At 42.5% G+C, this 230,686-nt stretch carries 178 protein-coding genes, 1 other RNA gene, 1 pseudogene and 1 riboswitch (1 of these 181 cut by a window edge); of the genes and pseudogenes, 79 read left to right on the top strand and 101 right to left on the bottom strand.

Annotation, left to right across the window (positions count from 1 at the left end; translation table 11 throughout):
- From D1164_RS12810 to D1164_RS12785, 6 genes are all read left to right on the top strand, one after another.
- Positions 1–491, top strand: partial view of a tetratricopeptide repeat protein gene (locus D1164_RS12810; RefSeq protein WP_119350379.1) — the end only. 2,575 nt of this gene lie to the left of the window's left edge; only the last 491 of its 3,066 coding nucleotides appear in the window; the start codon falls outside the window, past its left edge; its stop codon occupies positions 489–491.
- Between the two features lie 12 nt (positions 492–503).
- Positions 504–2,309: a TonB-dependent receptor gene (locus tag D1164_RS12805; protein WP_147372180.1), complete on the top strand. Its 1,806-nt coding sequence runs from the start codon at positions 504–506 to the stop codon at positions 2,307–2,309.
- Positions 2,310–2,597: 288 nt separating this feature from the next.
- On the top strand, positions 2,598–4,568 hold the full coding sequence (gene gyrB / locus D1164_RS12800; protein WP_119350449.1) for a DNA topoisomerase (ATP-hydrolyzing) subunit B: 1,971 nt from the start codon (positions 2,598–2,600) through the stop codon (positions 4,566–4,568).
- Between the two features lie 63 nt (positions 4,569–4,631).
- The gene (locus D1164_RS12795) at positions 4,632–5,213 is read left to right on the top strand and encodes an LOG family protein (RefSeq protein WP_119350377.1); all 582 of its coding nucleotides are present in this window, start codon (positions 4,632–4,634) and stop codon (positions 5,211–5,213) included.
- Positions 5,214–5,384: 171 nt separating this feature from the next.
- Positions 5,385–6,824 carry a Do family serine endopeptidase gene (locus D1164_RS12790; protein WP_119350376.1) on the top strand — a complete coding sequence of 480 codons (1,440 nt, stop codon included), beginning with the start codon at positions 5,385–5,387 and terminating at the stop codon, positions 6,822–6,824.
- 117 nt (positions 6,825–6,941) lie between these two features.
- Positions 6,942–7,802, top strand: a complete 861-nt coding sequence (locus D1164_RS12785; RefSeq protein WP_119350375.1) for a sigma-70 family RNA polymerase sigma factor — start codon at positions 6,942–6,944, stop codon at positions 7,800–7,802.
- Between the two features lie 85 nt (positions 7,803–7,887).
- Here D1164_RS12785 and D1164_RS12780 read toward each other — a convergent pair whose 3' ends face one another.
- Positions 7,888–8,418, bottom strand: a complete 531-nt coding sequence (locus D1164_RS12780) for a UpxY family transcription antiterminator (RefSeq protein ID WP_119350374.1) — start codon at positions 8,416–8,418, stop codon at positions 7,888–7,890.
- A gap of 148 nt (positions 8,419–8,566) precedes the next feature.
- A complete protein-coding gene (locus D1164_RS12775; protein ID WP_119350373.1) occupies positions 8,567–9,379 on the bottom strand; it encodes a hypothetical protein in 813 nt (270 codons plus the stop codon).
- Positions 9,380–9,496: 117 nt separating this feature from the next.
- On the opposite strand from D1164_RS12775, the gene D1164_RS12770 reads away from it, so the two are divergent.
- Positions 9,497–11,572 (top strand): acetate--CoA ligase family protein, encoded by a 2,076-nt coding sequence (locus D1164_RS12770; protein WP_119350372.1) that lies wholly within the window; start codon positions 9,497–9,499, stop codon positions 11,570–11,572.
- A gap of 30 nt (positions 11,573–11,602) precedes the next feature.
- Positions 11,603–12,367, top strand: a complete 765-nt coding sequence (locus tag D1164_RS12765) for a class I SAM-dependent methyltransferase (RefSeq protein WP_119350371.1) — start codon at positions 11,603–11,605, stop codon at positions 12,365–12,367.
- Between the two features lie 102 nt (positions 12,368–12,469).
- On the opposite strand, the gene D1164_RS12760 is transcribed toward D1164_RS12765, so the two are convergent.
- From D1164_RS12760 to D1164_RS12715, 10 genes are all read right to left on the bottom strand, one after another.
- Entirely contained in the window at positions 12,470–13,543 is a 1,074-nt protein-coding gene (locus tag D1164_RS12760; protein WP_119350370.1) for a dipeptide epimerase, read from the bottom strand.
- Positions 13,530–14,633 (bottom strand): aminotransferase class I/II-fold pyridoxal phosphate-dependent enzyme, encoded by a 1,104-nt coding sequence (locus D1164_RS12755; protein WP_119350369.1) that lies wholly within the window; start codon positions 14,631–14,633, stop codon positions 13,530–13,532. The genes D1164_RS12760 and D1164_RS12755 overlap by 14 nt, the downstream gene beginning before the upstream one ends.
- 99 nt (positions 14,634–14,732) lie before the next feature.
- A complete protein-coding gene (locus D1164_RS12750; protein WP_119350368.1) occupies positions 14,733–17,405 on the bottom strand; it encodes an alpha-L-rhamnosidase in 2,673 nt (890 codons plus the stop codon).
- 523 nt (positions 17,406–17,928) lie between these two features.
- Positions 17,929–20,736: a glycoside hydrolase family 2 protein gene (locus D1164_RS12745; protein WP_119350367.1), complete on the bottom strand. Its 2,808-nt coding sequence runs from the start codon at positions 20,734–20,736 to the stop codon at positions 17,929–17,931.
- 85 nt (positions 20,737–20,821) lie between these two features.
- Entirely contained in the window at positions 20,822–21,727 is a 906-nt protein-coding gene (locus D1164_RS12740; protein WP_119350366.1) for an endonuclease/exonuclease/phosphatase family protein, read from the bottom strand.
- 40 nt (positions 21,728–21,767) lie between these two features.
- Positions 21,768–23,786, bottom strand: coding sequence for an FG-GAP repeat domain-containing protein (locus D1164_RS12735; RefSeq protein WP_119350365.1), 2,019 nt, complete (start codon positions 23,784–23,786; stop codon positions 21,768–21,770).
- A gap of 185 nt (positions 23,787–23,971) precedes the next feature.
- On the bottom strand, positions 23,972–25,684 hold the full coding sequence (locus tag D1164_RS12730) for a RagB/SusD family nutrient uptake outer membrane protein (RefSeq protein WP_119350364.1): 1,713 nt from the start codon (positions 25,682–25,684) through the stop codon (positions 23,972–23,974).
- Between the two features lie 10 nt (positions 25,685–25,694).
- Positions 25,695–28,907, bottom strand: a complete 3,213-nt coding sequence (locus D1164_RS12725; RefSeq protein ID WP_172594445.1) for a TonB-dependent receptor — start codon at positions 28,905–28,907, stop codon at positions 25,695–25,697.
- 177 nt (positions 28,908–29,084) lie between these two features.
- Entirely contained in the window at positions 29,085–30,176 is a 1,092-nt protein-coding gene (locus D1164_RS12720; protein ID WP_119350362.1) for a FecR family protein, read from the bottom strand.
- Entirely contained in the window at positions 30,173–30,883 is a 711-nt protein-coding gene (locus D1164_RS12715; protein WP_119350361.1) for an RNA polymerase sigma factor, read from the bottom strand. Before D1164_RS12715 ends, D1164_RS12720 begins: the two co-directional genes overlap by 4 nt.
- Positions 30,884–31,145: 262 nt before the next feature.
- Between D1164_RS12715 and tnpA the strand changes: the two are divergent.
- The 4 genes and pseudogenes from tnpA to D1164_RS12695 all read left to right on the top strand — a co-directional run bounded on the left by tnpA (position 31,146) and on the right by D1164_RS12695 (position 34,174).
- Positions 31,146–31,581, top strand: a pseudogene (gene tnpA / locus D1164_RS12710) (IS200/IS605 family transposase).
- Positions 31,582–31,830: 249 nt separating this feature from the next.
- A complete protein-coding gene (locus D1164_RS12705; protein ID WP_119350360.1) occupies positions 31,831–32,172 on the top strand; it encodes a hypothetical protein in 342 nt (113 codons plus the stop codon).
- A gap of 304 nt (positions 32,173–32,476) precedes the next feature.
- Entirely contained in the window at positions 32,477–33,103 is a 627-nt protein-coding gene (locus D1164_RS12700; protein ID WP_119350359.1) for a hypothetical protein, read from the top strand.
- Between the two features lie 225 nt (positions 33,104–33,328).
- Positions 33,329–34,174 (top strand): hypothetical protein, encoded by an 846-nt coding sequence (locus D1164_RS12695; RefSeq protein WP_147372179.1) that lies wholly within the window; start codon positions 33,329–33,331, stop codon positions 34,172–34,174.
- Between the two features lie 96 nt (positions 34,175–34,270).
- On the opposite strand, the gene D1164_RS12690 is transcribed toward D1164_RS12695, so the two are convergent.
- Both D1164_RS12690 and D1164_RS12685 read right to left on the bottom strand, forming a co-directional pair.
- A complete protein-coding gene (locus tag D1164_RS12690) occupies positions 34,271–36,076 on the bottom strand; it encodes an SLC13 family permease (protein ID WP_119350357.1) in 1,806 nt (601 codons plus the stop codon).
- Between the two features lie 106 nt (positions 36,077–36,182).
- Positions 36,183–38,138, bottom strand: coding sequence for a GNAT family N-acetyltransferase (locus tag D1164_RS12685; protein WP_119350356.1), 1,956 nt, complete (start codon positions 38,136–38,138; stop codon positions 36,183–36,185).
- Between the two features lie 380 nt (positions 38,139–38,518).
- Between D1164_RS12685 and D1164_RS12675 the strand changes: the two genes are divergently transcribed.
- The 6 genes from D1164_RS12675 to D1164_RS12650 all read left to right on the top strand — a co-directional run bounded on the left by D1164_RS12675 (position 38,519) and on the right by D1164_RS12650 (position 48,746).
- Positions 38,519–39,754 carry a FecR family protein gene (locus D1164_RS12675; protein WP_147372177.1) on the top strand — a complete coding sequence of 412 codons (1,236 nt, stop codon included), beginning with the start codon at positions 38,519–38,521 and terminating at the stop codon, positions 39,752–39,754.
- A 192-nt stretch (positions 39,755–39,946) separates the two neighbouring features.
- Positions 39,947–43,162 carry a SusC/RagA family TonB-linked outer membrane protein gene (locus D1164_RS12670; RefSeq protein WP_206611000.1) on the top strand — a complete coding sequence of 1,072 codons (3,216 nt, stop codon included), beginning with the start codon at positions 39,947–39,949 and terminating at the stop codon, positions 43,160–43,162.
- A 21-nt stretch (positions 43,163–43,183) separates the two neighbouring features.
- The gene (locus tag D1164_RS12665) at positions 43,184–44,782 is read left to right on the top strand and encodes a RagB/SusD family nutrient uptake outer membrane protein (protein ID WP_119350353.1); all 1,599 of its coding nucleotides are present in this window, start codon (positions 43,184–43,186) and stop codon (positions 44,780–44,782) included.
- 71 nt (positions 44,783–44,853) lie between these two features.
- Entirely contained in the window at positions 44,854–46,266 is a 1,413-nt protein-coding gene (locus D1164_RS12660) for a hypothetical protein (protein WP_119350352.1), read from the top strand.
- A gap of 220 nt (positions 46,267–46,486) precedes the next feature.
- Positions 46,487–47,785, top strand: coding sequence for a Gfo/Idh/MocA family protein (locus D1164_RS12655; RefSeq protein ID WP_119350351.1), 1,299 nt, complete (start codon positions 46,487–46,489; stop codon positions 47,783–47,785).
- A gap of 19 nt (positions 47,786–47,804) precedes the next feature.
- Positions 47,805–48,746, top strand: a complete 942-nt coding sequence (locus tag D1164_RS12650; protein ID WP_172594444.1) for a 3-keto-disaccharide hydrolase — start codon at positions 47,805–47,807, stop codon at positions 48,744–48,746.
- Between the two features lie 122 nt (positions 48,747–48,868).
- Here the strand turns inward: D1164_RS12650 and D1164_RS12645 are convergent, their stop codons facing one another.
- Positions 48,869–50,827 (bottom strand): sialate O-acetylesterase, encoded by a 1,959-nt coding sequence (locus D1164_RS12645; protein WP_119350349.1) that lies wholly within the window; start codon positions 50,825–50,827, stop codon positions 48,869–48,871.
- Between the two features lie 130 nt (positions 50,828–50,957).
- Entirely contained in the window at positions 50,958–52,421 is a 1,464-nt protein-coding gene (locus D1164_RS12640) for a Gfo/Idh/MocA family protein (RefSeq protein WP_119350348.1), read from the bottom strand.
- Between the two features lie 228 nt (positions 52,422–52,649).
- Between D1164_RS12640 and omp85 the strand changes: the two genes are divergently transcribed.
- Positions 52,650–53,972 carry an Omp85 family outer membrane protein gene (omp85, locus tag D1164_RS12635; RefSeq protein WP_119350347.1) on the top strand — a complete coding sequence of 441 codons (1,323 nt, stop codon included), beginning with the start codon at positions 52,650–52,652 and terminating at the stop codon, positions 53,970–53,972.
- Here the strand turns inward: omp85 and D1164_RS12630 are convergent.
- Genes D1164_RS12630 through D1164_RS12620 form a run of 3 tightly spaced genes read right to left on the bottom strand, consistent with a single transcriptional unit; the run spans position 53,969 to position 60,280 of the window.
- Positions 53,969–55,039 (bottom strand): VOC family protein, encoded by a 1,071-nt coding sequence (locus D1164_RS12630; RefSeq protein ID WP_119350346.1) that lies wholly within the window; start codon positions 55,037–55,039, stop codon positions 53,969–53,971. The genes omp85 and D1164_RS12630 overlap by 4 nt on opposite strands.
- A 10-nt stretch (positions 55,040–55,049) precedes the next feature.
- Positions 55,050–55,844 (bottom strand): SDR family NAD(P)-dependent oxidoreductase, encoded by a 795-nt coding sequence (locus D1164_RS12625; protein ID WP_119350345.1) that lies wholly within the window; start codon positions 55,842–55,844, stop codon positions 55,050–55,052.
- Positions 55,845–55,885: 41 nt separating this feature from the next.
- Entirely contained in the window at positions 55,886–60,280 is a 4,395-nt protein-coding gene (locus D1164_RS12620) for a translocation/assembly module TamB domain-containing protein (protein WP_449405541.1), read from the bottom strand.
- A gap of 258 nt (positions 60,281–60,538) precedes the next feature.
- Between D1164_RS12620 and tsaD the strand changes: the two genes are divergently transcribed.
- The 3 genes from tsaD (at position 60,539) to D1164_RS12605 (ending at position 65,315) form a co-directional block, all read left to right on the top strand.
- Positions 60,539–61,591: a tRNA (adenosine(37)-N6)-threonylcarbamoyltransferase complex transferase subunit TsaD gene (gene tsaD / locus D1164_RS12615; protein WP_119350343.1), complete on the top strand. Its 1,053-nt coding sequence runs from the start codon at positions 60,539–60,541 to the stop codon at positions 61,589–61,591.
- Between the two features lie 36 nt (positions 61,592–61,627).
- Positions 61,628–62,320, top strand: a complete 693-nt coding sequence (gene sfsA / locus D1164_RS12610; RefSeq protein ID WP_119350447.1) for a DNA/RNA nuclease SfsA — start codon at positions 61,628–61,630, stop codon at positions 62,318–62,320.
- A 187-nt stretch (positions 62,321–62,507) separates the two neighbouring features.
- Complete coding sequence (locus tag D1164_RS12605; protein WP_119350342.1) at positions 62,508–65,315, top strand: family 78 glycoside hydrolase catalytic domain; 2,808 nt, start codon at positions 62,508–62,510, stop codon at positions 65,313–65,315.
- A gap of 38 nt (positions 65,316–65,353) precedes the next feature.
- Here D1164_RS12605 and D1164_RS12600 read toward each other — a convergent pair whose 3' ends face one another.
- The 3 genes from D1164_RS12600 to D1164_RS12590 form a co-directional block, all read right to left on the bottom strand.
- On the bottom strand, positions 65,354–65,578 hold the full coding sequence (locus D1164_RS12600; RefSeq protein WP_147372175.1) for a hypothetical protein: 225 nt from the start codon (positions 65,576–65,578) through the stop codon (positions 65,354–65,356).
- 109 nt (positions 65,579–65,687) lie between these two features.
- A complete protein-coding gene (locus D1164_RS12595; protein WP_119350340.1) occupies positions 65,688–66,395 on the bottom strand; it encodes a 3-keto-disaccharide hydrolase in 708 nt (235 codons plus the stop codon).
- A 122-nt stretch (positions 66,396–66,517) separates the two neighbouring features.
- Positions 66,518–67,801 carry a glucuronyl esterase domain-containing protein gene (locus D1164_RS12590; protein ID WP_206610999.1) on the bottom strand — a complete coding sequence of 428 codons (1,284 nt, stop codon included), beginning with the start codon at positions 67,799–67,801 and terminating at the stop codon, positions 66,518–66,520.
- A 207-nt stretch (positions 67,802–68,008) separates the two neighbouring features.
- Here D1164_RS12590 and D1164_RS12585 point away from each other — a divergent pair, with 207 nt between their 5' ends.
- The 5 genes from D1164_RS12585 (at position 68,009) to D1164_RS12565 (ending at position 76,797) form a co-directional block, all read left to right on the top strand.
- Complete coding sequence (locus tag D1164_RS12585) at positions 68,009–68,563, top strand: RNA polymerase sigma-70 factor (protein ID WP_172594443.1); 555 nt, start codon at positions 68,009–68,011, stop codon at positions 68,561–68,563.
- 62 nt (positions 68,564–68,625) lie between these two features.
- The gene (locus D1164_RS12580; RefSeq protein WP_119350338.1) at positions 68,626–69,792 is read left to right on the top strand and encodes a FecR family protein; all 1,167 of its coding nucleotides are present in this window, start codon (positions 68,626–68,628) and stop codon (positions 69,790–69,792) included.
- A 149-nt stretch (positions 69,793–69,941) separates the two neighbouring features.
- Complete coding sequence (locus tag D1164_RS12575) at positions 69,942–73,403, top strand: SusC/RagA family TonB-linked outer membrane protein (RefSeq protein ID WP_172594442.1); 3,462 nt, start codon at positions 69,942–69,944, stop codon at positions 73,401–73,403.
- A 46-nt stretch (positions 73,404–73,449) separates the two neighbouring features.
- Entirely contained in the window at positions 73,450–75,516 is a 2,067-nt protein-coding gene (locus D1164_RS12570; RefSeq protein ID WP_119350336.1) for a RagB/SusD family nutrient uptake outer membrane protein, read from the top strand.
- A 162-nt stretch (positions 75,517–75,678) separates the two neighbouring features.
- A complete protein-coding gene (locus D1164_RS12565) occupies positions 75,679–76,797 on the top strand; it encodes a serine hydrolase domain-containing protein (RefSeq protein WP_119350335.1) in 1,119 nt (372 codons plus the stop codon).
- Positions 76,798–77,080: 283 nt separating this feature from the next.
- On the opposite strand, the gene D1164_RS12560 is transcribed toward D1164_RS12565, so the two are convergent.
- The 3 genes from D1164_RS12560 to D1164_RS12550 form a co-directional block, all read right to left on the bottom strand.
- Positions 77,081–78,412: a c-type cytochrome gene (locus tag D1164_RS12560; RefSeq protein ID WP_206610998.1), complete on the bottom strand. Its 1,332-nt coding sequence runs from the start codon at positions 78,410–78,412 to the stop codon at positions 77,081–77,083.
- Entirely contained in the window at positions 78,409–79,845 is a 1,437-nt protein-coding gene (locus D1164_RS12555) for a c-type cytochrome (RefSeq protein ID WP_119350334.1), read from the bottom strand. Before D1164_RS12555 ends, D1164_RS12560 begins: the two co-directional genes overlap by 4 nt.
- A gap of 137 nt (positions 79,846–79,982) precedes the next feature.
- A complete protein-coding gene (locus tag D1164_RS12550) occupies positions 79,983–80,753 on the bottom strand; it encodes a hypothetical protein (protein ID WP_119350333.1) in 771 nt (256 codons plus the stop codon).
- Positions 80,754–81,023: 270 nt separating this feature from the next.
- On the opposite strand from D1164_RS12550, the gene D1164_RS12540 reads away from it, so the two are divergent.
- Complete coding sequence (locus tag D1164_RS12540; RefSeq protein WP_206610997.1) at positions 81,024–83,375, top strand: TonB-dependent receptor; 2,352 nt, start codon at positions 81,024–81,026, stop codon at positions 83,373–83,375.
- A gap of 10 nt (positions 83,376–83,385) precedes the next feature.
- Positions 83,386–84,276 (top strand): DUF4249 family protein, encoded by an 891-nt coding sequence (locus D1164_RS12535; protein WP_119350331.1) that lies wholly within the window; start codon positions 83,386–83,388, stop codon positions 84,274–84,276.
- Positions 84,277–84,297: 21 nt separating this feature from the next.
- On the opposite strand, the gene D1164_RS12530 is transcribed toward D1164_RS12535, so the two are convergent.
- Entirely contained in the window at positions 84,298–84,924 is a 627-nt protein-coding gene (locus D1164_RS12530) for a copper homeostasis protein CutC (protein ID WP_119350330.1), read from the bottom strand.
- Between the two features lie 94 nt (positions 84,925–85,018).
- On the opposite strand from D1164_RS12530, the gene miaA reads away from it, so the two are divergent.
- Positions 85,019–85,963, top strand: a complete 945-nt coding sequence (gene miaA / locus D1164_RS12525; protein WP_119350329.1) for a tRNA (adenosine(37)-N6)-dimethylallyltransferase MiaA — start codon at positions 85,019–85,021, stop codon at positions 85,961–85,963.
- A gap of 24 nt (positions 85,964–85,987) precedes the next feature.
- Here miaA and D1164_RS12520 read toward each other — a convergent pair whose 3' ends face one another.
- From D1164_RS12520 to D1164_RS12510, 3 genes are all read right to left on the bottom strand, one after another.
- Positions 85,988–86,716, bottom strand: coding sequence for an acyl-[acyl-carrier-protein] thioesterase (locus D1164_RS12520; protein WP_119350328.1), 729 nt, complete (start codon positions 86,714–86,716; stop codon positions 85,988–85,990).
- Between the two features lie 210 nt (positions 86,717–86,926).
- Positions 86,927–87,202, bottom strand: a complete 276-nt coding sequence (locus D1164_RS12515; RefSeq protein ID WP_119350327.1) for a Txe/YoeB family addiction module toxin — start codon at positions 87,200–87,202, stop codon at positions 86,927–86,929.
- Entirely contained in the window at positions 87,199–87,459 is a 261-nt protein-coding gene (locus D1164_RS12510; RefSeq protein ID WP_119350326.1) for a hypothetical protein, read from the bottom strand. Before D1164_RS12510 ends, D1164_RS12515 begins: the two co-directional genes overlap by 4 nt.
- Before the next feature lie 356 nt (positions 87,460–87,815).
- Here D1164_RS12510 and map point away from each other — a divergent pair, with 356 nt between their 5' ends.
- From map to D1164_RS12495, 3 genes are all read left to right on the top strand, one after another.
- Positions 87,816–88,595 (top strand): type I methionyl aminopeptidase, encoded by a 780-nt coding sequence (gene map / locus D1164_RS12505; RefSeq protein WP_119350325.1) that lies wholly within the window; start codon positions 87,816–87,818, stop codon positions 88,593–88,595.
- Between the two features lie 408 nt (positions 88,596–89,003).
- Positions 89,004–90,284, top strand: coding sequence for a KamA family radical SAM protein (locus D1164_RS12500; RefSeq protein ID WP_119350324.1), 1,281 nt, complete (start codon positions 89,004–89,006; stop codon positions 90,282–90,284).
- A 222-nt stretch (positions 90,285–90,506) separates the two neighbouring features.
- Entirely contained in the window at positions 90,507–92,183 is a 1,677-nt protein-coding gene (locus D1164_RS12495; RefSeq protein ID WP_119350323.1) for a diflavin oxidoreductase, read from the top strand.
- A gap of 66 nt (positions 92,184–92,249) precedes the next feature.
- Here D1164_RS12495 and D1164_RS12490 read toward each other — a convergent pair whose 3' ends face one another.
- Positions 92,250–92,690: a hypothetical protein gene (locus D1164_RS12490; RefSeq protein WP_147372174.1), complete on the bottom strand. Its 441-nt coding sequence runs from the start codon at positions 92,688–92,690 to the stop codon at positions 92,250–92,252.
- Positions 92,691–93,166: 476 nt separating this feature from the next.
- Positions 93,167–93,640, bottom strand: a complete 474-nt coding sequence (locus D1164_RS12485; RefSeq protein WP_119350321.1) for a DUF4268 domain-containing protein — start codon at positions 93,638–93,640, stop codon at positions 93,167–93,169.
- Between the two features lie 233 nt (positions 93,641–93,873).
- Here D1164_RS12485 and D1164_RS12480 point away from each other — a divergent pair, with 233 nt between their 5' ends.
- Positions 93,874–94,371 carry a cupin domain-containing protein gene (locus tag D1164_RS12480; protein WP_119350320.1) on the top strand — a complete coding sequence of 166 codons (498 nt, stop codon included), beginning with the start codon at positions 93,874–93,876 and terminating at the stop codon, positions 94,369–94,371.
- 181 nt (positions 94,372–94,552) lie between these two features.
- On the opposite strand, the gene D1164_RS12475 is transcribed toward D1164_RS12480, so the two are convergent.
- The 5 genes from D1164_RS12475 to D1164_RS12455 form a co-directional block, all read right to left on the bottom strand.
- A complete protein-coding gene (locus tag D1164_RS12475; RefSeq protein ID WP_119350319.1) occupies positions 94,553–94,858 on the bottom strand; it encodes a thioredoxin family protein in 306 nt (101 codons plus the stop codon).
- Entirely contained in the window at positions 94,855–95,082 is a 228-nt protein-coding gene (locus D1164_RS24225) for a DUF6132 family protein (RefSeq protein ID WP_119350318.1), read from the bottom strand. Before D1164_RS24225 ends, D1164_RS12475 begins: the two co-directional genes overlap by 4 nt.
- 192 nt (positions 95,083–95,274) lie before the next feature.
- Positions 95,275–96,651 (bottom strand): hypothetical protein, encoded by a 1,377-nt coding sequence (locus tag D1164_RS12465; RefSeq protein ID WP_119350317.1) that lies wholly within the window; start codon positions 96,649–96,651, stop codon positions 95,275–95,277.
- A 321-nt stretch (positions 96,652–96,972) separates the two neighbouring features.
- On the bottom strand, positions 96,973–98,019 hold the full coding sequence (locus D1164_RS12460) for a type 2 periplasmic-binding domain-containing protein (protein WP_119350316.1): 1,047 nt from the start codon (positions 98,017–98,019) through the stop codon (positions 96,973–96,975).
- The gene (locus D1164_RS12455) at positions 98,019–98,402 is read right to left on the bottom strand and encodes a phosphoribosyl-AMP cyclohydrolase (protein ID WP_119350315.1); all 384 of its coding nucleotides are present in this window, start codon (positions 98,400–98,402) and stop codon (positions 98,019–98,021) included. The genes D1164_RS12460 and D1164_RS12455 overlap by 1 nt, the downstream gene beginning before the upstream one ends.
- A 354-nt stretch (positions 98,403–98,756) precedes the next feature.
- Here D1164_RS12455 and D1164_RS12450 point away from each other — a divergent pair, with 354 nt between their 5' ends.
- Both D1164_RS12450 and D1164_RS12445 read left to right on the top strand, forming a co-directional pair.
- Complete coding sequence (locus D1164_RS12450; RefSeq protein ID WP_119350314.1) at positions 98,757–100,646, top strand: S9 family peptidase; 1,890 nt, start codon at positions 98,757–98,759, stop codon at positions 100,644–100,646.
- 313 nt (positions 100,647–100,959) lie between these two features.
- A riboswitch (TPP riboswitch) is annotated at positions 100,960–101,056 on the top strand.
- A gap of 40 nt (positions 101,057–101,096) precedes the next feature.
- Positions 101,097–103,538, top strand: a complete 2,442-nt coding sequence (locus tag D1164_RS12445) for a TonB-dependent receptor (protein WP_119350313.1) — start codon at positions 101,097–101,099, stop codon at positions 103,536–103,538.
- Between the two features lie 125 nt (positions 103,539–103,663).
- Here the strand turns inward: D1164_RS12445 and D1164_RS12440 are convergent, their stop codons facing one another.
- The 13 genes from D1164_RS12440 to D1164_RS12380 all read right to left on the bottom strand — a co-directional run bounded on the left by D1164_RS12440 (position 103,664) and on the right by D1164_RS12380 (position 121,923).
- The gene (locus D1164_RS12440) at positions 103,664–104,794 is read right to left on the bottom strand and encodes a chorismate transformation enzyme, FkbO/Hyg5 family (protein ID WP_119350312.1); all 1,131 of its coding nucleotides are present in this window, start codon (positions 104,792–104,794) and stop codon (positions 103,664–103,666) included.
- Positions 104,795–104,851: 57 nt separating this feature from the next.
- A complete protein-coding gene (gene deoC, locus D1164_RS12435; protein ID WP_119350311.1) occupies positions 104,852–105,544 on the bottom strand; it encodes a deoxyribose-phosphate aldolase in 693 nt (230 codons plus the stop codon).
- 90 nt (positions 105,545–105,634) lie between these two features.
- Positions 105,635–106,642, bottom strand: a complete 1,008-nt coding sequence (locus D1164_RS12430) for an alpha/beta hydrolase (RefSeq protein WP_119350310.1) — start codon at positions 106,640–106,642, stop codon at positions 105,635–105,637.
- A gap of 249 nt (positions 106,643–106,891) precedes the next feature.
- Positions 106,892–109,339 (bottom strand): T9SS type A sorting domain-containing protein, encoded by a 2,448-nt coding sequence (locus D1164_RS12425; protein ID WP_147372173.1) that lies wholly within the window; start codon positions 109,337–109,339, stop codon positions 106,892–106,894.
- 323 nt (positions 109,340–109,662) lie between these two features.
- Positions 109,663–111,474, bottom strand: coding sequence for a hypothetical protein (locus D1164_RS12420; protein WP_147372172.1), 1,812 nt, complete (start codon positions 111,472–111,474; stop codon positions 109,663–109,665).
- 87 nt (positions 111,475–111,561) lie between these two features.
- Positions 111,562–113,037, bottom strand: a complete 1,476-nt coding sequence (locus D1164_RS12415) for a sensor histidine kinase (protein WP_119350307.1) — start codon at positions 113,035–113,037, stop codon at positions 111,562–111,564.
- A gap of 21 nt (positions 113,038–113,058) precedes the next feature.
- Entirely contained in the window at positions 113,059–113,754 is a 696-nt protein-coding gene (locus D1164_RS12410) for a response regulator transcription factor (protein ID WP_119350306.1), read from the bottom strand.
- 76 nt (positions 113,755–113,830) lie between these two features.
- Positions 113,831–114,745, bottom strand: coding sequence for a PorP/SprF family type IX secretion system membrane protein (locus tag D1164_RS12405; RefSeq protein WP_119350305.1), 915 nt, complete (start codon positions 114,743–114,745; stop codon positions 113,831–113,833).
- 2 nt (positions 114,746–114,747) lie between these two features.
- Positions 114,748–117,018: an Ig-like domain-containing protein gene (locus D1164_RS12400; protein ID WP_147372171.1), complete on the bottom strand. Its 2,271-nt coding sequence runs from the start codon at positions 117,016–117,018 to the stop codon at positions 114,748–114,750.
- Between the two features lie 10 nt (positions 117,019–117,028).
- Positions 117,029–117,763: a hypothetical protein gene (locus tag D1164_RS12395; protein ID WP_147372170.1), complete on the bottom strand. Its 735-nt coding sequence runs from the start codon at positions 117,761–117,763 to the stop codon at positions 117,029–117,031.
- Entirely contained in the window at positions 117,699–118,478 is a 780-nt protein-coding gene (locus tag D1164_RS12390) for a hypothetical protein (protein ID WP_119350302.1), read from the bottom strand. The genes D1164_RS12395 and D1164_RS12390 overlap by 65 nt, the downstream gene beginning before the upstream one ends.
- Positions 118,479–118,487: 9 nt before the next feature.
- Positions 118,488–119,423 (bottom strand): hypothetical protein, encoded by a 936-nt coding sequence (locus D1164_RS12385; protein ID WP_119350301.1) that lies wholly within the window; start codon positions 119,421–119,423, stop codon positions 118,488–118,490.
- A gap of 52 nt (positions 119,424–119,475) precedes the next feature.
- Complete coding sequence (locus D1164_RS12380) at positions 119,476–121,923, bottom strand: hypothetical protein (protein ID WP_147372169.1); 2,448 nt, start codon at positions 121,921–121,923, stop codon at positions 119,476–119,478.
- A gap of 339 nt (positions 121,924–122,262) precedes the next feature.
- On the opposite strand from D1164_RS12380, the gene D1164_RS12375 reads away from it, so the two are divergent.
- The 4 genes from D1164_RS12375 (at position 122,263) to xseB (ending at position 126,415) form a co-directional block, all read left to right on the top strand.
- A complete protein-coding gene (locus tag D1164_RS12375; RefSeq protein ID WP_172594441.1) occupies positions 122,263–123,060 on the top strand; it encodes a toxin-antitoxin system YwqK family antitoxin in 798 nt (265 codons plus the stop codon).
- Positions 123,061–123,126: 66 nt separating this feature from the next.
- A complete protein-coding gene (locus D1164_RS12370) occupies positions 123,127–124,776 on the top strand; it encodes a S8 family serine peptidase (RefSeq protein ID WP_119350298.1) in 1,650 nt (549 codons plus the stop codon).
- A 3-nt stretch (positions 124,777–124,779) separates the two neighbouring features.
- On the top strand, positions 124,780–126,240 hold the full coding sequence (gene xseA, locus D1164_RS12365) for an exodeoxyribonuclease VII large subunit (protein ID WP_119350297.1): 1,461 nt from the start codon (positions 124,780–124,782) through the stop codon (positions 126,238–126,240).
- Positions 126,215–126,415: an exodeoxyribonuclease VII small subunit gene (gene xseB / locus D1164_RS12360; RefSeq protein ID WP_119350296.1), complete on the top strand. Its 201-nt coding sequence runs from the start codon at positions 126,215–126,217 to the stop codon at positions 126,413–126,415. Before xseA ends, xseB begins: the two co-directional genes overlap by 26 nt.
- 163 nt (positions 126,416–126,578) lie before the next feature.
- Here xseB and pgl read toward each other — a convergent pair whose 3' ends face one another.
- From pgl to mutY, 6 genes are all read right to left on the bottom strand, one after another.
- Positions 126,579–127,310, bottom strand: coding sequence for a 6-phosphogluconolactonase (gene pgl, locus D1164_RS12355; protein WP_119350295.1), 732 nt, complete (start codon positions 127,308–127,310; stop codon positions 126,579–126,581).
- Positions 127,311–127,349: 39 nt separating this feature from the next.
- On the bottom strand, positions 127,350–128,846 hold the full coding sequence (gene zwf, locus D1164_RS12350; protein ID WP_119350443.1) for a glucose-6-phosphate dehydrogenase: 1,497 nt from the start codon (positions 128,844–128,846) through the stop codon (positions 127,350–127,352).
- A 7-nt stretch (positions 128,847–128,853) separates the two neighbouring features.
- Entirely contained in the window at positions 128,854–129,486 is a 633-nt protein-coding gene (locus tag D1164_RS12345) for a 4'-phosphopantetheinyl transferase family protein (RefSeq protein WP_172594440.1), read from the bottom strand.
- An 8-nt stretch (positions 129,487–129,494) separates the two neighbouring features.
- Complete coding sequence (gldD, locus tag D1164_RS12340) at positions 129,495–130,082, bottom strand: gliding motility lipoprotein GldD (RefSeq protein WP_119350293.1); 588 nt, start codon at positions 130,080–130,082, stop codon at positions 129,495–129,497.
- Between the two features lie 270 nt (positions 130,083–130,352).
- The gene (locus D1164_RS12335) at positions 130,353–130,811 is read right to left on the bottom strand and encodes a single-stranded DNA-binding protein (RefSeq protein WP_119350292.1); all 459 of its coding nucleotides are present in this window, start codon (positions 130,809–130,811) and stop codon (positions 130,353–130,355) included.
- Between the two features lie 78 nt (positions 130,812–130,889).
- Positions 130,890–131,939, bottom strand: coding sequence for an A/G-specific adenine glycosylase (gene mutY, locus D1164_RS12330; RefSeq protein WP_119350291.1), 1,050 nt, complete (start codon positions 131,937–131,939; stop codon positions 130,890–130,892).
- 136 nt (positions 131,940–132,075) lie between these two features.
- On the opposite strand from mutY, the gene D1164_RS12325 reads away from it, so the two are divergent.
- Positions 132,076–132,360: an HU family DNA-binding protein gene (locus D1164_RS12325; protein WP_119350290.1), complete on the top strand. Its 285-nt coding sequence runs from the start codon at positions 132,076–132,078 to the stop codon at positions 132,358–132,360.
- Between the two features lie 213 nt (positions 132,361–132,573).
- Positions 132,574–134,124 (top strand): Rne/Rng family ribonuclease, encoded by a 1,551-nt coding sequence (locus D1164_RS12320; RefSeq protein ID WP_119350289.1) that lies wholly within the window; start codon positions 132,574–132,576, stop codon positions 134,122–134,124.
- A 464-nt stretch (positions 134,125–134,588) separates the two neighbouring features.
- Here D1164_RS12320 and D1164_RS12315 read toward each other — a convergent pair whose 3' ends face one another.
- The 3 genes from D1164_RS12315 to D1164_RS12305 form a co-directional block, all read right to left on the bottom strand.
- Positions 134,589–135,251 (bottom strand): hypothetical protein, encoded by a 663-nt coding sequence (locus tag D1164_RS12315; RefSeq protein WP_119350288.1) that lies wholly within the window; start codon positions 135,249–135,251, stop codon positions 134,589–134,591.
- Complete coding sequence (locus D1164_RS12310) at positions 135,238–135,891, bottom strand: hypothetical protein (RefSeq protein WP_147372168.1); 654 nt, start codon at positions 135,889–135,891, stop codon at positions 135,238–135,240. The genes D1164_RS12315 and D1164_RS12310 overlap by 14 nt, the downstream gene beginning before the upstream one ends.
- A gap of 154 nt (positions 135,892–136,045) precedes the next feature.
- A complete protein-coding gene (locus tag D1164_RS12305) occupies positions 136,046–137,251 on the bottom strand; it encodes a hypothetical protein (RefSeq protein ID WP_147372167.1) in 1,206 nt (401 codons plus the stop codon).
- A 206-nt stretch (positions 137,252–137,457) separates the two neighbouring features.
- Here D1164_RS12305 and ruvX point away from each other — a divergent pair, with 206 nt between their 5' ends.
- The 5 genes from ruvX to D1164_RS12280 all read left to right on the top strand — a co-directional run bounded on the left by ruvX (position 137,458) and on the right by D1164_RS12280 (position 143,466).
- Positions 137,458–137,883, top strand: coding sequence for a Holliday junction resolvase RuvX (gene ruvX, locus D1164_RS12300; protein ID WP_119350285.1), 426 nt, complete (start codon positions 137,458–137,460; stop codon positions 137,881–137,883).
- Positions 137,880–138,443 carry a peptide deformylase gene (gene def / locus D1164_RS12295; protein ID WP_119350284.1) on the top strand — a complete coding sequence of 188 codons (564 nt, stop codon included), beginning with the start codon at positions 137,880–137,882 and terminating at the stop codon, positions 138,441–138,443. Before ruvX ends, def begins: the two co-directional genes overlap by 4 nt.
- A 79-nt stretch (positions 138,444–138,522) precedes the next feature.
- Complete coding sequence (locus D1164_RS12290; RefSeq protein WP_119350283.1) at positions 138,523–140,550, top strand: ComEC/Rec2 family competence protein; 2,028 nt, start codon at positions 138,523–138,525, stop codon at positions 140,548–140,550.
- Between the two features lie 108 nt (positions 140,551–140,658).
- Positions 140,659–141,993 (top strand): Trk system potassium transporter TrkA, encoded by a 1,335-nt coding sequence (gene trkA / locus D1164_RS12285; protein ID WP_119350282.1) that lies wholly within the window; start codon positions 140,659–140,661, stop codon positions 141,991–141,993.
- A 27-nt stretch (positions 141,994–142,020) separates the two neighbouring features.
- Positions 142,021–143,466, top strand: a complete 1,446-nt coding sequence (locus D1164_RS12280) for a TrkH family potassium uptake protein (protein ID WP_206610996.1) — start codon at positions 142,021–142,023, stop codon at positions 143,464–143,466.
- Positions 143,467–143,595: 129 nt separating this feature from the next.
- On the opposite strand, the gene D1164_RS12275 is transcribed toward D1164_RS12280, so the two are convergent.
- The gene (locus tag D1164_RS12275; RefSeq protein ID WP_119350280.1) at positions 143,596–144,210 is read right to left on the bottom strand and encodes an L-threonylcarbamoyladenylate synthase; all 615 of its coding nucleotides are present in this window, start codon (positions 144,208–144,210) and stop codon (positions 143,596–143,598) included.
- 209 nt (positions 144,211–144,419) lie between these two features.
- On the opposite strand from D1164_RS12275, the gene D1164_RS12270 reads away from it, so the two are divergent.
- From D1164_RS12270 to D1164_RS12255, 4 genes are all read left to right on the top strand, one after another.
- On the top strand, positions 144,420–145,406 hold the full coding sequence (locus tag D1164_RS12270) for a FecR family protein (protein ID WP_119350279.1): 987 nt from the start codon (positions 144,420–144,422) through the stop codon (positions 145,404–145,406).
- Positions 145,407–145,638: 232 nt separating this feature from the next.
- Positions 145,639–148,941, top strand: coding sequence for a TonB-dependent receptor (locus tag D1164_RS12265; RefSeq protein WP_172594439.1), 3,303 nt, complete (start codon positions 145,639–145,641; stop codon positions 148,939–148,941).
- A 12-nt stretch (positions 148,942–148,953) separates the two neighbouring features.
- On the top strand, positions 148,954–150,534 hold the full coding sequence (locus tag D1164_RS12260) for a RagB/SusD family nutrient uptake outer membrane protein (protein WP_119350277.1): 1,581 nt from the start codon (positions 148,954–148,956) through the stop codon (positions 150,532–150,534).
- Positions 150,535–150,640: 106 nt separating this feature from the next.
- Positions 150,641–152,071, top strand: coding sequence for a sulfatase (locus tag D1164_RS12255; protein WP_206610995.1), 1,431 nt, complete (start codon positions 150,641–150,643; stop codon positions 152,069–152,071).
- Between the two features lie 552 nt (positions 152,072–152,623).
- On the opposite strand, the gene D1164_RS12245 is transcribed toward D1164_RS12255, so the two are convergent.
- The 10 genes from D1164_RS12245 to D1164_RS12200 form a co-directional block, all read right to left on the bottom strand.
- Positions 152,624–153,370, bottom strand: coding sequence for an NYN domain-containing protein (locus D1164_RS12245; RefSeq protein WP_119350274.1), 747 nt, complete (start codon positions 153,368–153,370; stop codon positions 152,624–152,626).
- Between the two features lie 10 nt (positions 153,371–153,380).
- Positions 153,381–154,154, bottom strand: coding sequence for a tetratricopeptide repeat protein (locus D1164_RS12240; RefSeq protein ID WP_119350273.1), 774 nt, complete (start codon positions 154,152–154,154; stop codon positions 153,381–153,383).
- A gap of 11 nt (positions 154,155–154,165) precedes the next feature.
- Positions 154,166–156,004, bottom strand: coding sequence for a BatD family protein (locus tag D1164_RS12235; protein ID WP_119350272.1), 1,839 nt, complete (start codon positions 156,002–156,004; stop codon positions 154,166–154,168).
- Between the two features lie 7 nt (positions 156,005–156,011).
- Positions 156,012–156,794, bottom strand: a complete 783-nt coding sequence (locus D1164_RS12230) for a tetratricopeptide repeat protein (RefSeq protein ID WP_119350271.1) — start codon at positions 156,792–156,794, stop codon at positions 156,012–156,014.
- 7 nt (positions 156,795–156,801) lie between these two features.
- Positions 156,802–157,839, bottom strand: a complete 1,038-nt coding sequence (locus D1164_RS12225) for a vWA domain-containing protein (protein WP_241558286.1) — start codon at positions 157,837–157,839, stop codon at positions 156,802–156,804.
- 12 nt (positions 157,840–157,851) lie between these two features.
- Positions 157,852–158,847: a vWA domain-containing protein gene (locus D1164_RS12220; protein ID WP_172594438.1), complete on the bottom strand. Its 996-nt coding sequence runs from the start codon at positions 158,845–158,847 to the stop codon at positions 157,852–157,854.
- 6 nt (positions 158,848–158,853) lie between these two features.
- Positions 158,854–159,849 (bottom strand): hypothetical protein, encoded by a 996-nt coding sequence (locus D1164_RS12215; protein WP_147372166.1) that lies wholly within the window; start codon positions 159,847–159,849, stop codon positions 158,854–158,856.
- Between the two features lie 5 nt (positions 159,850–159,854).
- A complete protein-coding gene (locus tag D1164_RS12210; RefSeq protein WP_119350269.1) occupies positions 159,855–160,736 on the bottom strand; it encodes a DUF58 domain-containing protein in 882 nt (293 codons plus the stop codon).
- Between the two features lie 131 nt (positions 160,737–160,867).
- Positions 160,868–161,863 (bottom strand): AAA family ATPase, encoded by a 996-nt coding sequence (locus D1164_RS12205; protein WP_119350268.1) that lies wholly within the window; start codon positions 161,861–161,863, stop codon positions 160,868–160,870.
- A 170-nt stretch (positions 161,864–162,033) separates the two neighbouring features.
- Positions 162,034–162,474: an Hsp20/alpha crystallin family protein gene (locus D1164_RS12200; RefSeq protein ID WP_119350267.1), complete on the bottom strand. Its 441-nt coding sequence runs from the start codon at positions 162,472–162,474 to the stop codon at positions 162,034–162,036.
- Between the two features lie 253 nt (positions 162,475–162,727).
- Between D1164_RS12200 and D1164_RS12195 the strand changes: the two genes are divergently transcribed.
- The 4 genes from D1164_RS12195 to D1164_RS12175 all read left to right on the top strand — a co-directional run bounded on the left by D1164_RS12195 (position 162,728) and on the right by D1164_RS12175 (position 165,440).
- Complete coding sequence (locus tag D1164_RS12195) at positions 162,728–162,961, top strand: tRNA pseudouridine synthase A (protein ID WP_119350266.1); 234 nt, start codon at positions 162,728–162,730, stop codon at positions 162,959–162,961.
- Positions 162,962–163,346: 385 nt separating this feature from the next.
- Positions 163,347–164,090: a tRNA pseudouridine(38-40) synthase TruA gene (truA, locus tag D1164_RS12185; RefSeq protein WP_119350264.1), complete on the top strand. Its 744-nt coding sequence runs from the start codon at positions 163,347–163,349 to the stop codon at positions 164,088–164,090.
- 330 nt (positions 164,091–164,420) lie between these two features.
- Positions 164,421–164,654: a thioredoxin family protein gene (locus tag D1164_RS12180; protein ID WP_119350263.1), complete on the top strand. Its 234-nt coding sequence runs from the start codon at positions 164,421–164,423 to the stop codon at positions 164,652–164,654.
- Between the two features lie 180 nt (positions 164,655–164,834).
- Positions 164,835–165,440 carry a MarR family winged helix-turn-helix transcriptional regulator gene (locus D1164_RS12175; RefSeq protein WP_119350440.1) on the top strand — a complete coding sequence of 202 codons (606 nt, stop codon included), beginning with the start codon at positions 164,835–164,837 and terminating at the stop codon, positions 165,438–165,440.
- Positions 165,441–165,504: 64 nt separating this feature from the next.
- Here D1164_RS12175 and D1164_RS12170 read toward each other — a convergent pair whose 3' ends face one another.
- The 6 genes from D1164_RS12170 to D1164_RS12140 form a co-directional block, all read right to left on the bottom strand.
- Positions 165,505–167,829, bottom strand: a complete 2,325-nt coding sequence (locus tag D1164_RS12170; protein WP_119350262.1) for a glycoside hydrolase family 95 protein — start codon at positions 167,827–167,829, stop codon at positions 165,505–165,507.
- 27 nt (positions 167,830–167,856) lie between these two features.
- Positions 167,857–168,537: a TonB-dependent receptor plug domain-containing protein gene (locus D1164_RS12165; protein ID WP_119350261.1), complete on the bottom strand. Its 681-nt coding sequence runs from the start codon at positions 168,535–168,537 to the stop codon at positions 167,857–167,859.
- A gap of 385 nt (positions 168,538–168,922) precedes the next feature.
- Complete coding sequence (locus D1164_RS12155; protein ID WP_119350259.1) at positions 168,923–169,870, bottom strand: glycosyltransferase family 2 protein; 948 nt, start codon at positions 169,868–169,870, stop codon at positions 168,923–168,925.
- A gap of 76 nt (positions 169,871–169,946) precedes the next feature.
- Complete coding sequence (locus D1164_RS12150) at positions 169,947–170,852, bottom strand: hypothetical protein (RefSeq protein ID WP_119350258.1); 906 nt, start codon at positions 170,850–170,852, stop codon at positions 169,947–169,949.
- 84 nt (positions 170,853–170,936) lie between these two features.
- Entirely contained in the window at positions 170,937–172,142 is a 1,206-nt protein-coding gene (locus D1164_RS12145; RefSeq protein WP_206610994.1) for a C1 family peptidase, read from the bottom strand.
- A 133-nt stretch (positions 172,143–172,275) separates the two neighbouring features.
- On the bottom strand, positions 172,276–172,845 hold the full coding sequence (locus D1164_RS12140) for a DNA-3-methyladenine glycosylase I (protein ID WP_119350257.1): 570 nt from the start codon (positions 172,843–172,845) through the stop codon (positions 172,276–172,278).
- A gap of 91 nt (positions 172,846–172,936) precedes the next feature.
- Here D1164_RS12140 and D1164_RS12135 point away from each other — a divergent pair, with 91 nt between their 5' ends.
- The gene (locus D1164_RS12135; protein WP_119350256.1) at positions 172,937–174,913 is read left to right on the top strand and encodes a tetratricopeptide repeat protein; all 1,977 of its coding nucleotides are present in this window, start codon (positions 172,937–172,939) and stop codon (positions 174,911–174,913) included.
- Between the two features lie 549 nt (positions 174,914–175,462).
- Here D1164_RS12135 and D1164_RS12125 read toward each other — a convergent pair.
- The 3 genes from D1164_RS12125 to D1164_RS12115 all read right to left on the bottom strand — a co-directional run bounded on the left by D1164_RS12125 (position 175,463) and on the right by D1164_RS12115 (position 178,496).
- A complete protein-coding gene (locus tag D1164_RS12125; RefSeq protein WP_119350254.1) occupies positions 175,463–175,879 on the bottom strand; it encodes a hypothetical protein in 417 nt (138 codons plus the stop codon).
- 275 nt (positions 175,880–176,154) lie between these two features.
- A complete protein-coding gene (gene nspC / locus D1164_RS12120; protein ID WP_119350253.1) occupies positions 176,155–177,291 on the bottom strand; it encodes a carboxynorspermidine decarboxylase in 1,137 nt (378 codons plus the stop codon).
- A gap of 11 nt (positions 177,292–177,302) precedes the next feature.
- Positions 177,303–178,496 carry a saccharopine dehydrogenase family protein gene (locus tag D1164_RS12115; protein ID WP_119350252.1) on the bottom strand — a complete coding sequence of 398 codons (1,194 nt, stop codon included), beginning with the start codon at positions 178,494–178,496 and terminating at the stop codon, positions 177,303–177,305.
- Positions 178,497–178,607: 111 nt separating this feature from the next.
- Here D1164_RS12115 and D1164_RS12110 point away from each other — a divergent pair, with 111 nt between their 5' ends.
- From D1164_RS12110 to D1164_RS12100, 3 genes are all read left to right on the top strand, one after another.
- Positions 178,608–179,657: an agmatinase family protein gene (locus D1164_RS12110; RefSeq protein WP_119350251.1), complete on the top strand. Its 1,050-nt coding sequence runs from the start codon at positions 178,608–178,610 to the stop codon at positions 179,655–179,657.
- Between the two features lie 2 nt (positions 179,658–179,659).
- Entirely contained in the window at positions 179,660–180,223 is a 564-nt protein-coding gene (locus D1164_RS12105; RefSeq protein ID WP_119350250.1) for a nitroreductase family protein, read from the top strand.
- A gap of 259 nt (positions 180,224–180,482) precedes the next feature.
- Positions 180,483–181,442 (top strand): sensor histidine kinase, encoded by a 960-nt coding sequence (locus D1164_RS12100; RefSeq protein WP_119350249.1) that lies wholly within the window; start codon positions 180,483–180,485, stop codon positions 181,440–181,442.
- On the opposite strand, the gene D1164_RS12095 is transcribed toward D1164_RS12100, so the two are convergent.
- Together D1164_RS12095 and D1164_RS12090 are read right to left on the bottom strand one after the other, a co-directional pair.
- On the bottom strand, positions 181,439–182,767 hold the full coding sequence (locus D1164_RS12095) for a T9SS type B sorting domain-containing protein (RefSeq protein ID WP_119350248.1): 1,329 nt from the start codon (positions 182,765–182,767) through the stop codon (positions 181,439–181,441). The genes D1164_RS12100 and D1164_RS12095 overlap by 4 nt on opposite strands.
- Positions 182,768–182,908: 141 nt before the next feature.
- Positions 182,909–184,081: an alpha/beta hydrolase family protein gene (locus D1164_RS12090; RefSeq protein ID WP_119350247.1), complete on the bottom strand. Its 1,173-nt coding sequence runs from the start codon at positions 184,079–184,081 to the stop codon at positions 182,909–182,911.
- Between the two features lie 234 nt (positions 184,082–184,315).
- Here D1164_RS12090 and D1164_RS12085 point away from each other — a divergent pair, with 234 nt between their 5' ends.
- On the top strand, positions 184,316–185,188 hold the full coding sequence (locus D1164_RS12085; protein ID WP_119350246.1) for a M23 family metallopeptidase: 873 nt from the start codon (positions 184,316–184,318) through the stop codon (positions 185,186–185,188).
- A 57-nt stretch (positions 185,189–185,245) separates the two neighbouring features.
- Here the strand turns inward: D1164_RS12085 and D1164_RS12080 are convergent, their stop codons facing one another.
- The gene (locus D1164_RS12080) at positions 185,246–186,598 is read right to left on the bottom strand and encodes a Gfo/Idh/MocA family oxidoreductase (protein ID WP_119350245.1); all 1,353 of its coding nucleotides are present in this window, start codon (positions 186,596–186,598) and stop codon (positions 185,246–185,248) included.
- A gap of 243 nt (positions 186,599–186,841) precedes the next feature.
- On the opposite strand from D1164_RS12080, the gene D1164_RS12075 reads away from it, so the two are divergent.
- From D1164_RS12075 to D1164_RS12035, 8 genes are all read left to right on the top strand, one after another.
- On the top strand, positions 186,842–189,172 hold the full coding sequence (locus tag D1164_RS12075) for an ATP-dependent helicase (RefSeq protein WP_206610993.1): 2,331 nt from the start codon (positions 186,842–186,844) through the stop codon (positions 189,170–189,172).
- 128 nt (positions 189,173–189,300) lie between these two features.
- The gene (locus D1164_RS12070) at positions 189,301–189,888 is read left to right on the top strand and encodes a DUF4290 domain-containing protein (RefSeq protein ID WP_172594436.1); all 588 of its coding nucleotides are present in this window, start codon (positions 189,301–189,303) and stop codon (positions 189,886–189,888) included.
- 15 nt (positions 189,889–189,903) lie between these two features.
- Positions 189,904–191,208 (top strand): UDP-N-acetylglucosamine 1-carboxyvinyltransferase, encoded by a 1,305-nt coding sequence (gene murA, locus D1164_RS12065; RefSeq protein ID WP_119350244.1) that lies wholly within the window; start codon positions 189,904–189,906, stop codon positions 191,206–191,208.
- Positions 191,209–191,282: 74 nt separating this feature from the next.
- Positions 191,283–191,798 (top strand): TlpA family protein disulfide reductase, encoded by a 516-nt coding sequence (locus tag D1164_RS12060; RefSeq protein WP_119350243.1) that lies wholly within the window; start codon positions 191,283–191,285, stop codon positions 191,796–191,798.
- A gap of 133 nt (positions 191,799–191,931) precedes the next feature.
- Positions 191,932–192,546, top strand: coding sequence for a nucleotide exchange factor GrpE (locus D1164_RS12055; protein ID WP_119350242.1), 615 nt, complete (start codon positions 191,932–191,934; stop codon positions 192,544–192,546).
- 17 nt (positions 192,547–192,563) lie between these two features.
- A complete protein-coding gene (dnaJ, locus tag D1164_RS12050; protein WP_119350241.1) occupies positions 192,564–193,721 on the top strand; it encodes a molecular chaperone DnaJ in 1,158 nt (385 codons plus the stop codon).
- A gap of 17 nt (positions 193,722–193,738) precedes the next feature.
- Entirely contained in the window at positions 193,739–194,368 is a 630-nt protein-coding gene (locus D1164_RS12045) for a Crp/Fnr family transcriptional regulator (protein WP_119350240.1), read from the top strand.
- 312 nt (positions 194,369–194,680) lie between these two features.
- Entirely contained in the window at positions 194,681–195,325 is a 645-nt protein-coding gene (locus D1164_RS12035; RefSeq protein ID WP_119350238.1) for a YkgJ family cysteine cluster protein, read from the top strand.
- 33 nt (positions 195,326–195,358) lie between these two features.
- Here the strand turns inward: D1164_RS12035 and D1164_RS12030 are convergent, their stop codons facing one another.
- Positions 195,359–195,781, bottom strand: coding sequence for an acyl-CoA thioesterase (locus D1164_RS12030; RefSeq protein ID WP_119350237.1), 423 nt, complete (start codon positions 195,779–195,781; stop codon positions 195,359–195,361).
- A 341-nt stretch (positions 195,782–196,122) separates the two neighbouring features.
- On the opposite strand from D1164_RS12030, the gene D1164_RS12025 reads away from it, so the two are divergent.
- Positions 196,123–196,911 carry a Mut7-C RNAse domain-containing protein gene (locus tag D1164_RS12025; RefSeq protein ID WP_119350236.1) on the top strand — a complete coding sequence of 263 codons (789 nt, stop codon included), beginning with the start codon at positions 196,123–196,125 and terminating at the stop codon, positions 196,909–196,911.
- Between the two features lie 32 nt (positions 196,912–196,943).
- Complete coding sequence (locus tag D1164_RS12020) at positions 196,944–197,159, top strand: DUF2905 domain-containing protein (protein ID WP_119350235.1); 216 nt, start codon at positions 196,944–196,946, stop codon at positions 197,157–197,159.
- A 27-nt stretch (positions 197,160–197,186) separates the two neighbouring features.
- On the opposite strand, the gene D1164_RS12015 is transcribed toward D1164_RS12020, so the two are convergent.
- From D1164_RS12015 to D1164_RS12005, 3 genes are all read right to left on the bottom strand, one after another.
- Positions 197,187–197,636 carry a cold-shock protein gene (locus D1164_RS12015; RefSeq protein ID WP_119350234.1) on the bottom strand — a complete coding sequence of 150 codons (450 nt, stop codon included), beginning with the start codon at positions 197,634–197,636 and terminating at the stop codon, positions 197,187–197,189.
- 156 nt (positions 197,637–197,792) lie between these two features.
- On the bottom strand, positions 197,793–200,708 hold the full coding sequence (locus D1164_RS12010; protein ID WP_119350233.1) for an FAD-binding and (Fe-S)-binding domain-containing protein: 2,916 nt from the start codon (positions 200,706–200,708) through the stop codon (positions 197,793–197,795).
- Between the two features lie 110 nt (positions 200,709–200,818).
- The gene (locus D1164_RS12005; RefSeq protein ID WP_172594435.1) at positions 200,819–201,481 is read right to left on the bottom strand and encodes a YdcF family protein; all 663 of its coding nucleotides are present in this window, start codon (positions 201,479–201,481) and stop codon (positions 200,819–200,821) included.
- 113 nt (positions 201,482–201,594) lie between these two features.
- On the opposite strand from D1164_RS12005, the gene D1164_RS12000 reads away from it, so the two are divergent.
- From D1164_RS12000 to D1164_RS11990, 3 genes are all read left to right on the top strand, one after another.
- Positions 201,595–203,016, top strand: a complete 1,422-nt coding sequence (locus tag D1164_RS12000) for a RapZ C-terminal domain-containing protein (protein ID WP_241558285.1) — start codon at positions 201,595–201,597, stop codon at positions 203,014–203,016.
- Positions 203,017–203,243: 227 nt separating this feature from the next.
- Positions 203,244–203,954: a YebC/PmpR family DNA-binding transcriptional regulator gene (locus D1164_RS11995; protein WP_119350231.1), complete on the top strand. Its 711-nt coding sequence runs from the start codon at positions 203,244–203,246 to the stop codon at positions 203,952–203,954.
- Between the two features lie 173 nt (positions 203,955–204,127).
- Positions 204,128–205,357, top strand: coding sequence for a hypothetical protein (locus tag D1164_RS11990; RefSeq protein WP_119350230.1), 1,230 nt, complete (start codon positions 204,128–204,130; stop codon positions 205,355–205,357).
- A 30-nt stretch (positions 205,358–205,387) separates the two neighbouring features.
- Here D1164_RS11990 and D1164_RS11985 read toward each other — a convergent pair whose 3' ends face one another.
- The 4 genes from D1164_RS11985 to D1164_RS11970 all read right to left on the bottom strand — a co-directional run bounded on the left by D1164_RS11985 (position 205,388) and on the right by D1164_RS11970 (position 208,721).
- Positions 205,388–206,080 carry a WbqC family protein gene (locus tag D1164_RS11985; protein ID WP_241558284.1) on the bottom strand — a complete coding sequence of 231 codons (693 nt, stop codon included), beginning with the start codon at positions 206,078–206,080 and terminating at the stop codon, positions 205,388–205,390.
- Positions 206,049–206,390 carry a lipopolysaccharide assembly protein LapA domain-containing protein gene (locus D1164_RS11980; RefSeq protein ID WP_119350228.1) on the bottom strand — a complete coding sequence of 114 codons (342 nt, stop codon included), beginning with the start codon at positions 206,388–206,390 and terminating at the stop codon, positions 206,049–206,051. The genes D1164_RS11985 and D1164_RS11980 overlap by 32 nt, the downstream gene beginning before the upstream one ends.
- 137 nt (positions 206,391–206,527) lie before the next feature.
- Positions 206,528–207,871 carry a signal peptidase I gene (gene lepB, locus D1164_RS11975; RefSeq protein ID WP_119350227.1) on the bottom strand — a complete coding sequence of 448 codons (1,344 nt, stop codon included), beginning with the start codon at positions 207,869–207,871 and terminating at the stop codon, positions 206,528–206,530.
- A gap of 133 nt (positions 207,872–208,004) precedes the next feature.
- On the bottom strand, positions 208,005–208,721 hold the full coding sequence (locus tag D1164_RS11970; RefSeq protein WP_119350226.1) for a 4-hydroxy-tetrahydrodipicolinate reductase: 717 nt from the start codon (positions 208,719–208,721) through the stop codon (positions 208,005–208,007).
- A gap of 322 nt (positions 208,722–209,043) precedes the next feature.
- Between D1164_RS11970 and D1164_RS11960 the strand changes: the two genes are divergently transcribed.
- Both D1164_RS11960 and D1164_RS11955 read left to right on the top strand, forming a co-directional pair.
- The gene (locus D1164_RS11960) at positions 209,044–210,270 is read left to right on the top strand and encodes a bifunctional 3,4-dihydroxy-2-butanone-4-phosphate synthase/GTP cyclohydrolase II (RefSeq protein ID WP_119350224.1); all 1,227 of its coding nucleotides are present in this window, start codon (positions 209,044–209,046) and stop codon (positions 210,268–210,270) included.
- 50 nt (positions 210,271–210,320) lie between these two features.
- A complete protein-coding gene (locus tag D1164_RS11955) occupies positions 210,321–210,611 on the top strand; it encodes a hypothetical protein (RefSeq protein ID WP_119350223.1) in 291 nt (96 codons plus the stop codon).
- 67 nt (positions 210,612–210,678) lie between these two features.
- Here the strand turns inward: D1164_RS11955 and D1164_RS11950 are convergent, their stop codons facing one another.
- The 3 genes from D1164_RS11950 to D1164_RS11940 are packed head-to-tail and all read right to left on the bottom strand — an operon-like array spanning position 210,679 to position 212,220.
- Positions 210,679–211,146 carry a hypothetical protein gene (locus tag D1164_RS11950; protein WP_119350222.1) on the bottom strand — a complete coding sequence of 156 codons (468 nt, stop codon included), beginning with the start codon at positions 211,144–211,146 and terminating at the stop codon, positions 210,679–210,681.
- Between the two features lie 5 nt (positions 211,147–211,151).
- Positions 211,152–211,616, bottom strand: a complete 465-nt coding sequence (locus tag D1164_RS11945; RefSeq protein ID WP_119350221.1) for a hypothetical protein — start codon at positions 211,614–211,616, stop codon at positions 211,152–211,154.
- Between the two features lie 52 nt (positions 211,617–211,668).
- Entirely contained in the window at positions 211,669–212,220 is a 552-nt protein-coding gene (locus D1164_RS11940; protein WP_119350220.1) for an RNA polymerase sigma factor, read from the bottom strand.
- A gap of 537 nt (positions 212,221–212,757) precedes the next feature.
- Between D1164_RS11940 and ychF the strand changes: the two genes are divergently transcribed.
- A complete protein-coding gene (gene ychF, locus D1164_RS11930; protein WP_119350218.1) occupies positions 212,758–213,858 on the top strand; it encodes a redox-regulated ATPase YchF in 1,101 nt (366 codons plus the stop codon).
- Positions 213,859–213,999: 141 nt separating this feature from the next.
- Here ychF and yajC read toward each other — a convergent pair whose 3' ends face one another.
- The 3 genes from yajC to D1164_RS11915 all read right to left on the bottom strand — a co-directional run bounded on the left by yajC (position 214,000) and on the right by D1164_RS11915 (position 216,389).
- Positions 214,000–214,317 carry a preprotein translocase subunit YajC gene (yajC, locus tag D1164_RS11925; RefSeq protein WP_241558283.1) on the bottom strand — a complete coding sequence of 106 codons (318 nt, stop codon included), beginning with the start codon at positions 214,315–214,317 and terminating at the stop codon, positions 214,000–214,002.
- A gap of 94 nt (positions 214,318–214,411) precedes the next feature.
- Positions 214,412–215,362, bottom strand: coding sequence for a transcription antitermination factor NusB (gene nusB / locus D1164_RS11920; RefSeq protein ID WP_119350217.1), 951 nt, complete (start codon positions 215,360–215,362; stop codon positions 214,412–214,414).
- 166 nt (positions 215,363–215,528) lie between these two features.
- Positions 215,529–216,389: a rhomboid family intramembrane serine protease gene (locus D1164_RS11915; RefSeq protein WP_119350216.1), complete on the bottom strand. Its 861-nt coding sequence runs from the start codon at positions 216,387–216,389 to the stop codon at positions 215,529–215,531.
- Between the two features lie 118 nt (positions 216,390–216,507).
- On the opposite strand from D1164_RS11915, the gene D1164_RS11910 reads away from it, so the two are divergent.
- The 3 genes from D1164_RS11910 (at position 216,508) to ssrA (ending at position 218,987) form a co-directional block, all read left to right on the top strand.
- Entirely contained in the window at positions 216,508–216,885 is a 378-nt protein-coding gene (locus tag D1164_RS11910) for an SRPBCC domain-containing protein (RefSeq protein ID WP_119350215.1), read from the top strand.
- A gap of 152 nt (positions 216,886–217,037) precedes the next feature.
- On the top strand, positions 217,038–218,477 hold the full coding sequence (locus D1164_RS11905; RefSeq protein WP_119350214.1) for an MltF family protein: 1,440 nt from the start codon (positions 217,038–217,040) through the stop codon (positions 218,475–218,477).
- Positions 218,478–218,587: 110 nt separating this feature from the next.
- Positions 218,588–218,987, top strand: a transfer-messenger RNA (tmRNA) gene (gene ssrA / locus D1164_RS11900).
- A 121-nt stretch (positions 218,988–219,108) separates the two neighbouring features.
- Here the strand turns inward: ssrA and D1164_RS11895 are convergent.
- The 6 genes from D1164_RS11895 to D1164_RS11870 all read right to left on the bottom strand — a co-directional run bounded on the left by D1164_RS11895 (position 219,109) and on the right by D1164_RS11870 (position 230,193).
- The gene (locus D1164_RS11895) at positions 219,109–221,160 is read right to left on the bottom strand and encodes a Sip1-related alpha-galactosidase (RefSeq protein ID WP_119350213.1); all 2,052 of its coding nucleotides are present in this window, start codon (positions 221,158–221,160) and stop codon (positions 219,109–219,111) included.
- A gap of 141 nt (positions 221,161–221,301) precedes the next feature.
- Positions 221,302–222,891 carry a sulfatase gene (locus tag D1164_RS11890; RefSeq protein WP_119350212.1) on the bottom strand — a complete coding sequence of 530 codons (1,590 nt, stop codon included), beginning with the start codon at positions 222,889–222,891 and terminating at the stop codon, positions 221,302–221,304.
- Between the two features lie 99 nt (positions 222,892–222,990).
- The gene (locus D1164_RS11885) at positions 222,991–224,760 is read right to left on the bottom strand and encodes a RagB/SusD family nutrient uptake outer membrane protein (RefSeq protein WP_119350211.1); all 1,770 of its coding nucleotides are present in this window, start codon (positions 224,758–224,760) and stop codon (positions 222,991–222,993) included.
- A gap of 11 nt (positions 224,761–224,771) precedes the next feature.
- Entirely contained in the window at positions 224,772–228,200 is a 3,429-nt protein-coding gene (locus D1164_RS11880) for a TonB-dependent receptor (RefSeq protein WP_119350210.1), read from the bottom strand.
- A 120-nt stretch (positions 228,201–228,320) separates the two neighbouring features.
- A complete protein-coding gene (locus D1164_RS11875) occupies positions 228,321–229,511 on the bottom strand; it encodes a FecR family protein (protein ID WP_119350209.1) in 1,191 nt (396 codons plus the stop codon).
- A 97-nt stretch (positions 229,512–229,608) separates the two neighbouring features.
- The gene (locus tag D1164_RS11870) at positions 229,609–230,193 is read right to left on the bottom strand and encodes an RNA polymerase sigma-70 factor (RefSeq protein ID WP_119350208.1); all 585 of its coding nucleotides are present in this window, start codon (positions 230,191–230,193) and stop codon (positions 229,609–229,611) included.
- Positions 230,194–230,686: the final 493 nt, after the last annotated feature.

The following is a 230,686-nucleotide window of genomic DNA, read 5'->3' as shown; positions in this document are numbered from 1 at the left end:
AAGCAGCCGGCAAGGTAAAAAAATCGGAAGTAACCAATGATACGTGGGTCAGGGAGGCCAACTACGTTTTAGGGAAATCCCATTATCTTTCCGGAAATCAAAGTGCAGCGCTGGAGCCCTTAAAAGCTGTGTCGGAAGATACCAAGCTGGAGCAGGGGGCCGAAGCCAAATACCTCGTTTCTGAAATTCACTACAAACAAAACCAAAAGAAACAGGCCGAAGAAGAAATTATGGATTTTATTGCCAAAGGAACACCCTTTCAGTTTTGGCTGGGAAAAGCTTTTCTTTTGCTTGCCGACATTTACCAGGACAGGGGGGATGATTTTCAGGCCAAGCATACCCTGCGAAGTGTGGTTGAAAACTATGGCGCCGACAATGACGGCGTGAGGGAGGAGGCTTCCCGCAGGTTGGCAGCTATTGAGGCCAGGGAGCAAACCGACCAGCAGAATGCCAGAGACAGTTCTTTTCAGTTAAAAATAAATGACAACTAAAAAGCAAAAAATATGTTCGCTAAAATAACCCGATATATCTTTTTATTCGTTTTGACAGGCGCCTCAGGTACTGCCCTTGCGCAACGCGATACGTCGCTCACACAGGAGGTGGAAGTTGTAAAGTCTTACCGGCCCACCATTTCTGATGCCAACAAAATCAGCAGCATGCCCCGGATTGAAGATGCTGAACACGAAAAACCCAGTTTTAACTACAACATTTTCAGTCAGCCCATTTATAATACTTTTTCTGTGAACCAGCTGAAGGCGGCTACTTTTTCATCGGAGCCCGCTGAAGACACTGGTTTTGGACTGGTACGTGCCGGGGTTGGCAATTATAACCGCCCTTACGGGGAAGTGTTTTTTAATAGTCAGAATATCCGAAATACACTGTTCGGGTTACATGGGAAGCATCTTTCCTCGCACGGAAAGCTGAAACTTGAAGGTGGCGACAAAGTAGATGCCCCATTTTCTGAAAATGAGGCAGAAATGTTCCTGAAGCATTTTTACCGTTCTTCGGTTTTGTCAATCAATTTGGGATTTGATCATAAAGGATTTGATTTTTACGGTTATCCGCTTGAATCAATCCCTGATTTTCTGAAGGAGGAAGATCAGGAGATAAACTACCAGGGGAAGAGGCAAACGTTTACAAAAGGTAGTTTTAATATCGGGCTCGAAAATGCGACAGCCGGCCGGAATGATATTACTTTTGACTTCGATTTTCTGTATCACTATTTTGGCGCAAAAACCGGTCAGCGCGAACACTTCGGCGAGTTTATGGTTGATTTGAAAAAGCCCTATGACAAGGGAACCGGTTTTTTGGAGGCCGGTATTACATTTGTGCGCGCCGAGGAAGTTTTTAACCGGAACCAGATGGCGCTGGGGAAAAGTCAGCAAACCTGGATTACCGCCAAGCCTTCTTATCTGCTGGGTGGCGATATGGCCAACATTCGGTTGGGGGTAAATGCCTGGTTTGTTATGGACAGTAGTACCGACATGATGGCCAAACTGGCTCCGAATATCCGTGCAAACTTTGCCCCTGTTGAGGAGATAATCAACATTTTTGCCGGTATCGATGGGAATTACATCAATAATCACTATTCGAAAATCGCTTACGAAAATCCGTTTGTAGATCCCGAACATCATGTAAAAAATACATTCGAACAATTTCATGTTTATGGAGGTTTCGACGGGAAGCTGGCTGCCAAAACAAATTTTAAAATTTCGGTGGACTATTCCAAGTTGAAAGAACAACCCTTGTATTACCAGTTTGGGTACGAATATGATGATGAGGGGACTGCAACTCCGGTTGTGGACAACGATTTTGATGTGATTTATGACAACCTGAGTCGTCTTAAGTTCAATGTCGAAATATTTCATGCCTACTTTGAGAAGGTGAATCTGCTGCTTTCCGGGAATTATTATGTGTATAAAATGGATACCATGGAAGAACCCTGGCATCTTCCCGATTGGGATGCCAAATTGTCGTTGGGATACGAGGTGTCTGAGCAGTTGAGCCTGACGACAGACTTGTTTTTTACCGGGCAAAGAAAAGCGCTTATAATGAGCGTGCCGGGCGAGGACCCGAGAAAACCGGAAGCTTTAACAAATGCGGAGTTGCTGCAACTTGAAGATTTGCAATTTAATTCGTACAACCTCCCTACTGTTTTCGATTTGAACCTGAATGCAAATTATAAAATTACAAACCGGTTCTCCGTGTTTGCGCAACTGAATAATTTTGGCTTTCAGAAGTACCAGCAATGGTTAGGGTACCCGGTGCAGAGTTTTAATGTGCTGGGAGGGCTGAGCTACGCATTTTAGTCTCTCCCCGGACGTGCCGATACCTGGGAGTAGAAAGTACTTTTTAAGACCTTTTTCGGCTGGTTTTTTGTACTCATTTTCAGTTTTATAACTTGTTGAAAAATTGGGGTTAAAAAGCCTTGAAAGCACCTGCTCCTTCAGGTAATTTTATTATATTTGCGCGACACTTCCCAAAGGAGGATAATAATTGGAAAAGTGTCTGTTTTCTACGTTGTTTTCTTTTGGTGACAGATGTTCATTTTTCCCAAAAGCAATGTATTTATTTTAATTATTAGGCAGAGAGAAAAAATGAGTGAGACAGAAAAAAAAGTGAATTCGTCTGAAGGGAACGGAAATTATTCAGCTTCAAGTATACAGGTGCTGGAAGGACTGGAAGCCGTCAGGAAAAGGCCCTCCATGTACATTGGCGATACCAACGAAAAAGGATTGCACCATTTGGTTTACGAAGTGGTGGACAACTCAATCGACGAAGCCCTTGCCGGGTATTGCGACAAAATTGATGTGATTATCCATGCAGATAATTCCATTACAGTGAGGGATAACGGGCGTGGAATTCCAACGGAAAAGCATTTAAAGGAAAATAAATCAGCGCTGGAAGTGGTTATGACAGTGCTCCATGCCGGAGGTAAGTTCGACAAAGATTCTTACAAAGTTTCGGGTGGTTTGCACGGAGTGGGGGTTTCCTGTGTGAACGCACTTTCATCGTATCTGAGGGCAGAGATCCATCGCGATGGAAAAGTTTGGGTGCAGGAGTATTCTATCGGAAAGCCTAGTGGTGAAGTGAGCCTGGAGGGAGAAGCGGATGATACCGGGACTATCGTCACATTCAAACCGGATGAAACTATTTTTCAAACCACGGTTTACAAATACGAAATTTTAGCCGCAAGACTCCGTGAACTGGCATTCCTGAATGCCGGTATCCGGTTGACCATCGCCGATGAGCGGCAGCAGGAAGATGACGGCCAATACAAATCGGAAACCTTTTTCTCGGAAGAAGGATTAAAGGAATTTGTTGATTACCTTGATAATACAAGGGTGAAGTTAACTCCTGAAATTATTCATATTGTAACCGAAAAGAATGATATCCCGGTGGAGATTGCCATGCAATACAATACCACTTTTTCTGAAAACATTCATTCTTACGTTAATAACATCAACACCATAGAAGGTGGAACGCACCTTACCGGTTTCCGGCGTGGCCTTACCCGTACACTGAAGAATTATGCCGAAAATTCGGGAATGTTGACCAAGTTGAAATTCGACATTAGCGGCGATGATTTTCGGGAAGGGCTAACAACGGTTATTTCCGTGAAGGTAGCCGAGCCGCAGTTTGAAGGTCAGACCAAAACGAAGTTAGGGAACTCCGAGGTTAGTCTGGCAGTGGATCAGGCAGTGAGTGAAGCCCTCTCTCATTACCTGGAGGAAAATCCAAAATCGGCCAAATCCATTGTAAACAAGGTGGTTTTGGCAGCGCAGGCGCGTCATGCTGCCCGGAAGGCCCGTGAAATGGTACAGCGGAAAAATGCGCTGTCAGGTGGGGGATTGCCCGGAAAACTGAGCGACTGTTCGGAAAAAGATCCCTCCCTTACCGAGGTTTTTCTGGTGGAGGGCGACTCGGCAGGCGGAACGGCAAAACAGGGACGTGAACGCCGGTTTCAGGCCATTCTTCCACTGCGGGGAAAAATCCTGAATGTGGAGAAGGCAATGCAGCATAAGATTTTTGAAAACGATGAGATAAAGAATATTTTTACGGCGTTGGGCGTAACTATCGGTACAGAAGAGGATTCCAAAGCGCTGAACATGGAGAAACTCAGGTACCATAAAGTCATTATTATGACGGATGCCGATGTGGATGGAAGCCACATTGCAACGTTAATTATGACCTTCTTTTTCCGCTACATGCAGGATCTGATTAAATCAGGCTACCTGTATATCGCCACTCCACCGCTTTACCTTCTTAAAAGAGGGAAAAAAGAAGCGTATGCATGGTCAGAGCAACAACGCCGCCAAATTATTGACGAGTGGGCCGACGGAGTGGAAAGCAACGTGCATCAGCAGCGATACAAAGGTTTGGGTGAGATGAATGCCGAACAATTATGGGATACTACCATGAATCCGGAAAACCGGACATTGCAGCAGGTAACCATTGAAAACGCTGCCGAGGCAGATCATATTTTTTCCATGCTTATGGGGGATGATGTTCCTCCCCGCAGGAAGTTTATTGAAGACCACGCTACCTATGCGAACATCGATGCTTAGTTGATGATTACAATAATAATATGAATCCGGGCTGTAAAGTCCGGATTTTCCTATTTGATAGTTATGAATATCTGTGTTTTTTGTTCCTCCAGTAATGCTATTCCGGAAGTCTATTTTAGTGAAGCTCAAAAGCTGGGGCAACTTATTGGAGAAAAGGGGCATACATTAGTAAACGGCGGCGCCAATGTGGGATTAATGGAGGCGGTTACTATCGCTGCATCTAATGCCGGGGCGAAAACCATCGGAATTATTCCGGAACGGTTTGTCAGGAGATCCCTTGCTTCAGATAACTTACATGAAGTGATTAGCACCGCAGATATGCAAGAAAGAAAAGCAAAAATGAGAGAAATGGCAGACGCATTTATTGCTCTGCCCGGTGGGTTTGGGACACTGGAAGAGATTCTGGAAGTACTAACCCTTCGCCAGCTTTCTTATCACAATAAACCGATAGTTTTCGTTAACACCCATGATTTCTATGAGCACTTATTTAAACAGTTTGAAGCGTCTTTTTCTGAAAAATTTGTAAAGGAAAGTTTCCGTAAATTGTATTTCTCAGCTGGTAATGCTGAACAGGCCATGGAATACATTACTGCTTACAAACCTGTTGAACCGGATTCAAAATGGTTTGTTGTTCCTAATAAGTAGCGATTATACTGACAAACTTGCATGCAGCACATTAGCCAATGTAACTTTTTAACAAATGAATGCTTAGTGTGTTAAAAATTCCAAAATAGAAGGTATTGTTTGAAAGTTTAAAAAACACTGGCAGATAATTTGCGTTACTTACAGCACTTTGTAAAATTAAAGTTTTATACCATGAAAAATACGAAAAAATATACGCTGACTTTTTTGCTGGTTTTGGCCAGTGCTTTTTTGGGAGTGTGGATGTATAACGCCTTTTTTGCAAAATCACAGGTAGTAACCGTTACCGAACAACAACCGATGCGGTATGTAAACCTGCCGTCCAATAGTGGGGAGCAACTTCCGGATTTAACTTTTGCGGCAGAAAATTCAATTCACGCTGTTGTTCATATCGCCACCCAGTCGATGCGGGGAGGAGGATGGAGCAGCGGAAATCCGTTTTTTGACGAGTTTTTTGGGTTGCGGCAGCAGGAACCTCAGATTGCCAGAGGGTTTGGTTCCGGTGTTATTTTGTCGGAAGATGGATACATTGTTACCAACAATCATGTAATCGAAAGGGCACAAAATATTAAAGTAATTTTAAACAATAAGCAGGAATACGATGCGCGCCTGGTAGGAGCCGATCCTTCCACCGACCTGGCCCTGTTGAAAGTTGAGGCAGATAACCTGCCGTACCTTACCTATGGAAATTCAGATGAGTTGAGATTGGGAGAATGGGTACTGGCAGTGGGTAACCCGTTTAACCTGACTTCAACGGTAACAGCAGGTATTATCAGTGCCAGGGCCCGTAACCTGGGAATTAATGCCGATCAGTATTCTATTGAATCATTCATTCAGACCGATGCTGCGGTGAATCCTGGAAATAGTGGGGGCGCTCTGGTAAACCAGTCAGGTAAACTGGTTGGTATAAATACTGCCATTGCTTCGCGTACCGGTTCGTATGCCGGCTACTCATTTGCCGTACCGGTTTCCATTGTTCAAAAAGTAGTAGAAGATTTAAAGGAATTTGGAGAAGTACAACGTGCCTTGCTTGGCGTAAATATCAGAGACGTTGATGCCACACTCGTTAAAGAAGAAGGGCTTGATGTTGCGGAAGGCGTATTTGTTGCTGCGGTTCAAGAAACCGGCGCAGCTAAAGATGCCGGAATAAAAGAGGGAGACGTTATTATTAGCGTGGCAGGGCAGCCGGTAAATTCTTCGGCGGAGCTCCAGGAGAAGGTGAGCCTTTACCGTCCGGGCGATGATGTAAAAATTGTTGTGAAAAGAAACGGTGACAGGAAACAATTTACAGTAACCTTACGTAATAAACATGGTGACACGCAAATTGTACGTGACAATGTTACTGTTTTGGGTGCTGGTTTTGAAGTGATTGGCATGAATGATAAAAGAAAATTAAATATTGAGTACGGAATAAAAATTAAAGATTTAGATAAGGGTAAACTCAAAGATGCAGGCTTAAGTGAAGGGTTTATTATAACCCATGTGAACAAAAAGCCTATATATGAGGTAAATGATTTAAAGAGAGAGATTGGAAATGCGAAGGGGGGAATTTTAGTAGAGGGTGTTTACCCCAATGGCGAGTTGGCATATTTTGTTTTTGGTGTTGACGGTTAAAAATGCACGGAATACCTTTAACAAACTATTAATAATCTTTTTTTTGTGAAGCCGCTCCTTTATCGCTAATTATTAATGTTCTATATTTGCACGTTTTTTTAAGGAGAGTAAGAGAATATGAGACAGCTTAAGATCACAAAGTCCATCACGAATCGTGAAAGTGCCTCGTTGGATAAGTATTTACAGGAAATTGGCAAGGAGGAGCTTATTACCGTTGAGGAAGAAGTTGAATTAGCCCAGCGTATTAAAAAGGGTGATCAGGCTGCTTTGGAGAAATTAACAAGGGCAAACCTGCGATTTGTAGTTTCTGTTGCCAAGCAGTATCAGAACCAGGGACTCAGTCTTCCTGATTTGATCAACGAAGGGAATCTTGGGCTGATAAAGGCAGCGGAAAAATTTGATGAAACCAGGGGGTTTAAGTTTATTTCCTATGCAGTGTGGTGGATTCGGCAATCTATTTTGCAGGCGCTGGCCGAGCAATCAAGAATTGTACGACTCCCCCTGAACCAGGTGGGTTCGTTGAACAAGATAAATAAAGCCTATTCAAAATTTGAACAGGAACACGAACGGAAGCCTTCACCAGAAGAGTTGGCCGATTCGTTGGAGTTGCCGGCTGATAAAGTGGCAGATACACTCAGGGTTTCAGGAAGGCATGTTTCTGTTGATGCTCCGTTTGTAGACGGGGAAGACAACAGCCTTTTGGATGTGCTGGTGAATAACGATTCTCCCAATGCCGACCGGACACTTATTCAGGAATCACTCGCCCGTGAAATACACCGGGCCCTTGCAACGCTTACCGAAAGAGAAGCTGACATTATCCGCTTGTTTTTTGGAATTGGCTGTCAGGAAATGACACTGGAAGAGATTGGTGAACGGTTTGGACTTACCCGCGAAAGGGTGCGTCAAATTAAAGAAAAAGCCATTAGGAGATTGAGGCACACTTCCAGAAGTAAGTTACTAAAAACGTATTTAGGATAAGTTTTTTAGCAATATAGAGCCGCCGCCTTTGTATTTAGCAAGGGCGGCGTTTTTATTTTGTAGCATTCATTCAGGAGCGGCAATATTATACCAGTTCCGGCAGCGCGGTCAATTGGCTGGCAGGAACTTCAACCGAGAAAACGGTATTGATTTGTTCGATGCGCAAAACAAAACGGTCATTTCCCCGGCAGCTTAGCAATTCTCCCTGCAATCCAATGAGTGGCCCTGAAATAATCTCTGCGCGTTTTCCCGGCTCGAATGTTTCCCTGCAAATTTCCACCTCAAAGTCGGATTGCCGGAGCATTTGTTTCAGAAAATCAATTTGTTGATGTGGAATACGGGCAGGTTTTCCTTCAAAGGTAACATAGCACACCACGTTGTCGGTTTGCAGTACCTTTTCGTATTCTGAAGGCTCAATGTTTATAAAACAGTAGCCCGAGATAAGAGGCATTTCTACCCATTTTTTACGATCTTTCCATTGCCGAAGCTTTTTTTGCAGAGGCAAAAAGCATTCGATGTTTTGTGACGTCAGATCGGCATGTACTTTTTTTTCAGCCCGTGAGCGGGTATAAACTACACGCCATACTTTCTGTTTTTTTGGGTGGCTATTTGTCATTTTTTATGTATGGTTGCGCCGGACTACATTGTCTGGTGGATTCAAAAATAGGAATTTCATTTTTTTTGTTGGCAACGATTCCCGGATTTTTTTTATAATAATTAGAAGGGTTCATTCTAACGAGAATTATGATTAATCACACAGGATATTAATCGCACAGTATATAGTTATCCCGACGGGGATTAACAAGCAAAACCGGAAGATTCCCTGCATTACGGATGATTTTTCTTTCAGGGAGGCCCACCAGCCAGTCAAGTGGTGTAATGACCGAACTACCGAGTAGCACAAGGAGGTCGGTATTTGACGTAAGAGCAAAATCCATGGCCTCGAAACTATTTTGCAAACTTGTTTTGTTCCCCTTAAAAATTTTATGGCTGATATCGAATTTCCGAAACAATTTTTTAGTCAGCATAATATTACGTGCCACTTGCCCCTGCGACTCCTTTCTCTTCTCGTTTGCGGCCACAGCTATTATGTTGGACTGGTTAAACCGGCCAAACCACGAGCACCAGAGTGCCGTGTCGCTGTTCTCCTTGCGTAAATCAACAGGTAATACAATTTCCCGGAATGGGGATAGCGGAGCCTGTGTATTTATAAAAAGAAACGGGACCGGGCTTTCGGTTACTGCTTTAGAATAACTTTTAAACCTTGAAGAATCGGCAATCAGCAGAATCGCTTCGTAGTCGTCTGCCAGAATCTCCGGTAAACTTCTGAGCGGCTCCTGCAAAAGCAGTACAGAAGTTTTGAGATCGGGAATTTCTTTTTTTAGGGGAACTGTGTAGTCAATCAGTCTTTGTTTGTATGCACGGTGGTTTTTTACTTCTTTCTTATGCATGCGGTATGCCAGGCAAAGTTCTTTTTTGAATATCGAAGCGATTTTTACTCCGCTTAAAATAAGACCTTTGTCTGACGGGGAAAGGGTTGTAAATACGATAATCTTTTGTTCCTTCTTTTCGCCCATTTCTAAAAATGGATAAAAATAGAGAATTCCTAACAGGAAAGAAAACCGGGGACTTGAAAAAAATCAGGAAGAGGTGCAGTAAAATTGCCTATTTTTATGCAAAATTCATAGTGCCGCATGGTCAATGACAAATTGCTACATCCGGAAAGTATCGCTGTAATAGGAGCATCGAACAATACCATGAAACCCGGAGGGAAATTGGTGAAAAACCTGGTAGATCACCCGTTCAGGGGAAAACTTTACGTTGTCAATCCGAAGAGCAAAGAAATTCAGGGGATTCCTGCCTTTTCAACAGTGGAGGATTTGCCCTCTGTCGATTTGGCTATCCTGGCCATTCCGGCACCATTTTGTTTGCATGCAGTAGAAGTACTGGTTGCACAAAAAAATACAAAAGCAGTTATTATCATTTCTGCCGGGTTTGGGGAAACCAGCGAAGAAGGCAAAAAACTGGAGCAGCAGATTGCACAGGTGGCTAATCGTTTCGGGGCTTGTCTAATCGGTCCAAATTGTATTGGAGTTATGACTCCACATCATGCCAGCGTTTTTACTACTCCGATTCCCCCACTTGTACCGGGCGGGTGTGATTTTATCTCCGGTTCCGGGGCAACAGCGGTATTTATTATGGAATCAGGCATCCCCAAAGGAATACGGTTTGCCAACGTATTTTCTGTGGGTAACAGTGCACAAACCGGGGTTGAAGATGTGCTGGCTTACCTTGATGAAACGTATAAGCCAGGTGTCAGTTCCCGGGTAAAATTGCTTTATATTGAGAATATTGACAACCCCGATAAATTGCTTTTTCATGCTTCATCACTGGTTCGTAAGGGGTGTAAAATAGCAGCTATTAAAGCAGGCAGTTCTTCTGCGGGCAGCCGGGCGGCCTCGTCACACACCGGAGCGCTTACCAGTTCCGATGCTGCTGTGGAAGCGCTGTTCCGGAAAGCAGGGATTGTACGTTGCTACGGGCGGGAGGAGCTGACCACTGTGGCCGGCGTATTTATGTGCAAAGAGTTGAAAGGAAAAAATCTGGCCATCATTACTCATGCGGGCGGACCGGGCGTAATGCTTACCGATGCATTGGAAGATGGTGGTTTGCATATTCCGCAGATTCCCGATTCTCCGGCCAAACAATCCCTGAAAGAGAAATTATTTGAGGGATCCTCCGTTGAAAATCCGATCGACTTTTTGGCGACCGGTACTGCTGAACAACTGGGAGATATTGTGGATGCCTGCGAGAACGATTTCGATGTGGATGGTATGGCTGTGATTTTTGGTAGTCCCGGACTTTTTCCTATTCGCGATGTATATGAATTACTGAACGAAAAAATGAAAAGCTGCCGGAAGCCAGTATATCCTATTTTGCCATCCATTATCAATGTAAAAGAGGATGTTTCCTACTTTCTGTCGCACGGAAATGTAAACTTTCCTGATGAGGTTTTGCTTGGCCGGGCGCTCACCAAGGTTATACATACTCCGGCTCCTGCAACCTCCGGGAGTTTTATGGAAGGAATCGATTTGAAAGCTATTCGGGCCATTATTGAACAGGCGAAAGAGGGTTACCAGCCACCTGGAATTATCCACCAGTTGTTTGATGCTGCCGGCATTCCGAGGGTGAAGGAAATTGTAGTTACCAGTGAAACAGAAGCGGTGTTGTCTTCCCTTAATATCGGTTTTCCGGTCGTGATGAAGGTAGTCGGACCGGTACATAAGACCGATGTGGGGGGAGTAATTTTGAATATCCGGAATGTGGCGCAGGTACGCAAAGAGTTTCATCACCTGAAAGAAATTAAGGGTGCTGAAGGGGTAATGGTAGCACAAATGGCGTCGGGAACTGAGCTTTTTCTGGGCGCAAAATATGAACAGGATTTTGGGCATGTGGTGCTGTGCGGATTGGGTGGTATTTACGTGGAGGTACTGAAAGATGTCGCTTCAGGACTGGCACCGCTTTCGCTGGAAGAAGCGGGTTCGATGTTGCGGCAGTTAAAATCATATAAAATTTTGAAAGGCTACCGTAAACAGGAAGGGGTAAATATTCCGCAGTTTGCAGAAATTATTGTACGGCTTTCTAACCTCCTGCGCCATGCGACTGAAATTAAGGAAATAGACATCAATCCGTTGCTGGGAAATGAAACTGAAATTTTGGCCGTGGATGCACGGGTGAGGGTGGGGAAGAGCAGCAATGAGTATTCGTAAATAGTGTGTATTACTTAAAATTAAAAAGGTATGACAACCAAACAGAATGAATTTTACTCTTCGATTTCAAAATACTATACCGAAATATTCCCTTATAATCCTGCACAACTTCAGTATGTAATAAAAAGTACAGGTTTGCTGGCGGATAAGGAAGTTTTGGATATTGGATGTGCTACCGGCGAACTGGCCTTTCAATTATGTAAAGCAGGGGCTCGCGTTACCGGTATCGATTTGAATGAAGATCTGCTGCGCAAGGCACAGTTGAAAATTATGGATGAGGGAGCCGGCCAAACCGTCCGGTGCAAATTTATAAAAGGGAACATGCTGGAACTGGGAAATGACTTTCCCCAGCAACAGTTTGATGCGGTGGTTTGTTTTGGGAATACGCTGGTACACCTGCCTTCGCCTGAACTCATTGGAGAAATGTTGAAAGGCGTTTCTACGGTGTTGAAGCCCGGTGGGTATTTTCTGGGACAAATTCTCAACTACGATTATATTCTGAAGGAGCAGGTTTCGGAATTGCCACTCATCGAAACCGAAAATATAAAGTTTATCCGGCATTATGTTTTTGAGAAAGACAGTCCGTATGTCCGGTTTCAGACAGACCTGCACCTGAAAAAAGAGGGGAAAGTAATTTCCAATGAAACCCTGCTTCTGGCGTTAAAAAGCAATGAGTTGACAAGCCTGTTACACCTGGCCGGTTTTCAGGATGTTGAATTGTTTTCCAACTTCAAAGAGGCATCGTTTGGCGGGAAGCATTTGCCGCTGGTGGTAAAAGCAAAGCTGAAAACTTAAAAACAAAACTCAAAGATCCTGCAAATTACTTTTTGCAAAATAAGTTTGTGCTTGCTTTTGTTTTTTATGCCAGATCGTTCTTTCCGGGGAAAACTCAGTATATCAATCTAATGTTTTTCCGATTCCGGCTTCTACATCTGAAAGAAAATAAAATGGCTCCTTGAACTGCGGCTCCCCAGAAAATGGATCCTGTTCCGGAGAGAGGTGCGGGTCAAGATCGATAAATGCGAAGTTACCCAGTCCGGCAGCAAAGTGAACCGAAGCTCCCAATCCCAAACTCGTTTCCAGCATGCAGCCAATCATAAGTCCCATGTTTGCACTGCGGGCAATGGCAGCAATATCCAGTGCTTCCACTATCCCGGATTTCATCAGTTTGATGTTTATCAGATCAGCGCATCCCGTCCGAACGACCTGAATGGCATCGGCGGCGGTAAAAACAGACTCGTCGGCAGCAACCGGCACGGAAGTGTGTTCTTTTACAAATTTCATCCCTTGCAGATCGTGTTTCTCAACCGGCTGCTCGAACAGCTCGGGCCGGATGCCGTTCTTTTCCAGTTCTTCCAAAAAGTGAACAGCCTGGACAGGAGAATACCCCTGGTTGGCGTCAAGCATGAGCCTGCAATCCGGGGCGCCTTCTTTGATGGCCAGAATACGGTCGATATCGTCTGTGAGTTTTTTCCCAACCTTGGTTTTTAATGTTTGGTAGCCTTTCCCGCTGAGCTTTTCCGCATTTATCCTGGCCGTGTCGGGAGGTACAATATCAATGGTGTAATCTGTTTCGATTTTATTTTCTGCTCCTCCCAGAAATTTATAAAGCGGGATTCCCAGCGATTTTGTATATGCATCTATCAGCGCCATTTCAACAGCGCAACGTGCGGTAATTTGTGCCCAAAATACGCTTTTCAGGTGTTTGGATATCTGCCTGAAATCAGCGGCGTCTTTCCCAACCAGAAAATCTTTGCAACTTTTTAACGTAGCCAGTACCGTCGCCTGATTTTCTCCATTGATCGGTTCCAGCGGTGCCGCTTCACCATAACCTTTTATTCCGTTTTCCAGCAAGACGGTAACCAACACATTTTCAATCTGGTGCTTTACCCCGATGGCAATGGTAAACGGTTCATCCAGCGGAATATTGATTGGTTCTATAAAAACAGCTTTAATTTTAGTGGGTTCCATATTTTTCTCTCCATTTTTTTAGAATGAATAACAGGTTCTCAATTTGTTCTGTGGTGTGGTTTGTGGAAGCCGTTATTCGGATGATAAAATTATCCGTTTTTACAGGATAGTCCACAGCAGGGGCAACAATATGATTCTCTTTCAGGTATTCCGACAGGGCTTTTGTTTTTTGCCTGCTTTGAAATAGAATGGGGATAATGGGGGTGCCTTCTCCGGTGGTGTGAAATTCCATGTTTTGGATGCCTTTTCGGATTAGTTCAGCATTCTTTTTCAACTTTTCGCGCAGTTCCGGTTGTTGCTGAATCAGGCTCAATGAAGCACAGCCGGCCGCCACCAGGGGAGGGGGCAGGGCAGTGGATGCTCCGTAAAAGGTGGATTTCGACCGGATGCTTTGAATGAGTGTTTCGTCTGCCGCAATAAACCCACCGTAGGCTCCAAGCGCTTTGCTCATGGTTTCTGACTGGTAGAGGTTTTTTGCATTTTGCAGGTTAAAATGCTCCGGTGTTCCCGTACCGTTTTTCCCCAGTACCCCTGTTGCATGTGCATCGTCCACAATAAGCAGGGCATTGTATTTTTCGGCCAAAGAATATATTTCATCCACCGGGGCAATTTTTCCAGTAAGGGCAAAAATGCCGTCGGTAATAATCAGCGGCCGGTGTTTTTTATTTTTTTTGAGAAGGTCTTCCAAATGGTTGGGGTTGCAATGTTCGTAAATGCGGGAAGGTATTCCGCCGGGAACTCCGTCAGAGATGCTGGGATGTGCCTGTGCATCGGCAAATACAGTGGAATATTGCCCTTTAAGAGCATGGAACAACAACCTGTTTCCCAGGTACCCGGTGGCAAATACAACCGCATCCTGCCGGGTCTTGAACCGGGCCAGCAACTGCTCCAATTCCAGATGAATTTCAGAAGTACCTGTGGTTTGCCGCGATGCCGAAAAACTAATGCCATATTTTTCCAATGCCAGGGTAGCAGCCTGAATGACATCAGGATGGTGGGCAAGACCGAGGTAATCATTCCCGGCAAAGTAGGAATAATGTTCGCCATGTATAGTAATATAGTTGCCTGTTTTGCTTTGAACTTTCAGCATTGTGTCAAATATATATTTTTTAAGTGACTTGCCTGGAATGATATCAGGCTGTTGCGTCTCTGTAAAGTCCCGGAGAACAGTGAAACGTGTCGCCTTAAACTACATTTTATAACTGATTTTGTACCGACCGCTTTTTAGGGGCACCACGTTTGTTTCGTTTTCTTTGAGTTGATAATCCGTATTCTCAAGTGTATATTCTTTTACTCCTGAAGGAAGGGCAATACCGGCTTCAGTTCCCACCGGAATTTCAATATCCATTTGCAGGGTATTTTCACCCAGCTCCCAGTTTACAGCCAGTTTCCCGTTAGGCGTTTCCAGAAATGTTTTTGCCCAGGTTACTCCTTCCGGTATTTGTGGCTGTATGTGTACTTTTTGATATGCCGGAACATCCTCAACAGGTCGTATCCCTCCAACTGCCTGATAGAACCACGAACCAATTCCATTATAACAATTATGAATCCTGCTGCGATGCCCGTTCCAGTGTTCCCAGGTTGTTGTAGCCCCGTTGTCTATCATGTAAAGGAATCCGGGATACTCCCGCTTTTTTAACATCGAATACATTAGCTCGGCGGCCTGGTTTTTTACAGCCCATTCCGTGATTACCGGGAGTCCAACCAACCCGCACGCCAGGTGTCCTTTCCGGTTGTTGTTTGTTTCATTATAAAATGATTCTGTTACTTTCTCCTGAAGGTTTTCGGGAACTACACCTGCAATTATCGGGTAGGCCAAATCAATCTGTGTTCCTGTTCCATATGTATTATCCTGTTCCTCAAAAAATACTTCATGAATTTTCTTTTGCAGCTGTTCCATTTTTTTTGCGTACATTTTTTCATCCTCCGGTTTTTCTAAAACCCGGGCAATTCTCTTCATGTTGTCGAGGCAAACAGCTAAAAACGAATTGTTTACCACATCAACCGACGCCTCTGCGGTTTGGTCAATCCCGTCCGGTGTGGCCCAGTCACCCAGGTACCAGGCACGGTAATCAGTGTCGGGCCAGCGCTTTAACAATCCGTCAATACTGTATTTATCCACATATTCCAGCCATTTTTGCATAGCAGGATAATGCTTGTTGAGAAGTAAGGTATCGCCATAATTCAGGAAGGTGTTCCACGTTGCCGTAATGATAAAACCACACCAATAAGGACCACCCCCGGCAGCATACGGGTTCGGTGCTGTATGTGGCATTCCTCCATCTTCGCGGATGACATCAGCCCAGGCCTGCAGCCAGTTGGTATAAAGCGGTCCCAGGTTGTACATCGTCTGCGCAGTTACGGTAGAAGCATTTCCATCACCCCCATAACCTAACCTTTCAATATGCGGGCAATCTACCAGGTTACCGCTAATACTCAAACAGCGAAAAGTGTAAAGCAACATGTCGTGAATCTGATTTAGGTCCGGGTCGGAACATTCAAAGCCTGAAGTCGCTTCATAATCAGTATGAATAAGGTATGCCTTAACCGTTTTGAGTTGGGGCATTTCTTGTAACCCGGAAACACGAATGTACCTGAAAGCATGATAATTAAATTTATTTTTAAATACTTCCGGCCCGGTTCCGGATGCAATGTATTTATCGTAGTAATTTCGATCGGTAAATTTTCCGTCCTCCGAAAGATGGTCGCAATAGTCCAGCTTAATTTCCTGCGCTTTTTCTAATCCGGAAAAATGCATCTCTACCCATCCGGTGAGGTTTTTTCCCATGTCAATCAGGAAGGTGTCTTTCCCAAATTCACTTATTTTCAGTGGAAGTATGGTATCCTGTATCCGGCTCTGTTCAACCATTTGCGGGCTTACACTGTGAGAGGGAATCTCTATCACGGAAACCGGTTGCCAGTTTCTCCCCGGTGTATCATCCAGTGTTAAATCACTTTTTGTTAATTCCCCGTTTAAAATTTCCCCACCAAAACGGTCTGGTTTCCAGCTGCCATGCCTGATATAGCTGCTTTCCCGTCCTTTCCAGGTTGAATTGGTTGCCAGGATAACTTCTCTTTTTTTATTCCCAATCTTTTCCAGTTGCGCTTTTACCACCGGCCCGTTGTTGGCAACACCGGGATGTCCGTCGGTGTACCAGCCGCTTCCCAACCAAATCAACAAGTCGTTCTTTCCGGTTTTTACATACAGTGAAACATCGTAGGTATTTATCAGCGAACGTTTACCAAACTGCGAAATAGCCGGCGCAAGCACCCCGTTGCCTACTTTTTGTCCGTTCAGATAAACTTCATGGTACCCCAGGGAATTTACATGTAACAATCGTTTCGAATCGGTTTCTTTTACCTCAAAAGAGCTATATACCTGTGGGCATTCGATGTAACCTCCGTCTGTGTTAAAACCGATATAATCGGCCCGCCAGTCGTTTTCTCCCAAAAGGCCGATTCCAAACTCTGCCGGCTGGCTCCAGTCTGAGATATTATCTGCTTCATCCCAAACACGGATCTTCCAGTAAGCATGGCTTCCGGGCTTCAGCGGTTCTCCTTCGTATTTAATCCATAACGATGATGCTGATGCGATTTTACCGGAGTCCCATAAATCGGCCTCGTTCTTTTTTAGCTGTTCCTTGTCGCTGGCAACAAGAACCTGAAATGCCGACTGGGTAGTGCCGTTTTTTGTACTTTTTATTTTCCAGCTAAACCGGGGTGCTGTTTTGTCTATTCCCAACGGATTGTGAAGGTTTTCACATTTTAACTCTTCTGCATAAAAAGTTTTTTTTGCTTGAGTGCACGCCAAAATAGAAACAGAGAGTAAAAAAAGCAGGATGCCATTCTTTATAGATATCATGTTTTTAGTAGTTTATTGAAATAGTTAAAATCAGAATTAGTAGTAAACCGGTTTCAGACTTGTTCGCTTTTAATTTTTAAGTCAAAAAATTTACCTTGCTAAAAATACTCTTTTTCGATACAAGATCCATAAAATGGAATAGATACAGATACATTTTTTACATAATCCGGGGAAGATTTACTTTAACCGCAGAGAGTGCAGAGAAGACACAGAGAGCCGTAGAGTAGTATTGCAACATAAATGTTTCTTTTGGATTGAATGTTGGGTATTTCTGAAGGAGGAAACAAAATTTCCAAGAATCAATATTCAATTCCCAATAATCAAAGGAAATTACTATTTGGAAATTGAGTATTGGATATTCTGCATTAGAAATTTTCTAAAACGAAAAGTAATACTTTAATCCTTTCTTCATGACCTTTTGTGCTTTCACTGTGTCTTCTCTGTGCCCTCTTTGGTTAAAGCACAGAGAAGACACAGTGAACCGCATGAAAGATAGAAAGATTTTACTCCTCTTCCAAGCTTATTACTCCTTGCTCCGAAAGTCAAACCACACCTTTATAGGGTAGCCCTCATCTCCTTTATGCCCTCTGAAATACCCTTTACTGCTTCCGGGACCCAATGCTTCGGGTTGCTTGAATTTGGTACCGATAGCTGGAATTTCGTACAAAAAGGAAATATCACCTTCGGGAAATGGCGGGTGTGTTCCTCCTGCCAAATGCTTGGGTTTTTCCGGCTTAAACAGCTGGAAATATAAATGGGGCGTTTCCGAAATAATTGTAAAATCCGATTCGGTAGTTTGCATTATTGCCCAGTAAAGGTCCCCGTGGTAACCTTTAAATTCGGGATAAACCAAATTGTTGAAGCTTTCACCGGTAACGGTGTTGTTGTATGTCTTGTCCCATACTCCCATATTACTCCCTTTTATCCGGTTTTTCCACACACGGTATGGTCCGCGGCCCATCCATTTTATCCCTTTACATTTTTCTTCGGGGTAGTTGAAGGAAATTCCGAAAAAATCGATATCCCGCAATTCATTTTGAAGGGGACTGGCTTCGAGTAGTAACAATCCGTTTTTCTCCAACGTCCATTTTATTTTTTCGGGATAATTGTTTGTTGTAATTTCAAACGTAAAATTTTTGCCAGGCTCTTTGCTCCATTGTAGATCTGTAATTTCAGTATTCCCTCCTGCCGGTACCGGGCCACCAGTAAAGGAAACCACGCCTTTTCTGTTTTTCACGGAAAGAAGGGTTCCATTCATTTTCGAGAGTGAGACTTCAAGACCGGGAATTGAAACAGTAACAGCTTTCTCGCTTTCACTAACTTCTATTTCTGATGGGTTACCGGCAATCATTTTTATTAATTCGGCAGCCTTTTCATCTGTTTGTATTACCGGCCAACTCCATGTGTAAAGTTCATTCCCGTGGGGATCATTGGCGGTAAACAATAACAAATCCGCTTTTTGCAACGCTTTCCCAAAATTAACTTTTATAGCAGCCGTTTCACCTGGCTCTGTAAAAGGACTTTGGCAAGTCCCTTTCCCTGTAATTTCATTTTCTGTCTTATCAAACCCCGTTTTAATTGCTTTCCATTCAAAAGAACAATCCTTTAGGTTGGTAAAAATGAATTTATTTTCGAGGAATAGTTTGCCGTTCCACCGGCGGTTAATGGTAACCGGCTTCACCTGCACAGGCGACCAGATTTCTTTGACGGTGTAAAAGCTACCTTCCTTTTCCCGGTGTGGCCCCAGAATTCCGTCAGGTGCATGATTCCCATCACCGTCGTAAACCGTGCCTTCCAAATCGGTACGCAAAACTGCTTCATCGGCCAGTACCCAGAGGAAACCTCCTGCGTGGAGCGGCGATGACTGGTATTTTTTCCAGTATTCTTCAAGGCCGGCGCCAAGCCCGCCATCGTATAGCCCATGCAGCAGCTCCGCAGCCATGAATGGATCATTTCCATTAATATATCGTCCGATGGCATAATTGTAAGCGGGATAATGGTGTGTATCTGCTCCATTGCGCAATAACCACGGGTAAATTACCGGTCGTTTTTGAATGTCATATTCATGAAAGCCTTTTTCGTTGGCAAAGTCCCAGCCACCTTCGTTTCCGTGGTTCCAAATTACAACACTGGGGTGGTTCTCATCTTTCAGGATGGTTTCTTTTACCCGTTTGGGCCCCACAATTGTATCATAACTATTCTGCCATCCGGTTACTTCATCCAGCACGAATAGACCCAAAGAATCGCATAATTCCAGGAACCGTTTATCCGGAACATAGTGTGAACAGCGAACAGCATTCATATTCATTTCCTTTATTAGCCTGATGTCGGTAAGATGATGCTCTTCGCTGAGACAGCGGCCGGTTTCCGGCCAGAAGGAGTGGCGGTTCACCCCTTTGAAAACCACTTTTTCGCCGTTTACATAAAACCCGTCATGTTCCCGCAGTTCCACTGTGCGAAAGCCAATCCGTTCGGTGGTTTCATGTAACACCTCCTCTCCTTTTTTCAGGCTGATTTTCATGTCATAAAGGTTGGGCCATTCGGGATTCCAGGATTTCACGTTTTCAAATTTCCCGGAAATCCATTTTTCCACATTTCCATCTTCTATTTTATCCCGGATTGTTTGGCCCATTTGGTTTCCTTCCAGGTCGAATAATTGAACTGCTACGGAGTAACCTAAGCCTGGTCCGTTCAGCTCAATAAATGATTTGAAGGAGCCATCGGCTTTTGCGTCAATGGCTGCGCGTTTTATATGAGAGCCAGGAAGTACTTCAAGAAAAACCGGGCGAAAAATACCACCGAAAATCCAGAAATCGGCCTGGCGCTCGGCCTGGTTGACTGACTCATTAGAAGAATGTTTTGCCACATCAACTTCCAAAAGATTTATCTTTCCGTATTTCAGCAATTTGGAAATATCGTACTTAAACCGATAAAATGCACCCTGATGAATTTCACCTGCCAATTTTCCGTTGATTTTCACTTCAGTATCCGTCATCGAGCCATCAAAAACAATATTTACAGTCTTACCTTTCCATGAAGCCGGAATTTCAAATTCATGTTTGTACAGACCATGTTCCTTACCCAATTTAATGTTTGCTTTTTTCCAATCGTGTCCATAATTGTAAGTTCCAAAGCCCTGCAATTCCCAATTGGAGGGAACCGGAATTTTTGTCCATTCTCCGCTATTTTGTCCATCGGTACAGTAAAAATCCCAGTCAACGGTATGGGCGGCATCGGTACCCGAGAGATAAACAATTTGTGTATTCTGAGAAAAAATAGAATTTGAAAATAAAATACAAAAAACAAAAATTAAGGCCCGAACTGTCATCATTATCTTGTGAATTTAATTTTTAATAAAAACCTTTATTTGATAAAACCGTGCTCAATCTTTTCAGTAAAATTAATTACTTTATCCATTAGAACTGAATTCGGACAAGAATTGGCAGATGATCTGATGGGAAAACTTCGCCTCTTTGCTCAGAGATACTAACATATTGTTCTACGGTTACTTTTCGATTGCTAAAAATATAATCAATCTGTTCACGGCTTTCTACCGGTACTTTGCCAAAACTGTGAAATGTCCATAGGGGACCGTACCAACTTTTTGCCAATAGTCTTGTATCCCAAAACCCTTTCTTCCCTTTTCTTTCAGTCAGGATTTGATAAGGAATTGATTGCGAATTGGAATTAAAGTCTCCTGTTATAATTGCCGGTTGGGAACCTGCAATTTGGCCTACCTTTTCAAGCAGAAGTCTGGCGCTTTCTTCGCGAGCCTTTTCCCGATTGTCGAAATGCGTATTAAACAGGAAAAAATAGTCCCCCGTATTTTTATCTTTCAGCTGTCCCCAGGTTACAATACGATAGGTAGCCCCCCAGCTTTTATTCGGTTTCTCAGTATCTTCAGCCAGCCAGAAGGTCGCGCTTTTTATCAGTTCGAAACGTTTTTTATTGTAGAAAATGGGACTGTATTCGCCTTCGGTCTTCCCATCGTTACGAGCTACACCAATATAGCCGTATTCAGGAAGTCTTTCTAAAAGATCGCCCAGTTGCAGATGCAAAACCTCCTGAAGGCCAATGAGGTCAGGCTGATAAAAATGGATTAAATCTCCAACCCAATTTCTGCGGTTTTCCCAACTATTCAGGTCATCTTTTGCATTCGAATTCCGAATATTAAACGACATGACCGCAATTCCCAAATCTGTATTTCTTTTTTGTGCATAAATCTCTGAGCCTTGCCAGAGCATCGCAGGGAAAAGCAGATATAAGATGATTTTGTTCATTATAATAATTTGCAGGATATAAAACTGTTTAGTTCTATGCATATTATTTTAGGTTATCTTTTTGTCTAAGCTTTTTTAGACTTCATCTTTTGAAATATTTATAGGTTGCTGGAGTCTGTTTCCCGGTGGTAGTCATAGTTGTGGTAATTTCAATTGAAGGACGCTCCCAGTAATACAGTACCCCTGTTTCAGTACCTACCAGCAGGTCGGGAATACCATCTTTGTTGAGATCAGAAACCACCGGACCATCTGTATGCCCCATCAGCGTGCGGGAAACGATACGTCCCATATACTGTAAAACCATTTTTCCATCTTCCATTCCCATGTTTTTCATCCAATCCACAGCAGGTTTCGAAGAAAAAACGAGATCTTCCAAACCGTCGCCATCCCAGTCGGCAAACGTGATTTTCAAACGTCCGTGACTGGAGCCTGTTCGCTGATTCAGGAGTATGGGTTCCCCGTCAGGGTAAATAAAATTGCGTTGCGGATGGGCAAGCAGTAATTTTCCATCTTTTTTAAACCGAAGATAAACAGCTAAATAACCTTCGTAGTCTAGCATAACCAAATCATTTAGCCCGTCGTTGTTAAAATCCATAATAAACGGCGAAGTACGCCAGGGAGCCAGTAACTCTTTTCCTTTTGAAACACCAGGTGTCCAGGCTGGTTTTAGGGGCTCACCTTTCCATTCTACTTCAATAGGCTGAGGTTTTGATAGTTCAGGTTTTGTCCGTGTCCCTTTATTTCTTAACCATACAATGTTGCCATTGTGTTCATTCACCAGAATATCGGGTAACCCGTCCATATCCCAGTCTCCTACATCAACAGTGGTATATCCCCAGTGCGGGTCTTCCGTGTTGGGTAGCACTTCTGTGGGAATAATCCTTATGGGAGTTCCATCAACTTCCAATATTTTTGGGGCAGCCCATTTGGAAATGTCTCCTCCGAGGTTTTTTACAAAGTATACATTTCCCACGCCATTTCCTCCTACTATATCGTCCAGTCCATCACCATCCCAGTCAAATACCCGGGGTGCAGCCAATGCCCCCAAATCGAGGAATTTTGCTTCCTGTTGAAGAAAAACCGGAGGCAGAAATTCGGTAACACCATTGATTATTTTTCCTGTATTTTTAAGGAATGAAACCTTGCCATCCTCATCACCGGCAATAATATCCACAAAGCCATCACGGTTAAAATCAATTGCTTTTAGCTTTGTATTACTTCCGGAGCGGGAAACCAATTGTATTTTTTTTCCGTTATAACGTATGGTGTCCCCTTCAGAAAACAGATGTTTTTGGGGAGTGCCTTTATTCTCGAAATAAACCAGGTGCGTAAACCTGCCGGTTACAACATAATCCACATCTCCGTCATTATCATAGTCTGCCAGCGCTACTTCGAGGTTCAAACCATTTTTAAAAGGTTTTCCCTTTCCTGTCAGAATGTTTTCGGGCTTTTCATAAACAGGCTTTTCATTTGTACCGCTATTTTTGAAAAACAGGAGTGAATTGCCCTGGCGTGACATAATCCCAGCCACAAGATCATATTTAGAATCACCATCAAAATCAATTATTTTCCAGGTATTTGCGTTCGTATTCCGAACATATTCATTTAACTGTGCGGGCATATTCATTCTTTTCCAAAATACATTTTGCGGCACATCTTCGTAAATAAGCAGCGTTTCATTCGTGCGGTCGGGAGTAAGCACGTGAATATGCCCATTAACATCAGACGCTTCGAAAAACTTTCCATCGTACCCCAATCGAAACCGCTCGGAGTTAACCCGCATTCCATACCGGTAAACGGGTAAATCAACATTCCCACTAATATTTTCAAAATAAAAAACACCAGATTCGGCATAGCTTCCCGATTCGGAAATGAGCAAATCAAGATCGCCGTCGCCATCAAAGTCCATGGGCATGGGAACCGATTTAAAACCAACATCCAAATCCACCAGTAGTCCGGGATTGTTGTACTCCATTTTTTGTACGCCTTTATTTTGAATTGGTTGTTCTGAACGGGTTGGTTGATTTGGAGTACACCCCATTGCCAGGAAAAGGGCAATGAGTAAGAGTAGATTTATACTTCTGTTTTTTACTTTATTCATAGCTTAAAAATAAAAAAGGACGCTTTATTTTCAGGGAAAAGCAGCAAATTTTATGGAAAAGGCATAAGATTCTTTTCCGATTGTCCCTGTATAGTTCAAAATCTGCCTATTTCCGGATCTGAAAATAAAACGTCCTTAAAATCGCCAATTATTAATTAATTTTCATTCATTACGGATTAGCAATATTAATATCCCGGATTTTGCCCGTAGTCATTTGAACATCTGTCGATCTGATTCTGAGGTATTGGCCTTAACAGATGTTTTTCACTGATATTATCGACTGCATAGTTCGGGCTGTTGGTTGCGTTGCAATATGCTTTTACCCGATCAATAAGAAATCCCATACGGGTTAAATCATACCATCTTTGCATTTCTCCCAATAACTCGCGCCCACGTTCATCAAGTATTAACTCCAAAGTAACGTCGTTTGCAGAAATATTCATTTCTTGTTCAAAGCCTGGCCAGGCAGCACGTTTCCGAACAATGCTTAGCATTTCGGCAGCTTTGTCAAGATCGTCTGTTTTGAAATACGCTTCGGCAGCAATCAGATAGGCCTCGGCTAAACGCATCACGAAGAAGTCGCGGGTGCCTTCTTTGAGATTTATTGACTCTCGCGTGGGATCGATAAATTTCCACAACGAGGCATAAACCCGTTCTGAATAACCGGTTCCGGCTTCATTATTTCTTTCGTCAGGTGTATAAATAACCGCCGATTTATTGTGCCTTTCGTTTACATATTCCTGTGTAAGGGTTCTTTCAATCCGGTTCCCGTTTTCGTCGGCTACATAATACTTTTCGCCAACATTAACACCGGGGAGGAAAATGGCAGTATCTCCTATTTCCTGATTAGGAAGCAGGTTCGCCGTATTGTTTGCATACCAAACATGCTGATAACTTTTGTAGTAACGGGCATCGTATTTTCGATCCCAAAGAGACAGGGCATATGGCGTAGGAGAAAAACGGATATAAGGCCGTCCATAATCAATGGAACGTTTCATCCCGGGAAGTTTATCATATCCCATAAGAAAAAAGAGATGGGAACGATTACCTGTTCCACGGGTAAGTGGGTCGGTTGAGTTTTGTATACTCCAGATTACTTCGCTGTTTTTTTGATTGTTAATGTCCCATAAATCAGCATAATCCGACAGTAGCGAATAATTTTCGTTGTCTATAACTGCTTGTGCCAGTTCAATAGATTTGTCAAAATCTTCCGTCTTGCCGGTCAGCCAGCCATAGGTTAAGTATACTTTCGATAATAAAAACTGGGCTGCAACCTTAGTTGCCCTTCCGTATTCACTTTGAGTTTCGGGTAGGTTCTCAATAGCATATTCAAGGTCAGGGATAATTGCCGTGGAATAGATGGTTTTCGCAGAGGTTCTGTTGGCTTCCGTTTCAACCCCTACCGTTTCTTCGAGAGAAAGATGGACATCACCAAACTGACGAACCAAAACAAAATAGTATAGTGCTCTTAAGAAACGAGTCTGAGCGATTAACCCACTCTTGATGTCTTCTCTTATTTTTTCATTTACTGAAGTACGGCCTACCACCGCGTTGCACTGATTGATTCCCTGGTACATGGTTCTCCAAACATTCCAGCTGTTACCTTCGGATGAATCAAAACGATATTGCCCAAGTACTTTTCTACCGTCGGAACCATTGGCATGAAGGTCGGTGCCGTAAACAGTCATACTCATTCCATCCTCCTGACCAAAATACATGACTTTCAGATAGGAATACGCAGCTTCGACAGCATCATTCAATCCGGCTTCGGTTGTATAATAGGATTCCGCACTTACATCGGAAACCATTTCTTCTTTCAGGTATTCATTACAGGACTGTATGGAGGAGGCGAATATCAGAATAAATAAAATACGCGTGATTTGTTTTATTTTGTTCATAACTTTAATTTTAGAAGTTTACGTTAAGACCAAAAACAATTGCTTTACTGTTGGGGACATCGTAGTAGAGAATGCCTTTATCATTTTCCGGATCCCATCCTTCATATTTGGTAAACATAAAAGGATTGTCGGCCGTAATATATATCCTGGCATTACTCATTTTAACTGCCTCAATTAGCTTTTTCGAAAGGGTATAACCAAGGGTAATATTCCTGATTTTCACAAAAGAGCCATCAAAATAATTGTTTGACGAGTCGTACCGTGCGTAGTTTTGATTTTGGTTTGGACGCGGATAAGCATTTGTTGGGTTATCGGGTGTCCAGTAGTCCACATCAAGGTTATTGTATCTTCCGGCAAGAGAATTGAATTCGTGATGAAATCTGCTGTAAATGGTGGAACCATGGCGGATAAAAACGAAACATGAGAGGTCTAATCCTTTGAATTCAAATCGATTGGTGATTCCTGCGTTCCACTTAGGCACCGACGAGCCACGGATTACCCTGTCATCGGAGTCAATTACCCCATTCGGTTCCTGATCTTTAATTTTGATTTCGCCCGGATAAAATCCATAGGAAGTAGCTTCTTCTTCCTCATGGCTCTGCCAGATACCTATTTTTTTATAATCATAAAAAACAGAAAGTGGATGACCAATGAACCAATTGTTACCCACGTCGTCTTTCTTTCCGTCATAAAGCTCTAGTATCTCTTCTTTATTGGCAAACCAGTTGATATCCATTTTCCAGTTAATCCCTTTCGGATTTTCAAGAATTATAGTGTTTAAATTTATTTCAATTCCTTTGTTTCTTGTGGAGCCAACATTTTCAAGTACACTGGAATATCCTGAGGTTATGGGCAACTGACGTAGCATTAATAAATCAGAAGTTTTGGCGTTATAGTAGTCTACGGAGCCGTTAATCCGGCCTTTCAGGATTCCAAAATCGATACCTGCATCAATTGTTGCTGTGCTTTCCCATCTCAGATCGGGGTTAGGAATATCATTCAGTGCATATCCGTATCCCGGAGAACCATCCCAGTCATAAACGGTTTGAGCAAGTGCTCCCTGGGTTTGATAAGGATTAATGGCCGTATTCCCCGTAACGCCATAACTGGCACGAAGTTTCAGATTGGAAATAAAGGGTAAATCCTGCATCCAGGGTTCGTTGATAATTCTCCAGCCAAGAGCCCCTGAAGGGAAATATCCCCATTTTTTTCCTTTTGATAACCGGGAGGAGCCGTCAGCACGAAGGGTGGCCTGAATGAGGTATTTTCCATTATAATCGTAGTTGATCCTTCCCATGAACGACGCCATTTTCCATTCTTCCAACTGACTATCAACTCCAAGAACAGTGCTTCCTGTATTCATATTGTAAAACTTTTGGGTCTCGTATGGCAAGTCATTTACAGAAAAACCATAATACTCTTCTGAAAAACTTTGAAGCGATTGCATCAAGGTAAAATCTACCTGATGATTCTGATCGAAGTTTTTACTGAATTTCAGGATGTTTTCCAATGTATAGGTGAATTTGCCCATGTTTTCCACTGTGGCATCAGAAGCACCTCCCAGGTTAGAGTCTGTATATGTTCCACGGAAAAGTCCACGCCGCTGGTCGCGGTTATCGACTCCGAAATTCAGGCGGTAGTTTAGATATTTCAGGAAGTCAATTTCAGCATAAACAGATGAGAAGACACGGTTAATTTTGTATTCATCCGTGAAGTTTTCCGATTCAATGTCAAACAGTGGGTTAGATAATTGTCCGTCAGTAGTTGGCAGGAAAAACGGTTCCCCTGTTTCCGGGTCAAAGGCTTGTCCGATTGGCGAATTGAGCAATGCGCTTTCAATGGCGGCAGTTGTCCCTACATCATTTAGACTCCGGGTTAGCAGAGTTGAGGTTCCCACCTTAAACCACTTGTTAAAGCGATGATCCAGGTTAAGTCGAAGAGTGTACCGTTTGTAATACATGTTTTTAATGGTCCCTTTTTCATCATAATATCCTGCAGAAAGGGCAAACTGTGTTTTTTCGTTTCCTCCGGAAAAACTCAGTTGTTGGTCGGTTTTATAGCCCTGGCTGAAAATCATATCGGGATAATCATAGGATATTCCATTCCTAAGGTTTTCCAACTGGACCGTTTCGAAAAGGTGTTCGTCGTCAATGTATGAATTGGTGGCCCGGTAGGCTTCCCGACGGTATTCGGCAAATTCTTCTGCATTCATCATATCTACCATGCGGCTGATCTGAGTAAACCCATAATATGTATTGTAGGAGATAGTGGCTTTGGAAGCACTTCCTCTTTTTGTAGTAACAAGAATTACCCCGTTGGCACCACGTGAACCGTAAATTGCACAAGATGCGGCATCTTTAAGAATTTCAATTGAAACTATATCATTAGGGTTGATATCGTTAATCCCTCCTTCCAGTGGAATACCATCTACAACGTAAAGTGGATCGTTTGATGCACTAAAAGAACGATTTCCCCGAATTCTTATGGTTGGAATTGAACCCGGAGTTCCGCTGTTTTGTACGATGTCAACACCAGTCGCCTTTCCCTGCATTTTTTCTATCAGACTCACTGCTGGTCTTTCCTGCAGATCTGATATCTTTACAGAAGCAATTGAACCGGTCAAATCCGATTTTTTCTGCGTACCATAGCCAACGGCAATTACTTCCTCAATCCCAATGGCATCTTCTTCCATTTTCGTATTAATGGTAGTCCTGTTACCAACAGGTATTTCCTGTGTTTTCATACCCACAAACGAAAATTGCAGTATATCTTCCTCTGAAATACTGGCTAAGGAGTACTCTCCATCGGCATTGGTAACGGTACCTTGTGTAGTGCCTTTTACCACTACGGTTACACCGGGCAGGGGCTGGCCACCGGAGTCGGTGACTTTACCCGAAACGGATTTTTGCTGCTGATCTACAATAAACTTCGGGCTGATTACAATCTGGTTATTTACACGGTAGAAGGTTACATTATCGTTCGGGAACAACAGCTTTAATATTTCATCGACCGTTGCTTCCTGAACATCAATATCTATTTTCATTCCTACATCAACAAGATCTTTGTTGTAGATAAAACCCAGTTTACTTTGTTTTTCCAATTTCAGGAGTATCTGTTCCACCGTTGTATTTTTAAGTTCCAGCGAAAACTTTCCCTGAGCCAGTAATGAACCGGCCATCGATTGGTAAATAACAAAAAAGAATATAAAAGCGGATAATTTCATTTTTAAAATTAGATGCCGAAGGCTGGGAGAACATATCCCACCTCTCGTTAATTTTTTTTTCATAAATTTGTAACTGATTAATTTAAACGATTAATTAAAAACTCTTTTAATGTGGGTGGTGTTGGCGCAGTACCCACATTTTTTTGTTGTAAGACATTCTACATAGGCAAAATAAATTTATTGTTTTATACTTCGTTTTTTATCTTTCGATATAATTACTTCGGCCTGCGAATAGGAAGAATCAGCATTTTGTTCCGGTTTTATATAGGTATATTTTATGGGTGCAGTAAGTGTAAGCAATTCCAGTATCTGTTCAAAAGTCTCTACCCTTACTATAACATTGTAGGTATAATTAGCCACTGTTGCATCCACAATTTTAATGCGGGCATTGTAACGCCGTTCAAGCGTGCGGGCAATGGAAGCCAACGTGGCATCCCGGAATATGAGTTCGCCGGAACGCCAGTTTACAAACTGATCTATCGGCATTTGTTTAATCGTCAATGTACGTTTATCCTTGTTAAACACTGAAATTTCACCGGGTTCCAGAAATTGTTCTTCATTATTTACTGTTAACGACACCTTCCCTTTTGCAAGCGCCACAACAACATCCTCTTCGTTGTGGTAAGCGTTCACGTTAAATTGCGTGCCGTAAACCGTCACCTGCGGACCGAGATTATTTACCACAAAGGGTGCGTCTGCTTTTTCTACGTCAAAAAATGCTTCCCCTACGATGCTGACCTCGCGTTGTGCCCCACTGAAACTGGCCGGGTATTTCAGTTCCGACCCTGCATTCAACCAGACTTTTGATCCGTCAGGCAGTTTTAAATCTACAATTCCTCCTATGGGAGCTTTCACCGTAACCGGATTTGAATTGTTGTACTGAGCAATTTGCTCGTAGTCCGATTTTACCGACATATTTTGCAGGTATAACCAAACCACAGTTACCAGTAATGGAATAAGTAAAACGGCTGCCACCCTGCCGGCCCAAAGCGTAAACCGGCCAATCTGCTTCCCTCTATTTCGGGCATTAATCTGCCTGCGGGTTTTTTGCCAGAAATAATGTATTTCAGAATCGGAAATCTTAGGTGTTTCAAAACGAAAAAGACGTACAGTTTTTAAGGCTTCTGAAAATTCAGCCTCCCATTCCGGATGATTCATCCTCCAATCTTTCCAATATCCGGCTTCTGTATTATCGCGTCCTGACGCCCAGTGAACAAAACGGTTATCGGCAATTAAATTTTCGTATATTTCTTTTTGAAAACGGCTCATTTTTGCTTCTTTCTACTTAAAGGAGGAAATTCAGCCGTTTTATACTCACTTAAACTTAGTTTTTTTTGAAAAAGATTGAATAAAATAATTTCAATATTATCTGCGCTGTGAAATCCGGTGTCTTTCAGGTCTTTCCTGATTTTCTCCAGGGCCCGGAACAACAAATTCCGAACGGACTGAACATTCATGTCAAGTATCTCTGCCAGTTCGTCGAAGCCGAAATTATGAAAAAATCGCAGCATGATTACCTCGCGCTGGCGTTCCGAGAGCTGATTTAAACTGTCGACCAAACGTTTGTTTAATTCCTTCGAATTCTCCTCTCCAATAATAAAATCCTCCGCTCCGAGGGTAAAGGCTTCTGTTTTTAACGCCTTTTCCATTTCAGAAAAACGGTTATTTTTTGTTCTGTGAATTAATTCGTTTCGCAAGGTAACCAAGAGGTAAGGCTTCACTTTTGTGACTTCGCCAATCTGTTTTCTTCTTTCCCACAAGTGTACGAACATCTCCTGTATTACATCCTTCACCAGGTCGGGCATGGGTATAATCTTCATGCCGTAGTAATACATTTCGTTAAAATAAGTTTGAAATATTATCCCCAGGGCTTCCTGGTCTCCTCTTTTAAACCGAACCCAATATGACAGTTCAATTTGTTCCATTTCGTTGCTTTGGTTTCCTCTGACTGGCAACAAATATAAATATTCTGTCATACTTAGAGTGGGTTTAAACAGGCATTATTGCATTCAGGCGATGTCCCAAAATTATTTCTCAACAAGATAATTCTCGTCCCAAAATTCAATCAGAACAAAACAAGGAGGCTGTTCAAAAAATAAAATTAGACAGTCTCTGTAACATTTGATACCTCCGGTACCTGATCCTGTTTATTAAAATTTGAAAAACCACCGTCTTAGACGGTGGTAATGGACAATTGGCTAAGTCATTTTATCTTGCCCATGATTAAAGATAAAAAACATGGGTAAATTTAGACAATTATCACATGTGTACTACAAATGTGAGTACCATGTAGTTTTTGTTCCGAAGTATCGTTTTCGGATACTAGCAGGAACCTTGAAAGTACAAGTAGAACAAGACCTTGTTTCAATCAGTCAATGGAAAGAAGTAGAAGTATTGGAACAAAGTGTCCAATCGGATCATGTTCACATGGTTTGTTCCATCCCTCCGAAGATTTCAGTATCTCATTTTATGGGATTGTTGAAGGGAAAGTTGGCAATGTGCATTTTTCAATCTTATCCGGATTTGAAGCAAAAGCCTTTGAAGCAAAAGCCTTTGGGGCAATCACTTTTGGGCAAAAGGTTACTTCATTAGCACCATTGGTCTGGATGAAGAAATGATTCGAAGGTATGTCCGACATCAAGAAAAAGAAGAACGTAAGAAGAACTGGCGTTAACGTTTTCCCCCTTTTAGGGGAAATTGAAAATCAAAGCCACGTCCTCCGGGCGTGGTTGTTTACTAAGCAGCTAATTCAAAAAGAATAAGTATCCAACACTCAATTTCCAGGTATATTGTGTTTAGCTTTAAGTGAAAGAAGACCTTAGTGACATAAAATCAATCAATAAAGAAAACCTATCATGAAAAAACATCTAACATAAATTAATAAACTTAGTATCTCTTGATTGAAATTTAATCAAAAAGAAAAATGAAAGAAAAAACTGTTAGAACTCAATGGACTATTTTAATGGTCATTTTTGTTATAGTTTTCTCAATAACTCAACTTTCATGCGAGAAAGAAAACAATTGTGAAAATTTTCAAATTGGAATACTTAAAAATTTGATAGGTTTTGATGGTTGTGGCCGGGCTATTCAATTATCAGATTCAACAAGGCTTGAGCCCATAGATTTGAGTGATTTTGATATTGAATTGGAAGAAAACAAAAGTGTTTATGTTCAATATCAGGGAAAGCCAGAAATGAGTATTTACCAAGTTGGACAAACTGTTATTATCGATTGTATTGAAGATTGTCAAAAAAATGAAGGATAAGAAAAGGTAAAAAAACACAAAAAAGCACATATTTAGACCGGTTTCGGTGCATCATTCAGGGGTGAATTCTCGCATTGCCGTTCAGTTTGTGCGGACGTAAACGCTCTTCGAAATCCGCATCAACCGCGACGAGCTCCTTTGGTCCGTCATTGAATACTTTACTTCAGCAAATATTCCTATTTGAGCCAGGTTTACTCCCGCTGTTGTTTATTTTAGGAAAGTTCTTTAGATTTATCCGGATAAAACCAAAAATCATTCAGCCTTGCATAAAGTAAGCTGAATAGTGTAAGCTTATATTGCCGGTATGAAAAAAAGGGTGAGCGATAAATATTCTCAGTTTTACAAATCAATAGGATTCGAGCGCCTGGGACTTTTTGAATTGATTAAAGATGAATTTAATCCGGCCACAGTGCTATATCCTGGCTGTTCAATTCACGTCACTCCATCCTTTTATTTTAACCATGTTGTGTACGTTGATACAAGTCAATTATCAATTGATTTCTTCGCAAATAAAAATGATGTATCAGGTATTATTAATGAAAATAAAACTTTCCCGGAGTCGTCTTACTGGAATTTTCTTCCAAAGGATTTTCGGTTCGATTTGGGATTGAGAACCAGTTCGTTCGACTTGTTGCTTTCTTTGTTTAGCGGAAAGCTGATAAACTATTGTGAGAAATATATAAAATTCAGAGGCTTTGTACTGACAAACAGTTTGTTCTCAGATAATGATTCGATAAAAAACAGAAATGATTTTAAACTTCTGGGATTGATTCAATGTAAAAATTTTACATACCATATTGATTATAAAATGAAGTCATCTAAAGAGACACATTCAAAATTAAGACAAAGAGATAAAGGGTTTGAGTATATTGATAATGAAAATTATTATGTATACCAAAAGATGAAAAGAGACGGCACCGGTGCGGTGTAAATTATAACCGGAAAAGCGTAAAAATTAAGGTGTGGGCCCTACTCAAACATATCGCTTTCAGCATGATAAAATTCCCTGAAACCTTCATGAATCAAACAGATTAAATATATATCATACAAGCATATAAAAAAGGAAAGAATGACTAAGAAAATTTTACCTCTCATTTTAATATTCTGTTCGTTGGTGGCAGTTGCGCAAAAAGATTAAAAAAAAGGATGTGTTGTTTTGGAAAACAACGATACGATTTGCGGGATGCTGAAAAACAAAAAATATTATTCAGCAGGTGGTGTTAAATTGTTCCGGGAGGATAAGAAAATAAGATATCCCAAACAGGCAATAGCCGAAATATACATTCATGCAGACAGGTATGTGAAAAGCGATATGGGGTTATGGGAGCATGCATTTTTTAAAAAAGAGGTTTCGGGAAATGTAAATGTATACACATTCAAAAGAAAGAAAAGGCTCGGGGGATTTGATTCCGATATTAATTTTGGACGCCTGATTCCCGCTATTAAATTTTATTGCGATGATTATCCGGGATTGGAGGATACTCTTCAATACATTAATAAAAAGAACGTTGATGAGTTCGTTGTGAAATACAATGCCTGGAAAGCAAACAACCCGGGCAGTAAATCATACTTTGAAAATAATATTCATAGTAAACCACTTGTTAATTTCAAGCTGAGTTTTCTGCTTCCGGGAGCAGGTATTGAGTTTGGATTGAGTGAAAAGGTCTCTCTTAGCACCATGCTAAAGAATGAATTTGGATATGGCAGTTCCGTTGGCTGGATAGTGAACCCGTTTCTGGACACCCAGTTACGGTATTATCATAATATAAACAAAAGGAAAGCGGAGAATAAAAGAACCTATAAGTATTCCGGGAATTATGTATGCCTCGTAAATGCTTATTTTTTTGACACCGGGGCGAGCCTGACCGGAATGGAATACGGATGGCAAAGAGTGATAAATAAACACTGGTATTTTAACCTGGGACTAGGCGCTGCAAAATGGACAACAGGCGATCAGGGGTTTACCGTTTTATACGATATTGATTTTGGCTACAATTTTTAAATCAGTACTTGGTATGTCCAGTAATATCAGACAGCCTAATGCGAAAAACAAAAGCATAGCCCGTAAACAGAAAATAATTTTTCGTGTTACTTCCTTTCAAAATTCCCAAAAAACGGGAATGAGCAGCAGGGAAAGGATGAATGCAATGATATTCAGGGGAAGGCCGATTTTTACATAGTCGGTAAATTTATAGTTGCCAATGGCCTGAACAATCAGGTTGGTTTGGTAGCCGATGGGCGTAGAGAAACTGGCCGAGGCGGCAATGGCAATGGCCACAAAAAATGGTTTTGGGTCGAGGTTTAGTTGCTGGGCTGCGGACAAGGCAATGGGGAAGGTGAGGGCCGCCGCTGCATTGTTGGTGACAATTTCGGTGGCAATGGCTGTAACGATGTAAAGCGCTGCCAATATACCAACAGGGCCAAATGCCTTTGAAAAATTAATGGTGGTTCGTGCCAGCGATTCGGCCGCTCCCGAGTTTTGCATCGCCTTACTGATGGCAAACGCGCAGGCAATGGTGATCAGCACATCCCAACTGATGGCTCTGGTATATTTCTGGTGGGGCATAATTTTCAGCCATACAAGCAAAACGGCTGCCAGTACCGAAAAGAAGAACATATCAAAAGTAAGCCCCGCCGGCGATTCAAAATAGCGCCCTACTGTAGCGCCAATAATCATAGCCAGGAGAATGATAAAGGCCAGCCATTTTGTCCAGAAAGTACCGGTAGCACGATAATCGCGAATGTAGGAGGTCATATAAAATATCCTGGAATCGCCCCAGTTTTGGATAAAATTGTCGGTGGTGAGTAAAACGAGGTTATCGCCGGGTTTTAGTTTCAGGTTGTTCATATTCGAGGTAATACGCTCTCCGTTTCGATGAATGGCCAGCACCACGGCCTGGTAATGTTCGTAAAAGTTGAACTCCGGTATGGTTTCTCCAATACCCGGAAAACGGGGCGAAATCACAGCCTCATACTGTTTCAGTTTATCTTTCGGCACATTTTTTATGTGGTCTAATCCGCTGAGGCGGATGTTGTCGTTGGCCAAAATATAGTTAAGCCGATCCGATTTGCCGGCCAGCATCAGTTTATCGTTGGGCAGTATTTTGAATGTGCCCCGTTTGGTTTCGATGATATTTCCTTCGCGTTCAATACAACGTATCGACAGCTTGCTCAGTTCTCTCAACCTGCCATTTGTGGCTTCCAGCCCGATGAGAGTACTGTTTTCCGGTATCAAAACATCATAGTAATAATCTTTTGATCCTGCAGAGCTGCGGGTATTGAACAGAATTTTTTTCCCGGGGAGTAATTTGTTTCCGGCAATGGCAATGTAAATAGTTCCGATAATGGCAATTAAAAGTCCTACTTTTCCTAATTCGAACATACCGAATCCGGGATATCCGTTTTCGAGAATCAAACCATGCACAACGAGGTTGGTGGAGGTTCCGATAAGGGTACACATACCGCCAAGGATTGTGGCAAACGACAGCGGAATGAGAAATTTTTTATGGGAAAGGTTCAGGGTTTCTGACCATTTTTTGATGATGGGCGCAAAGATAACCACAACGGGTGTATTATTCAAAAAAGCCGATAAAACTGAAACGGGCAACATAATGCGCGGAATCAGAAAAACCATCCTTCCTCTTTTGCGCGGCAGGTAGGTTTGGGCCAGGCGGTTCAGTACCCCTGACTGCCGAACACCTTCACTCACCAGGAAAAGTACACCCACGGTGATCATTCCTTTGTTGGAAAAACCGGCCAGCAACTCTTTGTCACTAATGATACCGGTTGACATCAGAACAACAGCGGCGGAGAAAAAGACCAGACCAGGACGCATCACCTCTTTGGCAAGCGCCACGATGGTAAGAATAATCACGGCCACCACAATATATCCTTCGAGGGTCATCAAATTGTAAATGGTATTTTTAGGCTCCTCATTCTTTTTTGCGCTGCTTTTAGTGTCGAGTCAAAACTATATATAAAACGGGTAACTTCAAAAAAAATATGATTCTTCAGACCGTCACAAACTGGGCAATGTTGCGGTTTATTTCGATGCGGTTAAAGAGCGAACGCACAATTTTGGTGTACAATTCATCTTTTAATACGTAATCTTCAATGCCTGCATCAACATTGGGATTATCATTTACCTCAATCACATAAACTTCGTTATTCACCAATTTGAGGTCCACTCCGTAAAGCCCGTCACCAATGAGTGAGGCCGCTTTAACCGCTGTTTTTATGACCGGTTCGGGGACCTGATCCAGAGGTACTGTTTCCGAATTGCCCCAGTTGTTTTTATTGTTGCTGTTCCAGTTATAAATTTGCCAGTGGTCTTTTGCCATGTAGTATTTGCAGGCGTAAAGCGGAGCCTGGTCGAGAACCCCGATGCGCCAGTCGAATTCCGAGGGCATAAACTCCTGCACGATAACCAAATCGGACAGCTGGAAAAGTTTTTTCAGTGAGACATCCAGTTCTTCCGGCGTAGTTACCTTTTCCACGCCAAGGGAAAAGGCGCTGTCGGGTTGTTTTAGTACCAGAGGGAAAGCAAGATGGGCAGTTTCCAGTTTGCGGTAAGTTGATTTGGACAATACCACGGTAACAGGGGTTTTTATTTTATTTTGCTTCAGTCGCTCATTTTGGAAGATTTTGTTCGAGCAGCGCATAATAGACCAGGGGTCGTCAATGACCACCAACCCTTCGGCATAGGCAGCCCGCGAAAAATGGTATGTATGATTGTTCACGCTGGTGGTTTCCCTGATGAATAGCGCGTCGAATTCCGAAAGCTGACTGAAGTCGTCTTTTGTGATAAATTCGGTGTAGAAGCCTTCTTTTTCCGCGGCCTTTTTAAAGTTTTGCAGAGCCACCGGACATGATGGCGGATTTTTTTCATCCGGGTTCACCAATATAGCCAAGTCGTATTTGTAATTTTTAAACCGGGGACGGGTAAATCGTTTTTTTGAGAAGTAGTCACGGGCAAACTCCTGCACTTTCTCCAAATGGTCAGGATTTACCTTTTTCATGCTCAGCGGGGTTACTTTCTGTATCATCCATTTTTCATTTTTGACGAAGTCGATTTGCAACAGAGGCGCCTCGAACAGGTGATACAGCTTTTGGGCAAGTTGTTTGAACTTTGGATTTACCGACTGGCTGAAATAGACAAAAATGCTTATTCTGCTTCCCTCCACTGGTTTAAGTGTTTTTTGGATATCTTCATCAATGTAGCCTGAAAGCGATCGTATGAGCGAAAGACTGCTGAAATCGCGCAGGGTTGTCACATTGGGAATTACGCGGTGGTCCCGGGCCGATGCCAGCAGCGATACATAATATCCCATTTTCTGGTACTGATATGAGTTACTCAGGTTAAATATCCGCACGTTTTTTAACGACTGAAACTCCGGACTGGTGATGTAACTGCGCGAGGAAATAACTTTGACACCCTCAATAGGAAGGTTCCAGCTTTTTGGATTTCGTACAATGATAATATTGGAAATGCTTTGTTTTTCAGGATTTTCATCGAGTTGTAAAACCATGCGCAATCCGTGTTCACCTTTCATGTAATAATCGGGTAGTTCTTCAAAAAAACTAAACCCGGCATTTTTGTAAAACTGAATCACTTTTTCGTCTGTCCGCCGGACTTCCAGTGATATACGCCTCATTTTTTTTGCACGGGCAAAGGCCATAATATATTCCATAAGCTGTTTGCCGATTCCCTGTTCCCGGTAAGCCGGTAAAACGGCAATGGAAAATATGCGCAGGCTTTTGGTATAAAGGTACAGGGTAGCCGACCCGGCAGGCCGTTTTTCTTTCCCGTCCTGTACTTCTGCAATAATGAGTTGCTGAAAAGGGCTTGACATGCTGTAACGGATGGCGCGTCGGGTGTTTTGCTGAAATTTTGGGAAGCAGCTTTTTTCCAGTTCTTCGAGAAAATTTAAATCGTTTGGTTCTGATTTTCTGATAATTGTCTTCATTGTTTGTGTTAAGAAAAACAAATCAAATGTAGATCATTTTTGGATTGTTTGTTCTGGCGGCAGGAGAAGTTTTGAACAAATCGGAAAATTTTTATTTCCCATTTTTCAGACTTACCAGGTTCTGTAAACCCTGTCCTTACCACTTACTCCAATGCGGAATCCTGAAAAATTCATTGCATAATACAAGGTCGTTGTGCCTTGATCAATTTTTAGCTTTATTGAAATTTACAGTTCAATATAATATCGAGAAATGAAATTTAAACAGTCTTGTAGTGAGGGGATTGAAAACTTGAAATTTAGTTTTGAAAAAAAATCTTGAAAAAAATGTCCACAAAAACCGAAAATGTGACTTTCTTAAAATATTAACGGCCAATAATCGAATGAAACAAGAATTTTTAGCATATAGTTTGGAGCAACTTCTGGAAGAAAAATCTTTCATTGCCTGGGTATTACATCATGAAAATGAGATAGAATGGGAAAGATTTCTGGGAGCTAACTCCGGTTTTCGTCCGAAGGTCAACAAAGCCCGCGAAATTATTCTTTTTCTTCGCGAAAAGTACGATGTGCTGGATGAAGATTCTGTACTGGAGGTATGGAAGAATATTGACAAATACGATCAGCAGTACAAGCAAAAGGTGAGAAATCTGAACTTCAGGAGGAGGTTTAGTTGGGCGGCTTCTATTCTTATCCTTATTTCCATGGGAACATTCGGATACCTTTATCTAAATGAAAGGAACAACGGATACCAGTTCGTTTCACCTGATTCTCCCAAAGCCGGTGACGCCCGCATGGTGCTTTCAACTGGAGAGGAAATTGCCCTGAAAAAAGACAACTCCACCATTACACTGAACGATGTAGCCGATCAGGTAACCGTAAACGACAGCATTATTGATTTAAAGGAAAAAACGGGTACCGGGCAGCAAACCGTTTCAATGAACGAAGTGGTGATTCCATATGGGAAAAAATCGGAACTGTTGCTGGCAGATGGTACTAAAGTGTGGCTTAATGCCGGTAGCCGATTGGCTTTTCCTTCCAGGTTTACGGACGATACAAGGGAAGTTTACCTCGAAGGCGAGGCTTGTTTCCAGGTTACCCGTAATGAAAAACATCCTTTTATTGTAAAAGCCGGAAATTTGGATGTGAAGGTTTTGGGTACCCATTTTAATGTTTCAGCCTACTCAAATGATGAAACCATTGAAACGGTATTGCTGGAAGGGAGTGTGATTGTGAGCAAACCAAAAACTTTTGGCCTGGGAAAAACGGATGTAGTTTTAACCCCCAGGCAAAAGGCAAGTTTTTTTAAAGAAAGCAGTAAATTGAATGTGGCCAATGAGCCTCATGCCGATTTATTTATAGCATGGACATACGGCTGGCTAGAATATTACCGAGAAAGTCTTTTGTCTGTATTGCAAAAAGTGGAGAGGTACTACAATGTAGAAATCCATTTGCCCGATAATTACCCGGGCGGCGATAGAATTAGCGGGAAGCTTGATTTGAAAGATTCACTCGAAGCAGTGATGGTGGTATTGTCAGATGCTTCCGGTTTTGAGTTCCGCATTAGTGGGGATAAAGTATTAATTGAAAAGAAAATGAAAGAATTGCCTATGCAAAAATGATAGAATAAAAAAAGAAAACCGGTGAGCGTACTAACCCTGTGAAATTTAATTGGCCTTATTATTTCACAGAACAGGCCCTCCGGTCTTCGAATAGATTTAAATGGTGTTTAATCTAAACAGTGTAAAAGTATGAAGAAAAAACGAGAATTGCGATGCTTCTCGAGGAGAAGCATGTTTAAATTTTTTTTGAGAATGAAGCTGTTAACCTTTTTTGTTTTTACAGCAATGGTTGTTTCTGCGGCAGACAGTTATTCACAGTCTGCAAAGTTCAGTTTAAAACTGAGAGATGTGACCGTTAAGGAGGTATTCGAACACATCGAGGAAAATAGTGAGTTCATTTTGTTGTACAACGAAAAGTGGGTGGACATAACCCGCCGGGTGGATATTGATGTAAAAAATGAAACAGTAGAAAAGATTCTTGATCAAACGTTTGAAGATACCTGGAATCTATACCACATTTACGATCGTCAAATTGTAATTCTGGAAGGTGACAAGTCTAAATCAACGGTAAATTTTCGAAATGAACTTTCATCGGCAACTCTTAAGGAAACCCGGAAACAAACACAACAAAAAGAGATTATTGGTATTGTAACCAATACAAAGGGAGAACCCATCCCGTTTGTAAATGTGGTTATTAAAGGCGCGGCAATTGGGACAGCTACCAATGAGCTTGGCGAATACAGATTATCCGTGAAAGACGACGTAACCCTCATTTTTAGTAGTTTGGGATTCAAGGATTATGAAATAAATACTGCCGGAAAAGAAAAGATTAATGTTGTATTGGTGGAAGACAATATTGATGTGGCTGAAGTGGTGGTAATGGGCTACAATACGGTGGAAAGGAGACACCTTGCTTCATCGGTTGAGTCAGTTGACATGGATAAAGTAGAGAACCGTCCGATATTTAAACTCCAGGAGGCATTTAGTGGCACGGTGGCCGGGGCTACAATTTTGCAAGGGAGTAATCTTCCTGGTAGCGTACCGGGTACCATTTCCATCAGAGGGCTAAGTACCCTCCAGGATGCTGAACCACTGGTTATTGTTGATGGGATGGAACAATCTTTAACAGATATTGATCCAAACCAGATTAAAAGTATCAGTATTTTAAAAGATGCCGCATCGGCTTCGATGTATGGTTCTCGTGGAGCCAATGGTGTAATTATTATTGAAACAGAACGTGGAAGCACCGGAGAATTTAAAGTCGATTTGCATAGCTGGGTGGCCATGCAGTCCCCAATCGATCTGCCGGATTTTGTAAACTCAGCCAATTATATGCGGCTGAACAATGAGGCCAGAACAATGCAGGGACAGGAACCTTTATTTACCACAGATGATATCAATCTGGCTGATAACGGAGAATATAGCAATACCGATTGGCTAAATGCTATCATGGAACAGACAGCATACTCACATAATACCGCTGCAAATATTTCAGGTGGTGGTGGAGTTGGAACATTCAATTTAATGTTGGGATATGTTGAAGAGAATGGTTTGAACGAACTGGAAGGTACCCAGAAGTTCAGCGCCAGATTTAATACGAATATTAATATTGCCGATCGCTTTCTTTTATTGGCTGATTTTTATGCACACCGTCTGCAGGTGGATCGTTTAATGGCCAATGACGATGGACATGGCCTTTATGAGATTGCATGGCGGATGAATCCAACACAGGATATCTTTTATGAATCGGAACTACCCGACCATTATATTTTGCACAATAACCTGAATCCGCTGGCCAGAATTAAGTATGGAGGTACAAAAAATTATTTGTACGACAGAAGTACCATTAATCTGAGGCCCCGATACTATATCAATGATAATCTTCACATTTCCGGGAATGTGTCGTATATGATTAACAAATCAGCCAATAAATATAAAAGGGAAACTTTTAAATTTTACGACGGCGACGGAAAACCTGTAGATGTTTGGGATAATGATGTCGGTTCATCTCAGGGAGTCAGCGTTAGTCAAATTACGGCCCGCGGTCTTATCAATTATGAAAAAGAGTTGCGCGAAAAGAAGGATAAGATTTACCTGGTTCTTGGAACCGAAGTAATGAATTATACATATACGGATTACCGGGAAATATCAAAGGCTTCGTTCTTTTCCAAGCTGAATTATTCTTTTGACAACAGGTACTTGCTGGAAGCAACGGTCAGGACAGATGGTAGCAGTAAGTTTGCTCCCGGAAATCAGTGGGGTTTTTTCCCTTCAGCATCATTAGGATGGAATCTCCATAATGAGAGCTTTATGGCCTCTCTGAAAGATGACGGGGTATTAAATAATTTCAAAATTCGTGCTTCTTACGGTTTAATTGGAAATGAGAATGTAGCCCCCTATTTGTGGCAGGAAATCGTGAACAGATGGGGATGGACCATGCGTGTTCCCAATCCCGATTTCTCATGGGAAAAGCAAAAACAGATTAACGTGGGGGTAGATATTACAACGCTTCAAAATAAATTGAATATCACCTTTGATACCTATCGTAAACATTCTTACGACCTGATTTATTCTGACTTCCCGGTACCTCCACTCACCGGATCATATTACCTTACATCATCAGTGAATATTGGTGAAGTAGAGAATAAAGGATGGGAGGTTTCAGCAAAGTGGTCAGATAAAATTGGAGATTTCTCTTACAGCATTGGTGCCATGCTTTTCGACAATAGAAACAAGGTGTTGAAAGCAGGTTATTCTGACTCTGATACACTGATATTTAAGGATAATAACGATAAAATTTGGTATAGAGGAATTGCCGTTAATAACTATTATGGCTATGAAAGTGATGGTTATTTTGATGATGAGGCAGAGGTGGAAGCAACTGAAGCCAAGTTACCGAATACACTCCCTGGTGATATCAAATATGTAGATCAGAACAATGATGGAATAATTAACGATAAAGATAAGGTGAATCTTGGCGATCCTTTTCCTCACTACAACTACTCTGTAAGTGTAGATTTGAAATATAAGCGCTGGGATTTCTCTGTATTAGGACAAGGAGTTGGCAAACGTACCGGCAGGTTAAACGGAATGGAAGGTTATCCGGTATTAATGGATGGCTCAAGCAACAATCTTGGGGCCCCGCGAAAGTATTATATGGAAAACCGCTGGACGCCGGATAATCAAAACAGTCGCTTCCCAAGGGTTTGGACAGGCTCAAGTACCAATGCCGTTCTGAGTGACGTGTGGTTAAGTGAAGCTGCGTTTTTTCGATTTAAAACCATTCAGTTAGGTTATTCCATTCCTAAAATTGGGAAAAATATCAGAAATGTCCGCATCTATCTAAATGCCCAGGACGCTATCACCTTTACTAAATGGGAAGGTCTCGAACCTGAAAGGGATGGTGGAGATGGTAATTATCCGAGGATGGCTACCTATAGTATGGGTATAAAAGCAACTATTTTTTAAAATTTAAAAAATTATTATAGAATGAAAAAGCTTATCTATATTATTATACTTGCAGTTACATTTGTTGGATGTGATAGTTTTTTAGATAAAAGGGATCCTACAGCAACTTCTTTCGTTGAGTTTTTCAACGACGAAGAAGATTTGCGCCGGGTGATTTACAGTAGCTATCTGGATGTTTTTACACATGCCACTAATAGGAAAACGCTATTATATATGTCTGATGGGAAATCGGACAATGCATATAGCCGGATTGAGGACGATCACCACCAGCGTATCGCGAACGGTAACTTTAACAGTAACACCACTGCATTTTTATATTACTACGAATTACAAATGAAACACCTCGGCCGTTTGAATACTTTTATTGCCAATGCCGATATCCCTTACGTGGAAGATGAAGCAGTCAGGCAAAAATACAAAAGTATACTGGAGGCCATGCGTGTATGGCATTACTTTAAGTTAACATTTCGCTGGGGTAATGTTCCGTTTCACCTGGAACCTGCCGACTTGACTGATGCTATTCAGCCGGCAACTTCCAAAGAGGAGATACTGGATCAACTATTCCCACTTGCAGAGGAAATAGCCAGCCGGCTACCGGCTGATGAATATACCACCGACAAGTACATGTTCAACCGGTATTCATTAAAAGCCTTAACCATGCGGTATGCACTTTATAACGGCCGGTACGAAATGGCGGCCAGGCTGGCCAAAGAAATAATGGATAGCGGCAATTATTCATTGCATCCTGTTTATGGTGACCTGTTTCAATATGATGCCTGCTCGGATAATAACGAGTTCATTATGCATATGAACAGAGAAAGCAATGGAAACAGGGCTACATACACTTTCAGGGATTTGGGGCCGCATTACCGTACAGGTCCCGGACAGTCATATCTTGTCCCGTTGAAATCGTTGATAGATTCATACTGGACCCTGCAGGGAAGGCCTATTGATGAGTGCCCGCTTCATACTAAAAAAGAGTATGAATTGGCTCCTTCACTTAACCGTGACCCACGTTACAGCGCAAGCATAATGGGGCATGGAGATGACTTTTATGGTGAGCCAATCGATATCTATAATGAAAATAACCCGATGTACTATGAGAACCAGCGTGCCAGTAAATCGGGATATTGGTTCAAAAAATATGTGTCCGAGTCGGATGCTTTTAAAAGCAGTGGAAATTTTGAATTTGCTTTTTTACGTTATGCCGAGGTATTGCTTACCTATGCCGAGGCAAAAATTATGCTGAATAATGTTGATGCCCTGGCTAAAAGCTGTATCAACCAGGTTAGGGAACGGGCCGGTTTGGATATGACCGTAGCTGACGTCACTTTGCCGGAATACGATGCATATAGTCAGCAGAATTGGATTGATTTAATACGGAATGAGCGCCGTATTGAGTTTGCCGCCGAAGGATTACGATATGCCGATATCATCAGGTGGCGAATTGCCGAAGAAGTTCTAAATAAACCTGCCTTAGGTCATACCAGGGAAGTGAATGGAGAACTTGTTTCTTTAAAAATAGAAGATCGTTCGTTCAAATCGAATAACTATTTGTGGCCTTTCCACGAAAATAGTTTGCGGGTTAACACGGGGTTGAAACAGAATCCGGGATATTAAAAATTTAGTGGTTATCCCTGGCAGATAAGAATATCTGTCAGGGATTTTTTTATGTTTCGTAATTGTTGAAAATGAAAAGTTTAAAAAGAACAATATGCGGTTTTTGTGTGCTTAGTTTTTTCAGTGGTGTACTAACTTTGCCATTGCAGGCACAAAAGTTTGTCTGGAAAGCAGATAATGATGGTTGGGTTTTAAGTAAAGAAACAGGTAGTTACAAATATGAAAAATTTTTTGCAATAGGAACCTGGCATGTTCCGGGTTATGAATTTACGGATTCTCTGGATGCTGATGAGCAAAGTTACCAAGAGAATGCTGCCCTGTTTAAAGAAAAATCGGACCCATTTAACATGCTTTTTATAACACCGGGCAATGAAAAAGATTATATGTCTGATAAAATAAATATACTCAACCCTTTTTCTCCCATTTTGCATTGCTATTTAAATGAAAAATCAGGGGTGCCGGAAGGTGCAGAAAAAGATTATTACAGAAGCCGGTTTATTAAAGAAAACGTGAATAATCCTGAGTTTGAAAATTATCTTGACTCAGAAATCAAAAAAATATTAGAAACTCTTCCGAATGATAAATACATGTATTCACATATTGATGAAATAGCATTGGGAGGTGTAAGTAAATGGGCAGTGCCTCCTGTTGTAGGAGCAAAAATTAACGAAAGAGTTAAAAAGCAAGATAAGAATTCACTTGTTTTTGTTGACCTGTTAGGACATTGTAAAGGGAGTACATATTTTTTTGAACAAAGGTACCAGGAAAAGTATGGCTCACTTCCTGAAGATCCGCCTTATGAGTTAATCGATCCGGAGGCGCGTAAATGCAAAATTCCATTACTGGGATTTGCCCAGGCTCATAATGGTAATCCGGTCTATCAGTTTAGCAATGGCGAATATTCATATACCGATTATGATTTTGAAACGTTAAAATCTGTTTGGTATGAAAATACCAGGTTAGTTGCGCAAGCATATAAAAATTGTGGAGATGTGTTTGGGATAAATGCTTTTCGCGACTTTTTTGCTTATCCGGAATTGTCTGGTATAACTGTCGATGCTCTTAAAGCCGGTTTAGGTAGCAAGATTCCTGTGTGGATATATTTTGATGGCAATGGATATGCAAAACCTTCCACGATGACGGAACAAGATTACATTCAGAACGTAAAATGTCAGATTTATACTTCTGTTATACATGGAGCAACAGGCATCCTTTTTTGGAACGATTGGCGTAAAACGCCGGAAGTCTTTGATGCGTTACTCCCCATGCTGAAGGAATTAAATGAGAATTTGCACATTATCAAGCTTGAAACAAAAGACAGGAAAATTGATAATGACTTACATATTATGATCAAAGAAAATGAAAAAGGTCAGAAATATATCATTGCATCGAATACAAGTAAAACAGACGTTATCTCGTTTGACATTCCCGGAAAGAATAAAAAAGAATTGCTCCCTTTGGAGGTTTATATTGCCCTTATTTGAATGGAGTGAGCTTTGAAGTTGATTTTGTTCTGAGAACTCACCGGAAATTTCCGGACTGAGTTCTATTGATTTCCCCAAAAGTTTAATAATTTCAGCAACTTAAATATGTATTACAGGGGTTTTACGACATAATCAACCGATTCAACATCATTTTATGTCCTTATTGATAGATGGGCATAATTGTCAGATAAATAGAAGATTAAATTATAAACCAAATTAAATGAGTCTAAAATCTAAAATTGACCGGAGGAATTTTTTGAAAACCACAGGTGTAGGGGTAATAGGATTTCCATTTGTAGTAAACGGTTTTACAAAGATGGCTGCCAGTGATAAAATCAGGGTAGCTCACATTGGAACCGGGAATATGGGCGGTTCGCACATTCGTTGGTTCTCGGCTTTCCCCGACGTGGAAACCGTAGCCTTATGTGATGTGGATGAGGTGCGGTTAGCTAATGCTCGCAAGGTCCTTGTTTCAAGCAATTCCTCTGCTAATCCAGAGCTTTATTCCGATTTCAGGCGTATTATCGACCGCAAAGATATTGATGTCGTTACCTGCGCCACACCTGATCACTGGCATGCTCTGGTGGCAATCAGTGCTTTTGAATCAGGAAAAGATGTGTACGGGGAAAAACCACTCTCTTTTTCTGCACAAGAAGGGAAAGTGATGCTACAATCCCTAAAAAAATACAATCGTATTTTCCAGTTGGGTACGCAAATTCATGCCAGTGAAAATTATCACCGCGTAGCTGAAATCATCCAGTCCGGGGCATTAGGGAAAATACACACGGTGCGTTTGTGGAAAAAAGGAGGTTCACCCGGCCTGGGCTTTCCCCCCAATGAGACACCACCGGAAACCCTCAATTGGAACATGTGGCTGGGGCCTGCCCCTTATACCGAATATACCCCTGTGAGATGTCATGGCTCATACCGCCACTTTTTTGATTACTCTGGTGGGGTATTTGCCGATTTCTGGTGTCATATTGCCGACATTATGTATATGTCTGTTCACCCCCAAGGCCTTGCCAGTATAGATGCCCGGGGCGATATTCCCGGTGACGGAATTGCCAATACGCCTAAGTGGATCGATGTAGATTTCAAATTCAAGGATTTGGATGTTTACTGGACTACCACTCCTCCCAAGGTGCCCGGAGCCGAAGAAATGGGAATTGGAGCCCATTTTGAAGGAGAAAAAGGAACCTTAACCTGCGATTACAATAACCGGGTGATTTCAATCGGAGGTGAAACAACAAACGATATTTCGGAGATTTCCCAAACAATTCCCCGCTCACCGGGCCACCAGCGAAATTTTTTGGATGCGGTTAAATCGCGCATTCAACCCGAGAGTAACCTTGAATATGTGCGTGAAATGACGTTGCCGATGCACCTGGCACTCATCTCGTTCCGTCTGAAGCGGAAATTGCAATGGGACTGTGTAAAAGAAGAGTTTGTAAATGATCCGGCCGCGAACTTTCTATTATCGAGGGAATACCGCTCTCCCTGGTCATTACCGGTTTATTGAAAATTTAAAAATGATAGAAATGAAAAAAGTATTGATATTTTTTGCCCTTTTTTCGGTAACATTTATGGGACTTGCCCAAAATAACGACCGTTTTACCTCCTTGTTCAATGGGAGAGATCTTGTTGGATGGAATATGCCAGGGAAGGTTCCCGGTTTTGAAGTGGTGGATGGAATACTTGTTGCATCTCCTCGTAACGGAAGTGAACTTTTTACAGAAGAGCAATATGGCAATTTTGTTTTTAAGTTTGAGTACCTCTTGTCGGAAGTAGGCAATAGCGGAGTGCTTATTCGTTGTAACCCTGAAAATCCTTGGGGAACAGGAGTGGAAGTACAGTTACTTGCACCATGGACTCCCTACCGCGACGATCTGCACTGCACAGGTTCCATTTACGGGTATGTGGCTGTAAATAACCGCCCCGACGAAACTACTGGGATTTGGCATGAGATGGAAATAAAATGCGATCGGAAAAGAATAACTATTTCTGTAGATGGAGCGGTGACCACAACTGCTGATATTGACACGGTAAAAAGTATGCAGGGCAAAAACCTTACGGGTTTCATAGGGTTTCAGTCGAACCATAGCAAAGAAGGAGAGTATGCACACTTCAGGAATATTTCCATTTTAGATCTTGATAACGATCCGGAATATGTAAAAAAAGGTTTTTACAGTGAGGATCCGGAGATAAGAAAGCAGGCCATGGAAGTTTCCGTTTTTAAAGGATCTTCAATGGTTAAAGTGTTGATTCAGATGATGGACGAAGATAATACGATGGCACAAGCCGGAGCCAAACAGGCTCTTTTTGATATTGTTGCAGGAATATCAGCACCTAATGCCATTGGAAAAGAAAGGGTAGTCGTTGCCAAAATGCTGAAGGAACAGAGTATGGATAGTACTTCGGAAATTACAGCCGAATACCTAAAATGGTTGTTGGAAATGCTAAATAGAACCATTACAGGGTAGTAAAATAAAAAGAGAAATAGGTAAACTCGATTGGAGGGTTACCTATTTCTCAAATTTTAAGCGACTACTAAAAATCCCTCATTCAATAGCTACTAATATTTTAATGTAGCAAACTGTTCCCTTTACTTTGCGATCCCCGGCCATTCGTCAGTTCGAAACGGGTTGGTCGGAAGTCCTTCCTTATTGTAAAGATTCAGATCATCCGGATTGTTAGCCCATCCGTAGCGTACCGCTACCGGGTTTGGCACTTCTTTGGAGTAAACGACTACGGTATTGTTACCGGAAAGTTCTGCTTGTGCCCAATGAAATTGTTGGTCGGGACCAGCCAATGTAAACCCTTTGAGGTATCCGTACTTGTCTTTTATTTCGAGACCCGACCCTGTTTCAGTAAAAGTAACAAAAGCTTTCCCGTCTTTAAATTCAACCGAGTGGTACATAGGGCCGGAGTGCACCACATCTTTGTTGTAGGTTGTTTTAAAGGCGTTCAGTACCAGTCGGCGGGCTACCTCTTGTTTGTTTTTCGGATGGATGTCGTCCGCCTCGCCAATATCAATGGCCAAAGCCATGCCGGTGTTTGGCAGGGCCAGGGCTTTGGTTTGTGCTTCCCTGAGTTCAGCCCATTCGCTTTCACCGGGTTGCTCCACAGGTTGCATGAAGTTGGCCAGTGAAACATACAAAAACGGGAAATCACCCTGCTGCCAGTTGCTGCGCCAGTCCTTTATAAGACTTGGAAATATACGCTGGTATTGTTTTGCCCTGCTGGCATTCGATTCGCCCTGATACCATATGGCACCCTTTATTCCGAAGGGAATCAGTGGATTGATCATGGCGTTGAAAAGCAGGGAAGGGTAGGCGCTGGGATCCACATTTACCGAGCCTATCTCTGCTTTGGAAATACGAAATTTCCAATTTCCCGAGATATCCATTTTTTCATTTCCTATGGCCAGAAACTGTTTTTCGGGATCGCCCCATATTCCACCGTTGCCACCTGTATCTTGTACCCGCACAACAATCATGTTTTTACCGGGTTTCAGGTATTTTTTATCGATGGTATAAATTCTGTCTTCATCGTATTTGTTCTCTGTTTTACCTATTTCTATTCCATTAAAAAAGGTAAGATCTGAATCGTCAATTTTACCCAAGTGAAGTGTCAGGTTCGCATTGGTTTGCTCCTCGTTCAGCTTTATTTCTTTGCGGTACCAGCCAATTCCGTCGATGTCAATGTATCCCTGGCTTTCCCAGTACAAGGGAGTTTTAATGTTTTCCCAGCTTCCATCGCTGTAGTTCAGCCCTGCCCAGACCGGTTTACCGTCAACCATTCCCTGGTCTTCGGTAGGTACTTCACCACCCAGTATTTCCTTGATTCGTTCCAGACGGGCCTGCCGGTATTTTTCCATATCCATCTGCTGTATTTCAATCAGTTTTTCCCTGAAATCAGGATCATTGCTGATAGTGCGCGGGCTAATCCAGGTTTCGGCAACTGTACCTCCCCAGGATGAGTGGATAAGTCCTACCGGAACATTTAACTCGTTATGCAACTCCCTTCCAAAAAAATAGCCAACTGCCGAGAATTGGGCTACTGTTTTGGGAGAACATTCCTCCCAGGAGCCATCGTCGATATCGTTTTGCGGGAACTGTGCAATAGCTCTTGGAACAGTGAAAAGACGGATGTCAGGATAATTGGCTGTAGCTATCTCCTCTGCTGCATTGTTCCCTTGCTCCACATGAAACTGCATATTTGACTGTCCGGAGCAAATCCATACTTCCCCAATCATAACATTTTGCAGTTCAATGGCATTTTTTCCTTCCACGGTTAAGGTAAAAGGGCCGCCATATTCCTGGGCGGGCAATGTAACATACCATTCCCCTTCTTTGTTTGTTTTTGTGCGGACGGTATTCCCATTCAGTGAAACAGTCACTCTTTCTCCATTGTCTGCCCAGCCCCAGACTGGAATTTCCATTCCCTGTTGAAGCACCATGTTTGAACTGAAGATTTGGGGCAATTTTACATCGGCAAACACATTCCCTCCAAAGAATGCGCTTAGCGCCATAGTCAATACTATTATCTTAAATTTTTTCATAGGTATAACATGAACGTTGTTAACCAAAGTTACTTATTTCTAACGTAGAATCGAGGGGGCTGTCAATTTATTTGGGAAGGTTTTGTATGAAAGTCATAGCCTCACTCAGGGTGAGACTATGACCTGCTTTTTAAACATTTAGCTGGCTTCCTGCCTCTGCTTTAATTTTAACGCCTGTGGTTCCTCCTTGCGAGAGGGAAACGTCAACCGGTTTATTGGTTTTCCAGGCTCCGTTCGTAAAATCCGGTACTTCAATGGAGTTGGATTTGTTGGCTACAGACCATTCGCTGAGCGGCGCTACAACACTCCAAAGTGCTGCATCATATACATCCTGGTCAAGTGCAATTCCATTACGCAGGCAGTCGATCAACCGCCAGTCCATTAAAAAGTCCATGCCACCATGACCGCCAACTTTCTTGGCCATTTCCCCTACCAACTTCACAATTTTCGGAGTATATTGCTCCTCAAGAGCTTTCATCTCATCTTCGTCGAACCAGCTGTGCCCTTTGGCAATTTTTCCCGGAAGAGGCCATTTTCGTGCAACTCCTTCGGTTCCACTTACTAAATGGATACGGGAATAAGGACGTGGGCTGGTTACATCATGCTGAATCATAATGTTTTTCCCTTTGGTGGTGCGCACCATGGTGGTATTCATATTACCACGGTAGCTGGCGGTGGCAAATTGTTCGTAAAAACTATCCTCAGCGGCCAATTCAGCGGCCATTTTTCCCATCTGAAAATCATTCGTTGACATGGAAGTGAGGTAATCCATTTTATCCCCCCGGTTTACATTCAGCACCTGGCAAACCGGTCCCAGTCCATGCGTTGGATAGAGGCTGCCGTCGCGCTGGTTTTCCTTGAGCCGCCACATATCCGAATAACTGTCTTTAGCAAAATTGCTTTTCAGTAAGTCATGAATATAAGCGCCTTCCACGTGAACAATCTCTCCGAAAAATCCCTGACGGGCCATATTTAGGGTGAGCAATTCAAAAAAGTCGTAACAGCAGTTTTCCAGCATCATACAGTGCTTTTTGGTGCGTTCCGAAGTTTCCACCAGTTGCCAGGCTTCCTCAACGGTAACAGCAGCCGGTACTTCTGTTGCCGCATGTTTTCCGCTTTCCATGGCATACACACTCATGGGCGTGTGCAACGACCAGGGCGTACAAATATAAACAAGGTCCACATCAGGGCTTTCACACAATTCTTTCCAGGCTTCTTCACTCCCCGAGTACTCTTTGGCTTTTGGTAATCCATGTTTTTCCAGAATACCCTGCCCCTTTGTTACACATTCCGGATCTTTGTCACATAAAGCTGTAATCTCCACACCTTCAATATTTGACATCCGTTCTATTGCCCCGGGGCCCCGGCTTCCTATGCCGATAAAACCAATACGTACTGTTTCAAGTTTCGGTGCCGCATATCCGCACATGTTAAATTGTTGTGGATGCGCTCTGCCTGCTGCTTCCTTAATAGAAGCCAGGGCTGATTCCTCAGTAACAACGCCTTGTTTGTTACATGAAGCTAACCCACCTGAAAGGACACCGGCACCTGTTACTCCCGCAATCTGGAAAAATTTCCTCCTGTTTGTTTTCATTTTTATCCTGAATTTTGGTGTTGAATTTGTTTTAAAAAGTACTTAAACCAAGTTTAAAAGCCTAAAAATATGAATTAAAAATGTCATTTTCAGTTTTTTTTGCTGAAAATTAAAGCTTGTTTTTTCTTTTTTCTATCTTAGATCACTAAAAAATAAGGATTTACTTTCATTATTATGCCTTAATTTTTTGAAAGATTTCTATCGATTAACTTATTAAACTGAATTGAAATGAAAAAAAACTTAATGGCTTTCGTTTTCTTTCTGTCGGCTCTTGGTCTTTATGCACAGGAAGAGGTGGTAAAAACCGGTTGGAATTTTGGCGCATTACCAACTGTTACGTTCGACACTGATTTGGGATTTCAATACGGTGCGCTGGTTAATTTATTTCATTATGGGGACGGGAGCCATTACCCCGGCTACGAACATTCACTCTACCTGGAAGTTTCCCGTTTTACAAAGGGAAGCGGAATTAACCGGTTTTATTATGATTCTGACCGGTTGATTGAAGGGTTACAAACTTCGCTGGATATAAGTTACCTGTCGGATCAGGCATACGATTTCTATGGTTTTAACGGTTTTGATGCAGTGGTAAATTCTGAATGGATAGATGATGAAAGCGATGAATACCTGACCAGAATGTATTATAAATATGACCGGAAAATGTTTCGGTTCAAAGTGGATTTGCTTGGTAAAATTTCGGAAGAAAAACTGAAATGGGCTGCGGGGGTCAATCTGTTAAATTTTAAGGTGGGGTCTGTAAATATTGAAAAGCTAAACAAGGGGAAAGATGAAGCAGATAAATTGCCCTCACTGGAAGAACAGCCCGGTCTTTTCGAAAAATACCGCGACTGGGGAATTATTCCGGAGGAAGAGATAGATGGTGGTTTTGTTCCTGAACTGAAGGCCGGTGTGGTTTATGATACGCGCGATAACCGTCCCAATCCGATGAAAGGGATCTGGACTGAAGCTGTTTTGATGGGAGCTCCTGAATTTTTGGGGGCCGAAAGTGGTTTTGCCAAACTAAGCCTGACCCACCGTCAATATTTTACCATTGTGCCGAAAGATTTATCGCTGGCATACAGGTTGGCCTGGCAGTCGACCATTGCAGGCCATGCTCCGTTTTATTATCAAACCCAGGTTATTGTTTCAGAATTGAAAGGTGCACTTTCCGAAGGGTTGGGGGGTGCCAAAACTCTTCGTGGTATACGCCGGAACCGCATGGTGGGAGACGGTTTTTTTTACGGAAACCTGGAACTCAGGTGGAAATTTGCCCGGTTTCGGTTTATCAACAACAATTTTTACCTGGGGTTGAATGGGTTCACCGACTTTGGGCAGGTCACCAAAAAGATGGAAGTAGAGCCTGTTGTCGCCAATCTGCCCCAACAGGAAGGTTATTTTGATGACGGTGCGGAAAAAATGCACTTCTCTTACGGAGCCGGCCTGCGGATTGTTATGAATCAGAATTTTGTTATAGCTGTTGATTACGGATTAGCCGCCGATGAAAGAGACGGGGATTCAGGTTTGTACATTGGATTAAACTACCTGTTTTAACTTTTGTCTTTTACTCTTTTAAAGCGGAACATTTTTAGCAGCCAGTTGGGCAGCGGGTGGTTACCCCGTTTCCTGAAATCTACAAACCAGCCGAATTTTTTCAGGATTGGAATTTTGTGGGTTTCTACAAACTCGATGAGTGTTCCTTCCGGTGCCTGGATGTAGGCAAAACTTCCAGCGGCTTCACCCATATCGAAAGTTTCCAGATCCCGGGCGCTGTCAACTGTAAACGGAAACCCCATACTTTTTACTTTTTCACGAAAGTAATCCATCCCGTTGATGTCAAAACAGAGGTGGATAAAACCGGGGTCGCCCCAGATGCGCCCGTCAAAAATACTTCGTGGTCCCCTGTCCAGCGCCTGCACCAGTTCAATGTAGGATGAGCCAAAAAACGGGCTGAAGGCACCACTTTTTACATCTGAATGCCTGAGTAGTATCCGTCTGAATTTGCCTGCTCCGCCAGGAATTTTCGCAAAATCATCGAATTGACCAGTGTGGTCGTAAATCACTTTATCGTATTGTAAAATATCACGGTAAACCTTCAGGCTTTCATCCAGATCATTGACGCCAATTAAGGCTCCCAGTACTCCGCCGGTAACCGATCGTTCGCGCCGGAATACTTCTTTTTCGTTTTTAATTTCCCAGTAGTTCCCAAAATGATCTTTCAGGAAAAAATGTTCATTTCCGTCAGGGGCCTCACAAATTTGTCCCAGAATTTTCAGTCCGGAAGTTTTAAATTTTTGGAAGGCTTCCTGTACATTGTCCGTTTTGATTTTTCCAATATTAATGCCGAGGTCGCCCAACTGGATTTCAAAACCAGGCATTTCCGGTTTTTTCCCTGTGTGTTGCCATATTTCAAAACCACCGCCTCCACGCATATTTAGCGCAAGCACTGCATGACGCGCGCGTGGTTCTCCTCCTGTGTGGGGAAGCATTAGTTCAGCCACGGCTTCTTCCTCAAACATCCTGATATCCATTGAGAAATGTTCCCGGTACCATTTCCATGCTTCCTGGAGGTTTTCCACTCCTACGCCCAATTGTTGTATTCCGTTAATTTTTCCCGTCATTCTTATTTTTTTACAATGGTTTAACCCTCGACGACATATAATAATACAAGGATGGAATAAATCGCCGGATATATACCATAAGCAATTCAGTACCGCCTACGAGTATCTCTTTTTGTTCTTTTTTTAGCTTTCTGCAAATTATTTTGGCCGTGGTTTCAGCACTTTTCCCTTTTTCCTGCCCCTCGTCCATTTTGCTGTGTGGTTGTCCGTTCTTATCAATTGCGTTTAGTGAAATATCTGTTTTTATCCGCCCTGGAATAATAACGGAAACCCGAATGTTATTCTTTTTATTTTCAGCCCGAAGGCTTTCAAAAAAACCGTGCAGCGCATGTTTTGATGCAGCGTAAGCAGACCGGTAAGGAAAGCCAAATTTCCCCACAATACTGGATGTGACCGCTATTTGTCCACCGCCGTTTTCAGCCATTCGCGACAGAACGGCTTTGGTAAGAGCCACCGTGCCAAAAAAGTTTACTTCAAAAATTTTACGATCTATATCCAGCGGGGTTTCGTTCACAAACGATCGCTGACTAATGCCCCCAAAGTGGTAGAGTGCGTCTATTTTTATCTTTTTTGAAAGTACGGCTTCCGCGGCAGAAACTACCGATTTTTCATCGCCCAGATCAAAAAGAATAACTTGTGCAGTACTCCCGTTTTTTTTGCATTGAGCTGCTACTTCTTTCAGCTTTGATTCGTTACGCCCCGAAAGGATCAGGTTGGTTTTTGCCTTTGAAATTTCAATGGCGACCGCCTTTCCGATTCCTGATGAAGCGCCGGTAATCCAGATGTTTTTTGCAAAAAAATCCATAATTTCCAGGTTTGCAGCCTACGAAGATAGTAGAATAAGACTCATTCTTTCTCTTTCCGCGAAAAAATTGCCTTCATTTTTTCAAGCAGATCGTTGAAGTCATTATATTCTTCAGTGAATGTAAATCCGACTCCCTGGGTGTATGGAGCCGTTTCGTAAATCAGGTTGTTGTTGGACCGGTTGTAAGCTTTGAATCGGATTTTCCCGCTGGGAATAAGTTTCACATTTACGTCAAAATCACCAACCAACTGACTGTTGTTCGTTGAATTCGGATTGTTATTATTTCCTATATTTCCGTTGATGGTCACCCGGTCATTAAATATCTGGGTGCTCATGGCCAGTTCAATTTCGTCGTTGGTAATTTGGTTCCCGGGGCGGTAGTTTAGCCCGATATCGACATTGCTGCTGATTTGGGAGAGCCAGTTGCTTAACTGGTTTGAAAACAATTCGCTCGCAGTTGTGCCAATCAGGTTGGGGTTTTGAGCTTCATACGTTCCGCGCAGGTATTCCGGGGTGTAAAATTTACCCAGCACCACCAGCGAGAGAATTTGTTTGTTCATTTCTTCGGAAGTATTAAAGAATTGCCGCAGCTCTTCCACCAAGCGATCTTCTACTGTCGGGAAATCAATTTCAAAGTCGATGTTCGGGTTCGAGAGTTCTTCCGAAAGGAGTATTTTGCATTCTACCGGAATTCGTTGGCTTTGGTAGATGTTGTCGTAGGTATTTACCAGCAGATCGTAAAGTGATGCCTTTAGTTTGTAAACTGCATTGATGTCAACCATAGCATCGTAAGGGTCACCGGACCAGTCAATGGTTCCCCCCTGTTCGATCGTAAAACGTTTGTTTATCACATTTTGCAGTGTGAAAAGGTAATCCCCTTTTTCAACGGTATAATTTCCTGAAAGGGTAATGTTGTTCTCTTTGTCCATTCCAAACCGCAGAATTCCTTCTCCCTGAGCCCGGATAATATCTCCTATTTGCGAATTGTAGATAAGTTGGGCCCTGGCGTCAGGGGTAGCGGTAATGGTCAGGTCCAGGCTGAAATCGCCTTGCTCCTTCCGGGAAAACAGAAACTTTTCTTTGTCGGGATCTTCGTCCGAAACAAACTGTATAAAGTCGTAACGCTCCAGTACGCTTTCATCTTCCAGGGAAATATTTACATTGGTTCCGGACAATGTGGTGGCAGCTCCGGTAAGGTTTACATTTTTGCCCCGTCCGGTAATATTCACCCGGCCATTGGCCACTACCTGTCCAAAAAATTGCGGATTGTTCCGGGCCGTGGTATTCATGGCAATGAGACGGGGAGAGGACAATGCCAGGTTGTACTGCATGTCGCGAAAGTTTTGATGCACAATTGTTCCGTGGAATGTTCCCCGGTTCCCTGACAGGTCCTGAATAGAGATTCTGTCAAAAAGGATGGTATCCGCTTTAAAATAGACCGAGTCGGTAAAATAATAGCTTACCTGAGTGTAATCTATGGAGAGGCCTGCATTGAGCCCTTCGAGCGCTCCGTCAAGCAAAATTTTATCGGGCGTTCCGTGAATTTTTAGTTTGCCTGAACCATCGCCATGAAAATTGGAAAAGTTGTTCCGGATAACGGTTTCCAATACTACTAACGACAGGTGGTCGAAATTGGCGTGGTAGAGCAGTTCCCCGTTTTCGGGATTGTAACTTCCGCTTGCAAACAGGCTTTCCCGCTGGTTACTAACAATTTTCATTTCCGACTCCAGTACAGACTTTTGATGATCCCATTTATTTAACAGTGTTAAGTTCCCAATTTTTTGATCCCTGAACCTGAACTGATCAATGTTTAGATCCGAAAAAAGGAGGCGTTGTCCGTAATAGTCCTGCAACGATGCTGAACCATTGAGTTCTCCTTCCAGGGGCAGCTCTTTTTCCATGTAAGCTCCGAGGTTGGCTAAGTTTATATTTTTAAAAAGTATTGTCAGCAAACTGGAGTCATCTTCGGCAATGGTTCCGTCAATATCAATGCTCTGTTCACGGTTGTACGCCCTGAGATTGTTGACATTTATTGTTGTGCTGTCTATACTTGCCGAGAAAGGATCGATTTGCCAAAGGGAATCAGCCACTAAAATTTGTGATGGGAAACCCTCAATGTCGATGTGGGAATGAGCTGTGCCTTCCGGTTTTGTTAAAATAGCCCTGCTCAAAATCTCCCCGTTATATTTTTTGTTTCCGGCCACTCCTTCCGACAAGCTTTCCTGTCCCCAGGCAATCTGATTTCGGATAATATTGTTTTCAATCTCGGAATCAACGGTCAGGTTTTCGAGTCTCATGCCGTTTTTCAGGAGGAGTTCTCCAAAACGGAACCGGGAGCCATACACATTTTCCCTCGGGCTGTTGCCGATAAAAATGTTTCTAATCATGAGGTCTTTGGTGCGGAGGCCCGGGATACTCCCTTTGAGTTCAAATACCGATTGCCCGGAATCGAACCTTCCGTAAATCAGAAACGGGGTTTCTATGGAAATTCCAGGTGTAAAAACAGTGGTTAGAGGATCCAGGTTTTTTACGTCAATCTGGTACCCGAATTTGTTTTCTTTTTCCTTGCTTTCCGGCTCATACCCAATGACTGGAAGATACCGGTACATACTTTTTTCAAAAGCATCGAGAATATTCTGAAAGTGGTAACTGCCATTAATTTCAACATCGAAATAGTTGGAGGAGAAAGTGAGGTAGTTGTTCAGTCCGCTTGGAATGGATTCCAGTTCGATGCCTCCGAGGTTCAGCTCGCCGTTTCGGTTTTTGTAGTTTCCTTTTTCAACCTGGATGGAGCCGGCCAGGTTGTCGATTCTGTCCCCGGAGAAGTTGGCATTCATCAAAAACGACAGTTCGGAGTTCGGATATCTCTCGCCAAGGTTTAACTTTCCGGGCAGGGCTTTGTGCAGGTCAAGGCGGAAGTCAAATACCGGTACTTCGGGATTGAAGTTTACTTTACCGAGGAAATCGAACTGAAGGTTGGAGTCGTTCATTACTACCAGTCCATCGAACATCCGTTTGTTGAGGATGCCATCAAGCTGAATGTTTCTGTATGTGTAATTATTAATGTCCACCTGTGAAATGCCGCCATCAAATTCTCCGGCAAACGAATGACCAGCCAGATCATAATATCCGTCTACCATGCCGTTGAAGGTTATGTTGCCCACCTGTTCGGTTTTTAACAGTTCTCCCAGCATAAAATCCTGGGAGGCTACTTTCCCCCGGTAAACCACGCCTTTCTTTTCGTCGGGAACTACAGAGAGGTCAGTGGTTATGGTCCCCATTTCGCTTTTGAGGGTTCCGTAAGTCACAAAATCAGTGAAAAAGCCGGTGAAATTACCTTCGTAGGTAATCAGCCCCGCCTCGTAAAGCGTCTCCGGAAAATGGAGAAAATATATTTTGTCTTTTCCGGGCAGTTTAATCCTGCTTAGTTCATCGAATGTAGTTTGGGAACGTTTTAAATCAAGAAAAAGATACATCGATTCTGTACTGGTAATATCGTTGGCATAAAAATCCAGCAGAGCGTAGGTTCTTTTTCCTGTTACCAATTCTAAGTTTTTCCCTTTCAGATTATTTATGCTTCCGTAAATTTGGCCCGAGCAGTCAACGATCTGATCCATGCCCCTGAGCCGTGGCACCAGCTGAGACACATCGTAAAAGCTAATTTGAGAATGGGAAAACCGGAAATCGAATTGCACCGATTCTGCAAAAGTTGCATCTTTTGCTAATTCTTCAGGCAGTTCGATTAGAAACCGGCTGTTACTGATGTTGGAGTGGCTGGTTGTCATATTAAATCCATCCAGTTCAATTTTATTTCCGCTGAAAAGGAGGGAAGAATGCAGGTTTCGTATGCTGAACTCTTTGCCGTCGTTCAGTGTAAACTGGTTGATTTTCAGCCGCAGTGAATCTTTCAGAAAGTAAAAATCGGAAACGGCAAAATGAAGATCCTCTACACTTAGGGTTTGAGGCTCCTGCTGGTGCAGATCCCTGTAGACCACAGTCGCATTATCAAAACTGAACTGTTTACAGCTATATTGCCAGTCGTGGGGTTTTTCGTGGGGAGACTTCAGCGAATCAATTATAAAACTAAAATTGAACCGGTTGGCTGAATCGCGTCTTGCGTCCACAATGGTTCCATTAAATGTAAGTTGCCTGAAAGCAATTTTGCGTTTTTTGATTTTTAAGGTATCAATTTGAGCAGAAACGGATTGTACAAAGAGCAGGGTATCTGCTTGCTGATCTTCTACCAGTACATCTTCCAGAATTACACTTCGAAAAAAGGCAATATCTACCTTCCCAATTCGAATATTGGCATTTATTTTTTTTGATAAATGATCGGCCAGTTGCCGGGTGAGATAAGTTTGCACTCCGCTGTTTTGGAGCGCCCAATAAGCTCCTCCTGTCAGACTGAGGAGGAACACCAAAATCAGGAGCGCTATTTTCCGGCCTTTTTTGATAATTTTGCCCTTTTTAAATTATGAGACGAACATAGCTTTTTCCGGGAACAAAATTAGGAATAATATGGTTGTTTTATTAACCGTAGTCGTTTAATAATTTTCATAAAAGTTTCCCGGAATAAGGTTACTTTTTAAATCATGTAAGAATGAAACGAGCCATCAGTAAAAGTTTTACACAAAGCTGGATTTTTATAATGGCAGGTTTCATGTTTTACGATAAAAATATGCAACGATAAAAACATGAAAAACTTCAGTATAAAAAACAAAAAAGATGCCAATGTTACTATCCTGGGTATCGAATCATCGTGCGACGATACTGCTGCTGCTATTATTCGCGACGGGGTTATTTTATCGAATGTGGTGGCCGGTCAGAAAGTGCATGAAGAATATGGCGGGGTAGTACCCGAATTGGCTTCAAGAGCGCACCAGCAAAATATTATTCCGGTAGTTGACAGGGCCATTGCCCGTGCGGGAATCGAAAAAAGCGACATTTCAGCGGTGGCCTTCACCCGCGGGCCGGGACTGCTGGGGTCTTTGCTAGTAGGCACTTCGTTTGCCAAAGGGTTTTCCCTTGCTGCCGGTATTCCGCTTATCGAAGTGAACCATCTCCAGGGACATGTACTTGCCCTTTTTATTAAGGAAAAAGACGGAGCATACAATCCGCCGAAGTTTCCGTTTTTGTGCCTGCTGGTTTCAGGAGGAAATTCACAGATTATTCTCGTTCGTGATTACCTTGATATGGAAGTGATTGGTCAGACTATTGACGACGCCGCTGGCGAAGCTTTCGACAAATGTGCCAAAGTGATGGGACTGCCTTATCCCGGTGGCCCGCATGTAGACAGGCTGGCAAAACAGGGAGATCCGCACCGTTTCAACTTTGCCAAACCCAGGATTTCCGGTCTGGATTACAGTTTCAGCGGGCTGAAAACCAGTTTCCTTTACTTTTTGAGAGATAATCTGAAAGAAAATGAAAACTTTATTGAAGAGAACCAGGCCGATCTTTGTGCTTCCCTGCAGTTTACAATTATCGATATTTTACTGAATAAATTGAAAAAAGCAGCCAAACAAACCGGGGTGAAGGAAATTACGGTTGCCGGTGGAGTGTCGGCCAATTCAGGGTTACGAACTGCCTTGCAGGAAAATGCCAACAAGCATGGGTGGAACTTGATTATTCCCAAGTTTGAATACACCATGGATAATGCAGCAATGATTGCCATTACGGGATATTACAAGTACCTGAACGGGGAATTTGCAGGACAGGATGCGGTTCCGTTTGCCCGTACTCAGCTTTGAGTTTGATGTTTAATGTTTAATGAGAAGGGGACAGGTATGAAATTTCAGGAAAAATTAATTCGCGGAACGCTTATTAAAAGGTATAAACGTTTTTTGGCTGATGTAAAACTGGATAACGGAGAGCAGGTAATTGCACATTGTACGAACTCCGGCTCCATGAAAAGTTGCATCGAACGCGGAGCCGAGGTTTATTTGTCGCCGGTAAACGATCCAAAGCGAAAAACACGATTTACCTGGGAGATGATAAAAATAAACGGCGACTGGGTCGGAATAAATACCGGAAACCCAAATAAACTGGCTTTTGATGCTATTGTGAAAGGAACCATCCCGGGGTTGGGAAATTATACAACGGTAAAGCGGGAAGTAAAGTTCGGAGATTCGCGCTTTGATGTTTTTGCTGAGAACGACACCGAAACATGTTTTGTGGAAGTGAAAAATGTGACGCTGAAAGAGGGCAATTTCGCTTTGTTTCCGGATGCTGTTACCACCCGCGGGCAGAAGCACCTGAAAACACTTATGGAGGTAAAAAAACAGGGAATGCGTGCTGTGATGCTTTATATTGTGCAGCGTTCAGATGTGGAGATTTTTGCCCCTGCTGAGGAAATCGACCCCAATTATGCCTCGACACTACGCGAAGCGGTTGCTGCCGGCGTAGAGGTGATTGCCATGCAGGCAACCGTTACACCAGATAAAATTGAATTGTCAAAAAAACTCCCGGTGGAGTTATGATGGGGCGCATTGCAGATTCATTCGGACAAGAAAGTGTTGTGTAAATGTGGCACAGGTAGATCGTTTGTTGTTTTGCACATTGGATTGTTTGTCCGCTTTTTTGGTTATTTTTAACGTATCATAAAATAAGCCTGTATGTTCCATCTTTACTGCGGGCAATCATTTTAAAAATCTATTTCTTAAAACTATGAACTACATTGATTTATCGCTTCCCATTAGAAAGTTAACCCCGGTTTTTGCTTTTTTGTTTCTCTTTTTAACAGCCTGCGATGCTCCTGTAAGTCTGAAAATTGACAGTTTAACGGTAGAGTACTGCAGCAACCCATGGGGTGTTGATGTTCCGCAGCCTCGTTTTTCATGGAAGTTAAATTCGGAACAGCGGGGCGTTTCTCAGTCTGCGTTCCGGCTGATTATTGGAGAGAGTAGGGAAGAAGTGGAAAAGAAAAATGGCTCGGTTTGGGATACCGGCAAAATATCGGGAAGTCAAACGGTAAACCTGGAATATACAGGATTACCGCTGCTAAGCAACAAAAAATATTACTGGAGAGTTTGTACATGGCTTGATGAAGATAAATTTGCCTGGAGTGATCCGGCTATGTTTCATACAGGAATTCTCAATGAAACAGAATGGCAGGCAAAATGGATTACCACACAGGAAGAAATAGTGCACTCAAGCCCGCTGTTGGGCAAAAGATTTCAGGTGGAAAAAGAAATAGAACAGGCTGTGGCTTTTGTTACGGCCTGTGGTTATTATGAATTTTTCCTTAACGGGAGGAAGGTAGGCGATCATGTACTGGATCCGGGCATTACCGATTACAATAAAACTATTATATATTCTACATACGATGTTGGTGAAATGCTTAAAAAAGGAGCGAATGTGGCCGGTGCCATGTTGGGCAACGGAGCATGGAATATGCGTAAAGTTGAAGGGCGGTGGAGCTGGGGCGGGGGAGGCGCTACCTTTGGAAATCCCGCTTTTTTGATGCAGTTAATGATAACCTATACCGATGGTAGTCAGGATGTAATTATTTCCGATGATACATGGAAAACAAAACCAGGTCCGATTACCTTCAACAATATTTACGGCGGGGAAGATTACGATGCCCGCAAAGAGGTTGCAGACTGGGCATCCACCGGATTTGATGATGGAACCTGGCAGCCGGTAACCGTGTCAGAAGGTCCCGGAGGAACCTTGAAGTCGCAACTGATGCCGGCCATAAAGGTTACCAAAACTATTCAGCCAGTGAAAGAAATTAATCCCGAACCGGGAGTGTTTTTATATGATTTGGGGCAGAATATTGCAGGTTGGTGGAAAGTGGAAGTAAAAGGAGCCCCCGGCCTGGTAATTCGTATCCGGGGTGCAGAAACACTCAACGACTCGCTTTTTCCCAAACCGCTGGAGGAAGGTGACAGACTCAGTACTAAGTATAAATATCATGCGCAAACCTGGACTGATTACACCCTCAAAAGTAATGAGACGGAAACGTATGAACCCCGATTTTTCTATACGGGTTTCCGCTATATTGAAGTGACCACCGGTGATAATAAAAATCCGGAGCATTTGAAAGTGGAAGGTCGGGTAGTTCGTTCGGCGATAGAACGGAACGGAACATTTGCGTCATCGGATACTTTGCTGAACCAGGTTTTCCGTGCAGGAGTGTGGTCTCAAAAGGGGAATACACACAGTTACCCGACCGATTGCCCGCACCGGGAAAAAGGTGCCTATAACGGAGACGGCCAGGTGATTGCGGAAACATCGATGCACGATTTTCAAATGGCCTCTTTTTATACGAAGTGGCTTAACGATATGCGGGGTGCACAGGAGGATAGCGGACGGATTCCCAATACCTCACCCACTTTGGTGGGCGGTATGGGAGGTGGTGTAGCCTGGGGAAGTGCTTACATTTTAATTCCCTGGTGGATGCATCATTATTACAATGATACGCGTGTACTGAAGGAACACTATCCCAACATGAAGGAATACCTTTACTATTTAAAAAACCTGGGAAGTAAAGATGAGGATCCTTCGGAGCCCTTCATTATCGACAATTTTGATGGCTACTGGTACTCACTTGGCGAGTGGTGTGCGCCGGGGCAGAACGATTGTCCGAACCACGCGGTAGTGAATACTTTTTATTACTATTTTAACAGTGTGTTGCTTTCCAAAATTGCCGGAATTTTAGGCCATTCAGAAGATTCAGATTATTACAGGGCATTGGCTGACACCGTTAAACATAATTTCAACCGGAAGTTTTTTGATCCGGAAACAGCATTGTACGGGACAGAGGAAACTTACCAAACCTATCAGTTGCTGGCACTGGTGGGCGACCTTGTACCGGAAGGATACCGGGAAAAAGTATTTCAAACGGTGGTGAAGGATATTAAAGAAAGGGGAAATCACCTGAATACGGGAATTATAGGCACAAAATATTTATGGCCCGTTTTAGTAATGGGAGGCGAGAATGAACTGGCATACCGGGTAGCTGCGCAAACCACGTACCCCAGTTTTGGTTACTGGATTAATAATAACTCCACCACACTGATAGAAAAATGGTCGGGGGAGCATTCGCACAACCATCAGATGTTTGGCTCAATAACAGAATATTTCTACAAGTTTTTGGCAGGAATTCAATCTCCGATGGAAGGAAATACGGAGAAAGGGTATCAGAATATTCATATTGAACCGTATGTTCCCCACGAACTGAAATTTGTAAATGCCACAGTGGAAACCGTTGCCGGAACGGTTGCCTCAAACTGGAAACAGGAACCGGGCTCATTTGTCCATCAGGTTTCGATCCCGGCAAATACTACCGCAACATTGGCCATCCCTTTGTTAGGGGATAAAGATGTAATCGTTTGGGAGGGCGAATCAAAAATTTGGGAGAATAATCGTTTTAATGGCAACGTGGCTGGTATTTCGGATGTAAAGACGGAGAACGGACGGTTACAGGTATTTCTTGGATCAGGTGAATACCGTTTCAGAGTGGAAAATTAGGAAATGGGAAAAAAGTTTTGGGGGTGACATGGTAACTTCTAAAGGGATTTGAATGGGCCGGTAACCTGCAATCTGGTCGGTATTCCTTCCACCGTATCGGGTATTTGAATAGTTGCCAGATCTGTGCTGTTTTCCACAGACACAACAATCCCGATGTTGTTACCTACCTTGCCTATGCCGACAGCCACCACTCCTTTTTGGCCGAGCCATGTTTTTTCGTAGCGTTGTTTTACTTTAATTGCAAGCGCTGTTTTGTCCATCATGGGTGCGGAAAATTAAGTATTCCCATTTATGTTATTTGTGTATATAAATTTTGCTGAACAGTACCTTCGTAGTCGCCAGTTTTCATTCTGCCAGATTAAGCCGCACCTTTTACTCTGATCCTACCGAATCAGATATTTCTGAAATAGGAGTCAATTCCAACTTCCGGAATTCCACCTCGGAGCCCTCTGCCTGGACAGCAATCTGTCCTTTTGTAGCGGTACAGTTGTAGCCATGATTAACCAATTCGCCATTTACCCAGACTTTTATTTCATCATTCACACACTCTATCACCATGTTGTTCCATTCTCCCACTGGATTTTCCGAGCCGTCGGTCAGGTTTAAAATACGGCGTTTTTTCCCTTCGGTAATTCCCCACTCTTCTTTTGGACCGCGACGTTTCTCCATATTTGCAACGGTAATGTCTTCCACAATACACCAGAAATCTCCTGCATTTTCGTGCATCATCTGTACTTCAAGCGATTTCGGGAACATTTTGTAGAGCGCTCTGGGAGTGGAGGCATGCACCAGTACACCACAGTTCCCGGGCTTGCCGGCAAAGCGGTACGCTGCTTCCAGCCTGTAATTTTGGTAAACCGAATCAGTAATCAGGTGGCCTGCCGGAGTTCCCAGACTAACCAGCATGTTGTTGCGTACAATAAAGGGATTAATAGTGTCAGGGTTTTCATCCATCGCCGGAACATCCACATGCCATCCGGTGAGGTCGGTACCGTTAAACAAAGGTTGCGTTTCAGGTGCTGAATTTTTACAGGACCAAGCTGCCATAAGGATGAGTAAAGAGAGAAGACTTATTTTCATTTTTTTATCATTTTGGTTTTGTCTGTTTTACAGATATTCAGGCTAAAAGGTTCTGGCGATTTTAGTCTGCTAACGTCACCAGGTTATTATCATTCAGCAAGGACAATACTGGTTTGCCCGCTTTACTTGTTAAAAAGTTCCTTGTCAGCCCATAAAATATATTGTTCCCAGTCAAATTCAGTTACGTCATGTTTCCCTGTACGAATATGATAAGCCACCGTATTTTGAACAGGCTGGTTTACGTCGGGCATTTCTTTGGAAGGTATTCCTTCTTTTTCATACAGATTGTAAACAGGTGAGGCATAATAGGCGGAAAGAAACTCTCCCCTGGGATCAGCCCACAGATCCTCTTTTGCACTGGCCACATAAACAGGTCTCGGGGCAATCAAAGCAATCAATTCGTGCTGGTCAACAGGCAGCGACTCTTCGTTTTGATTGAAAATCATAAAATTCCGGCAAAACCAGTGAGGGAAACTTCTGTTAATACGGGCAACCGTTTCACCAAACCGTCTTTTGGAAAGCGCTGCTCCACCACATCCGGAATTGTTGGAAATTACAGCGGCAAAACGTTGGTCGGTAGCGCCGGCCCACAACGCAGTTTTTCCCAGTCTTGAATGGCCAAAAACAATCACCTTATTTTCATCCACTTCATCATCTTGTTCAAAATAATCCATGGCACGGCTTAGTCCCCAGGTCCAGGCAGCAATTGCGCCCCATTCATTATATGCCGGCCTTTGTTGTCCGTCGGTATAAAGTAAAGGATGAATCCCGTTCGAGAAATCGTCTTTATCTGGATCAACCTCACAATAAAAAATGGTAGCCAGCCCATAGCCGGCATCCAGTATCTTTTCAAGTTGCCATCTGTTTTCCCTTACTCCGCGCGATTGCTCCGTTAGTTGGTTGTGGATAATACCAAAGGAGGGGTTATTTCTTGCCCAGGCCTCTGAAATACGGACATGCACATCGTTTGTAACCGTATGGTTTCCGTAAAAATTATACCCCAGAAACACAGGTGCTTTTTCCACATTTTTAGGGAGATAAATCAGAATATTGAAGAAGAGCCTATGACCGTTTTTGCTGAAAATCAAATCCACCTGTTTGCGACGTGCTTTTCCGTTAAGGGCATTGTTACTCTGTTCCACCACTTCCCACGATTCAATTTTCAACTCTCCCGGAATTTTTCCATACACATTGTGCGTGAAAAAATCCAACAGTTCCGGCCGACGAATTTTTTCCCACTGCCTTACATTTTTTATTTTTCTCTTTCTGAACGACTTTAAAGGATTAGGAACTTCAAACTCAGGAACCTTGCTTTCGTCATAATTGGGCTTAAATTCTCCCCCAAACTGGGCACTGGAAAACTGAACTGAAATGAGGATACCTAAAATTAAAACTACATGCTTCATGATTCTCTTCTTATACAATTTTTGCTGGCTTTGCGCTAAAGATATTTAAAATTGGGAAAAAACAATGTTGTGCTCTAACGAAAGGTGGAAGATAAATTCCTTTGGGGGCAATACTTGTAAACATTAACGTGTAATTTTTGAGAATGAAATTAGAAAAGTATAATATATTTGTGAGTTTTACATAAAATTTATAACCCAATTCAGGCAGTGAAAATAGAAGACAGGATATTACTGAATGAAATAAAGAATCGGAACAGGAAAGTATTCGAATCATTGTTTTATGAATATTATCCTCATTTGGTAAGGTATGCCGAAGGATTCGTTTTTGATAGACAGGTTTGTGAAGATATTGTTCAGAATTTGCTTATTTATTTCTGGGAAAGAACAGATTTGATAAAGATTGAACAATCCATAAAGGCTTATTTTTATCAGTCTGTAAAAAATCGTTGTTTAAACTATCTGAGGGATATTCACATTCAGGATAAACACAAGTTACTTTATCTTGAAAGTATGCTAAATGACGATGATTCTGCAACCTGGCTTGATCCTGAGATTATCATGCATATTGAGAAGGCGATAGAAAGATTACCCCTTCAAATGGCTTCCCTTTTTCGGTTAAAATATGTGGATGGGAAAAAATACCGGGAAATTGCCACCGAAAAAAAAATTTCTGAAAACACGGTTAAAACACAAATACAGCGAGCCAAAGAAAAGCTTCGTAATCTGTTGCTTGAATCAACCTCCATTAAATTTTTTCTATAATTTTTTTGTTTTTGTCACCTTTTTTTGGATTTGATGTGTCTTAATATTGAGAACCTTTTAATATGCCTAAAACTGTCACTATAATCGATTTTGAAATTATCTGGAATCAGATTCATTATACTATTTCTGACGAAGAACAAGCATTCTTGAATCAGTGGTTGGAAGAAAGTGCAGATCACCGAAAGTTTTATGAAAGTGTCAAACGGTTTTATGCAGACGGTTCCTCGTTTAAAAATGAAAAAAAAGATATTGACCGGGGTTGGAAAGACTTTGGACGAAAAACAAAACTTCGGCGAAACAAATATTCCCGTCTGCTTTCTTATGCCTCATTCACTTTATTAGGAGTTGTGCTTGCTACTGCCATTTATTTTATTTTGCCCAGGTTTGAAAAACAATCTGTTGTTGAAGAAGTCGATATCCCTATTAAACCTGGGAGTAGTAAGGCTACACTTATTTTAGACAATGGAGAGGTTTACGGGCTTTCTGAAAATAGTGAAGAGGTTTTTTCTGAAGGAGGGGCGCAAATAAAAAATACCGGGGACAAACTTGAATATATTGCAGTAACTCCCGAAGAGGGAGAGGTTCGATTCCATACTTTGGAAGTTCCCCGGGGAGGCGAATATTTCCTTGTATTATCGGATGGAACAAAAGTTTGGCTAAATTCAGAAACGACACTTCGTTACCCTATCCACTTTGAAAAAGAGGAAAGAAAAGTGGAACTAACGGGTGAAGCTTATTTTGAGGTGACGGAAAATAAAGATGCACCGTTCCGGGTTACTTCCGGAGAACAGATAGTCAAAGTGCTTGGTACTAAATTTAATATCTCATCTTTTCCGGAAGATGCGTTTGCTCTTACCACACTTGTAGAAGGAAAAGTTGAAGTGACCCTGGATAAATCGCCGGAAATGAAACAATTGCTTCTGCCCCGTGACCAATGTCGTTTTGAAAAGGAAGAAGGAACGTTTTCCAAAAAGAAGGTTGATCCATATCAGTTTATTGCCTGGAAAGAAGGGCGTTTTGTATTTGAAAATGAATCGTTGTCTGATATCATGAAAACGTTGTCCAAATGGTACGATGTGGATATCTTTTTTAACTCAGAGAAAGCTTCAGGTTACCGGTTCACCGGTAATTTGAGGAGGTATGATAATTTTAGAGAAATTCTGAAAAAAATTGAAAAAACAAATGAAGTTGAATTTATTATAAAAGACCGTCAAATTATTGTGAAGTAAATAATTCTCAAAGAAAAACGGGAAGTGCCGTCAACACTTCCCGTTCAAACAAATAGTAAATTACTAAATGTTTCATTTAACGTTGTAAACTTATGAAAAAAAGTCGATGTATCATTATTCCGTTTACGGGATGGAAAAAATTGTTCCTTATGGCAAGGATAACGGCAATACTATTATTTGCTGGGTTGATGCAGGTTTCTGCAAGTGTTTACTCCCAGAAGACCAGACTTAATTTGAAGTTGAAAGATGCTCCTGTTGAATCTGTATTGAAAGTAATTGAAGAGCAAAGCGAGTTTTATTTTCTTTACCGTTCCGATCTGTTAAAAAAGGTTCCCAGGGTGAGCCTTGATATGAAGGAAGTCAGACTGGAAGAGGTCTTAGACCATGTAGTCGTTCCATATGGTTTTGGGTATGAGGTGGATGATCAGGTAGTGGTTATTAAAAAGACAGAGGAGAAGAAACCACTGGAAAAACAAAAACTCATTGCGCAACAAGAGAATCAGGTGACAGGAACAATAAAGGATGCCTCTGGTCAGCCTTTGCCAGGGGTAACTGTGGTTGTAAAAGGTACAACAACAGGTACCGTTACCGATGTGGACGGAAATTTTACCCTATCCGGTGTGCCGGATAATGCCACTATTGTTTTCTCTTTTGTGGGAATGAAAGCCCAGGAAATAGTTGTTGGTAATCAAACGATCCTTAATATCACTATGCAAACTGATGCCATCGGCCTTGATGAAGTGATAGCTATTGGTTATGGTACAGCACGAAAAAGGGACCTGACCGGCTCCATTGTAAATGTGCAGGCTGAAGAGTTAATTAAATATCAGCCAACTAACGTGCAAGAACTTCTGCGTTCTGCTGTACCTGGTTTGAAAGTGGGGTACAGTACCAGTGCGAAAAATACGCCTGAATTTGAGGTACGTGGAGACAATACCATTAAATCGGACGACGATGATGAGAAAGCGGGAAATCGTCCGTTGATTGTATTGGATGGGATTATCTTTAACGGCGATATTGCTGAAATTAACGTAAACGATATTGCAAGTGTTGATGTGTTGAAAGACGCCAGCGCCGCATCTATTTATGGTTCGCGTGCATCTAATGGAGTAATTGTTTTTACTACCAAAAAAGGTAAGTTGGGTAAACCTCAGATCAGGGTTTCGGCCAAATATGGTTTGGTAACCAAAGGTGAAAGAAACGAGACCTACACTGGTGAGCCAATGTTAAAATGGCTCACGGATGTGCAGGAATCTCTTAGCGGCACTATTGAGGAATCTTGGTCAATTTACGACGATCCACGTAAATTATCGGGTGGTGATTTGGAGGCATGGAAAGAAGCAAGTGGTATTGCCGGCGAAACCAACCAGGATGTAATAAATGAAAGGTGGTTACAAACACTGGGACTCGATAGCGATGAAATAATGCATTTCCAGAATGGCAGGGACTTTGACTGGCAGGATTTTTTGTTCCATACCGGGCAACGGCAAGATTATGATCTGAGCGTATCAGGTCGAAATGAGAATGTGTCTTACTACTGGTCATTAGGATTTGTAGATAGCGAAAGCCTTAAAATGGATGAAAAATATACAGCCATTACATCGCGTTTAAACCTCGATGTAAAAGTGACCGACTTTTTGAATGCTGGTGTATATGCCAACTTTACCTACCAGGATGAGGGCCCAGGTTCGTGGGAGGATAATGGAATAGAAAACGGCGGTTATCGTACAGCTTCACCCTACGATACTCCATGGGAAGCCAGGGTTTGGTATGACGATGAAATTCAGCAAACTGGTGATGATGTTTATCTATACGATAATATATACCTGAAACAAAATCTTTCAGGATCAAATCGCGGTAACATGTTCCTTCCACCAGCCTATACTACAAGGAAATATGACAGGTATCGTTTATTTCCAACCATGTTTGCCAAACTAAGTCTTCCGTTTGGAATTTCTTTTGAAACAAAAATAACGACGCGATTAGATTTCAGAAGAAGGTTCTATTATGAGGACAGCAGCAACCCCGAATGGGGACACGGTGGTGAAGTACGCAGACGCCATAATCAAACATATGAATGGCAATTTGATAATATTTTAACCTGGGATAAGCAGTTTGATGAACATCGGATTGCTGCAACCGGCCTTGTAAATGCTGAACGTAACCAGAGCTGGTACACCGATGCACGGAATTCGGATTTGCAACCAACCGAAGCGCTGGGATATCATGGTATTGGATACGGTGTTTTTCCTGTTGTAGGTTCTGATGATCAGGGGACTACCCGTACTGCACTAATGGGACGTGTGAACTATTCATACAGCAACCGATACAATTTATCAGCATCTATCCGTCAGGATGGTTATTCCCGTTTTGGTGCCAACTATGTGCATGCAACCTTCCCATCGGTTTCAGCAGCGTGGACATTGACCAACGAAGCATTTATGGCGGGCCGGCCAAACTGGTTGGAATTTCTGAAAGTTCGTGCCAGTTGGGGAGTAAACGGGAACAGTAGTGGTCTTAGCTCGTATGCGGCTTATTCCAATTTAGAACGAAATAAAATTCTGAACTGGTCAGGAGGTTTTTTCCCAGCCAACCGCTTAACAATTGAGAGAATAGCAAATCCAAACCTGGCATGGGAGAAAAACAATGCCTTTAACCTTGGAATTGATTACGGCCTTTGGAGTGGTCGTTTGACAGGTGCGTTAGATATTTATTCTTCGAAAACAACAGATTTATTATTGAACAAAAAACTTCCTGTTCTAACAGGGTTCAACGAAATTACAACCAACGTGGGTAGCCTCAAAAACAGTGGATTCGATTTATCTGTTAATTCTGTTAATATTGAAAACAGTAATTTCAGGTGGACTACCAGTTTAAATGTTTCATACAATCAGAATGAGATTATTTCGCTAACAGGTGAGTTAGTTGAAATGACCGATGCAGACGGGAATACCTACATGGCTGAGCCTGATGATTTCGATAATGGCTGGTTTATTGGGGAAAACAAAGACGTCATTTGGAACTTTGAAATGGGCGATGTTTACAGCACTGATGAAGCTGATGAAGCTGAAAAATGGGGACTTCAACCAGGCGATTTCAGGGTTGTTGACCAAAACGGAGACGGTGTGTTGAATACCGATGATAAAGTCTTCCAGGGACTATCTAAAAACCCATGGTACTTAACCATGCGTAACGATTTTACCTGGAAAAATTTTGATATGGGTGTTGTATTCTTAAGTAAATTAGGTTACAAAGGAGAAAGTTCATATCCGTTTAACGTGGATCAGACTTTGATTAAAAACCACAATTGGTACAGTAAATTTAAATACTGGACGCCACAAAATCAAACGAAAGATTTTGCGAGGATAAATTCCATTCGCCTTAATAGTGATATGCAAATTTATGTGCCAAGAGACTATTTACGTTTACAAAACCTTTCGCTTGGATATAATATCCCGTCGAATGTTTTGGAAACGATAAAAGTGAGCCGTGCGCGTGTAGCATTTAATGCCGAAAATGTATTCGTACTCACAGAATGGTACGATGGAGATCCGGAGTCGCGTTTGGAAATGCCAAGGACTTGGTCCTTTAGTGTTGACTTTTCTTTCTAAATCATCATAAGAAATTAAAGTATATTTAAATTCTAAAAATTAAAAGATGAAAAAAAATAAGAATATAGCAGGGTTAGTACTGGTGTTACTTTTAACCTTTACCATGTCTTGTAACGATGAATTTTTAGTGGAAGAGCCAATGTCATTCCTCAGTCCACAAAATACATTCAAAGATGCTGCTGGTTTGCAGGCAGCAATAGATGATGCCATATATTATGTTTTTGATCAGGTACAAGGTGATGGCAGAGAACTACAGTTTAATCACAATATGAGTGATGTTACAAGTGTTAGTAAAACCGACGCCCAAAACTCTTATGCCGACCTGGTAACCTATTTTACGCCTTATAACAACAACCAGGGGCCGGCAGGAAGAAGTGTTGAATCCTATGAAAATGGATACAAGGCAATTAAAGCATGTAATACCGTTATCGATTATATCGACATTCCTGATTGGGCAGAAGGAGAATCCGATCCGGAAAGAAACCACTTGTTAGGGACAGCTTACTTTTTGCGCGCCTTTTTCTACATGCAGTTAACGATGCAATTCGGAAACGTTGCATTCCCCTTGAATGTGGTTTCTGAAGCACGCCAGGATTTTAAAGTGTTTCACATGCAGGGGATTTGGGATCAGATGATTAGCGACCTCGAATTTGCAGTTCAACACGTAAAACCAATTAGTCAACTTCCAAAAGGACAAGCACCAAATTCTGCTGTAAGAATGTTGCTTGCGAAGTATTACATGCTTAACACTGAGTTTGGTAAAGCCGAAGCACAAATGGACGCAGTTATCAACAGCTCAGAAACGCAGTTGTTTACCGATGCGATGGTTGACAGGGATTCGGTTATGGTTGGTAACATGATAAATCCGTACCACGAACAAGGCTGGGAAGGAAGTGGAAAAGCCAAGGAATTATATTTTCCGGGAAGACGCACGATTGTAGCCGCCGATGCCATAAATGTTTTACATACCAATTATGATGGAGAACCTAATCCGTTAGCTACAGAACATGGTACCCAAAAACTAACAAATCCTGAAGGTATATGGTTAATGGTAAATGCGCCTTTCCTCGATGGTAGAATCAGAGAGTCAGCCTCTGTTCGTACCTGGGGGCCTAACTTTGGTACAAAAACCGGTAGGGCTTTTACTCCTGATGGTAAAATTGGCTTTGAAGCAGACCAGGGGTATAAAGGTTTAATGATGTTGAAATTTGGACGTGGACAGGGGTTTGCCGGACCAACAAACTATGGTGAATATGAAATTTGGAACTATAACGGTGAAACAGATTACCAGGACTACCGTCACAAACCAGGAAACTTTTTCTGGATGGAAGATTTAGTCTATGACTATGAACCGTTAAACGGCACTTCCCCTTACTACAGGAAGAATGCTCAGCTTTTCTCTGACGACGGAAGCCTTCTTTGCGAGGACACCATCCGTTGCTGGTACAGTTTCCCACTGTACAAATTCTGGTCGCAAAACTACGAAGATAATGTCAGAAGACAGCACGGTGGAAGAGCACCTATATATATATTGAGAAAAGCGGAGGCTTATTTGCTTCGCGCTGAAGCAAGAGCATGGCAAGAAAATTGGGCTGGTATGCTTCAAGATGTGAATACCATTCGTGAGCGCGCCAATGCTAAAGTAGTATTTAATGTTGCAGATGCACAGCAAATGGGCATAGAAATGGTATTTGATGAGCGTGCTCGTGAATTGTATGGCGAAGAATATCGTCATGACGAAATGGTTCGTTGGTCGGTTATTTTCGCCAAAACCGGAAAACCCTACAAGGGAAAAACCTACTCAATTTCCGGAAATGATATTGAAAAATCGTTGTCTGCAAATAGTTTTTATTACGACAGGCAGATGGAAGTAAACAATTTCTTCCGCGATCAAGTTCCCTGGTTTTCTTATGGTGTGAAATATACAATGGAACCAAAACACATCTGGTGGCCGGTTTACGAACCTTTTCTTATTGGAAACGTTGGTGCTGTATTAAATCAGACCACTGGCTACGAAGGTTCTGAAAATAACATTGAACCTTTAACGCATGTGGTTCAACCTGCAGGTGTTCCGAATACAGATCCGCAATATGCTGTGGAACCACCTGAATAAAAGTTATTTCATAAGTTAGCTTAGTAGGCAAACTTAGTTAGTCTAGATAGTAAGGGTGCTCGGTTGCGGGCACCCTTTTAATATAATGGAATATTCAAATGTTCAGTTTATGAATAGTTATTTTATAACTTTTTGTCAAATAACAAATCAATGTATTGATAAATGAAACAAATCTTTTTTTGTTTAATTTTTAGCACCTTATTGTTGGTATTAGGGGGATGCGAAAAAAAACAGGCGAATGTCATTTATGATAAATCATACATAGAGGAAATAAAACAGACACGAAAAGATATCGCATTACATATTACCAGAAATTATATTCCTGGTGCAACCATTTCTATTGCAAAAGATAATAGAGTAATCTATTCTGAGGGGATTGGTCTGGCCTCAAAAGAATTAGATGTACCTATGACTCGAGAAAATAAACTTAGAATTGGAGATGTTTCTCAAATATTTACGAATATAATTTATTTGAAATTGGTAGAAGAAGGCATTTTGAATCCTGATTCAACAGTTCAGCATTATATTCCTGAATATCCGCCAACGGAATTTAAGCTTGCAATAAAACATTTGCCGTATCATACATCAGGTATTAGAAAGGAAGAACCCGGAGAAACCGAAATACCCGGATTAAACATTACTATTCAAAATGGACTTAAGGATTTCATGAATGATCCATTGACTAATCCTCCAGGATGGTTTCAGGAATCCAGCATGTTTAATTCTAATCTGCTTGGGGCCGTTATGGAGAAAGCAACCAACAAGAATTTTCTGACACTATTAAAAGAATATGTAACCCAGCCGCTTAATTTAACCCATACTCTTATCGACAATCCCTCTGCTATAATTAGCGGTAGGGCAGATTTTTACAATAACAATCTGATGGGGCAAAATATTAATGCACCGTTTCGGGATTTGAGGTACAAGGCGCCTTCTAAAGGTATTTTATCGAATACCGAAGATTTGGTAAAATTGGGAATGGCTATTCTGGAGTCGGAATATTTTAACGAAGAGTTTAGAGAAAATTTTTTTGAACCGTGCGATCTTTACGGAGGGTTTAAATCTGAAATGGCCAATGGTTGGTTGATAATGCAGGATAAAAAAGGAAGAGAATTTTATGGAAGTGGTGGAGGTGTTACAGGAGGTGGAGCTGCAATCCTCATTTATCCTGATGAAAGTTTAGTTGTTGCATACGCTGTAAACCACACTTTAGAAACCGATATGCCGGTATTTAAAATTGCCCATCATTTTTTACAAGATCTAGGATCTGACGAAAAGTAAAAATCAGGATTGACCGTTAGGTTGGTGTAAATAGGATGTTTATATTTTTCGTTTATGAATAAGATATTTACCTGTCCGTGTAGAACTCTCTATAAAACGAATAAAGGCTTGGGGTAAAAGAGTTAAGAATTTGTATTTGCAAGTATGAACAACTGAGAATTTGCCGGCTGAAAGAAAATCACATGTGGTTTTACTCCTAACCTTGTTCCGTTTGACCCCCGAAAATCACGTGTCGTTTTAACCGGAACCAGGTATTATTTTAAGAAAGTGGCTTTTGCTTTTCTCAATTCCACTTTTCCTCCAGCACATAATTGGCTACATCGGTCAGTTGCTGGTCGGTGAACTGTGGGAAACCGGTCATTACCGGATAATCCAGGCGTTTTCGTCCCGGTTTTTTTATCCACTGTTTCAGCCCGGAGATGTCGTTTTGATAAACTTCTGACGCTTCGGTCATGGGTGGCCCTACAAGCCGGGTGGTGGCGGCATGACACACTGCGCAGTTGGTTTGAAAAATATCCTGACCGGGAAAAGCTGATTCTTTTTCGGTTTCTATTTCCGGAAGCAAAAGGTTCTCGTGGGCCTTTCTTACCGCTTCCCAATGGGCAGCGGTTCGTTCAGCCATCATCTTTTTGTGTGTCTTCAGGGCATTTTCGCGGTAAAGGTGCCGGCCTGTTCCCATAAAAGCTACTAAAAAGGAAAATAATACCAATACCAGGTAAAATCGTTTGCCGGGAATTTGAGTCTTTTTATTCAGTATTTTCCAGAGCTGTACCAACACGATAACGGCAATGGTCGCCCCGGCCAGTATTACCCAAAATAATCCCCAGGTTACACCTTTTGCAGGGAGTGTTAAAAAAAGCAATGGCCCGAAGATAAACTGTAAACCCGTGGCTGCCAGAGCCAGGTTGAGCATCTGTTTTTTTATTTCAGCCTTTGTGAGATTTTCAAATCTTCCTTCCATCCTGAATTTTTTCCGCCCGAACCACCAGGCCAGGAATAACCCGGTAACGGCCATGCAGGCAGTCACAAAGTGAAAATAGCGCGGGAAAACATTGGGTAGAGTCAGTGCATCAAAGAATCCCTGTATTTCGCCCCATTTTTCCGGGAACAGCATCAGGTTGATGTTGGTCAGGAAAATGAAAGGGATGAGCAGAAAACTCATAACGCCGGCACCGAGAATGCTGAGGTGCAGGGGCTTGTTGTCCGCCAGTCTGTCCCAGGAGTACTTGTGCAGGTAAAAAAGAAGAAAAGCCACTGCCACCCAGGGCACTATTGAAATCCAGATATTACCGGTGAGCGTGTTGGATGAATAAAAGTGAAGGGTATAAAGCACATTGATGGACAAAAGGGGCGCAACCCCTAAAACCACGGCCAGGCTTTTATTGACCGTGATTGTTGTTGCAATTTCACGTGCCAGCCGATCGTAATCGTTATTTTTTTTACCGCGCAGTTCGTACCAGAAAGTGAGAATGCTGCTGCCAACCATTAGGTTAATGAACAGGATGTGCAGCAGAAATGAAAAGACCAGGATAAAAACCAGCAGCCATTCCGGAAGCGGCAGTGGGAGGGGAATGTCTTTCGGAATCGGTATTTGTGTCAGTATGGCAACCATCATTTTTCTAAATTTTGAAGTTTGTATTCGATTTCTTTTACCTCAACCCCTTTGATTTGAGGCCCCTCCAGCGTTTTTGGATTTCTTTGCTGTTCGGCAATCCAGGCGGCGAGTGCACCCAGTTCTTCATCGTTGCCCGGAAATGGCGGCATGTAATACCTTACGTTGTGCATATTTTTCATATATGTTTTCATCGCCTCCTCATTCAGCGGGGTCTCGGTACCGTACATCAGTTCAAATCTTTTCACCACAGAGTTGATGCCGTGTGTAGTATGACAGCGGGTGCAGGTCAGGGTGAACACCGCCTCACCGGCCGGCAGTTTGTTTTCTTCCGTTATTTCTGACAGGGCAGAGTAGGGGGTGTGTTTCAGTAAGCCGGTTTGCTGGTAGAGTGGATATTCTTCGACCAGGATTCCGTTGGCATACATGTATTCCCCGATGACATAAGGTTTACGGATAAACTCGCGCAGCCGCTCGAATACCCCGAGGAACAGGAAGGAGGAAATAACCGGGATAATCAGTAAATGTTTGGGTAAGCGGCGGGGAGAAAAGGTGCCCAGGATGCCCACTAAAAATCCGATGGAAATGACCACAATCATAACGGTAACCAGCGAACCGTACCAGTTTTGAAACTGCTGGGTTCCGATGGCTACCGGAAGATTCCCGATCATCACCCGGGGAATGTGCCAGTAGTAAATAAAAGCCCCGCTTGCGGCAAGCGGCATCCATAGTAAAATCCAAAAGGAGATGTATTTCATTATTCCGGTTTTCCATGTATTCTGCTTCTTCATTACATAGGCCGTAACCATGAGCGCTACACACCCTGCCATCATCATGGCGACTGGCGTGCGGAAGATAAGCTGCGGAAGGTAAATCGGATTGAGAAAACCGGAAACAAGCGATTTCTTTTCTACCCAGCTTCCGGGGTCCATCATAAAGGCGAGTATGCCCACAATAATGGCCATGGTGAGCCATGAAAAAATACTGAGCCATACGCCAAATAAAATATGCTGCCGTTTTCGCCGGGGCGATTCGTTTGACCTTTTCCAGGTGAGGAAATAGATCATGATAAAAATTACTTCCAAAACGAAAATGATCCATTCCGTGAACCAGGCAAAATAAAATACGCGTATCAGGCTTCCCAGCGATGCCGGGTTAGCCAGCGACGTGGCAAACCAGATACCAACCCCTGTTAGCGCCCCCACCGATGTGGTTATAATAAAGGCGAAAAACATGAGTTTGCGGGCCATCTCATCCCAGGCTTTGCCTTCGTTGGGTTTGGTTTTACTTTTCAGGTAGCCCCGGAACTCAAGGACTGTTACCAGCGGAGCAAAACCCACGGCCAGTGCATGGTTAATTAAAACATGGAGAATAGCAATAATGGCAACCAGCATACGATTGCCCATGAAATCGAGGTGAAACAAAGGAAAGTCCATTAATTTCCGGTTTTTTTATTTTCGGAAAATATAAGAATAATTTCCATTCTTCCGTCCGACAAATGAACAAAAAACCGGAATCAATCTGTTTGGGCTGTTTAATGTCGGGCTTTTTATCGAATAAAATCAATTAATTGTTATTTCCACCATTCCCGGTATTCTTCTTTTATGGCCTGCTTGTCATTGTTAATGGCATGGCGCAAATTTTGCCAGCCATATTGTAAATACCCGTCGGCGGGAGAAAAGAATCCTGCTCCCATGTCGAGCCCCCCGGCAAGCGGGATCCTAAAATCACCCCAGTTGCAAATTTTTGTAACGGTTGAATGATACCCCTTCCAGGTGCCGGCAAACTGATTATTCCGGTAATTGTCGGAGGCCTGTTCAATGGCGTCGTACACGATTTGTCCCTCTTCGTTCAGGTACCATAATGTGGACAGCCTGCCTTCAAAAATACCGGCATGTGTTTGCAAACTGTCTTCGGCAAAGCGGTATATTCCCGATAAAATACCTTGCTTTTCTATCCCTTTGTTTTTGTATTCTTCATCAACCCCGTAATGAAGATTTTTAAACAGCCGGATCGAAGTGATTTCAATGGTGCCGCTAAACGAACAAATATTGCCTTTTACCATCGACTTGCCGTATATATGATAGATTTCAGGATGGAGCGAGTCCTTGGTTGCCCAGATAATTTTAATTTTAAGCCGTTGAAAATGGTTGCCGATGATTCCGTATGTGTAGCGGTTGTCAAATTCTGTCCACAGCGCTCCAAAATCGTATTTTAGAAAACTCTCTTTGTATTCCTTATCAAGCAGGGTGTCATCGGTTACCCAAACAAGCAGTTTGGGGTTTGTTTGCCCGAAAATATTTAATGTGATGAGAAGCAGGAAAATGACGGTGGAACATTTCATTGTTGTTTTTTTTATTACGGGTGGTGACTGTTTTTTTCAACAGTATAAGAAAACGAAATTAAATGATGCGGGTGGAAAAAGCAAGAATAACTATTTTTTGTTCGCTTTTTTTAAAATACGGAAAAGGTGTTTTACCGATAAAAAGCGCCTGTTCAATAACATTTATTTTTGAAACATCCTGAACAAATCTCAATTTTGAGCCCAACAGAAAACAAGGGTGCAACCCTCCGGAAATAATTCTGTCGATAGACAGTAGAAACAATTAAACAAATGATGATGAAACACACTTTTTTGGTTTTGTTTTTATTAGCACTTTTTCTGAAAGTGTATTCGCAAACCTCCACGGTAAGCGGCTATATAAAAGATGCCGGTAGCGGCGAAGCGTTGATTGGCGTTAATTGCTACATTCCTCAACTTCAAACAGGAGTCACGTCCAATCAATACGGCTTTTATTCACTGACCCTTCCCGACGGAACCTACAAAATCGATTTTTCCTACATGGGCTACCAAACCCACACCGTACAACTGGAACTGCAAAAAGATCAGGTACTGAATATTTCACTGGAGGAAGATGTACAGAGTTTAAACGAGGTTATCGTTTCAGGCATTCGGAAAGACCGGAATGTGGAAAGTACTGAAATGAGCAGGGAAAAAATTCCGGTAAAGCTGGTCAAAAAACTTCCTTCGTTTATGGGGGAAGTGGATGTCTTAAAAACAATTACCCTGCTGCCCGGAATTCAGAATGGCGGGGAAGGCAGCTCAGGTTTATATGTCCGTGGTGGCGGCCCCGACGAGAATTTATTGATTCTGGACGAGGCGCCCGTTTACAATGCGTCACATCTGATGGGGTTTTTCTCGGTTTTTAATTCTGACGCCATCAAAGATATTGAGGTGTACAAAGGCGGAATTCCCGCGCAATATGGTGGAAAAGCCTCTTCGGTTATTGATATCAGAATGAAAGACGGCCACATCAACGAGTTTCATGGACAGGGAGGAATCGGGAATATTTCGAGTCGTTTGACTCTGGAAGGCCCAATAATAAAAGACAAGTGGAGTTTTATTGTTTCGGGAAGGAGAACCTATGCCGATGTAGTCGGAAGAATGATGGGAATTGAGGAGTTGAAGGACAATCAGTTGTATTTTTACGATCTAAACCTGAAAACGAATATATGGTTTTCGGATAAAGACCGTCTGTTTATCTCGGCTTATACCGGCGACGACTATTTCAAACTGGGCGAATCGCTCTACATGAATTGGGGAAATTTAACCACCACCGTGCGCTGGAATCATATTTTCGGAAGCCGGCTTTTTTCAAATACCTCTTTCATCTATTCGAATTACGGATATAACCTGGGGGTTCCGGGAACTTCCGCCGACCAGTTCGATTGGAATTCACAAATTGAAGATATCAACTTTAAGGAAGATTTTACGTGGTTTCTGGATTCAAATAATAAAATGAACTTCGGAATAAATATTATAAAACACCATTTTGAACCGGGAAATATAGATGCCGGCGAAAATTCATTTTTTGAACCCCTGAAACTTACAAATTACAACGCTTTAGACGGGGCGGTTTATGTTTCGAACGAACAAAAAATAGGCCCATTGTTTACGGTTAAATACGGAATGCGTTTGTCTGTATTTCAGCAAATAGGGGAAGGGAAAGTACGGGAATATCAAAAACCGGAGGCTCCCGATGATGACGAAGTTATTAGCGAAACTTCTTACGGGAAATGGGAAAAAATGGGTTCGCCTTATGTCCATTTCGAACCCCGGGTTTCGTTTAAATTGACGACCGGGAGCACCAGTTCGGTAAAAGGATCGTACAACCGCATGGTGCAAAACCTTCACCTGATTTCCAATACCAATTCACCCACTCCGCTCGATATCTGGTTGCCCACCAGTAAATACATCAAACCATTGATTTCGGATCAGGTAGCCATAGGATATTTCAGGAATTTTGCTGACAATGCTTTTGAAACATCGCTCGAAGTTTATTACAAAGACGTGAAGAATGTGCTGGATTATAAAGATGGAGCGGAGTTGTTTCTGAACGAGGATCTGGAAACCGAACTGTTAACCGGCAGCGGTTATGCATATGGAATGGAATTCCTGGTTAAAAAACAGGAAGGTAAAATTACAGGCTGGCTGGGGTACACGCTGGCAAAATCGATGCGGAAAGTACCGGGGATCAACGACGGCAGGGAGTACCCTTCTACTTACGATCGCACGCACGATATCTCGCTGGTGTTAAATTATGAACTGAATCGGCAGGTGTCGCTGGCTGCCAATTGGGTATTTTCAACCGGAAACCCCGTAACGTATCCGGTGGCAAAATACGATGTGCAAGGCAATACCCTTTTTTACTATTCGGAACGAAATGGCCACCGGATTCCTGATTATCACCGGCTTGATTTTTCCCTTACCTACAATCCGAAAAAGAATGAATCACGCAAAGTAAAACGCTCGCTGAATGTTTCACTTTACAATGTGTACGCCCGAAGAAATGCCTATTCCATTTATTTCAGGCAGAATGAAGATAATCCTTCCTTAACCGAGGGAACACGTCTTTCCATTATCGGAACCATTATTCCGGCCATTACTTATAACATCACTTTTTAAATTTTGAATCATGCAAACAAAATATATTTTCTTTTTGGCTTTCGTTTTCATTCTGATGAATGCGTGTGAAGATGTGATTGACATCGAACTAAGCGATGAAGATGTGGGCCTGTATGCCGTTGAGGCCAAAATTACCACGGAAGACAATCCGTATGTTTTTCTATACAAAACGCAACCGGTGAGTTCTGCCGAACCCTACATAGGAGTGAGCGGTGCAGTGGTAACTATTTCAGACAATTCGCAGCCCCCACAAACGATTCAGCTTGCGGAAGACCCGGAAAATACCGGATTGTACATTCCTGAAGAAGGAATTACTTTTCATGGAGAGTACAATAAAGAATACATGGTTTCCATTTCTGTGGGAGAAACAACACTTACAGCCAGCGATATGCTGGCAAAAGTGGAACCTATCGATTCGATTCAGGTGCATTCTTCCCTGCGGGGGGATCATCTTTTTCTGGGCATTTTTACATACGGGAACGAGACTCCGGGAATCGGGAATTATTACAAATGGGATATTTACATCAACAACGAATTGTTGAGTGGCTCGGAATACCTTGCCGTTGTCAGTGATGAAATGGTTGACGGGAATTATGTGAACGGATTCGAAATTTTTACCGATTTTCACGACCCCGAAGAACCGTCGGAACGGCTGTTAAATCTGGGAGATACCATACAGGTAAAACAGACATCCATTTCAGAGTTTGCGTGGCATTTTTATTCCCAAATGTTCGAACAGGGGCAAACGGGAGGTTTGTTCAGCGTTCCTCCGGCAAATATCAAAGGGAACTTTTTATCGGATGACGGGCGCCAGGTTCTTGGCCTTTTTACAGCTCACGATGTGTCGGCCTCCAACGTGGTGGTTATTGATGAGGCCATTGAGGAACAGCTGAAAGAGTGATGGATTGCCGTTGTTTTTTTATCAAGAAGTAAGGTCACCCACAATTTTTCTTCCATGAAATTCCCGCGCCCCGGTTAAATGCTGAATTTCATCAATATTCAGATTTGTAACTTTCCCGGCAACCAAAATGGTGAGTTTTTTTCCTGCCAATTTTAACATCCGTTGGATGGTTTCAGATCCTTCTTTTGCCGTAGTTTTTCCGCCCGATGTTAGTATTCGTTTGATTCCATTTATTTTTTTCAGGATTTTAACTCCTTCCTCCGGGTTTTTCAGCAAATCAATGGCTTTATGAAAAGTAACAGGCAGTGGCTGGGCATACGCTGCCAGAAGACTTGTATTTTTTTCGTCTATTTCGTTTTCAGGAGTGAGGAGGCCCAAAACTACCCCCGACGCTCCGCCTTTTTTTGCCATGTCAATTTCCTGTTTCATCCGGATAATTTCCTTTTCGGAACAGATAAAATCTCCGGCCCTCGGCCGAATCATCACCATTACCGGAATTTTTAAAGCAGAACAGGTTTTTTGAATTAATTCGTCAGAAGGCGTTAATCCGTCATTTGCCAGGTCAGAGCAGAGTTCTATTCTGTTGGCGCCCTGACGTTCTGCCAGCAGGGCCTCTTCGTATGTTTCAACGCAAGCTTCTTTTATCATTTTTGAATGACTATAAAATTCAAAGATATTTGATCTCTGGTTATTCGCAAGTCATCGCGATAATTTATAGTTTTGTGGCTTGAGAATTCCAAAAATGAATACCGGCAAATCGACATACAACCTGATTACCATTTTGGGGCCGACAGCCACCGGAAAAACAGGGATTGCTGCTCACCTTGCCTTAAAAATGGACGGCGAAGTAATTTCAGGTGATTCACGGCAGGTGTACCGCGGTATGGATATTGGCACCGGCAAAGATTACGATGACTATTTTGTCGATGGAGTAGAAGTCCCTTCTCATCTTCTGGATATTGAGGACCCAGGCAACCATTACAACGTGTACCGTTTTCATGCCGATTTTATTGAAGCATTCAAAGATATTTGTTCGCGCGGAAAATTTCCGGTGCTTTGCGGAGGCACCGGCTTGTATCTGGAGGCGGTGTTGAAAGATTACAAGTTGATTCAGGTACCCCCCAACAGGGAATTGCGGAAAGAGTTGGAAGGGAAATCGCTGGAGGAATTGACTGAAATCCTGCAAAAACTGAAACCCCGCCTTCATAATAAAACGGATGTGGAGACCGATCGACGGGCTGTCCGTGCCATAGAAATTGAAACGTATTACCGCCAAAATCCGGAAATGGAAACATCAATGCCGGAGATCAGCAGCCTAAACATAGGGGTGAAAGTTGACCGTGAAACGCGTCGTCAGCGGATTACGAAACGTCTGAAACAGCGACTGGACGAAGGAATGCTGGAGGAGGTTCAGAGATTACTGGACTCCGGTTTGACACCCGATCAGTTGATTTATTACGGCTTGGAATATAAGTACCTCACACTCCATTTAATCGGTAAGTTGAGTTTTCAGGAGATGTTTGATAAGCTGGAAATAGCCATTCACCAGTTTGCCAAACGGCAGATGACCTGGTTTCGTGGAATGGAAAAACGAGGTTCCCAAATTCACTGGATTGACGGAACCTTGCCCATGGAGGAGAAGGTAGGGAAGGTGTTGGAGTTGTTTGATAGCGGCCATGTAAGATGACCTGGAGCTGTCCGGTGAATAGAGTTACCTTTTCCGCCACACCAGCCTGGCACGTATCAAATCGGCGCCATCACTTTCACGCACCACACTGCATAAGTGTTTGTTTGGTTGTAGTTCCTGCATTTTTACGGCCAGTTTGTCGGTGGGCAGTCCTTCCTTCATAAAATTTACTTCGAATTCGGCCAATTCGTTTTTTTCGTGAAACGCAAAAGGATAACTGTCGATGATACGTTCAAGATACCTGCCGCTGTTAAAATGCTGGTTGATGTCTATTTCATTAAAAAGCACCGGGGTAAAGTGTAATGACTCGTTCGAATCGGGTGATGGCACTTTGGCCGAATTTTCACCGAAAACGCTCTCTTCGTAATTTGGAAAGTTCCCGAAGTTGGTCAGGCGCACAATTCTTTTGGTATTGGCATTGAGCACCAGCCAGCTACTGGTGGCCCGGATAATATATTGCCCTTTTTTGTCCACAAAGTTGAAATCGCGGTAGCCGTAAAATCCATCTGTACCACGCGACCAGGTTTCCAGGGAAAAATCTTCGCCCCAAACCGGGCGGCGGTCAATTTTTACAAGCAACCGGGAAAGTACCCAGAATTGCTCGTCTTCTTTCAGGTTATCGTATCCAAAACCCAGCTTGGCCGCATGTTCCCAGGCAATGTCCTGCATCTGGTAAAACATAAACGATGTGGATAACTTTCCGAAGCGGTTAATGAAGTATGATTTTGTCGATAAGTGGTTGGTATGTTTCATTTTTTTATACTGAAAAACGATTTTGATTTTCTCTTTTCTTTAGAAAAACAGGAAATTGAATATCTAACATCATCAAGCGATGAATTGAAAACAAGGTTAATGATTTTTGATTTAATTGTCCTTTCTCCTGATTCAGTTAAATAATCCTGCGTTTTAAAGATTCTGGATGATTGCTATATTACACCATGCGATGCAATCGCAATCAGGAACTTATTTGTCGCTATAGTGGCCGGACGCAGCAACAACCAACACCGTAATTTTTTCGTCATTGATGGAATAAACAAGCCGGTGTTTTTTTGTGATTCTCCGCGAAAAAAAACCTTTGTATCCGTAGCCCAGCGGTTTTGGTTTTCCTGTTCCTGTTCCGGGATGTTGCTGCAGCTCTTTTAAAAGTACTTTTACTTTTTTGAATGCTGCAGGTTCATTTTTCTTTAACCTGGCAAGGTCTTTTTTAGCTTCTACGGTAAAATAAAGCGTGTAGGTCATAAATTGTCAAGAAACCGGTTTAGTTCCTCTTTCGTTTCTACTGTTGTCACTTTTCCTTCTTTCGCCTGTTTTATCGACTTGTTGATTTTGTCAAGCATAGCCGGGGTGAAGTATAAATCTTCTTTGTCAACCGGAGTCAGGAGATAAGCTTGTTTTTTTCCCCTTCTGATTATCACTTTTTCGCCTTTGTCAGCCAGGTCGAAGAAATCTTTTTGCTTGTCCCTGAAATGCCGGCTTGTTGTCTGAATAATTGCCATAATTAAATATTAATTGTGTACCAAATTTGGTACAAATATAGTGAATTTTTATTCCTTTTCTGTTAGCTGAAACATCCTGTTTGCCGGAAATTTTTCTTTATTCCATCTGACCTGTTCCTTGGCTGACACCGGGTTGTTCAACCTGTGCGTTTACAAAATAAAAAGAAGTGACAAAGAGGCCAGGGAGTATTAGTTTTTTCATTTCGAATGATTGTTTGGTTTTTACTTTTATTTTAAAGGTACAACTTTTTCTTAGGTGTGTTTCTTTTTCCGATAATTAAACTTTTGCAAAAGTTGGTTGTTCGGTTTTGAAATGCCAGTGAAATTAATCATTTTTGCGCTAAATTTATTCGAATATGAGTGGGATCATCATTAAAACCCCGGAACAAATAGAAGGAATCAGGAAAAGTTGCCAACTGGCAGCACAAACACTTGACTATGCCGCACAGTTTGTAAAAGCCGGCGTTAGCACTGAATTTATCGACGAAAAGATAGAGGAGTTTATTCTCGAAAATAAGGCTGTTCCGGCCACCAAAGGATATAATGGTTATCCCAAATCAAGCTGTATTTCACTCAATGAAGTGGTTTGCCACGGTATTCCTTCCCCTCATACAGTTTTAAAGGATGGAGACATTCTGAACATTGACATCACTACCATTCTCGATGGATATTATGGCGATACGTCCCGTATGTTTGCAGTAGGGGAAATATCTGCTGTGGCAAAAGACCTCATTGAGGTAACTCGCCATTGTCTGGCCCTTGGAATTCAGCAGGTGATACCTGGTAACTATTTTGGAAATATTGGTTTTGTTATCAGCCGGTATGCCAAAGCCAAGGGCTACAGTGTGGTGTACGAATTCTGCGGACATGGTGTGGGACTGGAATTTCACGAAGAGCCGCAGGTCGATCACGCTTCACGAAGGAACAGAGGTCCCAAAATGAAACCCGGAATGATTTTTACCATTGAGCCGATGATAAACCAGGGGCGGGCAGGAACTTCTGTCGACCAGCAAGACGGTTGGACCGCGCGCACGGTAGACAATAAACTTTCGGCACAATTTGAACATTCCATTCTGGTGACTCCCACCGGGTATGAAGTACTTACCGATATACATAACGACTTTCCGGTAACCTGAAGGAGTGCATTCCTTTTTAATCAGGCTTAAATGTAATTTTTATTTTTAAACTTCTGTTTGAATAGCGATAAACAGGGGAGTGTTCTGCATTACTTTTTTTGAATTACGATGCAGGCATTTTTTTGTGTATCTGTGCAATTCAAGGGCCGGATTTCAAAAATAATCAGATTTGAGCAGGTCAATTGTTAGGTCTTTCCATTGTCCCAAATTTGGAATAGGTAAGAGGCTGAACCCCAAACAGTAACTTCATTCCCTGGCCTGCAGTGTCCCAGTTAATCCACATCATCTTTTAATGTGCTTATATAGATTTAGTCTAAATAAACTTTGCGGTCTCCTTTTTTATTGATATTTTAAGGGCATCACTGATTTGTAAACAACTCAAATTTTCTTAAAAAAATAAAAGATATTATGAGGTTTTTAACTTTTAATGCGAAAAATTTCAGAGAGGTAGAGTATGTAAAATACCTGCCCGAGGAGGTCAAAAACGAAATTGATATTGTTTCTAAAGTCATTCCTTTTAAAACCAATAACTATGTGGTCGATTATTTAATTGATTGGGAAAATTTTAAGGACGATCCGGTTTATGTTCTTAATTTCCCAAATAAGGATATGCTAAGGCCGGAACGTTACCAGCAGTTAAAATGGGCCATAGAGAATAAACGTCCGCAACAGGAAACAGACGATCTGATAATGAAGATACGGATGGAAATGAACCCTCATCCGGCGCAACAAATGACTAATGTTCCGGTAATGGATAATGAAGAACTAAAAGGGGTTCAGCATAAATACAAGGATATTGTGTTGTTTTTCCCGAGCCAGGGACAAACCTGTCATGCCCACTGTACTTTTTGCTTCCGGTGGCCTCAGTTCGTAAAAGAACTCGACATGAAATTTTCCATGCGTGAGATTGGGAAAGTGATGGAATATATCCGCCGGAATCCTGAAATCAACGAAATCTTATTCACCGGAGGGGATCCGCTTATTATGGATCCGGCTACCATTTCAAAATACTTCGATGTGATTTTGGCTGAGCGGCCCTCCAACCTTAAGAATATTCGTTTTGGGACAAAGTCGCTCACCTATTGGCCTTTTGCTTTTCTACCTAAATTCAGTGAAGAAGGACAGGAGATACTCGACTTGTTTAAGCGGATAACGGACAATGGTTTTCACCTGTCATTTATGGCCCATTTTAATCATCCGAATGAGATGGACAATGAGGTAGTGCAGGAGGCCATATATAATGTTCGCCAAACCGGGGCCGAAATCCGGACGCAAGCACCCATTCTGAACCATATCAATAAAAGCAGCAAGGTGTGGGCACAGATGTGGAAAAAACAGGTGAGCCTGGGATTGATTCCCTATTATATGTTTATCGAAAGGGAAACCGGCCCTTACAACTATTTTGAGATTCCGCTTGCTGAGGTGTATCAGATTTACCAAAATGCCATCAGGGAAACAGGAAGTTTTGCTAAAACGGTAACAGGCCCGGTGATGTCGGCTGCCAAAGGAAAGGCACAGATTATGGGAGTTGTTGAGAATCCGCTTGACGGCAACAAATATTTTATGGTGCAGTATGTCCGGCACCGTGATTATCGTGAGACATTCAAACCTTTTTTCCTGGAATACGATGAAAAGGCAACCTGGATTAATCAACTGAAAGAGGTGCCTGCCGAACTTATGGTGAGCTAAAGATGCGGATTGTACTAAAGACCCGAAGGAATGCCTGGGGCGCCTTTATGTGAAAATACCACGAAGTATATTTTTCAGCCGGACTTTTGATATATAATTCAGAAAATGCGAAGGGCTTTGGGATGATTGCCCGGGATAATGTTTCTGTAACCCTAAAGGTCTGAATTGGCCTTGCCCAATGCTTTCCGGCTGAATCGAGTTTAATAAAAAATACACTAGAATATGGAAACAACAACACAGGCAGTTCCTGTTAATCAGGAAAAAAACAATTTGAAAACTTCCCATAAAACCTTATACGTTGTTTATGGAAGCCGCACCGGCAACTCCAAAGCGGCAGCAACCCTGGCGTGGGAGTATGCCGGCTACCTGGGGATGGAAAGTGAGCTGCTGGATATGAAAACGTTTCCGTTCGAAAGAATGGAAGAGATTAAGAACCTGTTAATTGCTGTCAGTACACACGGCGAAGGCGATCCCCCGGCCGTGGTGGAAGATTTTTACCGGTTTATGCATAGCGAAGAAGCTCCGTTGCTGGAAGGGGTTAAATTCAGCATCTTGGCGTTGGGAGACAGTAGCTATAATGATTTTTGCAAAACCGGATGGGATTTCCGGGAACGCCTTCTCGAACTGGGCGCACAGGAAGTAAGCCCTTTGGTGGAATGTGATATTGATTACGAAGAGAATGCAAAAAGCTGGGTGGCTGAGTCTGTTACTACTTTTGAACGAATTTTGCCCAAAAAGAAAAGTGTGGACAAAGCAGAGTTTGCTTTCGAGCTAAATAAACGCGAGTTGGATCAGAACAATGCTTTTTATGCAAAGGTACTTGAGAAGAAACTGCTTACTTCGGAAGATTATGAAAAGCGTACATTACACCTGACCCTCTCAATGGAAAATTTCGGGCCTTCGTTTTTTCCCGGCGATTCATTTGGTATTTACACCTCGAATTCCCGGTTCATGGTAGACAAGCTGCTTAAAGCATTACAATTTGACGGGACACATGCGGTGTTGACGGAAGGAACACCGAGGCTCCTGAAGGAAGCCTTGGTTCATGATTATGAAATAACGATGGTTACTCCGGTTGTGTTGAAAAAGTATGCTGAAATTACGGGAATAAAAGAATTGTCTGACCTGCTTACCCGTGAGAAATGGGTCAACAATTTTTGCGAAAATCATGATGTACTGGATCTTGTTACCTTGTTCCCGGGAGAAATTAGCCCGGAAGCTTTTCTTTCCTGTTTACGAAAACTGGGTGCCCGTTTGTACTCGGTTGCCTCAAGTCCGTTGGTTTTTCCCAACGAACTGCACCTCACGGCAAGTATGATCGAATACCCGTTAAACGATAGACAACACAGGGGTGTTTGTTCTACTTATATTGAGGATAGGGTGGAAGAGGGGGATTCTGTTCCTGTATTTCATGAGCCGAACGAAAAGTTCCGTTTGCCGGAAGATGATTCCTTACCCATTATAATGATTGGGGCGGGGACAGGAATTGCCCCGTTTCGCGGGTTCCTGCAGGAAAGGGAACATAGGGGAGCAACAGGTAAAAACTGGCTTGTTTTTGGCGACAGACATTCAAAAAGCGATTTTCTGTATGGAAAAGAGATGACCTATTATCAGGATTCGGGACTGCTTTCAAAATTGGATTTGGCTTTTTCGAGGGATACGAAACCCAAAAAATATGTGCAGCATTGTTTGCTCGAAAACCGCAGCGAATTTTTTCGGTGGATCGATCAGCTCAACGCTGTAGTTTATTTGTGCGGGAATAAACGGACAATGGGGAAGGATGCCAAAGAAACCATTCGGAACATTGTGGCTGAGGAAGGCAGACTGACTGAGGAGCAGGCCGATGATTACATTCAGGAAATGATAAAAAACAAGAAGTTACTTACGGATCTTTATTAAACAAAGAAGCCGGCTTTTGCCGGCTTCTTTGTTTCTGTTTTCTTGTTTCCTTGTTTTCCTGACTTTCTATTTTCTGCTCCAAACACGGCTGTTTAACATCCATGATTCTATTTTGATCGGTTTATCCGTTTCGGTTTCCGGATAAAGAACCATTCCAAATTTATTGGCCTCCAACATCCACGGTTCTACGACGAGCGGCGCTTCGGTTGCTTTTTCTTCCTGGTAGTCAAAAAAGAAGATGTTTTCGTTTACCATCCAGTTTTCCAGTTCCAACGCTGCTTCTTTTTCCTCGGTTACGTAGCCTGCAAAAACAGTGAGTGATGGCATGTTTTTAACCTCGTGAGCTTTCATTTCTACATTTCTGACGTTTAGTTCCAGCGCATTGTTGTTCTGCGTTTCAGCATTTGAACCCCGGGCATTGACGTTAAAAAATACGGCGAACAGGGCAACTAAAATGGTCAGTGATTTCATTTCGGCTTTTTGCAATTTACTGTTTCTTGTTTTCATGACTTTGTTCTCCATTTTTTACTTTATAATTTCAATTTTTTAATTCTTTTTTTTGAATTCAACATTAAGACGTCTGAATTTTTATTTCGTTACATTTCTTATAGAACTTTTTTTAAGCATGTACTTTTTTTTGCATTGTTATTTGTTATGCAAATATATGAATAAAAAAAGATACTATGCAATACATAGTACTATGAATTTTGTCATGTTTTTGAGGCTTGTTTTGTAGTTTGTTGTTATTCAGTGTTTTGTTATTCGTTATTTTTTTCTGTTTTTTAGGTCTTTTCAGAATGATAACTTGTATTTTATCACGTATTGAATCAACTTCATCCTGTTCCTGCCCGAAAAAAATAATTTTTCAGGGAACATCTTTTTTTCGGGAGCCAATTCTGAAAGGAGGAAATCTGCAGGGGGAGTTTTTTTTTACCGGTGCTGCTTTCAAACGCTGTAATCGAAGGTTTTTTCAGAAAAGGAACTTAGTATTGCTCCATTTCTTCTTTCAGAATGTTCCGGATTTGCATGAAGTTCTCTTCCATTCTAATCATGTTTTCTGCGAAAAAATTAAAAATGTCGGGCCATTGGTTTTGTCTGTACAGATTTACTTCTGGAAGAACAGTATAAATGCGGCAAACTTCCTGCCCGCTGTCTTCCCGTTCGCAAAAGAATTCCCAAATCAATCCGTCGGGGAAGCCTTCTTCCAAAATTATTTTGTAGCTCTGAAGAATTTCAAACGCCTTCAGTCTCTTGTCTTCATTGCGGTGGTTTAATTCCAGAATCACTTTGGCATTCATCCGGTCAGCCTCGAACCGAAGCGCCACGCCTTTAATCTTTGTTCGATGCAGCATCCATTTTTTCTGCAGGTTTGCCAGTAGCGGATGAACTTCGCACCGTTTGCCAAACTGATTCCAAAATTGCAGTCTTATCTTTTTTGCTTCTTCTTTTGAATACATGTTCTCGTTTTACCAGACCAAGCTCGGCGTTTTGCAATCGCCGGTTTTTTTTAGAATAAATAGCTCAATTTTACTTCGTAATCCGGAATTGAAAAGCAATATTAATTTTTACTTTTGAAATATGAAACGACCATGGGTAAAGTTTATACATTCAGGCCATAATTTTATTGGTCAGCCTTAAAATGTTCGGTAGAATGAAATAAATACCTTTGATAATTATCAATTATTCTGAAATGAAAACAGCAGCATATTGGATTGAAAAGCTCGACCTGGAGAAGCATCCGGAAGGAGGTTGGTACCGCGAGGTTTACCTTTCGGAAGATATTGTTCCGCAAACGGGCTTGCCAGCTAATTTCCGCAGTGAACGAAGTTTCTCCACTTCCATTTATTATTTGCTGGAAAACGATGATTTTTCGGCCTTTCACCGGATAAAATCAGATGAAATATGGCATTATTACGGAGGGACTTCAGCCATTGAAATTCTTTCGTTGGAAAAAGGGAAGGTAAAAAAATACCTTGTAGGCAATGATTTAGACAGCGGACAAAAGCTACAGGTTGTGGTGCCGAAAAATACATGGTTTGCTGCCCGTTTGCTCGATGCTAGTGGTTACGCGCTGGCCGGATGCACCGTTTCCCCAGGGTTTCATTTTGAAGACTTTGAACTGGCAGATGACCGGCTGTTGAAAGAGTACCCGGAGCAGCAGGAAAAGATTGCGCCTCTTTTGAGATGATGGTGCGGTACACACCAAAAATGCCACTTCAGGCCGGGATGCCAGGAGTGTGACGTGAAATGTGTTGGGAATCAATGTTTTTGACAACTCGATAAAAAAGTCGAATCGTTTTTAAGCCTCCCCGAGGCTACATACAAGAAACAGTATAGTCAGGCTGAACCCAAAATGCAACAGAGCAGCGCTAATGCGCGCCAATCTGCTCACGTAATATTTCTTTTAATTCATCGGCACTAAAAACTCCCTCGCCGGTCCAAAGTGGTTTCCCATCTTTAAACATAATGAGCGTGGGTATTCGTTGAACTTTGAAGTAACTGGCAATGGCAGGATTTTTATCCACGTTCACCTTTACAATTCTTAAACCCTTTATCTCTTCCTTTACCTGTTTCAGGATAGAGGGCATTTTTTTGCAGGGGCCACACCAATCGGTATAAAAATCAACCAGTACCGGTTTAGTTGAGTTAATGATATGTAAAAAACGGTGGTTCATTTTCCCTCTTCCGTTTTCTTTTTACGTTTATGTATGATGTCACTAATAAAGTCGCCAACAAGGTAACCTACTGCAGTTCCCCATAACGTGCTCCAATACCATACTGAGCGAATAGGACACGTACCGCTGGTACAACCAACAAACTTCCAGTACAAAAATCCGCCTAATGCACCTAAGGCCGTAAAAATAAGAGTTAGTCTCTTTTCTCTCAAAAAGTTTTTCATATTGATATTTAAAAGGTGAAACAATAAAGGGTATATCTGGTTTTAATATTTCCCATCAAATTTAACGATGTGAAATAGAGAAAATTGAAATCGTTCGTTTTCTTAGTTCTTTTTGTCCTGGTATTTGTGATCCTGATTAGTTATATTTTCGGCGGTATAGAAGGATGTGTGGAGCAACTCCGGGAACTTTTGCTAATATGCTTTTTGAAAAACGATTTCGTTCAACCCGGCTACCTTTTTGTTTTCATTGTCGATATATACTCTTACCGTGAGCGCACCATCTTCTACTGCAACAACCCGCTCACCTGTCCATTCGGTTTCACCGGTATCCAGTGCAATGGTGGCTGCGGTGGTACCTTCAAATTCAATTTTTTGCCACGATGGCAAGTAGAGGTCGCCCACCTTTGCCCGGATACGGTACGTTCCGTTTCTTACATTTATTTGGTAGTCGTAAAAATCTTGAGGGTTGGTACATTGGGCGCGTGTTCCTTCAAAAAGTATTTTTTTCAGGCGTACATTTCCTTCGCTGCCTTTTGTTACATGTTCTACCTTGTCTGCCGGATTCCATTTTCCGGTCAGCCATCCTTTTCCGGAGTAGATTTCAAAAGGCTCAGTATTTTTTTTGTTTCCGGTGCGCCAACGAGGCTGGCCAAAAGTTATCTTTCCGCGGGAAAAAGATTGTACAACATTTTTTCCATCCTGAAAGTAAAGGCCGAACAGCTGCGGAAATCCGTTGATGATATTTCGAAAACGTTCGTCGTAGTCCGGTTCTGTATCGGCGTGAACTACACAAAACTGCAAATGTCCCCACAACTTATCGCCCCAGGCTGTACCAACAGGGTCGCCCCTGAAAAGCTTTTGTCCTTTTTTTACAGCCAGGGTTTTATTATACAGGTAATTGTAAACATAGTAAATACCAGGCTGCGATTCACTTTCCAGTAAAACGCACGCCGCATTTTTGTCGGTTTCTTTGTCTTCAACCCAAACCACGCGACTGTTTTCAATGGCTACCAGCCAGTGTTTTTGAAGTTCGCGTGCATCGTGCAGGTTAAAGCCAATCCCCGGGTATGTGCTATAAGCGGGCGATGTTTGATTTTCATCTTTTTGATAAAATGAAAACATATAACTGTCCTCTTCAGCTCCCCATAAAAAACCATCGTTAAAGCTTACCGGAAAAATGTATTGGTTGGGGTCGAGTAGGGGGAGCCGTGAGTCGCTCAGGCATATCAGTGCATCTTTCGTTGAAAGTCCGTGAATAAGGGAATCGGAGGCAAGTGCTTTCACATTTTTGTTGTCTGCGGTAAATATCCTGATATTTCTTCGTTCTTCAGGTACTGTCCTGCGTGCCACTTTAATATTAACCGTATCGTCGCCTACTTTCAGCCGGTTGAAATGATTCTCAACTCCCAGCAGTTTGACCGCCACCTCATTGAAAGTGACACTGTCTCCCACATTCAGATTGTAATAAAAACCGTTTCCCCACCGGAAGTCAGCAGTACCCGGCTGTTGTGCTTTCAACTGAAGAAAAATAACGGACAAAACAATGATGATGCAGATTCTTTTTTTCAACCCTTTTCCGTTTACTATTAATTTCTTGCAGCAAAGCTATCAGAAATTTTTTACATTCGGTTCAAAATCCTTTTGATGGGAGGGAATCATTATCCCCGGAAAAATCCATTTTGAAAAGATGGCAAGCTGGTACCGCTGCCGGGCATCAGTTTAACCGATACCTTTTTATACGCACCCTGTTTATGGCATAAAATTATGTGATACAGTCAACTCTCCCGGTTCTGTAAAGCCTGGCTCATGCCGTTAAATGGTATCATCTCGCAACCCAAAGTTACGTTTGGAACAACAAAAATTGTTTCCGTAAAAGGTTCCCGGTCAACATCAAAATTCCAGCACATTGATGCTTGAAATGGACGATTCGATAGGGATAGTGTCGATATTAACCGCATTTCGAACAGCCAGCTCAAAACGGATTTGCGCTAACGAGAGATGGTGCCGTTTTGTATCCACCTGAATACTGAGCTGGGTATGCGTTTTCCCCGGGTTGATGGTGGGTTCATCGGCAAACAGCTGATTCTCCCTCAGGTAATCCTCCATCTCCGGCATTGATTCATTGGAAACATTAAAAAAGATAATGACCTTGTTTTCAGCATCAACACTTCCGTAAAGATTCAAAAGAAACATCTTTAAAAGATGGCTTTTGTGCGGGTCTTTTTTGAGAATCGGGTTGATGTAAACACCTGTTTGGGAAACCATGATCTCATCAATGATTTTGAGTTTATAGTTTCGGATCGCGCTTCCCGTCTGGGTAATTTCTATTCCGATGTCTGCACCGCCGTTTTTTACTTTGGCTTCTGTTTTTCCCCAGGTTTCGTAAATAACTACTCCTTTGTCAATTTTAGAAGGAGTTTTGTACTTCTGAACACTGAAATTTTTAAAATCTTCAAACCTGCCGATTGCCTTTAGTTTTTCCTGTGCCCAGTGCAGGGCCAGGTAGGGCATCTCAGAAACAATGGTAATGAGTTCCTTTGTTTGGCACAAATCGTTAAAAACGTCATTTACATTATCCTTGGCATCATTGGGGGCAATTCCCACAATGCGGACCTCTCCGCGGTTCAATGGCAGCACTTCCTCGATTTCCACATCGGTACCGTACTCCAGTTTTAGTTCCAGAACACGCTCTTTTATCCAGTCGGCTCCGGCAATGGCTACATCTAATTCCTGAATGCCAAGCTGGGATCCAAATTCCTGGGGTCTGCCGTCCCACCCGAAAAGGTAGCCAATTGATTTAAATTCGGTGGGGCCGCCGTTTTCATAGCCTTTTGTTTCAAATCCGGCGCTGTTCAATAATTTAATCAGGTTGCCTCCTCTGGAAGCATTGGCCAGGGAACCGGCCGGCATTCCTATCACAAGTTTTTCGTTGTTCATTAGATTTTTTCCAGTTTATTTGAATCGGTTATTTTTCGGTAGTAACAGGAGCTAAAAGGCATTCCGGATTCATCCTTTGCATGGCAGGCACCTTTCCCTTCCGGTGTAACCAGGTATAACAGTGAATTTTGTTCGCAATTGATCCTTATTTCTTCCATCCGAAGCAGGTCGCCCGAAGTGAGCCCTTTTTTCCAGAGTTCATTCCGGCTGCGGCTCCAGTAAGTGGCATATCCGCTTCGGCGGGTTTCCTCAAATGCTTCCTGGTTTACAAACGATAAAATCAATACTTCTTTCGTTGTAAAATCTTGCGTTACAACTGGAAGTAATTTTTTTCCATCCGATCCAAAATCGATAAGTAATTCTTCCGTGTATTCTTTTGCCATAATTTTAATTTATGGTCGCGAAAATAAAAATTACTTTTTTAATCCCACGCATTTATTCCGCCTGATTTTATTTTTCCAGTTTGTTTATCTAAAGGAGATTCTGTCCATTTTTCTGCAGACCGGCGTGGTTTTTCTGTTTGTCAAAAATTAAAACCGCGCTCTTAAAACTTGAACTTTATCATTTGGAATGAAATTAAGCCCATTAAGCTGGGTAAATTTTTATTCTTAGGGTACAGGTCAGAAAGGCATTTTTTATTCAAAGAAATATGCAAATAGATTAAAAAAGAAGAAATTGACTGTAATTTCAAATATTTTTTAAGAACTTATTACTTAAAATCTTAAAAACTGATTGTTATGAAAAAATTGCTGGGTTTTGTCACATTGTTGTTCATTTTTATTGCATGTAATCAACCCCCCAAAAAGGCCCCGGAGATTCCATTGGAAGATTTTTTCCGGAATCCGGAGAAGACGGCTTTCCGGCTTTCCCCAAATGGCGAATATTTTTCGTACCTGGCGCCCTGGGAGTCAAGAATGAATGTTTTTGTACAGGAAACAGGGGCGGACTCTGCTTTGCGAATTACTGCTGAAACAGAACGCGACATTGCCGGTTACCTGTGGAAAGGTAACGATCGTATTCTGTTTCTGAAAGATACAGGCGGAGATGAAAATTACCATTTATATGGAGTGAATGCGGATGGGAGCGACCTGAAAGGCCTGACTGTCTTTGAGAAAGTACGGACAACTATTATTGACGATTTAAAAGAAGATGACGATGAAATAATTGTCGGTTTGAATAAACGTGACCCTACGGTTTTTGATCCTTACCGTTTAAATGTTCTGACTGGTGAGATGACCATGCTGGCTGAAAACCCCGGGAATATAGTAGGCTGGATGACCGACCACGACGGGAAACTGAGGGTGGCAATTACATCTGACGGTGTAAATAATACCATTCTTTATCGCAATACGGAAGAGGAAGATTTCCGGCCTGTTCTGACAACAAATTTTAAGGAAACAGTGTCGCCGGCGCTCTTTACTTTCGATAATAAAATGATATATGCTTTGTCTAACCTTGAAAGAGATAAAATTGCACTGGTAAAATTTGATGTGGAGAACGGGAAAGAAGCCGAGGTTTTGTTTGAGACGCAAGAGGCCGACATTGACGGAATCAATTATTCAAGAAAAGATAAAAAATTGCTTTCGGTTACATGGACTACCGACAAGGAGAAAGAACATTTTTTTGATGCCGAAGCGGAAAAAATGAAGAAGGAACTGGAAGGAAAACTTCCTGGTTACCAGGTGGCAGTGGGCAGCCACAATAAGGCAGAAGACAAATTTATGATTCGTACATACAGTGACCGGACCAGAGGCGCCTATTACTTTTATGACAAAGCAACAAAAGATTTGACCAAACTGGCTGAACTAAGTCCATGGCTCAACGAAGAAAACCTGTGTGAAATGAAGCCGGTTTCCTACACATCGCGTGATGGCCTTACTATTCAAGGGTATCTGACGCTTCCCAAAGGATATGAAGCGGCAAATCTGCCGGTGGTTATCAACCCACATGGCGGTCCGTGGGCCCGCGACTACTGGGGCTTCAATCCGGAAGTACAGTTTCTTGCCAATAACGGATACGCTGTGTTACAAATGAATTTCCGCGGTTCTACCGGATTCGGAAAGGAGTTTTGGGAATTATCATTTAAACAATGGGGCCGCACCATGCAGGACGATATTTCTGACGGGGTGAAGTGGCTTATTGATCAGGGAATTGCCGACCCCGACCGCGTGGCCATTTATGGTGGAAGTTACGGGGGATACGCCACACTTGCCGGTCTTACGCTCACTCCGGAACTGTATGCTGCCGGTGTAGATTATGTGGGGGTTTCCAACATGTTTACCTTTATGAAAACCATACCCCCTTATTGGAAACCAATGCTCGACATGCTTTACGAAATGGTTGGCCACCCCGAAACCGACAGCCTTTTGCTGGCCGATGTTTCCCCGGTATTCCATGTCGACAAAATCCAGGCCCCGTTGTTTGTGGCCCAGGGTGCCAACGATCCCCGGGTGAACATAAACGAATCAGATCAGATTGTAAATGCGTTGAAAGAACGGGGAATTGATGTGGAATACATGGTTAAAGACAATGAGGGACATGGTTTCAGAAATGAAGAAAACCGGTTTGATTTTTACCGTGCCATGATCTCTTTCCTTGATGAACATCTGAAACCTGCCGAAGAATAAGAATTTTTTAAAATAACTGTCATTATATTGTGGTGTTTCGCCAGTTGTCCGCCTGGTACCCGCCAATTCCGGGCAGTTGCAAAACGCCGCGCCCCGTAAAAAGCAAAGCAGGCAAACCTGTCGGGATTTTGAAATCCTGGCAGGTTTTTGTTAATTAGCCCTCGTTGAAGGCAAGAGATTTATATATAGCAGATTAAAGCAGGGCCGCAGGAGTTTCAGGACGCCGGGCGTTCTGAGAGAGCCCGAAGCAGCAGGCTTTATTTCAACGTTTCGTTTTGCCCATTCAAAAAAACCTTTTTAAATTTGTGCCGACATTTACGCAATGGGGTGCCTTAAATATAAGGGCTGAGATCATACCCACAACACCTGATCCGGGTAATGCCGGCGAAGGGAGGGCAAAAAGGGATTCGTCCCACTCCATTGGTTAGTTTATAACCAAAAATTCTAAAAATGAAATGCTTAAGTATTTGGTTGCTTCTGCAACTGATGGTTTTTGCTGCGCTGGGACAGCACAACCTGAAAGGAACTGTTACCGGGAGCGGAGAGCCGTTGCCGGGAGCCAGCGTCGTTATTGAAAAAACTTTTTACGGTTCTTCCGCCCATAGCGACGGGAGTTTCGAGTTCCGAAACATTAAAAAGGGCAAGTATGTATTGAAAGCCTCATTCGTGGGGTACGAAACCAAAGAAGTACCTGTGGTTATTCCTTCAGCCGGCGAAATCAACATCGACCTGGAGCCCGCCACCGTTATGACCGGCGAAGTTCTGGTGGAAGCTACCCGTGCCAGGGACAAAACGCCTGTGGCGTACACCAATATTTCGGGAGATGAAATTTCCTCCCGGAACATGGGACAGGACATACCGTACCTGCTCCAGTTGAGTCCCTCATTTGTTGCAACCTCCGATGCCGGCGCCGGTGTGGGATACACCAACTTCCGAATCCGTGGAACCGATCTCAACCGAATCAATGTAACGGTGAACGGTGTTCCGCTTAACGATGCTGAATCACACGGAACATGGTTTGTGGATCAGCCGGATTTGGCTTCGTCTCTTGAAAATATTCAAATTCAGCGCGGGGTAGGTACTTCTACCAACGGCGCAGCGGCATTTGGCGCTACCATTAACCTGCAAACCAATACACTCAGGAAGGATGCCTATGCGGAATATAAAACGGCTGCCGGTTCGTTCAATACTTTTAAAAATACTGTTTTGGCCGGTACCGGCCTGCTCGATGGAAAATTCACCCTTGATGCGCGTCTGTCGCATGTGGACTCCGACGGTTTTATCGACCGGGCTTTTTCCAACCTGAAATCATTTTATGTTTCAGGCGGATATTATTCCGGAAACACCGTGGTGAAAGTCAATGTTTTTTCTGGTTTGGAAAGAACCTACCAGGCTTGGAACGGGGTGCCCTCGGTTAGGTTGAACAATGATCTGGAAGGGATGCAGCGTTATGGGGAACACTGGCTTTATTCGCCTAAAGAAACGCAGGAAATGATAAATTCTGACAGCCGTACATACAACCTGTATACTTACGAAAACCAGGTGGACAACTATCAACAGGATCATTACCAGTTACATTTTTCACACAAATTTAATCAGGCGCTGAATTTAAATGCATCGGGGCACTACACCCGGGGGAAAGGCTATTATGAGAATTACCGGGCCGATGAAGACCTTGAGGATTATCGGATCCCGGATGTGATTGTTGGAAATGATACAATCGGGTCGTCGGACGTAGTGGATCGTAAGTGGCTTGACAACCATTTCTACGGACTTACCTTTTCGCTCAATTACAACAAAAACAAAAGCGATTTTACCTTTGGCGGTGGTTGGAGTACCTACGACGGCGATCATTTTGGGAATGTAATCTGGGGACAATACCTGGGCGAAACGGATTATAATCATGAATGGTACAATGGTAACGGACTGAAAAAAGATTTAAACGTCTATGCAAAATACAGTTACCAGGTAGCTGAAAAGCTGAACCTGTTTGCCGATTTGCAATACCGCCGGATCGACTATCGTATAGAAGGAATCGACGATGATTTACGCGACATTTCGCAGGAACATAAATTTAATTTTTTCAATCCGAAGCTGGGTGTTTTTTACGAACCGGCCGATAACCAGGATTTGTACATCTCTTTTGCCAGGGCCAATCGCGAACCTAACCGGACGGCCTATGTCGATATAGACCCATCGCAGAAAACACCGGTAAGTGAAACCATGAACGACTGGGAAGCAGGCTATGGATTTCACTCAGCCACCTTCACCGGGAGTGTCAATTTTTACTACATGAACTACAAAAACCAACTGGTGCAAACGGGTGAATTAAACAATGTAGGATCGCCTATAATGGTGAATGTGGACGACAGCTACCGGGCTGGGATTGAATTACAGGCCGGAGTGCTCATTGCCCGTAATTTGAAGTGGCAGGTAAACGCCACATTCAGCCAGAATAAAATCAAGGATTTTTCGGAGTATATAGATAACTGGGACACCGGAGAACATGATATTATAGAACTGGGTACTACCGACATTGCATTTTCTCCCAATGTTGTTGCCAACAGTCAGCTCGTTTTTGAACCTGCCAAAAACCTGAACGTGGCACTGATCTCCTCTTATGTTGGTAAACAGTACATAGATAATTCTTCCAGTGATGAACGTAGTCTGGATGCCTATTTTGTGAACAACCTGAAAATCGATTATTCGTTTAAACCCGGATTGTTCGATGAAATGGGGCTTCATCTGATGGTTAATAATCTTTTTAACGAAATGTATGAAAGCAATGCCTGGGTGTATTCTTACTCCCTGGGTGGGGAACGCTTCAAAATGGACGGCTATTTCCCGCAGGCCGGACGGCATTTTATGGTAGGGGTGGATTTTAAATTTTAGAAATTTCACAGGTTTATCAGGACTGACAGGATTAGTACGCTGTCAGTCCTGATAAACCATCCTGTTTTTTGAATCGTAAAAGCCGGGTTTTGTTTTAGGGGGCTGTTTCAATACAACCTGTAAATTTATTCCAGAATCACTTTTCCTTCAATTTCTACCAGTAAATCGTCCCGGCAAATATCGGCTATGATGTACACCACAGGAAGGTTACCATAGTACTTTTTAAAGGTTCTTTTTACGGCTGCAAAGTCTTTTCTGTTTTTTATATATACCCGGGCATGTCCGTATTGGGGCTGAAGGAGGTTCCCTGAGATTTTTAAAAGCTGTTCCGGAGAATATAATTGCTGAATGTTATTTATGGTTATCCGGGTTTGTTCAACAGGATCTCCGGTGCCCACCGTTTTTTCTCCCCGGATAGAAGCTGTTCCTGAAATAAAGACCATCTTTTTTTTAAACAATTCAAAGTAGCGGGCACGTTCAAATTTAGGGGTGGACTTCTCTTCGGGTTTATCTGCAACCAGTACTTTTTTGCTATAGTCGTGGGCAGCTACCTGCTCCGGATTATCCAGCGGGATACTGACAGCATCACGGGAATTCACGGCAACAAATTCAATAAGCACCCCTCCGCGGTTTATCCCAATGCCGGTGGCAGCCGGATATCCTGTTTTGTCAAAATACCCGGAGTAAAAAGCCGAGCGGACATTGTTAAACTCCTGGTAACACTGTCTGCCATTGTCCATCCCAAGAATATTTTCGATATAATTCCATTGGCGTATGACTGAATCAACCGGCAGTGCGGCCTGTTGCAGTAATCCTTCTAGTGCTGAGAAAGCAATCTCCGCATTTTTACGGCATGTGTTTATCCTGTTCGATTGTACATTGCCAATGAGGACTTCCGTTTTTTCCCGCTTAAAAAGGATGGCGGTTCCGTTCTTATCATGAATTAAACCGGCCTGCCACAAGGTTGAATCATAATAAAATGCTTCCACAAGCACCCGGCATGTTAACGGAGGTTGTGCAATAAGACAGACAACAACGGGGGAGGGGAACTTTTCGCCTACCTGTTTTTCCAGCTTTGCCGAAAGGTTCTGGTAGTCCTCTTCCGAAGCGGTGTCGACAAAAAAATTCAGTTTGAAAATTTTTTTAGACGCATTGAAATTTTTCAATTGAAATAAGCAATCCAGCAGTTGATTGTCAAAACCGGCGCAACTGTTTTGGGGTTTTATGTAGATTCTGTCTCCGTTTAAAAAATACATACTGTTCCTTTTTTGAAAAGGGGTACAAATATGTTGGATTTTTTTGTAGAAATAAAATCAGTAGCCACCATTTGCTTTCCCGCCATTCAGGACAGCTTCCGTTGAGCCGATGCCCAGACGATCGGCCCCAAGTTCCAGAAAAGTGACAGCTTCATCCCAGGTGCGGATACCACCGGAGGCTTTCACTTTCATTTTTCCTTCCACTGTTTTTACCATCACCTCCACAATTTCAGGAGTTGCTTTCCCCGGTCCGAAACCGGTGGACGTTTTTACAAAATCGGCACCTGCCGCGTGGGCCAGTTCACAGGCTTTGGCAACCTGTTCTAACGTAAGGTACCCGCTTTCCTGGATAACTTTAACCAAAACGCCGTGTTTATGCGCTACATCCACCACCGCTTTTATGTCTTCTATTACGTAATAATCATCTTCGCCCAAAAACTTCCCGATGTTCATGACCATGTCGATCTCGTCTACTCCGTCTTTAATGGCTTGCTCTGCCTGAAAGGCTTTGACTGCGGTGGCGTCGGCACCATGTGGGAAACTTAACGTACAGGAAACCTTTACGCCGCTACCCTCCAAAAGTGTTTTGGCTGCCCGAATGTCGCAGGGCTTCACGCACATACTGAATACATTGTGTTTAATGCACATTTGCGCATGACGGTGTAAATCGGCTTCTGTATATTCCGGTTTCAGCACGGCATGATCTATAGTTTGAGCTAATTGGTCTTTCCTGATATTTTTAGAATCCATACTTTTCTTTTTAAATTATAAAAAACCTTGGGAGTACTTTGTTGCCCTGGCTTCCAGAATGTGTTTCCTGTTGGAATGTCTGAACCCAATTCAGTTGGCCGGATCCAGTAGCAAAACCTCTTTTCCAAAATTAATTGTTTCCCTGATGACATTGTCTACAGCGCCGGAGGTCAACTCACAGGCAATTACATGTTCGCCGGCATCGGGGAAAGCGAGTTTTACTTTTCGATCGGAGGAAGTTCCCAGCTGATCAAACATTTTCAGCATCGCATCCACCTTTACCGTTTTGTCCTGATTGTCTTTGTCTTTAAAATAATAACCAAGGAAAACCGGCGCCGTCACCTTGCGGAAGGTTTCCTTTTTCATGGTGACATCCACCAGTTGTTGTAAATAGACCACTGCTTCCATCCGGTATTTACAATTCCAGTATTGGCAGTCTTTGGACTGAAAGTCTTCGTTTGTAATCCGGTACTTTCCTCCGTTAAACTTCCGGCCTATTTGCAGCCCCCATGGTTTTGAGAGCAGGAACGCGGCGCTATTGTTAATTCTGATGTTGGGTGAAAATAAAATGAGGCCGTCCACATATTCGGGAAAGTCTGCAGCCAGTTGTAACCCAAGTGTGCCGCCGGTAGAGGTACTCATAATAATGACCTTTTTGCCCAGACTGCGTGCCACCATCAGCGCTTCCTTGGCCGATTCCCACAGGTTGTCGGGTGTCATATCGATTAGCGCATCTTCCGTTTCAACTCCGTGAGAAGCCAGCCGGGGCAGATAGGCATTCATTCCAAAGTAACGGGCAAACGTTACATGGGCAGGGTACCCCTCGTACCATGAAGCTGAAAATCCATGCAGATAGAGCAGGCAGTGATCTGTACGCTCTTTTACCGAATCATTGGCCCAGGCAATCCGTGTTTCGTTATCAGGTTTGATGTTTACCTCCGCTTCTTTTTTGTTTATGTAAGGTTCAATATTACTAATACTGGCCGGCAGGGAGGGGAGGTTTTTATTCAGTTCGGGACGGGGAGGTTTGGGGCCTAAAAGGTATGCTACGACTAAAACCACCAAGAGAATAAGCAGGTATCTTTTCAGTTTTTTCATCAAAATATATTTTTTGACAGGCGGGTGCAAAACACAAAATAAACCGCCCACCTGTCAGTTTTTTGTTTTAAACGGGCTGAAACAGGCCAAACGCAAAACTGATGCATCTGTCAGAACTTCAATAATGGCCGGTTTCCTCGCCGGTTGCGCAAGTCAGGCGTGTTTTGCCGCCGCAAATTAACAATAATAAAAACGTAAAATTACGATTTCACCATGAATCTGACAACTGATTTGGGAAAAGGGATTGGCTTACCTTTTGATTATTTTTTTTGAAAACACTTTCGAACTTCCGTCTGAGATTTTTAGAAGATAAAAACCACTATCGATACTGTTTAGTTCCAATACTTTTTTCATTTCTCCGCTAACATCCGTCGCTTCTTCCGAGTAAACGGGTATGCCAGCCAGGTTGGTTACTGAAATATCTATTTTTTCCATTGAACCGAAACCGGAATATTCAATAAAAATTTGGTTATCGAAAGGATTAGGGTATGCTTTCAGCTTGTTTTGAACCATGATGTCAGCGTTTGTGGTGGTGCTTTTTTTAATTTCGAGATTGTCAATGGCCCATCCCCAGCCTGAAACAGATTTGTCGGAGGCCAGCCTGAAACGGAAAATGACTATATCTCCGGGAGAGAAGCCGGTATCTTCTGTCAGTTTGATGGTCTTTTTCAGAAACATTCCCTGGTTCCCAACTGCCTGCGATTTGTTGTTTATGGTGGAGCTTTCAAAGAGGTAAGCCCAATCGCTACTGACTCCCGAATCATAGCCGGGCGTCAGCGGATGCCAGGTTAATCCATTATCCCTGCTTCCTTCCACAATAACAAAATCCCAGAAAAGTTCGTCTGTATACGAAACGCCCTCTTCCCCCGGCTCTACAAGTACCACCTCGTCGAAACGCATCACTCCGTTTTCCGGAAGGATTACCGGGTATTTTAGTTGAGCCATCAGGTCGTATTTTTCATTTTCAAATGCTGAAACAGGATAAGGATGCCGGGTGTGCAGGATGTTCCCTGCAAATCCTGCAACCCTTGAGATGCTGAAGTCAGCCGTCACAAAATCTCCGGCCCCATATTCGAAATCAGTAAAATAGCTCGTGACAGGTGTTAATGGATTAAAAATATTCACCAGATAAAAACCGGAAGAGGGTAAAATTCTTTTATTTCCGATATTCGATTTGTCTTCTGCTACAAGCCGGTATTCCAATGTTCCGGTTTTTAAAATTTCATAAGAAAGACCGATTTCTCCTTCATAAATATCATCTTCTGTAAGGCTGAGTACGCAGGGTTCCTGAAAAGTTCCATTCAGTTTATATTCGACTTTAACTGATTTGATTCCCATATTGTCTTTGGCAACAGCCGATAAATGAAGGCCGGCAGAGTTTGCGTTTACTATCTTTTCCGGATTGTGGGCAACTGTAGGCGGAATGTAGTCCGGACCTATTTGCAGTGAAAACTTTTTAGATGGAGCCGAAAGCGGAAGTTTAAAAATTTTACCACTTTCGGTGGTCAGTTTGAGGTAATACTCCACCTCTCCGCTATAGTAATCGAGTGGTATTTCTCCTGAAAAGCGGTTAGTTCCTCTTTCAACCTGGAGGGTTATGGAATCAGATGTCTGAAAATTATCGGTGGAATATACAAAGCTAACCACCGGGTTGTTAAGTTGAATATTGGAAAGGACACCCACCCCCACATTCAGTTCGGCACACGGCTCTTCAAAATCTTTCAGTTCGTCAAAGTCAAATGAGACAGAACTCCAACCCAATTCTGATAAAATTTCCAGTACTTCATTCCCCGGACTGTGAATGGCCTGTCCCTTTAAGGCGAATGTTCCCATCAGGCCGTTTCCGGTAGTCAGATGATATATGCTTTCCCCGTCTTTCCAGACAGGCGGAGCATAAACCCAACCGATGGGATTATTCATTTCATCTGCATAGGCAGGCTGAAAAAACTTCAGCTTCTCTGAAGTAAGTTGCTGATGTAACTCAACTGAAGGTCTGAAAAATACCGACTGATCGGCCAACTGCTGATTTCCTTCATTGAAGATATAATAATCATAAACACTGGGCAGGTTATTCCCGTTGTCAAAAAATCCCATTTCTCCATTGTCTTTAAAAAAACCCGAGAATCCTAACCCATGGGCAATTTCATGCAACACGGCGGTAATAAAATCATACCGCGTTTCGGGTGCATTGCCATCCAACCCAAAATACCAGGGATAGGTATTGCTGAAATTACAAAAAATATCTGGTTGTCCCGGGTTGATATCCTTTCCGGCCAGTTTTTCCGCAAGTGCAACTGGGTAATATACATCCGCTAAAGGAGTGCTTTCGAAATTCATATAAAATGTAGCAGGCCGGCCCAGAGCCAGTATGTTGTCTCCTATATCTTCCCAGGTTGCCAGTATTTTAACCGGAACAGCAGAAGCAATAAGGCCTTCCCATATCGAAACAGCATACTCGAAAGCCTGTCTTGCTTCCTCGGGGAAATCCACATAGGTTACATTGATTTCTGATTTGCCCGACTTGGCTGATTTTAGCCGGTTAAATTGTGCAGGAGGTGCTACATATTTTTTGTTGCTTTCTTCAGACGCAATGTTTACCATACTTTTTGAATAAGCCTCCCCTAAAATATTTATTTTTTGTGCCTGAACGCTGTATGTTACGGCAACAATCAGGCCTGCCCATAGCGTCCGTTTCATTTTTTTATTTTTTTTCAAGTAATAATCTAAAGTAGTGATAAAGAGTGAGGCACTTGAATGTTTTCTGCTGAATTGAATAACTAAAAGGGAAGAAAAAAAAGACAGGTAATTATCCGGCTGAAGGGATTAAAAGATGAGGGTAATAGTTTAAGAAACTGATTTTAATCGGCAATTGTTTCCTGCTTTCCAGGGGTGCGAAAAAATGAGGGAGTTTTCGAGGGCTAATGTGTTGGAAATAAATGATGCTTGCTTAAAAATGTTTTGGCGTTCTAATAACAGCAAAGTTTTATTAGAACGCCAAAGCATCTTTTTCGAAATAATTTTTACTGAACAGAAACCACCGGACAGTTTACCAGTGCGACGCCCGAAGCCAGCAGGTTGGCATTCATGGCCGTGGTCCAGTTGTTTACCATATCGAAGTCAGCATTGTCATACACATCCACATCCCAAAGTGGCGAATAGCCGGCATCAGAAGGAATGGTTTCGACCACATTATGCGTTTGCATCGATCCCCCTTCGGTAACAAAACCGGATGGCGGTCCTCCGCCTTCCATTCCCGGATTGATATTGAATGTTACTAAAATATCGGAAACAGGGACATCCGGATGACCCTCTTCCGGTAGCTCAACAAGCAGTTGCTTTTCTGAAAAATCGAAGTAGTGCACCACTTTATCTTTATACCATCCGCGGATTAACCCGTTGGTGTTTTCCGGATTTAACCGGAGTGATGCTGTAGAACCTTTGGGAACCACCGGACAGTTTACAATTAGGTTTGTCCTTTCGGCCGGATAGTTCATTGCAGTTAATTCAGCCAAGCTGGTAACTGTATTGGCACGATAATAAGCCGGAACCGTTACCTTGTGGACATGCCAGAAGTCGCTGTACTCTTCATCGCCCGGGATTACGTTTACAATATTCAACTGCCCCTCCACAGGAGTGTTTTCCCCTTCCCGGAACAGTACAAAAATAGGCGCTGATTTTAATGGCATTACATCAAAATTGTAGTATTGAATTTTTTCGCCGTTTGGGCCCAGTCCTTTTGTAATAAACGGCGCCTGATCAAAGTCAATGGGAGCGTTGGCTTCCGGAAAACCATTTGAGCCGTCGCGGACAAAAAGGTTCCCAAAGTTTTCGCTGAAGCGGTCAACGGAAACTTCTTCAGCCATGTCCGGATCGGAAGGAAGATTTCCCTCTTCCACCGATACTACCGGGCAGTTAACCAGTGCCACGCCTGAAGCCAGTTGGTTGGCATTCATGGCTGTGGTCCAGTCATATACCATACCGAAGTCTGCATTGTCATACACATCCACGTCCCAAAGCGGCGAATAGCCGGCATCGGTAGGAATGGTTTGAACCACATTATGCGTTTGCATCGACTCCCCTTCAGTAACAAAACCGGATGGCGGCCCTCCACCATCCATCCCCGGGTTGATATTAAAAGTCACCAGAATGTCAGAAACGGGTACGTCAGGATGCCCGCTGGCAGGAGGGGTCACAGTCAGCATTTTCTCTTCAAAAGTAAAATAGAAAATCACTTTCCCATTGTACCATCCCCGGATTAGATTTTTGGGTTCGCCGGAGGTAAAACGCATGCTGGCAGTGGAACCCTCCGGGACCACCGGACAATTCACCACAATATCCGTTTTTTCTACCGGGTAGCTCATTTCCATGATTTCCTGTACACTGGTAACCGAATTGGCAACATAATCGGAAGGAACAGTTACTTTGTGTACGTGCCAGAAATCGTTGTAGTCATCGTCTCCGGGAATTACATCCACAATATTTAACTGTCCGGAAACCGGTGTGCTTGCTCCTTCCCTGAACAGAGCATAAATAGGAGCCGAAGTAAGTGGTTGCACGTCGAAGTTATAATATTTCACCACTTCGCCGCCTGGCCCCAACCCCTGGGTAATAAATGGCCCCTGGTCAAAATTAATGGGTTCGTTGGCGCCGGGTAGCCCGTTTGAGCCATCTCTGATAAACAGTGTGCCGGCCTCTGCGCTGAACCGGTCGATGGAGACTTTCTCTGCTGTATCAGGGTCTTTTGCCATGGGAGGTATAATATCTTCTTCTTCCTTACACGCAGCAAAAAGAACCGTCAGCAGAATCAATGTAATGCGAAATTTTGTTTTCATGTTCATACAATTTTTTTGTTTGTACAATCAAAGTTCCGCATTGTATATCACGGCAAAATCACAAAGCCTTCAAATTTTTGTAAAATTTTATGAAACCGCTGTTGCAACGGGTAAATCGAAAACAAAGGTGGTTCCTTTGCCGTACTGACTGAATACTTTTATTTGTGAACGATGCAATTCGATTATTTTTTGGACGATGGCCAGGCCAAGCCCGGTACTTCCATGATCGTTTCTTCCTTTGTAATACCGTTGGAACACATTCGGCAGGTCTTCCTGTTTGATTCCCTGACCTGAATCGGCTACTTTAACTTCCACCCAATCCTGTTTTTTAGGATCGATTTCAATATTCACCGTATCCCCTTCTTTACAGAATTTTAGTGCATTGTCGATAAGGTTTTGAAGTACCCTGTCAATGAGTGAAATATCCGCTTCTACGAGGGGCACATTTTTATCGATAACCGTATTTATACTTACACCCTTTTTTTGTGAAAGAATGCGATACTTGCCTGCAATATCATGCACCAGTTCAGAAATAGAGAACGGCTCAGGGCTGGGTTTAATCTGGTTGGTTTCCAGTTTCGATAATTCAAACAACTCTTCGACCAGCTTTTTTAGCCTGGAGCAACTTTTCCAGATAATTTCGAGATACTTTTGTTGCTCTTCTTTTGACGCGGTATCTTTTTTCAGCATCAACGTTTCAGCATATCCCTGGATAGATGCTACAGGGGTTCTTAAATCGTGCGACACGTTGCTTATCAGTTCCCGACGAAGGTTGTCAACCCCTTTCAGTTCCTGAATATTGCTTTCTATGGTGTCTGCCATCTGGTTAAAAACCAGCCCGATTCGCTCCAGTTCACCTTCGTTTCTGACAGGTATGCGTGCCGAGAGGTTCCCATTTCTGAATTGGTTGATTCCTCTGATAATCGGGTTTAGCCTGCTGGTGATAAACCAGATTGCCAACAACCCCACCAGGGCCGAAATAATGAGAATGATAATTATGGACCGGATGGAAAGTCCGAGAATATAACTACTGATTACAGCTTGTGATGCCGATACATACTCCTGGCTGGCCAGCACAATATAGATGTATCCGGTTAGTTTTTCGTTTTCAATGACCCGTGCTGCCGAAAAGGTTTTAAACTCGCCCGGGTTTCGCGGGTCATCGCCATAAATAATGCTGTGCTCCGGGTCGTTCAGAAATTCTTTGATGGGAGCCAGGTTTACTTCTTCAAGCTTCACCACTTTGTCGGGTGCCACATATTTCAGAATTTTTCCCTGGGGGTTGAGCAGATAGACTTCAACAATCGGGTTAATCACCATCATGGAATGCATGATGTCCGCTATCGCTTCTTCGCTGATGACACCGTTTTTCATTAATGGCTGGATAACATCTACCATGTTGGGAGCCAGTTCACGATTGAGTCGCTGGTTCACCTCAATGTTATATCTTGTAGCCGACTGAACCGAAATGTAAAGCGTAATGGCTGTGAAAAGAATAAGAACCAGCAAAAAAATTGCCGATACCTGAAGGTACAGCCGGTTGAATATTTTTGATTTTATCATTTTCTGAATCGTTTAATTCTTTTATACTTCCCTGAATTTATAACCCACTCCCCAGGTCGTTAAAATATATTCCGGCTGATTCATGTTCTTTTCAATTTTTGAACGCAACCGGTTAATATGAGAGTTTACGGTATGTTCGAACCCGTCGAACTCATAGCCCCACACTTTGTTTAGCAGGTTCATGCGCGAATAGGTTTTTCCCGGGTTGGAAGCCAGGTGTACCAGCAGGTCAAACTCCTTCGGTGACAGTTCAATGCGCTTTCCGTTAACTTCTACTATCCGCATCCCTACATTAATGTAAAGCTTGTCGAATCGTATTTCCTTTTCCTCTTCACTTTTCGAAAGCAGGCTTTGATCGTAGCGGCGCAACACCGCTTTAATTCGCGCGAGCAGTTCACGGATGCCGAATGGCTTGGAGATATAGTCATCGGCGCCAATCTCCAGCCCGAGAACCTTGTCAATCTCTTCCGATTTCGATGTGAGCATCAGAATGGGCGTTGTAACCTTTTCCATTCGGATTCGTTTGCATACCTCAAATCCGTCGAGTGAAGGTAACCGGATGTCCAGCAGAATAAACCGGTAGGTATTGTTTAGTGCTTTCATCAGGCCGTCTTTGCCGTCAAACGATTTGTCCACTTCCAAATCCATATCCGCCAGATGAATCGAAATCAGTTCGGATATATCCTTGTCGTCTTCAATTATTAAGGCTTTTTCCATGATTATTTTTTTATTGAAACAATCGAAAGGTAGTTCCTGTTTATCACAGAATTATCACGAACTTGTAAATTATTTATTATCGAAATAAATTCAGGTTGTAACTTATCATAATTTCATGGGTTCCACTGTTAAAAGCACCCAGCCCGGATACGTTAATATCATAGGAATAACCAATCAGAATATTGTCAATAGCATTGACCTGCATCAGCAGTCCCCAGGAGTTGCTGAAACGGTACATGGCACCAAACCAGACCCGTTCTTTAAATCCGGCCATTCCGGTCACATCAACCGATACAGGTACATTTTTTAAAATTCTCAGCATGGAGTGGCTTTTAATATGAATATTATCGCCGACTTTAAATTTTTTACCTCCTACCAGGTAAATATGAATTTTTTCCTTTCCTACATATTCAGAAGAATACTCCTCTCTGCTGATACTGTTTTCAACCAGCTTGGGCACTGAAATCCCAAAGTAAGTATCTTCAGAAAACAGAAATCCGCCTACGCCGAAGTTCGGGATAAAGTTTTTGTAAATATCCCGCTCGTAAATGGGGTCGGGGTTCACAGTTTCCAATGCAGTAAGAGAAGCGCGGTAAAAGGTGAAACCTCCTTTTAACCCAAGGCTTAGCTTGAATTTTTCATTCAGTTTGACCCGGTAGGCATAATCCATATAAATACCCGTTTGGGCAAGCGGCCCGATTTTATCAGAAAGTACGGAGAAGCCCAGGCCCAAATCCAGTTTTTTCAGGGGGGTATGGAATGAAAAAGTCCGGGTTCTGGGAGCCCCTTCAAAAGAAACCCACTGGTTACGCGCTACCACCATAAAATTCCCGGTTTCCTTAGTGCCGGCATACCCCGGATTAACGATTTGCAGATTCTCCATATATTGGGTGTACAAAGGATCCTGCTGGGCATTAGCAATATCAGCGATGCCTCCCAGAAGCAGGAGAAGAATTGTCAGATGTAAGGATATATTCTTTTTCAAAATCATAACTATCTGTCTAAATAAATGGATCCGACAATGCGTTTTTCACCATTTCCCAAATCAAGTACATAAAAGTAAGTTCCTGTTGGAAGCAGTTCTTTCCCCAGTCTCACCCCGGTATTTGACCTGCCATCCCAGAACTTGGGAGAGGCGCTGATTCCGTAATTTTTTGCCTGGTAAACCCGGTTGCCCCAGCGGTTGAATATTTCAATGTTGTTTCCTTCGTAATATTCAATTCCGGAAATTTCAAAATAGTCGTTTATTCCATCGCTGTTTGGAGAAAAGGCATCTGGAATAAAAAAGCGGAAATCGTTGACCAGCACAAATACTGTGGCTTCATCGCAATTTTCGTTCAGATCACATATTCGGTAGCCAAAATGGTCGGTTCCCTCAAAATCCTTTTCTGGCGTATACCGAATGGCAAAATCGTTGATATCGATACTTGTGGTTCCATAAGCAGATGGGATAGTTACCGAAAGCGATAACGAGTCGAGGTCGTTGTCAGGATCGTAATCGTTATTCAGTACATGAATTTTTACTGCTGAACGGTATTCGGTGGTATCATAATCGTCCCGGGCAACCGGAGCATGGATTAGTAACCCGACGTTTACCGTGTCGGTATCAACACAGCCGAACAGGTCTGTAACCCGAAGAATGTAGGTTCCAAAGTTGCTCACCACGGGGAAGGTATTTGTTTCACCACTGTCGATGCTTCCATTTGTAGTTGTCCAAAGGTATTGAAGACTTGTTCCTTCGCTGCTGCTGGCGTCAAGTACCGCTGTTGTTCCGTTATTTATGAATAAATCTTCGCCTGCATCGGCACGAACTTTTGAAACGGTAACCTGTACCGAATCGATAAACTTAAATCCGTATTCATTTGAAACAGTTAGCTTAAACATTGTTGTTTCTTCTGCAGTAAATACCGGAGTGCGGCTTGTGGGATTATCCAGCAGGGCAGACGGTTTCCAGGCATAGTTGAATCCTTCACCAACCTCCAACGCTATGAGGGTGTAGGGGGAGCAGGTCCCGATAGTTGTATCCCTGCCGGCAATCTTCACTTGCCGATTCGCTGGGGGAACAAGTATAAATCCTGTCCCCTGGCGACATAGGGGTGGATCGTTGGTGTTGCATACCTCATAAACAAACCAGTCAACACCGGTATATCCGTTATCTGGCAGGTAAATAAATGTTCCGTTGGGATACATTTCCAGGGTTCCGTGCGCAGGAGAGATGACTGGTGTGGTGTTATACTCCAGGTTTTCACCTAACAATCCATAGTCGTTTTCACGGAGGGAATAAACTCCTCCTGTAACATATAAAAATACATCGTCGGAAGCTGAAATTGGTTTGGTTTCGGTATCGCCGAATTTATTTACAATAATATACACCCAGGCCGAATCACACATCAGCGGAGAGCCCGTGTCGCATACACGGTACCTGAACCGGTCGATGCCGGTGAACCCAGGGGCTGGTGTGTAGGCAAAACTGCCATCTTCGTGGATTACAACGGTACCATTTGAAGGAGCCGTCACTGGTAATGTGGAGGCTGAAAGTGGTGCACCGAACCCATCGGGATCGATATCATTTGCGAGCAATTTGCTGAAAACGGTTTGTCCGGGTAAAGTGAGTGCAGCATCGGTAGCTGCAACCGGAGCCATATTCCCTTTTGTCTCTGTTGGGAGAACATGGATTGTTACATCGGCCTGTGCGCACTCGTCCGGGAGATTTTCATAGCAAATACTGTATGAAAAATCCACAGTGCCTGTAAAATCCAGTGGGGGAGTGTATTCATAGGTTCCGTCATCGTAAAATGTCAGTCCGGGCAACATTGCGCCTGTTAGGGAAAAAACAGGTTCGAAATTTTGATCCAAAAAATCAAAATCATTGAAACTTACATCGCCGTAAACCATCGTATTTTTATAAGTTACATTGATGTCGGGTAGTGCTACCAGTGCCGGAATGAATCCTTCCGATTTTTTTACCACAAAAGTTTTTGAAATAATCTCGGACAAACATCCGTTCGCATCGGTTGCCTGAACAAATAGTTCGAATTCCCCTTCAGTCTCCCAGAAGATTTCTTCAGTGGTATGGGCAGTAGAAGAAAAATAAGTTGTAGTACCCTCCTTATTCTGATACCACCATGAATAAGTAAAGCCTGAAGAGGAATAGACGTCGAAAGCGTGAAAAGTATTTAAAGGAATGGTGTCCTGTGCAGAAGTTTTTAGCGTCACTACCACGAATAACACTACACCAGACATTATATAAAAATACTTTTTCAATATTCGCGATTTAAAATTCAATAACAGGTTTGGGTAAAACAGTAATATTGCGCACTACATCGGTTCCCGGCTCTGTAATAATCACCGCGTTGTCAGTTGTTCGCGCCGAAATAAGAGTTACAGTAAATTGCACGTTACTTTCTCCGGTATTTTCCCATCCATCGGAAACAGCAATCTCAATGGATTTATCTTCATTTTTGTTTTCCACTGTTACTTCCGGATGTGCCTGGTCAGGTAAAGCAGCACCGTTTAGTCCAACAAATTTTCCTTCAGGGTTTTTGAGTGTAAAAGTTGCCGAGACAAGGTTCTTTTCGCCGGCATACACTACCCGGAAGAGGCTTTCAGAGTGTGGAGGAGCCGAACCCTTCACTCCTCCGGCCAAATCGGAGCAGACGGTTGTAGAAGGCATGACCGCCTCAAATATCAACTCTCCCGGAGTTAGAATTTCCACCTTTTTGTTTATTTGTTCACTCATACAGCCATTCCCGTCAATTACATTTACTGTAAGTGTGTAAATTCCCGGTGGGCCGTCCCATACAATGTTCGTAGCACTGTCTGTAACCAGCTCCATATTTGTAGACGTACCTGTTGCAGGACTGACAAGCCAGGAGTAAACCGCATTTTGGGCTTTGCCGGTAATTAACCTGACAGAGTGTGATTTATCTGCCCCTTGCGTAATCTTATCTTGGCTCCTGCCGCTCCATGCAGACAGGAATAAACATAGTATGAGCAGTGGTTTTCTCATTCAAGCGTTTAAGCAGTTGTATTTGCTGCGTAAATTCAATTTCCGGAATAGCAAAAATGGTACGTGTATGCGTACTGCTTTCATCGTCAGGAAAAATCCCGGCGCTATGCCGGTCGGTGGCGCCGGTAATTTCAATTAACACCTGCGTATCCTGCGCCGGATTGGCTGCAAACATGGTTTCGGTAATTTGCAGGGTAGTGGCGTCAGGTTCAATCACCTGTTCGTATGTCGCTCCGTTCACCGCAAATGTCACATTCACCGGGTAGTACTTCTTGGGTAAGGGCTCTCCATGGTTTGCGAGAAGTGTGAGCGCCAGTTCAAACCCGAAACCCGCCGGAGTAAAACATTCGTTGCTTGCTGTTATGTCGAACCCTATCGAGCGGTGGTTGGGTAGTACCTGAATTGTCAGTGCTTTTGTATTGGAACAACCTTGCAGGTCGGTTTCTGTTACGGAAAGGTAGTATGTGCCGGCCAAATCCCACTGAATTTCTGTTTCATTCAAACCGGCTGCTCCCGTAAAACTGAATTCCCCTGCACTGGCTGATGCCGGAGGCCCCAGCTGGTTAAATACCTGCCAGGTATACTGGTTCCCTTCATGAAAATCAACCCGGTAGCGGAACCGCGCCCCTTCATACACACTGATTCCGTTCTGTGCAGTCATTCCGCTGGCAACAAGAAAGAAAATCAACCCGGACAAGGCTTTTTTGATTTTCATATTTGCAGATTATTCAGATGTGCTAATTCCAGTAGTCGCAGGTCTTGCACTAATAATTTGGTTTCTGGAACCGTTTCCTAGAGAGGTTGCATCATTCCCGTTTTCGTCTTCGCTTTCGTCGGCGCCACCCAATAAGGTAACAGTAACATCGTTAGCGGCTAATCCTTCATTTCCTGTTAAATTATCAGCATTATCCACAATTATTTTAATCCAGATTTCGCCGGAAGTAGTTTGGGATGTTAAAACATCGATATCATTTGTGCTTCCGTCAACGGCTAATCCCATTGTATAAGTGCCGTCAATTGAAGTAGCCCATCCGGCAGTTACAGCTGTGCCTGAAATACCATCATGTGCAATAGTAAATTGCGGGCTCCAGTCGGTGTTGGTCAGGTTAATTCCTGTTGCAGTTACTTTGTAGAATACAGAGTCACGCAGGTAGTCATAGGTGAATTCCTGTGCTTCTGCCAGCGTCCCGTCATTGTCTCCGGTATAGGCAGTAATCAATACATCTGCCGGGCAAATTTCATAATCTTCCCCGTTGGGATCATCTGCGTTATTCAGGTCAACATTAACAATCTCCAGTTGGAACATATTCTGAGGTGAAACAGCCAATGCTTTCCGGTTGGAACAGCCGTTCCCATCGGTCTCTGTTACATGTACGTAGTACATTGTTCCAATCGTTGGGTTTACCCATGTAATATCAATTGAATTTATATCTTCCCCACCGGAAGAAGACAAGGTGGCAATACTGCCTGCAACCGAGTTGGTGCCGGCTATGTCATCGGTAATATCCCAGGTGTAAGTATTTCCTGCATTAAGTGTTACGGAATAAGTGTGTACATCTCCCATTGCGGGGGCAACTCCGGTTCCTGCTGACTGTGCAAAAATATTTGCACTGATTGTGGTTAAGAAGGCGGCGGTTAAAAGTAAGACAGTTTTTCTCATCGTGTTTGTTTTAAAATGTTAATAATAAAACAGGTTTTTTTTTCATTTTATGTCAATTTGTTAGAATGTTTCCTGTGTCCGGCACCCCATACACGGTTACCTGATCACTGTTGTTTTCTGTATTTGATTCACCTGTGCCACAGGCATCGGCTACGTTGGTAATGGTTAATGTGAAGGTCTTGTGCGCAGCGGTTTCGTTGGTGGCATGGTATGTTATCATGGTATTTCCGCTAGCCACAATCCCTGTTTCGAAAACTACATCACTGATGCCGTCATGAATGGCATAATCGAACGTCCAGTCAGTAGTGCCGGACAACAAACTAACTTGCCAGGTAATTTCTGTGGTGGTGCCGGTTTCACCACTTTGGCAAAAGTTGCCGAGATCGACTACTTCGATATCGATTGGACTGGAAGGTACTCCCGTAATAATGACATGGCAGCTGGAGGTGTTCCCGTTTCCGTCATTAGCCGTGATGGTTACGGTATGCTCCAGGCCAGCATGAGATGGCAGAGCAGTGCCGGCAACAGGTGACTGTGTTACTGTTGGAGTACGGCAATTATCTTCAGCAATTGTAATTTCTGAGACCAAATCGGGGATTGTAACCTGACAGAAAGAGTCAAAGAATACACTGCCGGCATCCGGACAAGTGAAGGTTGGTTCTTCAATATCTTCTACTAGAATTGTTTTGGTTATATCCAACTCTCTTGAGCAGTTAGTTGCCGGATTCTCAACTCGTGTCAGAGTTAATGATATGTCAGCCGTCACATCAGGCACTGTAATATTTATAGTCCCCTCGGCGCCAATGGTTACCATTTCGGATGATGCTCCTTCGCAGGTAACAATATCTCCCGGGGTTCCTGTAATGGAGAAAACAGCTTCTGAATTCGGGCAAATGGGACTACTGGCAGATAAGTTTGGAGCGGTTGGTAACCCGGCTACCGACCAGGCTATCATATTCCATTCTCCATTGTTGCACCCGGAACCGGTTGCTTCCCTTCTGGTACGGATTTGAATCATATCTTCTCCAATCATACCGTCAGTTGCCACAATTTCATTTCCGGGTGTGTACTCACTCCAAACGGAACCGCCGTCAGTACTGTATTCGTACAAGTCAGTTACTGTGCCTGTGCCCCCTTCTCCTTCTGTAAAAATTGCTGAGATGCTCTCTTCCACGCAAACTGTGGTGCCTTCTTCAGGATTCGGAATAATGATTTGAGAAATGGGATCGGGAAGGATATTATAGGTTTTTATTGTGGAATAGCCAGTATTTCCGCAACCGTCAGTTGTTTTTAAACGATAACATATTGTAGCGTAGAGGGCCGGTGGATTGAATGTCAGGGAAGTTGTACTTCCATCGTCCTGGGCGGTAGCATTTAACCAAATTCCTGTACAATTTTCTGACTCTTCCCATTGATAAGTATAATTACCATCTCCTCCGGATGGCAGATCTACGTTGAACGGGGGTGGATTACCACCTTCACACATGGTAAGTTCGGATGCGCCTCCAACTTCACCGCTGGTAATGGTTGTGTCGTAAATTGTTATCGCTCCTGAAGCATTGCTGGTTGCCGTTCCGCATGTTCCGGAAACGACGCAGTAAAAGTGCAGGGTGCCGGGAGTGACTGTTGAGGGGGTGTACTCTGCATTTATCTCTCCCGGTAATTCGGTTCCTCCGCTATTTGAGTTTATGGTATTGCTGAACCATTGATAAGATAAATCATCACCGGTGGCAACAACCGTTAACGCAGCCGGCACTTCGTTCCCGCAGTATGATATGCTGGAAGTTGATGGATGAGAAGGAACAGTAGGTGGAGCACAATCGCTGACCAGTTCGGTTATCTGCGGCGGAATAATTCCATCCTCTGCGTTGTTGTAAAACGCGGCTTCTGTTCCTGCATGGCAGATGTCGTCATAGTCTTCCGTATAACCATCATAGCTGTTGCAGGTGTCGAGACTGGTGCTGCCTCCGTTAAATTCGCCGAATACATAAATACTTGCGTCATCAATATCAATATCTGTGGCGCCTCCTCCATCAATAGTGAAGTTACCGAGGACAATAAAATAGCTGGAAAGATCAATTTCGACTCTATTTGAGATGACGGCATTACCGCGAATAATTATTAGGGCATTGGAACCTGCTGCTAATTCCGGTTCATTATTTACCATGGTAAGATCCGTATTTATAATGAGGGTTCCTTCGACATCTAAAATTCCGTCCTGTCCCAGATGGAGAGAGTAAACTTCAACAGTATCACCTGAGGCGATAGTCACGTTATGATTTATTATAACGCTGTCAGTTGCTATTGGTATAACCCCTTCTTGCCATGTTGTTGTTGAGTTCCAATCGCCAGATGTAAAAGATTGAATTTGGGCAAATAGCTGCGATGCCGTCGATAACAGAAGGAAGAGAGAAAGAAGACATCTCTGCATTAATTTCAGCAGAAGATATTTGGAACGGACATAATACACAGTCGAACAGGCAGGTATAAATTCAGCCATTCGCTTTTGTTTTTGGTTATTTTTTTGCTTCGGGATCTAATAATTGAAAATTCAACTAAAGTCTCCCCCGGTTTATCAGGTTTCCTTTTTTAGGTTTTTTTATACTGTTCCTATGTGATGTAATGACCCTTTGTTAGTGTATTCTTTTTTGTAAGTAGCTGGCATTATTGCCTTTTATATTTGGAAAAGTCAAATCTATGTTATTTTCATCACATATAAAACACAAAATGGGACATTGTTTTCAAATAGGAATTTTTGTCCCATATGCGGACAAATCGAAAGACGTATTTAACCCGAAATAAATTCCTTTCTTTGTCGTTTAAGTTGAAAAGAAAATTTATGAGAATCTTGATGCTGCTTTTGGTTTTGTCTGTTCCGCTGGCAGTGCTGGCTCAGGTCAATCAGACCGACGCCAATGGTCTGCGGAAAGGGAGGTGGCAAAAAAGCTATCCAAACGGAAGGCTGATGTACGAAGGGACATTTGAAGACGGAAGGCCTGTAGGTGAGTGGACTCGTTATTATGAAGGAGGCCAGGTAAAAGCAAAAATCCGGTATGCGGAGAATTCAGATTCGGCGTTTGCCAGGCTGTTCGACCGGCAGGGCAAAAAAATGGCTGAAGGAGTTTATTTGAATGAAAAAAAGGAAGGAATGTGGGCTTTCTTTTCAGCTGACACAAAAATTTCCGAAGAAGAATACGCAGAAGGGGAGAAGCAGGGGCTTTCCCGGACGTTTTATCCGACAGGAGAGATATTTGAAGAGTCAGAGTGGAAAAACGGGAAGCAGGAGGGAAGCTACCGGGCATTTTTCAAAAATGGTAAACCCTACATGCAGTGTAAAATCAGTAACGACAAGCGAAATGGGCTTTGCCTGTCCTATTTTCAAAACGGGAGGATTGAAATGGAAGCCTATTATAAGGACAACCTACGCCACGGGGAGTGGAAGTTTTACAATGAAAAGGGAGAATTTCTATATTTTCTGGAGTATGATAAGGGACACCTTTTGAATCCTGAAGTACGGGACAGTATTGATAACATTGAAATTCAAAAACTGGAAAAAAACAGGCAATCCATTCCTGACCCTGAAAAATTTATGCAGGCACCATCAGAATACATGATGCAAATGCAAAAAAACAGGTAAAAGTCAGGATAATTCCTTAATGTACCGTATTTTTGAAAGGCAAACCGATCCTAAAGCAGCAACGTCATGAGAAGAATTGTAATCCTGGCTGTATTTGCCGCCCTGTTTGGCTCACTTCCGGTATGGGGTCAGTCGTGCTATTGGGTCGCTTTTACCGATAAAAACAATTCGTCTTATTCATTGTCAAACCCTGAAGAGTTTCTTTCTGAACGTGCTATCCGTCGCAGGGAAAATCAAAATATCGCTATCGACTCACTCGATTTGCCAGTCAACCCGAAGTATATCAGCCGGGTGCTTCAAAGGGGGGCTACGTTGCTGCATTCCTCAAAATGGCTGAATGGGATTACCGTAAAAACCACGAATGACAATTTTGTTGACAACACCCTGCTGCTTCCTTTTGTGAAGGAAGTTCAGCTTACCAAAAGGCCTACAGGTACCAAAAGTGCTGTGAATAAATTTACGGAACCTGAAGCTCCCTATCAAAACCTGGAGATTGATACAACCCTTTATGGCAATTCCGTCTACCAGGTCGCACAGCTCAACGGTCAGTTTTTACATAACCAGAACTTTAGAGGGCAAGGAAAGCATATAGCCGTATTGGATGCTGGATTTTACAGGACTGACCAATATCCTGCTTTCGACAGTCTGTGGGCGGGCGGACAAATTTTGGGTACAAAAAACTTTGTGGATCAGGAAGAGGGTGTTTTTGAGGGCCATTACCACGGTATGAGCGTTCTTTCTGTTATGGGGGGAAATGTGCCCGGTCATTTGATTGGAACGGCTCCCAAAGCATCATACTGGATTATTCGTACGGAAGATGTTTATTCTGAATTTTTAGTAGAGGAGGACAATTGGGTTGTCGGCGCAGAATTTGCCGACAGTGTAGGGGTGGATATCATTAACTCTTCACTGGGCTATTGTACCTTTGATGATCCAGGGATGGATCATACGCATTCCGATATGGATGGCCATACAACCCGTATTTCGAAAGGTGCCAATATTGCGGCATCGCGCGGAATGCTGGTATTTGCCAGCGCCGGCAACGAAGGGCGCCAGAATAATCTGTGGAAATATATCATTACCCCTTCTGACGGCGACAGTGTGTTGGCAATTGGCGCTGCGAACAAGGATGGGGTTCCGGCGCCGTTCACATCTCCCGGGCCGGCATCCGATGGCGACGTAAAACCGAACGTTTCAGCTGTGGGATGGAATACTATTATCCAGCGAAGCAACGGAAAAATTGGGACCGGAAACGGCACTTCCTATTCTTCGCCTGTAGTAGCTGGGGCAGCTGCCTGTTTGTGGCAGGCTAATCCGCATGCTTCAGCTGCAGAGGTGAAAAGAGCTCTGGAACAAAGCGCTCACCTTTATGTCAATCCTGATTCATTGCTCGGATATGGAATTCCCGATTTAAAACTGGCCGATAAAATATTGAAAACCTCTATTTTAAAACAATGGGCTGACGATGCTACCTGGCTGGTTTATCCCAATCCGGCAAGTAATTACATTGTTCTTCAAAAAAATGGCAATGCCACCCTTGGAAAGGTGCAACTGGCTTTTTACACACTTGACGGAAAACTGGTTCGTAAGGAGGAAAAGCCGGATGCAGTAAAAATAATAATACAGAACTTACAAGCCCTGCCACAGGGATTATTACTTTTGCAAATCATTTCAGACGATGTGACAGAAAGTGTAAAAATCAGAAAAAGTCCTTGAGGAATGGAGCAAAAACTGACTCTTTTTGAGTTGAACCAATGGATTAAGGATACACTAAGCCATGCTATTCCCAGCACGGTTTGGGTGGTGGCTGAAATCAGTGAACTAAAAGAAAACCGTAGCGGTCATTGTTACCTTGAGTTGGTAGAAAAAAAGGAGAATGAGATTATTGCAAGGGCACGAGCTACTATCTGGTCGTACACATACAGGATACTGAAACCTTATTTTGAAACGACAACCGGGCAATTTTTTAGCCATGGAATAAAGGTGCTGGTACAGGTTTCCGTTGAATTTCATGCAGCATATGGACTGAGCCTGAATATTAAAGACATTGACCCTGCCTACACGGTGGGCGATATGGCTTTGCAGCGGAAAGAAATCATCGAACGGCTGCAAAATGAAGGTGTTTTCGAAATGAACAAAGAGCTGGACCTGCCGCTGGTGCCCCAACGAATTGCGGTCATCTCATCGAAAACGGCTGCAGGCTACCAGGATTTTATGGATCAGTTGGAAAACAACCCACATGGGATTAAATTTTACACCCATCTGTTTGAGGCGTACATGCAGGGAGCCGATGCCGTTCCCTCTATTATTGGAGCGCTGGAGCGTATTTTTCAATACGAAGATTTTTTCGATGCCGTGGCAATCATTCGTGGGGGAGGATCTACTTCCGACCTCAACAGTTTCGACAATTACGAACTGGCATTCCACGTCACCCAGTTTCCTCTTCCCGTGGTAACCGGAATTGGGCATGAGAAAGATGATTCGGTCGTTGACATGGTGGCGCACACGCGCATGAAAACCCCAACGGCTGTGGCTGAATTCTTCATCAGTGGAGGCGAGCGGTTTTATGAACACTTGATAAGCATGGAAGATGAGGTGGTGAAGCGGGTTCGTGAAACAATCGATGTAAAACACGAGCAGTTGGAAGATGTTGCAGGAAACCTTCAGCGGTTTGTAAGTGGTTTCATTTCGGAGAAAAACAGGCAACTTATTAAAACAGGGAGCATGTTACAACATGAAGTGCACCGGTTTTCCTTCAATAAAAAAATGGAACTAAACAACCTGAAACATGATTTTCATTCCGCCCTTTCTGTTTGGAATGTGGAAACAAAAAACAACCTTCACCGGCAAAAAAGGATGTTAAAACGGGTTGTTCGGGAAGCAATACTGAAAGAACAGGTGGGATTGAATTATTTAAAAGAACAGGTAAAAAATGGCTCATCCCGTTTTTTTGCAAAAGAACGGGAGCGGCTCCATCTGAATAAAAATACAGTACGGCTGCTGAATCCTGAAAATGTACTGAACCGTGGGTACACCCTAACACTGAAAGAGGGGAAAATTGTAAAATCGGCTGAGCCGTTGCAACTGAATGACGAAATTGAAACCCTGTTTGCCGACGGGACTGTAAAAAGTAAAATCACAAAAAAAGGAAAACATGGCAACAAAGAAGGTGACTTATAACGAAGCGATTTCAGAGATTGAAGAAATTCTTGAAAAAATTGAAAATGAAGAGCTTGACGTGGATGAACTGGCTGAAAAAGTGAAACGTGTTTCCACTCTCCTTAAAATGTGTAAAGACAAATTGTTGAAAACCAATGAGCAGGTGGAGCAAATCCTGAAGGAAATGGAAGAGTAGGTTTGTTCTTAACAATTTGAACTTGTTTTGACCAGAGAAAAGCGGTTAATACGGTTCCCCAGACAACTGATAAAACCTTTTTATGCCCTTAAGGAATAATGGAAAAGCAGATCTTGCACAGCCTTTACAGTTAAGGAATTCCACCGCCCATTGATTTCAGAAATCAGGAGATTTTTGAGGCCGCCGGTTCATCAATAAACCAAATAAGCAAGCCGTTTTGAGGTACGATGTAATAAGCAGGAAGCAATTTGGCTGCTTCATCGTTGTTCATAATTTCAGAAACCCGCATGGATTTACTTTCTCCTGTTACCAAAAAATAGACACGGTTGGCATTATTCAGAACTTTACCGGTTAGGGTTATCCTGTTTTGCCCTGAAAGCGGATGGCGGGTTGCCACACAATTCCGGCTCTCTTCAAAAATTTCTAACTGGTCAGGGAAAATGGATGCGGTGTGGCCATCATCTCCCAAACCCAGCAGAATTAAATCGAATACAGGAATTTCTCCACGATGATTCAGGTTTTTATCTATTTCAGCAGCATAGCGTGTTGCTTCTTCTTCCGGAGGATTTTCCCCTTTTATCCGGTGAATATTTTTAGAAGGAATGCCTACGTACTGAAACAGGATATCGCTTGCCATTTTAAAATTGCTTTCGTCGCTGTTGGGCGATACACAGCGTTCGTCACCCCACCAGAAATGAATGCGCTCCCAGGGAATGGAATCTTTATATTTTTTTATCAATGTTTCGAACAGCTTTTTTGGGGTTTTTCCTCCAGAAAGTGCTATGTCAAATCGTGATTGCGAAGAGCCATGTGTCAGTTTTTGAATCTCATGGGCTACCGCTTTGCAAACTTTTTTGGGTGTAGGAAATATTTTAACCTCTGTAGTCGTCGCCATAGTTTAAGCATTTAAAGGTAAATATATGAAATAAAATTTTTACAGTTCGCAATAGGTACCGTCGTCCGAAAGATTTTTGCAGGGATAGCGCCACTGGCCGTCTTCAATGAGTTTATCCGAGCCTTCTGGTCCCCATGTGCCGGCAGGATATCCGTAAACCGGAATATGTGGATTGTTTTCCCATGCACTCAGAATGGGCTGTACAAATCTCCATGCTTCTTCTACTGCATCGCCACGCGAATAAAGTGTTGCATCTCCCTGCATGCTGTCGAGGAGAAGCCGCTCGTAAGCTGAAGGTAGCCGAATATCTGCCAGATCAGAATAATGGAAATCCATATTTACGGTTTGCGCCTGGAACCCTGCGCCAGGTGTTTTCATCCTGAATTTCAGTAATATTCCCTCGTCAGGTTGAATGCGGATAACCAGTTGGTTGTCCACAGGCCCCGGCATTCCGGCATGGTTAAATAAGTGGTGTGGTACCTGTTTGAAGTGAATGACAATTTCGGTAACCCTGGCAGGAAGTTTTTTGCCTGTCCGGATGTAAAACGGCACCCCTCCCCAACGCCAGTTGTCTATATAAAATTTCATGGCTACGAAAGTCTCGGTACGCGAATGGGGATCAACGCCCGGTTCCTCACGGTAACCTTTTACTTTTTCTCCTTTAATGGTAGAGGCAATATATTGTCCCCTGATAACGAACTTTTCAACTTCTTCCTCGGAAATGGGGCGCAACGACTGAAATACTTTTACAATTTCGTTTCGGATGGCGTCGGCTTCAATCACCACCGGCGGTTCCATTGCCACAAACCCTACAAGCTGAAGCAGGTGGTTTTGCAGCATATCGCGCAAAGCGCCGGAGTGTTCGTAGTACCCGCCACGTTCTTCCACTCCTAAACTTTCGGCTGAAGTCACTTCCACCCGTTCTACAAAATTACGATTCCACAATGGTTCAAAGATGCCATTGGCAAACCGGGTAACCAACATATTTTGCACACTTTCTTTTCCCAGGTAGTGGTCGATACGGTAAACCTGGTTTTCTTCGAAATAATGCAGTAAATCCCGGTTTAATTTCCGGGCTGATCCCAGGTCGGTGCCAAATGGCTTTTCAATAATGAGCCTTCTGAAATACTCCTCCGATTTGCTTAATCTTTGATCTGCCAGATTTTTCGCAATAATCTCATAAACCGAAGGGGGAGTAGAAAGGTAAAAAATATAGTTGGGATCCATGTTCCGTTCACTTCCCAATATTTCCAGGCGCGACTTTAACTTGCCGAAGTCATCTGGTTCGGTGGGGGAAACGGGTTCGTAGAAGAGCATTTTTTTAAACTCCTCAGTTCCTTCATTCGGTAAAAATTCGTCTGTTTTTGCCCTGAAATCTTCATCAGAGAGCGGGGTGCGGGAGGCGCCCAATACGGCGAACTTTTCGGGTAACAGGTTTTGTTTGTATAAGCAAAAAAGGGCAGGAATCAATTTTCGTTTTGTTAAATCGCCCGACGCGCCAAAAATGACGAGTATATGGTTTTCCGGTTTCTTCATTTCTTTACTATTTTTTATCTTCAATACAGGTAACAATCACATTCTTTTCATAGAAAAAATAGTGAAAAGTTAAATTGGTAACCGGCCCGTCCTTACAAATTCCACCGCTGAATTTTCCTCCCTCAGGTTCCGGATGAAAAAAATAAACAAACAGGTCCGATTTCAGTTCAATCTCTGCCATGCCGCTGTATTTGATGGCTGCTTCTTTTGCACTCCAGTACATAATGCGGGACAGCGCCGGATTGGAGGTATTCTGTGTATTTTCAATCTCTTTTCCGGAAAGAAAACGGGTAGCAATGCTTTCGGTGTTCCGGTAAATGTTTTCCGCATCAACTCCGGCTTTCTTTTCTGATAATAAAATGACTGCCAGTTCGGGTGAATGTGAAATGCTGATGTGTAATGAACTCCCTTTTATGTGTGGTTTCCCGTTGCGGTCGTATTCAATTTCAGCTTTGGTGTGCATCATATTTTCAAGGAGCAACCGCACGGCGAGATACTCTTTTTTGCGTTTTTCGTTTTTTAGCTGGCCGAACTCTTTTTTTTCGGTTTCAGAAAAGGAGAAATTTTCGGCCAGCTTCTCACTGGAATCCGTTAGTTCCCATATTCCCAGTTTCCCGGCTGCGGTATCAATGAGCTTCATAAACGCCATTATTCCCATTTTGTAGTTTCTATGAGCCGGATGACATCACGCTCCAAAAAGTCGATGACCGGTTTCAGCGAATCGATGTCGGGCGTTGCCCTGATGTAAAGTGCACCACGCAAAAAATGGTGGGTGCTGTCGGTGAGAAAGAATTGTACGGGCGAAGCAGCATTTCCTTCAATGCGGTACACCGTACCGAAAACTTCCTGGCCTGGATTCACAAAAATTTGTTCTTCAATCGCGTTTGCTTTTATGGAATGTTTGTAGGCCAAATCGCGGCTTTCTTCCATGAATGCAGCCAGCAGTTCACGCGCGGCTTTCTTTTGTTTATTGAGGTTATAATATGAAATGTGCACTTCGGCTTTGTTCCCGGGAACTTCAATGTTTATCCACCAGGGCTGATCCGGATTTTGGGTGTCGGATGTTACTTGTGAATACTGCGGAATCTCGAACTGGTACGGGAAACGGTTGTCGAGGGGATGGTATATTTTTTCCGGGAAACTGATACGGAAAAAGCCACGGGGTTTCGGTGTATATTTCTCCGTACAGCTTAAAGGAAGAAGTATTACAGCTAAAACAAGAAGTTTAAAATTCATAATAGTCGTTGCCATTTACAATGCAAAAATAAGGGCTTTATTCAATTTGTACAGCAATGAAGGCAATAAAACATACTGCCTGTTTTCCCGGGGAACCCCTTTGAATGTATTCCCTGTTTCAATGAATGCAAACAACCCAAAGGTTCAGGATGCAGCCTTTATGCAACGTTAAATATCTGAATTTATCCCTGACAAGGCTTAATGTCCTGTCAGGGATAAATAAAAAAGTTTATACTTCTCCGGCAAACACGGGTGGAGTTTTAAAGATCGTTAGAATGGCAGATCGTCTTCTCCGCCCTGGTCATCGGTTTCCGGTTCGCCGGCGCTTTGGAATCCGGAGGATTCCGATTGGTTGTTGTTATTGTACTGTGAATTTTGATTATCCCCTTGCTGGTTATCGGTTCGGGATCCCAGCATTTGCATGGTATCTCCGTAAATTTCTGTAATATAACGTTTGTTGCCGTCTTTATCGTCGTACGAGCGGGTGCGAATACGTCCTTCAATGTACAACTGCCTGCCCTTTGTTACATATTTTTCTGCTACTTCTGCCAAACCGCGCCACAATACAATATTGTGCCACTCGGTGGTGGTTACCTTGTCGCCATTTTTTGCGGTGTATGTTTCGGAGGTTGCCAACGGGAAATTTGCAACAGCAACACCCGAATCAAGATGTCTCACTTCAGGATCTTTGCCTACATTTCCTACTAAAATAACTTTGTTCACTGACATATTTCTTAATTTTTTAGGTTAACGGATTAAAAGTACAAATCTGAATTTAAATTACGGATGAATTAATATGTTTTTATTTTAGAAAATTCCGGTTTCTTCCATCAATTTTTCCACCAACCGCGGTACGGCAAAGGTATGAATATCTTTTTGGGGAACCTTTATAAAATGATTGTTTAGTTTGAAATTACCATCGGTTTCTAGGTGAATGAGACGGGCAAAAATGATTTGATGACTGAGTATATGTTTTTTTTGTGCTGAAACAGCTTTTATATTTATAGTATCGTTTTTCATGAAGGAAGGTTGAAGTCCGGCAATTTCTTCATCGGAAAGTTCTTGTTTTGTTTCTGCCAGTGGAAACTGGTAAAGGTTTTCCCATATATCCTTGCCGGTTCGTTTTTCCAACCACGTGTCTTTTCCGGTTTCTATATAATAGTAATAAAAATACCGATTACGCTGACTGGTTTTTGGGGTTTTAACCGGAAGCTGTGTCACTTTTTGATGGCCGGCAGCGTAACAGGAAGCGATGAGTGGACAGTTTGGGCAGTCCGGAGAAAGTGGAATACATTGCAACGCTCCAAATTCCATCATTGCCTGGTTGTGGAATCCAGGATTTTCTGCGGGTATTATTTCTTCTGCTATTTTTAGAAATTTCTTTTTTCCCTCTCCGCTATTGGGTGGAGCGAAAATTCCAAAATATCGTGCCAGCACCCGGTAAACATTTCCGTCGAGGGCAGGGTAGGGAAGCCCGAAAGCTATAGAGGCTATGGCGGCTGCCGTATAGGGGCCAATGCCTTTTAATTCCCGTATTTCACTATAACTTTTCGGGAATTCTCCGCCATACTTGCCTGAAATTGTTTGAGCTGCGGCATGCAGGTTCCGGGCGCGGGAATAATAACCAAGCCCTTGCCACAACTTCAATACTTCGTCTTCTTCTGCTTCTGCCAAATCTGTTACTGTGGGAAACCTTTCAATAAAGCGGTGATAATATGAAATTCCCTGAGCTACGCGCGTTTGTTGTAAAATGATTTCTGATATCCATATTTTGTAGGGATCTGAGGTTTCACGCCAGGGCAAATCGCGGAGGTTTTGGTTATACCATTTATGTATTGCTTGCAAAAAATCAGTCATTTTTTTCTAATTCCTTTTAAATCTTTACGAAAAACAAAAATAATTTATTTGAAAAGCTTTTGGGTTATCAAATTATTTATATTTTTGCACACCATATTATTCCGATTAATTTGTTGATATTTAAATATTTTAAGACATGACAAAGGCAGATATTGTAAATGAAATCTCAAAAAACACAGGTATTGAAAAGGTAACTGTTCAAAAAACGGTGGAAGCCTTTATGGAAACAGTGAAAGATTCTTTGGAAGACGGAAAGAATGTCTATCTCAGAGGATTTGGTAGTTTTGTGGTTAAGAAAAGGGCAGAGAAGACTGCAAGGAATATTTCTAAAAACACCACAATTATAATTCCGGCACATAACATTCCATCGTTCAAACCGGCTAAAACATTTGTGTCGAAAGTTAAAAACAATGTAAAGTAAACAGAGTATGCCAAGCGGAAAGAAAAGAAAAAGACATAAGATGGCCACGCATAAGCGCAAAAAGAGATTGCGTAAAAACCGGCACAAAAAGAGAAAATAGGTTTTTTGCAGGTTTATTAGGAAATTAATAGATTAAACCTAAGGTACATAGCCTTAGGTTTAATCTGTTATATAAATACGTATTATTTATTTAACAGTATTAAAATTTAGGTTGTGAGTAGTGATTTAATTATTGATGTCACTCCTTCCGAAATTGTTATAGCATTACAGGAAAACAAAAAACTTGTTGAATTCACCCGGGAAAAAAGCGGTGCAAAATTCGCTGTTGGCGATATTTACCTTGGGAAGGTAAAGAAGATAATGCCCAGTCTGAATGCAGCGTTCATTGATGTAGGTTACGAAAAAGATGCTTTTTTGCATTACCTTGATATGGGGCCTCAGTTTGCCACATTGAATAAGTTTTTGCGTATTGTTTCTTCACGGAAGAACAAGGTTACCTCCATTTCAAAGATTCAATCAGAGCCTGATATTAATAAAGAGGGACGGATTACTGAAATTTTGAAGGTAGGGCAAAAAATTTTGGTACAGGTAGCTAAAGAGCCTATTTCGACGAAAGGGCCTCGTTTGACTTCCGAGATTTCCATAGCAGGCAGGTACATGGTTTTAATGCCTTTTAGCGACAAGGTCTCGGTTTCGCAGAAAATCAAATCAAACGAGGAGAAGAGTCGCCTTAAAAAGTTGATACAGAGTATCAAACCACGGAAATACGGAGTTATTGTGCGAACGGCAGCCGAAGGGAAAAAAGTCGCCGACCTCGATCAGGAACTGCGTATTTTAGTGGATAAATGGGAAACGACCTTTCATAAATTGAGGCGTGCACAGGCTCCTTCTCTCATCATTGGCGAAATAGACCGTGCGACTGCATTATTGCGCGATATTTATACCCCGAATTTCAACAGTATTATTGTGAACGATCAGTCGGTTTGTAACGAAATTACCGAATATATAGGTAACATTCAGCCCAACAAAAAGAATATAGTTAAGCTGTATAAAGGGCGGCGTCCTATTCTGGAGCATTACGGTATTGAAAAACAAATTAAGGCTTCATTCGGAAAAACCGTGTCGTTCAAAAACGGTGCTTATTTAATTGTAGAGCATACCGAGGCTTTTCATGTAATTGATGTCAATAGCGGAAATAGGGCTAAAACCTCAGGTGATCAGGAATCCAATGCTTTGGAAGTAAACCTTGCTGCATGCGACGAAATCGCCCGGCAGTTAAGGTTGAGGGACATGGGGGGTATCATTGTTATCGATTTTATTGATATGCACGTTCAGGCCCACCGGCAAAAAGTGTACGAGCACATGAAAGAGATCATGTCAAACGATCGTACCAAGCATAATATACTTCCCTTAAGCAAGTTCTGCCTAATGCAAATTACACGGCAGCGAGTGCGCCCCGAGGAAATTATTGAAACGGCTGAAAAATGCCCTACCTGTAACGGAAGTGGGAAAATAATGCCTACCGTCCTGTTTGTAGACGATTTGGATGGTAAAGTAAAATACATTTTAAAAGATTTAAACAAGAAAAAACTATTGGTGACAGTTCATCCATATATTGCCGCCTACCTGAATAAAGGATTTAAAAGTTACCGGAACCGTTGGTTTTTTCAGTTTTTTAAATGGGTAAGAATAGAACCCAACAATTCTCTTTCCTTCCTCGAATATCATTTTTTCGACGAAAACATGGAGGAAATTATTTTGTAAGAAAAAGCCGGTTGTAAAAAGCAGCCGGCTTTTTTTGAATTTTTCCGGGAGGGTATCCGGGTTTCTCTCGGCTCACTTGGGAAATCTGGTGAATTAGTCAGTTTTTAGATACATTTTTCATCAATATTTTTAGGCCTTATCATGCGGATTTTACTCTTTGGCCTAGCCCAAAGAGGTAAACAGAAAACCCAAGGCTGCGTTCGCTTCACTCGGAAAAACTACGTGTTGCCGGCTAAAATTACTGAAACTCGTCGTACCTCCTCAAACAACAGTAATTTTTTAACGCCGTCCTCACTTGTTTTCCGGCTCACCGACCGAGGCCATCGCTGCGATGTGTTTTATATTTTAACCATAAATGTTCGTATGTGGACCAGTTCCAAATATGCAATGAGTTCCTTTGCTGAGCATTGGAAATTTGTCCTAAGATCCTATTCTCGGTTGGTTCTTTTGTGTCTGAGTCTTTGTTAGCCAAGGTTGCTAATCTTATCCGACTGCTTCTTTCCGGCCTTCAGAAAACTAATGGTTATCAACACATAAAAAATAGCATTGATAAGATTAAAAATACTGATGGTCCGGAGAGAGAATTCACGGGAGAACCCCAAAATGATATTGTAAAGAATGTAAAAAAAGAAATTGCTGGAATAGTAAACTAAAACGGCCGAGTTGAGCCAAATAACCGGTTCGGCCACCAGGTTTTTAATTTTCCCTTCAATCATTATTTTGGTAAATAATAATATGGAGAAGGTAACAAGCATAATAGCTCCTGTAGCACCAGATATACTGGGAAACTCATACAGGTTTTGAATGAAGAACATATTAAAAACCGCAAAAGCCTCGAAAAAAATTATGATTCCAACGATTATCTTTTTTTTAACAAAGCCTTTGAGTTGAACCGAAAAGAATAACCCGGTAAGCAGGCAAGCCCCTGCGATATAGATATGGCCAATCGGCATGGTGTTTTTAATTCCAATAATGTGGATGCCAATTTTTGTTGTCAGTTCGGTAAGTACAGCCAACACCACGAACAGATAAAAAAAGATCAGTCCCCGGTCAAATTTTTTAAAGTAAATGGCCCCAACGATTAGCGGAATGAAAGTAACCAGCCACTCATATCTATTTAGTAGCATCTTTTTCCGAGTTATAAATGCTCGATTCGTCGCAATTTGGGGGGCATGGTCCACTGAAATCAAATACCATCATTTGGTCTTTCGATGATCTTTTTTCCTGAACATCTGCATAAACCATCGCATTCATGGTTTTTGAAATGCCGAATGAAATTTGTGCCTCCTTTTTGTTTTGCATATCAAAGATTTCGTGTAGCTCATATTTGCTCAGGAGGAAAGCATTCGGATAAATAAACTTCCGGAAGCGGGCCCATTCATTGTTTGGGTCTAGTTTGCCCGAACGCCATTCACGGTAGCGTTGGATGTTTTTCAGCACTTCTTCAGTTTTGGAAGAATAGTTTTGGTTTTCTCTTTCGAGTTTGAATACCGGATTCTCGTAATCCCTGAAAACTTCTCCACTTCCCAGTAAAAAAGTAGAGACGGCATAAGCACATAAAATAAATCGCCCACCTTTTGTTTCGGGTTCAAGTCCCAGGTAAATTCTTACTCTGTTTTCATTTTCTCCCGTAAGTATTTTATAGGTTTCTTTTTGAAGTACAATAGGCGGCGTAAGCAGGTTAAATGTCAGTTTTTCTTCTTCTTCGATATTTAAAACCCAATTCTCAGCTTGTTCCGGGGGTATCTGATCACGTTTTAAATTCATGTTCATTTTTTAATTATGTATTTTGGATCAATAAAAGTAAGCAAAATTGTGTTATGATGCTTTTTTGTGAGATATTATTTTTCCGGATGGTTTTCTTATAAAAGAAAACTGCCCCTTAAGGCAGTTCCCGCTTGTTCTTGTTTCTCAGTGTTGATTAATAGTAGTCATCCTGATAGTAATATCCATCGTTGTAAAAATCTGTTTCCAGTGCAAAATATCTTTCCGGATAATGTACTAATGTAAAGCCATGCTGCGCCATTTCAAAAAACAGGTTGCCGATTCTGAAATAGAGGTAACCATTTATGTGGACCCTTTCATACCCTATAGGTAGTTGCTGGAAAACAATTCCGTAAGGCATGTCGACCAGTACGTAACCGATTCCCCTGAAATGCCTGAAAAAGTGTCCGTTATATGAATAGTACCTGATATGGTTGTGAATGAAATAATCCGGACGGTGGTGAAACCTGCGGATGACATGGCCATATGTGCGGTGATGGTAGTAATGTTTGTGGAATTGGTAAGAATGCGGATGGTAACAACTATAGTAATCCCTCCAACTGTTTACATTCCACTGGTAGTTCTCCCACTGATGATTCCAATGATTGTGTTTGCTATAGTTGTAATGTTTGTAGTAATTTCTGTCCCGGGTATGATATGGAGTATAGTCTCTGATATTTTTTCCCGACCAGTATTTATTACTTCCCCTATAGCTCCTGGAAGGAGCGTATCGTCTGTCATCTCTGTCTACTCTGTATATAGTACGTTTGTGTTCTGCACGCGAACGCGTATTTGCCGATGTATTGCTTGTTACCGAACTTCTCCGATCGGGTCTGCGGTAACTGTCGTTTCCCTGATTTACCCTTGATGGAGCCTGTTTTCTTACAGATGTCCGGTTGTCGGTACCAACCCTTCTCTCGGAGTTTGAAGGCCGGGCTGGCGCTTGTCTTACAGCTCTTTTACTTTCATTTACCCGCGCATTTCTATGCTCTGTATTTCTTCTTGTTTCAGTACTCCGTACAGTTCTTTCTGAAGGAGATGAGTTGTTTCGGTGCGTAACAGTTGATCTTGTTCTTGACGGGCTATTTGTACTTCCTTTTTTTAATGTTGCTGAGCCAGAAGGCCTTGTTTCTTTCCTGACGCGTGAAGCCGAATTATTTGAACTTCTTTGGCTGTTTCTGTTATCCTTCACTGCGCTTTTGGTACGGGCAGAGCTTTTTCTATTTTGTTCATCCCTTTCAACCCGGACTTCAGTATTTTTACTGTTGCTCGACCGGCGCTGGGCAAGGGCAGGAACTGCTGTTGCTGTAATTGTTGCCACTGCAAGCAGGGCTGCTATCAGTTTTGTATTTATCGTTTTCATGGCTTTCAATTTTAAATTCAACAATTAAAATACTTTGCTTCTGTCGCCTTGTTAATACCGGTATATTACCCCTGAAAATGCAAAGCGTGTGCCAAACGTAATTAAACGTAAAAAGTGCTTTTAAAAATGAATTGATAGTCAATGTGTTCTATTTTTTATTTTTTCAGGAATTCTCCCTAATTTTGCCTCCCAGAAATAGGAGAAGAATGGGTAGAATTTTAGCGATAGATTATGGGAAAAAGCGGGTTGGCCTGGCCGTTTCCGACCCTTATAAGATAATTGCGAACAAATTGGCAACAGTAGCAACACACACCATCTGGGATTTTCTTCAAACCTTTTTTCAGAACGAACAGGTTGATGAAGTGGTGGTAGGATATCCTTTGCAAATGAACAACCAGGCTTCGGAAGCTGTTGCTTACATTAATCCTTTTATAAAGAAATTTAGGATACAGTATCCTGATATGCATCTTGAAATTGCGGATGAAAGATTTACATCGAAGATGGCTTTCCAGACAATGATTGACGGAGGATTGAAAAAAATGGCAAGGCGGGACAAAGCTATGGTTGATGCCATTAGCGCCACCATCATTTTACAGGGGTATATGGAACAAAAACGAAATAAGAATAAATGAAATATCCGGTTACAGTTTATGGCGACCCGTTGCTGAGGAAGAAAGCCAAACCAATAGAAAAAGATCACGATGGGTTGGAAGAGATTATTGAAAATATGTGGGAAACCATGTATCATTCAGATGGAGTGGGTCTTGCCGCCCCACAGGTAGGAATGTCGATAAGGATATTTGTGGTGGATGCCACGTCTGGTGCAGACGAGGAACCGGAACTTAAAGATTTCAAAAAAGTTTTTATCAATCCTGAAATTATTGAAAAATCGGGAGAGGAGTGGGTGATGAATGAAGGTTGCCTGAGTCTGCCGGAAATAAGGGAGGATGTAAAACGACCCGACATCGTCAGGGTGAAATATTTCGACGAAAATTTTACGTTGCATGAGGAAGTTTTGAAAGGATATGCAGGTCGTATTTTCCAGCATGAATACGATCACCTCGATGGTATCCTTTTTATCGACTACCTTTCGCCATTGAAAAAAAGGTTACTGAAAGGTAAACTCCGCAATATTGCGACAGGGAAAGTACAACCTCACTATCGTATTAAAACTCCCGTGAAGTCAATGTAACCTTTTCGATTACTTTCCCGTTTCAGAGTGTATTTTATAATGGGGGATAATATGTACACTCCCAAATCGCGGGAAGATATTGGATAAAACGGTTCAGAAAATACCTTTTTTACGCATCTCGGCTGCCTTGATTGCCGGGATTCTTTTGGGATCAGTATTTCATTTTGATTCTATTCTTTTGTTGGGAGTAATTGTCCTGGCTCTGGGAATTCTTTCCTGGATAAATTACCGATACCGTTTTCAGTTAGCTATTTCTTTTGGCGCAGGTGTACATGTGGTTTTTGTGGTGATTGGAATGTTGGTTTATGGTATGTATAACCGGGAACCCGTTTTTCAGAATGATGGAAAGTTTTCTGCCACCGTTCTGGAAATTGTGCAGGAGAAACCCAATTCTTATGGTTCAGTATTGAAGTTGAATGCTTTTTTTCGGAACGATTCTGTCTTGCCTGTCCATGAAAAAATAATGGTGTGGTTTGCTAAAACAGACAAAGCCAAAAATTTGGAACCGGGCGAAACCATTCTTTTCAGTGAGTCTCCGCAGTGGGTAAAAAACCTCAACAATCCCTACGAATTCGACTATAAAACTTATCTGGAAAGGAAAAAAATATACCGGCAGGTTTACCTTCCTGCAGATAGCTGGATAAAAACAGAATTACAACCCACTTTTTCATTCTCCATTGTAGCCGAGAAGATAAGGATGTACCTGCTTGGAATCTACCGGCAGCAGAACCTGGGAGAAAAAGAGTTGGAGGTTCTTTCGGCTCTCACACTCGGCTACAAGCGGGGCCTCGATCCGGAGACAAAAAGGATTTTTGCGTCGGCAGGTGCTATGCACGTGTTAGCCGTTTCCGGGCTTCATGTAGGTATTGTTTTTCTGGTGCTTTCTTTTGTGTTTGGAATTTTGAAAAAGCAAAAAACGGGCCGGTTCATTTTTGTATTACTCGTGGTGATGGCGCTTTGGGGATTTGCCTTTATTACCGGGCTTTCCCCTTCTGTAAAGCGGGCAGCCACCATGTTTACCTTCGTGGTAGTCGGGCAAAACCTGAAAAGGCAATATAATATATACAATACATTGGCTGCCTCGGCCTTTTTCCTGTTGCTTGTGAATCCCAACAATTTGTTCGAAGCCGGTTTTCAGCTTTCATACGCTGCTGTGTATGGCATTATTTTTTTACAACCCCGGTTTGAAAAAATAATTCGATTTGAAAGTAAAATAATTCGCTGGTTTTGGAGTCTTCTTACTGTTTCGGTGGCAGCACAAATTGCCACATTCCCTTTCTCTGTTTTTTATTTTGGCCAGTTCCCCAGTTATTTCTGGATTTCAAACTTGTTAGTCATTCCTGCGGCTTTTTTGCTTATTCCCCTCGGAATGGCATTGCTTGTTTTTAGTTGGGTTCCGTTTTTTCCTGTTGTAATTGTGTGTATTATTGATTTTGTATTATGGTTTGTTATTCATTTTCTTGAAATGATAGAAAACATGCCTCTTTCGGTTATTGAGTTGTCATTTTCGGGGTGGGAATTGGCTTTTGTTTTCGGGATATTCATCTCAATTTTCCTTTTTATGGAAACCCGAAGTAAGCGGTATTTTAAGGGAGCATTGATTTGCTTTTTTCTTTTTGTTACTGTTTCGCTCATTTTTAAAACAACCGGTCTTTTCAGAAAAGAACTCATTGTATATAATTATCCCGAGCAAACGGTTGTGCATCTTGTTTCGGGAAAAAGAAACTACATTGTTTCCGAAGAAATAATTCCGGAAAGGGGAATTGCCGCAAACCTGGTCAAGAATACTGTCCGGAAATTAAGATTGGACCCACCGGTTTATCTGCTTTCTGGTCAAACGTACAGTGATTCTACCATTTATTTAAAAAATGATTTGCTTTTATTTAACAATCGCGTTATCTGGCTTTCCGGAGAAAAGAGGTGGGTTCCGGATCAACGAATACTGGCTGATATTATCATAGGGCCTTATACCGGAAATGATGTGAAATGGATTCATTCTCAGGGAAATACTATTGTTTCTACGCGAAAGTTTTGGGAGAATGAAACGCCTGAGAAGCATGATATTTTTTACCTGTGTAAGAAGGGTGCATTCCGAGAAAAATGGTAACTTTAATCGATCACCAATTTTAAAAACATTCTATTTTAGACTGGAATGCTGGTAAATTGATTGTTAATGGTTTATTTTGCAGCGTATTTTATTTAAGGTTGATTAGAGATGAAAGTTGTAATTGCAGGAGCGGGAGAAGTTGGAACCCATTTGGCACGGATGCTGAGCAATGAAGATCATGACATTGTTTTAATGGATGATTCTCCGGAGAAACTCTCTAAAATAAGCGAAGAAGTTGATTTATTAACAGTACCCGGCTCGGCTCATTCTTTTCAGGATTTAAAACAAACGGGTTTGAGTAAAGCCGACTTATTTATTGCTGTTACACCGTTTGAAGAGCGAAATGTGTTGGCTTGTTCCATGGCTTCGTACCTGGGAGTGGGGCGTACGATTGCCCGGATTAATAACTCGGAGTACCTGATGCCGCAGTACCGGGCCAAGTTGAATAACCTTGGCATTCATGAACTGATCTATCCTGAAAGCCTGGCTGCCAAAGAGATTGTGGCTTCGGTGAAACAAACCGGTACCCGTCAGTTGATTGAATTTTCGCACGGGAAACTGTTGCTGCTGGGAATTAAAGTGCGGGAGGATGCTCCCATTCTCAACAAAACATTTGAGGAACTGGCCCGGGAGAACGAACATATTCTGGTGGTAGCCATTAACCGCGAAAGTAAAACCATTATTCCCAAAGGTTCCGACTTTATAATGAATGGGGATATTGTGTTTTTTATTACCACCCGAATGGAGCAGCAGCGGGTTTTTGAACTCACGGCAAAAAAGACCTTCGAAGTAAAAAATATCATGTTTTTGGGGGGGAGCCGGATTGCGCAAAAATCTATCGAAAAATTGGGCGACCAGTATCGTATAAAAGTCATTGAGGAAAATATTGAAAAATGCGAACAGGTTGCCGAAAGGTATGCCAATGCACTGGTAATAAATGGTGATTGCCGGAACCTGAAATTGCTGAAAGACGAAGGCCTGGAAAAAATGGATGCAGTGGTAGCAACTACCGGAAATTCAGAAACAAATATTCTGGGATGCCATCTGGCAAAAACAATGGGTGTGAGGAGAACCGTTGCAGAAGTGGAAAACCTTGCATTTATGGGGCTGTCAGAAAGCATGAATATCGGGAGTATCGTAAATAAGAAATTGATTGCTGCAAGTTATATATACCGGTTTACCCTTAATGCGGCTATTTCGAAGGTAAAATGCCTCACAGCCTCTGATGCCGAGGTGTTTGAATTTATTGCCAAGGCCGATGCCAAAATTACGCAAAAGCCCATCCGGGATCTGGGATTTCCCGACGAGGCTAAAATCGGGGGAATTATCCGGGGCGAAAATGGTTATGTGGCCAATGGGGATACTCAAATTCAGGAGGGGGATAAAGTGGTGGTATTTACCTTACCATCGGGAATTAAAAAATTGGAAAAATTCTTTAAATAATTGCGCCTGTAGTTTGGGCGAATCGCTATGAATGTCAAGATTGTCTTAAGAGTTTTGGGATTTTTGCTTTTTGTGGAAGGTGTTGCCATGTTACTGGCATTTGGTATTGCCCTTTTGTATAATGAATACGATCAATCGGCTTTCCTTATTTCTTCAGGTATTAACATTCTGTTAGGGGGAACCATCGTTTATTTAACACGGAATGCCCGGCGAGACATCGGGCGGCGCGAGGGGTACATAATTGTTTCGCTGGTGTGGCTCGTTTTTTCTTTTTTCGGAAGCCTTCCGTATGTTATTAGCGGGGCAATCCCTGACTTTACCAATGCCTTTTTTGAAACGATATCAGGATTTACTACCACAGGCTCTTCTATTTTGGCAGATATCGAATCACTTCCTCACGGTATCCTGTTTTGGAGAAGTATTACCCAATGGCTGGGTGGAATGGGAATTATTGTTTTGTCGCTGGCTATTTTGCCTGTTTTTGGTATTGGGGGTATGCAGTTGTTTATAGCCGAAGTTCCGGGGCCCACACCCGATCGTATTAGCCCGAGAATCAGGCAAACGGCCAAAACGCTGTGGGTGATCTACCTGGGGTTTACGGTGGCAGAAACGCTTTTGTTGTGGATTGGGGGAATGACCCTTTTTGATGCTGTTTGCCATTCATTTACAACCATGGCCACCGGAGGCTTCTCGACAAAACAGGCAAGCATTGCTTATTGGTCGTCGCCCTTTATTCAGTATGTTATCATTCTTTTTATGTTTTTGGCGGGCACTAATTTTACGCTTTCCTACATGGCCTTACGCGGCAACTTTAAAAGAGTATTGCATGACGAAGAGTTTAAATATTACGGGTTGTTTGTGCTTGGATTCACCCTTGTAATAAGCGCGGGGTTGCTGATTACTACCCAGTTGGGTGTGGAGAATGCTTTCAGGGATGCTCTTTTTCAGGTGGTCTCTATAATGACTACCACCGGCTTTGCTACGGTGGATTATTTAACCTGGGCTCCTGTTCTGACCATTCTGCTTTTTGGACTGTTTTTCTTTGGTGGATCAGCAGGATCTACGGGTGGAAGCATTAAAATTATGCGTATCGTTTTACTTTTGAAAAACAGCTACTATGAACTGCGCAGAATAATCCATCCACATGCAGTTATCCCTGTAAAATTTAACAGGCAGTCGGTCGATGCAAAAATCATTAACAATGTGCTGGCGTTTTTTATGTTTTATTTTGTGATTTTTGGTGCAAGTACTATTGTTTTTTCATTTATTGAACCTGATATGGAATCGGCCATGGGAGCGGTAGCAACAAGTCTGGGTAATATCGGTCCCGGTTTGGGCAATGTCGGCCCTGCCGAAAACTTTCTTCATATCAGCCCTGCCGGAAAATGGTTCTTATCGTTTCTAATGTTGCTGGGGCGACTGGAACTTTTCACCGTGTTGGTTATCTTTTCTCCTTCATTCTGGAGAGAGTAATGTCATGAAAATATTTTAAATGGGTCTGTTTTTTTATACCCTTAGCTTCGACAGGGAAATCTATGTGTCGTTTTATTTCCGGAACTGAAGGAGGCACGAGGAATAGGCAGATCAGACAGAGGGCACAATCTAATATTCCAGAATCCCCTTTCCTTCCCTTACAATGGTAATTTCATCGTTTGTACAGTCAATTACGGTAGACGGAACCAGTTCTCCATGTCCCCCGTCAATAACTAAATCGGCAATGTCCTGGTATTTTTCATAAATCAGTTCCGGATCGGTGGTGTATTCCAGGATTTCATCCTCGTCACGAATGGAAGTGGAAAGAATGGGATTTCCCAGTTCGTAAATAATATCGCGAATAATGTTGTTGTCAGGAACACGGATACCCACAGTTTTTTTCTTGCCTTTGAAGTATCTGGGTACATTGTTATTGGCCTCAAGAATAAAAGTAAACGGGCCGGGCAGGTTTTTTCTCATCAGTTTAAACACAGTATTTGAGATAGGCTTGGTGTAGTCAGACAGGTGGCTCAGGTCACTGCAAATAAAGGAAAAATTGGCTTTTTCAATTTTAATCCCTTTGAACCGGGCTACCTTATCCACCGCTTTGGGGTTGGTAATATCGCATCCCAAACCATAAACCGTATCGGTAGGGTAGATAATGATTCCTCCTTCCCGAAGCACATCAACCACTTTGCGAATATCCCGGGGATTGGGGTTCTCATTGTAGAGCCGTAATAACATAAATTAAAGTTTGAGGAGGTAAAATTATAACTTTCATTGAATTTTCCCGTATTTCTCATGGTGCTTTGGCATATTCTTTTGAACAAAAGTCTCACCATTTTTTATGGTGGTACTTGAGAAATAGCCTGAAGATGAAGGATTGAAAAAAAAGAATTGTTGGATAGGGGTATTTTGAAAGTTAGGTGCCTTATAATTATAAGGGAAAAAGAATGGAAAAAAGTATACCGTGGCATATTATCACTAAATATCTCCGGAAAGAGACCAGCCCGGAAGAATTGGCCGAACTCAACAATTGGCTGGAAAAAGATGAGACAAATCAAAATGTACTTACTGAAATCCAAAATGTTTACACGGTAACTTCCTCAGTTCCCCAAGCTCTGGAACCCAATAAAGAAATAGCATGGAGGAAAATTGAACAACGAATCACCTCTGGTACTCCTGTGAAAAAGTTGTTTGAGAAATTCAAATATGTTGCAGCAGCTGTCATTATTTTATTGGTGGGGCTATCTGTTGTTTGGCTTTTTAATGCCGGGAATAGAACTAATTTGCAGCAATATACCGAAATAGTGACTCCGATGGGACAAAAGTCGATGGTCATATTACCCGATAGTTCATACGTTTGGCTGAATTCCGGTTCCTCTCTGAAATACAAGGGAGATTTTAATGTGAAAGAAAGAGAAGTAATATTGAAGGGGGAAGCATTTTTTGAGGTAAAAGAAGACAGCTCAAAATTTTTCAGGGTGAAAACCGGAATTCTTGATGTGAAAGTTTACGGAACTTCATTCAATATAAAAAATTATGAGGATGATCGTGTTGAGGAAATAACTGTGATGGAAGGAATCGTAGGCGTGTCTGACAAGTCGAAAGAACTCCGCCGGCTCACGCGGGGGGAACAAGCTTCGCTGAATAAAGAGACAAATAGGATTACCTATACCGAAAATAATCCTGACTTGGTGAGTGCATGGAAGAATAACGAATTGATTTTTGATAATACCCCGCTGGAGGAAGTTGTAAAATATCTTGAGCGGTGGTATGGAGTTGATATTGCCTTAGATAGTGAGATGAAGGGAAAGCATAGTTATACTTTCAGGGTCAAGACCGAATCATTCCGCGAAATGCTTGAGATGCTGAAAGTAATGACCCCGATCATTTATGAGATTCGCGGGAAAGATGTAAAAATAAAATATTCGAATTAAAACAAAATGCCTATGAGGGAGAACTAACTGACTAATTATTAAAAAAACAGACTTGCCGGACGGGCAAGCCTGTCCTATAAAATTAATTGTTTAATCGCAGCATCCCGGAAGGAACAAATTTGCCGATTGTGTTTTATCTGGGAACTGCAAAAACCAAAACAAAGATATGAAAAATTGTAAAAGAACCCGGGGGATTGATGTTTTCTCCCCCGCTTTAAAAATGTTACTAACGATGAAACTAATTTTAGTACTTATCTGTGGTTTTGGTCTCCTGAACAGTATAGCGGAAAAAAGTTATGCACAAAGTGCCAGGATGACCTTTGCCTTGAGAGATGTAAGTATTAAGAATGTATTGCAGCATATCGAGTATAACTCGGAGTTCTCGTTTATGTATGACAATAACAAGATTGATGCTGACCGAAAGGTAAATATCATTGTTAAAGACGAAACCATTGAAACGGTACTTAACCAGCTTTTCGGAAATGAAACAGATTACCGGATTATAGACAAACACATCATCCTTTTTCCCGGAGAAAATTACCGGCCCGGAAATGCAGATAGTTACACTCGCGGGCAACAGGCCCAACGAACCGTTTCGGGTAAAGTAGAAGATACCCGAAGCCAGCCTTTGCCTGGAGTCGCTGTGGTAATAAAGGGTACCTCAAGGGGAACGGTAACAAATGCTGAAGGCGAATATACCCTTACCAATATTCCAGAGGACGCCACATTGGTATTTTCATTTGTTGGGATGAAGAAACAGGAAGTGGTTGTAGGCGATCAGCTGACAATTAATGTGAGCATGGAAGAAGAAACCATTGGCCTGGAAGAAGTTATTGCTGTGGGGTACGCCGTTCAGGAGAGAATAAGTTTAACAAACTCTGTAGCCCAGATAGATGGAGACGAAATCGTGAAAAAGCCGGTATCGCACATCGGTCAGTCATTGCAGGGGATGGCTCCCGGGGTTGTTGTCATAGATAATGGAGGGAGACCTGGTGACTCAGAAATCAATATCCGTATCAGGGGGCTTACAACGTTAGGAGACGATGAGACAAAAAGGGACCCGTTGATTATTGTTGACGGCATTGAACAACGTATGAGCGACATAAACCCTGATGACATTGCAAGCATTTCTGTACTTAAAGATGCTTCGTCAACAGCCATATACGGATCCCGTGCTGCCAACGGGGTTATACTGATAACCACCCGAAGAGGAGAGAAAGGAGACGTAAATGTTTCCTACCACGGGTATTATGGTTTCCAGCGGGCATTGAACCGACCCGAGCACCTTGACCTGAGGAGTTATTTCGAATTGGAAAATGTTGCCCGGATTAATGCTGGTTCTTCACCAACATATTCTGAAGAATTTATCAATGAATATGTTAATGCTACCGATCGCGAAAAATACCCGCTTCCATTTCCTTGGTTCGATAAAGGAGTGATGTTAAAAGATGCACCCCAGCAAAACCATACCCTTTCGTTCAGTGGTGGTACCGACTTTATGCAGGCCAGGGCCAGCTTGAGGTACCAGGATATTGAAGGTATTGTAAGTAATTTTTCAGATAAAACAAATGAAGTCAGGATCAATACCGATTTTAATGTATCTGAAAAGCTGAAAGTTTCTTTTGATATTAACTTCAGGTCTTCGGAAGACAGGCAGCCCTACGATGGAGTTTTTAATGTATTTAACTATATGCTCCATGCCACAAAATTTTCTTATCCTCAGTATAAAACCGGAGAATATGGACTTGGTCCGCAAAATAATAACCCGCTGATTTTTGCTGAATTATCAGGATTAAGGAAAAGAAAGAACGATTATCTTATTGGGAAAATAAAAGCGGATTATCAAATTTTCAGCGACCTGAAATACACCCTGGAATATGGGGCAAGAAATTCCCTGACTGAGGTTTCTGCCTATAAAAACAAATACAGGAATGAAGACCCAGTTACAGGCCGCGTACGCCAGGTCCCCATCAATTCTCTTGAGGAAAACCGCACAAGTTTCAGGGAATATACCCTTAATCATTTGCTCAATTATCATAAATCTTTGGGGAATAACAATGTGAATCTGCTTCTAGGGTATTCCACTATTGATAATAAACAAAAATACCTGGAAGGTTTCCGGCAGGATTTTTACAACAACGATATTCAGTCTTTGGATTCAGGCTCGAACGACAATAAAGATAATGAAGGTTATAACAGGGGATACGGGTTAAGGTCTTATTTTGGACGACTGAATTATAATTATGCGAAAAAATATTTTATTGAGATAAATGGCAGATACGATGGTTCTTCCAGGTTTAGTTCAGCAAAACGATATGCCTTTTTCCCATCGTTCTCCGGCGCATGGAGGATTTCCCAGGAAAATTTCTGGGGCAGCCTTTCTGAAACAATCAATGAATTTAAATTACGTGCCTCCTGGGGGATTACCGGGAACCAGGCAATCGACCTTTACGAGTTTTACCCGGCACTTACGAACATCGATTATGCCTTCTTTGAAAACCCGGCTGTGGGCTATGCTCCTACCCGGATTGTCAATGAAAACCTTACCTGGGAAAAAACGGAACAATTAGATATTGGTATTGATTTGGGATTATTAAGTAACCGAATGAATTTCTCGTTTGATTACTATAATAAACTTACCAAAGATATCCTTCTGGAATTACCTATCCCGGCTACGGTAGGTTTAGACGCATCTTTCCAAAATGCCGGGACTGTCAGGAATAAAGGATGGGAAGCATCTTTAGATTTCCGCGGTGGAAATGTATTTAAATACAATCTGGGATTAAATATCAGCAGGAATAAAAACGTTGTGGAAGACCTGCTTGGAACAGGTCCGTATATTGAAGGTGGTGGAGCAAACCAGACCTTTATCATAAAGGAAGGGATGGCGATGAACAGTTTGTGGGGATACCTTACCGACGGATTTTTCCAAACTGAAGAGGAGATTGCAAACTACCCGACTTATCAGGCAAATACCAAACCGGGTGATGTGAAATACCTGAATTTAAATGATGATGATAAAATTACCCCGGACGACCGCGCATTCCTGGGTTATAGTTTTCCGATATATACGTATGGTTCAACCATGAATTTCAGCTATAAAAACTTTGAGTTATACATGCAGTGGCAGGGAGCCAGCGGGCACACCACACAGGTAGCTGGAGGATTGGGACACCAGGCAACATACGAGGCTTTTACCCATAAAGTATATGCCGATTACTGGACCGAAAACAACCGCGATGCCCGATGGCCAAGGCCCATCAAATCGAATCTGCGTAATTTGCAGGCGTCTGATTTACTGACAATAGATGCCGATTATATCCGGTTAAAAAATACCATGATTTCTTACAATGTACCGGCAAGTTTGCTGAATAAACTGCCAATCAGCAGAGCACAGGTCTATATAAATGCAACTGACCTGATTACGCTTTCGAAACTGAATGAATGGAATTTAGATCCTGAAATGCCACCGGGAAGGGCAAATTATTATCCGCAGGTCGGAATATACACTGTTGGTTTAAAGTTGAATTTTTAAAACTTACACGAAATGAAAAAGATTATTTTATCGATAATAATAGCTGCCTTTCTGGTTTCTTGTCAGGAAAATTTACTGGAAACTATTCCTGATGACAGGATATCAACAGAAATATACTGGCACACGGAGGATGATGCCATAACGGGGGCAAATGCACTTTATCCAACCTTAGACGGAAACAAACTTTTTGCTTACGATGGCATAACCGACGTGTTCCATACCAACCGGCTTTTTGAAAATAATTCAATTATTGAAGCTGGAAATTCGGATGCCACTTTTTCACGCTACCTTGATGAATGGGACGATGCCTATACGGCAATCCAGCGTGCAAATTACTTTTTTGAAAACATCGATGGCGTGGAAACTGACAATGCCCAGCTAATTAGTCAGCTAAAAGGAGAAGTGCGCACCATCCGTGCATTTCATTATATGAAACTTGTAATGCTTTACGGAGATGTACCTTTAGTTACTACAAATATAAGTGCTGAAGAAGGGAAAACAATTACCCGGGATCCGGTCTCAACTATCTGGGACTTTGTTTCGCAGGAATTAACCACCGCTGCCGGAGAATTGCCGACAACACAAACCGGCAATAATACCGGTCGTGTAATAAAAGGTGCGGCCCTGGGATTAAAAGCCCGGGCAATGCTCTATGCAGGGCGGTATTCAGAATCAGCTGCTGCTGCCAAACAAGTGATGGACCTTGGGGTGTACAGTTTGCACAATTCGTATGAAGACCTTTTTCAGTACGCAGGTGAAAACTGTAGTGAAGTAATCCTGGATCATCAGTATGCCAAAGATGTTTATTCAAATAACTATTACAATACTCTAGGTCCCTGGAGCTTAGTGCCCGGGAGTGTTGGAAGTGTTTATGTCCCTACGAAAAAGTTGGTCGACATGTACGACATGACCAACGGGTTGCCCATTACCGATCCGGAAAGTGGATTTGACCCTTACAATCCTTACGAAAACAGGGATCCCAGGTTGAAACAATCCATCTTTGTTACAGGAATGGTATTGCCCAACGGATTAATATATAATTCAATTCCGGGTGACCCGGATGCGACAGACCCGGTGGGAGGGACGCTTTATACTACCACTACCGGTTGGAACGTAAAAAAATACATCTCTGACGATGACATGACTACGCCTGGAAATTCAGGGATTAACCTGATTTTATTGCGCTATGCCGAAGTGCTTCTAACCTATGCCGAAGCAAAAATTGAATTAAATGAAATAGATAATTCGGTGTATGATGCTATTAATGAAGTCCGCACCAGGGTAAGTGTGGAGATGCCTCCTATCGGACAAAACTTCACTCAGGAGCAGTTAAGGCAATTGGTACGGAAAGAAAGGACCATTGAACTGGCATTTGAGGGAACACGCCTTTTCGACCTCAGGCGTTGGAGGATAGCCCACATAGTGATGCCGGAGGATGTTTACGGTATGACTTATGATGACAACGGAACACTTGTAACTTTGGAGATTACGGGTTATAACAGAGTGTTTAACGAGAACAGGGATTATTTATGGCCAATACCACAGAAAGAGCGGGAACTGAGTCCTAATCTTGTGCAGAATCCAAATTGGTAAGAATATTCTCGCTTATTGCAAAAATTTCTATTAGATGTTTTAAACTGTTACGATTGTCTTTTTATACAGTCGTAACAGTTTCTTTGATACATATTAAATGGAAGCCATGTATAAATTATTGTTTTTGTTTATTCCGTTGCTGGTCAGTGGATTTACTCAAGATGTTAAGAAGCCCAATGTGCTTTTTATAATATCTGATGACTTGACTGCAACCGCTGTTTCAGCTTACGAAAATAAAACCTGCCAGACACCCAATATTGACAAGCTGGCTTCAGGAGGAGTACTTTTCACAAGAGCTTATTGTCAATATCCTGTTTGCGGTCCCTCGCGGGCTTCCTTTTTATCCGGGTATTACCCAAATGCAACAGAAACTTACGGATATGTGAGCGGTCGGGAAAATATTGGTCCTGAGCGGAAAACCTGGCCTCAGCTTTTTCGGGAAAACGGATATTATACGGCACGTGTAAGTAAAATATTCCATATGGGAGTTCCGATTGATATTGAATTAGGATCGGATGGAACCGATGACCCGGCTTCATGGACCGAAAAATTCAATAGCAAAGGACCCGAATGGAAAGCTCCGGGCGACGGAGAGCTGGTACAGGGGAATCCTGACGGTTCTTTGCCAATTAAAGGAGGCAATGTGATGACCATCGTAAAAGCTGATGGAGATGACCTGGTGCATTCTGACGGAAAAACGGCACAGAAAGCATGCGAATTAATTCGCCTCCACAAGAATGAACCATTCTTTCTTGCCGTCGGTTTTGTGCGCCCACATGTGCCTTTTGTTGCGCCCCGGGAATATTTTGCCCCCTATCCTTTCGAAAATATTACGCTTCCGGAAAAAATAGATGGAGACTGGGATGATATCCCTGAGCGGGGAATAAATTATGTGACAAGTGTAAATGCTAAAATGAACCAGACCCAGGAGAAAAAGGCCGTGGCAGCCTATTATGCTTCCGTTTCATACATGGATAAACAAGTGGGCAAAGTATTGCATACATTAAAAGAAGAAGGGTTGGACGATAATACGATTGTCGTTTTAACCTCTGACCATGGCTTTCATTTATGTGAACACAACTTCTGGATGAAAGTAAGCCTGCACGAAGAATCGGTGCGTGTTCCAATGATTATTAAGGTTCCGGGGAAAAAACCGGCTGTATACGATTCATTTTTTGAAATGATCGATATATATCCTACCGTTGCTGAATTAGCCGGTTTAAAATATCCCGAATATATCCAGGGGAAAAGTTTTGCCCCGGTTTTTGACAACCCTGATATTTCACTCCGTGACATGGCATTCACGGTAACACAGGGTGGAAAATCATTCTTGCTCAGGACTAAAAAGTGGGCTTATATACAATACGATGAAGATGCGGGTTCGGGAATAGAATTGTATGACATGGAGAATGATGCCCAACAATTTACAAATCTTGCGTTAAATCCGGATTACGATAGTATTGTTGAGCAATTCCGGAAACAACTGAAATCAAAGCTGGAAGAAGTCAGGACAAATGATCTCGGGCGAAGTTATTAAAGCAGATTAATACCATTCGTGGTGAAGGGGATGAAAAGAGATCGGCCCATCCTTTTAAGGTAACTATCTTAAAGGGGGGCGTGCCCTGACATTATGAAAGGAATGCAGGTGGTCCCTGCCATAATTCAACCTGGCAAAAAGCAACAGTTGCTACCTTAGGAAAGGACAAAAGCTAACATTTACTGTCAATTTTTTTTCAATTGAAAACGAGCCCTGCAGCGTTTTTTTGTTCTCCTGTAAGCTTTTTTGACTTCCTGTTGCGATTTTTCCGGTTTCTGCAGTGTTTTTTGTGTCCCTGCAGCGTTTTTAGTCATTTCTGCGGTGTTTTTTGTCGTCCTGCTTTGTTTTTTTGAGTTTCTGTAGCGCAGGGAAGCACAAAATTGATACAGGGAGGGGTAAAAACATGCAGGGCGGCCCCGCATGCTCGCAGGACGCCCAAAAATGCCGCAGGCATACGGTATTAGTCCGTTATTACGCCTTATCTTTTCTGAATATATGGTTTTAGGCTTTTAATCTGAACCGGATATTGGAATGCGAGGGATAAGGAAAATTTTACCTTTTTTTATTTCGCACGTAAATCAGTTTGAATTTTCCCTGTTTGCTGTCCCGCAAGTCAATTTCAAATTTCCCGATGGAATCTATGAGCGGAGTGAGTTTTTCAAAACCGTAGTTCCGGGAGTCGAAATTGGGTTGCTTTTTTTGCAGCAAGCTGCCCACATCGCCGAGAAAGGCCCAGCCGTCGTCATCGGCCAGATCGGAAATGGTAGAAGCAATCAGCCGAATCACTTTCGGGGTAATTTTGTCCACCGGTGGCTTTTTTGCCGGCTTGTCGGGAGTAGTGCTGCTTTCGCTTTCTTTTGCCCGGTTTGCCAGGATTTCGATGTATATAAATTTGTCGCACGCGACGATAAACGGCTCGGGTGTTTTTTTCTCGCCGATTCCGTAAACTTTCATTCCTGCTTCCCTCAGGCGGGTGGCCAGCCGGGTAAAGTCGCTGTCGCTTGAAACCAGGCAAAAGCCGTCCACTTTCCCGCTGTAAAGAATGTCCATCGCATCGATGATCATGGCTGAGTCGGTGGAATTTTTTCCTGAAGTGTAGCCATACTGTTGGATAGGTGTGATGGCATTTTCGAGCAACAGGTTTTTCCATTTGGAGAGGAACGGTTTGGTCCAGTCGCCGTAAATGCGTTTAATGGTAGGGTTACCGTACTTGGCAATTTCTTCCATCATTTCCTTCACGTAAGCGGAGGGTATGTTGTCGCCGTCTATGAGTACCGCAAGCCTGGATTCGCTTTCCATATTATTATTTTTAAATCCTGACAATACATGAATCGGGCAGCCAGCCCACGTTCCCGTCTGAGAGCCTTATTTCTCTCCAGGTGCTTAAACTGTCGGAAATTTCCACTTTTACCCCTTCGTAAAGCAAAAACAGGTCGGTGCTGTTTTCTGTCGGGGCGCTTTTAACAGTTACACGAGGACAAAAAACAATGGCATGTTTTCGTTGGTTTATTTTCTCTTTTTGCCTGGCAGCGAATGAAAAGGTGAATCCGGAGATAACGACTGCCAGGATACCAACCCAGAATGAAAATTTTTTGACAAAAGTGCTGCGGCCAAAAATAAACAACCCCAGCAGGCCAAGGAAAAAAACAAACGCCCCTATACTGATGGCTGCCCACGAATCAGCCGGGTAAAGGTTAATGACCCTGCTTCGCCAGCGCTTAAAAAAGGGCTGGGGCAGCGCTTCAATTTCAGTCACCACAAATTGATTAGCCAGTTCCAGATTGAACGCAATATCCTGATCCTGCGGGGCCAGCAACCTGGCACGTTCAAAATTCAAAATGGCCTGGTTGATGTCTCCGGATTTGTAATAAGCGTTTCCCAGGTTGAAGTAAAGTTTGGCCGACTCCTGTCCTGAATTTAAAATCTGTTCATATATTGAAACAGCCTGTTGGTAATCTTCGGTTGTGTAAAAGGCATTGGCTTTTTCCCAAAGTACCTGGGTGGAATCCTGGGCGGAAACCTGAAGAAATACAACCAGCACAGGCAGGAGTAAGATGTATCGTTTTATATCTTTTATTGTCATGTTATTTGGATTTATCTCTTTATCTGTTTCTCTAATCTGCTCATCGTGGAAACGGCTTTTTTATACAGTTCGCTTCGGGCCTCTGAGCCTCCTGATGGCGCGTAGCGTGCAAACTCACATTGTTCGATAATTTCTACAAAATCGTCGATGAGGTTTTGTTCTGCATTTTTTTCATTCAGTTTGTCCACCGCGCTTTCCCGGTTAAGGTTAGCTACCGGAATTCCCAGCTTGTCGCTCAGGTATCCCCAGAATGCTTTCAAAATGGCCTCATGGAATGCTTCGTCCTGGTTCTTTTTCATAAACCCGGATGCAGCCTTAAGCCTTTTGGTAGCCACACGGTTGGCCTTTTTGTTACGCATCAGTGCGGCGTTGGCGTTTTCGCGCGCTTTTTTCCGGTAAATAAAAATCAGGAACAGAAACAGCAAGGTACTTCCCCCGTAGATGGAATAAAAAACAGGCGTTCCGTAAAAAGTGGCTCCCCGGCTGCGAAGCATGGGGTTTCCCTGTTTTATGTACCGGATATCCTGCCCAATCAGTTGCAGGTCTTCCCGCTGACGTGAGCTCAGCACGGTTGTAGATTCCGCGCCTGTTCCTTTCTCAACGTGCAGGGTGTATTCCTGTGTGGAACGAGTAACGTACGAACCGGTAGATGGATTGAAAAACACGAACGGAATGGAAGGAACCGTATAATCCCCTTCGAACCGGGGCTGGAAGAGGTATTCGATTGTTTTGGTGCCGGTAACACCGTTGTCGGTGGCGCGCACATTGTCGGTGGCACGCGGGTCGTATACTTCAAAATCGGTGGGTAACTGTAACTCCGGATTTCGTATCAGCCGGAGGTTTCCCGTTCCGTTAATGGTTACTTTTAATGTTACGGCGTCGTTGGTTGTAACATCTTCGGAACTCATTTCAGAAGATACTGAGAAATTACCCACTCCTCCGTAAAAGTTAGCCGGCGAAGGTGGAAGGTCTTTCACATTCACCCTGGCCTGTTTACTTGTAATGGTGGTTCGCACAGTCTGGATGCCGCTGAAAAAATCATCAAAGAAGCTTCTCGGTCTTACCCTTTGCTGTACAAGGAGGGTCATGCTGAACGGATCGACAGTAAGGGTCCCGTTTTGTTGTGGAAACAACACTGTTTTTTTTAGAATGCCCACCTGGTAAATCCGGTTATCATAAACCTCACGTGTGAAATTTATTTGTTTGGGAATTTCAATGTCTTGCGTAAAAAAACCTTCATAAGTAGGCAGGTTCACTTCCTCAAACCCTGATATGGGGATGTTGGGATCGGCATATAATTTTACGGTGGCAATAATTTGTTCTCCCCTGAAAACATTTTGTTTGCTCATTTCCATTCGGAGAAAAAGATTGTCGCCACCAAGGTCGACCGACTGTGATCCCTGGTTGCTGCTACTGCCTCCGGACTGTGGTTGCCGTTGCTGCTGCGGTTGTGACTGGGCCTTTACAACTTGTATTTTTAATGAATTGGACTCCATCACTTTCCCATCTATTTCGATAGATGCCGGCCTGATTTCAAAAGTCCCTTCGCTTTTCGACCTCAAAATGTAGGTATAGGAGTAGGTAACTTCGGTAGTGGTTCGCCCGTTGATAGTACGAATGCTGGTAGATTGTCCGGTGCTGGGTCCCATCAGTATGTCAAAGTTGCTGTTAAGGTTGGGTGGCAACTGCAAATTACTCCCCCGGTCGTTCAGCGTAAAGGTAAGCCGGAATTGCTGCCCCATTTCTACCGCATTGGGGGCTGACATCTCGAACCGTGTTTGTTCTGCCTGTGCTGCCAGCGTTACAAAGGCAAGTACAAGTATCAGATATATTTTCAGTTTTTTTATCATTTTTTGATTACCATTCTTTTTCTGTTTTTATTCTTTTTGCTCTGGCCGCTTTTTCCTTTTTTACTTTTTCCTGAATGTCTCGCTCATCATTTTGCAAGGCCTGCAAAAGCTGCTCGGCATCCTGTTTTGATATTTTTGGCTGAGGCTGCTGTTGCTGTTGTTGATTTTGCTGGTCCTGCTTATTCTGTTGGTTCTGCTGGTCCTGTTTATTTTGTTGGTCTTGATTGTCCTGTTTGTCCTGGTTCTGTTGGTCTTGATTGTTTTGCTGATCCTGATTCTGTTGATCCTGATTTTTGTCTTGATCCTTATTCTGCTGTTGTTGTTGCTGTTGCTGCTGATTTTTCAGCATTTGGGCATAAGCAAGGTTGTATTTGGTATCCAAATCATTGGGATTCTTACGTAGCGCCTCTTTGTAGGATTCAATGCTTTCGTCAATTTTTTGCTGCATTAGCTGGCTGTTCCCCATGTTATGCAGAGCCCGGGCTTTTTCTTGCGGTGTTTCAAGTTTTTCTTCCAACTCGTTGAACTTTTGCTCTGCTTCTTCAAAGCGCATTTGCTTGTAAAGGGCGTCGGCAAGGTTAAAATCCCATTTTTCGTGCCCTGGCCTTTTATTGAGCGCTTTGCGGTATTCTTCTTCGGCCTGGCTGAATTTGAGGGTATCTAACCGTGTTGTATCTTTCACTGCTTCCATAAACAGCTTATTCCCATCGCGGACAAACTTGCGTTCATTCTGTCCGTAAACGATTACCGAAATTCCTGTTATTAAGATCAATAAAATATACCGTTTCATAATCCAATTATTTTGCTGAAAATAATTTTACCTTCATCAAATACCTGTTTTTCCTTTCAAGGATAATAAATTCGAGCAACAATAAAAATATTCCGATGGCAAAAAAGTATTGAAACTGGTCGTCGTATTCTGAGTAAACCAGGGCCTCCATTTCTTCTGTTTCCATTTTATTGATCTCGTCGAAAAGGGCGTTCAGCCCTACCTGGGCATTGTTGGCCCGCACATAGATTCCATTTCCGGCCGCGGCAATTTTTTCCAGCATCGGTTCATCCAGTTTGGTAACCACCACGTTTCCGTCGTTGTCGCGCATGTAATCTTTTTGTCCGTTGCTGGAAAACGGAATAGGTGCTCCCTGCGGTAATCCCATCCCAATGGTATGCACAACGATTCCATTATTTATTGCCTCTTCTGCTGCAGCGAGCGGATCGTCTTCATGGTTCTCTCCATCCGTAATGATAACAATGGCTTTGTTGGCCTCTCCTTCGGGCGTGAATGAACGCATGGCCAGGTTAATGGCCGCTCCGATGGCGGTTCCCTGCCGGGGCACCATTTGGGTATTTACAGCTTCCAGAAAGAGTTTGGCCGAATTGTAATCGCTGGTAATGGGGAGTTGGGTGTAGGCCTCCCCGGCAAAAACAATCAGCCCTATTTTATCATCCTTTAATCGATCTACCAGTCTGGATATGGCCCGTTTGGACCGTTCCAGCCGGTTGGGCTGAATATCTTCAGCCATCATACTGTTGGAAACGTCGAGGGCAATGATCAACTCAATTCCTTCGCGTTTCATCTTTTTAAGCTTTGAACCGAACTGCGGCCGGGCAGCACCCACAATAAAAAATGCCAGCGCCAGCATAACCACTATAAATTTGAATGCCGGCCTGCTTTTGGAAGCAAAAGGCATTAACTCTTTAATGGTTTCGTGGTTGCCAAAACGCCTGAGCGCCCGCTTTCTGGCAACCCGCGATAAAATAAAAAACAGGGCCAGCAGCGGGATAATTAACAGCCCCCATAAATATTCGATATGTGCAAACCTGAACATTTCCATTTTTTCCAACTTTTAAGGGATGCTTCTGAATACAGTTGTCCGCAGCAAAAGGCTCGTAACCAATAACAAAATTCCTGCCAGTGCAAAGGGCAAAAATTCTTCCGACTGGCGACTGAACTCACGTACTTCAATTTTCGATTTTTCCAACTGGTCTATTTCATCGTATATCTCCTGCAGCTTGGTATTGCTGGTAGCCCTGAAATACTTTCCGTCGGTAATGGATGAAATTTGCTGCAGCATCTCTTCGTCAATTTTTACTTCAATATCCCGCAATTGTGTTCCATAAGGTGTTTGAACAGGGTAGGGGGCTGTCCCCACCGTTCCCACGCCAATGGTATAAACACGGATTCCGAAAGTACGGGCAATTTCGGCTGCCGTGAGCGGGGCGATTTCCCCGGAGTTGTTTTCCCCGTCGGTGAGCAGGATAACCACCCGGCTGATGGCGTCGCTGTCTTTCATGCGGGCCACTGACGTTGCCAGTCCGTTCCCAATGGCAGTACCGTCTTGAATCATTCCGGTTTTAATGTCTTTGAAAAGGTTCAGCAAAACAGCCCTGTCGGTGGTTAGCGGGCACTGCGTAAAAGCTTCGCCGGCAAATACTACCAGTCCGATGCGGTCGTATTGCCGCCCTGAAATAAATTCCATGGCTACGTTTTTTGCTGCTTCCAGCCGGTCGGGAGAGAAATCCCGCGCCAGCATACTGGTTGAAATGTCCAACGAAATGACAATGTCTATTCCTTCGGTTGTAACATTTTCAAAATCGCTGGAGGATTGCGGGCGGGCCAGCACTATGGTAAAGGCCGCAAGTGCCAGCACCTGCAATAAAAATACGAGGTGCCGCAGGTAGTGCCTGATAGTTCTTGGCGCTTTAAAAACCGGAGCCGTAGAAGAGATCCGGATGCTTGCCGTATTTCTTTTTTGCCTGAAAACGTACCAAACCGTCATTGGCACAACCACCAACAGCAGATAAAAAAATTCCGGGTTTTTAAATGTCAGTCCTTCAAACATCCTTTTTTATTTAATTTCCACATCTTCTCCTTCATCATCTTTTACCGCTTCCGGGGGCTTGGCCTCTTTTACCTCCTCTTTTGTATCGTTAATAAAAAAGTAGGCGTCCACCAGTGTCATATTGTTGTCATCGGGCAGGGGAGTGTATTTGGCAAATTTTACCAGGTCGGCCAGTTTCAATATCCGGCTGAGGTTTTCAAACGTTTTTTCTTTCAGTAAATCACGCCTGAACCTGAAACTATCCAGGGTCTCATCAGAGGTTTTTTCCATGGCCGGAATATCATAACGGTCTTCAATATATGTCCGGAGCGTTTCGGTAACGTCGCTGTAAAACGGTTTTATTTTACCCTGCTGCCACAGTTTTTCATCTTTTATTCGGTCCAGTTCCCGCAAAGCAATAACATGTGCCGGTTCTTTCGGTTTTTTGGGAAGTGTAAAAATAGGCTTGTTCTGCTTTTTCCTTTTTATGGAATAAAGAATAAAAAACAGGATGGCACCGATAAGAATGATTCCCAAAATATAGGGAATAACTTCCTTTAGGGTTACCGGAGCATCGTACGGCATTTTAATGTCAGTTGGCCCCCGGGTGGTATCGATGGGAATGGTGTGGACATTCAGCGTAACCCCATTGCTGGGAATCGAATCAATTCTCCCGTCCATGTTTATTTTAAACCAAAAGGGCGGAATGCGGTGAGAACCACTGTCGAAACAGGTAATAAGGTACGATTGTATCTGCTTCTGAAATGTTTCGTCATCCATTTCAAATGTGTCGATTTCAGACTGTTGAAGCACTTCAATGTTTCCCCGTATTGTGTCGGGTACCTGAGGAAAAGTAATATCCACTTTTTTGGGGTGGTTGATTTCCAGGAAGAGCTTTACCTGATCGCCCAGCAGAATGTTGGCAGAGTCGAGGCTTGCTGCCGCTTTAATACGCTGGGCAATAACTGCCGACGAAACCAGGAACAGTAGAAAAAACAAGAATATTTTTCGTTTAATTTTCATTCGCATCACTGTTTAACAGCCCTTTTTTTAAACAGGGTCATTAAGGATTTTACATAGTCTTCTTTGGTGTCGATGGAGACGTAGTCCACGCCACATTTTTTAAACATCGTATCAAGTCTCGAAATATGCTTATTCCAGAAATCGGAATATATTTTTCGTATTTTGCGTGAACTGCTGTCAACCCAGATGTACTTCCCTGTTTCAGCATCCTTCAATTTTACCATCCCAATGGGGGGGAGTTCTTTTTCCCGCTCATCGTAGACTTTAAGTGCAACCACATCGTGTTTATTGTTGGCAATGGAAAGGGCCATTTCAAGGTCCGGATTTTCATCCATAAAGTCAGAAATAATAAAAGCAGTACTTCGTTTTTTGATGGCATTGGTGAGGTAGCGTACCGCTCCCGTAATGTCCGTTCCCGTATTTTTGGGCTGAAAGTCAATCAGCTCGCGGATAATCCGAAGGATATGGCTTTTCCCTTTTTTCGGGGGAATAAATTTCTCAATGGTGTCGGAAAAGAAAAGTACCCCGATTTTGTCGTTGTTTTGAATGGCAGAGAACGACAGGATGGCTGAGATTTCGGTGATGACATTTTTTTTCATTTTCTCAAAGGTCCCAAACTCGCGCGATCCGCTCACATCAATAAGCAGCATGACGGTCAGTTCCCTTTCTTCCTCAAAAATCTTTACGTAGGGGTGGTTGTAACGGGCAGTTACGTTCCAGTCAATGTTACGGATATCGTCGCCGAACTGGTACTCCCGCACTTCAGAGAACGCCATTCCGCGTCCCTTGAAAGCACTGTGGTATTCGCCCGCAAAAATATTCCGCGACAATCCCCGCGTTTTGATTTCTATTTTCCGTACCTTTTTTAATAATTCACTCGTCTCCATGGAAGAGTTTAAAATTTATGTTGAAAGTTTAATGTTGGAATGACATGCTTCCTTCCTTACGTGCAAGCCCCCCGCTTTTAACTTTTCAATTTATCTGTATTTACAACAAGTCGGTCAATCTTTATCAATCCTTACGGCACTTCCACCGTATTCAAAATATCAGTAATGATTTCTTCTGAAGTGATGTTGTTCGCTTCTGCTTCGTAACTGAGCCCGATTCGGTGGCGGAGCACATCAGAGCAAACAGCACGTACATCTTCCGGTATCACGTAGCCCCTGCGTTTTATAAATGCGAAAGCTTTTGCCGCCTGGGCAAGACTGATTCCCGCTCTTGGTGAAGCTCCGTACGAAATCATATCCTGGTATTTGGCCAGTTCGTATTCTTTTGGTTCGCGGGTGGCAAACACAATATCAACAATGTATTTCTGGATTTTTTCATCCATATATACATCTTTTACCACTTCACGCGCTGCCACAATATCTTCCGGCTTTAAAATGGTTGAAGTTTCCGGGAATTGCCTTAGCAGATTCTGGTTGATGATTTGTCTTTCTTCTTCTTTGTTCGGGTAATTAATAACTACCTTCAGCATAAAACGATCGACCTGCGCTTCGGGAAGCGGGTAGGTGCCTTCTTGTTCAATGGGGTTTTGAGTGGCCATCACCAAAAAAGGTTCTTCCAGTTTGTGCGTAGTGTCGCCAATGGTAATCTGGCGTTCCTGCATGGCTTCCAGCAATGCCGACTGCACTTTAGCCGGTGCGCGGTTAATCTCGTCAGCCAGGATGAAGTTAGCGAAAATAGGTCCTTTTTTTATGGTAAATTCCTCTTTCTTCTGGCTGTAAATCATTGTTCCCAAAAGATCGGCAGGGAGCAGGTCGGGGGTAAACTGGATGCGCGCAAATTTGGCGCTGATTGTTTGGGCCAGTGATTTGATAGCGAGTGTTTTCGCAAGGCCCGGAACCCCTTCCAGCAGAATGTGCCCGTTGGATAAAAGTCCGATTAGCAGGCTTTCCACCAGATGTTTTTGCCCCACAATTACTTTGTTCATTTCGAGAGTTACCATCTCCACAAACGAACTTTCTTTTTGAATGCGTTCGTTCAGTTCTTTAATATCTACTGTTTGATTCATATCGATTAAATGCTCTGATTTTAATACCTTTTTTAGAGTCCACGAATTTAAACGATTGCAAAGATAAAAACCTTTATATTTTGTTAAAATATTTTAAGCGTAATGGTTGGGAAGTGAATAAATACGATAAAATAGAACAGGCAGGAGTGTTTTCCTGCCTGTTTTTTCATTTAAGAAATTTTAATTTCCCTTGCCGGCTTCGGCTTTACTTCTTCTCGCTTAGGAAGTTTCACGCTCAGAATACCATCCGCATAGCCTGCGCTGATTTTGTCACTGTCTACATCGTTATGCGGAACAGTAAATGAACGCTGGAACGAGTGATAGCTGAATTCTCTCCGGGTGTAATTGTCTTCTGCTTCTCTTTTTTCTTCCTTTTTTTCAGAAGAAATGGTCAGTACATTGTTTTGGAAATTGATTTTGAAGTCTTTTTTGCTCATCCCCGGAGCAGCAACTTCCAGAATGTACTCGTCATCGGTTTCCTTCACATTAACAGCAGGTAACGTATTGTTTGGACCGGAAAAATTGGTGAGGTTCCAGTCCATTAAGTCGCTGTTAAAAAACCTGTCGAAAAACGACGGTAAAAAGTTTTCTGATCTTTTTGCAAGTGTCATGGCTAAATCCTCCTTTACTTTTTAGTTCAACATTGTTTTCATTACAATCTGAGTACAATCAAACAAGATACCAGAGGTGAAAATGTGTCAATTTTTTTGTGTTTAAATGACTGGATGTCAGCTTTTGGTGATTGTCTTTTTGAAAATATTTGGTAGTCAGAAAAATAAAAAGCTGTCAAAATTTCGGATAAGTTAAATCCCAGAGAATATTTCGGAATAGAATATTTTGTAAGTTTGAAGTAAAATAGAGACAATGCAAACAATACGGCTTAGAATAAGTGAAAGTGTTTACAGTCATTTGATGTGGTTTTTGAAGCGGTTCAGCAGAAGTGAAGTCGAGATTATCAGGGAAAACGATGAGTTTATTTCTGTGCAGGAGTACCTTGAAAATGAACTTGAAACAATTGAAAATGGTACAGCAGAATTTATAAACCTGGAACAACTTGACGAAAAGCTTGAAACGACCATCAGGAAATATGAAGATTAGGATTTTAAAATCCTTTCGGGATAAATTGGATAGACAGGTTGAATACATTGCCCGGGATAAGCAGGGTACTGCCCGCAAATTTAAATCTGATTTGCTGAAGCGGATAAGTCAAATACCTCAAATGCCATTAAAAAAACAGAAATTCCATTTTTTTTGAATGAGACGATATTCGTGATCTGATATTTAAGGGATATATAATCGTATACAAAATTAATTACAGTGAAAATACTATTGAAATATTTGGTTTTACAAAATTTGAAAATAACCCTTTTGAAGGCTAAATATTTATCTTGATGGAAGGAAACAGAGAAGAATAGTATCATTCGAAAGTTTTGTATTTAATTGCACATTAAAATTGTCGGAACCGGTAAAATTATTTTAAACAGTGTATCGCTACTTTGTTCAACTCAGCTTTAAAGGAACCCGCTATCACGGTTGGCAGGTGCAGCCCAATGCTATTTCTGTACAGGAGGTTTTGGAAAAAGCCTTTTCCACCATTTTGCGGGAAGAAATTTCGGTGGTGGGCGCCGGCCGTACCGACACGGGAGTTCATGCTTCATTTTTTGTGCTTCATTTCGATACGGAAAATGAGATTTTAGACACCACCAAACTGGTATTTCGGCTGAACAGCTTTTTGCCGTTCGATATTGCCATTCAAAAAATCTGGCAGGTAACAACGGAAGCGCATGCACGTTTTGGTGCCCTTTCGCGTACGTACCATTATTATATTACCACCCAAAAAAATCCATTTCAGTCGGAAACTGCATTTTATTATCGGGGTAATCTGGATGTGGCTAAAATGAACGAGGCTGCGCGTATTCTTTTGGAATACGATGATTTTACCAGCTTCAGCCGGTTGCATACTGATGTTAAAACCAATCTCTGTAAAATTTACAGGGCCGAATGGCAACAGGAAAAGAATAGGCTGGTTTTTACTATCCGGGCCAACCGTTTTTTGCGAAATATGGTACGCGCCGTTGTGGGAACCCTGCTGGAAGTTGGGAAAGGGAAACTTTCCCTGGAAAATTTCCGAGAAATTATTGAAGTGAAAGACCGGGGTGCTGCGGGGGCATCAGCTCCTGCCCACGGACTTTTTCTTGCGGAAGTGGAATATCCGGATGAGTTTTAGTTCCCGTGGCAGGGAGTTCAATGCCTACTTTTTTGGTGGGCATGGCTGAACATGCATATTCAAATAAATAGTCCTTCCTGCATTACAAATGTATTATTGGTACTCATAAAATCTTTGCGCAGTTAAATGCCTGCTGGGTATTTTATATTAATTGTCGTAGAGCGTTTTACATCCTTTTAGACATCCGTGATTCTTGTTTGAGAAATTGTTTGTCAGCAGAATTTATCTCTGTTGGGAAAATATTATTCATTATTTATTTGTTTTCGTTAGGATTCCTTACTATCTTTGCTGTGATAATAAAATGTACAAAAACACATTAAAAGTAAACAAATGGAAAAGTCAATTTTTTATCACGCAGGTTGCCCTGTGTGTCTGAGCGCAGAGCATGACATTGTAAATCTCATTGGTGTAGAAAGTGTTGAAATCGTTCACATTGGAGAGAAGCGTAATCGCATTGCAGAGGCAGAAAAGGCAGGTGTAAAATCTGTTCCTGCTTTGCTTACTCCAAATGGTAATGTGCTTCACATCAACTATGGTGCATCAATGGCAGATGTAAAAGGGTAAGGATATTATGTGGTTTCAGTTGTCAGGATTTCTTCTTAAAAGAAGAAGTCCTGATTTCGTTTTCGGGTATGGAAGTATTTGTTTTGTCGCAAGTGGTATTTTCTGCCCTTTAAGTTGATCGTTTAATTGTCTTGCAAATGAAGGATTCCTAACTTTGTAAGATATTTATTTATGGAAGGCATGAAAAGTTCATCATTTGATTTACAGAAGCAAAACCAAAAAATAGAAAGCAAAATTGTTGTTGCTTTGGAGCGAATTTCGGAAGCTTTCCGGGTATTGCTTTGGAATGAAAGTAAAGAAAATTCCCTTAGTCCCATTCAGATTCAAATATTAATCTTCCTTCTTTTTCACTCCCGGGAGAAATGTAAGGTGAGTTATTTGGCCCGCGAATTTAATGTGACAAAAGCCACGATTAGCGACAGCGTCAGGGTTTTACTGACAAAAAAACTTCTGGAGAAGGAAGAAGATGTAGCAGATACAAGGAGTTTCAATATATCGCTTACTACTGAAGGAAAAGAAATAGCGGAGAAAGCAGCGTTTTTTTCATTATCCATGGAAAGCCCGATTGAAAAATTTACGACAAAACAAAAGGAAGTTATGTTGAGTGGTTTATTGAAATTGATTTTTGATTTGAATAAATCAGGAATAATCACCATCCAGCGAATGTGTTTTACATGTTCCTATTATCAGGTTGAAAGTGGTTCGCACTATTGTAAATTGCTTCAGAGTAAGCTTGCTGAAAATGAACTGCGCATAGATTGTCCCGAGCATGAGATGAGTCACTAGAAGCTTTATAAAATGCAGCCTGTGTTGTAACAAAGACTGCATTTTATTGTCACTCCGATTTGGATTATTCCGGCTTAAGCGCAGCGTTTAATTGAATGACCTCTCCGGCTGTTGTTTCCAGTTGTATGGTTTGGTCACCATACATTACATTGCATTCGTTACCAAGTAACGAACGGATGGTGGTTTCAGTTAACTGCCCTTTTTTCCAAGCCAAATCAACTTCAAAACCTCCGCGGGCGCGCAATCCTTTAATATGGCCGTTTTCCCAGGAAGGGGGGAGGGCAGGCAGAAGTTGCAACACTCCGTTGTGGCTTTGCAACAGCATTTCAGCCATACCGGCAGTAGCGCCGAAGTTGCCGTCGATCTGGAATGGCGGATGGTTGTCGAACAGGTTTGGGTGAGTCGATTTGACAAACAGCGCCTGTATATTTTCGTTTGCTTTTTGTCCGTCTTTCAGCCGGGCAAAAAAGTTGATGATCCAGGCACGGCTCCAACCAGTGTGCCCGCCGCCATGTGCCAACCTCCCTTCGATGGATTTGCGGGAAGCTTCCATCCATTTGGGCTCGGTCGGGTCGGTAAACTCTTCTCCCGGATACAAAGCGTAGAGATGCGACATGTGCCGGTGTCCTGGTTCTGCTTCGGGCAGTTCTTCTGACCATTCCAGAATACGGCCGTCGGAACCGATCTGTGAGGGAGTAAGCTGAGACAGCATCGTTCGCAGCGTGTCAGCAAATGCAGGATCTATATCCAGTATTTCAGAGGCTTTGATGCAATTGTTAAAAAGCTCGCGAATGATTTGGTGATCCATCGCCGGCCCCATGCAAACAGAAGCTTTTTCTCCGTTGGGAGCAATGAATGTATTTTCAGGCGACATGCCGGGGCCTGAAACCAGCAATCCGGTTTTTGGGTTTTCCACCAAAAAGTCAACAAAAAACAAGGCGGCATCTTTCAGCACGGGATAGGCTTTGTCCTGCAGGAATTGCCGGTCACCTGTGTAGTCGTAATGCTCCCACAAATGATCGGAACACCAGGCGGCTCCCATGGGCCACATTCCGTAACGGGTCAGGCCAATGGGATCGGTAAATTTCCATATGTCGGTAGTGTGGTGGGCTACAAACCCTCTTGCACCGTACATTTCACGGGCAGTAATTGTCCCTCTTTCGCGCAGACCATCCACAAATTCAAAGAACGGCTCCTGGCATTCGGCAAGGTTGGTGACAAGCGCAGGCCAGTAGTTCATCTGTAAGTTTATGTTAATGTGGTAATCGGCATTCCAGGGAGGCGTAAGCCCTCCTTCCCAGATGCCCTGCAGGTTGGCCGGCAATCCGCCAGGACGGGAGGAACTGATGAGCAAATAGCGCCCATACTGAAAATATAATTCCGTGAGGTGGTGATCCTCCGCACCTTTTTTTACACCTTCCAGTCTTTGGTCGGTGGGCAGATTGAGCGTGTCGGGAGTATTCAGTACAAAATCCACACGGTCGAACATGCTTCTGTAATCAGAGATATGCTCCTCTCTCAGCTTGTTAAAATCAGTTTCAAGGACTTTCTGAATATCCTGCGAAGCCTTTTCTACTTCGTTTTCTCCCCAATAGTCAGTCCTTCCTGAAATAAGTACAATGACTTCGTCGGCATTTTTTACCAATAATTTATTGTCAGATGTTGCCACTTCTCCACCTTTGTTATTCACCCGGACTAAAGAGGCAAACCGGGTTCCACGGCTTTCGTGTTCGGCAAAGCCGGTCATCAGTAATTGTTTGTCTCCGACAGAAACGGTTTCTGCTTCACCGGGACGTTCAAGCCGGGCAGAAAAGCTGAGCTTTCCTTTCTCCGAAGCCGCAAGTTTTAAGGCAATTACTTCACCAGGCGCCGAAGCAAGTATTTCACGCGAATACCGGATTCCATCCGATTCAAAAGAGGTTTTGGCAACGGCTGATCGTAAATCGAGTTCCCGCTTGTAGTCACGGATTTCCTTCAGCCCTTCAAACTGAATGAACAAATCGCCCATTGTTTGGTAAGTGTGCTTTCCCATGTCAATGCGTTTGCCCATAATTTTTTCCTGTGCCAGCCGTTCGCCTTCTACATATTTCCCTTCAAACAGAAGTTGGCGCACTTCTTCGAGGTTTTCGAGGGCTTCGGGGTTCATACGTTCAATGGGGCCGCCGGTCCACAGTGACTCCTCATTAAGTTGGATACGTTCGGTTTCGGGGCCACCAAATACCATAGCACCAAACCGGCCATTTCCCAATGGGAGCGCTTCAGTCCACACGTTTGCCGGTTCTTCATACCACAGAGTCAACTGCCGCTCCGGCTCAGGAATTTGAATTTTACAGCTTGTAAAAGAAAGAGTAAGAGAAAGAACAGAAAGGAATAGAATCCGATACATCATTTAGAATAATTTTTTTGAATACTGTATTTAATTATCTCCGCGTTTGGTTTCAATGATTAAAACTCCGTTGGCACCCCTGGAGCCATATATAGCCGCACTTCCGTCTTTAATCACATTGATGCTGCTTACCTGCGTAGGGGGAATAGAATTGAGCACACTGCCATCAACCTGGACACCATCCACGACAACCAGTGCCGCATTGCTACTATTGATGGAATTAATCCCTCGTATAATAACCTCTCCATTGACTATCTGCACCCCCGCAAAGCGCCCCTGAATGAGTTCTTGAATGGTACTATACTGTGAGAAATCCATGTCGTTGCTGTTGAGGTTGGCAAGGGCAGACAGCTTGTCTCGGTCAGTGACGTGGCCATAGCCAATGGCATATTCCCGGTTTTTTTCGCCGGGTTTCAGCTTCAGGTTTATGGCTGCAAATTTTATTTTTTCTTCCAGTTTAACTTTCTGGTTGTAGAATCCGTAAGCACTTACTTTTAGCTTGTCGCCGGGATTGACGGTCACCGAAAACCTTCCCAGTGAGTCTGTCAGTATAGTTTGTTTTGTGCTTTTAACACGCACTTCAGCCCCTGATAAGGGAATGCTGTCGAAGGTAGTAACCATACCGTGAATGATTTTGTCTTGTGCATCGGCAGAGAGGGCAAAATAAACAGCGGCAAGAAGAAATAAAGGTGTTAGAATTTTTTTTGTCATGACTTATGCATTATTGGTTTTACAAATTTAATTCAAATAATCACATGGGCAGAATAAACTTATAAAATAGTGACTCTCAGGTTGTACTCCGCTTGTTGAGAGCATTGTCAATGTCTAAGAACTGGTACTTCTCAAAATAGCCTGCTGTCTGATCCCGAAGAATTGAACAATTTTACCGATGTATTCTACCGTAAAGACAGTCAATATTAAAATTACCCTGAATCAGGGATTCAGAAAAATAAAGCTGAACCCCCAAAGGAATCTTATGCATCCCTTTTTTATCAGTATTCTGGTGTCCCTGATTTTTAGGAATGCCAACTTTAGGAGCAATGCCGTTTTAAAGTTGTTTCCGGATTTCGGAAGTTGATGGGATTGTTTTTTCCTGTTACTCTGTTTTTACGGCAGAAACCACCCGTTTAACCCGGTAAGGTTTTTTCTGCTGCGATTCGAAATAGGTACGCATTTGCAGTTCGGCAATAATACCGGTTGTAATGAATTGAATCCCACCCATAACCAGCAGAATTCCGAGCAGAAGGAGCGGTTTTCCCCAAATATCGTGACCTATTATTTTCAGTACAAGCATATAAAGATTGATGAGTACTCCAATCCCCAGTGTGATGATTCCCAGCCCACCAAAAAAGTGCATGGGCCGTTGAAGGTATTTTTTGAAAAAGAGCATGAGGAAGAGATCGCTTAATACTTTTGTGGTACGGTTAAGACTGTATTTTGATGTGCCGAATTTCCGGGGCCGGTGATTGACATCTGTCTGTGTGATACGGGTGGCGCCTTCAAGGGTAATCAGCACCGGAATAAAGCGGTGCAATTCGCCATAAATATGAATGTTTTTGATGGTTTCGCGGGTAAATATTTTTAGTGTACATCCCAGGTCTTTCATTTTGGTGCCCGTGGATTTGCGGATCATGTAATTGGCAATTTTTGACGGAATTTTACGCAGGAACATTCCGTCTTTGCGGTTGGCCCGCACACCAGCCACCATGTCCCAATTGTCTTGTTCTATCATTTGGAGCATGCGCGGAATATCGGCGGGATCGTTTTGCAAATCGCCGTCAATCAATGCTATGTACTCTCCTTCAGCCTGATCTATTCCTGCCTGAAGCGCTGAGCTTTGGCCGTAATTTCGTTTTAATTCCACCAGAATGAACCGATCATCGTTAATGTTCAGGATTTCAGAACGGGTGCTGTCGGTTGAGCCGTCATCCACAAAAATTGCTTCAAAGTCGATGCCGCCGAGTGCTGCCTTAATTTGTTCCGAAAGGGGTTTTATGTTGGGCTCTTCGTTGAAAACGCAAATGACCAGCGAGAGTTTTTTCATTTTGCAAATGTATTGATTTGAACATTATTTTTGAAATCCGCACAAAGGTACATAAAACCGTTTCAAAACCGGCAGATTATCCGGCAGGTTTTAGTTTCCAGATAAATGACAGACGTACTGTTTTGTATTCCCAATGGCGCAGTCCGTGAATATATTGCAGCCGTAAAGCTTTTTTTCTAAAGTCTTTCCGAAAGTCAAAATTAAGTTGTGCAGGCCGGTCGCGTTCATTTTTATATCCGGAATAGCCCGATAAGGACGCAGACAACAACCAGTCGTTTTTAATAAAGTCTGTTCCGATCGCATAAAGGAGGGCATCGTTTTGCAGGTTTAATTCATCGTTGGTTTGCCACGTGTAAAAGCCCAGCATCCCATATGGCCTGAACAATCCGGTGGCTTGCTGCCCCATTTTCTTCGAGAAGCTCAAATCAAGAAAATATGCCGGGCTGTCGGTGAAGCGGGCAGCCTCCAACTGGTTTCCTGATGCTGTTTTGGTAGCAAAACGAAACAATGTATTCGGAAACTTTTTATTTCTAATTACCTGGATTAATGTACTAAAGTAAAAATCGCCGATGGCAGTCCCTTTTCCGTCTTTGTTACGGGCAATGCGTTCGTTCCGTATTTCTTCGGAAAAAGCAAACCGTTCGAAAGCCACACCATACATTTCCACGGCAATTTTGTTTCCGGCAAACGGGATGTAAACATGTCCGGAAATATCCTGGGTGGGATCGCCTTTGTGGAAGTGGTTTGAAATGGTCGCTTCAAATTCTGCCGGGCCAGCCAGTTCCCCTTTCCGTACCTGCGGAACCGGCAGTGCATTGGGGCCAAGGTATCCGGGAGAGATTTTCATCCAGTTGCGCCATCCGGGGTCACCTGCTTCCCACCCGTGCAATTCGTTCCACCATGAGAAGCCGGAGTCAGCCTGTTGAGCCATTCCCCGTGCAATAGAAAAAAGAAAGAAAAAAAGCAACAGGTGATTCTTCATTTTAAGCAGGAATAAAGTCAGGTCAAAAATACAAGAAAAAGGGACTGCTCCAAAAATGAAACAGCCCCTGTTCGCTTGTTTTGCTTATAAATTCAGTTTTTCCCTTATGTTGGGAGGAATAGCGTCTTTATGGACCATAATGCACATGGTCTTATAATTCACGTAAGGTTTTGATACATAAAAGTAACCCTTATATTTATTGTAATCTCCCCATGAGTTTTTGACCTTGTAAAAGATTTGGCCACGTTTGTCTTTGGCTAATCCGATAATATGCATTCCATGGTCGTCGGTAGTCTGGTAATTGTCAAATGCAATTTGTCGCATTTCCTGTGTCACCTCCAGCTCGGGAACCGGTTTTTCCAGTTTGTAGAGTTCGTTCTCGCGTTCCCGTTCCGGTAAATCTTCCCAGCGCGAAATTTCGGCATCGTTCATGTCCAGTTCCGGAGCTGCCGGTAAAACAGCAACGCCTTTGTTCCCGGAAGCAAACCCTTTTTCGCTGACATCGGCCGCCCAGGCTACTGTGTAGCCATTGTTTAATGAATGATTAATGATTTCTTCCATCTCGTTCATCGGAACGTTATATACTTCGTCCCATGACCAGTTGTCAGGAACCTCAAGAATAAACTTCGAGTAAAAAGGATGGTGGGTATAAGAGGTGATTTCAACGTAATCATTCATGTTGAGACCCAGATAGTTTCTGGCGAAACTTAACGGGGTATACTCTTTTCCTTCAAAATTAAATTTTTGGGGAAGTTCACCCAGGTAAGTGTCCAGTATTTGAATGTATGCGTCATGCCACGCGGTGCTGAGCTTGCGATTTTTGTTTTCAACCACAGCATTTACATATTCAAGCAACACGCGATCCATTTCTCCGTGAACGTGTTTTTCTTCCCCGTATTTTAATCCGGTGTATACGGACTCGGGCACAACTCCATATTCTGAAATCATGTTGGTTACATCGTGAAAGGCACCACCGGCAGAAAAATTAAGGCTGCCATGAACCCGCACATGTTTTAGCGCCTTTTCAGAATAGGTGTGCCAAACGATAAACATCTCGGAAAGGTTTACGGGGTCTTTTCCCAAACGTAACATCTCCGATTCCAGAAACGAAAGTGTGGAGAATGACCAACAGGTGCCCGAACGGTGCTGATCCTCCACCGGCATAGCGGGCAATTCCATTATATCTTCAAAAACCCAGGGATCTTTTTTTGTTTCGTCGCCTGCAATTGCCGGTAACGAAAAACTGACAACAAACATGGTTGCCAGTAAATGGTACCATATAATTTTCATCTTCGATAACTCTTTTTACTCTCTCTTATTATTGATTGCCAAAAATATATAATTAAAATCTCATAACGAAAAATTTAACATTTAGAAACATTCTGAATTTAATTCTTCGTTGTCATGTACTGTTTTTCTGTTCTCAAATGTGGTTTACCTCATTGTATCTGAAGCAACTTACAAGGTGATCGTTTACCATTCCGGTGGCCTGCATGTGTGCGTAAACCACTGTAGAGCCAATGAATTTGAAACCCCGCCTTTTTAGGTCTGCTGAAATTTTATCTGAAAGCGGTGTTTTGGCTGGCAGTTCCTTCAGGCTGGCGAAAGTATTTACAACGGGCTTGTAATCAACGAATCCCCAGATATACTTGTCAAAACTTCCAAATTCTTTCTGAACTTCTAGAAAACGTTGCACATTGTTTATGCAAGAGACTATCTTTTGTTTATTTCTTATTATCGATTTATCCTGTACCAATGCATTGAGTTTTTGTTCATTGTACCGGGCAATTTTTTCAGGATCAAATTCGTCGAAAGCCTTACGGAAAGCTTCGCGCTTATTTAACACAATCTGCCAGCTTAACCCCGCCTGGAAACTTTCCAGGACCAAAAACTCGAATAATTTTGGATCATCATGAAGCGGAACACCCCACTCGGTATCATGGTATTTCATCATCAGCTCGTTGGAAGTCGCCCAGTCACACCTTTTACACATATTCAATTTTTTGGGAAAAAGTTAAATAAAATGAATGAATTTGCCCCCTGTTTCCATTAAATATTATTTTTGTTGAATCAGAAAGAAGAAAATGAAGAAGCGTGTATTAATTCTGTTTTTACTGACCTTTTCGGTGTTAGGGGCTGAGGCACAGTTAAACATTAACCATTATATAAGGGTGGGACGTACCCGTATTTCCATAGGCAACTACACGGGTGCGATTGAATATTTTAACATTGTCATCAAGTTCAGACCGTACTTGCCGGAGGCTTATTTTTACCGGGGAGTTGCCAAACACCAGCTGGAAGATTTCAGGGGGGCTATTCTTGATTATAACAAAGCCATCGAAATGAAACCTTTTTATCCGCAGGCCTACATGAATCGCGGGATGGCTTATCACAACCTCGGAGAATATGAAAAGGCGATTGAAGACTATGACCGGGGACTGGAATTCGATCCTGATAATGAATCGCTGTACAACAACCGGGGGATTGCCAAACTGGCCCTGAAAGATGTGGAAAGTGCCATCGAAGATTACAATAAATCACTGGAGATTAACCCTCAGTCCACTCATGCGTTGATGAACCGCAGTAACGCCCATATTGTGAAGGGGGAGGTGGAAAATGCCATTCGCGATTTGAATCAGGTAATTATCATCCGCCCGCACTATGCTGCAGCTTACCTGAATCGAGGTTTGGCGCGTTTCGAAATGGATGATTTTGCTTCGGCCCTGCGCGATTACGACCAGGCTATTAAACTGGAGTCTGATAACTCACAGGCTTTTAATAACCGTGGAATTGTAAAACACAAACTGGGCGATTATGAAGGGGCTATTATGGATTACGACATGGCACTGAAGTTGGATCCCGAAATGGCCAGCGCTTATTTTAACCGGGCAATGGCCAGAGAGGTTCTGGGGCGTCCGGGTTTTAATGATGATTACCGGATTGCGGCGCAGCTTAATCCGCAGTTTGATCTGGAAAGCCGGCGACTGGATGCCGAACAACTCGCTCAGAACCAACAAAACCAGCAGAACCAGCAAAACCAGCAAAACAAACAAAATCAGCAGAATCAGTCGCAACAAAATGCTTCTTCCGGGCAAGCAACCACTCAGCAAAATACTGCTTCTGCGAATACCCCGCAGCAGAATAGTTCCCAACAGAATAATACTTCTTCTCAGGATGATACGAAACAAGACGATGAAAGCCAGGGACGGCGCCGTCAGCGGGTTAACCTGGTGATTGAAGATTCGCGTGATCTGCCCACGGAAGAAGAGGTGGATGATGGAAGAGTGCAGAACCGGAATATTGTTATTGATCTGCAGCCCGTTTTTATTGTTTCCGCTTTCGAAAAAAATGCAGTAGACTATGAGCGGGCGCAATATTACAATTTGGCTATCGATGAGTTGAACCAGAAAAATAATTATAATCCCCTGCTTACTATTTCCAATAAGCCGGTGGAAGATTACCAGGAGATTTTCGAGAATTTTGTTCTCTATTTTAATGCCCGTCTCGATATTAATGAAAGCAGCCATAATTATTTGAATCGTGGTATTTTTTACAGTCTTACCGGCGATTATAACGATGCGCTGGAAGATTTGAATCGGTCGATTGAAACAGATGAAAAACAGGCCATAGCCTATTTTTCAAGGGCAAACACCCGTTACAAAATGCTGGAACAGATTGAATTATTGGTTCATGCGCCGGAGGAGGTGTCGGTTCCGGTTGGCAGCACTGTCCCTGAAAGCAGTGATGAGAATTTGATTGATTTGCCGGAGTATCAAAAAATACAGGACGACTATCAGGCCCTGCTTTATCTGAAACCTAATTTTTTCTTTGGATATTATAATCGTGCCTACATTAAGCTACGCCTGAAAGAATACAAAAGTGCTATTGAAGATCTGAATAAGGCCATTGAACTGGAGCCGGAATTTGCCGAAGCTTATTTTAACAGGGGGCTTACTAAAATTTTCCTTAACGATATTGAAGGGGGAGCGCTCGATTTGAGTCGCGCCGGTGAATTGGGAATCCATGGAGCTTATAACATTATCAAAAGGTACTGCAACTAAATGGGAGGTCACTTTGAGAATCCGGTGGACTTTTTGATATTTTTAAAACGCATTGAAAAGCAGCCTTGAATTTTCTGCTTCGTCTTGGCTTCAAGGCAAAGATGAAGCCCCCTGGTAGGAAAAATAGATCTATTCATGCAAATCAAGAGTTGAACCCACTTCGGGGTTCTTTTCATACCCAATTCATTACCATGGGTTTTACCCGTGGCTATTATTGTTTAATCCCTTTCGGGATAAAGAAATGTCCGAAGGACATAAATAAAAATAGCCCCGTGCGAAGCTCGGGGGAGGCAATGCGGGGTAAAGACGCAACCCCGGAGTGGGTTGAATTTTTGATAATTAGCTCATGTCAACTTTTAATTCGTATTATTCCTTAATCTTCTTATCCCACTAACATTTTTAATGTGCTCTGCCTTTAGAAATCAATAGAAGTGTTAGAAATGGCACCTTTTTTCTGTTTAGGGTAGCTAATATTTTTGCTTAAAAAACTAAATCCACCGGATTTTCAAGGTGAGCCTAAATGGGGGCGGTATAAAACACAAATGGGAACTACTCTGTTACAAATAGTTCCCATTCACCTAGGTTGACCGAAGCCTTCCCGGGTGCCAGGTTATGGTTATTGTGGCTGGCTTGATTCTTCTTTTCAGAAGAACGTTTGCCCGGTACTCTCGGATTAAGCTTTCTACGGCTAAATCGTTGAGCAGTCCGCTCGGCTTTCCGGATTGCCTTCCCGGACGAAGTGTCTCTCAGTGCTTTCAATAATTCCCGAAGGAGATTGTTGTTGACAAGCTGCATGTTCAGGTTTGACCCTTTCCATGCAGTGCAGTGGGGTTTCAAAAAGCCGAAACTTTTTGTAGCCTGCCTTTCGGCCGGCATCCTCCTGCCTGAAGACTCAATCTTGAAAGAACGTCTGGTTTTCTCCCAGTTGATTGAATGAACCGCTGATTTCCAGACAATCTGGTTCAAACTTCGGCTCCTCTGATACGCCTTCCCGGGGGAAGGAAAGAAATGGTTCCAGCTTCAACTAAGAAACGTTTCCCGTTTCCGTATCTTTGGTGCTGCCTTTTATCGCTCACCTGGTAGAATCAAAAGTAGCACAAAATAACATTACCTGTCAAGTTTTTTTCGCTGTTTGTATTCACCATGTTTCAACCTGGGTTATTAACAATTGTTGAAAAGACTTGTCCCGGTTATTCTGCTTGACTTAAGCGGAATAAGTTATGCCAAAGAGGTTGGAAAAATTACGAAAGCCTCCCCTTAAAGTCTTCATACTGAAATTCCCGCACGATTTTTAGCTGGTCGTTTTCTGTCCAGATTGCAATGGCCGGATGTTTCACTCCGTTAAACATGGTCGTTTTTACCATGGTATAATGAATCATATCTTTAAAAACAATACGATCCCCGGGTTTCAGTTCGCAGCCAAAATCATAAGCTTCCATAAAATCTCCGGCCAGGCAGCTTACTCCGCCAAGGCGGTAGAGGTGCTGACTTTTTTCTGTTGGCTCTGTAGCGCCAATAATACCGGGACGGTAGGGCATTTCCAAGGTATCAGGCATGTGCGCTGTAAACGATACATCAAGAATGGCCGTTTTTATACCGCCGTGTTCCACCACATCTTTAACGGTGGAAACCAGGATGCCGGTATCCCAGGCAATGGCGCTGCCAGGCTCCAGAATTAACTGTACATTGTATTTTTTACGGAAATTTTTGAGTAGTTGAATCAGGTGCTGATGATCATAACCTTTCCGGGTCATCAGGTGCCCTCCTCCCATATTCACCCATTTTACTTTATGAAGGTGTTTTCCGAATTTTTGTTCCAGATTTTGCAGTACTTTTTCAAGACTGTATGAATCGGATTCACAAAGAACATGAAAGTGAATGCCCTCAATCCCCTCCGGAAGGTCTTCCGGAAATTCTGCACTTCCTACCCCTAGTCGTGAGCCGGTTGCGCTGGGATTGTATAAATCGGTTTCCACATCGGAAAATTCCGGATTTACACGAATTCCGCAGGAAATTTTGTGATCTGTCTGTTGCGTCTTTTCGTAATACTTTTTGAACTGACCGACTGAATTAAATACCATGTGGCTCACATACCCCAATAGTTCGTCAAACTCCTCTTCGAAGTACACAGGAGAATAAATGTGGGCACGGGTCTTCATCTCTTCAAAACAAAGACGGGCCTCATTCAGTGAGCTGGCTGTTGCTCCCTTCAGGTATTGACGCACAAGCGGAAACGCACTCCACATGGCAAAACCTTTAAATGCAAGAATGATCTCAATACCAGCTTCTTTCTGCACCCAATCGATGAGTTCCAGGTTTTTCCTGAGTAATTTTTCATCGAGCACAAAGGCAGGAGAAGGAATTTTTGAGTAGTCCAAATCAAAAAAAATTACAATTCCAAATCAACATTTACCGCTTCATTCCAGGGCAGTCCGTATTCTCCGATTTTTTCCATAAACGGATCAGGATCGAATTGTTCCACGTTGAATACCCCTTTCCCATTCCATTTTCCGGTAAGCACCATCATGGCACCGAGCATGGCCGGAACGCCGGTAGTATATGAAACTGCCTGTGTGCCGGTTTCTTCGTATGCCTTTTCATGGCTGCAGTTATTCCAAACGTAGTATGTTTTTTCCTGGCCGTCTTTGATGCCTTTAATGCGGCAGCCAATCGACGTTTCTCCCACATAGTTTTCTCCCAGTTCGCCCGGGTCGGGAAGTACATACTTCAGGAACTCCAGTGGAATTACATCCACTCCTTTGTATTTTACGGGATCAATGCGCGCCATCCCAATATTTTGAATCACCCTGAGGTGGGTAAGGTATTCCTGTCCAAAAGTCATCCAGAACCGCGCCCGTTTCAACGTAGGAAAGTTTTTTACCAACGATTCCAGTTCTTCGTGGAAAATGAGGTATGAATCGCGTGGTCCGATTTCAGGATAGTTTAGCACTTTTTTGATTTCGTGCGGTTCGGTTTCAACCCATTTTCCGTTTTCCCAGTACTTCCCTTTTTGGGTAATTTCCCGAATGTTGATTTCAGGATTGAAGTTGGTGGCAAATGCTTTTCCGTGGTCGCCGGCATTGCAGTCTACAATGTCAAGCGCATGCATTTCATCAAAATGATGTTTGGCAGCGTAGGCCGTATAAATGCTCGTCACGCCTGGGTCGAATCCGCAACCCAGCACGGCCATAATTCCCTTTTCCTTAAAACGGTCGTGGTAGGCCCACTGCCAGCTGTATTCGAATTTAGCTTCCTCTTTGGGCTCGTAATTGGCGGTGTCGAGGTAGTTCACGCCTGTTTCAAGGCAGGCATCCATAATGGGCAAATCCTGGTAGGGTAATGCAACATTGATAACCAGCCCGGGTTTGAACCGGTTAATGAGTGCTACTACCTCCGCTACGTTGTCGGCGTTCACCTGTGCGGTTTGAATTCGGCCTTTACCCACTTCCCTTGCTATGGCTTCACACTTTGAAAGCGTGCGGCTTGCCAGCATAATTTCAGTAAAAACTTCCGGGTTGTCAGCACATTTGCTTGCGACAACGCGGCCAACTCCCCCGGCTCCGATAATCAGTACTTTGCTCATTTTATTGTTTATTTTTAATAACTTGTAAAAACATACTGTTATATCAATGATTGGTGATATTTTCGCACCCGGATCATTGTATTTTTAATAAGGCAAAATAAACATTTTTTAATGAACAGCACAGCACAAATACCGGAATTTAACCCCAGCGGGGTAGGACTGAAAAACGGAAACTTTATCGGGTTGCCTTTTTCCGAAGCAACAGCCCGTATTATACTGCTTCCTGTTCCGTGGGATGTGACTGTCTCCTACGGAGAGGGCACCGCTTTTGGGCCACAGGCTATTCTTGAGACTTCGGTCCAGCTCGACTTGTTTGACCCCGATATTCCCGAGGCATGGAAGCTGGGTATCTTTATGCGTCCTTTGGACCCGGAGATGCTGGCAACCAGAAACCAACTGCGTGATAAAGCTTCCGGTTACATTAATTTTGTGGAAGAAGGAGGGGAGGTTTCCGATAATGCATTGATGAGGAAAACACTGGATGAAGTGAATGAGCAATGCGAAAAAATGAACAATTGGGTGTATCAGCAATCGAAAAAAATACTGGATGCGGGGAAACTGGTCGGAATTGTTGGGGGCGATCACAGTGTGCCGCTTGGTTTGTTGAAAGCTTTAGGTGAAAAACATCGTGATTATGGAATCCTGCAGGTGGATGCCCATCTCGATCTGCGTCATTCTTACGAAGGTTTTACGTTCTCCCATGCTTCCATTTTTTATAATGTATTAAAAGAACGTGCCGTTTCAAAACTGGTACAGGTGGGGATTCGTGATTATTGTGAGGAAGAGGTGGAAAAAGCGGATGCAGAAGGCAATCGGGTAACGGTGTTTTTCGATCAGCAACTGAAAGAAAACCGTTTTGGCGGAATGAATTGGAATGCACAATGCGAAAAGATAGTGGAACAGTTGCCTGAACGGGTTTATGTCAGTTTTGATATTGACGGGCTTGATGCGAAACTTTGCCCAAATACCGGTACGCCTGTTCCTGGTGGCCTGGATTTTTCGGAGGCTGTATTTCTACTGAAAAAAGTGGTAGAAAGCGGAAGAGAAATCATTGGGTTTGACGTGTGCGAAACCGGAAATAGTGAATGGGATGCCAATGTTGCTGCCCGGATTATATATAAACTTTGTAACCTGTCAGGAAAATCTCAAAGATTAATTTAAACATGGATATTTCAGATATTATAAAAAAACGCAGGGCTACGCCTCCCCGCTTCATGGCAAAAAAGGAGTTGGAAAAGGAGTTGATTTTAACGCTTCTTGAGAATGCAAACTGGGCGCCAAATCATAAAAAAACAGAACCCTGGCGATTTTGGGTCTTTCAGGGAGAAAGCAAACAAAGACTTTCGGAATCGGTATTTAACCTGCTTGAGAAAGAGAAAAGTAACGGAGAGCTGGTGAACATGCAAAAAGCTGAAAAGTTCAGGGATAATTTAATGCGGGCTCCTGTGGCTATTGCTATTATTATGCAACGTGATGCCGGGGAGAGAATTTCTGAATGGGAAGAAGTGGCTGCTGTTTCAATGGCTGTACAAAATATGTGGTTAACTGCTACCCAGATGGAATTGGGCGCTTTTTGGTCAACCCCGCCTTTCTTGCCGCTTATTCAGCAGCATCTCAATTTAGGAACGGGGCAAAAATTACTTGGTTTCTTTTTTGTCGGGCACATCGCTATGGATTATCCTTCTCCTGGCAGAGGTCCGGTTTCCGAAAAGGTTCAATGGAAATGAATTAACTACCCCGCCTTTTTTTGAGGTTTGTATTTAAGTTGTACCCCGGAAATATGACGTTGTAATCACTGTCAAACGAGTCAAAATCCCTTCTGAAATGAAGGTGTTACCTGATGTATGCGGATTGTAAAAGTGAAATTATTTCGTTACATTTACACATGCTGCGGGTCTTAATCAGATGATTGGCAGATTTTTGAAGAAAGAAACGATTTTGCAATTCCTCCTTCACAGTGTCGTTTTAAAATAAACACGCATAAGGATGAAGAAGAAATGGAATTTTGAAACTCGAATCACCCTGACCTACCTTGTCCTTGGGATTGGGTGGATTATTATTACCGACTTTCTACTGGAAAATGCTTCGGAGAGCATAATGAGCTGGACCCAAATGCAGTCTGCCAAAGGAATTATTTTTGTCCTGATTAGTAGCCTTGTAATTTTTATGTTGTCGAGAAGGTATTCGAAACAGCAGAAGTTTATAAAAAAACATCTTCGGAAGTCAAAGGAAATAGCCGAAGAAAGCGATCGCCTGAAATCGGTGTTTCTGGCCAATATGAGTCATGAGATTCGTACCCCCATGAACGGGATTCTTGGATTTGTCAGGCTACTTGAAGAACCGAATCTTACCGCGGAACAACGGGCATTGTACCTCGGATATGTAAAGAAGAGCGCCCTCAGACTACTTGACACCATTAACGACATTATTGAAATTTCCAAAATTGAATCGGAGGAAGCTGTTTTGCATCGAGATGACGTGGACTTAAATGAATCAATCAGTTACCTTTATGGTTTTTTTAAGCCGATAGCCGAAGAGAAAGGCTTGTCTTTTGTGTTGAAAAATGGGATTTTGGGAGAGAAAGCCATTGTGCATACCGATAAAATAAAACTGGAATCCGTTCTGATAAATATTATTAAAAATGCATTCAAATTTACACACGAAGGGTTTGTCGAATTTGGATGTAACTTTCTGGACGGTGCCATTGTTTTTTATGTGAAAGATTCCGGAATCGGAATTCCTTCCGACAGGCAGGATGCCATCTTTGAGCGGTTTACCCAGGCCGATTTATCCATTACAAAACCTTACGAAGGCTCGGGATTGGGATTATCGATTGCCAGAGCTTACGCCGCTCTGTTGGGTGGAAAAATCTGGCTTGAATCGGAGCCGGGAAAAGGGAGTACATTCTGGTTTTCGATGAAATTTGAACCTGCAAAACAGATTTAATCTTTCCCCCTGAAAAGATGAAAGAACCCTTTCCCTTTTTGAGCTTCTCCGTCTCGGCCAATCCCTTCCGCCACATAATAATAGACGCCGGGGCTCGCGTAACGGTTTCCGAGTTTGCCATCCCAGACAGAGGCGGGGTACGAGTTCCCAAAACCACGGACATCATTGTTTTTATAGAAGTGAATACGTTTTCCCCACCGGTTGAAAATTTGGATTTTGATACTTTGCATTGACCGGAAAAGCACAACAAACTCATCGTTGTTGCCGTCACCGTCAGGTGAGAAAAAGTTAGGCGCCTCAATGAACGACGGCTCAATGACAATATATTCCGGCATGTAGAATGTGTCTACGCAGGTATGGAATTCCGAAACGTTTTTCGAAACGAGTTTTACCATATAGGAGCCGGTATTTTCATAGGTGTAAACCGGGTTTTCGTCGTAAGCGACTATCATAATACTGTCAATGGGTTGCTGGCTGTTCTCTCCTTCCTCTTTTATCTCATCTAAATCGCGGAAGAAAAACCATTCATACTGGCCGGGGTCACTGTTTTCCGATTCATTGATGAAGTTGACAGTTAAAGGCGCTTCAAGTTTATCTTTGTTATCGTTTTGTTCTCCAAAATCGACGCTGAATTTTGCTTTGGTTACCTTTGAGTCATAGGTAATGATAGCGGTGCTTTCACAGCCCAGGCGATCGTACACCCTGAATGTATATTCTGTGTCAATGGCAGGTGGGTCGAAAATTTGCGGATTTTGAACTGTTGCGATAGTCGTCTCTCCTGTTTTCCATTCCATTTTCAGGTCTTTGAATACTTCCAGCTCGGTATTGTTTGCCGGGTCATAGTAACCCAGGGGCGCGGAAAGAAAGGTTCCAAACATTTTAAACGAAGTGCATGTGGAAAGCGAATCCGGAATACTGGCATCGGCTGAGAGCCAGTTGTTAAAAACCCATGCCCGGCTAATTTCAGTGGTTTCACCCTGGGTAACGGTAACCCGGTAACCGCCATCCTCCAGCGAAGATATAGTAGATTCTGCTCCTTCGGAACTTTCTGAAAAGTGAAATTCATAAGCAGACGTTTCGGGATTGTATTTTTCCCAAAGAAAAGTTTTGGTGCCTGTCAGCGAAGTTTGTGCCCGTAATTCACCCACCGCCGGCATTTCACTTTCGGTACAGAAAATAAAAATGCTGTCGGTTTCCGGGGAAGCCGGATATTCTGTTTCTATAGTACTATTTGATCCCGGAGCGGTTAATTGCGCCTTTGCCAGAGGCAGGTTCAGCAGGAACAGGATAAAAACGAGTAAGGTGATGTTGCTTTTATTCTTCATATAATTTTGCGATTCTTCGAGCTACAATATTAACGTATAAAATTTATTTAATTGTTTCAACAGCTGCAAAAATCGAAATTTGTTCTTCATTCGTTTAAACCCACTGGTTAAAATTTGTTTCAGAAACTAGTGTTTTTGTTTTTACCATTTTACATCGTCGTTTGTAAGCACTGCATAACCGGGGCGCGGATTGGAAGTTGAAAAAACGTTCATTTTCTCATACGGTTCAATAACAATCCCTTTTTCGTTAATTTCCCCGTTTTCGTCAAGTATTGCAGTCAAATCAAGATTTAAATGCCTGGCAAGGAAAGGATAAACGGCTTTTCTTTTTGGTAATTCATAACCGTGCCCTTCTTCCGGCAAATGAACGTTTTTGACGTTGTTTTTTACTCCCATCAGGTTGTAGATGTATTGAATGTGGGGAAATTCTACCTCGGGTGTATTTTTGGTCCAGTCGTCGCCATCAGAAACAAGTAGCATCGGTCGCGGAGCTGCCAGTGCGGCAATTTCCACGTTGTTGGTTTGGTGATGGTCGCTTTTATGAATGGGCATCCCACTCTCGCATACACAGCCACCAAAAAAATGGGCGGAAACCTGCACCACCGGAACCGAAACTTTTATGCGGTCGTCAACAGCAGTAAGCAAAAATGTTTGGGTTCCCCCACCCGAAGCGCCTGTGATGGCAATACGTTCCGGATCGACATTTTCCAAAGACAATATAAAATCGAGCGCCCGGATGCTATTCCATAACTGCTGTTTCAAAGCGTCCGGATGTTTGTGTTCCCAGCCCCAGTCGGCCATTTCTCCGTAACCCACCATGTCATAAGAAAAAACGATTGCCCCCATCCGCGCCAGGGCGGCGCACCGTATCTGCGCATCATTGCGGTAACGTCCGTAGTCTTCACGTTTCGACCAGTGCCCGTGGGCGCTTAATATTCCGGGCATTTTATTGTTGCGGTTTTCTGGTAAGTACAAGCTGCCTGTAACAAATACCCCGGGCAAACTTTCAATGGCTACATTTTGTACGGAATAGCCGTCATATTTTCGTTCCCGGGTGAAACGCGGTTTTAACGGAGTTTTTGCAGGCAACGGATCAAGGCCGGTTCCCTGCCATATTCCCTGCCGGATGATTTCCGCCCGGTGAAGCCATTCCTGCTCTGTTTGATATTCTTTTTTTTGCTGAGTTATTACTAATTTCGCTTCGTCTTCTGAGTAAAGATGACCGATGCCCTGAACCTTTTTTTCATTCTCCTGTGAAACTAACGGTGGAGTAAACAGGAAAGAGGTAATTAACAATAAAAGAAGTGCTTTCATATTGTTTTTATTTCGATATTTTCGCTAAAGATACTATTTCAGGATGAATTAAAACAGAAAGAGCTGAGTCAGTTATAAGACATATTTCATATTTTTATGATGTAATAATTTCGGGACGCTTCGTTTTATTTTCATTGGAAAGTGCCCAAATCGTCGAAGCAAAGGAGTGTATGTTCTGAAGTTTTGTTTCATACCTTTGTCATTACAAATGATTGAATTTTCTAAAACAGCAACATGAGCAGGATCGTTTTATTTTTTGTGTTTCTTTTCATCTTTTCCGCAACAAAAGCCCAGTTAGCGGAAGTGCAGGCTAATTACAACAGCGTGGGAGACGTGGACTTTGTTGCGTATAACAATACCCTCGCCCCGCTTTTTTTAAATGTGGATTTTGCCGATTTGGAAAATACTACTTTTAATGAACCCCTGCCTTACATTAAGTTGCTTGAGCCGGGATTCAATACGCTGTTTACTTTGCAGCGTCACCCCGAAGCCGAAGTGCCCCGGTTTAACTACCAGATAAAAACGTTTCGCTCAAATCCTATGTCGCTTGCCGATCTCGATTTTCCCTACCTGATTCCTTTGGCTCCGGGAGAAACCGTTTCGGTTTTTGATGTGAAAAGCCTGGCCGGTTTTTGGGGATCAGAAGAGCCGGAGTCGTGGAACGCTGTTGGATTTAAAGCAAGGCCGGGACAGCCGGTTTTTGCGGGTCGTAATGGAATTGTAGTGGAAATTGTTGGCAAAGAACGTTCCGGTGATCCGAAAATCTGGTATCATACCTGGAATAATTCGGTGACGCTGCTTCAGCCGGACGGAACCTTGATTTGTTACCGCAATGTGGTGGATAACAACAAAAAATTAAAAGTAGGGGAGAAAGTATTTGCGGGACAACCACTCGGTGTGGTGGCTCCGCAAACTACCGGGCTTATTTTACTGATTTTTCAGCATAGCCTGGATTCGGATAAACTACGCTTTGTTATTCCTCAGTTTGTAACCGGCGAAAATGAAACGGGATTGTTGCTTTCATCGCAAAAATATTCGGTGGCTCACCCGGAAGAAATCAGGGGCTTGGAAATGTCGAACCGGGAAAAAAGAAAGTATCTGAAATAGAAAAGATGACATCCTGCTTCAAAAAAACAGGGATGTCATCTTTTAAAAGGGGAACGGTTACCAGACTTCTTCTCCGTATTCCCAGTCTTTGCTAACCGGTTCTTTAATGTATTTTTCTATTCCTTCGTGGTTCGTTACCCTCATATTTTCGGCATCATATTCAATGCGCGTGTTCAGGCGCTGTGCCAGCACTCCAAGCAACGACATTTCTGTAAGTTCAGTCGCATAATCGAAGTTGGAACCCGGAAGCGGACCGTTGCCTTTGATGGCATCGAGAAATTCCTTTTGCGGGCCGCCTTCAATGCGCGGAATGGTTGCTTCAGGCATTTCATTGGCTACCCAATCATCCCATTCGGCTTTCGGCATTGTCAGTTGGGCATTGTTAGGCCTTCCACCGGTAATAATATTTTGTTTTTCTCCAATCATTATCATCCCGGACCCGGGCATTTCATCTATTTTCCAGTCGGGTCTTTTTTCTGGTTGCAGGCCGCCTTCGTACCACTTCATGGTTACCGGAGGCCGGTTCCCTCTGGCCGGAAATTCAAACTGAATAATGGAGCGGTCGGGCATAAAACCTTCGGGCGCACCAGAATGAGACAGCGCTTCGGTGGCTACTGGCATTCCCAGCTCCAGCGACCAAAATGGCGCATCAAGCGTGTGGCAGGCCCAGTCGCCCAGCTCGGCGTTACCGAAATCGTAAAAACCACGCCATGACTTGGGATGGTACACATGGTTATACGGACGTTTGGCAGCCGGCCCCAGCCATAAATCCCAATCAAACCCGGCAGGAATTGGCTCCGCAACAGGCGGAAACTGAGTTGGTTTGGTGAAGTATTTTCCTTCGCCAAAATCGGGGCCGTCAAACCAGGCTATAACTTCTTTTACTTCCCCGATAACACCGGCATCTACCCACTCTTTTACCCGGCGAATGCCGTCGGTGGTGTGTCCCTGGTTGCCCATTTGCGTGATGACATTATAATGGTGGGCTGCCTTTTTAAGGGTTCGGAGTTGCCAAATATTATGCGCCAGGGGTTTTTCCACATATACATGCTTCCCGAGTTGCATGGCGGCCATGGCAGCGGCAAAGTGGGTATGGTCGGGAGTGGAAACAAGCACCGCGTCTATTTCATTGCCCATTTCGTCGAACATTTTCCGGAAGTCTTTAAATCGACGGGCAGCGGGAATAGCATTAAACCCTTCGCTGGCGCGGTTTTCGTCTACGTCGCACAAGGCCACGATGTTTTCTTTCAGGCACTCGCTCCAGTTGGCTTTACCCCTGCCGCCAACGCCAATAACTGCGATGTTGATTTTTTGAGCCGGGGCACAACTGATTAAATTGGGAATAAAGGCTGCTCCGGTTGAGATAACAGAAGCGTGTTTCAAAAAAACTCTTCTTGAAATTGAACTCATATTTATTAAATATTAGATGGTTTAGAATAGCAAAAATAAGACGAAAGATTTGTTCTGTCAAATTGACTTGTGAAAAATTTGTGCGAAAAGAATCAATTTCAGGAATTGATTCTCCCCCGAAGAGTTTATTTTTGCAAATGAATATAGTGTTTTCATTTGCCGCAGATTTTTTCTGATTGATAGTGAAAAGTATTATCCAACATTCGCACATGCGGATTTATTTTTATTTTGAAATTGATTTGAATGATTTTCGATTACCTGAAAGATTTAAATAAAGCACAGCAGGAAGCCGTTGTTACCACTGAGGGGCCTGCACTGATTATTGCCGGCGCCGGTTCGGGAAAAACCAGGGTGCTGACTTACCGTATTTCTCATTTGTTAAAGCAGGGCGCGCGCCCTTCCTCTATTCTGGCGCTTACTTTTACCAACAAAGCGGCAAAGGAAATGAAAGAGCGAATTGCGGCAGTTGTGGGTGAAAATACAGCCCGCTACCTTTGGATGGGAACATTTCATTCCGTATTCGCCCGTATGCTGCGTACCGAGCATGAAGTTATCGGGTTCCCTTCCAATTTTACCATTTTTGACTCGTCCGACAGCAAAAGTCTTATCAAAACAATCATAAAAGGGTTTCAGCTCGACGATAAAGTTTACAAGCCCAACACAGTGGCATCCCGGATTTCGATGGCCAAAAATAACCTGCTTACCCCTTCAGCCTATGCTGAAAATTCTGAAATCAGGCTGGCGGATAAATCCATGCGTATGCCGGCAGTTTCTGAGATTTATAAAGAATATGTGAAACGTTGTCGTCTTTCAGGAGCAATGGATTTCGACGATTTATTGCTGAAAACGAACCTGCTTTTTCGCGATCATCCGGAAGTGCTGGAAAAATACCAGCAACGTTTCGATTATATTTTGGTAGACGAGTACCAGGATACCAACTTTGCGCAGTACCTCATTATTAAAAAATTGGCCGCGCAGCATAAGAATATCTGTGTGGTGGGAGATGATGCACAAAGTATTTACTCTTTCCGCGGGGCGCGTATCGAAAATATTCTCAATTTCCAGTCGGATTACCCGAACCATAAAATTTTTAAGCTGGAACAAAATTACCGATCTACCCAAACGATTGTAAATGCTGCCAACAGTATTATTGCCAAAAACAAGCGGCAAATTCCCAAAACCGTTTTTTCGGAGAATGCGCCGGGCAATTCCATAAAAGTAATTTCTGCGCTTACCGACAATGAAGAAGGATTCCTGGTAGCGCAGGAGATTGCTGAAACCCAGTTGCGCGATCATTATAAGAACCTGGATTATGCCATTTTGTACCGTACCAATGCGCAATCGAGGATTTTTGAGGAAGCATTGCGAAAAAGAAATATCCCGTACAAAATATATGGCGGACTCAGCTTTTACCAGCGAAAGGAGATTAAGGACATTCTGGCTTATTTCCGGTTGGTTATTAACCACTGGGACAATGAAGCGCTGAAGCGTATTATTAATTATCCGGCGCGGGGAATCGGGCAATCAACGCTTGCCAAACTGGAAACTGCTGCCGTAAATGCCGAAACCTCCATATGGAAAGTGGTTACGGCTCTTCCGGATGCCAATCCGGCGAATCTCAATAAAGGTACAGTAACCAAACTGATGAAATTTGCCACGCTTATTCAGGAGTTTGCCCGGATTGTGGTTGAAAAAGATGCCTGGGAAGCAGCAAAATCCATTGCCGAAGTGACAGGTATTTTGAAAGAATTGCACAGCGATAAATCGCCGGAGGGCTTGAGTCGCCATGAAAATATTCAGGAGTTGTTAAACGGTATCCAGGAATTTAGTATCAGTGCCATTGAAGAGGGGCGCGAAGCAAAGCTGGAGAACTTTCTGGAAGATGTGGCCTTGCTTACCGATCAGGATAACGAAAAGGATGAAGATCGCGACAAGGTGACACTGATGACTGTTCATTCAGCTAAAGGATTGGAGTTTAAGAATGTGTTTGTGGTAGGACTGGAAGAAAATCTGTTTCCCTCGGCGCAGTCTGAGGAGAAAAAATCTCCGGAAGCGCTGGAAGAGGAACGGCGGTTATTTTACGTGGCCCTTACCCGCGCCAAAGAGAATGCCTGGTTTAGTTATGCCAACCAGCGCTACCGTTGGGGAAACCTCGAATTTTGTTCTCCCAGCCGCTTTTTACTGGAAATGGATGAAAAGTTTTTGAATGGATTGGAAGGAACAAGCAGGGCTTCTCAGGCTCGCGGACAGGGGGATTTACCCACAGGTTACCGGGCCCGTACTCTGACAAGCAAACAACCCGGGACTCCTGTGCAAAAGCCCTGGCGACCGGATGCTTTCCGTAAGAGAATGGAAAGCCAGGTTACAGGGGCGAATGGAAAAGGTGCCGCTTTTGAAGGAGACGATCCGGCAAAAATTATTCAGGGAATGGTGGTGGAACATCAGCGTTTTGGCACAGGGAAAGTTCTGAAAGTGGAAGGTGTCCCTCCCAACAGGAAGGCGACTGTATTTTTTCAAAATGCAGGACAGAAACAGTTGTTGCTTAAGTTTGCCAAACTGAAAATCAAAGGTTAAGAGATACGGCAAAACAAAAGTGAAAAATTGTGTATTGCAAAGAAATCATTAGTTTTGCAGATGGATATTGAATTAATCCCCTTATTTTTATCTGTAAATTAAATAGTTGTAAATAATTCATTCAATTCATGGACTACAATACAAATAGAAAAAAACTCCCCATGCCAGAGTATGGCAGGAATATTCAAAATATGGTGAACCACCTGTTTACTATTGAGGACAGGGAAAAACGCAACCGGTCTGCGCAAGCGGTTATTGACGTGATGGGAAACCTTTATCCTTACCTGCGCGATGTAGCTGAATACAAACATAAACTTTGGGATCACCTGGCGATTATGTCCGATTTTAAGCTTGAAATTGATTATCCTTATGCGCCGCCATCCCCTGATATTCTGACAGAGAAACCCCATAGGGTTCCTTACAATCAGAATAATATAAAATTAAGACATTACGGGTTGATCACCGAGAAGCTCATCGAGACAGCCATTGGTATGGAAGGGGAAAAACAACAAATTTTGATAGAGCAGATAGCCAACCAAATGAAGAAGCTTTACCTCTCCTGGAACAAAGATTCGGTAGAGGATGAAAAGATATTTATCGACTTGGAAGAATTATCCGGGAACCGGTTGAAGGTGCCGAGGGATTTGCAGCTTACTGATGTTAAGATACCCACAGTCGGAGGAGGACAAGGAAAGAAGAAGAAAAAAAAGAAATAACCTACACCACTCCAAATGGCTACTTTTCTTGTTGAAGGCGGCAATCCATTAAAAGGGACATTGAACCCTCAGGGGGCAAAGAATGAAGCTTTGGAAGTGATTTGCGCCACCCTCTTAACCAACGAGGATGTTATTATCGAAAACATCCCTGAGATCAGTGATGTATTGCAGTTGATGGAAATATTCAAAGGATTGGGGGTAGAAGTGGAGCGGCTCCGAAAAGGAGTTTACCGTTTTAATGCCGGCTCGGTTGACGTTGATTATCTGAAAACGGAGTTGTATGCCAAACAGGCTGCCAGCCTGCGTGGTTCGGTTATGATTATCGGGCCGCTGCTTGCCCGGTTTGGACAGGGGTTTATTCCCCAGCCCGGCGGAGATAAGATTGGCCGGCGGCGGATTGACACGCACTTTACCGGGCTGCAAAAACTGGGCGCTTCTTTTCTTTTCGATGCCCAAAATCACTGGTATTCAGTGAAGGCGTCTAAATTAAGAGGAGCCTACATGTTGCTTGACGAGGCATCTGTAACCGGAACAGCAAATATTGTAATGGCCGCTGTTTTGGCGGAAGGTGTCACTACCATTTATAATGCAGCATGTGAACCTTATGTGCAGCAATTGTGTAAAATGCTTGTTTCTATGGGCGCCAGGATTTCAGGAATTGGTTCCAACCTGCTCTCGGTAGAGGGAGTGAGTTCGCTTAAAGGTTGTTCGCACCGCATTCTTCCTGATATGATTGAAGTGGGTAGTTTTATTGGGCTTGCTGCAATGACAGCATCCGAAATTACCATAAAGGACGTAGGCATCGAACATTTGGGAATTATTCCTGAATCTTTCAGACGGCTTGGAATTAAGGTGGAACAACAGGCCGACGATTTGGTTGTAAAGGATACCGAACATTATGAAATTGAGAATTACATTGACGGTTCCATTATGACCATTTCAGATGCTCCTTGGCCGGGTCTTACTCCCGACCTGTTGAGCGTTTTTCTGGTAGTGGCAACCCAGGCAAAAGGAAGTGTGCTGATTCATCAGAAAATGTTTGAAAGCCGCCTCTTCTTTGTTGATAAACTGATTGATATGGGAGCGCAGATTATTTTATGCGATCCGCATCGTGCAACTGTAATCGGGCTCAACCGGGAACATGTACTGCGAGGTACCAAAATGACTTCGCCCGATATCCGGGCCGGAATTGCACTGCTTATTGCGGCGTTATCAGCTAAAGGGAAAAGTGCCATAGACAACATTGACCAGATTGACCGTGGGTACGAGAATATAGAAACCCGGCTAAACCAGATAGGAGCGAAAATTACACGTATCTAAACCTTCGTGGCAGTAAATCGTTATTTTTTTGGAGTTTATATTATTTTTATCCGTTCAATAAAAAGGAAATAGTAATGAAGAAAGTAATTTTTCTTGTGGTGTTGATGACCGGAATTTCGGTTTCTTTAATAGCCCAGACAGTGCTGGGAACAAAAGTGGGAAACAAAGCGCCTGAGTTAGTGGGAAAATCGGTTGATGGGGAAACAATAAAACTTTCAGACACGAAAGGACAACTTGTCCTGCTCGACTTCTGGGCGTCATGGTGCGGACCCTGTCGGCGGGAAAATCCGGTTGTCGTGCAAGCTTACAAGAAATATAAAGATAAAGAATTTGCCAACGGAAAAGGTTTCACGGTTTTTAGTGTATCGCTCGATCGTACGGAAGGGGCCTGGAAAAAAGGCATTGCAGATGACAAACTTGGATGGCCTTACCATATCAGCGATTTGAAAGGTTGGTACTCGAAACATGCTGCCGTTTATGGGGTTCGGGGCATTCCGGCCAATTTTTTAATTGATGGCGATGGAATAATTGTCGCCAGTCAGTTACGTGGTCCTGCCCTCGAAGAGACACTTAAGAAGCTGGCAAAATAACGGCGCAGCCTCATTTCTTCCATAAATTTATGGCACAAATTGACATTCTTGTTCTTTAAGGGTGTCAATTTGTCTTTTATATTTGCATGGCAAATTTTTTGATAAATCGAATTGCAGTTTAAATGAACAGGACATGACAGAAAAAGCTATGAATAGTAATAACAACAATCCAAAAGAAGAAGCAGTGAAAGAAACTGCCGAAACACAAGGCCCCAACGGTAACGGGAAGACAGAAAAGGAGGAGGTTTCAGAAAAAAAAGGGGAGAAGAAAAAGAAGGAAAAAAAAGATAAAAAGGAGACCAAAATAGCAGAATTGGAAACCAAGCTGGAGGAATTGTCAGACAAACATTTGCGTTTGCAGGCAGAGTTCGACAATTTTCGCCGGCGTACCCTTAAGGAAAAGGCCGATCTAATCAAATCGGGGGGCGAATCGGTGTTAACGGGCATCCTGCCTGTAATAGACGATTTTGAACGAGCCATTGAATCCTTGAAGGATATTTCGAATGATGATGCTGGTAAACAGGGAACAATACTTATTTACACTAAATTCAAGGAGTTTCTGAAACTGAATAATGTAAAGGAAATAGATGCGCTGCATCAGGATTTTGACGTAGATCATCACGAGGCAATAACAAAAATACCTGCGCCGGAGAAAAAGTTCAAAGGTAAGGTAGTGGATGTTATTCAAAAGGGATACATCCTAAACGATAAGGTTATCCGCTATGCCAAGGTAGTGGTGGGAGAATAAAACAGAGAAAGACAAAAATGGCAAAAAGAGATTATTACGAAGTACTGGGAGTAAGTAAAAATGCTTCAGCAGAGGAGATAAAAAAGGCCTACCGTAAAAAGGCAATACAATATCACCCGGATAAAAATCCGGGCGATAAGGAAGCCGAAGAAAAGTTTAAGGAGGCGGCAGAAGCTTACGAGGTGCTTCGTGATCCCAATAAAAAACAGCGTTACGACCAGTTTGGCCATGCCGGAATGGGTGGCGCTGCCGGAGGCGGGGGATTTAGTGGGTTCTCCGATATTGAGGATATATTCTCAGCCTTTGGTGATATTTTCGGCGGACACTTTGGTGGATTTGGCGGTTTTGGAAGCAGTCGTTCCTATGGTGGCGGAGGACGCCGTGTTGCCCGGGGATCCGATTTGCGGGTGAAAGTGAGGCTTACGCTAAGTGAGATCGCTAATGGTGTTGAGAAAAAAATAAAGGTAAAAAAGTACGTTGAGTGTCAGCACTGCAACGGTACAGGAGCCAAAGATGCATCAGCTTATTCAACCTGTTCCACCTGCCGTGGTTCTGGACGGGTTACACGGGTAGCCAACACCCTGCTGGGGCAAATGCAAACAACCTCTGCCTGCCCGACTTGTCAGGGAGAGGGGAAAATTATAACCGACAAATGTACCCATTGTGCGGGTGAAGGAGTAACGCGCGATGAGGAAATAATTCCGATAAAAATACCTGCAGGAGTGGGTGAGGGGATGCAACTGAACGTTACAGGAAAGGGGAATGCAGCCCGTCGTGGCGGTATTAGCGGCGACTTGCTGGTAGTGATTACCGAAGAAGATCATCCGGAACTTGTGCGCGACGGGAATAACCTGATTTACAACCTCTTTTTGTCGTTCCCGGAAATTACACTGGGAACCACGGCTGAAATTCCAACTGTTGAGAGCAAAGTAAAAGTAAAAATAGAGGCGGGGACCCAACCTGAGAAAATCCTGCGTTTACGAGGCAAAGGACTTCCTGATGTAAACGGTTACGGACGGGGCGACTTGCTTGTTCGTATTCATGTTTGGATACCCAAAAAGTTAACGCCCGAAGAGAAAAAAATGCTGGAGAAATTGCTCGATTCCCCCGGTTTTCAGGAAGGCCCTTCTTCTTCCGAGAAAACCTTTTTTGAAAAAATGAAGGATATGTTTTAACCTGATGTAATCCTGTCGTGGATGAAATAACAAAACTGTACCATTTTCTTGAAAAAGAATTACTGGAAGAAATCCGGCAGAGCGGGGTACGAAAGGTTTTTTCTCACGGTGAAGCACTTATTCGTGAAGGTCAGTTTATTTCGAGTTTTCCATTGGTAGTCCGGGGTCTAATCCGGATTTCTCGTACCAATGAGGAGGGGAATGAATTGTTGCTATATTATCTGAAGGAAAATGAAGTGTGTGCCATGTCGCTTACCTGCTGTATGGCTCATTTGAAAAGTAATGTAATGGCTGTTGCAGAAGAGGAGACCGAAGCGATAATGCTTCCGGTTGGCCTGCTCGATAAGTGGATGTACGAATACCCTGCATGGCGGCAATTTGTGATGCAGACCTTCCAGTCACGCTTTCGGGAGTTAATTGAAACCATTGACTCCATTGCCTTTTTGAAACTCGATGAACGGTTGGTGAAATATTTCATTGACCGTTTTCAAAAGTCGGGAAATACAACATTCTCAGGAACCCATCAGGAACTTGCACTTCAATTAAATACTTCACGCGAGGTGATTTCGCGATTGCTGAAAAAGCTCGAAAAAGACGGGAAAATTGAACTCTCCCGAAATTTTATCGATTATTCCGGACTTGTGTGACTTTTATTACAGACAGACCCTGAACTTTCCCTTTTATTTGTACCAGATTATACAATTAAGGAATTCATAACTATTGCTTCATAATTTTTTGGGTTATAAGATCGGTTAGTAGTTGAAGGTTGTTGAGCCGGGATCCGCAAGGGGCCCGGCTTTGTTTTTTTACCCTGAGGGTACGAACCTCATTTAGCGTTTGGATTCTAATCAAAAGAGTATACCACATTTTCCCCCTTTTTATAATTTGCATTTTGTTTTTCCTTACATTCGTTATGTTGTTATGCGTTGCGTTTAATCTTTCATTCAAATCACTGTTACATGAATTTTGACCCAAAAGATCTGGAAAAGCGTTTTTATTCCGATGGCTACCAACTGGCAATGAAAGCTGTGGAGGCCGGTTTGTCCGGGGAAACGCTTTTGTCGTCTGTAAAGGAAATGCATCAATTGGTAGATGAGGTGATGGAATATTTTTCAGATTTTGCCAAAAAGCAAAACCGTGCGCCGGCATGCCGGAAAGGCTGTTCGTGGTGCTGCCATCAACCGGTTTTTGCTCTTTCCTACGAAATGGATGTGCTAAACGATTTTATTGAAAAGAATTTTGATAATGCTACCCGGGAGCAAATAGCAAAGCGGGCAACAGAAAAGAATACCAAACTGAAGGGGTTACAGGGCGATGCGCTTTTAAACTCCAAATTTCCCTGCCCCTTGCTCGAAAACGGGGCATGCATGGCTTATGCTGCCCGTCCTGTTGCTTGCCGGATTTATCTTTCCACCAGTGTGGCTTCGTGTCAGAAGTTTTTTAGCGAACCCGAAAACGAGGAAGCTGTTCCAGCCCTGCTTCAGTTTCCCATGCGTATAGGACGCCTGATAAACGAAGGGTTCAAAGCCGCCCTAAAAACTGCCGGGGTGAAAGTAGAGGAAATGCGAATTGAAGAGGGGGCAGGGACTTTCAGAAGTTCCTGATGTACATGGGACGCCTGTAATCCCGGATTTCTTTTATCCTTCTTCCAACACAATCCCTGCCTGCCTGAATTTATCTTCCAAAGCTTCCGGAGAAACCGGACGTCCGTTTCGTGTTAGAACGGCAGTGATACGGGCCGCTACCATCAACTTTTCATCTTCTTTTCGAATGACTTCCTGTTTAAAAATAATTCTCAGCCGGCCCTGTTTGGCCATTTTTAACTGAACAAAAAACGCATCACCTGGCCGTAAAGGGAATTTGTAATCCAGTTCGGCGCGGACAACCACAGCATCCGTTCCTTCTTCGTGCAATTGAGCAAAACTAAGTCCTACGTCCGTCAAAAATTTATGCCGACAGTGTTCCAGATAATTCTGATACACTGAATTGTTTACAATCCCCTGGATGTCGCATTCATAATCACGCACGTCCAGTTCAATCTGAAAATCAAAGTCTTTCATATTTTATGCTACTGTAAAATTGAGTATTTCCTATCTTCCGAGTGTTCTTCCGACCTCTTTCCGGTTTTGTGTCACTGCTTTTTCTTGTATGCACTTCATGTATTTTTTTTATTGAAACTTTTACTTAAAGTAAAATAAATGAAGTCATCTGCATCTGTTTTTATCAGCAGAAAAATAAGTGAGTTTGCTCCATAATTCTTCGCATTTAATACAAAGATATATAAATCTGTTTTACTTCAGTTATCTTTTTGTCCGTTCAAAACATCCTGAATTCCCTTTCAGTTTGAAATAGCAAAGATCATTTTGTTATCTTTCGTAATTATTTCAGAATTTGTAAGAGAATGGATAAGGGTAACTCGGAACGAACAGGAATCAATCATTCTCCGGTCATTCGGAAAGCAAATTTCCGTTTTTACGAAGAACTGAACGACCATTTGCCCAAAGCCTGGAGAAAGCAGGTATTTGCCTTCCCTTTTAAGGGGAAGCCTTCTGTTAAAAATGCAATTCAGGACATCGGTGTGCCACACGGTGAAGTAGATTTAATTTTGGTAAACGGTGAACCGGTGGGATTTGATTACCAGTTGCAGGGAGGAGAAGAAGTATCGGTTTACCCGGAGTTTGAGGCGCTGGATATTTCCCCGATTGTCCGTTTGCGCTCCAAGCCTTTACGCGAAACCCGTTTTGTGGTAGATGTTAATCTCGGGAAACTGGCACAGAAACTGAGGTTGCTGGGATTTGACACTCTTTTTCGTAATGATTTTGAAGATGATGAAATTATTGAAATCTCGCTGCGCGAAAAGCGTATTGTCCTTACCCGGGACAAAGGCATTCTGAAACAAAATGCTGTAACCCATGGTTACTGGTTGCGTAACGACGATCCTAAAAAGCAACTGAAAGAAATAATTGCCCGGCTGCAACTCCAAAAAGGTTTTCGTCCATTTTCGCGTTGTGCCAATTGTAACGGGTTATTGAGGGAGGTGGAGAAGACTGAGCTCCAACACCTGCTCTCTTCGGATACACTCCAATTTTATGATGAATTTTGGAAGTGTGCCGGTTGCAGCAAAATTTATTGGGAGGGCTCACACTTCAAACACATTCTTCGTTGGGTTGAGGAATTACAGAATGAATAGTTTTTTGTACGAACAAAAAGTTTAATATAGAAATGGCACGTTGGTTTATTATGGCCGGACTGGTTCTAATTGTAGTTGGTATTCTTATTTACCTGGCTCCCTGGTTGTTTAACTGGTTCGGGAAATTGCCGGGCGATATTCGTATAGAAAAGGAAAACAGTAAGGTGTTTATTCCCATCACCTCCATGATTTTAATTAGTGTTGTTCTCACCATTCTGATAAACGTCATCCGGTTTTTCGGAAAGTAGGTTTGTTTGCCTGTCTGGTAAAAAGATCTAGCGCACCACTTTTACCTGCACAGCCACCAGTCCTTTCTGCCCTTTTTCCACTTCAAAGCTTACCTGGTTGCCTTCGCGGATTTCTTCCAGGGTATTGTTGACGTGGACAAATATACTTTCCTTGGTTAGTTGATCGGTAATGAACCCAAACCCTTTGGACGAATTAAAATAAGTGACGGTCCCCTTGTGAATAGGATCTACCTCCAGATTTGGCCCTCTCGGAACACTAACCTGGATATCTTCAACATTAATATCTTCTTTGCTTTTGGGATCAGGTGGTGTGTCTGTGATGTTACCATGTTCATCAACATAAGCAATCATATCGTCAAGACTATTGCTTTTTTGATTTTCCTTCCTGGCCAACCTTTTTTTCTCTTTTTCTTTCCGTTTTTTTTCTTTTTTATTTCTGACTTCTTTTTTGAAAAATGATTCCTGCGATCTACTCATTTAATTTTTCCCTGTTAATTTATTTGTTAATGATACATTTATTTGCTGTACCAACAAAGATATGCTTTTTTTCGGGATGCTAAAGGCCGAGATGGGTTTTTCAACTGTTATTCAAAACTTTTCGGGTTACATTTAACGCTCATATCTTGCTATTTGTCATTTTATTGCCTCGTATATAACTTCCACCGGATGTTGTGCCTGCTTCCCGGTTCCATCTTTTATTTGATGGCGGCAGGAGGTTCCGGGAGCACAAATGATAACTCTCTCTTCCGCCTCACGTACCGCAGGGAATAACACCATTTCTCCTATTTTTATGGATAATTCGTAATGCTCTTTTTCATAGCCAAAAGAGCCTGCCATGCCGCAACATCCGGAAGGGATTTCTTTAACCGTATAGTTCTTCGGTAATGAAAGCATTTTTTTTGTAGGGTCGGTGCTGGCAACTGCTTTTTGCTGGCAGTGCCCGTGCAGCAGGATTTGTTTTTCTTCTGAAGTGAATTGTTCCGGTGTGATGTTCCCTTTTTCTATCTCTGCCGAAATAAATTCCTCAAAAAGCAATGCATTTTGTCCCAGCTTTTCAGCTTCTGACTGTAATCCTTTATCTACCAGTTCGGGATATTCGTCTCGAAAAGCCAGAATGGCCGATGGTTCGATGCCGACAAGCGGAGTTTTTTCAGATACAATATCTTTCAGAAGCTGAACATTTTCAGTGGCAATTTTTTGGGAAGTACGCACCAGGCCTTTCGACAGGAAAGTTCGCCCGCTCTCTTTGTGGGTTGGAATTTTTACTTCGTACCCCAGTTTGGTGAGCAGGAGGATTGCCTTAATGCCGATATCGCTTTCATTGTAGTTGGTAAACTCGTCGTTAAACAGGTAAACCTTTCCTTTGGAAGGTGTTTCCGGCAGAGGGATACCATTTCCTGTGCGGCGTTTTAACGTAATCTTTGAGAGGGAAGGAAGGTTTCTTTGCGGGGCAATCCCAATTGTTTTTTTCAAAAGGGTGGTGCGCATCATAAAATTGGAAAGCGGGCGCAGCGGCATAGCCAACCGGTTGAGGCGCGGCAGGTAAGCTACCAGCTTCGAGCGGAGAGGAATCCCGTGAATGTCGTAGTAATGTTGCAGGAACTCGGCTTTTAGCTTCGCCATATCCACATTGGAAGGACATTCGGCTTTGCATGCTTTGCAAGAGATGCACAAGTCGAGAATGTCATAAATTTCCCGGTGGTCAAACGGGTTTTCCTTTTCATTGGAATAGAGAAATTCGCGCAGGATGTTGGCGCGTCCACGGGTGGTTTTATCTTCGTCACGGGTAGCCATAAAAGTAGGGCACATCGTACCCCCGATAGCCTCGCTTTTGCGGCAGTCTCCCGATCCATTGCACTTTTCAATACTGCGGAAGTACCCGCGGTACCTTGAAAAATCGAAAACTGTATCGTATTCCGGGGTGGTTTTTCCCGGAATCACACGCAGGTTTTCAATAATGGAAGGAGTGTCTGTTATTTTCCCCGGGTTCAGGATGTTTTCCGGGTCCCACGCTTTTTTCAAACTTTTGAGCAGCCCGTAGTTGTGTTCGCCGAGCATGTAGGGTATAAATTTACCACGCACACGTCCGTCGCCGTGTTCACCGCTCATGGAACCACGGTGTTTTTTTACCAGTGTTGCCACTTCGTTCATGAGTTGGTCAAACAATTTTACATCGGCAGGGTCTTTAAAATTGATGAGTGGGCGGAAGTGGATCTCCCCGGTAGCAATGTGGGCGTAGTAAACACTGGTAAGCCCCAGTTTTTTCAATACCTTTTTGATGTCGGCCACATACGCGGGCAGGTACTCCGGCGCCACAGCCGTATCTTCAATGCCAGGTACGCCTTTCCGATCGCCGGGGATGTTGGCAAGCAATCCCAGTCCGGCAGTACGCAACGCCCAAACCTTTTTGATGTTTGCTGCGCCGGTTACCAACGGATAATGATAGCCCAGTCCTGCCGTCCGAAAATCGTTTTCCAGCGCCGCTGCTTTTGCTTTCAGTTCCTCCTCTGTTTCACAGGCAAATTCAATCATCAATAGGGCGCCGGGTTCGCCTTTTACAAAAAAGCGGTTTTTACGCTGTTCAATGTTTTCCTTTGTGCATTGCAGAATAATGTCGTCCATTAGCTCAATGGCTCCGGGGCCATGCTTCAGTGCAATTAAATTGCCCTCCAGCGATTCCTCCAGTGTTTTAAAATGGGCACAAACCAGTCCTTTGTGTTTGGGCGGGAGCGGAAGCAGGTTCAGCTTAATCCGGTGCGAGAATGCCAGGGTTCCTTCCGAACCGGCCAGGAGTTTGCAGAAATTGAACGGCTCACCCCCCGGGGTAAATATTTCTGAATTCAGGAGTGAATCTATCGCGTAACCCATGTTACGGCGCGTGAGTTTCGGATCCGGAAATTTTTCGCGGATTTCTTTTTGATTGCCGGGGTTAGAAAGAATATCGAAAATATTTTGATAAATGGCCTTCTCCAGCTGATTGGGGTTTCCATTTAGCTTATGCTGGAATTCTTCTTGTGTTAGCTGCCTGAATGTGGCTTCGGAACCATCGGAAAGAATGGCATCCACTTCAAGAATGTGTTCACGTACACTTCCGTAAATCAAGGAATGCAACCCGCAGGAGTTATTTCCGAGCATTCCTCCAATCACACAACGGTTTGCCGTGGATGTTTCCGGTCCGAACAGTAACCCGTGAGGTTCCAGTGTTTGGTTCAGTTCGGCCAAAACCACACCCGGCTCTACAACCACATATTTTTCTTCCGTATTCAGTTCGAGGATTTTGTTCATGTATTTGGACAGGTCTGCCACGATACCTGATCCCACTACCTGGCCTGCCAGCGAAGTACCGCCTCCGCGCGGAATTACCGAGGTTCCGTTTTCACGGGCAAAGGCAATAATTTTTTGGATATCTTCCCTGTTTTTGGGACGAGCAACCGCCATAGGCAGTTCTTTATATTGCGATGCATCGGTAGAATAAAGTACCCGCTGTACATTGTCCGTAAATAAGTCACCGTGTAGTTGGGATTTGAGAAGGTCAAAATCAGGTTGCATAATGTTTATTTTAAAGGCCTGTAAAAATAGAAGTTTCGTTGGTTTTCTGCAAGCCGGGGAGCCCCGGTTTTTTAGGTCTCTTTTCAGCCTTGTCCGTCACTCTGCTGTTTTTATATCCAGCCTCTGACCTTGTAATATGCCAGGGCCAGCATTTCCCGTGCAAAAATAATTTCATATTTCAAATGGTTCCAAACCTGGTAGCGCATCTGAATGCTTTGACCTACATCGGGTACCGCAGTTTTTCGGCCGCCCAGTTCGTCATCTTTAAAGGAGAGGTCGGCCTCCGTGGCATTTTCAAAAGCGGGCAGGGCATTTACCTTTTTAAAGCCTGTTTTTTGGAAGCTGAGTACAGCCCGTCGGGTATGTTCGGGAGAGGTTACCAGCAAAATGGATTTGGAAGTATCCAGTAATTTGGCACATTGGAGCGCCTGCGATCGGGTATTGGTCCCCTCATTTTCAAAAAGAATCTGGTGCGGATTGGTTCCACGTAGCATCAGTTCCTTTTTCATCAGCAGGGGAGTGCTCAGACTGTCGGCAATATTACCGGGCATTGCAATGACAACTTTTGACCCGGGAAAACTTTTGGCGGCCTTGCCGGCGTGCCAGCTGCGCATAAGGTTGCTTTCGCTGGGCATACCGCCTCCACCCAAAAGAATAATGGTTGCAGGTTCTCCTTTTAATCCGGATTTGCTGGTGCCCAGCCAGTGGATTCCCCAAAAGGGCAGGGTAGTGAATGCCAGCAGCAGGGCTGTCAGAAAGATTATACCTGACAATACAAGAAAAATTCGGAGTATCCTTAAAAAATAAATACTTTTGAACCGGGATTTTACCATCTTAGTTTTGAATAAAGCATAAAAATACGTTTAATCTTACAACTTTCATAACATTGAAGAACGAAGTAAAGAATGAAGTAATCCGGTTGTTTGAGCATCACTTTCAGGAAAAGGTGGAAACTTTTTCCATGCTGCCGCCATCGGGCTCATACCGGCAATATTGTCGGCTCGAAAACGGTAACAGATCTGTCATTGGGGCCTATAATGCCGATGTAAAGGAGAATACTGCTTTCCTGTCGTTTACCAATCATTTCAGGCAAAAAGGATTGCCTGTCCCGGAAATTTTTGCCGTAAGTTCCGACCTGAAAAAGTATCTTCTGGAGGATTTGGGGAACCTGACCCTTTTCGATTATTTGTCGGAAACCCGTGAGTCAGAGGGGTTTTCTGAGAGTATTGTATCTAAATACCGGAAAGTGCTGGAGGTATTGCCTAAAATTCAGATTACAGCGGGAAAGGATATGGATTACTCGGTGTGCTACCCGCGCGAGGCTTTCGACAAGCAGTCGATGATGTGGGACCTGAATTATTTCAAATATTATTTTCTGAAGCTGGCAAAAATTCCGTTCGACGAACAGGCGTTGGAAGACGATTTTCAGGTATTTAGCGACTACCTGTTGTCTGCCCCGTCCGACTATTTTCTTTACCGCGATTTTCAGTCACGTAATGTTATGCTGAAAAACAACGACGTCTATTTTATCGATTATCAGGGCGGGCGGCGCGGTGCGCTGCAATACGATTTGGCTTCGTTACTTTACGACGGGAAAGCCGATATTCCGCAGGAAATTCGTTCACAGCTTTTCGGCTTTTATCTTGCTGAATTAAGAAACTACATCCCCGTAAACGAATCGGAGTTTACTTCGTATTTTAACGGATTTGTACTTATTCGCATTATGCAGGCAATGGGGGCTTATGGTTTTCGTGGCTTTTATGAGAAGAAGGAACATTTTCTGAAAAGTATCCCGTTTGCCATCCACAACTTGCAAAGCCTGCTTCCTGAGCTGAGCCTGCCAGTGAATATGCCGGAATTAGTGAATGTTTTGCACTTGCTCATCCATTCAGAATCGTTGAAAGAAATTGGGCAGGTACACAGAGATCTTACGGTACGGATTACCAGTTTTTCTTACAAAAAAGGAATTCCTGCCGATCCCTCAGGCAATGGCGGTGGGTTTGCATTCGACTGCCGGGCATTAAACAATCCGGGGCGTTATGCCGAATACAAAAATCTTACGGGAAAAGACCTGAAAGTGCAGCAGTTTCTGGAGCAAAATTCAGAGATGAAATGGTTTCTGAAACCAGTCAAGGCGTTGGTGGAGCAATCGATAAAAAATTATTTGGAACGGGGGTTCACGCACCTTACGGTAAATTTTGGTTGCACCGGCGGGCAGCACCGTTCGGTCTACGCTGCTGAGAAGCTTGCCGCTCATTTAAGGAACAATTTTCCGGTAAACGTTGTTCTGGTTCACCGGGAACTGTAATTTTAAGGTGAAGTATGGCAAAGACAGCTTGCAAAAGGAAAGACTTTAAAGACAAACAGGATCCAAAATACGAATGTAAAAAGTGTGGGGCGAAGGTGAAAAAAGAAGAAAAAGTGTGTAAACCCAAAAAAATTCAAGGTTAAAAGTATTTTGCGATACCTGATTATCTGTTTTTTCAATTTCAAATTATATTTTCGCGGATATTTTTATTCCGCAAATTTTAAATCATGGGAAGAGCATTTGAATACCGCAGAGCGGCCAAAGAGAAGCGTTGGGACAAAATGTCGCGCACATTTCCGAAACTGGCAAAAAAGATTACTATTGCCGCCAAGGGCGCTGGCCCTGATCCTGATTTGAATGCTGCACTGCGCACCGCCATATTGAATGCCAAGGCGCAAAATATGCCAAAAACCAACATTGATGCGGCCATTAAACGTGCCAGTGGAAAAGATGCTGCCGACTTTACTGAAGTAAACTACGAAGGAAAAGGCCCGCATGGTGTTTTGGTTTTTGTGGAATGTGCTACAGACAATACCACCCGTACTGTTGCCAATGTGAAAAGCTATTTCAACAAAGCAGGAGGCGGTTTAGTGCCTACCGGTTCGCTGGAGTTCATGTTTTCGAGGAAAGCTGTATTCGAGTTTGAAAAGCAGGAAGATATGGATATTGAGGAGCTTGAACTGGAACTCATCGATGCAGGGCTGGAAGAGATTGAAGAGAATGACGGTGTTGTTTACCTGTATGCCGATTATACCAGTTTTGGCGATTTGGCCCATGCTCTGGAGAACCTGAAAATTGACGTGCAAAAAGCTTTATTGAAACGTTTCCCGAACGATCCGGTTGAATTCCCGGAAGAACACCTGGAAGACATCGAAAAAATGCTCGACAAGCTTGAAGAAGACGATGATGTTCAGGCTGTTTATACGAATATTGTTTAACCGGATTATCAGTTGTATCAATCCAATCTCAGAATATTTTATGGGATGAATATATTTTGTTCCCTGAATTTTTCTGCTGTTATGGTTCATTTGTCGCCAAAATTTCATTGATAATCTAAAAAATTAGTCCGGACAGTTTTTCTTGTTTATTTTTACTTTCAAAAAACAGGTTCATGCTGCCCGTAAAATCGTATATCGAACATTTTGTCGGAATCTGGAGGGAAAGTTCCGGTTCCGTTCCTGATTTTCAGCGAAGTTATTCTAGCGAAGAACAGATTGAAAGGGAAGCCAACTTCTGCCGGTTTCAGGGAAAAGTAAAGGCATTACAATCGAAAAAAACGATCCGGATGTTAAAAGAAGGTGACCAGGGACAATCGTTTTTTCCTGTATTTCGCGGTTTTTTGGAGGGAGTGTTTGATTTTGAGGCAGACCAGCTGGAAATTATTCTTTCTGACCAGTTTAAAAATGTTTCCAAAGATTTTTTTTACCGGGCACGTAAATTCGGGCCGGAACTGTCGCCTGAAAATATTTACCAGGGAATTCGTAACGTATGGATTATGAATGGTCTGCAACTGATGATGGGCGTTCCGGTAGAAATTACACCTTCTGTTTTTGCCTACAGTATGATTTACCCTTACAGCGACAACCTTCTGGATGATCCAGCTATTTCGGGGGAAGAAAAACTGCAGTTCAGCCGGCGGTTTAACAGCCGGTTGCATGGAGAAAAGGTAACGCCTCAAAGCCATTGCGAATCCCAATTATTCAGGCTGGTGGATCTGTTTGAAGAGCAGTTTCCCCGCCATGAATTTCCGAAGGTTTATGAAAGTTTGTATGCCATTCAGCAAGGACAAACCCGTAGCCTGGAACTAATAAAAGGAAACGGCCTGGAAGGTGCCGCAGTGCGTGAAATCTGTTTCGAAAAAGGAGGCGCCTCGGTTTTGGCCGACGGGTACCTGGTGGCAGGTCGGCTGACTTCCGAACAGGAACGGGCATTGTTTGGATATGGTATTTACCTGCAATTGCTGGATGATATTCAGGATGCAAAAGAGGATTCAGACAGTCATACCAAAACACTCTTTTCCTGTTTGTCCGGTTCTCCTGCTTTGGATTCGCAGGTGAATTGTACCATCCGTTTTGGGAGAAGGGTGATGGAAGAGTTAAGGTGTTTCAGAGGCGCCGATATGGAAGTTATGCTTCACCTGATGAACCGCAGTGTGGAAACCATGATAATAGAATCAGTGGGGTTAAATCCGCAATGCTATTCAGAAGAATACCTGCAAAACCTGGAACAATATTCACCGCTCCGGTTTGAATTTGTCCGGCAAAAACGTTCACAATCCGGTTCTCAGCGGTTTGCTCTTTTTCGTAAGTATTTTAAGCAGGTACCGGTTGACGTGGCGTAAGCCGAAATGTTAAACCTGGCTACTCATAAATTATTCACGGGCTTTTGGGCAGGACTTTTCCAAAATATTGAAGCTGTTGGGACCCTCGTTGAATAATAAATCCAGTATGCTTAGATTGGGGACAAAATCTAATTTTTCGGAAAATACCTGTGTGTATTTTTGTGGTTGAAAATCGGGATCGGGAAAAGCCTTTTGTTTTTTTGGGGAAAATGCTTCACGGAAATTCGCGGTATTTTCAGGTACTTTTTCAAAATCATCGGTTAAAACCACGTTGTTTTCCATCTCCAGCAGGTCGCATATTGTTTCATGAATTTCCCCGTTCAGGTCGAACAGATACTTCCTTTTTTGCTCAAAGAAGGGGCGGATGTCGTCCTGGTAAAACTCAAAAAAAGGAGATGAATTGTACGCTGAAAAGATAGTTCGCCAATGGTTGCGCTGCCATTCCGTGTCATAAGAAATGCGCAGGTCTTTAATTTTTATTTTTCGGCCACGCCCTTTAACCACCGGTACTATCAGTGAAACCGGCCCGTTGGCCCCCAATATTTCGCACCGGTTGCGATAGGTTTGTTTCGTGAAATTTTCAAATCGTTCCAGATAGCCCTTTTTAAATTGCACCAGTTTGGTAAAATAGTGCACAGGTGCAAAATAGGCCGTACTAAGAAGAATCCCTTTATTATGATACATTATTCTGCTACTCCCTGAAAAATCCATTGTCTTCGTCATCCACATCCAGCTCTATTCCTTCCGGGTTGGTCTTTTCCAAACTAACGTCCCGGGATTCCAGTTGTGTTTCCAGTTTCTTTCCTGCTTTTTCTGCCTGACGGAAATCTTTTTTCAATTTCCATATCCGCGGGTAAAAGTAAATGGCTGCCAGGATATATCCCAACAATACGCAGATAAGAAGTACCAACACCAACGGGGCATCGGATATTTCCCAGAAAAAAACACTGATGGTTATTTCGAATGAATTTTGCAGCGTGAAAATTACAAGTAAAACAGCCAGAACTAAAAGTATAATTATAACAGCGCTCATAGTGTTTTATTTTTTACCCGAAGATAAGAAAAGGATAACAGAGTCCTGCTATCCTTTCCAAAAATAAGTTATTGTAGCCTTGATAAAATGGTACGGATTTTTGTTTGTAACCCCCCATTATATCAGTCTTCTGTTTTTTATTTTATAAAATGAAACATCCTTCCAAGCCGTATTTTTCCCGGAAGCGACTTGTCTTTGTCGAGTGACAGCCAGATGAAACTGGCTTTTCCCACGATGTGATCTGCCGGTACAAATCCCCAGTAGCGCGAGTCGGCGGAGTTGTGCCGGTTATCACCCATCATCCAGTAGTAATCCAATTGAAAGGTGTAGCTGGTTGCTTTTTTACCGTTGATATATATGGCGCCGTCTTTCACTTCCATCTGGTTGTTCTCATACACTTTAATTATCCGCTCATACAGAGGAAGATTGTCGGGAGTGAGTTCTACGGTTTCTCCTTTTGCCGGAATCGTTAGCGGCCCAAAATTATCCACATTCCAGGGGAAATTTTTGCTGTGCGGAAAAATATTGGAATCCCATTCGCCCGGACTTTCTTCCAGTTTTTCAACCGATGTAACATTGGCAAATTCCTTTAACTCGCCTACACTCGCTTCGGTAAGCGGAAACATATACTGTTCACTAGAATATACCGTGCGATCGTCCTGGGCAATATGCAACTGGTCCAGCTTTTTTGTATTAAAGGAGGTTCCGTTGGTTTTAACGATGTAGTTGTGCTGCATTCCATCAAAATGTTCCTGAGGCTTGCCATTCACCTTCACCTGCCCTTGAGTCATTTCAATTACATCTCCGGGAATTCCGATACATCGTTTGATATAATTTTCGCGTTTATCTACCGGACGGGCCACCACTTCGCCAAAATTGCGGGGTTCGTTCCAAATCCGGTCCCTTCCATAACTTCTTACCAACTGGTAGTAACTCTGGTTTTGCATGTATAAGGCCACGGTATCGCCTTCCGGAAAATGGAAAACCACCACATCGTTGTTTTTAATATCACCGAAACCTTTCATCCGCCGGTATGGCCTTTTAATCCATTCGACATACGACTTTGTTGAACGCGTGAGCGGCATGGTATTATGCACAAAAGGAAACGACAGTGGAGTGTTAGGCGTTTTGGGCCCATAGGCTACCTTGCTTACAAAAAGATAATCGCCTACCAACAGTGATTTTTCCATCGAAGAAGTAGGAATGGTGTACGCTTCAATGAAAAACATGCGGATAAAAGTAGCTGCAATCACCGCAAAGATAATAGCGTCTACCCATTCCACCACTTTGGTTTGTTTGCCTCCGGGCGGATTTTTCTTTTTCCAGAAAGCCCAGTGAACTTTTTCGGTAACATAGATATCGAAAATAATGGCAAGCCCGATGAGCCACCAGAAATTTCCGAGCCAGATTACCCACAGGGTGTAAATAGCACCAACCGTGATGAATTTGAACCACCTGTTGGTCAGAATTTCTTTTATCATATTTTCATTTTGTTATAAGTGTTAATTTTATCGGGATGCAATACCTGCCAGATTTATTGCCAGGCAGCGAATGCATTTGAAAAGTATTATTGTGTTTCTGTATGAATGAATTTTATTCATGATTATCTCAGCATCATATTTTTAAAATTTCCTTCATCGAGAGGATGCCTTTTTTCTCCAGACTATATTCCGCTGCCAACACCGCACCAAAGGCAAGTCCTTTCCTGTTTTTGGCGCTGTGGGTGATTTCAATAAAATCCACTTCTGATTCGTATTTTAACGTATGTGTCCCGGGTACCTCTCCTTCCCGTTCCGATTTTACAAGTATTTGTTTTTCCCCTGCTTTATCACTGTCTGTCCAGCCTTCTATTCCGGGTAATATCTCAATCAGATCTTCAGCCAGACTAATGGCAGTCCCACTGGGGGCATCCAGTTTATGAACATGGTGCACTTCAGTCATTTCCGGTTTGTATTCGGGGCGCGAGGCCATCAGGCGGGCAAGTGTCCTGTTCAGTTCAAAAAACAGGTTCACACCAATGGAGAAGTTGCTGGCATAAAAAAAGGTGCCATTCATTTCGCGGCATTTTTGGTATACTTCCTCCCGGCGGTCGAGCCACCCGGTTGTTCCACTTACTACCGGAATGCCAGCCGCAAAACATTTGAAGTAGTTGTCCACTGCTGAATCAGGGATGGTAAATTCTATCGCTGCTTCGCATTTACGGAGATTTTCAACGGTTAAATCATGCGGGTTGTCAATGTCAATAATAAGTTCGATTTTGTGGCCACGGGAAACGGCGATTTTCTCGATCTCCTTTCCCATTTTTCCGTAACCAATCAGCGCTAACTTCATGCTTTTTTTAGATTTCAGTTAAAAAATAAGTGACAAAGATAATAGTTTAGCTAAAAGTAACCAGAGCAGGATGAAACTTAAAATAATTTCGGCCAACTGATGCGAAAAAGTTGTGAACGGAAGATTTAAATCGTTTCGTTTTACAAACCTTCCGGGTTTCTTTTGCAGGGAAAGGACAGATTTGGCAACGGGTTCTGTTGCCGGTTTAGCTGTGGCTTTATCTCTGTTAATTTTACTTTTCTTCACCCTGTTTCATGAAAAGGAATCAATTTTATTGTCGATTATTTATTGTACTTTTGCGCTGATTTTAAAGGGGGAGACCATGACAGATATTAAGCTGAACACTATTCCGGAAGCAATAGCTGCAATAAAAAATGGAGAATTCATAATTGTAGTTGACGATGAAGATCGTGAAAATGAGGGGGATTTAATTATTGCCGCGGAGTGTATTACGCCTGAGAAGATTAATTTTATGGAAACGCATGCCCGCGGACTGATTTGTGCCCCGATTACATATGAGCGCTGTGAGGAGCTTGAGTTACCAATGATGGTAACCGACAACACCTCAATGCATGCCACACCTTTCACTGTTTCTGTCGATTTACTTTCCCACGGATGTACTACAGGGATTTCGGCTTACGACAGGGCACAAACTATTCTTGCACTGGCACGTGATGAAACAAAACCGGAAGATTTGGGGCGCCCCGGGCATATTTTCCCACTTCGTGCCCGCGCCCGTGGGGTGTTGCGGCGCGCCGGACATACAGAAGCAACCATCGATTTGGCGCGGTTGGCCGGATTATATCCTGCCGGAGCATTGGCTGAAATTAAAAATGAAGATGGTTCTATGGCCCGGTTACCCCAGTTGCTAAAGCTGGCGCAAAAATTTAACCTGAAAATTATAACCATAAAGGATCTTATTTCCTTCCTTTTTCAGACGGAAAGCCTTATCGAACGCGGCGAAGAAGTAGTTTTGCCTACGCGTCACGGCGATTTTCGAATTGTTCCATTCAGACAAAAATCAAATGGTGCCGAACATGTGGCGCTGATTAAAGGAGAATGGGAAGTGAATGAACCGGTGCTGGTGCGGGTACATTCTTCATGTATGACCGGCGATGTATTTGGGTCTTACCGCTGTGAGTGTGGTGACCAACTGCATAAGTCCATGGAATTGATTGAAAAAGCAGGGAAAGGTGTTGTCGTTTATATGATGCAGGAAGGCCGCGGCATTGGTTTGCTGAATAAAATTGCCGCTTACAAGTTGCAGGATCAGGGCCTTGATACGATCGAAGCCAACCTGCATTTGGGATTCAAAGCCGATGAACGCGATTATGGTGTGGGAGCGCAGATTCTTCGCAGTTTAGGGGTGACAAAAATGCGACTGCTTACCAACAATCCTGTTAAAAGAGTGGGGTTGGAGGGTTTTGGTCTCGAGGTAGTTGATATCCTTCCCATTGAAATAAAGCCGAACAAGCATAACCAAAAGTACCTGAAGACAAAACGTGACCGCATGGGGCATCACCTGCGCAATTTCAATTATGATATTTGATTTACGTGTTTTAATTACGTACTTTTATAAAACTTTAAAAACTTAAAAAGATGGATGGAAAAACAAAAGCTATTGTCGCCCACATTACCCTTATCGGTTGGATTATCGCTTTGGTAATTAACAGCAGCGAAAAAGACGAATTTGCCAGTTATTATATCCGCCAGTTACTTGGGTTGTACCTGTTGGGTTTGGTATTGTCCTTTATCCCTGTTCTTGGTTGGATCGTTTCCATTGTAGTTTTTGTGTTTTGGATAATGAGTTTGATCGGCGCTATTCAGGGAGAAAAGAAAGAAACCCCACTGGTTGGTAAATATTTCCAGGACTGGTTTAAGGGGCTGTAATTAAAAGAAATAATAAAAAAAGACAGGTAAAAAGCCTGTCTTTTTTTATTACAATTACCTTTCGTGTTTATTCCCCATTCCGTCTCTTATCCCTGAATTTTTTTATCATGTGCATTCTGAATTCATTCTCTGTCTTATAAAGTTCCAGAACCTTTCCGGGCGGAAGAATTTCAAGGAACTTTTCATTGTATTCTGTCAGTAAATTAGCTTCTTTTTTCAGGCTGCCGGCAAATTCCCTGGTAAGCTGTTTGATTTTTGCTTCCGACATCGATTCTTCTGCTTCCAAAACTTTTCCCTCCATCTCCCGGCGAAATTTTTGGGCTTTCCACCGTTCTTTTTCCAACTGGTTGTAAACCGGCCAGAATTTTTGAGCTTCGGCTGGTGTCAGTTCCAGTTCCGATGTTAAAAAAGCTATTTTTTCTGTACGGTATTTTTCCCATTTTTCTTCGTGCTTACTCCCGTGAGGTTGAGCCAAAGTTGGGTAAGCAGCAGCAAAAATCAGAGAGAATACGATTATTTTTTTTATGATTTGCATGATTTTTAATTTTCAGTTTGCATATAAATTTCATAGTCTGAAACATTAAGGCTAAGGTAACTTAATAATTCTTCATCGTTAAAGTTGCCTTCTATTGTTTCCTCTTCAGTTCCAGGTTCTTGTAGCAGATTAAAAAAGGAATTCTCATCCATTTTTTCAACAAAGATAAGGTAAGTGTCTTCCTCGTTTATGGTTTCAATTGTATTCGTTTTTGCCAGATAGTTGGGCAGAAATGATTTAAGCGGCCAGTAAACCAGCATAAAAACAAGGGCAAAACTGGCTGCCAGTCCGAGAGCTGGTTTTAAAAACCGGATAATAGAACTTTGGTTCTGTGGAGGAACTTGTTTTTCTGTCTCCAGCCTGTGTTGAAGCCGGGCAGAAAAATCATCGAAGTATTTTTCAGGAACCCCAAAGGGCTGTTCCTTTTTCAGTTTCGATAATTTAGGTGCTATTTTTTTTAGTTCTTCCATTTTACAAATTTTAAATGTTTGACTGTATAACTTCAAAAAAGTTTAATCCCATTTACCAGTCGCTGTTTTTTAAAAATTCCTCTACTTTTTTTGCTGCATGATGATAAGATGCTTTCAATGCTCCTACTGAAGTGTTGAGTATTACTGACATGTCTTCATATTTTATTTCGTCAAAATATTTCATATTAAAAACGATTCGTTGCTTTTCCGGAAGCTGTAAGATTGCATGCTGAAGCTTCATTTGAATTTTATCTCCTTCAAAGTAGGGGTCAGCTGCCAGGTTTTCCATCAGGTAATCGCTTACATCGTTAAGGGGGAGAAGGCTTCTTCGTTTTTTGGAATTCAGAAATGTAATGGATTCATTGGTGGCAATTCGGTAAAGCCAGGTGAAAAGCGAGGATTCTTCGCGAAAATTGTCAATGTTCTTCCAAACTTTAATGAAGGTGTTTTGAAGAATGTCGTCCGTATCTTCGTGATTCATGACTATTTTCCGGATATGCCAGTACAGTCTTTCTTCATACTGTTTTACCAGGCGGTGAAAAGCAAGATCCCTGGTGTTCTCCTGCTTCAATTCCATAATAAGTTCATGATCGCCTGCTTCCATATCCCGATTTTACTATAAGACGCTGGTGAAGCCCGAAGGTTTAATTCTGATATATTGCTAAATCAGATTTTTTTTTCACCGGGCAATAATATGTCCTGTTTTGCATAAATGTAGCTTTTTATTTTTAGCTGAAATAATGTTGTAGCTTGATATCTTTCCTATGATATAAGCAGCAAAACATTTGACAAATGTATGAAATGGAGATTTATATGTTGTTTAAACAAAACGAAAGATCATAAATATTTTATGTGCCAATTCAAATCATAGATTGATTTTAATTCCTGTAAACAGAGCCTTAATTTTTGCAAGGCACAAAGCTTTGAAATGAAACTTGGATAACCTGCTGAAATCAAATGATTTCAGGAGAATTCTTTTTGATTGGCATGGCAAGCTAACGTTTTGTGTATAGTTGATAGTTTTCATAAGAGAGCTTATATCATGTGCAGAAATTTTAAGTATAGCTTGTTTCATTGTAAAAAGGGGAGCAACAATTCAATAAACCATTACCTTTGCACGACAAATTTTTAATTGAAAAGAATGGCTTTAAAATGTGGAATTGTGGGGTTACCCAATGTGGGGAAGTCAACGCTGTTTAACTGTTTGTCGAGTGCGAAAGCCCAATCGGCAAATTTTCCTTTTTGTACCATTGAACCCAATATGGGGGTAATTTCAGTGCCCGACGACCGGTTGATTAAACTGGCGGAAATAGATAAACCCAAACGTATTGTTCCGACTACGGTTGAAATTTTGGATATTGCGGGCCTGGTAAAAGGCGCCAGCAAAGGGGAAGGACTGGGAAACCAGTTTTTGGGTAACATTCGCGAAACGGATGCCATTATTCATGTGCTACGCTGCTTTGATAACGATAATATCACTCACGTGGATGGCTCTATTGATCCGGTGCGGGATAAAGAGGTGATTGACACCGAACTGCAGTTAAAAGATTTGGAAACCATAGAAAACCGCATTGAAAAGCTGGAGAAGCAGGCTCGTCACGGAACGGATCCGAAAACAAAAAAAATGTACGAGTTGGCCCTTCGGTACAAAGAAGTTCTTGAAAAAGGGGAATCAGCAAGGACATTAAAATTGTATGATGAAGAGGCGCGTCTGGCCAAAGATTTTTTTCTGTTGACCAACAAGCCTGTATTATACGCCTGCAACGTAGATGAAGCTTCTGCAAAAACAGGCAATAAATATGTAGAGGAGGTAAAAGAGTCCATTCGGGAGGAGAATGCCGGGCTTTTGGTGATTGCCGCTGCAACAGAAGCAGATATTGCCGAATTGGAAGAATACGAAGAAAAACAGCTTTTCCTGGAAGAGCTGGGACTGGACGAGCCGGGGGTAAATAAACTTATTCATGCTGCCTACAGGCTGCTGGATCTGCAGACTTTTTTTACTACCGGACCGGATGAGAGCCGCGCCTGGACTTTTGTGAAAGGGGCCAAAGCGCCTAAAGCAGCCGGCACTATTCATACCGATTTTGAGAAGGGATTTATCCGCGCTGAGGTAATTAAATATGAAGATTACGTTAGATTAGGCTCGGAACATGCCTGTCGCGATGCGGGTAAAATTTCTGTGGAAGGCAAGGAATACGTGGTACAGGACGGAGACATTATGCACTTCCGCTTTAATGTTTGAGGTCGTTAAAAGTTTAAATAATAGCTGAATTTGGAAGGCCAAAGATTGAAAAAAGAAGGTTCTAAAAGAATATGAGGTGCCCTCTGTAAAAAAGGGTTGACAGTTTTTCTGCCAACCCTTTTTTATAATTTTTTTTGTTGATTACCGTTGCTGCGGAGCATCGGTCATGTCTTTAACAATTCCGTTTTTATCCACTTTAATTTGGATGTCTTTGGCTATTTCAAGTATTATTGTAGTGTCTTTTACTTCTACTATCCGGCCATAGATGCCGCCGGTAGTAACCACTTTATCACCCTTTGAAAGACTTTCGCGAAATTTGCGTACTTCTTTCTGTCGCTTCATTTGCGGGCGAATCATAAAAAAATAGAAAACGACTACAATAAGCAACAGGGGAAGGAAACTCATTAACGGATTGGCATCCTGTCCTTCGGGTTGCATCATCAGCAGATTGTTCATCATTATATCAGTTTTTAGTTATTAATTATCAATTAATTGCTTTCTTTCCGGCAAAAATAACCATTTGTTTTATTTTTTTGGCCATTCCATTCATCTTTTAAGCTTCTCCAATCAGTCCGCGGCCTGACTTGCTTATTTTACCTGATTTTTTCAGGTCTTTTAAGGTTTTGTCCAAAATACCGTTGATAAAGTTACGGCTTTTCTCGGTACTGTAATATTTAGACAATTCAATATATTCGTTTAGTGAAACTTTGGTCGGGATGGACTGGAAATAGAGAAATTCGGTGATAGCGAGTTGCATGATCAGGATGTCCATAAATGCAATCCTGTCCAGATCCCAGTTACGCGAGTGTTCTTTGATAAGTTCGAGCAGTTCGTCATGGTTAATGATAGCTTTTCGGAGCAAGTCTTTGGCAAAGTCGCGGTCGTCCTGATCCTTGAACATCGGCATCAGCTTTTGATCTGAATCAGAGTGCGGATGAAATTTTTTAAGCGTTTTCGAAATCATTGATACAGAAAATTCTATGTCATCGTTCCAGTAAATGCTTAGCTCTTCAAGTACCTCGTGTAAATCTTCCGCTAACAAAATTATATTGTTGAACATTTTATCGATAAACCGCCGATCATCTAAAAACGAATTGTTTTTGTCGGCCATATATTCTTTGTAAAAATCGGATTCGATAAGGAAAAGGTAAAGTTCCTTAATTAATTCGGGATGGTTTGCCCAGCTTAATTTTTGTTGATTCAAATAGGCATTTAATTGCCTGTTTTCGCGCAGTTGCTGAATAACCTGGTTACTTATAAATTTTGTATTTGGATGAAGATCTTCGTGGGTAGGTTGGTGTTTGTTCCTTTTGATTTCTATGCGTTGTTCGGCATAATCGGCTATATCAATTGCAAGAGCCAGGAGGTAATGGTATAAATCATACGATTTTCGGATACAAAAAAACAACTCTTTTTCCGCAATATTCAGCGATTTGTCAGTTGATGTATAATAAGCGTACAACACTTGCAACACCTTGGTACGGATGATCCTTCTACTAATCATTCTTTAATGAACTTCTTATTTTGTGGCGCAAAAATAGTACTTTTTCACAAACCCTGCAGGATTCTTTGTATTTTCACGAAATAAGAAGTTGAACCTTAATTTTCCGGTTCCTAAAGTATCATATTTACCTTGTAAGTAAGAGTCAAGTTCAATCAATTATTTAATCCTACATGTTACCTGTATGGCTTGTACTCCGGGGTGGGTATTTTTCTGAAAGGAGAGAGGAGTGCTGTTGTTGTTTTTTTTGGTCATCGCCACTTTTTACATTTTGTTGACCTTCGGGATTTTCCTTATTTGCTGAGTCCTTCAGCGTAAAATGTACCTGCACTTGTCCGCTGTCCCCTTCTTCCCTTTCTTCTCCGGTTGATTGCGATTGTTCACTGCTGGTTTCTTCCTCTTCCTCCCAGTCAAATTTGTCGCGGCGAATGGTATATTTACGATAATAAATAGCCAGTACCACGCCCGAAACAGCTCCCCACAAATGACCTTCCCATGAAATTTCCGGATCGATGGGAAAAATACCCCAGATCAAGCCACCATAAAGAAAAACTACTACCACCGATAATGTTAGCAACCGCACATCGTTTCGTATGATGCCACTTACAAAATGGAATGCTGCCATGGCATATACCACTCCGCTGGCCCCAATATGCCAGGCCTCACGCCCGGCCAGCCAGACCGAAAGTCCGGATAAAAAATAAAGGAGAAAAAAGATTTGATAGGAGATGCGCCGGTAAAAATAAATGAGCATGAACAACAAAATAAAGAATGGAATAGAGTTGGACATCAGGTGATTAAATCCGGAATGGATAAACGGCGAAAAAATGATTCCGGGCAGCCCTTTTAAATGAAGGGGGTAAACACCGAGTTTCACAAAACTCAAAGATGTGGTTACTTCTACAATTTCTACGATCCAGAAGACAAATATGAAGGCCGCCGGAAATACCAGACTGTGAAGGAAAATACGCTTTTCCATCTCCGGGTCCAGCTTCCGCGGGTTACTTGGATAGTATTTAAATATGCCCATGTTCGTATCTAATGAGCTGCAAAGTAGTAATTTTCAATTTTGTTTTAAAGTTTTGAATGTCGTTTGTTGTATTCACACAATGAATGTTTATATATTGCACAGGTGAAAAATCATTAAAATGAAAGAAATAAGACGTTACTATCTAATTGCTGCCGAGCCGAAAGATATTTATAATGCGCTGACCAACAAAAATATGCTGGAGATTTGGACTGGTGAAGATGCTGAAATGGAGCCAGTGCCCGGAACTGAATTTTCATTATGGGGAGGAAGTATTACGGGAGTGAACATGAGTTTTGAAGAGGACCGGAAACTGGTTCAGCAGTGGTTTTTTGGCGAACAGGAAGAGCCATCTGTTGTAACCATAGTCCTTCACCCGGATAAAAAGGGAACCAGTGTGGAACTGCGTCATACAAATATCCCGGATGACGCCTTCGATAATATTTCGGAAGGCTGGGACGAAGACTATTTTGGTGCTTTGAAGGAGTTGTTCATTTAAAGGACAAAACCGGGGTTTCTATGAATCAAAAGTGACTAAAGGGAAAGATGAATTTTATTTCTTTTGCTGCCTTGAAGTATTGGTCGGGGGTAGGGGAGGTTGTTAAACAATGTGGAAATGCAAGTTGTTTATACATTGAATAATAAAACTTTATGAAGAAATATTTCCGGTTTTCAGCGATACTGTTACTGCTTGGGTTATTGGCGTGCGGACGAACTGCAGAGGAGAATAAAGGCTCATCAGGGAAAGGCGGGAAGGATGGTGTTGGCAGCTTGGAACGGATTAAAAGGGAAGGGAGACTCAGGGCACTTACAACTTACAGCGGCACCAGCTATTTTTTATATCGCGGTCAGCCCATGGGATTTGAGTATGAACTTCTGAAAAGGTTTGCCGATCATCTTGGGGTAGAGTTGGAAATAGTGGTTTCACAGAATATCGACAATTTACTGAACAGGTTGAACGAGGGCGATATTGATTTGGTCGCTCATGGAATAACCATTACTTCCGACCGAAAAGAAAAAGTAAATTTTACAGATTACCTCTACCTTACACACCAGGTACTGGTACAAAAAAAGCCTGATAACTGGCAACGAATGAAATGGAGCGCCGTTGAAAGGGCTTTGGTACACGATGCCATTGAGCTGATTGGCGACACCGTATCGGTACGTAAAAACTCTTCGTACTACAGGCGGCTGAAGAATCTTTCGAGAGAGATTGGTGGCGAAATAGTTATTGATACCCTGCCCGGAAATCTTTCTACCGATGAAATCATAAAAATGGTGGTCGATGGCAAAATTAAATACACAGTGGCCGATGATAATATTGCCAGTATCAATGCTTCGTACTACCACATTTTAGATATTGATGTGCCCATCAGCTTTTCACAGCGGATTGCCTGGGCTGTCAGTCCAAATGCCCCCGGATTGCTGGCTGCTGCAAACGAGTGGCTGGAACAAATGAAGGATGAGGTGGATTATTATGTAATTTATAATAAGTATTTCAGGAACAGACACGATTTCAGAAAGCGGGTGCAGAGCGATTTTTACAGTTTGACCAATAACCGGATTAGCAGGTACGACGAAATTATTAAATCGAATGCGGCGAGTATTGGCTGGGACTGGCGACTGGTTGCTTCATTGATTTATCAGGAATCCCGTTTCGACCCAAAGGCCAGTTCGTGGGCCGGCGCCGGTGGTTTGATGCAGTTGATGCCCTCTATGGCTGAAGAGTTCAGTGTAAAAAACAGGCAGGATCCGGAGCAAAGTATAAAGGGCGGAATGGCTTATTTAACGCGTTTGTGGAATAACTTTGAAATGGTGGAAGATTCGGTTCAGCGGATAAAGTTTACCATGGCTTCTTATAACTGTGGGTATTACCATGTGCTTGATGCCCGGAAACTGGCTGAAATGAACGGCCTGGATAAAAACCGTTGGGATGGTCATGTGGATGAGATGATTCTGGAATTGAGCTACCCTGATAATTACAATAAACCTGGAATTAAATATGGGTATGTCAGGGGAATTGAACCCTATACTTATGTCGAACAAATATTTGAAAGGTATGAACATTACCGGAAATTTATCGAAGTATAAAAGTCTGGCGCCTTTTTTATCATTCATTCCATTTTGATTTCATTATCTGTTTGTGGTTAATTTTTAGTAATTTTGCAACCTGTTCTTTGGCAAATATTGCCTGTTTTACCGGGGCTGACTGGTTTTGACAGCGGGTAGAAGAGGCAGGTAAGCATGCAGGGTTTTGGTTGTTGACCCTTAAAAAATAATGATCAAAACCATAATTGGCGAAAATAATTACGCTCTTGCTGCGTAACCGAATCACAGTAGGTTAATGCTTAATCCCGGTGCTAGGCATTGGGACAGGACATCGCCCGGATGCTAATGCTTTGAAGCGGTCCGAACCGGCGGTGCAAGTAAATCGAAGCTAGCTGAAATAAAGCTCTGGTGTTTTAGCGAAAATAAAAGAGATAAGGTAAACATTGGTGGCCCTGATCCGGTGTTTATTCGAAAATCAAGTCGGGGATAAGCATGTAGAAAGCTTGTTGCTTCCTCGTTTGGACGCGGGTTCGACTCCCGCCAGCTCCACTTTTTATATTTCTTTGGTGCCATGTGAGTCAGGCAAACTTTTGCATTTAACATTGAATACTAATAATTCATTTATTAGATAATGTCATTTCTATCCTTCAATTTCAAAAATACAGAATTGCAACTATTCCTTATTTATGGTTATAGAATACTCCTTAGCATCGGTTTGTGGAACTATTTTATAAAGGTTTTTTGACATCTTTGTAACGCTTGTATGCGCTGCTTCAGGCATTCCATTATCATTCCAAACCAAAAAAGGACCAGCTTCTTTTAGCCTAAGCACGATTTCGTCAGGTGATTTTTTCACAACTTGGCAACTTGCCGGCGATAGGTATTTATCAGGGCGACCAATAACTGCCCAGCCGTCAGATATCGGGATTAGATGAATTATTTTGGTTTCCCATTTTTCTAACTTAGTACTGTAATTTTTATTCATCTCCCAAGCCTTTCCTGTATGAAAATCGTAGGCAACAAGCCCTTCTTCAGGTTGACTCCAAAGCCCTTCGTAGGGCTGAATCATAGTACCACCATATTTATAATCATCAGGTGATAATTTCAACTCCAACTCGCTCTCACTATGAAAATTAGCTAACCAAAACGTAGCTACTTTTCCTTCTAGAGGTGCTACTGCACGGATACCGGTATTTTGGGGATTCTCGAAAAACACTTCCGGAGTTAGCGTTCCTGGAGCCAGGGGACGTAATATTTCCCCATCACTCCAAACAGCTGGCTTAACAATTTCAAAATCAACATCCTTTATGCTTTCAGAAACATAAAGCGGACTCCCTGAAATGGCTCGGATCTCGGTTCCTGATTTACCGGTATGATAATTACTGATAAACAAATCGTGATCCAACCAATGCGTCATACCCAAATAGATTGAGTTTCTCAAATTTTGCACAGCGATGTAACTGTTGTTTTCATCATTTTTATGGTAATCAATGCTCGAACGAATAACAGCACTTTTCTCGTGTTTAAAAACAGTAAGATGATACTGAGAAATACAATTCAATAACCCGTCGAAATTAGACTGCCAAGCCTTTTCTAAAGCTCTATGATTGTAACTTACAGCCTGTATAGCATTGGACTGGCCTTTGTATAACTGAAACATCTGCGTTTGAAAATCGACCTTAATAAAATCGATACCTGATTGGCTCATTTCCTGCGCCCTTCCTTCATAAAAAATATCTGTGCTTTCCTGATCCATTTTAGGAAGCATGAAATTGGGGCTTAACTCAAACAAGTGATTATCTAAGGCCACAATTGTATTGTTTTTAGCAATTCCCCCAAAATAACCAGCCATATGCCACCATTGACCTATCCAACGAACCCCAGAATCGCTTTTTAAGTTTACAAGCGGAGCCAAACCATTGGGAAACTTTGTTTTGTCCGGCTGATAATCTAACAGATGCTTATCCTCTATCGATTCATACCCGTCGTCGATTAACATCCACCGAACAGGAACTTCTGCCGCTTCCATATCTTTCATGATGCTGGTAAGCGTTTCGGTATTTAAGTTTCGCCGCAAATGTTCCCAGGTACAATATCCCAAATAATTAAAATATTCGGGATATTCTTTTTCTGACCTTAAAGCTGTTTTAGAGATTAAGGCTTTTGATGTAAGGGCGGTTTTCCATGCAATAAGGCAAGCTTCATGTGGGGTCTCTCCAAATGCATAAGTAAGTTTAGGCAGTATTCCTGAGAAATTGGAAGTGCCAAAAGTACCTGCATCTAACCGAAACCCTTCATCACCAAGGGTAAAGGTGGAAAAGGCTGTTTCTCCAGCCATGGCCAAAATACCCATATAACTGCTGTCATTTATCTTAAGACAGATCATGGACCCCATATCAATGTTCTTATACGGTTGCTCGGCATTCAAAGAAGTGAGATTGGATCTTAGATGGGCTAAATTCTTAAAATCAACACCTAAGAAACGGTTACCTATAGCATGTTTCTGAACAATAGGTAAATAATAAATGCCGCTTTCAAATTTTGGCAAGATGAGCAAGTCGGAGCTTATAAAACCTAGTGAATCCGGCTTTTGGTTAGTAACTTTGTTTTCTATGATTTTAGCCTCTGAAACGGCAGATAAATCAATATATTGTGCTTGCAACGTTGTAAAAGTTGTTACAAAATACAAGAGAAAATACAATATCTTTCTTAGTTCTGTTGTCATGTAATTATCCTTTCTGTAAGTAATCAGGTTTATTTAATCATCACCTCTTTAAAGCTGACAGTAATGAAAAAACATATGTTGTAATATATATTAACTAATAATCGTCAACATGCACTAAACTATGATAAAACGAGGTTGCAGTTAATCTTTCGTCACCTTGCTTCCCCACCAATCACGATTAGGTTCAAAGTCTTTTGAGAGCATCTCTTTGCGATGCTTTTCCAAATTCGGAAGTAATTCTTTTTTAATATTAGCTTCATATTGTTCTCTCAGTAATGAATTATACTCGGGATCGGGAGTGGCTCTTTTTGCGCCAACACTATTCAACCAATCTAAAAGTTCCTCTTCCATTTGCATTACTATTTCAAGATGAATCTCTGCGACATTGCTTTGTTCTTCAGGATCTTGATTGAGATTATACAATTCATTCCTTTCATCTTCCCAATAGTGAATCAATTTCCAATTACCTTTTCGGATAATGGAGGATGGTTCTCCCCCCTGATTACCATAATGAGGATAATGCCAAAACAATGGGCGGTCCATATAGGTTAAGTCTCCTACAAGGAAGGGTTTAAGACTAATACCATCAACATGTTGGTTAGGTAATAACTCCAATCCTGCCAAATCCAGCAAGGTTGGATAAAAATCAGCTCCTGTTACCGGTATATCAACAAATCCACCACTTAACGGGTAGCCTGGTGCCTTTATAATATAGGGTTCCCGGATACCTCCTTCCCACTGGTATCCTTTTCCTCCTCTAAGCGGACGATTCGATGTTGAATAAGAATCACCTGAAGCTACACCTCCATTGTCGGAGGTAAACACAATAATTGTGTTTTCATCTAAATGTAATTCTTCTAACTTATTAAGCAACATTCCCACGGCATCATCAACACTTTCAACCAAGCCGGCATATACCGGATTATCCTGATTTAATCTTATGGGCAATACTTTTTCCATGGCAAATCCGTTTTCGGCCAGACCACTATTTTCCGCTTTATCTCTATATTTTTGCCATTTTTCAAAAGTTGTCTCTATAGGGCCATGCACTGCATAAAACGAAAGATAAGCTAAGAATGCAGAGTCTTTATTTTCCTCAATGAATTTAGCCGTTTCCTGTGCCAATCGCATAGTTAAATTTTCACCTTCTAACTTGTTTTCAAGGCTAGGATTTCTCCAAGGAGAAAAATAACCACCGATAGGACTTCCTTTATCCCAGCCACCTTTATTGATCTGGAACCCATGATCAAGAGGAAGAGAACCTTCGCCTCCAAGGTGCCATTTCCCGGCAAAAAAAGTTGTATAACCTGCCTTTTTAAAAGCTTCTGCCAATGTTGTGTCCTGCTCTGGCAATGCATGTAAATAATCAGCTGGTAAAAGTTTATCATATCTATTCCTTTTACGCCAGTTTTCTTCTGAAGCAGCTCCAATCCAATCTGTTATTCCATGGCGAGCGGTGAATTTCCCGGTTAGGATGCTCGCTCTTGATGGGCTGCAAACACGACTCGTGGCATAGCCTTGAGTAAAAACAGTACCCTCCTTAGCCAGTTTATCAATATTGGGTGTTTCATAATATGTACTACCTGTAAAGTTCAGATCATGATACCCCATGTCATCCACCAGAATAAAGAGAATATTAAGCCTTTTCGTGGTTTCCTTCTTTTTAGCATCCTGACTACAGGAAAGCAATAAAACCAATAATAGCAATACTAGAATTCTGTTGTATTTCATTTTATAATCTTGTAGTTATAAATAAGTTGACTAAAGCTGAAGGCCCATACGACATTAACATACGATACAGGCCTTCTTACTTATTAAACACTATCCTTATTAAAAAGAGTAACCGGGATTCTGCTCTAACTTATCATCTCTTACCACATTTTGAGGAATTGGGAAATAATAATGTTCAGGTCTAAATTGCCTTATAAATTGCTCAACATTCTTTTTCATAGTAAGTTGATAGGTGTTTGCTTCAACATTCCACACCCAATCGACACCACTTAATTGAGAATTTAAATATTCTTCTGCCAATCTCCACCGGCGTAAATCCCAAAATCTATGATGTTCGAACATCAACTCCACTCTTCTTTCCTGTACAATAGCATCAAATGTAAGTGAGCTATGAGGCACTAATCCCGCACGAGCTCTAATATCGTTCAAGTACTTCAAACCTTCACTAAGATGTTGTTCCAGACCTAATGCGGCTTCAGCATAATTCAAATAAATTTCACCCAATCTAAAAATTGGCACATCACTGGAACCTTCTCCTAAAAGCCATGGAACTCCGTTCAGAAATTTTACCTGACCGAATCCTGTATGACCTGCATTTGGTCCTGTATTCTGGTTCTGACATTTGAGCGGAACTGCATTTGCTTTAGCATAATCCGGGTCAGTAACAGAAAGGTGATAATAGATTGGTTCGCCTATATATTCGGTTTGAGGAACGGCTATGGAGGCGAGTAAACGTGCGTCTTTAGCTCCGAAAAGTTGATCGAGCGAATAGAAATTTCCTTTTTTGAAAGCCTCTCTCCAGGTTATATCTGTACCATAAAGCATATTTCCCGGGGTTCCGTCCATATATTCAAAAGCTTCAAGATTTTCCAGATAGGGTGAAAACATATTCCCCCAATATTCATAAGCAGTTACACGTGGATGAAGCAAAGCCTCCAAATTATTGTAACGCCCGCCAGCTCCGGTAAACTCCATAAGCATGATAATTTCATCATTATCTTCAATAAAAAGTTTTCTAAAATTATCTATCTGATTGTTGTCGTTAACCTGGAGGGAGAACCCACCTAGATCAGTGAGTTTTTGCGATGCATTTAAAGATGACTGATAAAAAGCTTCGGCTTTAGACGGATCTATCCCCACTAAGCCATCTTTAGTATAAGTCAGTTTAGAGTTATTAGCTGCGATACTTCCTGCGTACAACATGGCTCTACTTTTTAAACAAAGCACAGCCCACTCGGTAATGTAGGTTTTATGATTTTGCCTACCTGAAAGTAATTCATAGGCCTTATCTAATTCTGATTCAATAAACCGATAAACCTCCTCCTCTGTGCTTCTGGGAATTTGTAGCGTTTCAATATCTGCGGAAGGGTTTTGAACCGTTGTGACGATCGGAACACCACCATAACGTTTTACCATTTCAAAATAAGAAAAGGCCCTCATAAAATAAGCTTCGCCTAATTTTTGGTTTTTAAAATCTTCAGAAAAAGAAGTAGAGGCATTCAGATTTTCAATTGCTGTATTAACATCACGTATAAAACCATAATCCCAATTTCCTATAGGAATATCAGTATTATCTGCCGCTAGTCTGCCGTCCGTATATGCAACCCGTGCCTTCTGCCTGTTAGTCCCTTCGCTTCCCATATGGCCAGCTCCGTAGTATTTATCGAAAAAGTTTGTTGACGTTGTTTCATCAAGGCCAAAAATAAAATTTGCCCTGCTATAGAGGTTTCCATAATAAGCTTCTATCAAGGTTTCATCGTTCCATACCTGATCACTACTTACAACATCCAGCCTGGTTACATCCAACATGTCCGTACAGGATGCTATCGTGATCGCAATAAAAAATAAAACTATATATACATGTTTCATGATTTCTTTTTCTATAGTGATAAATTAAGTCCTAAAGTAAATACACGTTGTGCCGGGTAACTCATTGGTCCTCCAGATTCAGGATCGTACGGATATACTCCAAGATTATCTATGGTAATTAAATTTGTTCCCGAAAGCGTAAAGCGACAAGAACTAATACCCAACTTTTCTGTCATTGAGCCAGGTAAGGTATATGCAAGAGATAAATTTTTTAACCTTACAAAAGAGGCATTTACAAAATATTTGTCGATAAAGTTATAATTTGTTACACCATTGCTGCGCGCAGGGAAAATAGCATCGTTACCTCTTTCAGGTGTCCACACATTCTCGGCAATGTATTGGAATGGCACACGATCGTCTACATTTCTTGCGTAACCAACCATGTTCATGCCAAAATTGGCAGCCCCTTGCCAAAACATATTCACCTCAAAATATTTCCATTTCAATGATGTATTCCAGCCATACATAATTTCAGGAGCAATTCCTCTTCCAATTACTCTTTGGTCGTTCGAGTTTATAACCTTATCACCATTTAGATCTTTTAATTTTATATCGCCAGGCCTCAGATTTCCGTTTCCTGCACCTCCTCCATAATCAATGGTAGCATTATCAATTTCTTCCTGTGAATTAAAAAAGCCATCAAACACATATCCAAAAGTTCGGTTAACCCATTGGTTTGATCTGCGTTGTATACGCTCCTGATCTTCATTTTCAAAGGTTTCAGACTCTACATAATTGAGGTATTTCTCCCGTGCCCAAGAAAAATTGAACGAGGTATTCAATTTTATTTTATTAAAGCTTTCTCTATAGCTTATTAAGAATTCAACACCTCGGTTGTCTCGCGATTCTAAATTTGATAATGGCACCGTCGCACCTGTTGTAGATGGCAGACTAATGTTGTCTCTGGCAAGTAAATCAAATCTTTTACGATAAAAAACATCAAGCTCTACAGATAGTTTATTGTCCATTAAACCAGATTCAATTCCAACATTGTAGGTGTTGCTTCGCTGCCAGGTGATAAACGGATTAGCAATACCTAAAACTCCAAGACCTGTCAATAGTTGATTGTTAAAAACATAAGTCTCATTTCCTGTAACAATTTTGTACCCTGTAATGTAGTCAAATGAATTGGCGTTATCATTTCCAAGCTGTGCAAAGGAGGTTTTCAATTTAAGTCGGTTAACAAATCCTTCTTCATTATAGAAAGGTTCTCTTGAAATTACCCATCCTACAGATACCCCCGGGAAGAAACCATATCTGGTTTCTTTTGGAAAGTAAGGAGAACCATCATAGCGTCCCGATAATTCTAATAAGTATTTACCATCGTAATTATAGTTAACACGTCCCACGCATCCCAAACGAGCGAATTCAGAAGCACTACCGTTATTCTGTTGTGAAGCGGCCTCCCCGGCAAACAGATAGGGTACGCTACCAGAAATAAGGTTTTTACGACTGGCAAAAAGATTAGTGCCTTTATCTTGTAGTGTTTCTAAGAGTAGTAATCCGCTGTAGTTGTGCTTTTTGTGGCTGCCATTATAACGCAACCCCAGTTGATTGGTTAATCTCTGAAGAGTCACGTCGGTATGCCCAAGATATGTTGATTGCGTGGGCTCTATTGCAGTATAAGTGTTACCATCATAGTAATAGGGTGTAAAGGGTACTCTTAACTCTTTCTCAAAATCAAATGTATTATTGACAGCAAGCTTATCAAAAATCTGTAACCCTTTAACTCCCGGAATGTCATAGGTAAAGTCTAGCGATCCCACAACAACATTTACGGTATTTAATTTATATCCGGATATCGATTTAGTGGTAATGGCAATTGGGTTAAAGTTTCCGATGGTTGCATTGGATACCGGAATAGCACCATTGGGCAGACTGGCAGGAAAGCCAGGTTCTGAAATGGTTAGTTGATTTAAATCATTTGATCCATCGGTACTATAACGATCGTGATACTCCTTTCTCCACGAAAAGTCCATTGATAGTTTCAGGCGATCGGTTACCTTGACATCCATGTTCATAGTGGCATTGAACCTTTCGTAATTGAAATCTTTGGACGACCATATAGTCCCCTGGTTTAAATACCCTACAGATCCAAAATATTTAACCCTTTCGTTTCCTCCTCTGATATTCATATTATGTTGGTGCATTGGCGTGAAGTCCCTGGTAATGACATCAAACCAGTCTGTACCCGGAATACTCCCATCTTGTAATCCTGCATATCTCTCAGGTGTTATCCTGCCTTGAAGATTCGATAATATTTGCTCTTGTTTTCCCGGATCAGCGTACTTAAGTGCATTATATTGTTCTAAAAAATTTGAGTATTTGGGGAATTGGGTATTTTGGGTCATCGAGAAGGTTGAGCTTAAACTCACTATAGGCTTACCTTGGATCCCCCTTTTGGTGGTGACAAGAATTACCCCAGCTGCTGCCTGTATGCCGTAAACGGCCGCTGCCGCATCCTTAAGAACAGTAATACTCTCTATTTCATTTGGGTCTATTTGCGAAAAAGACCGTTGTATACCATCGACAATAATTAGGGGAGATTCGTTTTGAACTCTATTGTCGTCTGTATTGTTTACACCGAATCCCCTGATACTGATAGATGCAACATCGTCACCTGGTCTGCCAGAGGCTTGCCTAACAATGACGCCAGGTGTTCGACCAGCCAAAGTTGAATTAATATTGGATGTTGGTACAGAGGTGATCTCTTCAGATTTTATTGTAGATACTGCCCCAGTTACACTAGCCCTTTTCTGAGTACCATAACCAACTGCAACAACTTCTTCAATCCCAATAGCATCTTCTTCTAAAGCAAGACTGATCAGAGTTTGTGTCCCAATGATAACTTCTTGGGCTTTCATCCCTACAAATGAGAAAATCAAGGCTTGTGCATCATCAGGCACATCTAGAGAATAATTGCCATCAATATCTGTTGTGATTCCAATAATTGTACCTTTTACCACTACTGAAACCCCCGGAAGAGGTTCACCATTTTCATCGGTAACTTTTCCGGTAATTGTTTTCTTTTGGGGTTGTTGCTGTTTGGCCTCTTTTTCAATGTCAGGATTGAGGTGTTTGGTCTCTTTTACTCCTATCATTACCTGTCTGTCTTCAACTTTATAAACATGATTGGTCCCTTTGAACAACAATTCAAGTACTTCAATAATTGTTTTATCCTCAACATTAATGTCAAGTTCCCTTTCGAGGTCTATTCGGTCATCTTTATAAAAGAATACATATTCGCTTTGAGATTCAATCTTCTCGATAATTTCTTTTACTGTTACCTGATTTAATTCAAGCGATAATTTTGTTTGTTGGGCATAAGTATTTGCACTTATCGAAATAATTGAAGTGAAAAAAAGTATGATAAAAATCTTCATAGTTCGTAATACTTTTTTATAGCCCGCATAACGGATTATTGCAACATTAATTTTCATATATTTGAATGTTTAAATTAATTAATTGACCACAGGGTCGTTAATTTTTTTTCGCAGACCGGGTGATGTCTGACTCACATTGCCCGGTTTTTTAGTTAGGTTGTTTATGTCATAGGCATATTAATTTTTAATGATTAATTCGTTTTTGTTGCTCTCTATTTTTAATGATGAGACAAAAGCAATGGTTTCCAGTACTTTCTCAACATCTTCTTTTAAGTCCAGTTTACCCGAAAAAGTATCGTTTTTAAGGTCTTCGTTTCCCAGTGTTATGGTTTTATTGTAATATCTCGATAGTTTTTTTACTATGTTTCCAAGAGGTTCGTTCTGATATATTAAAATTCCTTTGTGCCAACTGGTATAATATTGTGTATCAACCTGTTTTTTTGTAATAGATTTCGAAGCTACATTATATTCAGCAAGTGTTCCCGGAACTATTTTTAACTTCGATTTCTTTGATAAACTTGGGCTTTTATAGATAATCTCAACACTACCACTTTCAAGCACAGTACTGGTTAAGGCATCATCAGTATAAGCGCTTACATTAAAAACTGTCCCCAGCACTTTCACTTCAATCCCAGTAGTTATTACCTTAAAAGGCAGTTTTTTATTGTGGCTTACGTCAAAAAGTGCTTCTCCTTCTAAAAATACTTCACGTATGTTTTTATTAAACTTTGTCGGATAGATAAGCTTCGAACCCGAATTTAACCATACCTCACTGTTGTCGGCTAAAACAACTTTACTTTTTTTCCCATAAGGTACAATAACTGTATTGTATGCAAGCGTACTATTATCAATCTCACGCTCAATTGGCTTTTCATCTATTATCAGCTTTCCTTCCTGGCTTGTGTAATCAATCTCTGATTCGTTGGTCTCTACCTCTATTTCAGTTTTGTCGTGTAGAATTAGTTTGGTGTTACCCTCTATTATAGTTTGTTCGCTGTTTTCTGCAAATTCCACAATTTCGGGCTTTTGATTAAAATGTGGCATAATAATTTTAGCAGCAAGGAACAACAGAATTATAGCTGCAACTGCCCGAAAAAACTTTCTTTTTAATACCACTGTTCTTGGTTTTATTATCATCGAACGGTTTTCTGCCTCCTTAATCTTCTGTCGCAATTTTTCAAGCCCTTTATCATAGTTAAATTGTGCGGTTGATGGTGTGCGTACACTGTCCCATTCCTTTTTTAGCCAGTTAAAAATCTCTTTGTATTCTTTATTTTCTAAGTACCTTGCCAATAACTCCTTGTCGGCAGGAGTTGCTTCATCAGCAAGAACTTTTGTAGCAATTTTGTAAAAAGTATTCTTATCCATTGGTATGTCGTTTCACCTTTATGACAAGATTTTATTACCCGACCGACCATTGAAAAAAGAAAAATATACTATTTAGATAAATTCTAAATAACTGTAGTTATTTTACCCTACTAAAAAATGAGAACAATATGAAGTGAATTTTGGAATAATATCTTGCGATGTGTTTAACCGCTTCAGTCATTTGTTTTTGAACCGTATTTACCGAGATTGAAAGCACCTCAGCTATTTCCTTGTATTTAAGCCCATCAATGCGACTTAGTTTAAAAATTGTACGCCGTTGTGGGGGGAGTTCATTTATAATTTTTTCGATGCGGTTTAGAGTATCGGAGTAATTTAATCTTGCATCGGGTACAAGGTCAGTGACAGTGTCATTTTGATATGCCTCATCAATTTCCCGAAATTCAATTTTTTGGGTTTTTAAAAAATTGAGTGCACGGTTTCGCGTAGCAGCAAAAAGATACGACTTTACATTTGAACGAATGGAAAGGATTTCCCTTTTTAGCCAGATATTCAAGAACACATCAGACACGACTTCCTCTGCATAGTCAATACTTTTAACGAATTGCAAGGCAAAATTGCACAAGTTGGAATAGTACTTTTTATACAATTGTTCAAGTGCCTTTTGATCGCCAGATTTAATAAGGTTTATTATATTTTTGTCTTTATCTTTATCATTAACCATTATAAATAAGCCTATTGATAGCAAATATAAATTTTTAATAGGAAGTGGGCATTAAGAATCTAATAATTCTGTGAGATGGCGTTGTGCAAAAAGCTCACATAAAGGTCAAAGTCATCAAGAAATCGTTTTTATTTAATCCTTCCTTCTTGCCCTCCACTCCAATAAAACCATATCTCTTTGAACTAAAAACCAACTACATTCTTTAAATTTGAAATAAGCTGTAAACCATAAAAATACAATTGACATAAATTACTAATATTCAAACATAATTAAGAATGCATTCGAATCCATATTATTGTTAATACTATCACAAAATCAATATGAACTTATCATATGATTCAATAAAATTTGACACATTTACATGTAATTTAACGTCAGTTCGATGTAAGAAACCTAAGAAATTGCTAGCAAAAAAGCAAAGTTTTGTTTATATTTAAGTGTCTTATATTTAAATATTTAACAAACAAAACCTTGCTCTGATATGGACTCTAAA

Origin of the sequence: Mariniphaga sediminis, assembly GCF_003573545.1 — a bacterium.
Taxonomy (GTDB): domain Bacteria; phylum Bacteroidota; class Bacteroidia; order Bacteroidales; family Prolixibacteraceae; genus Mariniphaga; species Mariniphaga sediminis.
This window is presented reverse-complemented; position numbering and strand designations above follow the sequence as displayed.

What these genes read in the sequence shown, in the direction of transcription:
- D1164_RS12805 (WP_147372180.1), top strand. Translation starts at nt 504, where the DNA reads ATGTTCGCTAAAATAACCCGATATATCTTTTTATTCGTTTTGACAGGC.
- gyrB (WP_119350449.1), top strand. Translation starts at nt 2,598, where the DNA reads ATGAGTGAGACAGAAAAAAAAGTGAATTCGTCTGAAGGGAACGGAAAT.
- D1164_RS12795 (WP_119350377.1), top strand. Translation starts at nt 4,632, where the DNA reads ATGAATATCTGTGTTTTTTGTTCCTCCAGTAATGCTATTCCGGAAGTC.
- D1164_RS12790 (WP_119350376.1), top strand. Translation starts at nt 5,385, where the DNA reads ATGAAAAATACGAAAAAATATACGCTGACTTTTTTGCTGGTTTTGGCC.
- D1164_RS12785 (WP_119350375.1), top strand. Translation starts at nt 6,942, where the DNA reads ATGAGACAGCTTAAGATCACAAAGTCCATCACGAATCGTGAAAGTGCC.
- D1164_RS12780 (WP_119350374.1), bottom strand. Translation starts at nt 8,418, where the DNA reads ATGACAAATAGCCACCCAAAAAAACAGAAAGTATGGCGTGTAGTTTAT.
- D1164_RS12775 (WP_119350373.1), bottom strand. Translation starts at nt 9,379, where the DNA reads ATGGGCGAAAAGAAGGAACAAAAGATTATCGTATTTACAACCCTTTCC.
- D1164_RS12770 (WP_119350372.1), top strand. Translation starts at nt 9,497, where the DNA reads ATGGTCAATGACAAATTGCTACATCCGGAAAGTATCGCTGTAATAGGA.
- D1164_RS12765 (WP_119350371.1), top strand. Translation starts at nt 11,603, where the DNA reads ATGACAACCAAACAGAATGAATTTTACTCTTCGATTTCAAAATACTAT.
- D1164_RS12760 (WP_119350370.1), bottom strand. Translation starts at nt 13,543, where the DNA reads ATGGAACCCACTAAAATTAAAGCTGTTTTTATAGAACCAATCAATATT.
- D1164_RS12755 (WP_119350369.1), bottom strand. Translation starts at nt 14,633, where the DNA reads ATGCTGAAAGTTCAAAGCAAAACAGGCAACTATATTACTATACATGGC.
- D1164_RS12750 (WP_119350368.1), bottom strand. Translation starts at nt 17,405, where the DNA reads ATGATATCTATAAAGAATGGCATCCTGCTTTTTTTACTCTCTGTTTCT.
- D1164_RS12745 (WP_119350367.1), bottom strand. Translation starts at nt 20,736, where the DNA reads ATGATGACAGTTCGGGCCTTAATTTTTGTTTTTTGTATTTTATTTTCA.
- D1164_RS12740 (WP_119350366.1), bottom strand. Translation starts at nt 21,727, where the DNA reads ATGCATAGAACTAAACAGTTTTATATCCTGCAAATTATTATAATGAAC.
- D1164_RS12735 (WP_119350365.1), bottom strand. Translation starts at nt 23,786, where the DNA reads ATGAATAAAGTAAAAAACAGAAGTATAAATCTACTCTTACTCATTGCC.
- D1164_RS12730 (WP_119350364.1), bottom strand. Translation starts at nt 25,684, where the DNA reads ATGAACAAAATAAAACAAATCACGCGTATTTTATTTATTCTGATATTC.
- D1164_RS12725 (WP_172594445.1), bottom strand. Translation starts at nt 28,907, where the DNA reads ATGAAATTATCCGCTTTTATATTCTTTTTTGTTATTTACCAATCGATG.
- D1164_RS12720 (WP_119350362.1), bottom strand. Translation starts at nt 30,176, where the DNA reads ATGAGCCGTTTTCAAAAAGAAATATACGAAAATTTAATTGCCGATAAC.
- D1164_RS12715 (WP_119350361.1), bottom strand. Translation starts at nt 30,883, where the DNA reads ATGACAGAATATTTATATTTGTTGCCAGTCAGAGGAAACCAAAGCAAC.
- D1164_RS12705 (WP_119350360.1), top strand. Translation starts at nt 31,831, where the DNA reads ATGAAAGAAAAAACTGTTAGAACTCAATGGACTATTTTAATGGTCATT.
- D1164_RS12700 (WP_119350359.1), top strand. Translation starts at nt 32,477, where the DNA reads ATGAAAAAAAGGGTGAGCGATAAATATTCTCAGTTTTACAAATCAATA.
- D1164_RS12690 (WP_119350357.1), bottom strand. Translation starts at nt 36,076, where the DNA reads ATGACCCTCGAAGGATATATTGTGGTGGCCGTGATTATTCTTACCATC.
- D1164_RS12685 (WP_119350356.1), bottom strand. Translation starts at nt 38,138, where the DNA reads ATGAAGACAATTATCAGAAAATCAGAACCAAACGATTTAAATTTTCTC.
- D1164_RS12675 (WP_147372177.1), top strand. Translation starts at nt 38,519, where the DNA reads ATGAAACAAGAATTTTTAGCATATAGTTTGGAGCAACTTCTGGAAGAA.
- D1164_RS12670 (WP_206611000.1), top strand. Translation starts at nt 39,947, where the DNA reads ATGAAGCTGTTAACCTTTTTTGTTTTTACAGCAATGGTTGTTTCTGCG.
- D1164_RS12665 (WP_119350353.1), top strand. Translation starts at nt 43,184, where the DNA reads ATGAAAAAGCTTATCTATATTATTATACTTGCAGTTACATTTGTTGGA.
- D1164_RS12660 (WP_119350352.1), top strand. Translation starts at nt 44,854, where the DNA reads ATGAAAAGTTTAAAAAGAACAATATGCGGTTTTTGTGTGCTTAGTTTT.
- D1164_RS12655 (WP_119350351.1), top strand. Translation starts at nt 46,487, where the DNA reads ATGAGTCTAAAATCTAAAATTGACCGGAGGAATTTTTTGAAAACCACA.
- D1164_RS12650 (WP_172594444.1), top strand. Translation starts at nt 47,805, where the DNA reads ATGAAAAAAGTATTGATATTTTTTGCCCTTTTTTCGGTAACATTTATG.
- D1164_RS12645 (WP_119350349.1), bottom strand. Translation starts at nt 50,827, where the DNA reads ATGAAAAAATTTAAGATAATAGTATTGACTATGGCGCTAAGCGCATTC.
- D1164_RS12640 (WP_119350348.1), bottom strand. Translation starts at nt 52,421, where the DNA reads ATGAAAACAAACAGGAGGAAATTTTTCCAGATTGCGGGAGTAACAGGT.
- omp85 (WP_119350347.1), top strand. Translation starts at nt 52,650, where the DNA reads ATGAAAAAAAACTTAATGGCTTTCGTTTTCTTTCTGTCGGCTCTTGGT.
- D1164_RS12630 (WP_119350346.1), bottom strand. Translation starts at nt 55,039, where the DNA reads ATGACGGGAAAAATTAACGGAATACAACAATTGGGCGTAGGAGTGGAA.
- D1164_RS12625 (WP_119350345.1), bottom strand. Translation starts at nt 55,844, where the DNA reads ATGGATTTTTTTGCAAAAAACATCTGGATTACCGGCGCTTCATCAGGA.
- tsaD (WP_119350343.1), top strand. Translation starts at nt 60,539, where the DNA reads ATGAAAAACTTCAGTATAAAAAACAAAAAAGATGCCAATGTTACTATC.
- sfsA (WP_119350447.1), top strand. Translation starts at nt 61,628, where the DNA reads ATGAAATTTCAGGAAAAATTAATTCGCGGAACGCTTATTAAAAGGTAT.
- D1164_RS12605 (WP_119350342.1), top strand. Translation starts at nt 62,508, where the DNA reads ATGAACTACATTGATTTATCGCTTCCCATTAGAAAGTTAACCCCGGTT.
- D1164_RS12600 (WP_147372175.1), bottom strand. Translation starts at nt 65,578, where the DNA reads ATGATGGACAAAACAGCGCTTGCAATTAAAGTAAAACAACGCTACGAA.
- D1164_RS12595 (WP_119350340.1), bottom strand. Translation starts at nt 66,395, where the DNA reads ATGAAAATAAGTCTTCTCTCTTTACTCATCCTTATGGCAGCTTGGTCC.
- D1164_RS12590 (WP_206610999.1), bottom strand. Translation starts at nt 67,801, where the DNA reads ATGAAGCATGTAGTTTTAATTTTAGGTATCCTCATTTCAGTTCAGTTT.
- D1164_RS12580 (WP_119350338.1), top strand. Translation starts at nt 68,626, where the DNA reads ATGCCTAAAACTGTCACTATAATCGATTTTGAAATTATCTGGAATCAG.
- D1164_RS12575 (WP_172594442.1), top strand. Translation starts at nt 69,942, where the DNA reads ATGGCAAGGATAACGGCAATACTATTATTTGCTGGGTTGATGCAGGTT.
- D1164_RS12570 (WP_119350336.1), top strand. Translation starts at nt 73,450, where the DNA reads ATGAAAAAAAATAAGAATATAGCAGGGTTAGTACTGGTGTTACTTTTA.
- D1164_RS12565 (WP_119350335.1), top strand. Translation starts at nt 75,679, where the DNA reads ATGAAACAAATCTTTTTTTGTTTAATTTTTAGCACCTTATTGTTGGTA.
- D1164_RS12560 (WP_206610998.1), bottom strand. Translation starts at nt 78,412, where the DNA reads ATGATGGTTGCCATACTGACACAAATACCGATTCCGAAAGACATTCCC.
- D1164_RS12555 (WP_119350334.1), bottom strand. Translation starts at nt 79,845, where the DNA reads ATGGACTTTCCTTTGTTTCACCTCGATTTCATGGGCAATCGTATGCTG.
- D1164_RS12550 (WP_119350333.1), bottom strand. Translation starts at nt 80,753, where the DNA reads ATGAAATGTTCCACCGTCATTTTCCTGCTTCTCATCACATTAAATATT.
- D1164_RS12540 (WP_206610997.1), top strand. Translation starts at nt 81,024, where the DNA reads ATGATGATGAAACACACTTTTTTGGTTTTGTTTTTATTAGCACTTTTT.
- D1164_RS12535 (WP_119350331.1), top strand. Translation starts at nt 83,386, where the DNA reads ATGCAAACAAAATATATTTTCTTTTTGGCTTTCGTTTTCATTCTGATG.
- D1164_RS12530 (WP_119350330.1), bottom strand. Translation starts at nt 84,924, where the DNA reads ATGATAAAAGAAGCTTGCGTTGAAACATACGAAGAGGCCCTGCTGGCA.
- miaA (WP_119350329.1), top strand. Translation starts at nt 85,019, where the DNA reads ATGAATACCGGCAAATCGACATACAACCTGATTACCATTTTGGGGCCG.
- D1164_RS12520 (WP_119350328.1), bottom strand. Translation starts at nt 86,716, where the DNA reads ATGAAACATACCAACCACTTATCGACAAAATCATACTTCATTAACCGC.
- D1164_RS12515 (WP_119350327.1), bottom strand. Translation starts at nt 87,202, where the DNA reads ATGACCTACACGCTTTATTTTACCGTAGAAGCTAAAAAAGACCTTGCC.
- D1164_RS12510 (WP_119350326.1), bottom strand. Translation starts at nt 87,459, where the DNA reads ATGGCAATTATTCAGACAACAAGCCGGCATTTCAGGGACAAGCAAAAA.
- map (WP_119350325.1), top strand. Translation starts at nt 87,816, where the DNA reads ATGAGTGGGATCATCATTAAAACCCCGGAACAAATAGAAGGAATCAGG.
- D1164_RS12500 (WP_119350324.1), top strand. Translation starts at nt 89,004, where the DNA reads ATGAGGTTTTTAACTTTTAATGCGAAAAATTTCAGAGAGGTAGAGTAT.
- D1164_RS12495 (WP_119350323.1), top strand. Translation starts at nt 90,507, where the DNA reads ATGGAAACAACAACACAGGCAGTTCCTGTTAATCAGGAAAAAAACAAT.
- D1164_RS12490 (WP_147372174.1), bottom strand. Translation starts at nt 92,690, where the DNA reads ATGAAAACAAGAAACAGTAAATTGCAAAAAGCCGAAATGAAATCACTG.
- D1164_RS12485 (WP_119350321.1), bottom strand. Translation starts at nt 93,640, where the DNA reads ATGTATTCAAAAGAAGAAGCAAAAAAGATAAGACTGCAATTTTGGAAT.
- D1164_RS12480 (WP_119350320.1), top strand. Translation starts at nt 93,874, where the DNA reads ATGAAAACAGCAGCATATTGGATTGAAAAGCTCGACCTGGAGAAGCAT.
- D1164_RS12475 (WP_119350319.1), bottom strand. Translation starts at nt 94,858, where the DNA reads ATGAACCACCGTTTTTTACATATCATTAACTCAACTAAACCGGTACTG.
- D1164_RS24225 (WP_119350318.1), bottom strand. Translation starts at nt 95,082, where the DNA reads ATGAAAAACTTTTTGAGAGAAAAGAGACTAACTCTTATTTTTACGGCC.
- D1164_RS12460 (WP_119350316.1), bottom strand. Translation starts at nt 98,019, where the DNA reads ATGAACAACGAAAAACTTGTGATAGGAATGCCGGCCGGTTCCCTGGCC.
- D1164_RS12455 (WP_119350315.1), bottom strand. Translation starts at nt 98,402, where the DNA reads ATGGCAAAAGAATACACGGAAGAATTACTTATCGATTTTGGATCGGAT.
- D1164_RS12450 (WP_119350314.1), top strand. Translation starts at nt 98,757, where the DNA reads ATGAAAAAATTGCTGGGTTTTGTCACATTGTTGTTCATTTTTATTGCA.
- D1164_RS12445 (WP_119350313.1), top strand. Translation starts at nt 101,097, where the DNA reads ATGAAATGCTTAAGTATTTGGTTGCTTCTGCAACTGATGGTTTTTGCT.
- D1164_RS12440 (WP_119350312.1), bottom strand. Translation starts at nt 104,794, where the DNA reads ATGTATTTTTTAAACGGAGACAGAATCTACATAAAACCCCAAAACAGT.
- deoC (WP_119350311.1), bottom strand. Translation starts at nt 105,544, where the DNA reads ATGGATTCTAAAAATATCAGGAAAGACCAATTAGCTCAAACTATAGAT.
- D1164_RS12430 (WP_119350310.1), bottom strand. Translation starts at nt 106,642, where the DNA reads ATGAAAAAACTGAAAAGATACCTGCTTATTCTCTTGGTGGTTTTAGTC.
- D1164_RS12425 (WP_147372173.1), bottom strand. Translation starts at nt 109,339, where the DNA reads ATGAAACGGACGCTATGGGCAGGCCTGATTGTTGCCGTAACATACAGC.
- D1164_RS12420 (WP_147372172.1), bottom strand. Translation starts at nt 111,474, where the DNA reads ATGAAAACAAAATTTCGCATTACATTGATTCTGCTGACGGTTCTTTTT.
- D1164_RS12415 (WP_119350307.1), bottom strand. Translation starts at nt 113,037, where the DNA reads ATGATAAAATCAAAAATATTCAACCGGCTGTACCTTCAGGTATCGGCA.
- D1164_RS12410 (WP_119350306.1), bottom strand. Translation starts at nt 113,754, where the DNA reads ATGGAAAAAGCCTTAATAATTGAAGACGACAAGGATATATCCGAACTG.
- D1164_RS12405 (WP_119350305.1), bottom strand. Translation starts at nt 114,745, where the DNA reads ATGATTTTGAAAAAGAATATATCCTTACATCTGACAATTCTTCTCCTG.
- D1164_RS12395 (WP_147372170.1), bottom strand. Translation starts at nt 117,763, where the DNA reads ATGAGAAAACCACTGCTCATACTATGTTTATTCCTGTCTGCATGGAGC.
- D1164_RS12390 (WP_119350302.1), bottom strand. Translation starts at nt 118,478, where the DNA reads ATGAAAATCAAAAAAGCCTTGTCCGGGTTGATTTTCTTTCTTGTTGCC.
- D1164_RS12385 (WP_119350301.1), bottom strand. Translation starts at nt 119,423, where the DNA reads ATGAGAAAAACTGTCTTACTTTTAACCGCCGCCTTCTTAACCACAATC.
- D1164_RS12380 (WP_147372169.1), bottom strand. Translation starts at nt 121,923, where the DNA reads ATGGCTGAATTTATACCTGCCTGTTCGACTGTGTATTATGTCCGTTCC.
- D1164_RS12375 (WP_172594441.1), top strand. Translation starts at nt 122,263, where the DNA reads ATGAGAATCTTGATGCTGCTTTTGGTTTTGTCTGTTCCGCTGGCAGTG.
- D1164_RS12370 (WP_119350298.1), top strand. Translation starts at nt 123,127, where the DNA reads ATGAGAAGAATTGTAATCCTGGCTGTATTTGCCGCCCTGTTTGGCTCA.
- xseA (WP_119350297.1), top strand. Translation starts at nt 124,780, where the DNA reads ATGGAGCAAAAACTGACTCTTTTTGAGTTGAACCAATGGATTAAGGAT.
- xseB (WP_119350296.1), top strand. Translation starts at nt 126,215, where the DNA reads ATGGCAACAAAGAAGGTGACTTATAACGAAGCGATTTCAGAGATTGAA.
- pgl (WP_119350295.1), bottom strand. Translation starts at nt 127,310, where the DNA reads ATGGCGACGACTACAGAGGTTAAAATATTTCCTACACCCAAAAAAGTT.
- zwf (WP_119350443.1), bottom strand. Translation starts at nt 128,846, where the DNA reads ATGAAGAAACCGGAAAACCATATACTCGTCATTTTTGGCGCGTCGGGC.
- D1164_RS12345 (WP_172594440.1), bottom strand. Translation starts at nt 129,486, where the DNA reads ATGAAGCTCATTGATACCGCAGCCGGGAAACTGGGAATATGGGAACTA.
- gldD (WP_119350293.1), bottom strand. Translation starts at nt 130,082, where the DNA reads ATGAATTTTAAACTTCTTGTTTTAGCTGTAATACTTCTTCCTTTAAGC.
- D1164_RS12335 (WP_119350292.1), bottom strand. Translation starts at nt 130,811, where the DNA reads ATGTCAGTGAACAAAGTTATTTTAGTAGGAAATGTAGGCAAAGATCCT.
- mutY (WP_119350291.1), bottom strand. Translation starts at nt 131,939, where the DNA reads ATGACTGATTTTTTGCAAGCAATACATAAATGGTATAACCAAAACCTC.
- D1164_RS12325 (WP_119350290.1), top strand. Translation starts at nt 132,076, where the DNA reads ATGACAAAGGCAGATATTGTAAATGAAATCTCAAAAAACACAGGTATT.
- D1164_RS12315 (WP_119350288.1), bottom strand. Translation starts at nt 135,251, where the DNA reads ATGCTACTAAATAGATATGAGTGGCTGGTTACTTTCATTCCGCTAATC.
- D1164_RS12310 (WP_147372168.1), bottom strand. Translation starts at nt 135,891, where the DNA reads ATGAATTTAAAACGTGATCAGATACCCCCGGAACAAGCTGAGAATTGG.
- D1164_RS12305 (WP_147372167.1), bottom strand. Translation starts at nt 137,251, where the DNA reads ATGAAAACGATAAATACAAAACTGATAGCAGCCCTGCTTGCAGTGGCA.
- ruvX (WP_119350285.1), top strand. Translation starts at nt 137,458, where the DNA reads ATGGGTAGAATTTTAGCGATAGATTATGGGAAAAAGCGGGTTGGCCTG.
- def (WP_119350284.1), top strand. Translation starts at nt 137,880, where the DNA reads ATGAAATATCCGGTTACAGTTTATGGCGACCCGTTGCTGAGGAAGAAA.
- trkA (WP_119350282.1), top strand. Translation starts at nt 140,659, where the DNA reads ATGAAAGTTGTAATTGCAGGAGCGGGAGAAGTTGGAACCCATTTGGCA.
- D1164_RS12280 (WP_206610996.1), top strand. Translation starts at nt 142,021, where the DNA reads ATGAATGTCAAGATTGTCTTAAGAGTTTTGGGATTTTTGCTTTTTGTG.
- D1164_RS12275 (WP_119350280.1), bottom strand. Translation starts at nt 144,210, where the DNA reads ATGTTATTACGGCTCTACAATGAGAACCCCAATCCCCGGGATATTCGC.
- D1164_RS12270 (WP_119350279.1), top strand. Translation starts at nt 144,420, where the DNA reads ATGGAAAAAAGTATACCGTGGCATATTATCACTAAATATCTCCGGAAA.
- D1164_RS12265 (WP_172594439.1), top strand. Translation starts at nt 145,639, where the DNA reads ATGAAACTAATTTTAGTACTTATCTGTGGTTTTGGTCTCCTGAACAGT.
- D1164_RS12260 (WP_119350277.1), top strand. Translation starts at nt 148,954, where the DNA reads ATGAAAAAGATTATTTTATCGATAATAATAGCTGCCTTTCTGGTTTCT.
- D1164_RS12255 (WP_206610995.1), top strand. Translation starts at nt 150,641, where the DNA reads ATGTATAAATTATTGTTTTTGTTTATTCCGTTGCTGGTCAGTGGATTT.
- D1164_RS12245 (WP_119350274.1), bottom strand. Translation starts at nt 153,370, where the DNA reads ATGGAAAGCGAATCCAGGCTTGCGGTACTCATAGACGGCGACAACATA.
- D1164_RS12240 (WP_119350273.1), bottom strand. Translation starts at nt 154,154, where the DNA reads ATGACAATAAAAGATATAAAACGATACATCTTACTCCTGCCTGTGCTG.
- D1164_RS12235 (WP_119350272.1), bottom strand. Translation starts at nt 156,004, where the DNA reads ATGATAAAAAAACTGAAAATATATCTGATACTTGTACTTGCCTTTGTA.
- D1164_RS12230 (WP_119350271.1), bottom strand. Translation starts at nt 156,794, where the DNA reads ATGAAACGGTATATTTTATTGATCTTAATAACAGGAATTTCGGTAATC.
- D1164_RS12225 (WP_241558286.1), bottom strand. Translation starts at nt 157,839, where the DNA reads ATGGAAATGTTCAGGTTTGCACATATCGAATATTTATGGGGGCTGTTA.
- D1164_RS12220 (WP_172594438.1), bottom strand. Translation starts at nt 158,847, where the DNA reads ATGTTTGAAGGACTGACATTTAAAAACCCGGAATTTTTTTATCTGCTG.
- D1164_RS12215 (WP_147372166.1), bottom strand. Translation starts at nt 159,849, where the DNA reads ATGAAAATTAAACGAAAAATATTCTTGTTTTTTCTACTGTTCCTGGTT.
- D1164_RS12210 (WP_119350269.1), bottom strand. Translation starts at nt 160,736, where the DNA reads ATGGAGACGAGTGAATTATTAAAAAAGGTACGGAAAATAGAAATCAAA.
- D1164_RS12205 (WP_119350268.1), bottom strand. Translation starts at nt 161,863, where the DNA reads ATGAATCAAACAGTAGATATTAAAGAACTGAACGAACGCATTCAAAAA.
- D1164_RS12200 (WP_119350267.1), bottom strand. Translation starts at nt 162,474, where the DNA reads ATGACACTTGCAAAAAGATCAGAAAACTTTTTACCGTCGTTTTTCGAC.
- D1164_RS12195 (WP_119350266.1), top strand. Translation starts at nt 162,728, where the DNA reads ATGCAAACAATACGGCTTAGAATAAGTGAAAGTGTTTACAGTCATTTG.
- D1164_RS12180 (WP_119350263.1), top strand. Translation starts at nt 164,421, where the DNA reads ATGGAAAAGTCAATTTTTTATCACGCAGGTTGCCCTGTGTGTCTGAGC.
- D1164_RS12175 (WP_119350440.1), top strand. Translation starts at nt 164,835, where the DNA reads ATGAAAAGTTCATCATTTGATTTACAGAAGCAAAACCAAAAAATAGAA.
- D1164_RS12170 (WP_119350262.1), bottom strand. Translation starts at nt 167,829, where the DNA reads ATGATGTATCGGATTCTATTCCTTTCTGTTCTTTCTCTTACTCTTTCT.
- D1164_RS12165 (WP_119350261.1), bottom strand. Translation starts at nt 168,537, where the DNA reads ATGACAAAAAAAATTCTAACACCTTTATTTCTTCTTGCCGCTGTTTAT.
- D1164_RS12155 (WP_119350259.1), bottom strand. Translation starts at nt 169,870, where the DNA reads ATGAAAAAACTCTCGCTGGTCATTTGCGTTTTCAACGAAGAGCCCAAC.
- D1164_RS12150 (WP_119350258.1), bottom strand. Translation starts at nt 170,852, where the DNA reads ATGAAGAATCACCTGTTGCTTTTTTTCTTTCTTTTTTCTATTGCACGG.
- D1164_RS12145 (WP_206610994.1), bottom strand. Translation starts at nt 172,142, where the DNA reads ATGAAAATTATATGGTACCATTTACTGGCAACCATGTTTGTTGTCAGT.
- D1164_RS12140 (WP_119350257.1), bottom strand. Translation starts at nt 172,845, where the DNA reads ATGTGTAAAAGGTGTGACTGGGCGACTTCCAACGAGCTGATGATGAAA.
- D1164_RS12135 (WP_119350256.1), top strand. Translation starts at nt 172,937, where the DNA reads ATGAAGAAGCGTGTATTAATTCTGTTTTTACTGACCTTTTCGGTGTTA.
- D1164_RS12115 (WP_119350252.1), bottom strand. Translation starts at nt 178,496, where the DNA reads ATGAGCAAAGTACTGATTATCGGAGCCGGGGGAGTTGGCCGCGTTGTC.
- D1164_RS12110 (WP_119350251.1), top strand. Translation starts at nt 178,608, where the DNA reads ATGAACAGCACAGCACAAATACCGGAATTTAACCCCAGCGGGGTAGGA.
- D1164_RS12105 (WP_119350250.1), top strand. Translation starts at nt 179,660, where the DNA reads ATGGATATTTCAGATATTATAAAAAAACGCAGGGCTACGCCTCCCCGC.
- D1164_RS12100 (WP_119350249.1), top strand. Translation starts at nt 180,483, where the DNA reads ATGAAGAAGAAATGGAATTTTGAAACTCGAATCACCCTGACCTACCTT.
- D1164_RS12095 (WP_119350248.1), bottom strand. Translation starts at nt 182,767, where the DNA reads ATGAAGAATAAAAGCAACATCACCTTACTCGTTTTTATCCTGTTCCTG.
- D1164_RS12090 (WP_119350247.1), bottom strand. Translation starts at nt 184,081, where the DNA reads ATGAAAGCACTTCTTTTATTGTTAATTACCTCTTTCCTGTTTACTCCA.
- D1164_RS12085 (WP_119350246.1), top strand. Translation starts at nt 184,316, where the DNA reads ATGAGCAGGATCGTTTTATTTTTTGTGTTTCTTTTCATCTTTTCCGCA.
- D1164_RS12080 (WP_119350245.1), bottom strand. Translation starts at nt 186,598, where the DNA reads ATGAGTTCAATTTCAAGAAGAGTTTTTTTGAAACACGCTTCTGTTATC.
- D1164_RS12075 (WP_206610993.1), top strand. Translation starts at nt 186,842, where the DNA reads ATGATTTTCGATTACCTGAAAGATTTAAATAAAGCACAGCAGGAAGCC.
- D1164_RS12070 (WP_172594436.1), top strand. Translation starts at nt 189,301, where the DNA reads ATGGACTACAATACAAATAGAAAAAAACTCCCCATGCCAGAGTATGGC.
- murA (WP_119350244.1), top strand. Translation starts at nt 189,904, where the DNA reads ATGGCTACTTTTCTTGTTGAAGGCGGCAATCCATTAAAAGGGACATTG.
- D1164_RS12060 (WP_119350243.1), top strand. Translation starts at nt 191,283, where the DNA reads ATGAAGAAAGTAATTTTTCTTGTGGTGTTGATGACCGGAATTTCGGTT.
- D1164_RS12055 (WP_119350242.1), top strand. Translation starts at nt 191,932, where the DNA reads ATGACAGAAAAAGCTATGAATAGTAATAACAACAATCCAAAAGAAGAA.
- dnaJ (WP_119350241.1), top strand. Translation starts at nt 192,564, where the DNA reads ATGGCAAAAAGAGATTATTACGAAGTACTGGGAGTAAGTAAAAATGCT.
- D1164_RS12035 (WP_119350238.1), top strand. Translation starts at nt 194,681, where the DNA reads ATGAATTTTGACCCAAAAGATCTGGAAAAGCGTTTTTATTCCGATGGC.
- D1164_RS12030 (WP_119350237.1), bottom strand. Translation starts at nt 195,781, where the DNA reads ATGAAAGACTTTGATTTTCAGATTGAACTGGACGTGCGTGATTATGAA.
- D1164_RS12025 (WP_119350236.1), top strand. Translation starts at nt 196,123, where the DNA reads ATGGATAAGGGTAACTCGGAACGAACAGGAATCAATCATTCTCCGGTC.
- D1164_RS12020 (WP_119350235.1), top strand. Translation starts at nt 196,944, where the DNA reads ATGGCACGTTGGTTTATTATGGCCGGACTGGTTCTAATTGTAGTTGGT.
- D1164_RS12015 (WP_119350234.1), bottom strand. Translation starts at nt 197,636, where the DNA reads ATGAGTAGATCGCAGGAATCATTTTTCAAAAAAGAAGTCAGAAATAAA.
- D1164_RS12010 (WP_119350233.1), bottom strand. Translation starts at nt 200,708, where the DNA reads ATGCAACCTGATTTTGACCTTCTCAAATCCCAACTACACGGTGACTTA.
- D1164_RS11995 (WP_119350231.1), top strand. Translation starts at nt 203,244, where the DNA reads ATGGGAAGAGCATTTGAATACCGCAGAGCGGCCAAAGAGAAGCGTTGG.
- D1164_RS11990 (WP_119350230.1), top strand. Translation starts at nt 204,128, where the DNA reads ATGCTGCCCGTAAAATCGTATATCGAACATTTTGTCGGAATCTGGAGG.
- D1164_RS11985 (WP_241558284.1), bottom strand. Translation starts at nt 206,080, where the DNA reads ATGACGAAGACAATGGATTTTTCAGGGAGTAGCAGAATAATGTATCAT.
- D1164_RS11980 (WP_119350228.1), bottom strand. Translation starts at nt 206,390, where the DNA reads ATGAGCGCTGTTATAATTATACTTTTAGTTCTGGCTGTTTTACTTGTA.
- lepB (WP_119350227.1), bottom strand. Translation starts at nt 207,871, where the DNA reads ATGATAAAAGAAATTCTGACCAACAGGTGGTTCAAATTCATCACGGTT.
- D1164_RS11970 (WP_119350226.1), bottom strand. Translation starts at nt 208,721, where the DNA reads ATGAAGTTAGCGCTGATTGGTTACGGAAAAATGGGAAAGGAGATCGAG.
- D1164_RS11960 (WP_119350224.1), top strand. Translation starts at nt 209,044, where the DNA reads ATGACAGATATTAAGCTGAACACTATTCCGGAAGCAATAGCTGCAATA.
- D1164_RS11955 (WP_119350223.1), top strand. Translation starts at nt 210,321, where the DNA reads ATGGATGGAAAAACAAAAGCTATTGTCGCCCACATTACCCTTATCGGT.
- D1164_RS11950 (WP_119350222.1), bottom strand. Translation starts at nt 211,146, where the DNA reads ATGCAAATCATAAAAAAAATAATCGTATTCTCTCTGATTTTTGCTGCT.
- D1164_RS11945 (WP_119350221.1), bottom strand. Translation starts at nt 211,616, where the DNA reads ATGGAAGAACTAAAAAAAATAGCACCTAAATTATCGAAACTGAAAAAG.
- D1164_RS11940 (WP_119350220.1), bottom strand. Translation starts at nt 212,220, where the DNA reads ATGGAAGCAGGCGATCATGAACTTATTATGGAATTGAAGCAGGAGAAC.
- ychF (WP_119350218.1), top strand. Translation starts at nt 212,758, where the DNA reads ATGGCTTTAAAATGTGGAATTGTGGGGTTACCCAATGTGGGGAAGTCA.
- yajC (WP_241558283.1), bottom strand. Translation starts at nt 214,317, where the DNA reads ATGATGAACAATCTGCTGATGATGCAACCCGAAGGACAGGATGCCAAT.
- nusB (WP_119350217.1), bottom strand. Translation starts at nt 215,362, where the DNA reads ATGATTAGTAGAAGGATCATCCGTACCAAGGTGTTGCAAGTGTTGTAC.
- D1164_RS11915 (WP_119350216.1), bottom strand. Translation starts at nt 216,389, where the DNA reads ATGGGCATATTTAAATACTATCCAAGTAACCCGCGGAAGCTGGACCCG.
- D1164_RS11910 (WP_119350215.1), top strand. Translation starts at nt 216,508, where the DNA reads ATGAAAGAAATAAGACGTTACTATCTAATTGCTGCCGAGCCGAAAGAT.
- D1164_RS11905 (WP_119350214.1), top strand. Translation starts at nt 217,038, where the DNA reads ATGAAGAAATATTTCCGGTTTTCAGCGATACTGTTACTGCTTGGGTTA.
- D1164_RS11895 (WP_119350213.1), bottom strand. Translation starts at nt 221,160, where the DNA reads ATGACAACAGAACTAAGAAAGATATTGTATTTTCTCTTGTATTTTGTA.
- D1164_RS11890 (WP_119350212.1), bottom strand. Translation starts at nt 222,891, where the DNA reads ATGAAATACAACAGAATTCTAGTATTGCTATTATTGGTTTTATTGCTT.
- D1164_RS11885 (WP_119350211.1), bottom strand. Translation starts at nt 224,760, where the DNA reads ATGAAACATGTATATATAGTTTTATTTTTTATTGCGATCACGATAGCA.
- D1164_RS11880 (WP_119350210.1), bottom strand. Translation starts at nt 228,200, where the DNA reads ATGAAAATTAATGTTGCAATAATCCGTTATGCGGGCTATAAAAAAGTA.
- D1164_RS11875 (WP_119350209.1), bottom strand. Translation starts at nt 229,511, where the DNA reads ATGGATAAGAATACTTTTTACAAAATTGCTACAAAAGTTCTTGCTGAT.
- D1164_RS11870 (WP_119350208.1), bottom strand. Translation starts at nt 230,193, where the DNA reads ATGGTTAATGATAAAGATAAAGACAAAAATATAATAAACCTTATTAAA.